Annotated in this window: 222 protein-coding genes, 4 tRNA genes and 2 pseudogenes (2 of these 228 only partly in view); 145 read left to right on the forward strand and 83 right to left on the reverse strand. The window is 73.9% G+C overall.

Annotated features, from left to right (window positions below):
• Window positions 1-2,488, forward strand: partial view of an FxSxx-COOH system tetratricopeptide repeat protein gene (fxsT, locus tag ACWIX7_RS15105; protein WP_448617265.1) — the 3' portion only. It extends 191 nt beyond the left edge of the window; only the last 2,488 of its 2,679 coding nucleotides appear in the window; its start codon lies off the left edge, out of view; its stop codon occupies window positions 2,486-2,488.
• A gap of 210 nt (window positions 2,489-2,698) precedes the next feature.
• On the opposite strand, the gene ACWIX7_RS15110 is transcribed toward fxsT, so the two are convergent.
• The 12 genes from ACWIX7_RS15110 to ACWIX7_RS15165 all read right to left on the reverse strand — a co-directional run bounded on the left by ACWIX7_RS15110 (window position 2,699) and on the right by ACWIX7_RS15165 (window position 13,703).
• Window positions 2,699-5,662, reverse strand: coding sequence for an NAD(P)-binding protein (locus ACWIX7_RS15110; RefSeq protein ID WP_448617266.1), 2,964 nt, complete (start codon window positions 5,660-5,662; stop codon window positions 2,699-2,701).
• On the reverse strand, window positions 5,659-6,069 hold the full coding sequence (locus ACWIX7_RS15115) for a hypothetical protein (protein ID WP_448617267.1): 411 nt from the start codon (window positions 6,067-6,069) through the stop codon (window positions 5,659-5,661). Before ACWIX7_RS15115 ends, ACWIX7_RS15110 begins: the two co-directional genes overlap by 4 nt.
• Complete coding sequence (locus ACWIX7_RS15120) at window positions 6,062-7,090, reverse strand: hypothetical protein (protein WP_448617268.1); 1,029 nt, start codon at window positions 7,088-7,090, stop codon at window positions 6,062-6,064. The genes ACWIX7_RS15115 and ACWIX7_RS15120 overlap by 8 nt, the downstream gene beginning before the upstream one ends.
• Window positions 7,087-7,368 (reverse strand): hypothetical protein, encoded by a 282-nt coding sequence (locus tag ACWIX7_RS15125; protein WP_448617269.1) that lies wholly within the window; start codon window positions 7,366-7,368, stop codon window positions 7,087-7,089. The genes ACWIX7_RS15120 and ACWIX7_RS15125 overlap by 4 nt, the downstream gene beginning before the upstream one ends.
• Window positions 7,368-7,835, reverse strand: coding sequence for a hypothetical protein (locus tag ACWIX7_RS15130; RefSeq protein WP_448617270.1), 468 nt, complete (start codon window positions 7,833-7,835; stop codon window positions 7,368-7,370). Before ACWIX7_RS15130 ends, ACWIX7_RS15125 begins: the two co-directional genes overlap by 1 nt.
• Window positions 7,832-8,980 carry a polyprenyl synthetase family protein gene (locus tag ACWIX7_RS15135; protein ID WP_448617271.1) on the reverse strand — a complete coding sequence of 383 codons (1,149 nt, stop codon included), beginning with the start codon at window positions 8,978-8,980 and terminating at the stop codon, window positions 7,832-7,834. The genes ACWIX7_RS15130 and ACWIX7_RS15135 overlap by 4 nt, the downstream gene beginning before the upstream one ends.
• Before the next feature lie 13 nt (window positions 8,981-8,993).
• Window positions 8,994-9,950: a hypothetical protein gene (locus ACWIX7_RS15140; protein ID WP_448617272.1), complete on the reverse strand. Its 957-nt coding sequence runs from the start codon at window positions 9,948-9,950 to the stop codon at window positions 8,994-8,996.
• A gap of 376 nt (window positions 9,951-10,326) precedes the next feature.
• On the reverse strand, window positions 10,327-10,614 hold the full coding sequence (locus tag ACWIX7_RS15145) for a transposase (protein WP_448617273.1): 288 nt from the start codon (window positions 10,612-10,614) through the stop codon (window positions 10,327-10,329).
• Window positions 10,615-10,629: 15 nt separating this feature from the next.
• Entirely contained in the window at window positions 10,630-10,755 is a 126-nt protein-coding gene (locus tag ACWIX7_RS15150) for a transposase (protein WP_448617274.1), read from the reverse strand.
• Window positions 10,756-10,980: 225 nt separating this feature from the next.
• Entirely contained in the window at window positions 10,981-12,612 is a 1,632-nt protein-coding gene (locus ACWIX7_RS15155) for a S8 family peptidase (protein ID WP_448617275.1), read from the reverse strand.
• A gap of 139 nt (window positions 12,613-12,751) precedes the next feature.
• Window positions 12,752-13,138: a hypothetical protein gene (locus tag ACWIX7_RS15160; protein ID WP_448617276.1), complete on the reverse strand. Its 387-nt coding sequence runs from the start codon at window positions 13,136-13,138 to the stop codon at window positions 12,752-12,754.
• 178 nt (window positions 13,139-13,316) lie between these two features.
• Window positions 13,317-13,703: an ArsR/SmtB family transcription factor gene (locus ACWIX7_RS15165; protein WP_448617277.1), complete on the reverse strand. Its 387-nt coding sequence runs from the start codon at window positions 13,701-13,703 to the stop codon at window positions 13,317-13,319.
• A gap of 133 nt (window positions 13,704-13,836) precedes the next feature.
• Between ACWIX7_RS15165 and ACWIX7_RS15170 the strand changes: the two genes are divergently transcribed.
• Complete coding sequence (locus ACWIX7_RS15170) at window positions 13,837-13,974, forward strand: hypothetical protein (protein ID WP_448617278.1); 138 nt, start codon at window positions 13,837-13,839, stop codon at window positions 13,972-13,974.
• On the forward strand, window positions 13,967-14,380 hold the full coding sequence (locus ACWIX7_RS15175) for an arsenate reductase ArsC (protein WP_448617279.1): 414 nt from the start codon (window positions 13,967-13,969) through the stop codon (window positions 14,378-14,380). Before ACWIX7_RS15170 ends, ACWIX7_RS15175 begins: the two co-directional genes overlap by 8 nt.
• A gap of 2 nt (window positions 14,381-14,382) precedes the next feature.
• Here the strand turns inward: ACWIX7_RS15175 and ACWIX7_RS15180 are convergent, their stop codons facing one another.
• Both ACWIX7_RS15180 and ACWIX7_RS15185 read right to left on the reverse strand, forming a co-directional pair.
• A complete protein-coding gene (locus tag ACWIX7_RS15180) occupies window positions 14,383-15,612 on the reverse strand; it encodes an MFS transporter (protein ID WP_448617280.1) in 1,230 nt (409 codons plus the stop codon).
• Between the two features lie 10 nt (window positions 15,613-15,622).
• The gene (locus tag ACWIX7_RS15185) at window positions 15,623-17,068 is read right to left on the reverse strand and encodes an FAD-dependent oxidoreductase (protein ID WP_448617281.1); all 1,446 of its coding nucleotides are present in this window, start codon (window positions 17,066-17,068) and stop codon (window positions 15,623-15,625) included.
• Between the two features lie 224 nt (window positions 17,069-17,292).
• Between ACWIX7_RS15185 and ACWIX7_RS15190 the strand changes: the two genes are divergently transcribed.
• The 5 genes from ACWIX7_RS15190 (at window position 17,293) to ACWIX7_RS15210 (ending at window position 21,649) form a co-directional block, all read left to right on the forward strand.
• The gene (locus ACWIX7_RS15190; RefSeq protein WP_448617282.1) at window positions 17,293-17,733 is read left to right on the forward strand and encodes a heavy metal-responsive transcriptional regulator; all 441 of its coding nucleotides are present in this window, start codon (window positions 17,293-17,295) and stop codon (window positions 17,731-17,733) included.
• Between the two features lie 448 nt (window positions 17,734-18,181).
• Entirely contained in the window at window positions 18,182-18,412 is a 231-nt protein-coding gene (locus ACWIX7_RS15195) for a hypothetical protein (RefSeq protein ID WP_448617283.1), read from the forward strand.
• Window positions 18,413-18,496: 84 nt separating this feature from the next.
• Window positions 18,497-19,279 carry a hypothetical protein gene (locus tag ACWIX7_RS15200; protein WP_448617284.1) on the forward strand — a complete coding sequence of 261 codons (783 nt, stop codon included), beginning with the start codon at window positions 18,497-18,499 and terminating at the stop codon, window positions 19,277-19,279.
• 354 nt (window positions 19,280-19,633) lie between these two features.
• Window positions 19,634-21,178, forward strand: coding sequence for a multicopper oxidase family protein (locus tag ACWIX7_RS15205; protein ID WP_448617285.1), 1,545 nt, complete (start codon window positions 19,634-19,636; stop codon window positions 21,176-21,178).
• Window positions 21,179-21,487: 309 nt separating this feature from the next.
• Entirely contained in the window at window positions 21,488-21,649 is a 162-nt protein-coding gene (locus ACWIX7_RS15210; RefSeq protein WP_448617286.1) for a hypothetical protein, read from the forward strand.
• A 193-nt stretch (window positions 21,650-21,842) separates the two neighbouring features.
• Here the strand turns inward: ACWIX7_RS15210 and ACWIX7_RS15215 are convergent, their stop codons facing one another.
• Window positions 21,843-22,364, reverse strand: a complete 522-nt coding sequence (locus ACWIX7_RS15215; protein WP_448617287.1) for a hypothetical protein — start codon at window positions 22,362-22,364, stop codon at window positions 21,843-21,845.
• Between the two features lie 278 nt (window positions 22,365-22,642).
• Here ACWIX7_RS15215 and ACWIX7_RS15220 point away from each other — a divergent pair, with 278 nt between their 5' ends.
• Window positions 22,643-23,998 carry an MFS transporter gene (locus tag ACWIX7_RS15220; protein WP_448617288.1) on the forward strand — a complete coding sequence of 452 codons (1,356 nt, stop codon included), beginning with the start codon at window positions 22,643-22,645 and terminating at the stop codon, window positions 23,996-23,998.
• Window positions 23,999-24,034: 36 nt separating this feature from the next.
• Here the strand turns inward: ACWIX7_RS15220 and ACWIX7_RS15225 are convergent, their stop codons facing one another.
• Window positions 24,035-25,627, reverse strand: a complete 1,593-nt coding sequence (locus tag ACWIX7_RS15225; RefSeq protein WP_448617289.1) for a putative bifunctional diguanylate cyclase/phosphodiesterase — start codon at window positions 25,625-25,627, stop codon at window positions 24,035-24,037.
• A gap of 243 nt (window positions 25,628-25,870) precedes the next feature.
• Here ACWIX7_RS15225 and ACWIX7_RS15230 point away from each other — a divergent pair, with 243 nt between their 5' ends.
• From ACWIX7_RS15230 to ACWIX7_RS15270, 9 genes are all read left to right on the forward strand, one after another.
• A complete protein-coding gene (locus ACWIX7_RS15230) occupies window positions 25,871-27,301 on the forward strand; it encodes a glycosyltransferase (RefSeq protein ID WP_448617290.1) in 1,431 nt (476 codons plus the stop codon).
• Entirely contained in the window at window positions 27,298-28,656 is a 1,359-nt protein-coding gene (locus tag ACWIX7_RS15235) for an exosortase/archaeosortase family protein (RefSeq protein ID WP_448617291.1), read from the forward strand. Before ACWIX7_RS15230 ends, ACWIX7_RS15235 begins: the two co-directional genes overlap by 4 nt.
• Complete coding sequence (locus ACWIX7_RS15240; protein ID WP_448617292.1) at window positions 28,653-29,693, forward strand: ATP-grasp domain-containing protein; 1,041 nt, start codon at window positions 28,653-28,655, stop codon at window positions 29,691-29,693. The genes ACWIX7_RS15235 and ACWIX7_RS15240 overlap by 4 nt, the downstream gene beginning before the upstream one ends.
• Window positions 29,690-30,838 (forward strand): non-hydrolyzing UDP-N-acetylglucosamine 2-epimerase, encoded by a 1,149-nt coding sequence (wecB, locus tag ACWIX7_RS15245; RefSeq protein WP_448617293.1) that lies wholly within the window; start codon window positions 29,690-29,692, stop codon window positions 30,836-30,838. Before ACWIX7_RS15240 ends, wecB begins: the two co-directional genes overlap by 4 nt.
• Window positions 30,835-31,572, forward strand: a complete 738-nt coding sequence (locus tag ACWIX7_RS15250; RefSeq protein WP_448617294.1) for an HAD family hydrolase — start codon at window positions 30,835-30,837, stop codon at window positions 31,570-31,572. Before wecB ends, ACWIX7_RS15250 begins: the two co-directional genes overlap by 4 nt.
• A 110-nt stretch (window positions 31,573-31,682) precedes the next feature.
• Entirely contained in the window at window positions 31,683-32,213 is a 531-nt protein-coding gene (locus tag ACWIX7_RS15255) for a hypothetical protein (RefSeq protein ID WP_448617295.1), read from the forward strand.
• A 115-nt stretch (window positions 32,214-32,328) separates the two neighbouring features.
• Window positions 32,329-32,898, forward strand: coding sequence for a hypothetical protein (locus ACWIX7_RS15260; protein WP_448617296.1), 570 nt, complete (start codon window positions 32,329-32,331; stop codon window positions 32,896-32,898).
• On the forward strand, window positions 32,891-33,592 hold the full coding sequence (locus tag ACWIX7_RS15265) for a PIG-L deacetylase family protein (protein WP_448617297.1): 702 nt from the start codon (window positions 32,891-32,893) through the stop codon (window positions 33,590-33,592). The genes ACWIX7_RS15260 and ACWIX7_RS15265 overlap by 8 nt, the downstream gene beginning before the upstream one ends.
• A gap of 326 nt (window positions 33,593-33,918) precedes the next feature.
• Window positions 33,919-34,194, forward strand: a complete 276-nt coding sequence (locus ACWIX7_RS15270) for a hypothetical protein (protein WP_448617298.1) — start codon at window positions 33,919-33,921, stop codon at window positions 34,192-34,194.
• Window positions 34,195-34,263: 69 nt separating this feature from the next.
• Here ACWIX7_RS15270 and ACWIX7_RS15275 read toward each other — a convergent pair whose 3' ends face one another.
• Window positions 34,264-35,262, reverse strand: coding sequence for a DUF2382 domain-containing protein (locus tag ACWIX7_RS15275; RefSeq protein WP_448617299.1), 999 nt, complete (start codon window positions 35,260-35,262; stop codon window positions 34,264-34,266).
• Between the two features lie 314 nt (window positions 35,263-35,576).
• Here ACWIX7_RS15275 and ACWIX7_RS15280 point away from each other — a divergent pair, with 314 nt between their 5' ends.
• Window positions 35,577-36,242, forward strand: a complete 666-nt coding sequence (locus ACWIX7_RS15280; RefSeq protein WP_448617300.1) for a TetR/AcrR family transcriptional regulator C-terminal domain-containing protein — start codon at window positions 35,577-35,579, stop codon at window positions 36,240-36,242.
• 9 nt (window positions 36,243-36,251) lie between these two features.
• Here the strand turns inward: ACWIX7_RS15280 and ACWIX7_RS15285 are convergent, their stop codons facing one another.
• The 8 genes from ACWIX7_RS15285 to ACWIX7_RS15320 all read right to left on the reverse strand — a co-directional run bounded on the left by ACWIX7_RS15285 (window position 36,252) and on the right by ACWIX7_RS15320 (window position 39,530).
• Window positions 36,252-36,605 carry an STAS domain-containing protein gene (locus ACWIX7_RS15285; protein WP_448617301.1) on the reverse strand — a complete coding sequence of 118 codons (354 nt, stop codon included), beginning with the start codon at window positions 36,603-36,605 and terminating at the stop codon, window positions 36,252-36,254.
• A 115-nt stretch (window positions 36,606-36,720) separates the two neighbouring features.
• Complete coding sequence (gene amaP, locus ACWIX7_RS15290; RefSeq protein ID WP_448617302.1) at window positions 36,721-37,287, reverse strand: alkaline shock response membrane anchor protein AmaP; 567 nt, start codon at window positions 37,285-37,287, stop codon at window positions 36,721-36,723.
• The gene (locus ACWIX7_RS15295; protein ID WP_448617303.1) at window positions 37,284-37,814 is read right to left on the reverse strand and encodes a DUF6286 domain-containing protein; all 531 of its coding nucleotides are present in this window, start codon (window positions 37,812-37,814) and stop codon (window positions 37,284-37,286) included. The genes amaP and ACWIX7_RS15295 overlap by 4 nt, the downstream gene beginning before the upstream one ends.
• Before the next feature lie 13 nt (window positions 37,815-37,827).
• Window positions 37,828-38,241: an Asp23/Gls24 family envelope stress response protein gene (locus tag ACWIX7_RS15300; protein WP_448617304.1), complete on the reverse strand. Its 414-nt coding sequence runs from the start codon at window positions 38,239-38,241 to the stop codon at window positions 37,828-37,830.
• On the reverse strand, window positions 38,238-38,420 hold the full coding sequence (locus ACWIX7_RS15305) for a hypothetical protein (protein WP_448617305.1): 183 nt from the start codon (window positions 38,418-38,420) through the stop codon (window positions 38,238-38,240). Before ACWIX7_RS15305 ends, ACWIX7_RS15300 begins: the two co-directional genes overlap by 4 nt.
• Before the next feature lie 29 nt (window positions 38,421-38,449).
• Window positions 38,450-38,704, reverse strand: coding sequence for a hypothetical protein (locus ACWIX7_RS15310; RefSeq protein WP_448617306.1), 255 nt, complete (start codon window positions 38,702-38,704; stop codon window positions 38,450-38,452).
• A gap of 23 nt (window positions 38,705-38,727) precedes the next feature.
• Entirely contained in the window at window positions 38,728-39,063 is a 336-nt protein-coding gene (locus ACWIX7_RS15315; protein WP_448617307.1) for a hypothetical protein, read from the reverse strand.
• Window positions 39,060-39,530 (reverse strand): Asp23/Gls24 family envelope stress response protein, encoded by a 471-nt coding sequence (locus ACWIX7_RS15320; protein ID WP_448617308.1) that lies wholly within the window; start codon window positions 39,528-39,530, stop codon window positions 39,060-39,062. The genes ACWIX7_RS15315 and ACWIX7_RS15320 overlap by 4 nt, the downstream gene beginning before the upstream one ends.
• A gap of 278 nt (window positions 39,531-39,808) precedes the next feature.
• On the opposite strand from ACWIX7_RS15320, the gene ACWIX7_RS15325 reads away from it, so the two are divergent.
• On the forward strand, window positions 39,809-40,516 hold the full coding sequence (locus ACWIX7_RS15325) for a hemerythrin domain-containing protein (RefSeq protein ID WP_448617309.1): 708 nt from the start codon (window positions 39,809-39,811) through the stop codon (window positions 40,514-40,516).
• Window positions 40,517-40,628: 112 nt separating this feature from the next.
• On the opposite strand, the gene ACWIX7_RS15330 is transcribed toward ACWIX7_RS15325, so the two are convergent.
• Window positions 40,629-41,672 (reverse strand): YihY/virulence factor BrkB family protein, encoded by a 1,044-nt coding sequence (locus ACWIX7_RS15330; RefSeq protein ID WP_448617310.1) that lies wholly within the window; start codon window positions 41,670-41,672, stop codon window positions 40,629-40,631.
• A 94-nt stretch (window positions 41,673-41,766) separates the two neighbouring features.
• Window positions 41,767-43,215, reverse strand: coding sequence for an MFS transporter (locus ACWIX7_RS15335; RefSeq protein WP_448617311.1), 1,449 nt, complete (start codon window positions 43,213-43,215; stop codon window positions 41,767-41,769).
• A 189-nt stretch (window positions 43,216-43,404) separates the two neighbouring features.
• Between ACWIX7_RS15335 and ACWIX7_RS15340 the strand changes: the two genes are divergently transcribed.
• Complete coding sequence (locus tag ACWIX7_RS15340; RefSeq protein WP_448617312.1) at window positions 43,405-43,587, forward strand: hypothetical protein; 183 nt, start codon at window positions 43,405-43,407, stop codon at window positions 43,585-43,587.
• 263 nt (window positions 43,588-43,850) lie between these two features.
• On the opposite strand, the gene ACWIX7_RS15345 is transcribed toward ACWIX7_RS15340, so the two are convergent.
• Complete coding sequence (locus tag ACWIX7_RS15345; protein ID WP_448617313.1) at window positions 43,851-45,644, reverse strand: acyl-CoA dehydrogenase; 1,794 nt, start codon at window positions 45,642-45,644, stop codon at window positions 43,851-43,853.
• A gap of 249 nt (window positions 45,645-45,893) precedes the next feature.
• Here ACWIX7_RS15345 and ACWIX7_RS15350 point away from each other — a divergent pair, with 249 nt between their 5' ends.
• Together ACWIX7_RS15350 and ACWIX7_RS15355 are read left to right on the forward strand one after the other, a co-directional pair.
• The gene (locus ACWIX7_RS15350; RefSeq protein WP_448617314.1) at window positions 45,894-46,370 is read left to right on the forward strand and encodes a hypothetical protein; all 477 of its coding nucleotides are present in this window, start codon (window positions 45,894-45,896) and stop codon (window positions 46,368-46,370) included.
• A 58-nt stretch (window positions 46,371-46,428) separates the two neighbouring features.
• Window positions 46,429-47,589 (forward strand): zinc-dependent alcohol dehydrogenase, encoded by a 1,161-nt coding sequence (locus tag ACWIX7_RS15355; protein WP_448617315.1) that lies wholly within the window; start codon window positions 46,429-46,431, stop codon window positions 47,587-47,589.
• Window positions 47,590-47,754: 165 nt separating this feature from the next.
• Here ACWIX7_RS15355 and ACWIX7_RS15360 read toward each other — a convergent pair whose 3' ends face one another.
• On the reverse strand, window positions 47,755-50,403 hold the full coding sequence (locus ACWIX7_RS15360; protein ID WP_448617316.1) for a DHA2 family efflux MFS transporter permease subunit: 2,649 nt from the start codon (window positions 50,401-50,403) through the stop codon (window positions 47,755-47,757).
• A 23-nt stretch (window positions 50,404-50,426) separates the two neighbouring features.
• Complete coding sequence (locus ACWIX7_RS15365; protein ID WP_448617317.1) at window positions 50,427-50,945, reverse strand: MarR family winged helix-turn-helix transcriptional regulator; 519 nt, start codon at window positions 50,943-50,945, stop codon at window positions 50,427-50,429.
• Window positions 50,946-51,145: 200 nt separating this feature from the next.
• On the opposite strand from ACWIX7_RS15365, the gene hrpA reads away from it, so the two are divergent.
• Window positions 51,146-55,120 (forward strand): ATP-dependent RNA helicase HrpA, encoded by a 3,975-nt coding sequence (gene hrpA, locus ACWIX7_RS15370; protein ID WP_448617318.1) that lies wholly within the window; start codon window positions 51,146-51,148, stop codon window positions 55,118-55,120.
• 179 nt (window positions 55,121-55,299) lie between these two features.
• On the opposite strand, the gene ACWIX7_RS15375 is transcribed toward hrpA, so the two are convergent.
• Window positions 55,300-55,665: a hypothetical protein gene (locus ACWIX7_RS15375; RefSeq protein WP_448617319.1), complete on the reverse strand. Its 366-nt coding sequence runs from the start codon at window positions 55,663-55,665 to the stop codon at window positions 55,300-55,302.
• A gap of 225 nt (window positions 55,666-55,890) precedes the next feature.
• Between ACWIX7_RS15375 and ACWIX7_RS15380 the strand changes: the two genes are divergently transcribed.
• From ACWIX7_RS15380 to ACWIX7_RS15400, 5 genes are all read left to right on the forward strand, one after another.
• On the forward strand, window positions 55,891-56,370 hold the full coding sequence (locus ACWIX7_RS15380; protein ID WP_448617320.1) for an ATP-binding protein: 480 nt from the start codon (window positions 55,891-55,893) through the stop codon (window positions 56,368-56,370).
• Window positions 56,367-56,543 (forward strand): hypothetical protein, encoded by a 177-nt coding sequence (locus ACWIX7_RS15385; protein WP_448617321.1) that lies wholly within the window; start codon window positions 56,367-56,369, stop codon window positions 56,541-56,543. The genes ACWIX7_RS15380 and ACWIX7_RS15385 overlap by 4 nt, the downstream gene beginning before the upstream one ends.
• A gap of 405 nt (window positions 56,544-56,948) precedes the next feature.
• Entirely contained in the window at window positions 56,949-59,225 is a 2,277-nt protein-coding gene (locus ACWIX7_RS15390) for a xanthine dehydrogenase family protein molybdopterin-binding subunit (RefSeq protein ID WP_448617322.1), read from the forward strand.
• Window positions 59,225-59,728, forward strand: a complete 504-nt coding sequence (locus ACWIX7_RS15395) for a (2Fe-2S)-binding protein (protein WP_448617323.1) — start codon at window positions 59,225-59,227, stop codon at window positions 59,726-59,728. Before ACWIX7_RS15390 ends, ACWIX7_RS15395 begins: the two co-directional genes overlap by 1 nt.
• Before the next feature lie 73 nt (window positions 59,729-59,801).
• Window positions 59,802-60,659: an FAD binding domain-containing protein gene (locus ACWIX7_RS15400; RefSeq protein WP_448617324.1), complete on the forward strand. Its 858-nt coding sequence runs from the start codon at window positions 59,802-59,804 to the stop codon at window positions 60,657-60,659.
• 117 nt (window positions 60,660-60,776) lie between these two features.
• On the opposite strand, the gene ACWIX7_RS15405 is transcribed toward ACWIX7_RS15400, so the two are convergent.
• The 7 genes from ACWIX7_RS15405 to ACWIX7_RS15435 all read right to left on the reverse strand — a co-directional run bounded on the left by ACWIX7_RS15405 (window position 60,777) and on the right by ACWIX7_RS15435 (window position 67,948).
• Entirely contained in the window at window positions 60,777-62,126 is a 1,350-nt protein-coding gene (locus ACWIX7_RS15405) for a sulfate adenylyltransferase subunit 1 (RefSeq protein ID WP_448617325.1), read from the reverse strand.
• On the reverse strand, window positions 62,126-63,034 hold the full coding sequence (gene cysD / locus ACWIX7_RS15410; RefSeq protein ID WP_448617326.1) for a sulfate adenylyltransferase subunit CysD: 909 nt from the start codon (window positions 63,032-63,034) through the stop codon (window positions 62,126-62,128). The genes ACWIX7_RS15405 and cysD overlap by 1 nt, the downstream gene beginning before the upstream one ends.
• A 96-nt stretch (window positions 63,035-63,130) precedes the next feature.
• Window positions 63,131-63,898, reverse strand: a complete 768-nt coding sequence (locus ACWIX7_RS15415) for an inositol monophosphatase family protein (RefSeq protein ID WP_448617327.1) — start codon at window positions 63,896-63,898, stop codon at window positions 63,131-63,133.
• Complete coding sequence (locus ACWIX7_RS15420; protein WP_448617328.1) at window positions 63,895-64,608, reverse strand: PaaI family thioesterase; 714 nt, start codon at window positions 64,606-64,608, stop codon at window positions 63,895-63,897. The genes ACWIX7_RS15415 and ACWIX7_RS15420 overlap by 4 nt, the downstream gene beginning before the upstream one ends.
• Before the next feature lie 30 nt (window positions 64,609-64,638).
• The gene (locus ACWIX7_RS15425; RefSeq protein ID WP_448617329.1) at window positions 64,639-66,282 is read right to left on the reverse strand and encodes a sensor histidine kinase; all 1,644 of its coding nucleotides are present in this window, start codon (window positions 66,280-66,282) and stop codon (window positions 64,639-64,641) included.
• Window positions 66,283-66,355: 73 nt separating this feature from the next.
• Window positions 66,356-67,078, reverse strand: a complete 723-nt coding sequence (locus tag ACWIX7_RS15430) for a response regulator transcription factor (protein WP_448617330.1) — start codon at window positions 67,076-67,078, stop codon at window positions 66,356-66,358.
• Window positions 67,079-67,177: 99 nt separating this feature from the next.
• Complete coding sequence (locus tag ACWIX7_RS15435; protein ID WP_448617331.1) at window positions 67,178-67,948, reverse strand: siderophore-interacting protein; 771 nt, start codon at window positions 67,946-67,948, stop codon at window positions 67,178-67,180.
• 279 nt (window positions 67,949-68,227) lie between these two features.
• Here ACWIX7_RS15435 and ACWIX7_RS15440 point away from each other — a divergent pair, with 279 nt between their 5' ends.
• Together ACWIX7_RS15440 and ACWIX7_RS15445 are read left to right on the forward strand one after the other, a co-directional pair.
• Window positions 68,228-68,437: a DUF2945 domain-containing protein gene (locus ACWIX7_RS15440; RefSeq protein ID WP_448617332.1), complete on the forward strand. Its 210-nt coding sequence runs from the start codon at window positions 68,228-68,230 to the stop codon at window positions 68,435-68,437.
• A gap of 40 nt (window positions 68,438-68,477) precedes the next feature.
• Window positions 68,478-68,909, forward strand: a complete 432-nt coding sequence (locus ACWIX7_RS15445; protein ID WP_448617333.1) for a DUF2795 domain-containing protein — start codon at window positions 68,478-68,480, stop codon at window positions 68,907-68,909.
• A gap of 40 nt (window positions 68,910-68,949) precedes the next feature.
• On the opposite strand, the gene ACWIX7_RS15450 is transcribed toward ACWIX7_RS15445, so the two are convergent.
• Window positions 68,950-70,215: a hypothetical protein gene (locus tag ACWIX7_RS15450; RefSeq protein WP_448617334.1), complete on the reverse strand. Its 1,266-nt coding sequence runs from the start codon at window positions 70,213-70,215 to the stop codon at window positions 68,950-68,952.
• Window positions 70,216-70,397: 182 nt separating this feature from the next.
• Between ACWIX7_RS15450 and ACWIX7_RS15455 the strand changes: the two genes are divergently transcribed.
• Window positions 70,398-72,560, forward strand: a complete 2,163-nt coding sequence (locus ACWIX7_RS15455) for an LCP family glycopolymer transferase (protein ID WP_448617335.1) — start codon at window positions 70,398-70,400, stop codon at window positions 72,558-72,560.
• 157 nt (window positions 72,561-72,717) lie between these two features.
• Here the strand turns inward: ACWIX7_RS15455 and pstB are convergent, their stop codons facing one another.
• The 6 genes from pstB to ACWIX7_RS15485 all read right to left on the reverse strand — a co-directional run bounded on the left by pstB (window position 72,718) and on the right by ACWIX7_RS15485 (window position 78,760).
• Window positions 72,718-73,497: a phosphate ABC transporter ATP-binding protein PstB gene (gene pstB, locus ACWIX7_RS15460; RefSeq protein ID WP_448617336.1), complete on the reverse strand. Its 780-nt coding sequence runs from the start codon at window positions 73,495-73,497 to the stop codon at window positions 72,718-72,720.
• Window positions 73,498-73,520: 23 nt separating this feature from the next.
• The gene (gene pstA, locus ACWIX7_RS15465) at window positions 73,521-74,606 is read right to left on the reverse strand and encodes a phosphate ABC transporter permease PstA (RefSeq protein WP_448617337.1); all 1,086 of its coding nucleotides are present in this window, start codon (window positions 74,604-74,606) and stop codon (window positions 73,521-73,523) included.
• On the reverse strand, window positions 74,606-75,562 hold the full coding sequence (gene pstC / locus ACWIX7_RS15470) for a phosphate ABC transporter permease subunit PstC (RefSeq protein WP_448617338.1): 957 nt from the start codon (window positions 75,560-75,562) through the stop codon (window positions 74,606-74,608). The genes pstA and pstC overlap by 1 nt, the downstream gene beginning before the upstream one ends.
• Before the next feature lie 131 nt (window positions 75,563-75,693).
• A complete protein-coding gene (pstS, locus tag ACWIX7_RS15475) occupies window positions 75,694-76,812 on the reverse strand; it encodes a phosphate ABC transporter substrate-binding protein PstS (protein ID WP_448617339.1) in 1,119 nt (372 codons plus the stop codon).
• A 258-nt stretch (window positions 76,813-77,070) separates the two neighbouring features.
• Window positions 77,071-78,003 (reverse strand): mycothiol synthase, encoded by a 933-nt coding sequence (mshD, locus tag ACWIX7_RS15480; protein ID WP_448622158.1) that lies wholly within the window; start codon window positions 78,001-78,003, stop codon window positions 77,071-77,073.
• A gap of 7 nt (window positions 78,004-78,010) precedes the next feature.
• Window positions 78,011-78,760 carry a winged helix-turn-helix transcriptional regulator gene (locus ACWIX7_RS15485; RefSeq protein WP_448617340.1) on the reverse strand — a complete coding sequence of 250 codons (750 nt, stop codon included), beginning with the start codon at window positions 78,758-78,760 and terminating at the stop codon, window positions 78,011-78,013.
• 225 nt (window positions 78,761-78,985) lie between these two features.
• Here ACWIX7_RS15485 and ACWIX7_RS15490 point away from each other — a divergent pair, with 225 nt between their 5' ends.
• From ACWIX7_RS15490 to ACWIX7_RS15515, 6 genes are all read left to right on the forward strand, one after another.
• The gene (locus ACWIX7_RS15490; protein WP_448617341.1) at window positions 78,986-79,804 is read left to right on the forward strand and encodes a hypothetical protein; all 819 of its coding nucleotides are present in this window, start codon (window positions 78,986-78,988) and stop codon (window positions 79,802-79,804) included.
• 11 nt (window positions 79,805-79,815) lie between these two features.
• Window positions 79,816-80,502, forward strand: coding sequence for an LmeA family phospholipid-binding protein (locus ACWIX7_RS15495; RefSeq protein ID WP_448617342.1), 687 nt, complete (start codon window positions 79,816-79,818; stop codon window positions 80,500-80,502).
• 66 nt (window positions 80,503-80,568) lie between these two features.
• A complete protein-coding gene (locus ACWIX7_RS15500; RefSeq protein WP_448617343.1) occupies window positions 80,569-81,030 on the forward strand; it encodes a thioredoxin family protein in 462 nt (153 codons plus the stop codon).
• Between the two features lie 149 nt (window positions 81,031-81,179).
• Window positions 81,180-81,473, forward strand: coding sequence for a DUF4395 family protein (locus tag ACWIX7_RS15505; protein WP_448617344.1), 294 nt, complete (start codon window positions 81,180-81,182; stop codon window positions 81,471-81,473).
• A gap of 32 nt (window positions 81,474-81,505) precedes the next feature.
• Complete coding sequence (locus ACWIX7_RS15510; RefSeq protein ID WP_448617345.1) at window positions 81,506-82,339, forward strand: sulfurtransferase; 834 nt, start codon at window positions 81,506-81,508, stop codon at window positions 82,337-82,339.
• Between the two features lie 2 nt (window positions 82,340-82,341).
• A complete protein-coding gene (locus ACWIX7_RS15515; protein WP_448617346.1) occupies window positions 82,342-82,635 on the forward strand; it encodes a DUF1416 domain-containing protein in 294 nt (97 codons plus the stop codon).
• A 51-nt stretch (window positions 82,636-82,686) separates the two neighbouring features.
• On the opposite strand, the gene ACWIX7_RS15520 is transcribed toward ACWIX7_RS15515, so the two are convergent.
• Both ACWIX7_RS15520 and ACWIX7_RS15525 read right to left on the reverse strand, forming a co-directional pair.
• Window positions 82,687-83,970, reverse strand: coding sequence for a PP2C family protein-serine/threonine phosphatase (locus ACWIX7_RS15520; protein WP_448617347.1), 1,284 nt, complete (start codon window positions 83,968-83,970; stop codon window positions 82,687-82,689).
• A 192-nt stretch (window positions 83,971-84,162) separates the two neighbouring features.
• Complete coding sequence (locus ACWIX7_RS15525; RefSeq protein WP_448617348.1) at window positions 84,163-84,846, reverse strand: TetR/AcrR family transcriptional regulator; 684 nt, start codon at window positions 84,844-84,846, stop codon at window positions 84,163-84,165.
• 126 nt (window positions 84,847-84,972) lie between these two features.
• Between ACWIX7_RS15525 and ACWIX7_RS15530 the strand changes: the two genes are divergently transcribed.
• The 3 genes from ACWIX7_RS15530 to ACWIX7_RS15540 all read left to right on the forward strand — a co-directional run bounded on the left by ACWIX7_RS15530 (window position 84,973) and on the right by ACWIX7_RS15540 (window position 88,363).
• Entirely contained in the window at window positions 84,973-85,917 is a 945-nt protein-coding gene (locus ACWIX7_RS15530) for an NAD-dependent epimerase/dehydratase family protein (protein WP_448617349.1), read from the forward strand.
• A gap of 197 nt (window positions 85,918-86,114) precedes the next feature.
• Window positions 86,115-86,648, forward strand: coding sequence for an FABP family protein (locus ACWIX7_RS15535; protein ID WP_448617350.1), 534 nt, complete (start codon window positions 86,115-86,117; stop codon window positions 86,646-86,648).
• Entirely contained in the window at window positions 86,645-88,363 is a 1,719-nt protein-coding gene (locus tag ACWIX7_RS15540; RefSeq protein WP_448617351.1) for a DUF885 domain-containing protein, read from the forward strand. The genes ACWIX7_RS15535 and ACWIX7_RS15540 overlap by 4 nt, the downstream gene beginning before the upstream one ends.
• A gap of 107 nt (window positions 88,364-88,470) precedes the next feature.
• Here ACWIX7_RS15540 and ACWIX7_RS15545 read toward each other — a convergent pair whose 3' ends face one another.
• Window positions 88,471-89,082: a hypothetical protein gene (locus ACWIX7_RS15545; RefSeq protein WP_448617352.1), complete on the reverse strand. Its 612-nt coding sequence runs from the start codon at window positions 89,080-89,082 to the stop codon at window positions 88,471-88,473.
• Between the two features lie 409 nt (window positions 89,083-89,491).
• Window positions 89,492-90,805 (reverse strand): Na+/H+ antiporter NhaA, encoded by a 1,314-nt coding sequence (nhaA, locus tag ACWIX7_RS15550; protein ID WP_448617353.1) that lies wholly within the window; start codon window positions 90,803-90,805, stop codon window positions 89,492-89,494.
• Window positions 90,806-90,973: 168 nt separating this feature from the next.
• On the opposite strand from nhaA, the gene murD reads away from it, so the two are divergent.
• From murD to ACWIX7_RS15570, 4 genes and pseudogenes are all read left to right on the forward strand, one after another.
• Window positions 90,974-92,311 (forward strand): UDP-N-acetylmuramoyl-L-alanine--D-glutamate ligase, encoded by a 1,338-nt coding sequence (murD, locus tag ACWIX7_RS15555; RefSeq protein ID WP_448617354.1) that lies wholly within the window; start codon window positions 90,974-90,976, stop codon window positions 92,309-92,311.
• A 10-nt stretch (window positions 92,312-92,321) separates the two neighbouring features.
• On the forward strand, window positions 92,322-93,641 hold the full coding sequence (locus tag ACWIX7_RS15560) for a hypothetical protein (RefSeq protein WP_448617355.1): 1,320 nt from the start codon (window positions 92,322-92,324) through the stop codon (window positions 93,639-93,641).
• The gene (locus ACWIX7_RS15565; protein WP_448617356.1) at window positions 93,638-94,543 is read left to right on the forward strand and encodes a glutamate cyclase domain-containing protein; all 906 of its coding nucleotides are present in this window, start codon (window positions 93,638-93,640) and stop codon (window positions 94,541-94,543) included. Before ACWIX7_RS15560 ends, ACWIX7_RS15565 begins: the two co-directional genes overlap by 4 nt.
• A gap of 210 nt (window positions 94,544-94,753) precedes the next feature.
• Window positions 94,754-95,167 (forward strand): annotated as a pseudogene (locus ACWIX7_RS15570) (VOC family protein); the annotation flags it as partial.
• 294 nt (window positions 95,168-95,461) lie between these two features.
• Here ACWIX7_RS15570 and ACWIX7_RS15575 read toward each other — a convergent pair.
• Window positions 95,462-96,142: an alpha/beta hydrolase gene (locus tag ACWIX7_RS15575; RefSeq protein ID WP_448617357.1), complete on the reverse strand. Its 681-nt coding sequence runs from the start codon at window positions 96,140-96,142 to the stop codon at window positions 95,462-95,464.
• Between the two features lie 354 nt (window positions 96,143-96,496).
• Between ACWIX7_RS15575 and ACWIX7_RS15580 the strand changes: the two genes are divergently transcribed.
• On the forward strand, window positions 96,497-97,753 hold the full coding sequence (locus ACWIX7_RS15580; protein WP_448617358.1) for an IS110 family transposase: 1,257 nt from the start codon (window positions 96,497-96,499) through the stop codon (window positions 97,751-97,753).
• A gap of 164 nt (window positions 97,754-97,917) precedes the next feature.
• Window positions 97,918-98,499 (forward strand): putative glycolipid-binding domain-containing protein, encoded by a 582-nt coding sequence (locus tag ACWIX7_RS15585; protein ID WP_448617359.1) that lies wholly within the window; start codon window positions 97,918-97,920, stop codon window positions 98,497-98,499.
• Window positions 98,500-99,163: 664 nt separating this feature from the next.
• On the opposite strand, the gene ACWIX7_RS15590 is transcribed toward ACWIX7_RS15585, so the two are convergent.
• Window positions 99,164-99,286 (reverse strand): hypothetical protein, encoded by a 123-nt coding sequence (locus tag ACWIX7_RS15590; RefSeq protein WP_448617360.1) that lies wholly within the window; start codon window positions 99,284-99,286, stop codon window positions 99,164-99,166.
• 387 nt (window positions 99,287-99,673) lie between these two features.
• Between ACWIX7_RS15590 and ACWIX7_RS15595 the strand changes: the two genes are divergently transcribed.
• The 7 genes from ACWIX7_RS15595 to ACWIX7_RS15625 all read left to right on the forward strand — a co-directional run bounded on the left by ACWIX7_RS15595 (window position 99,674) and on the right by ACWIX7_RS15625 (window position 104,719).
• Entirely contained in the window at window positions 99,674-100,141 is a 468-nt protein-coding gene (locus ACWIX7_RS15595; RefSeq protein ID WP_448617361.1) for a Fur family transcriptional regulator, read from the forward strand.
• Window positions 100,141-101,247, forward strand: a complete 1,107-nt coding sequence (gene ygfZ / locus ACWIX7_RS15600; protein WP_448617362.1) for a CAF17-like 4Fe-4S cluster assembly/insertion protein YgfZ — start codon at window positions 100,141-100,143, stop codon at window positions 101,245-101,247. The genes ACWIX7_RS15595 and ygfZ overlap by 1 nt, the downstream gene beginning before the upstream one ends.
• A 29-nt stretch (window positions 101,248-101,276) precedes the next feature.
• Window positions 101,277-101,834, forward strand: a complete 558-nt coding sequence (locus ACWIX7_RS15605; RefSeq protein WP_448617363.1) for an RsiG family protein — start codon at window positions 101,277-101,279, stop codon at window positions 101,832-101,834.
• A 91-nt stretch (window positions 101,835-101,925) separates the two neighbouring features.
• Complete coding sequence (locus ACWIX7_RS15610) at window positions 101,926-102,870, forward strand: asparaginase (protein ID WP_448617364.1); 945 nt, start codon at window positions 101,926-101,928, stop codon at window positions 102,868-102,870.
• 86 nt (window positions 102,871-102,956) lie between these two features.
• Complete coding sequence (locus ACWIX7_RS15615; RefSeq protein WP_448617365.1) at window positions 102,957-103,469, forward strand: helix-turn-helix domain-containing protein; 513 nt, start codon at window positions 102,957-102,959, stop codon at window positions 103,467-103,469.
• A complete protein-coding gene (locus ACWIX7_RS15620; protein WP_448617366.1) occupies window positions 103,466-104,197 on the forward strand; it encodes a hypothetical protein in 732 nt (243 codons plus the stop codon). The genes ACWIX7_RS15615 and ACWIX7_RS15620 overlap by 4 nt, the downstream gene beginning before the upstream one ends.
• A 213-nt stretch (window positions 104,198-104,410) precedes the next feature.
• Window positions 104,411-104,719 carry a DUF2516 family protein gene (locus ACWIX7_RS15625; RefSeq protein WP_448617367.1) on the forward strand — a complete coding sequence of 103 codons (309 nt, stop codon included), beginning with the start codon at window positions 104,411-104,413 and terminating at the stop codon, window positions 104,717-104,719.
• Window positions 104,720-104,729: 10 nt separating this feature from the next.
• On the opposite strand, the gene ACWIX7_RS15630 is transcribed toward ACWIX7_RS15625, so the two are convergent.
• Complete coding sequence (locus ACWIX7_RS15630; RefSeq protein ID WP_448617368.1) at window positions 104,730-104,936, reverse strand: PspC domain-containing protein; 207 nt, start codon at window positions 104,934-104,936, stop codon at window positions 104,730-104,732.
• Between the two features lie 23 nt (window positions 104,937-104,959).
• On the opposite strand from ACWIX7_RS15630, the gene ACWIX7_RS15635 reads away from it, so the two are divergent.
• A complete protein-coding gene (locus ACWIX7_RS15635; protein ID WP_448617369.1) occupies window positions 104,960-105,472 on the forward strand; it encodes an O-acetyl-ADP-ribose deacetylase in 513 nt (170 codons plus the stop codon).
• On the opposite strand, the gene ACWIX7_RS15640 is transcribed toward ACWIX7_RS15635, so the two are convergent.
• The 5 genes from ACWIX7_RS15640 to ACWIX7_RS15660 form a co-directional block, all read right to left on the reverse strand.
• Complete coding sequence (locus tag ACWIX7_RS15640) at window positions 105,462-106,325, reverse strand: spermidine synthase (protein WP_448617370.1); 864 nt, start codon at window positions 106,323-106,325, stop codon at window positions 105,462-105,464. The two genes, ACWIX7_RS15635 and ACWIX7_RS15640, sit on opposite strands and share 11 nt — an antisense overlap.
• A gap of 46 nt (window positions 106,326-106,371) precedes the next feature.
• A complete protein-coding gene (locus ACWIX7_RS15645) occupies window positions 106,372-107,130 on the reverse strand; it encodes a maleylpyruvate isomerase N-terminal domain-containing protein (protein WP_448617371.1) in 759 nt (252 codons plus the stop codon).
• Window positions 107,131-107,163: 33 nt separating this feature from the next.
• Entirely contained in the window at window positions 107,164-107,340 is a 177-nt protein-coding gene (locus tag ACWIX7_RS15650; protein ID WP_448617372.1) for a DUF1059 domain-containing protein, read from the reverse strand.
• Between the two features lie 45 nt (window positions 107,341-107,385).
• Window positions 107,386-108,522, reverse strand: a complete 1,137-nt coding sequence (locus ACWIX7_RS15655; protein ID WP_448617373.1) for an EAL domain-containing protein — start codon at window positions 108,520-108,522, stop codon at window positions 107,386-107,388.
• Between the two features lie 243 nt (window positions 108,523-108,765).
• Entirely contained in the window at window positions 108,766-109,623 is an 858-nt protein-coding gene (locus ACWIX7_RS15660) for a class I SAM-dependent methyltransferase (protein WP_448617374.1), read from the reverse strand.
• 34 nt (window positions 109,624-109,657) lie between these two features.
• Here ACWIX7_RS15660 and ACWIX7_RS15665 point away from each other — a divergent pair, with 34 nt between their 5' ends.
• Entirely contained in the window at window positions 109,658-110,713 is a 1,056-nt protein-coding gene (locus tag ACWIX7_RS15665) for a UDP-N-acetylmuramate dehydrogenase (RefSeq protein ID WP_448617375.1), read from the forward strand.
• A gap of 215 nt (window positions 110,714-110,928) precedes the next feature.
• Here ACWIX7_RS15665 and ACWIX7_RS15670 read toward each other — a convergent pair whose 3' ends face one another.
• Together ACWIX7_RS15670 and ACWIX7_RS15675 are read right to left on the reverse strand one after the other, a co-directional pair.
• Complete coding sequence (locus tag ACWIX7_RS15670; protein ID WP_448617376.1) at window positions 110,929-111,417, reverse strand: N-acetyltransferase family protein; 489 nt, start codon at window positions 111,415-111,417, stop codon at window positions 110,929-110,931.
• A gap of 4 nt (window positions 111,418-111,421) precedes the next feature.
• Window positions 111,422-112,177, reverse strand: coding sequence for an SDR family oxidoreductase (locus ACWIX7_RS15675; RefSeq protein WP_448617377.1), 756 nt, complete (start codon window positions 112,175-112,177; stop codon window positions 111,422-111,424).
• Window positions 112,178-112,289: 112 nt separating this feature from the next.
• On the opposite strand from ACWIX7_RS15675, the gene mshA reads away from it, so the two are divergent.
• From mshA to ACWIX7_RS15700, 5 genes are all read left to right on the forward strand, one after another.
• On the forward strand, window positions 112,290-113,648 hold the full coding sequence (gene mshA / locus ACWIX7_RS15680) for a D-inositol-3-phosphate glycosyltransferase (RefSeq protein ID WP_448617378.1): 1,359 nt from the start codon (window positions 112,290-112,292) through the stop codon (window positions 113,646-113,648).
• Window positions 113,645-114,187 carry a YbjN domain-containing protein gene (locus ACWIX7_RS15685; RefSeq protein ID WP_448617379.1) on the forward strand — a complete coding sequence of 181 codons (543 nt, stop codon included), beginning with the start codon at window positions 113,645-113,647 and terminating at the stop codon, window positions 114,185-114,187. Before mshA ends, ACWIX7_RS15685 begins: the two co-directional genes overlap by 4 nt.
• The gene (locus ACWIX7_RS15690; protein WP_448617380.1) at window positions 114,184-115,773 is read left to right on the forward strand and encodes an MFS transporter; all 1,590 of its coding nucleotides are present in this window, start codon (window positions 114,184-114,186) and stop codon (window positions 115,771-115,773) included. Before ACWIX7_RS15685 ends, ACWIX7_RS15690 begins: the two co-directional genes overlap by 4 nt.
• Window positions 115,774-115,783: 10 nt before the next feature.
• Window positions 115,784-116,086: a hypothetical protein gene (locus ACWIX7_RS15695; protein ID WP_448617381.1), complete on the forward strand. Its 303-nt coding sequence runs from the start codon at window positions 115,784-115,786 to the stop codon at window positions 116,084-116,086.
• A gap of 73 nt (window positions 116,087-116,159) precedes the next feature.
• Window positions 116,160-116,927: a phosphoglyceromutase gene (locus ACWIX7_RS15700; protein ID WP_448622159.1), complete on the forward strand. Its 768-nt coding sequence runs from the start codon at window positions 116,160-116,162 to the stop codon at window positions 116,925-116,927.
• A gap of 62 nt (window positions 116,928-116,989) precedes the next feature.
• Here the strand turns inward: ACWIX7_RS15700 and phoU are convergent, their stop codons facing one another.
• Window positions 116,990-117,649, reverse strand: a complete 660-nt coding sequence (phoU, locus tag ACWIX7_RS15705) for a phosphate signaling complex protein PhoU (RefSeq protein WP_448617382.1) — start codon at window positions 117,647-117,649, stop codon at window positions 116,990-116,992.
• Window positions 117,650-117,874: 225 nt separating this feature from the next.
• Between phoU and ACWIX7_RS15710 the strand changes: the two genes are divergently transcribed.
• Both ACWIX7_RS15710 and ACWIX7_RS15715 read left to right on the forward strand, forming a co-directional pair.
• The gene (locus tag ACWIX7_RS15710) at window positions 117,875-119,104 is read left to right on the forward strand and encodes a sensor histidine kinase (protein ID WP_448617383.1); all 1,230 of its coding nucleotides are present in this window, start codon (window positions 117,875-117,877) and stop codon (window positions 119,102-119,104) included.
• Window positions 119,101-119,781: a winged helix-turn-helix domain-containing protein gene (locus ACWIX7_RS15715; RefSeq protein ID WP_448617384.1), complete on the forward strand. Its 681-nt coding sequence runs from the start codon at window positions 119,101-119,103 to the stop codon at window positions 119,779-119,781. Before ACWIX7_RS15710 ends, ACWIX7_RS15715 begins: the two co-directional genes overlap by 4 nt.
• 142 nt (window positions 119,782-119,923) lie before the next feature.
• Here the strand turns inward: ACWIX7_RS15715 and ACWIX7_RS15720 are convergent, their stop codons facing one another.
• Window positions 119,924-120,133 carry a DUF3072 domain-containing protein gene (locus ACWIX7_RS15720; RefSeq protein ID WP_448617385.1) on the reverse strand — a complete coding sequence of 70 codons (210 nt, stop codon included), beginning with the start codon at window positions 120,131-120,133 and terminating at the stop codon, window positions 119,924-119,926.
• A gap of 10 nt (window positions 120,134-120,143) precedes the next feature.
• On the reverse strand, window positions 120,144-120,329 hold the full coding sequence (locus ACWIX7_RS15725) for a hypothetical protein (protein WP_448617386.1): 186 nt from the start codon (window positions 120,327-120,329) through the stop codon (window positions 120,144-120,146).
• 102 nt (window positions 120,330-120,431) lie between these two features.
• On the opposite strand from ACWIX7_RS15725, the gene ACWIX7_RS15730 reads away from it, so the two are divergent.
• Together ACWIX7_RS15730 and ACWIX7_RS15735 are read left to right on the forward strand one after the other, a co-directional pair.
• Window positions 120,432-121,427, forward strand: a complete 996-nt coding sequence (locus tag ACWIX7_RS15730; RefSeq protein WP_448617387.1) for a helix-turn-helix domain-containing protein — start codon at window positions 120,432-120,434, stop codon at window positions 121,425-121,427.
• Between the two features lie 116 nt (window positions 121,428-121,543).
• Window positions 121,544-121,768, forward strand: a complete 225-nt coding sequence (locus ACWIX7_RS15735) for a hypothetical protein (RefSeq protein ID WP_448617388.1) — start codon at window positions 121,544-121,546, stop codon at window positions 121,766-121,768.
• 44 nt (window positions 121,769-121,812) lie between these two features.
• On the opposite strand, the gene ACWIX7_RS15740 is transcribed toward ACWIX7_RS15735, so the two are convergent.
• From ACWIX7_RS15740 to ACWIX7_RS15750, 3 genes are all read right to left on the reverse strand, one after another.
• Window positions 121,813-122,661: a class I SAM-dependent methyltransferase gene (locus ACWIX7_RS15740; RefSeq protein WP_448617389.1), complete on the reverse strand. Its 849-nt coding sequence runs from the start codon at window positions 122,659-122,661 to the stop codon at window positions 121,813-121,815.
• A gap of 4 nt (window positions 122,662-122,665) precedes the next feature.
• The gene (locus ACWIX7_RS15745) at window positions 122,666-124,813 is read right to left on the reverse strand and encodes a bifunctional MFS transporter/dTMP kinase (protein ID WP_448617390.1); all 2,148 of its coding nucleotides are present in this window, start codon (window positions 124,811-124,813) and stop codon (window positions 122,666-122,668) included.
• Between the two features lie 92 nt (window positions 124,814-124,905).
• The gene (locus ACWIX7_RS15750; protein WP_448617391.1) at window positions 124,906-125,706 is read right to left on the reverse strand and encodes a hypothetical protein; all 801 of its coding nucleotides are present in this window, start codon (window positions 125,704-125,706) and stop codon (window positions 124,906-124,908) included.
• 84 nt (window positions 125,707-125,790) lie between these two features.
• On the opposite strand from ACWIX7_RS15750, the gene ACWIX7_RS15755 reads away from it, so the two are divergent.
• Together ACWIX7_RS15755 and ACWIX7_RS15760 are read left to right on the forward strand one after the other, a co-directional pair.
• Window positions 125,791-126,738: a Ppx/GppA phosphatase family protein gene (locus ACWIX7_RS15755; RefSeq protein WP_448617392.1), complete on the forward strand. Its 948-nt coding sequence runs from the start codon at window positions 125,791-125,793 to the stop codon at window positions 126,736-126,738.
• Window positions 126,735-127,577 carry a hypothetical protein gene (locus ACWIX7_RS15760; RefSeq protein ID WP_448617393.1) on the forward strand — a complete coding sequence of 281 codons (843 nt, stop codon included), beginning with the start codon at window positions 126,735-126,737 and terminating at the stop codon, window positions 127,575-127,577. Before ACWIX7_RS15755 ends, ACWIX7_RS15760 begins: the two co-directional genes overlap by 4 nt.
• Window positions 127,578-127,660: 83 nt before the next feature.
• Here ACWIX7_RS15760 and ACWIX7_RS15765 read toward each other — a convergent pair whose 3' ends face one another.
• A complete protein-coding gene (locus ACWIX7_RS15765) occupies window positions 127,661-128,230 on the reverse strand; it encodes a type 1 glutamine amidotransferase domain-containing protein (protein ID WP_448617394.1) in 570 nt (189 codons plus the stop codon).
• Window positions 128,231-128,291: 61 nt separating this feature from the next.
• On the opposite strand from ACWIX7_RS15765, the gene ACWIX7_RS15770 reads away from it, so the two are divergent.
• The 6 genes from ACWIX7_RS15770 to ACWIX7_RS15795 all read left to right on the forward strand — a co-directional run bounded on the left by ACWIX7_RS15770 (window position 128,292) and on the right by ACWIX7_RS15795 (window position 132,878).
• Window positions 128,292-129,017, forward strand: coding sequence for a hypothetical protein (locus ACWIX7_RS15770; protein ID WP_448617395.1), 726 nt, complete (start codon window positions 128,292-128,294; stop codon window positions 129,015-129,017).
• Window positions 129,014-129,844 (forward strand): pyrroline-5-carboxylate reductase, encoded by an 831-nt coding sequence (gene proC, locus ACWIX7_RS15775; RefSeq protein ID WP_448617396.1) that lies wholly within the window; start codon window positions 129,014-129,016, stop codon window positions 129,842-129,844. The genes ACWIX7_RS15770 and proC overlap by 4 nt, the downstream gene beginning before the upstream one ends.
• Window positions 129,845-130,101: 257 nt before the next feature.
• Window positions 130,102-130,440, forward strand: coding sequence for an excisionase family DNA-binding protein (locus tag ACWIX7_RS15780; protein ID WP_448617397.1), 339 nt, complete (start codon window positions 130,102-130,104; stop codon window positions 130,438-130,440).
• 321 nt (window positions 130,441-130,761) lie between these two features.
• Complete coding sequence (locus ACWIX7_RS15785; RefSeq protein WP_012854759.1) at window positions 130,762-130,860, forward strand: 30S ribosomal protein bS22; 99 nt, start codon at window positions 130,762-130,764, stop codon at window positions 130,858-130,860.
• 10 nt (window positions 130,861-130,870) lie between these two features.
• On the forward strand, window positions 130,871-131,977 hold the full coding sequence (locus tag ACWIX7_RS15790) for an NAD-dependent epimerase/dehydratase family protein (RefSeq protein WP_448617398.1): 1,107 nt from the start codon (window positions 130,871-130,873) through the stop codon (window positions 131,975-131,977).
• The gene (locus ACWIX7_RS15795; RefSeq protein WP_448617399.1) at window positions 131,970-132,878 is read left to right on the forward strand and encodes a lysophospholipid acyltransferase family protein; all 909 of its coding nucleotides are present in this window, start codon (window positions 131,970-131,972) and stop codon (window positions 132,876-132,878) included. The genes ACWIX7_RS15790 and ACWIX7_RS15795 overlap by 8 nt, the downstream gene beginning before the upstream one ends.
• Window positions 132,879-133,094: 216 nt before the next feature.
• Here ACWIX7_RS15795 and ACWIX7_RS15800 read toward each other — a convergent pair whose 3' ends face one another.
• Window positions 133,095-134,012: an HAD family hydrolase gene (locus tag ACWIX7_RS15800; RefSeq protein ID WP_448617400.1), complete on the reverse strand. Its 918-nt coding sequence runs from the start codon at window positions 134,010-134,012 to the stop codon at window positions 133,095-133,097.
• Between the two features lie 105 nt (window positions 134,013-134,117).
• On the reverse strand, window positions 134,118-134,252 hold the full coding sequence (locus ACWIX7_RS15805) for a hypothetical protein (protein WP_448617401.1): 135 nt from the start codon (window positions 134,250-134,252) through the stop codon (window positions 134,118-134,120).
• A 500-nt stretch (window positions 134,253-134,752) separates the two neighbouring features.
• Here ACWIX7_RS15805 and ACWIX7_RS15810 point away from each other — a divergent pair, with 500 nt between their 5' ends.
• The 16 genes from ACWIX7_RS15810 (at window position 134,753) to ACWIX7_RS15885 (ending at window position 150,551) form a co-directional block, all read left to right on the forward strand.
• The gene (locus ACWIX7_RS15810) at window positions 134,753-136,327 is read left to right on the forward strand and encodes an AMP-binding protein (RefSeq protein ID WP_448617402.1); all 1,575 of its coding nucleotides are present in this window, start codon (window positions 134,753-134,755) and stop codon (window positions 136,325-136,327) included.
• Complete coding sequence (locus ACWIX7_RS15815) at window positions 136,317-136,565, forward strand: glutaredoxin family protein (RefSeq protein ID WP_448617403.1); 249 nt, start codon at window positions 136,317-136,319, stop codon at window positions 136,563-136,565. Before ACWIX7_RS15810 ends, ACWIX7_RS15815 begins: the two co-directional genes overlap by 11 nt.
• A gap of 472 nt (window positions 136,566-137,037) precedes the next feature.
• On the forward strand, window positions 137,038-137,703 hold the full coding sequence (locus tag ACWIX7_RS15820) for a redox-sensing transcriptional repressor Rex (protein WP_448617404.1): 666 nt from the start codon (window positions 137,038-137,040) through the stop codon (window positions 137,701-137,703).
• Entirely contained in the window at window positions 137,700-139,076 is a 1,377-nt protein-coding gene (locus tag ACWIX7_RS15825) for a glutamyl-tRNA reductase (protein WP_448617405.1), read from the forward strand. The genes ACWIX7_RS15820 and ACWIX7_RS15825 overlap by 4 nt, the downstream gene beginning before the upstream one ends.
• Complete coding sequence (gene hemC, locus ACWIX7_RS15830; RefSeq protein ID WP_448617406.1) at window positions 139,073-140,026, forward strand: hydroxymethylbilane synthase; 954 nt, start codon at window positions 139,073-139,075, stop codon at window positions 140,024-140,026. Before ACWIX7_RS15825 ends, hemC begins: the two co-directional genes overlap by 4 nt.
• 85 nt (window positions 140,027-140,111) lie before the next feature.
• Window positions 140,112-141,653, forward strand: a complete 1,542-nt coding sequence (locus ACWIX7_RS15835; protein WP_448617407.1) for a uroporphyrinogen-III synthase — start codon at window positions 140,112-140,114, stop codon at window positions 141,651-141,653.
• On the forward strand, window positions 141,650-142,651 hold the full coding sequence (gene hemB / locus ACWIX7_RS15840; RefSeq protein WP_448617408.1) for a porphobilinogen synthase: 1,002 nt from the start codon (window positions 141,650-141,652) through the stop codon (window positions 142,649-142,651). Before ACWIX7_RS15835 ends, hemB begins: the two co-directional genes overlap by 4 nt.
• A gap of 5 nt (window positions 142,652-142,656) precedes the next feature.
• Complete coding sequence (locus ACWIX7_RS15845; RefSeq protein WP_448617409.1) at window positions 142,657-143,157, forward strand: hypothetical protein; 501 nt, start codon at window positions 142,657-142,659, stop codon at window positions 143,155-143,157.
• On the forward strand, window positions 143,154-144,539 hold the full coding sequence (hemL, locus tag ACWIX7_RS15850) for a glutamate-1-semialdehyde 2,1-aminomutase (protein ID WP_448617410.1): 1,386 nt from the start codon (window positions 143,154-143,156) through the stop codon (window positions 144,537-144,539). Before ACWIX7_RS15845 ends, hemL begins: the two co-directional genes overlap by 4 nt.
• Entirely contained in the window at window positions 144,539-145,174 is a 636-nt protein-coding gene (locus tag ACWIX7_RS15855; protein WP_448617411.1) for a histidine phosphatase family protein, read from the forward strand. Before hemL ends, ACWIX7_RS15855 begins: the two co-directional genes overlap by 1 nt.
• Before the next feature lie 56 nt (window positions 145,175-145,230).
• Window positions 145,231-145,803, forward strand: coding sequence for a TlpA family protein disulfide reductase (locus tag ACWIX7_RS15860; protein WP_448617412.1), 573 nt, complete (start codon window positions 145,231-145,233; stop codon window positions 145,801-145,803).
• Complete coding sequence (locus tag ACWIX7_RS15865; RefSeq protein WP_448617413.1) at window positions 145,803-146,618, forward strand: cytochrome c biogenesis CcdA family protein; 816 nt, start codon at window positions 145,803-145,805, stop codon at window positions 146,616-146,618. The genes ACWIX7_RS15860 and ACWIX7_RS15865 overlap by 1 nt, the downstream gene beginning before the upstream one ends.
• Window positions 146,615-148,291: a cytochrome c biogenesis protein ResB gene (gene resB / locus ACWIX7_RS15870; protein WP_448617414.1), complete on the forward strand. Its 1,677-nt coding sequence runs from the start codon at window positions 146,615-146,617 to the stop codon at window positions 148,289-148,291. Before ACWIX7_RS15865 ends, resB begins: the two co-directional genes overlap by 4 nt.
• Window positions 148,281-149,216, forward strand: a complete 936-nt coding sequence (gene ccsB, locus ACWIX7_RS15875) for a c-type cytochrome biogenesis protein CcsB (RefSeq protein WP_448617415.1) — start codon at window positions 148,281-148,283, stop codon at window positions 149,214-149,216. The genes resB and ccsB overlap by 11 nt, the downstream gene beginning before the upstream one ends.
• Window positions 149,217-149,627: 411 nt before the next feature.
• Window positions 149,628-150,170, forward strand: coding sequence for a DUF6653 family protein (locus ACWIX7_RS15880; protein WP_448617416.1), 543 nt, complete (start codon window positions 149,628-149,630; stop codon window positions 150,168-150,170).
• A gap of 147 nt (window positions 150,171-150,317) precedes the next feature.
• Complete coding sequence (locus tag ACWIX7_RS15885; protein ID WP_448617417.1) at window positions 150,318-150,551, forward strand: hypothetical protein; 234 nt, start codon at window positions 150,318-150,320, stop codon at window positions 150,549-150,551.
• A gap of 95 nt (window positions 150,552-150,646) precedes the next feature.
• Here ACWIX7_RS15885 and ACWIX7_RS15890 read toward each other — a convergent pair whose 3' ends face one another.
• The gene (locus tag ACWIX7_RS15890; protein WP_091213534.1) at window positions 150,647-150,853 is read right to left on the reverse strand and encodes a hypothetical protein; all 207 of its coding nucleotides are present in this window, start codon (window positions 150,851-150,853) and stop codon (window positions 150,647-150,649) included.
• 78 nt (window positions 150,854-150,931) lie between these two features.
• Here ACWIX7_RS15890 and ACWIX7_RS15895 point away from each other — a divergent pair, with 78 nt between their 5' ends.
• Both ACWIX7_RS15895 and ACWIX7_RS15900 read left to right on the forward strand, forming a co-directional pair.
• Complete coding sequence (locus ACWIX7_RS15895) at window positions 150,932-151,405, forward strand: Lrp/AsnC family transcriptional regulator (protein ID WP_448617418.1); 474 nt, start codon at window positions 150,932-150,934, stop codon at window positions 151,403-151,405.
• Window positions 151,389-151,706: a DUF4229 domain-containing protein gene (locus tag ACWIX7_RS15900; protein WP_448617419.1), complete on the forward strand. Its 318-nt coding sequence runs from the start codon at window positions 151,389-151,391 to the stop codon at window positions 151,704-151,706. Before ACWIX7_RS15895 ends, ACWIX7_RS15900 begins: the two co-directional genes overlap by 17 nt.
• A 74-nt stretch (window positions 151,707-151,780) precedes the next feature.
• Here ACWIX7_RS15900 and ACWIX7_RS15905 read toward each other — a convergent pair whose 3' ends face one another.
• Entirely contained in the window at window positions 151,781-152,650 is an 870-nt protein-coding gene (locus ACWIX7_RS15905) for a 1,4-dihydroxy-2-naphthoate polyprenyltransferase (protein WP_448617420.1), read from the reverse strand.
• Between the two features lie 3 nt (window positions 152,651-152,653).
• The gene (gene menE, locus ACWIX7_RS15910) at window positions 152,654-153,829 is read right to left on the reverse strand and encodes an o-succinylbenzoate--CoA ligase (RefSeq protein ID WP_448617421.1); all 1,176 of its coding nucleotides are present in this window, start codon (window positions 153,827-153,829) and stop codon (window positions 152,654-152,656) included.
• Between the two features lie 112 nt (window positions 153,830-153,941).
• On the opposite strand from menE, the gene ACWIX7_RS15915 reads away from it, so the two are divergent.
• The 4 genes from ACWIX7_RS15915 (at window position 153,942) to ACWIX7_RS15930 (ending at window position 157,363) form a co-directional block, all read left to right on the forward strand.
• On the forward strand, window positions 153,942-154,877 hold the full coding sequence (locus ACWIX7_RS15915; protein ID WP_448617422.1) for an o-succinylbenzoate synthase: 936 nt from the start codon (window positions 153,942-153,944) through the stop codon (window positions 154,875-154,877).
• Window positions 154,874-156,562 carry a 2-succinyl-5-enolpyruvyl-6-hydroxy-3-cyclohexene-1-carboxylic-acid synthase gene (gene menD, locus ACWIX7_RS15920; protein WP_448617423.1) on the forward strand — a complete coding sequence of 563 codons (1,689 nt, stop codon included), beginning with the start codon at window positions 154,874-154,876 and terminating at the stop codon, window positions 156,560-156,562. The genes ACWIX7_RS15915 and menD overlap by 4 nt, the downstream gene beginning before the upstream one ends.
• A 289-nt stretch (window positions 156,563-156,851) precedes the next feature.
• The gene (locus tag ACWIX7_RS15925) at window positions 156,852-157,016 is read left to right on the forward strand and encodes a hypothetical protein (RefSeq protein ID WP_448617424.1); all 165 of its coding nucleotides are present in this window, start codon (window positions 156,852-156,854) and stop codon (window positions 157,014-157,016) included.
• Between the two features lie 5 nt (window positions 157,017-157,021).
• Window positions 157,022-157,363 carry an iron chaperone gene (locus ACWIX7_RS15930; RefSeq protein WP_448617425.1) on the forward strand — a complete coding sequence of 114 codons (342 nt, stop codon included), beginning with the start codon at window positions 157,022-157,024 and terminating at the stop codon, window positions 157,361-157,363.
• 6 nt (window positions 157,364-157,369) lie between these two features.
• On the opposite strand, the gene ACWIX7_RS15935 is transcribed toward ACWIX7_RS15930, so the two are convergent.
• The gene (locus tag ACWIX7_RS15935; RefSeq protein ID WP_448617426.1) at window positions 157,370-158,644 is read right to left on the reverse strand and encodes an isochorismate synthase; all 1,275 of its coding nucleotides are present in this window, start codon (window positions 158,642-158,644) and stop codon (window positions 157,370-157,372) included.
• A gap of 35 nt (window positions 158,645-158,679) precedes the next feature.
• Between ACWIX7_RS15935 and ACWIX7_RS15940 the strand changes: the two genes are divergently transcribed.
• The 19 genes from ACWIX7_RS15940 to ACWIX7_RS16030 all read left to right on the forward strand — a co-directional run bounded on the left by ACWIX7_RS15940 (window position 158,680) and on the right by ACWIX7_RS16030 (window position 181,076).
• Window positions 158,680-159,405, forward strand: a complete 726-nt coding sequence (locus tag ACWIX7_RS15940; RefSeq protein ID WP_448617427.1) for a demethylmenaquinone methyltransferase — start codon at window positions 158,680-158,682, stop codon at window positions 159,403-159,405.
• 247 nt (window positions 159,406-159,652) lie between these two features.
• Complete coding sequence (locus ACWIX7_RS15945) at window positions 159,653-160,912, forward strand: geranylgeranyl reductase family protein (protein ID WP_448617428.1); 1,260 nt, start codon at window positions 159,653-159,655, stop codon at window positions 160,910-160,912.
• A 46-nt stretch (window positions 160,913-160,958) separates the two neighbouring features.
• Entirely contained in the window at window positions 160,959-161,321 is a 363-nt protein-coding gene (locus ACWIX7_RS15950; RefSeq protein ID WP_448617429.1) for an NADH-quinone oxidoreductase subunit A, read from the forward strand.
• A gap of 10 nt (window positions 161,322-161,331) precedes the next feature.
• Window positions 161,332-162,096 carry a NuoB/complex I 20 kDa subunit family protein gene (locus tag ACWIX7_RS15955; protein ID WP_448617430.1) on the forward strand — a complete coding sequence of 255 codons (765 nt, stop codon included), beginning with the start codon at window positions 161,332-161,334 and terminating at the stop codon, window positions 162,094-162,096.
• On the forward strand, window positions 162,093-162,830 hold the full coding sequence (locus ACWIX7_RS15960) for an NADH-quinone oxidoreductase subunit C (protein ID WP_448617431.1): 738 nt from the start codon (window positions 162,093-162,095) through the stop codon (window positions 162,828-162,830). Before ACWIX7_RS15955 ends, ACWIX7_RS15960 begins: the two co-directional genes overlap by 4 nt.
• Window positions 162,831-162,840: 10 nt before the next feature.
• On the forward strand, window positions 162,841-164,172 hold the full coding sequence (locus ACWIX7_RS15965) for an NADH-quinone oxidoreductase subunit D (RefSeq protein WP_448617432.1): 1,332 nt from the start codon (window positions 162,841-162,843) through the stop codon (window positions 164,170-164,172).
• Window positions 164,169-165,221 carry an NADH-quinone oxidoreductase subunit NuoE gene (nuoE, locus tag ACWIX7_RS15970; protein WP_448617433.1) on the forward strand — a complete coding sequence of 351 codons (1,053 nt, stop codon included), beginning with the start codon at window positions 164,169-164,171 and terminating at the stop codon, window positions 165,219-165,221. Before ACWIX7_RS15965 ends, nuoE begins: the two co-directional genes overlap by 4 nt.
• A gap of 1 nt (window position 165,222) precedes the next feature.
• Window positions 165,223-166,551, forward strand: coding sequence for an NADH-quinone oxidoreductase subunit NuoF (gene nuoF / locus ACWIX7_RS15975; protein WP_448617434.1), 1,329 nt, complete (start codon window positions 165,223-165,225; stop codon window positions 166,549-166,551).
• 73 nt (window positions 166,552-166,624) lie between these two features.
• Window positions 166,625-169,087, forward strand: a complete 2,463-nt coding sequence (locus tag ACWIX7_RS15980; RefSeq protein ID WP_448617435.1) for an NADH-quinone oxidoreductase subunit G — start codon at window positions 166,625-166,627, stop codon at window positions 169,085-169,087.
• A complete protein-coding gene (nuoH, locus tag ACWIX7_RS15985) occupies window positions 169,084-170,559 on the forward strand; it encodes an NADH-quinone oxidoreductase subunit NuoH (protein WP_448617436.1) in 1,476 nt (491 codons plus the stop codon). The genes ACWIX7_RS15980 and nuoH overlap by 4 nt, the downstream gene beginning before the upstream one ends.
• Entirely contained in the window at window positions 170,552-171,271 is a 720-nt protein-coding gene (nuoI, locus tag ACWIX7_RS15990) for an NADH-quinone oxidoreductase subunit NuoI (RefSeq protein WP_448617437.1), read from the forward strand. The genes nuoH and nuoI overlap by 8 nt, the downstream gene beginning before the upstream one ends.
• Window positions 171,268-172,086 (forward strand): NADH-quinone oxidoreductase subunit J, encoded by an 819-nt coding sequence (locus tag ACWIX7_RS15995; RefSeq protein ID WP_448617438.1) that lies wholly within the window; start codon window positions 171,268-171,270, stop codon window positions 172,084-172,086. The genes nuoI and ACWIX7_RS15995 overlap by 4 nt, the downstream gene beginning before the upstream one ends.
• Window positions 172,083-172,382 (forward strand): NADH-quinone oxidoreductase subunit NuoK, encoded by a 300-nt coding sequence (gene nuoK / locus ACWIX7_RS16000; protein ID WP_448617439.1) that lies wholly within the window; start codon window positions 172,083-172,085, stop codon window positions 172,380-172,382. The genes ACWIX7_RS15995 and nuoK overlap by 4 nt, the downstream gene beginning before the upstream one ends.
• A 16-nt stretch (window positions 172,383-172,398) precedes the next feature.
• The gene (gene nuoL / locus ACWIX7_RS16005) at window positions 172,399-174,294 is read left to right on the forward strand and encodes an NADH-quinone oxidoreductase subunit L (RefSeq protein ID WP_448617440.1); all 1,896 of its coding nucleotides are present in this window, start codon (window positions 172,399-172,401) and stop codon (window positions 174,292-174,294) included.
• A 34-nt stretch (window positions 174,295-174,328) separates the two neighbouring features.
• Complete coding sequence (locus ACWIX7_RS16010; RefSeq protein ID WP_448617441.1) at window positions 174,329-175,960, forward strand: NADH-quinone oxidoreductase subunit M; 1,632 nt, start codon at window positions 174,329-174,331, stop codon at window positions 175,958-175,960.
• Window positions 175,960-177,507 carry an NADH-quinone oxidoreductase subunit NuoN gene (gene nuoN, locus ACWIX7_RS16015; RefSeq protein WP_448617442.1) on the forward strand — a complete coding sequence of 516 codons (1,548 nt, stop codon included), beginning with the start codon at window positions 175,960-175,962 and terminating at the stop codon, window positions 177,505-177,507. Before ACWIX7_RS16010 ends, nuoN begins: the two co-directional genes overlap by 1 nt.
• On the forward strand, window positions 177,507-178,565 hold the full coding sequence (locus tag ACWIX7_RS16020; protein WP_448617443.1) for a polyprenyl synthetase family protein: 1,059 nt from the start codon (window positions 177,507-177,509) through the stop codon (window positions 178,563-178,565). The genes nuoN and ACWIX7_RS16020 overlap by 1 nt, the downstream gene beginning before the upstream one ends.
• A gap of 31 nt (window positions 178,566-178,596) precedes the next feature.
• Window positions 178,597-179,766 (forward strand): PQQ-dependent sugar dehydrogenase, encoded by a 1,170-nt coding sequence (locus tag ACWIX7_RS16025; RefSeq protein WP_448617444.1) that lies wholly within the window; start codon window positions 178,597-178,599, stop codon window positions 179,764-179,766.
• Window positions 179,767-179,858: 92 nt separating this feature from the next.
• Window positions 179,859-181,076 carry a PQQ-dependent sugar dehydrogenase gene (locus ACWIX7_RS16030; protein WP_448617445.1) on the forward strand — a complete coding sequence of 406 codons (1,218 nt, stop codon included), beginning with the start codon at window positions 179,859-179,861 and terminating at the stop codon, window positions 181,074-181,076.
• Here the strand turns inward: ACWIX7_RS16030 and ACWIX7_RS16035 are convergent.
• Window positions 181,063-181,740: a pyridoxamine 5'-phosphate oxidase family protein gene (locus ACWIX7_RS16035; RefSeq protein WP_448617446.1), complete on the reverse strand. Its 678-nt coding sequence runs from the start codon at window positions 181,738-181,740 to the stop codon at window positions 181,063-181,065. The two genes, ACWIX7_RS16030 and ACWIX7_RS16035, sit on opposite strands and share 14 nt — an antisense overlap.
• 86 nt (window positions 181,741-181,826) lie before the next feature.
• Here ACWIX7_RS16035 and pdxR point away from each other — a divergent pair, with 86 nt between their 5' ends.
• Window positions 181,827-183,200, forward strand: a complete 1,374-nt coding sequence (pdxR, locus tag ACWIX7_RS16040) for a MocR-like pyridoxine biosynthesis transcription factor PdxR (RefSeq protein ID WP_448617447.1) — start codon at window positions 181,827-181,829, stop codon at window positions 183,198-183,200.
• 188 nt (window positions 183,201-183,388) lie between these two features.
• Here pdxR and ACWIX7_RS16045 read toward each other — a convergent pair whose 3' ends face one another.
• Entirely contained in the window at window positions 183,389-184,477 is a 1,089-nt protein-coding gene (locus ACWIX7_RS16045) for a 2-oxoacid:ferredoxin oxidoreductase subunit beta (protein ID WP_448617448.1), read from the reverse strand.
• Entirely contained in the window at window positions 184,474-186,417 is a 1,944-nt protein-coding gene (locus ACWIX7_RS16050) for a 2-oxoacid:acceptor oxidoreductase subunit alpha (protein ID WP_448617449.1), read from the reverse strand. The genes ACWIX7_RS16045 and ACWIX7_RS16050 overlap by 4 nt, the downstream gene beginning before the upstream one ends.
• Window positions 186,418-186,622: 205 nt before the next feature.
• Here ACWIX7_RS16050 and htpX point away from each other — a divergent pair, with 205 nt between their 5' ends.
• On the forward strand, window positions 186,623-187,501 hold the full coding sequence (htpX, locus tag ACWIX7_RS16055) for a zinc metalloprotease HtpX (RefSeq protein ID WP_448617450.1): 879 nt from the start codon (window positions 186,623-186,625) through the stop codon (window positions 187,499-187,501).
• Between the two features lie 101 nt (window positions 187,502-187,602).
• Here the strand turns inward: htpX and ACWIX7_RS16060 are convergent, their stop codons facing one another.
• The 3 genes and pseudogenes from ACWIX7_RS16060 to ACWIX7_RS16070 form a co-directional block, all read right to left on the reverse strand.
• Window positions 187,603-187,905: a WD40 repeat domain-containing protein gene (locus ACWIX7_RS16060; RefSeq protein WP_448622160.1), complete on the reverse strand. Its 303-nt coding sequence runs from the start codon at window positions 187,903-187,905 to the stop codon at window positions 187,603-187,605.
• Between the two features lie 402 nt (window positions 187,906-188,307).
• Window positions 188,308-189,933 (reverse strand): annotated as a pseudogene (locus tag ACWIX7_RS16065) (nSTAND1 domain-containing NTPase); the annotation flags it as partial.
• 296 nt (window positions 189,934-190,229) lie between these two features.
• Entirely contained in the window at window positions 190,230-190,721 is a 492-nt protein-coding gene (locus ACWIX7_RS16070) for a YajQ family cyclic di-GMP-binding protein (protein ID WP_448617451.1), read from the reverse strand.
• Window positions 190,722-190,825: 104 nt separating this feature from the next.
• On the opposite strand from ACWIX7_RS16070, the gene ACWIX7_RS16075 reads away from it, so the two are divergent.
• Window positions 190,826-190,907 (forward strand) — tRNA-Tyr (locus ACWIX7_RS16075).
• Window positions 190,908-190,959: 52 nt separating this feature from the next.
• On the opposite strand, the gene ACWIX7_RS16080 is transcribed toward ACWIX7_RS16075, so the two are convergent.
• Window positions 190,960-191,391, reverse strand: coding sequence for a pilus assembly protein TadG-related protein (locus ACWIX7_RS16080; RefSeq protein WP_448617452.1), 432 nt, complete (start codon window positions 191,389-191,391; stop codon window positions 190,960-190,962).
• Between the two features lie 616 nt (window positions 191,392-192,007).
• Between ACWIX7_RS16080 and ACWIX7_RS16085 the strand changes: the two genes are divergently transcribed.
• The 7 genes from ACWIX7_RS16085 (at window position 192,008) to ACWIX7_RS16115 (ending at window position 197,559) form a co-directional block, all read left to right on the forward strand.
• Window positions 192,008-194,551: a putative bifunctional diguanylate cyclase/phosphodiesterase gene (locus ACWIX7_RS16085; RefSeq protein ID WP_448617453.1), complete on the forward strand. Its 2,544-nt coding sequence runs from the start codon at window positions 192,008-192,010 to the stop codon at window positions 194,549-194,551.
• A gap of 68 nt (window positions 194,552-194,619) precedes the next feature.
• Window positions 194,620-194,692: transfer RNA gene (locus ACWIX7_RS16090), tRNA-Thr, on the forward strand.
• 60 nt (window positions 194,693-194,752) lie between these two features.
• Window positions 194,753-194,826 (forward strand) — tRNA-Met (locus ACWIX7_RS16095).
• Window positions 194,827-194,938: 112 nt separating this feature from the next.
• Entirely contained in the window at window positions 194,939-195,103 is a 165-nt protein-coding gene (gene rpmG, locus ACWIX7_RS16100; RefSeq protein ID WP_091156778.1) for a 50S ribosomal protein L33, read from the forward strand.
• A gap of 95 nt (window positions 195,104-195,198) precedes the next feature.
• Window positions 195,199-195,645 (forward strand): FAS1-like dehydratase domain-containing protein, encoded by a 447-nt coding sequence (locus tag ACWIX7_RS16105; RefSeq protein ID WP_448617454.1) that lies wholly within the window; start codon window positions 195,199-195,201, stop codon window positions 195,643-195,645.
• 73 nt (window positions 195,646-195,718) lie between these two features.
• Entirely contained in the window at window positions 195,719-196,147 is a 429-nt protein-coding gene (locus tag ACWIX7_RS16110; RefSeq protein WP_448617455.1) for a MaoC family dehydratase, read from the forward strand.
• Entirely contained in the window at window positions 196,144-197,559 is a 1,416-nt protein-coding gene (locus ACWIX7_RS16115) for a peptidase M1 (protein ID WP_448617456.1), read from the forward strand. The genes ACWIX7_RS16110 and ACWIX7_RS16115 overlap by 4 nt, the downstream gene beginning before the upstream one ends.
• 16 nt (window positions 197,560-197,575) lie before the next feature.
• On the opposite strand, the gene ACWIX7_RS16120 is transcribed toward ACWIX7_RS16115, so the two are convergent.
• Window positions 197,576-198,823 carry a pyridoxal phosphate-dependent aminotransferase gene (locus ACWIX7_RS16120; RefSeq protein WP_448617457.1) on the reverse strand — a complete coding sequence of 416 codons (1,248 nt, stop codon included), beginning with the start codon at window positions 198,821-198,823 and terminating at the stop codon, window positions 197,576-197,578.
• 265 nt (window positions 198,824-199,088) lie between these two features.
• Here ACWIX7_RS16120 and ACWIX7_RS16125 point away from each other — a divergent pair.
• The 9 genes from ACWIX7_RS16125 to ACWIX7_RS16165 all read left to right on the forward strand — a co-directional run bounded on the left by ACWIX7_RS16125 (window position 199,089) and on the right by ACWIX7_RS16165 (window position 211,755).
• Window positions 199,089-199,161: transfer RNA gene (locus ACWIX7_RS16125), tRNA-Trp, on the forward strand.
• A 109-nt stretch (window positions 199,162-199,270) separates the two neighbouring features.
• Entirely contained in the window at window positions 199,271-199,816 is a 546-nt protein-coding gene (secE, locus tag ACWIX7_RS16130; protein WP_448617458.1) for a preprotein translocase subunit SecE, read from the forward strand.
• 39 nt (window positions 199,817-199,855) lie between these two features.
• The gene (gene nusG / locus ACWIX7_RS16135; protein WP_448617459.1) at window positions 199,856-200,758 is read left to right on the forward strand and encodes a transcription termination/antitermination protein NusG; all 903 of its coding nucleotides are present in this window, start codon (window positions 199,856-199,858) and stop codon (window positions 200,756-200,758) included.
• 95 nt (window positions 200,759-200,853) lie between these two features.
• Complete coding sequence (gene rplK, locus ACWIX7_RS16140) at window positions 200,854-201,285, forward strand: 50S ribosomal protein L11 (RefSeq protein WP_091213447.1); 432 nt, start codon at window positions 200,854-200,856, stop codon at window positions 201,283-201,285.
• Window positions 201,286-201,460: 175 nt separating this feature from the next.
• Window positions 201,461-202,180: a 50S ribosomal protein L1 gene (gene rplA / locus ACWIX7_RS16145; RefSeq protein WP_448617460.1), complete on the forward strand. Its 720-nt coding sequence runs from the start codon at window positions 201,461-201,463 to the stop codon at window positions 202,178-202,180.
• Between the two features lie 413 nt (window positions 202,181-202,593).
• The gene (gene rplJ / locus ACWIX7_RS16150) at window positions 202,594-203,211 is read left to right on the forward strand and encodes a 50S ribosomal protein L10 (RefSeq protein ID WP_448617461.1); all 618 of its coding nucleotides are present in this window, start codon (window positions 202,594-202,596) and stop codon (window positions 203,209-203,211) included.
• 17 nt (window positions 203,212-203,228) lie between these two features.
• Window positions 203,229-203,624: a 50S ribosomal protein L7/L12 gene (rplL, locus tag ACWIX7_RS16155; RefSeq protein ID WP_448617462.1), complete on the forward strand. Its 396-nt coding sequence runs from the start codon at window positions 203,229-203,231 to the stop codon at window positions 203,622-203,624.
• 618 nt (window positions 203,625-204,242) lie between these two features.
• Window positions 204,243-207,752, forward strand: coding sequence for a DNA-directed RNA polymerase subunit beta (gene rpoB / locus ACWIX7_RS16160; protein ID WP_448617463.1), 3,510 nt, complete (start codon window positions 204,243-204,245; stop codon window positions 207,750-207,752).
• A 97-nt stretch (window positions 207,753-207,849) separates the two neighbouring features.
• Window positions 207,850-211,755 (forward strand): DNA-directed RNA polymerase subunit beta', encoded by a 3,906-nt coding sequence (locus ACWIX7_RS16165; protein ID WP_448617464.1) that lies wholly within the window; start codon window positions 207,850-207,852, stop codon window positions 211,753-211,755.
• A 210-nt stretch (window positions 211,756-211,965) separates the two neighbouring features.
• On the opposite strand, the gene ACWIX7_RS16170 is transcribed toward ACWIX7_RS16165, so the two are convergent.
• From ACWIX7_RS16170 to ACWIX7_RS16180, 3 genes are all read right to left on the reverse strand, one after another.
• The gene (locus ACWIX7_RS16170; RefSeq protein ID WP_448617465.1) at window positions 211,966-213,009 is read right to left on the reverse strand and encodes an LLM class F420-dependent oxidoreductase; all 1,044 of its coding nucleotides are present in this window, start codon (window positions 213,007-213,009) and stop codon (window positions 211,966-211,968) included.
• Between the two features lie 169 nt (window positions 213,010-213,178).
• Entirely contained in the window at window positions 213,179-213,394 is a 216-nt protein-coding gene (locus tag ACWIX7_RS16175) for a hypothetical protein (protein ID WP_072919054.1), read from the reverse strand.
• Window positions 213,395-213,544: 150 nt separating this feature from the next.
• The gene (locus ACWIX7_RS16180; protein WP_448617466.1) at window positions 213,545-214,516 is read right to left on the reverse strand and encodes a hypothetical protein; all 972 of its coding nucleotides are present in this window, start codon (window positions 214,514-214,516) and stop codon (window positions 213,545-213,547) included.
• A 542-nt stretch (window positions 214,517-215,058) separates the two neighbouring features.
• Here ACWIX7_RS16180 and rpsL point away from each other — a divergent pair.
• From rpsL to rpsC, 12 genes are all read left to right on the forward strand, one after another.
• Window positions 215,059-215,433: a 30S ribosomal protein S12 gene (gene rpsL / locus ACWIX7_RS16185; RefSeq protein WP_012950487.1), complete on the forward strand. Its 375-nt coding sequence runs from the start codon at window positions 215,059-215,061 to the stop codon at window positions 215,431-215,433.
• Window position 215,434: 1 nt separating this feature from the next.
• Window positions 215,435-215,905 (forward strand): 30S ribosomal protein S7, encoded by a 471-nt coding sequence (gene rpsG / locus ACWIX7_RS16190; RefSeq protein WP_091213426.1) that lies wholly within the window; start codon window positions 215,435-215,437, stop codon window positions 215,903-215,905.
• A gap of 99 nt (window positions 215,906-216,004) precedes the next feature.
• Window positions 216,005-218,104: an elongation factor G gene (fusA, locus tag ACWIX7_RS16195; RefSeq protein WP_448617467.1), complete on the forward strand. Its 2,100-nt coding sequence runs from the start codon at window positions 216,005-216,007 to the stop codon at window positions 218,102-218,104.
• A gap of 173 nt (window positions 218,105-218,277) precedes the next feature.
• Window positions 218,278-219,471 carry an elongation factor Tu gene (tuf, locus tag ACWIX7_RS16200; RefSeq protein WP_448617468.1) on the forward strand — a complete coding sequence of 398 codons (1,194 nt, stop codon included), beginning with the start codon at window positions 218,278-218,280 and terminating at the stop codon, window positions 219,469-219,471.
• A 168-nt stretch (window positions 219,472-219,639) separates the two neighbouring features.
• Complete coding sequence (gene rpsJ / locus ACWIX7_RS16205) at window positions 219,640-219,945, forward strand: 30S ribosomal protein S10 (protein ID WP_014742859.1); 306 nt, start codon at window positions 219,640-219,642, stop codon at window positions 219,943-219,945.
• A gap of 15 nt (window positions 219,946-219,960) precedes the next feature.
• Window positions 219,961-220,626, forward strand: coding sequence for a 50S ribosomal protein L3 (gene rplC / locus ACWIX7_RS16210; protein ID WP_448617469.1), 666 nt, complete (start codon window positions 219,961-219,963; stop codon window positions 220,624-220,626).
• Complete coding sequence (rplD, locus tag ACWIX7_RS16215; RefSeq protein ID WP_448617470.1) at window positions 220,623-221,597, forward strand: 50S ribosomal protein L4; 975 nt, start codon at window positions 220,623-220,625, stop codon at window positions 221,595-221,597. Before rplC ends, rplD begins: the two co-directional genes overlap by 4 nt.
• Window positions 221,594-221,896, forward strand: coding sequence for a 50S ribosomal protein L23 (gene rplW / locus ACWIX7_RS16220; RefSeq protein WP_100497379.1), 303 nt, complete (start codon window positions 221,594-221,596; stop codon window positions 221,894-221,896). The genes rplD and rplW overlap by 4 nt, the downstream gene beginning before the upstream one ends.
• 44 nt (window positions 221,897-221,940) lie before the next feature.
• On the forward strand, window positions 221,941-222,774 hold the full coding sequence (gene rplB, locus ACWIX7_RS16225; RefSeq protein WP_091213410.1) for a 50S ribosomal protein L2: 834 nt from the start codon (window positions 221,941-221,943) through the stop codon (window positions 222,772-222,774).
• 23 nt (window positions 222,775-222,797) lie between these two features.
• A complete protein-coding gene (rpsS, locus tag ACWIX7_RS16230; RefSeq protein WP_012950478.1) occupies window positions 222,798-223,079 on the forward strand; it encodes a 30S ribosomal protein S19 in 282 nt (93 codons plus the stop codon).
• Between the two features lie 20 nt (window positions 223,080-223,099).
• Entirely contained in the window at window positions 223,100-223,564 is a 465-nt protein-coding gene (gene rplV / locus ACWIX7_RS16235) for a 50S ribosomal protein L22 (protein WP_091213408.1), read from the forward strand.
• Window positions 223,564-223,865, forward strand: partial view of a 30S ribosomal protein S3 gene (gene rpsC / locus ACWIX7_RS16240; RefSeq protein ID WP_448617471.1) — the 5' end (the start) only. It continues 628 nt past the right edge of the window; 302 of the gene's 930 nt are visible here — the first part of the coding sequence; its start codon is at window positions 223,564-223,566; its stop codon lies off the right edge, out of view. Before rplV ends, rpsC begins: the two co-directional genes overlap by 1 nt.

Below are 223,865 nucleotides of genomic sequence, written 5' to 3' on the forward strand. Positions count from 1 at the left end.
GTGCAGCGAGGCCTACTTCGCCTCTACGTTCGGCGGCGCCGAGCTGCGCGCCGCGTTCGCCGCACAAGCCACCGCGGAACGGCGCATCGTGCCGGTCCTGGTGGAGCCAGTTACTCTCCCCCCGCTGTACGCCACACTGATCCACCTGGACCTGACCGGCCTGGACGAGGAGGCGGCGGCTGCCCGGCTGCGGACGCGGCTGGCCGGAGGTCGACCGATCGGCCCACCCCCGTTTCCCCTTGGAGAACCAGCGCGAAGGGACAGGGCAGGCGACCGGCCGGGGTTCGCCGGCGCCCTACCACCGGTGTGGAAGGTGCCACCCCGCAATCCGCGGTTCACCGGCCGGGACGGCATGCTCACCGAGCTGCGGCGGCGGCTGCGCGCCGGCGAGGGAACGCTGGTGGTGCAGGCGCTGTACGGGCTAGGTGGAGTGGGCAAAACCCAGCTGGCGATCGAGTACGCCCACCGATTCGCCACCGACTACGAACTGGTGTGGTGGATCGACGCCGAGCAGCCGGTGCTCGTCCCCGGGCAGCTTGCCTCCCTCGCTGTCCGGCTTGGCCTTCCACCCGGGCCGACAGTGGACGCCACGGTGGAGCGGCTGCTCGACCAGTTACGTGGCCGGGATCGGTGGCTGCTGATCTTCGACAACGCAGAGCGGCCGGGCGACATCGCTGACTACCAACCGGGCGGGGCTGGGCACGTGCTGATTACCTCCCGCTCCCCCGGCTGGGGAGCGCTAGGTGGCCGGCTGGAGGTCGACGTGTTGGCCCGGACGGAGACGATTGCGCTGTTGTGCGCCTGGGTCCCGGCGCTGAGCGAGGAGCTGGCCGACAAGCTCGCCGCCGAACTCGGGGACCTGCCGCTGGCCGCTGCCCAGGCCGCCGGCTATCTGGAGCAGACCGACCTGCCGCCCGCCGACTATCTGCGCCGCTTCCGCGAGCGCCGAGCGACCCTATTCTCCCGCGGGGAGGTGCTGGGCTACCAGGGGCGGATCGACACCGCCTGGGCGTTGTCGCTGGAGCGGCTGCGCGGCGAGGATCCGGCCGCGGTGCAGCTGCTGGAGCTGGCCGCCTTCCTCGCTCCCGAGCCGATTCCGCTGGCCCTGTTTACCGGCCACCCCGGTCTGCTCGGCCAGCCGCTGCGCGACACCGCCGTCGACCCCGACGCGCTGGCCGACACCGTCGGCGCGCTGATCGGCTACTCGCTGGCTCGCCGCCATCCTGACGGCTTCCAGGTGCACCGGCTTCTGCAGGCAGTGATCCGCCAACGGCTACCCGTCGACCGGCAACAAGCCACCGCCGAGGCGGTGGTGGCGCTGCTGGCCGCCGCTTCTCCCGGCGATCCGGAGGATCCGGTCAGCTGGGCCGGCTACGTCGCGCTGGCTCCGCACGTGCTCGCGACCGCCCCGCTGGGCGACCATTCTCCCGCCGGCCGGCGACTGGTCCTGGACACTGCCCACTACCTGCAAACCAAAGGCGACGGTTCCAGCAGCCGGGCCGTCTCCGAAGGGCTGCTCGACCGCTGGCGGTCCATCCTCGGCCCCGACCATCCCGACACTCTGACCGCCGCAAGCACTCTTACCTTCGCCCTGACCTCGCTGGGGGAGGAGGCGTCGGCCCGCAGGCTGGGCCAGGACACGCTGCAGCGCTGCCGCCGGATGCTCGGTCCGGACCACGCCGCCACCCTGTTCGCGGCGGCCGCCTTAGCCGTCGCCCAGCTTTCGCTGGGTGAGGTGGAGCCGGCCCGGGCCTTGGGCGAGGACACTCTGCAGCGCTGCCGCCGGGTGCTCGGCCCGGACCACGCCACCACCCTGCTGGTGGCGGCCGTCCTGGCCCACGCTTTGGTCCAGTCGGGTGAGGCGGCCCGGGCCCGGGCCTTGGGCGAGGACACCCTGCAGCGCTGCCGCCGCATACTTAGCCCGGACCAAGCCATCACCTTATTGGCAGCGACTGCCCTGACCGTCGCCCAGCTTTCGCTGGGTGAGGTGGAGCCGGCCCGGGCCTTGGGCGAGGACACTCTGCAGCGCTGCCGCCGGGTGCTCTGCCCGGACCACACCACCACCCTGCTGGCGGCGGCCACCCTGACCGTCGCCCTGGTTCAGTCGGGTGAAACAGAGCGGGCCCGGGCCCTGGGCGAGGACACTCTGCAGCGCTGCCGCCGGGTGCTCGGCCCGGACTACACCATCACCCTGTGGGCGGCGACCACCCTGACCGTCGCCCTGGTTCAGTCGGGTGAAACAGAGCGGGCCCGGGCCCTGGGCGAGGACACTCTGCAGCGCTGCCGCCGGGTGCTCGGCCCGGACTACACCATCACCCTGTGGGCGGCGACCACCCTCACCCACGCCCTGGTTCAGCTGGGTGAAACAGAGCGGGCCCGGGCCCTAGGCGAGGACACTCTGCAGCGCTCCCGCCGGGTGCTCGGCCCGGACAATCCAATCACGCAGTCTTTGACGCAGGTCGCCAGCGGCCACCTGCCGGGTCGGTGACGGTGTGCCGCCGACCCGCCGGAATCGGCCGCTGTAAACGTCACTCCTTCCGTGAGGTGACCAGATCGTCATCCGGCGGATGGAGCGGGTGCTGGCAGTGAGCCGGCGCTGGCCCGTGACGGTCTACGAGGTGTACGACAGGGATGGGATTGCGCCAGTTGAGTTGACTCCTTCCTGTGAGGCTTCGGCCTCTGCTCCTTCAGAAGTAGCTCAGACCGGCGGGTCAGCACCGATGATCTCCATGCGCGCGGGGTCCTGGTGCCGTCCACGGGGGGAGGACTGCGGCGTTCGACGGGGTGCCGACGACGGTGGCGGGGAGCCAGTGTTATCGGTGGAAAGTGTAAAGAGCGACTGAGTTGCCGTAGACGCGGACGTGCCGGACTTAGTCCTGTTTCCGGTCCAGGAGTACGCGGACGCGGCCAGCGGGTCGGTGACCGGTTCTGACGGGGGCGTCGACAGCCCAGGGGCGAAGAGCGAGATCCGGTCGACCCGATGCCCCTGCCGCTCGCCGGGGCATCGGGTCCCGGCCTCCTGGGACTGCCCGCCCGACTTCGGTTCGGCTGGCGCCTGTCCCCCGGGAGGTGGCGACGCTGCCGCGGCCGGAGCGGGTTCGGGACGACGGGGGAGGGATGGGGCAGCGACCGGTGGTAATGGCGGTCCAGGCGGGGCCGGCGGCGCCAGCCAGGGGGCGGTGGGCCAGGACTGTGCCGGTTCGGCGACGGCTGCGGAGGCCGACGGTCCCGGGGACGTCGGAGCCGCTGGGGACGGTGGTGCCGGTGGAGGTGTCGGCCACGGTGGTGTGGAGAGCGGTCCTGGGGCCGTGTCATGCATCGTCTGCTCCAGGTACTGCCGCCAGGCCTGCAGGTAGGCGAGCAGTTGCCCGGTGTAGTCGTCAGGTGTGATTGTCACGTGCTGGCCTCCTGGGAGAGCTGGGACGGGTGGCCCGACGGCCCCTGAGGTGCCCAGGGGGTGGGGGAGTGACGCTCGGGCGTACTGCGAGTCGAGGTTGCGCAGTCTGCGAGCGTCGAGAGGTTCACGGTTCTCGAGGTCGAACACGAAGCAATAGTCGCCCGCTGGGGACGGCAGCCGTACCGGGGTCGAGATCCCCTGGTACAGGAACCCCAGCGGCGTCCGCCAGTCGAGCGCCCGCCTGCCGTCCCGGCGGTCAGTGCCGCACGTCTCGACCCAGACGTAATGGTCGAGGATCGCGTTTACGGCGTGACGTGCGGACTCGCAGGCAGCCTCCATCGTGGTCATCCGGGTGAAAGTCCTGGTCCAGGTGCCAGCGAACACCAGTGAGTTGTGGTGCACCTGGTAACCACCGTGGCGGGCTTGCCAAACGTCGCGCCAATTCAGGTCCTCCGTCCACAGGTCGTCTGTCGGCCGAGTGGTCCAGGAGGTGCCGCTGGGGTCCCAGGGGTCGCTGCCCGGCCGATTCGGCCAGTCCCCCTTGATGGGGATGAGGTAGGGTGCCTCATTTCGCTCCGCGGGGCCGTCGCCCTGGCCGGGACCGGATCCCGCGACCAGATTGCGGTCGACCGCGTACCACACGGGCCAGGGCAGGAGAGCCTCGGGGACGTCGTCGACCTCGCTGATGATGGCGTTCACGATCTGCCGCCACACCTCCGTGGCTAACTCGTCGAAGGTGCAGTTGCGGGCGGCCTTGCCGCGCCCCTGCTCGTCGACCAGGTAATGGGATGGGGCGTTGAAGTCGCCGATGTCGACCGAGAGCACCGTGGCGTAGCCGTCCCGGGGCAGAACCGGTTCTTTTTCCCACAGGCCATGTTGGTTGATTGACGAGAGAGCCCACTCGGTGCCGGAGTAGTACACATGCCCTTGGACGAACCGGAGTTCCGTGTCGAAGTAGTATTGGATGCCCGCCAGCGTCTGGAACCGATCCCATGGCTCCAGTCCCATCTGAGCCATGGCGAAAGGGTCCCTTCGTTCCCGAGGCCGTGTCTCATGGGGCTCCAGCGGCCCCGCCGTGGGCGGCGCCGAGGTGGTGAACCCGTCGAGGCCAGCCACGGTGCCTCCGGTGCCCGCCTCGCGGAGCGACTTGGTGATGCGCTCGGCCGTCGGGGCGTCGACGGCGACCACGATGTAGTCCGGGGTCAGCCTCGTGCCATCCGTCAGGACCACCACCACCCGCGGCCGCAGGTGTGGCGGATGGAGCCGGTCGACGGTCGGGGGCTCAAGGTGGTCCACTCCGGAGCGGATGAAGCGCACGCCGAGCTGGACGAGGTGCCGGTACCAGTGATCGAACCACGCCTCGGTGGTGGGTCCGTTAAGCACGCCGTCGGTCTTGCTGTCGCGGGGGTCCATCTGCAGGAACAGCTGGAGGTAGCTCGTGATGCTGGTGCGGGCGTCCCCCCAGGGCAGGCTGAAGGCGGCGAGGATCTTGGGCATCTCCAGCAGAAGCGCCTGGAAAGAGGGTGTGTACGTGTATTGCTGCGGCGCGGTGGTGTCGACTCCGAGTAGGAAGTCCAGGGCCGACAGGTTCTGCAGCTCCGAGGCCCGGCGCAGGGGACTAGTGACCAGGTAGTGCAGGAGCCTTTGTACGAAGGTCTGGGCGTCGGTCGGAGTGATGCCGAAGTTGATGAGTTGGCTGAAGAGGGCGGGCACCTCGGTCAGGGTCTGGGGTGCCTGACGGGAGACGACGAGGGTCGGCTTTCCCCGGACGGTGATGGCCCCCGTGACCACACGGCGAATGTTGTCCATCACGGTGAGAGATGTAGGGTGCCAGATCACCTCGCCGTCGGGACCGTGTTGGTGCTGGTAGAGCGGAATGCGCTGGAGCAGGTCCCAAATGTGCAGGTAGTACGCCGGGAAAAAGCGGAAGCCGTGCTCACCGGGTATTGCTCCCTCGGGCGTCCGAGGTCGGCCTCGTCGCCCCGGGAACGGCCGCAGCCGCGCCCGGCTTCCATCCGCGCCCGGAGTACAGGTCGAGTACTGGGAGGCCGCGAGGCCGCCGAGCTTGACAGTGGGGTAGGTGGCCGCTGGCGCACTGCCCAACTCGCCCCGCTCGTCGGCCTGCGGTTCATAGACGATGACGTCGAAGCCGCGCTCCACCAGTTCGTGTGCGGCGGTGAGGCCGGCGATGCCGGCACCCAGAACGGCGGCCGTCGGGCGCGGGTCACGTGAGGCCGGGGTCGGGATCACGTACGGAGAGCTCATCCAGCGTCCATCCCCTCTCGCAGCGCCGCCAGGAGCCCGGGTGCCGAGGGGGCCCGCACGGCGGCGTGGGCGTAAGCGATCAGGGCGTCGTGGGCACGGACGACGTCGTCGAGCGAGCCGCGCACGGCCACCCGGTCCGTCTCCACTGCCTCGCTCAGCGACATCTCCGCGTCCAACACGCCGATGATGGCTCTGCGGGAAGTGGCGACCCAGGCGCCGGCCGCACTTTCGGCGCCGTCCGTGACGTCAAGCCGTGTCCCGCCCCGTACGGAGAAAATTTCGCCATCGACGTCCATTGCGACGGCGAGCGGCCCGAGCTCCTCAAGGAGGGCGTGGTAGCTCTCCGGGACCTCGGACGCCAGGTGGTCGAGCGACCGGCGGAGCAGTGAGGCCACCGACTCAGCCATGGAGCAGCTCGAACACGCCGACTCCGCTGAAGTCGATCTTCTCCCCGCCAACCGACCCGCTGACCCGGGCGGTGCCGCTCGTCTCGCACAACATGACTGACCGGTTGAGGTGGAGTTCGCTTGGCTGGGCCAAGCGGGCGTAGGACTGGGGGTGGAACTTGGCGCGTACCACGTCGGCCGGGTTCCTTGCCAAGATGTCGATGGACGCTGGTACATCAGACGCACCGCCGCCCAGCACCAGCCGCATCGGAGGAGGCAGCGTGCAATCGGGCAGGCGGCCGAGTAGGCCCGAGGAGGTTGCCTGCACGGCCGCATCCCGGAACTTCACTGCCGGCTCGTCGTGGTGCCACACATAGAGGGCCTGGGACAGGCTGCGGAGGCGTCGCCGGTCGGTCATACGCATAAACACGAACGACCACGGGTCCTCGGGCCTCAGGGGGAGGACCGAACCCCACTCCCAGCCAAAGTCGTCTCCCCAGTGGAACCGGCCCCAGTTGTGATCGTGGTAAGCCACGTCCCCGTTTAGGCGGTACTCCCGGTTACCAACGCAGAACCAACCGTCGGCACGGAGCCTCGGGACGAACAACCAGTTGACCCGCCCGGCCCCGACGGGTTGGTTGTTAACGACAAAGGGCCGGCTGACGGGCGTGAGGTGGAGCTGTCCCCTCGCTGCATGGCCGGGCAGGTCGATCAGAATTTGGTAGCCGCCGGGGCCCACGGTCATCCTGTTGCCTCCGACGGTCAGGTCCCCGAGGTCCGCAGACACATCCGGCACGGCGTCGAACCGCGCTACGACGCCCGTCCAGCGCTGGTCGTGGGCGAGCACGATCACGCGGGGCACGAGCCGGGGTGAACGGCCGCGGAGCACCTCGTTCGTCAGGTTGAAGTTGACGAGCAATCGCCAGCCCGGGCGGTGGACCACGAAGTGGTGCCACTCCTTGAAGCCTTCGGGTCGGGCGCTGGCAAACACCGGGGCCCGGAGGAAGTCGCTGCGGGCGAGAGTCGCCGCCGGGCCGGTCATCGCAGCCACTCAATTGGCCTCGGCGACGAGGGCGGCGAACTAGCCGACTGTGCGTGCGGCGCGTCGGCTACGCCGACTTGGGGGAGGCACTCGACCGCGTCACCAAGGCGCGCCAGCGCCAGGAGCAAGTAAATGAAGTCGTCCGCTTCACCGATGGTGTCCCGACGGCAGTCATCCGCAGCCAGCGCGCGAACCAGCCGGGCCAGGCCGACCAGCCCCAACAGGCAGTGGACAAGACTGTTCTGCTCAGTGAGTGCCTCGCGGGGGTCGGTGAGCATCAAGCGAATCCCTCCGGTCGGAGGTGGGCCAGAACGGTGTCGTCGAGCGCTCGTCCGGTGAGGGCGTCGGCAAGCAATTCCGCCCATGCGTCCGGGATGGCGCTGGGTGGCGCCGGGCCGTCGAGTACGTTGAGGCTCACCGTGTCCCAGATGAGTCGGAGGTGGTCGACCGCCTGCGACGCGACTAGCGCGTCGCGCAACTCTGCTCCGGCAGGGGTCCCCGCGTAGCGGCGCCCCTCGGCGACGAGCAGGTCGTACACGGCGCGGGCGGCTGCCGGGTTACCGAGTACCGCTCGACGCACGCCGACTAGCAGCTCGTACATCCCCCGCTCCCCTTTGGAGACATCCTCCGGGGGAGCGGGCAGGAGCCCGGGGACGTTCCGTTCGAGGAGCTCGACGGTGAGTGCCCGGATTCGGTCGAGCTCGGCCAGCATGGTGAGGAGCGCCTCGGGGGTGAGGGTGCTCATCGGGTGCGCTCGTGGACGTAGTCGACGAGTCCGCGGAGCACGTCGCGGTGGTGGCTGGCGGGGAACCAGTCGAGCGCGGCCAGCACGGCCGCGGCCTCATCCGCCTGCCGGGCGGCCACCGCTCGGGCGTGGTCCAGCGAGCCGGCCCGATGCAGCAGGTCGTAAAGCCAACGGATGTCATCGAGAGTCTTTCCCTCCCGGGTGCCGAGGCCTTCCAGGTGGGCCAGGACCTCGGCTCGCTCGGCCGACGACAGGTCGCCACGCGTGGTCAGGCGGTCGAGCAGTGCACCGAGTCGCAGCTCCGGGTCGGTGGTCGGCTGGCGTCTTGCCAAGATCTGCACGGCCCGACCCCGTTCTGCCGGGGCCGCATGGCGCAGCGCGTGGAGGAGCATCAGCGTCCGCTTGCCCTCCCAAAGGTCGCCTCCGATCTCCTTGCCGTACTCCTCGGGGTCGGCGCGGAGGTTCAGCAGGTCGTCGGTGATCTGGAATGCCGCACCGAGGTGGCGGCCGAGGGGCTCGAGCGGCGTGAGCTGTTCAGGCGGCGAACCGGCGGCGATGGCGCCGACCTGCATGGGTGTGATGAACGAGTACCAGCTGGTCTTCAGCTCCACCATGTGGAGATAGTCGGCGTCGTCGAGCTGGCAGGTGTTGGACCGGACCCACTCCAGCTCGATGGCCTGCCCTTCGACGGTCAAGCGGGTCATGCGGGCGACGGCCCTCAGGATGCGCAGGGCCGGTCCGAGCCCGATGCGCTCGACGTTGTCGAGGAGGGGTTGCAGCGAGAGGGACATCATGGCGTCGCCCACGTTGACGGCGATGGGGACGCCGTGGTCGACGTGCAGCGTAGGCCGACCCCGACGCAGGACCGACTCGTCCTCGATGTCGTCGTGAACGAGAAAGGCGTTGTGGTACAGCTCAAGCGTCGCCGCGGTCGGGAGCACGGCTTCGAGCCGCCCTCCCAGGCCGAGGCACGTCGCGATGCTCAGCGTGGGCCGGAGTGCCTTACCGCCACGCAGTGGGTAGTCGAGGATCAGGTCGAAGAGGGTGCTCGACGTCCCGGCACGATACGTGAAGAGCCGTCGGATTTCGCCCGCGCAGAGCTCATGGCATGACTCCAGGTAGTGGTCGAGTTCCGGTGGGGTCATCGCGGGCTCGGTCTCAGGTATGGAAGACGACGACGCCGCGCTCGTCCTTGACACGTGTCGCGAAGCGGATCCGAACCGCGAGTTTGATATTGCCCCCCGCGTTCTCACCGATGACCTCGAGGCTCGGCGGGACGCTGATGGCGAGGTCGACCGGCTCTTCCCCGGGGGATGCCTCCGCGGCTCTCCCGTGCGCGATCTCCTGCCTCCGCCCGATCATCAGCGTCAGGTTCGTTCCGGTACCCCCATCGTCTAGTTGCGAGGTCCGGTGTAGGGAGTTGGCGTTCGCCCCCGCCAGCAACTTCTCCCTGACGAGTTCGCCATCCACCAGCCGGTTGAACTCCCTGAAGTGCGCCGAGCTGGCTATGAGGCAGGACGGCGCACGGTAGCCGCTGTCCTCGAGGACCTCTCGGCCATCAAGGAGTGCCCCGAGGATCGCTTGGGCAGGATCTTGTGGCGGGGTCGTTGCTGGCGGGGTCGTTGCTGGCGGGGTCTTTGCTGGCGGGGTCTTTGCTGGCGGCGGCAGGCTGGGAATGTTCAACGGTCGGTACCAGCCAAACGCTGTGGTGCTCGCCGCCCTTCCTTTCGCGGGCTGAGCCGTGCCCAACGCTGGTGCTCTGAGGACATCGAAGACCGCCTTGTCAACGTTCTGGGCGAGAGTCACGGTCCTGGGAATCACGCTGGCGAGGAGGGCATCAGGGGTGAGTGCGGTTACCTGGGCCAACGTCACCTCGAATTTTACGCACTCGGTCCCCAGATCGAGGCTGCCGAGATCGAGGGGGGTCTCGGGGGGGTGTTTGGACGACGTTGTTGCAACGTCCGCCAACCTGAAGATGACCTCGTTGCGTATGCAGACTTGTCCCGGGTCGTGTGTGTCCCAGTGCGGTATCGCCTGCCAGGCGACACTGGCCCGCTCAAAGGTCTGCAGGACTGCGTGATCGGCGATCGCCTTCCGCTCAGCGCTCAAGGACATGCCGGCGCGATCCCTTCTGGTGTCACCGCACGGTTACAACTGACGCCAGGCCTGAACGGGTCGACGACGTAGGACGGAGACCGCTGCGACGCGCCGTCTCCCGTCGATCCACCGGGCAACTCGTCCATCTGGGGTGAACTAGGCTCAGTGCACGAAGAGGCGGACAGTGCCTTGAGAGCCCTTCCAAGGTTGGCGCGTGGTACTCGCTGACCGGCAAGAGGCCGACGTCCCACCGCGGCGGGACACCGTCGGCACGGACGAGCGGCGTGTACCGGCTTGCCGTCGCCCGTTCGGGAGGCGGCATCCGGAGAGGCATGACAACAGAAGAACATCCAATGCGTCACGGGAACGTCACCAGGTGCGCCTCGTCGTCAGGTCACCGCGGGAGCGGCCCAGCGCGTGAGCGGCCGGCTCGCCGTACCGGCGGGTCCACCTGAGCCTCGGGATGCCGGCGGGCGCCGGTGGCGTGCTGATGAGCCCGGTTGATTGTCCAGTCCACCGACACGGACCAGTCAATCAACTCTGCATCGGCGCTGAGAGCCTGCAGCGTGGACAAGATCGCCGCCCACACTCCGGCAAGTTGCCAGGCGCGGAACAGGCCGTACACGTTTTGCCAGCTGCCGTACCGCTCCGGCTTGTCCCGCCACGGGCCGCCGGTGCGCACCCGGGTGCCCGTCGATCAACTGTCGTCGCCTCCATCGCCGACGCCGGCCCGGCTTCCTCCGACCGACAGCAGCGGCGCCAGGATCGCCCACTGCTCGTCGGTCAGGTCATGGCGGGCACCGGCGGGTAGGGTGCCGTCCACGGGGTCACCGTGGTGAGGGTCTTCCTGGTCGTTGATCCCCCTACCGGAGACCTCGCCTATTTCCTCACACCAACACGCCGGCCCCGCCCAGCGGGCGACTTCTCAAACAAGGCCTAGACGGAAAGCTCCCGTTGAGCAGAACTGCGCGCTGCGAACGGCACGGCGGGATGCTCGCTCTGTCGGATAGCCCGGAGCCATCGGTAGAAACGCTTCCGATCTATACGCCTAGGCCTTACATGGCAACGACAGGGAACTGACGGAGCGGGCGAGTTGCACGGCTTTGTGCGCGTCCAGGCGGCCGTAGCCATACAGCGGGCTGTGTCCTCGGTCGTCGTACTGACCGCCTTCCGGGTCGATGGGCACACAGGCGTGGCGGAGGATGTCCTTGACCTGGGTGGCACGCAGCGCGGGGTTGCATGCGACGACCAGTGCTGCGACGCCGGCAGCGCCCGGGCAGGCACTCGATGTGCCGCCGAAGTCATTCGTGTAATGACCCGCGGCGTCGCCCTTGGAGAGCAGCCCCGGGTTGTAGCCCGCCTGGCCGCGGCGATCGGTAGTCCAGATTCCCGTAGTCAGCGGATCGGGATGAGCCATTTCGGGCCACGGTAGGTCGTTGCTTGGAAAGGAGCAGAACACGGCCTCACCGTAATCGCTATAGACGCTTCGCTTGCCGCGATCGTTGCAGGCAGCGACGGCGAGTACGTGTGAGTAGCTGGCGTAGCCGTCGAGATCGACGCTCTCATTGCCGTTGCCGGCGGCGAAGAGGATCAAGCAACCCTTGCCGCCACGCCCTCGTGTGGTGGCGTAGTCGATGGCCAGCCGGGTGTGGTCGGGAATGGGGCTGGACTGGCTTGAATCGTTGGGTTTCCACCAGGGCTTGTCCAAGGGGCCCCAGCTGCACGAGATGACATCGGCGCCGTGGTCAGCCGCCCATCGAAATGCAGCCGCCTCTCGTACGGAGCCGAGCCCGCCGGGCATGCGGATGGGCAGGAGCCTCGCCTTGGGCGCCACGCCGGATGCGCCATCGCCACCGTCCGCGCAGGCGACGCCCGCGCATGCGGTGCCATGGTTGTCGTTGTTTCCCGGAGACGGATCGTCGTCGATCATGCTCGGTGAAAAGTCGCGCGGTGCCACAATTTTGCCGGCTGCCGCGAACTCCGGATGTCTCAGGTCGAAGCCGTCGTCGAGCACCGCGATCGTCGCCCCCTCCCCGAGCGAGAAGGCATGTGCGGCCTTGACGTTCGCGCTGGCGTCGATGTCGACTCCGGCGATACTGGTCCGCATGAGGTGCCACTGCTGCGGGAAGATGGCGCGCCCCCGCGAGCGCTGGATTAGTTCGGGATGGCACAGCTCCACCTGGGGGAGCGTCAGGAGCTGATCGGCGATCTCAAAGACCTTTTGGCCGCTTCCCTCCGGTGTCGCAACGAAATATGCATTGGTCGCATACGTCTCGGTCTCTTTGACGACGAGCCCGGCCTCGTTCAAGATGCGCTCGCATTCGGCGGAATCGACATCGTCCCGGAACTTTACAAACAAGTTTTCCGTGTAGATGATCGGCTCGCCCGAGGTCTCGCTCACCAAAACGCGTCCGGCGAAGCGCACATCATCGAACGTCTCAAGAGCCGTGCGAACATCTGCGGTGTTGCGCGCAGCTCCCTCGGGTCGGCGATACAACTCGACTCCCGCCTCTGGGAAGGCCGCGACCAGATCCAGACCCTCGACCGCCTCGGCCTCTGGCCTCGGAACCGGCCCCTCGCGCAAGGAGCGTCGGGAATGCGTCCGGACAACGAGCAGGTCCGGGTCTTCTTTCAGTCGAAAACGGGTTCCGTTCCTGCCGCCGAAGCTCACCTCGGGCATGACATTTTCTATCCTCTCAATCAACAGATTCCCGGTGTGTCCGGACGCCTTGAGTCATCTCCGATACGACGTCACCATCACCGGTGTCCGTCCATGCACGCCGCTGCCCGCAGCATGAACGAGGCTTTCACCTCCCCCGTCACCAAAGCGTCACCGCAGTGGTGTGCCCCGTCTTTCGTGGAGTCGTGTCGTTGGAATCCTGACCGCGCAACTCGACGGAGGGTTCGTGGGCAGGCGTGGATGTCCGCCGGAGTTCCCCCGCAAGGTGCTCGACCTGGTCGCGGCCGGTCGCCCGATGATCAACGTAGCGCGGGATCCGGGGATCAGCGCGCAGGCGATCTACACCGTTGCGCCAGGTCGTCGACGAGCCGCCCGATGAAGCCGGCTTCGGTCGTGGCGTCATCTGCACCGGTCGGTAGGACATCCCTCGGTGTGGTCGCCGTGTGGTCGCGTACTGCATGCCAGTGAGGGTGCGGCGGCGGTAGTCACCGACATCCGACTCGGGATTGACCAGCGCGGACGTCACCGGACATCACCGTCTGGCACGCCCGGGCTGGGACTTTTAATCCGCGGGTTGTGGGTTCGATCCCCACGGGGCCCACAGGACGTGGCTTCGGCCAGCGGTCTCCCGGGCCGGTCAGTCGTCGGTGAGGAGCGGAACGACGGCGAGGTCGGCGGAGACGTGCGGCTCGGTGCTGCCGTCCTCAGCAGGAGGACGGCAGGCCACCAGCAGCGTCGGCCGGCGTGGTGGTGCTGAGCACGCCGGCCAGCGCATCCAGGGCGCCGGGCACGAGCGCGTAGTAGGCCCACACCCCGCGCTTCTCGCGGACCAGCAGCCCTGCGTCCACGAGCACCTTCAGGTGGTGCGACACCGTCGGCTGGGACAGTCCGAGGGGCTCGGTCAGGTCGCAGACGCAGGCCTCGCCGCCCTCGTGCGCGGCGACCATGGACAGGAGCCGCAGGCGTGCGGGGTCGGCGATCGCCTTGAGGACCCGTGAGAGGTCGGCAGCTTCGTCGGCGGTCAGTGCCCGGCGCACCAGCGGAGCGCAGCAGACGAGGGCCGTCGAGGGGATGGCCACGTCGACGTTCACACGACCAGTATGCGGACGAGATTGATATCCGTCGATGTGTCCGGCAGGGTGGCATCGACGTGTCGCCCCCTGGGCCGCCCGGCGCTGCTTCCCCCGGCGACCGCACCGTCCCCGACGCAGTGAGGAGGGCTCGATGACCGGCAACCACGAGGCACTGCTCGCGCTGCTGGTGCCCGAGGCCATGCTGCACCGCCTCGTCGACCGGCTGCCGCTGGCGCCTCGCGTCGACCGCGCCGGCTCATCGACCCCGAGGAGGTGCTCCCGTGGCTGACAAGCCCAGCGTCCTGTTCGTCTGCGTGCACAACGCCGGCCGGTCCCAGATGGCTGCCGGCTGGCTGCGCCACCTCGCCGGCGACGCTGTCGAGGTCCGCTCAGCGGGTTCCGTGCCGGGCGACCGGATCAATCCCTCCGCGGTCGAGGCCATGGCCGAGGTCGGCATCGACATCACCGATCAGCGGCCCAAGGTGCTCACCACCGAGGCCGTCGAGGCCTCCGACGTCGTCATCACCATGGGCTGCGGCGACGCCTGCCCGGTCTTCCCGGGCAAGCGCTACCTGGACTGGGCCCTCGAGGACCCCGCCGGCAAGGGGGTTGAGGCCGTGCGTCCCATCCGGGATGAGATCGAGTCCCGCACCCGCGGCCTGCTGGCCGAGATGGACCTCCCCGTCCGCGGCTGAGATCAGCGGGCCCGGCCGCCGGCCGCCGCCAGCGCCACGGCCACCACGACGAGCGCGGCGAGCATCCAGAACATCGCCGGGTAACTGCCGGTCAGCTCGGCCAGGGCGGTGCCGCCCCACGGCGCCAGCGCGGACGCCGCCGTGATCGGTGCCGAGAACAGTCCCGAGAGCGTGCCGTAGCGGGCGACGCCCCACCGATCCGCGACCACGGTCGCCTGCAGCAGCGTGCCGGCACCCCGGATCGCACCCGCGGCGATGGCCGCGGCGACGAGCAGGACCGGCGGCCCGGGCAGCGCCGCGAGCAGGGCGATCGCGGCTGCCGAGGTCGCCACGATCGCCACGGTCCGCCCCGTCGGGCTGGTGCGTGCCGTCAACGGGGCGTAGCCGAGCCGGCCCAGGAGCTGCCCTGCGCCCAGCAGACCCAGGGTGGTGGCGGCCAGCCCTGCGGACAGGCCGCGATCGGTGAGCAGCGGGATCAGGGTCAGGCTGGCGGCGTAGAGGCCGAAGGCCGTCAGGGTGAGGGACGCCGAGAGCAGCACGAAGCTCGACGTCCGCGCCTCCGCCGGCAGCCGTCGCCGTCGCGGTGGGTGGTCGGCGGGTCTCGAGGAGCCGTGATCCGGGGGCGGCGTCCACGGCGGGGTGAGGGCCAGGGCGTGCAGCGGCACCGTCACGACGGCCAGCACGGCGGCGAGGACCAGGTAGGTCGTCCGCCAGCCGAGGTCCTCGAGCAGGGCGTGGGTGAGCGGCGCGAAGATCGTGCTGGACAGGCCTGCGACCAGGGTGACCGCGGTGATGGCCTGGACTCTGCGGTCGCCGTACCAGCGGGTGAGTGCGGCGAAGGCGGCCTGGTAGAACACCGCGGCCATGGCCACGCCGGCGACCAGCCAGGCGGCGAGGAACCAGCCGTAGGTCGGGGCCAGCCCGATGCCGACCGTCACCGGCACTGCGAGCAGTGAGCCCGCGGTCATCACCGGGCGCGGTCCGTACCGGTCCAGCCAGCGGCCGATCGGGATGCCCGCGAGCGCGGAGACGATCAGCCCGGCGGAGAAGGCCGCGGTGGCCGCGGTCGCCGACCAGCCGGTGTCGGCGGTGATGTCGGCGAGGGCGACGGGGAAGGCGTAGTAGAGGACGCCCCAGCTGGTGATCTGGGTGATGCACAGCGCCACCAGGGCCCGCCGCGGCGAGCGTCGAGGGGGCCCGACGCCCGCCGCCGCGGTGCCTGCCTGCTCCATGCGGCGGAGGTCAGCCGCAGGACCGGCTGCTGGTCGGCACCGTCTGCGGGGCACTGCCGCAGCAGCTCGCGACCGGCTCCTCGCCCGAGCGGCCGTGGGCCGAGCCGGTGGCGAAGCCGACGCCGCCGGTGCCGCAGCCGGAGGCATCCGCGGACTCGTCGGTCTCCCGGTCGCCGAGGTCGGTGGAGCAGACCCCGGTGGAGGGCAGGTCCAGCTCGACGCGCTCGGCCGCCTCGGTGTCACCGGCCAGCTCCGCGGCGATGGAGCGGACCTGCTCGTGGCCGGTGGCCAGCAGGAACGTCGGCGCCCGGCCGTAGGACTTCATCCCGACGACGTAGAACCCCTCGTCCGGATGCGCCAGCAGAGCCTCGCCGTGCGGCGGGACGGTCCCGCAGGAGTGGTAGTTCGGGTCGATCAGCGGCGCGAGGCGGGCCGGGGCCTCCAGGGCCGGATCGAGCTCGAGGCGGACCTCGCGCAGCATGTCCAGGTCGGGGCGAGAGCCGGTGGCCGCGGCGACGGCGTCGACCTGCAGGACGAGCGCCTCGCCGTCCCGGCCCGAGCCGGTGACGGTGATCGGCCCGGTGCCGTCGGCCGGAGGCGTGAGCGTGCTGACGGTGAAGTCGCGGATCAGGCGGACCGCCCCACCGGCCACGGCGGCCCTCAGCGTCGAGCCGAGCAGGCCGCGCGCGGGCAGGCCGTCGGCGTCGCCGCCGCCGTAGAGGCGGGCGGGGGAGCGGCCGCGGATCGCCCAGGTGATCTCGGTGCCCGGCTCCTCTGCGCGCAGCTGCACCAGTGCCAGCAGGGTGGTGGCCGCCGAGTGGCCCATGCCGACCACGAGGGTGTGCCTGCCGGCGAAGCGCTTGCGGTCGGCGCCGAGGACGTCCGGCAGCGGCCCGGTCAGCCATGGGCCGGCCCGGTCCTCGCCGATCGCCGGCAGCCCGGCCACGCCCAGCGGGTTGGCCCGGCCCCAGGTGCCGGAGGCGTCGATCACCGCGCGGGCCCGCAGGTCGACGACCCGCCCGTCGCGGACGGTGCGGACCAGGTAGGGGCGCCCCGCCCGGCCGATGGTGCGTGTCTTGTCCACGCCGTCGCGGCTCACCGCCAGGACCCGGGTGCCGGTCCGGACCCGGGGCGCCAGCTGCGGGGTGGCCGCCAGGGGAGCGAGGTAGGAGTCGACCAGCTCGGCGCCGGTCGGCAGCTGGTCCCGGTCCGGCGACTCCCAGCCGCCCTGCTCCAGCAGCCGGGCCGCGGCGGGGTCGACGTCGTACCGCCACGGGGAGAACAGCCGGACGTGGCCCCACTCCCGGATCGCGGCGCCGACCTGGTCGCCGGCTTCGAGCACGAGGGGCTCCAGACCCCGCTCCAGCAGGTGGGCGGCGGCAGCCAGCCCCACCGGCCCCGCTCCGATCACCACGACCGGCAGCTGGGACGCCACGTCGGCGCGTCCTGCACTCATCCTGACCGACTCCCCATGGACATAGACCGTGGTCGATGGACGCAACGTAACAGTCCGAGGGGCGCAGCAACGTCTGCTCGTCGTGCTGCGAGGCTCTCGCCGGCCCCGTCCGGCTGTTCGCCACTCTCGCCGCCCGCACGCCCGAGGGCGCGGAGGCCTGCTGCGCCGGCTGACCACTCCCGGGGTTGACCTTGGACCGTGGTCCAAGGTCTAGCGTCCACCGCATGGACACCAGGGCCGTCCGGGGACTCCGAGTCGCGGAACTGGCCGCTGCCGTCGGGGTGTCGCCGGACACGGTCCGCTACTACGAGCGCGCCGGGCTGCTGCCGCCACCCGACCGCACCGCGGCCGGGTATCGGAGCTACGACGCCGGCGCGGTGGACCGGCTCAGGTTCATCCAGGGAGCGCAGCGGCTCGGCCTGCACCTGGCGGACATCCGCGACCTCCTGACCGTCCGGGACACCGGTACGTGCCCGTGCGAGCCCGCCGAGGACCTGCTCCGCCGTCGCCTGGCGGAGGTCGATGCCCAGATCGCCCGGCTCGTCACGCTCCGCGCCGAGATGGCCGCCATGGTCGATGCCCTGCCGGCTGCTGACTGTCCACCGCCGACCCCCGGCACGTGGTGCCCGCCCACGGAGGGAGGTGACTCCCCGTGCTCGAGCTGACCTGCACCTGCGACCCGGACTGCTGCGACGAGACGTGCGACTGCGACTGCTGATCGCATGAACAGGGTGGGCGGACGCCGGGCACCCGGGACCGGCGGACGCTCATGGCGTCGAGCTGTCCCGTGCCCCCACAGCTCGACGGCGGACTCGGCGGCCCCCGCGGAAGGCTCCACGGGCCCGACCGGAGCGACACGCGGGTGCCGCACCGGCGCGCAGGCGTGACCGAGCGCCGTGGGGAGCCGTGCCACGCTCGGGAGCAGGGCGTTTGTCGACAAGACGGCGCCCGCAGGGACGGGTCGCCGGCCCCTCGACGAGGCCTCCACAACGATGCGGTGACGGCGCCGTCGGCGGGGTGTCCGAGGAGGCGGTCGGCGGTTCGGTGGGCCCTAGTTTTCCGGCTGCGCGCGGCCCTTCCCCGGCCGCGGCGGGACCGCCCGAGGAGCCCTGCGTGAGCACGCCGAGCACGACCCTTCCCCGCACGTCGACCCAGGCCGCGGACACCCCGGCCGACGACGGGCTGGCCCTGTTGCTGGACCTCTTCGCGCTCGAGCCCGCCGAGGAGCCGGCGCGCCGTCCCGTCAGCCGGCACCGGGCCACGCCCCGCGCACGGCTGCGGGACTGGACCCGGCGGGCGGCCCTCTGGGGCGCCGGTCCACAGGGGGCCTGGCGTGCCTGGTGAGCGCACCCCCCGATCGACGTCGATGACCACCCGGTCCACCGCCTGCGAGGCGGCCGGACCGCACTGCGGAGGTGTGGAGCGGTGATGCTGGAGCTGGGTGAGGCCCTGGTGGCCCTCGTCGCGCTGCTGGCCCTCGTCGTCGCGCTGGGCCGCAGCTCGACGTCGCGCTACGAGGCCGAGCGCGCGCGCCGGGCCCGGCAGCAGGCGGACGCCGCTCCCGCGGACCCGCGGACCCGTCCCGACGTCGACACGACGGCGCACCCGGCCGGCCGCGGGACGTCGGCGTGGTGGCTGGTCGACGAGTCCGGCGACCAGCCGGGCGGGGTGGTCGTGGCCGGACCGTTCGCCGACCGGGTGGAGGCGGACTGGGCCGCGGTCTCCGGCGGGTTCCCGGCCTGGACGCAGGTGGTCCACGGCGCGCGCCGGGCCGACGGGGCGCTGGTCCGGCGCCAGTCGCCGCAGGAGCGGGCGTGGCTGGCCGAGCTCGGCAGCCAGCTGGACCGGCTGGCCGACGACTGGGACGAGCTGCTGTCGGACGCCGACGCGCTGACCACCCTCCTGGTCGAGGTGAGCGCGGCGCTGGTCGAGGCCGGGCTCACCCTGCACGACGCCGCCGGCGAGGGCCCGGCCGGTGGCGTGTGCCTGACCCCGGACCCGGCCCGCCGCGGCATCCTCGTCACCTGGCGCCAGCACGACCGGATGAGCCTGGAGCGCGTCCGGGGCGAGGCGGTGGAGGCGGCCGTGGAGCGCACCATGAACGCCGCGATCGCCGACGTCCTGACCTCGATGGGCTTCCCCGTCACGCCCGTCGGGACGACGGGGTGCCACCTGGTCGCCGCCGACCAGCAGTCGGCGTCGGCGGCCTGACGCCGCAGCGACCGGACCGGACCTGCCGGAGGCGGACGCTCGGCGAACGTGCAGCTCGGACGCCCGGGGCGGGCCACGTGCGGGGACCCCGCAGCGTGCTCGCAAGTGGACGTTGCGTGGTGGCCGTGCACGCACCGTGGTTGGGTTGCTGCCGCACGTCACGCGGATGGCGCCCGACCCAGCCCTGCGAGCCCGGACGCCGACCCCCCGCTGAGCACACAGCGGGCCGTTCGCCCCACCCGATGGGCGATGACCTCCCGCGCCGCTCCGCGTTCCCCTCCCGCGCCACGGGCGCATCGACGCCGGTCCCGTACCGGTGCGGCTCTCTGCAGGAGAGCAGGAAAGGACGCGGTCATGACAGGTCCCGACTCGCCCCGAACCGATCCGGATCGGACCCCGGACCCGGTCCCGTGCCCGGACGTCGCCGGCAGGCGCCTCGTCCCCGGGCTCAGCCGCCGCCGGGCACTGCAGCTGGGTGGGCTGGGCCTGTTCGGGATCGCTATCGGCGCTCCGGGCTGGGGGCCCTCCGCCGGGCTGGCCCTCGCCGCCGAGTCGCTCTCCGAGCCCGAGACGCTGCGCAGCGCGAACGGCCTGCTGCGGGTCCGCCTCGAGGTCGCCGAGACCTCCGTGACCCTCGGTGGCCGGCCGGCGCACATGCTGACCTACAACCGCACCGTGCCCGGCCCCACGCTGCGGCTGCGTCCCGGGGACCGGCTGCAGGTCGAGCTGGTCAACCGGCTCTCCGAGCCGACCAACCTGCACACGCACGGGCTGCACGTCTCCCCGAAGGGCAACGCGGACAACACCCTCGACGTCCACGTGCACCCGGGGGAGTCCTTCCAGTACGACATCCAGCTGGCCGACGACCACCCGCCCGGCCCGTTCTGGTACCACCCGCACGAGCACCACCTAACGGCCGACCAGATCTGGAGCGGTCTCTACGGCGGCATCGTGGTGGAGGACGCCGGCCCGGAGGTCCCCGTCACCCGGGACCGCGTCCTGGTGGTCTCGGACACCACCCTGGACGACGCCGGCCACCCGGTGCACGTCTCCGAGTGGGAGCGGATGAAGGGCCGCGAGGGTCGGCTGGTCCTGGTGAACGGGCAGCTGACGCCCACGCTCGAGGCCCGCCCGGGGGAGCGGGAGCGGTGGCGGATCATCAACACCTGCACGTCCCGGTTCCTCAAACTGCGGCTCGACGGGCACCAGGTGGACCTGCTGGCCACCGACATCGGCCGGCTCGCCGAGCCCCGCCGGGTGGACGAGGTCGAGGTCCTCAACAGCGGCCGGGTCGACGTCCTGGTGACCGTGGGCGAGCGGACCGGCGAGCTGCAGGGGCTGGCGAACCCGCGCACGCGGGGCGGTGACGGCCCCTCCGGGGCCCCGGGGGCGCTGGCGACGCTGCAGGTGAGCGGCAGCCCCGTGCCCGCCCTGCCGCCGGTGCCGGCGTACCCGCAGCTGCCGGACCTGCGCGGGGTCGAGCCAGCCGCCCGCCGCACCATGGTCCTCGGCCTCGACCGGTCCGGCGGAGGTCACGGGGACCACGGCGACGGGCACGGCACGGACGGGATGGTCATGACCATCGACGGCCGGCCCTTCGACCACGCCCGCACCGACCACGTCACCCGGCTGGGGACGGTCGAGGAGTGGACCTACGTCAACCACACCGGGATGGACCACCCGATGCACCTGCACGTGTGGCCGATGCAGGTCGTCGCCGTCGACGGCCGGCCGGTCGAGGACGTCGTCTACCAGGACGTCGTCCGGGTGTCGGCGGGCGGTGAGACGACGGTGCGCATCCCCTTCGAGGACTTCGACGGCCGCACCGTCTTCCACTGCCACGTCAACGACCACGAGGACGCCGGGATGATGGCCGTGGTCGAGGCCCGGACCGGCTGACCTCCGCGGCCTCGCCGCACGAAGGGTGTGCGGGGAGCGTCGGGGCCACGGGTCACCTGTCGACGGCGCCGGACATCCGGCCCGACGGCTGAGGTCGGACGAGCAGGGCCGGGACGAGCAGGTGGGCCGCCGGGCGGGCCCGGGGCGTCAGCGGGCGGACGGCGGTCAGAGCACCGCGGTCGAGGGCGTCGAGGGGTGCCGACCCAGCGGCCCCAGACCGGCGCGACGGTGTACCGCACGCTGCCCAGGTTCAGCGTCGTGCTGTCGGTGCAGGTCTGGGTGGCCGCGCCGGGGTCGGCCGGGACGTAGATGCCGGAGACGCCGTCGGACACCGCGCCCGTGCAGCTGCCGGTGTCCATGGGCGCGTTGCTGAGGGTGGCGGTGCGCTCCAGCACGTACCCGGTCGCCGGCCGGCCGCCGTACGGCCGTGCCGTGGGCCAGGTGACCGTGAAGGTGCGCACCGCCGGGTAGATGCCCGCGGCGGTCACCGACGGCGCCGTGGTGCTCCCGGCCGGCATGCTCGCGGCCTGGCCGGAGAGCACCGCCTCGCCGGCGACGGCCCAGGCCGCGGACGCCTCCGGGGGCGGACCGAGCGGGCCGACCGCGAGCGCGAGCAGCACGGGGAGGGCGAGCAGGCGGTCGCGCACGACGGGCAGGGCGGAGGTCAGGCGGAGGCGCCGGTGACCGTGACGGGCACGCTGAAGCCAGCGCCCTGACAGCCGTCCTCGGCCGTCGCGATCATGTAGAGGGCGCCCGGGACGGTCAGCGGGGTGGGCGCGGAGTCCGCCGCCAGGGTCACGGGTGGGGTGAGCGGGATCGGCGCGGTCGTGGTGGGCAGCACGTTGCCGGCGGCGCAGGTGCGGCCGGTCAGCGGGTTCGTCGTCACCGAGCCGAGGGTGGCCGAGGTGATCGTCACCGGGAACGGGTTGGGGTTGGTCACCGTGGTGGCGACCGACCCGACGGTGCCCGAGCCGTAGCCCGTCGCCGGCGCCGTGCCTGCGGGCAGCGGGTACAGCGCACCGACGGGGCTGCCGGCGCCCACGACGAGGCCCGTGACGCTCGCGGCCCGCGCGGAGCCCTGGCCGGTCCCGGTGGCGGTCCAGGACGCGACGGCGACACCGCCGCCGGTCAGCAGCAGGGTGACGCCGAGGACGACCCCCGCCCGCCGGCGCAGCCTGGTCCACATCGTGGTCTCCGTCCCCCGCCGTCCGATCCGTCGTGCACGACCATCGGCCGCGCCACCGGCTTTGTTGAGACGAACGTGTCGCGGGCCTCACCCGGGAGGGGCGGGACGTGACCACCGTGACGTTTGAGCCGGTGCTGTGGCGACCTGCACAGACGTGGGGACGGCGAGACGCGGCGCGAGCTGCAACCGTGGATGTGGGTGCCCGAGGTCGTGTGCTCTCCCCGCCCCTCGAGCGGCCACCCCGGTGGTGGCCCGCGTCTCCCTCCTGCGAGGTCCCCGTGCCCATCTCCCCGCTGCTCTCCCGTGCCCGCACCCCGGTGCCGGCACCGGTCGCTCTCCCGCCGTCCCGGCTGCAGGCCGCGGTCGCCGCCGTCTTCGCACTGGACGGCGCCGTCTTCGGCAGCTGGGCCGCCCGGGTGCCCGACGTCGCCGCCACCGTGGGCGTCGGCCACAGCGCCCTCGGCGTCGCGCTGCTCTGCCTGTCCATCGGCGCACTGGCGGCGATGCAGGTCACCGGCGCGCTCTGCGCCCGGCTCGGCGCCGGCGTCGTGGCCACCGCCGGGGCGCTGCTGCTCTGCGTGTCCGTGGTGCTGCCCGGTCTGGCGACGTCGATGCCCGGGCTGTGTGCCGCCCTGCTCGTCTTCGGCGCCGCCACCGGCATGGTGAACGTGGCGGCCAACGCCGTCGGTGTCAGCGTCGAGCGTCGGCTCGGCCGGCCGCTGCTCTCCGGCCTGCACGCCGGCTTCAGCTTCGGCGGTCTGGCCGGCGCGCTGCTCGGCGGACTGCTGGCGACGGTCGCCGGCGTCGCCGCCCACCTGGTGCTCGTCGGCGCCCTCGGCCTGCTGGTGACCGCCTGGGCCGGGCGGGCGCTCGTCGGTGCGGACGGTCCGCGGTCCGCGGTACCCGGACCCGCCGCGGAGGAGGGCCGGTCGCGGCCCACCGCGGTGCTCGTCGTCCTCGGGGCCGTGGCCGGCTGCACCGCCTTCGGCGAGGGCGCGCTCTCCGACTGGGGCGCGCTGCACCTGCGCGAGGAGCTCGGCGCGACGACGGCGCTGGCCGCCGCCGGGTACGCCGGGTTCTCCCTCGCCATGGCCTGCGGCCGCCTCGCCGGGGGCCGGCTGGTGGCGGCGATGGGGGAGCGGCGGCTGCTGGCCGGCGGTGCCGTGCTGGCCGCCGCCGGGGGGACGGCCGCGATGACGGCGACCTCGCTGCCGACCGCCCTGGCCGGGTTCCTGGTGGTCGGGCTCGGACTGGCCAACGTCTTCCCGCTGGCGATCTCGCGGGCCGGCGTCCTCGGCGGTGCGCGCGGCATCGCCCTGGCCACCACCGTCGGCTACACCGGGCTGCTCGGCGGGCCGCCGCTGATCGGCCTGCTGGCCGAGCACGCCGGGCTGCCCGCGGCGCTGGCCACGGTGCCGCTGCTCGCGCTGGTCGCCGCGGTGCTGTCGCTGTCGGTCGCCGGGGACGTGCTGCGGGTCCCGGTGACGCGGCGGGCCCTGGTCACCGCCGTCCGCGGGGGCACCGACGGGCTGCGCGAGGCCGTCGTCCCCCGGCTGCAGCCCCTGGTGTCGGGCTTCGGCCACGGCACCGCCGTCTACGTCCGCGAGCTGCGGACCCTGGACCCGTCGGCCTGACGGTCCCCCGTCCGGCCGCCGGCCGGACGGCGGCGGTCAGGTCCCGGCGGACAGGACGACGCCGCCGGCGGTGGAGGACTCGATCGCAGCCATCCGTGCGAGCACGCCCTCGGCCGGTCCCGGTCGGCCCAGCCAGAAGCCCTGCGCCTCGTCGCAGCCGAGCGCGACCAGCCGCTCCCACGTGCCCCGGGTCTCGACGCCCTCCGCGACCACCCGCAGCCCCAGTGCGTGGGCCAGCTCGATGGTGCTGCGCACGATGACCTGGTCGGTGCCGTCGACCTCCATGGTGGACACGAACGAGCGGTCGATCTTCAGCGTGCTCACGGGCAGGCGGCTGAGGTAGGACAGCGAGGCGTGCCCGGTGCCGTAGTCGTCCACCGACAGGGTGATGCCGAGCGCGCGCAGCCGCTGCAGGACGTCGAGGGCCTGGCTGGGGTCCTGCATCGCCGCGCTCTCGGTGACCTCGAGTTCCAGGCAGTCCGCCGGCAGGCCGTGCTCGGCGAGCAGAGCCGCGATCCGGTCGGGCAGGGCCGTGTCGAGCAGGACCCGGGCGGAGAGGTTCACCGCGACGCTGAGCGCCACGCCCTCCGCCCGCCAGCGGCGGCAGTCCTCGAGCGCCTGGCCGAGGACCACGTCGGTGAGCGTGCGGATGAGCCCGGTGGTCTCGGCCAGGTCGATGAACTCCGACGGGGGGAGCAGGCCCCGCTGCGGGTGCTCCCAGCGGACCAGGGCCTCCACCCCGATCACCCGCCCGTCGGTCAGCGCGGCCTTGGGTTGGTAGTGGACGCGGAGCTCGCCGTCGCGGATGCCGCGGCGCAGGTCACCGAAGAGGCCCAGCTGCGCGGGGTCGTGCCGGTCCAGGTCGGGGGAGTGGACGACGACCCCGCTGCGGTCGGCCTTGGCCGCGTACATGGCCACGTCCGCGGCACGGAGCAGCTCGGTCGGCTCGGTACCGGAGGTGGCCACGCCGAGGCTGCCGTCGACCTCGAGCACGAGGCCGTCCACCTCGAAGGGCAGCCGCAGCGCGCCCAGGATCCTGCGGGTGGTGTGCTCGACGGCGTCCGGGTCGGCGTCGCGCAGCAGCACGACGAACTCGTCCCCGCCCAGCCGCGCGAGGACGTCGTCCCGGCGCAGTTCGCCGGTCAGCCGCTCGGCGACGGCGCACAGCAGGGCGTCCCCGACGGCGTGCCCGAGGGTGTCGTTGACCTCCTTGAACCGGTCGAGGTCGAGCATGACCACGGCGAGCGGCGAGCCGCCGGCGGCCGCGTCGTCGACCGCCGCGCGCAGCTCCTCGGCCAGCCCGGCCCGGTTGAGCAGTCCGGTCAGCGGATCGGTGCGGGCGCGCTCGCGCAGCTCCTGCTCCGCATGCACGCGCCGGGCGTACTGGGACTTGAGGTCCCGGGCGCGGCGCGACCCGAAGACGCCCATGAACAGGTGCGAGGCGGCCAGCAGCAGGACGACGTCGTCGAGGGGGCCGACGGCCGACCGGGACCAGCCCGTGATCCGTCCGGGCAGGTCCCACACCCCGCTGGCCACCGCGACGAGGACCGTCAGCAGCGCCACCACGGTCCCCTCGCGGGCCACGGTGGACCGCAGCGGGGCGAGTGCCTCCGACCGGTTCCCCGCCATCCGTTCCTCCACGACTCGCTCCCGGTGGTCGCCGCCCGCCCCCGCTGAGGTCCCCGTCCCAACGACACCGACGCCGGCGACCTTGAGCCGCCCGGAGGGTCCTCACCCCGGCGGGGGAGCCGCGGGCCGGCTCCTCGAGGAGGGGCGGGTCGCTTCGGCTCAAGGCCGACTCCCCCGTGCCGATGAACTGAACGGTGGGGTCCGCGCTCCGCCGCAGGTCGCACGGGCGGGGAGGTGAGGGCGGTGGTCCGCGGTACGACCACGCGCGGCACCGCGGCCCCGTCGGACGCCGCCGTCCCCGTAGCGGACCCGCACGCCGGCCGGCCCGAGGGCCGGCCGCTGGTCCTGCTCTCCTACGTCTGCGGCTTCACCCTGGCCGCCCTCTTCCACGGCCTCGACGAGACCCTCGGCGTCGTCGGCGGCGTGCTCAACGTCGTCTTCGGCGTCTACTTCTGCCGGCACCTCGCTTTCGCCGTCGCCGCCGCCCGCTGGGCCGAGCAGGACATGCTCGCCGCCGACGTCGGGCTGTCGAGCTGGACGCCGTCGGTCGCGGTGTTCGTCGGCTGCAAGAACGAGGAGCTCGTCGTCGACGGGATGGTCACCGCGCTGCTCGCGCTGGACTACCCGGCCGACCGGCTCACCCTCGTCGTGGTCGACGACGGCTCCGACGACACCACCGGCGCCCGGCTCGACGCCTGGGCCGACCGGGAGCCGCGGTTGCGCGTGCTGCACCGCCCGCCGGGCTCCGGCGGCGGCAAGTCCGGCGCGCTCAACGACGCACTGCACCTGGTCGACGCCGAGATCGCCGTCGTCTTCGACGCCGACCACGAGCCGGACCCGACGGCGCTGCGGCGGCTGGTCCGGCACTTCCGCGACCCGGTCGTCGGCGCGGTGATGGGGCGGTGCGTCATCCGCAACGGCCGCGACTCGCAGATGGCCTCGACCGTCTTCGTCGACTTCCTCTCCGGCTACCTGGTCAACGAGTACGGCCGGCAGGCGCTGTTCGAGCTGCCGGCGTACGGCGGCGCGAACTGCGCGGTCCGCATGTCCACGCTGCGCGGCCTCGGCGGGTGGAACCCGCACACCGTCACCGAGGACACCGACCTCACGCTGCGCGTGCTCATGGCCGGCCAGCGCGTCCGCTACGACCTCTCCGCCGTCGACTTCGAGGAGGCGGTGGTCAGCGCGCAGCGCTTCTGGAAGCAGCGGTACCGGTGGGCCCGCGGCCACCAGAAGTGCTTCCGCGACTACTGGCGCCCGCTCATGCGCTCGCCGCACCTGAGCCTGGTCGAGAAGGTCGAGACGACGCTCTTCCTGCTCGTCTACCACGTGCCCCTGCTCAGCGGGCTCGGCTTGGTGCTCACCGTGCTGCGCGCCTTCGGCATCGGCGACCTGCCGGTCGTGGCGCTGCTGCCGCTGTCGATGCTGCTGTTCGTCGGCCCGCTGGCCGAGCTCTCCGTCGGCCTGCTGATCGGTCGGGTGGAACGGCGCTCCGCGTGGCGGCTGCTGGGCTTCCTGCCCGCCTTCGCGCTGTCCATCTGGATCACCACGCGCGCCTACGTCGACGGCATGCTCGGCCGCCCCTACACCTGGGTGAAGACCTCGCGCTCGGGTGCGACCTCGACGGTGCGGGTGGACCCGCCCGTGGTGGCGCCGGCCGGGGCCGGGTCGTGACCGCGGCCGCGGCCGTGCCGGCCGACGCACGGGGCCGGCACCGGCAGGGACGCCGTCCCCAGCGCAGCGGCCGGCGACTGGTCCCGGTGCTGTTCGACCTGGCGCTGGCGGTGGTCATCTGCGCCCTCGGCTTCCGCTACGGCGCGGGCTTCCTGCAGGTGCACGAGGCCCGCTGGGCCGCCGACGTGCTGGACCTGGTCGGCGTCGACTCGGTGTCGTCGTCCCTGGAGCGGCACGTCCTGGTGTTCCGCCCCGACGGCGAGATCATCCTGGCCGAGGTCACCGAGTCCTGCTCCTCGATCCTGTCGGTGCTCGGCCTGACCGCGCTGACCGCCGTCGTCCTGCGCGGCCGACGCCAGCACGCCGTCGCCGGGCTCGTCGTCGCCGTCGCCGCGCTGCTGGCGCTCAACCACCTGCGGCTGGTCGGCTCGACCGTCGCCGGCCTGGTGTGGGGGACGCCGGCGCTGGTGCTCTTCCACGACTGGGTGGGCACCGTGTGGAACCTGGCCGCGACGCTCGGCGGCTTCCTGCTCATGGTCTGCATCACGCTGCCGACCGCCGAGCGCGCCGAGCAGGACGTCGCGGGGCGGCACACCGCCCGCCGTCCCGACAGCTGGGCGCGCCCGGGCCTGGGCTACCGGCTCGACGACGACGACGTGCGCGCCGCCGCCCGGCGGTTCAACCTGACCGGCCTCATGTACCGGTACGTGCTGCCGACGCGGGTCGCCCGGGGGATGGGCGCGCGCCGGGAGGCCGGGCGCATCGACTACCGGATCGGCCACCTGCCCTCCGCCGAGCGGGCCGCGCGGGTCCGCGCGCTGGTCGCGGACGGGCTGGGCGCGCACGCCGCCTCCCTCGTCGCGGTGGCGACCTACGACGACGACCCGACCGTCCTCGACGCGCTCGCCACCTCGATCGCCGCGCGCCAGTGGGAGCCGGTGACCAACCAGCGGGTCGCCGCGCTGCGGCTCTGGGCGCGCGGCTGGCTGCTCCAGCACCCGGAGCGGGACGCCGTCCCGGAGTCCGCGCGGGAGCACGCGGCGGCGCCGGAGAGGCAGACCGTGCCCGTGCCGCCCGTGCCCGTGGCCGTGCCGCTGTCGCCGCTACCCCCGCCCGCGCCGGTGCGGCTGCCCCCGCCGCCCATGCCCGCGCCTCCACCACCCGTGCCCGTGCCCGAGCCCCTGCCGCCCCTGCCGCCGCTCGTCCGGGTGCCCGAGCCCGCAGTCGGGCCGGACGACGAGGAGCCGCCGACCGAGCGGCTGCCACGGCTGCCCGTCCGCACCGGCTCGCGTCCGCCCGTGCCGACGCAGCGGCGCCCTCACACCCCCGCCCCGACGACCCAGGACGACCGATGAGCCCCTCGCTGCCCCAGCCCCGCCCGCCCGCGGTCCCGTCGCCGTCCGCCGGCGCCGCCGTGCTCGTCACCGGCGCCGGCGGCCCCGCCGGCGTGGCCGTCGTCCGCCGGCTGGTCGCCCTCGGCCACCGGGTCGTCGCCGGCGACGCCGACAGCGCCGCGGCCGGCGGTGCGCTCGCCGACGTGGCCGTCACGCTCCCGCGCGGCGACCACCCGCGCTTCGTCGAGGCGCTGGTCGGCGTCTGCACCACCCACGGCGTCGACGCGCTGGTCAGCACGGTCGCCGAGGAGCTGCCGCTCCTGGCCGCCGGCGCCGACCGGCTGGCCGCGGCCGGCGTGGCCACCTGGCTGCCGGACGCCGTCGCCGTCGACGTGTGCTGCGACAAGGCGGCGTTCGCGCGGGCCATGGCCGCCGCGGGCGTGCCGCACCCGGCGACCGCGGCGGCCGCCGACGAGGTCGCCGGCGTCCCGGGTCCGTGGGTGGTCAAGCCGCTGGCCGGCCGCGGCAGCCGCGACGTCCGGCTGCTCGACGACCGCGCGCTCGTGGTCGGGGCGCTCCGCGAGGACGCGGGCCTGATCGCCCAGACCCGGCTCACCGGCCGCGAGTTCACCGCCGACGCCCTGGTCGACCGCGACGGCACCGTCCGCGTGGTGGTGCCGCGCTGGCGCGAGGAGACCAAGGCCGGCATCTCGGTCAAGGGCCGCACCTTCGCCTCCGACGCGGTCGCCCGGGTCGTCGTCGCCGCGCTGGCCGTGGTGGAGCTGACCGGGCCGGCCAACGTGCAGGGCTTCGTCGCCGACGACGGCACCGCGACCGTCGTGGAGATCAACCCGCGCTTCTCCGGCGGGCTGCCCCTCACCCTCGCCGCCGGGGCGGACCTGGTCAGCGCGTACCTGGCCGGCGTCCGCGGTGAGCCGCTGCCGGAGCTGTCGTTCCGGGCGGGCGTCGCGATGAGCCGCTACTTCGCCGAGACCTACAGCAGCGAGGACGGCAGCCCCGTCGTCGACCCCTGCGCCCCGGTGGCGGTGACGGCATGAGCCGCACCCGGCACGTGCTGGTGCCGTTCGGCACCCGGCCCGAGGTGGTCAAGCTGGCGCCGGTCGTCCGGGCGCTGACCGACGCCGGGCACCGGGTCAGCGTGGTCGACACCGGCCAGCACACCGACCCGAGGATGGGTGCCCAGCTGCAGGCGGCGCTCGGGCTGACCCCGGGGCACCGCTTCGCGCTGCCGGCCGATCCGGCCGAGCGGGCCGGCGCGCTGCACGCCGACGCGTTCCGGGCGCTGCGCCTCTCCGAGCCCGACCTGGTGCTCGCGCTCGGCGACACCAACACCGTGCCGGCCTACGCGCTGGCCGCCCGCGCCGCCGGGGTGCCGTTCGCGCACCTGGAGGCCGGGTTGCGCAGCCTCAACCCGCGCAGCGTCGAGGAGGTCAACCGGCGGGTCGCCGCGGCCACCGCCCAGCTGCACTTCGCGCCGACCAAGCGGGCGGCGGCCTTCCTCGCCGACGAGGGGGTCCCCGCCGAGCGGGTGTTCGTCGTCGGCAACCCCGTCATCGACACCCTCGTCGCCCGCGGCGTGCCGCGGGTGCCGGTGGCCGAGCGCGCCGGCGTGCTGGTGACCGCGCACCGCCCGACCAACGTCGACGACCCGGTCCGCCTCGCCCGCCTCGTCGGCGTGGTGCGGGCGCTGGCCGAGCAGCTCGGCCCGGTCACCTTCCCGGTGCACCCCCGCACGGCCGCCCGCCTGGAGGCCAGCGGGCTCGGCGCGCAGCTGGAGCACCCGGGCGTCACGCTGACCGGTCCGGTCGGATACGACGTCCTGCTGGGCGCGCTGGCCTCGGCACGGCTGGCGGTGACCGACTCCGGCGGCATCCAGGAGGAGGCCGCCCACCTCGGTGTGCCGGTGGTGGTGCTGCGCGGCTCGACGCCGCGCTGGGAGGGCGTGGAGGCCGGGACGACGACGCTCGCCGGCCTGGCCGACGACCGCGCGGCCGCCGCCGTGCTGTCCGCCGCGGCCGGGCACACCAGCCCCGAGGGCCAGGAGCGGGCCGCGACGGTGCCGTGCCCGTACGGCGACGGGACGACCGGGCCACAGGTGGCGGCCGTCCTCGCCGACGAGCGCACCGACGCCCTGCTGGCCCTCGACGAGCCCGACTTCACCGACGGCCGGCTGCCGTGGTGACCGGCTGGGCGGGGGCGGGTTGGGACGGGCCGTCGCCGCTGGGCGTCGTCGTCGACCTCGACGACACGCTCTACCCGCAGGCCGACTACCTGGCCTCGGCCGCGGCGGCGGTCGGGGTGGCGGCCGGGCGCGCCGGGCTGGACGGCGCCGCGGTGCACGCCGCGCTCCGGCGGGAGCTGGCCGCCGGCTCCGACACCGGCGGGACGATCGACCGGGCGCTGCTCGCCGTCGGCGTCCCGGCGTCGTCGCTGGCCGGGCTCGTGCCGCCGCTGGTGGCGGCGTTCACGCAGCACACGCCGCCTCGGCTGTCGCCCTACCCGGGCGCCGAGGACGCGTTGCGCGCGCTGGCCGCGGCCGCACCGCTGGCCTGCCTGACCGACGGCAACCCGGCGATCCAGGCGGCGAAGGTGGCCGCGACCGGGCTCGGTCCGCTGCTGCCGGTCGTCGTCGTCACCGACGCCCTCGGCGGTCGCGCCGTCCGCAAGCCGCACCCGGCCGGCCTGGTCGCCGTCGCCGCACGGCTCGGCCTGCCGCCGGAACGGCTGCTCGTCATCGGCGACCGGCCCGGCAAGGACGTCGCCGTGGCGGCGGCCGTGGGTGCGCGGGCGATCCGGGTCCGGCAGGGGGAGTACGCCACCGCGCCCGACGAGCCGCGCGCCTGGGCCGTCGTCGACACGTTCCCGGCAGCCGCCGAGCTGGCGCTGTCCGTGCTGGGGGCGCTGGCCCGGGGCTGACGCCACCCGTCCGGGTGGATGTGACCCGCTGGTGCTCCGGGAACGGCCCGGACCTGCCGATGCGTCCCCGACGGGCGGGCCGGCCGCCCCGGACGCGAGGACCCCGAGACATGGACCGCAGGTCATCGACGGTGCGGCAGCTCCGCTCCCGTGCGACCCGTGCCGCCCTGGTGGCGCTCATCGTGCTGGCGGGGCTGCTCGCCCTGCCCGGCACCGCGTCCGCGAAGGGGACCGTGGTGCCGCTGCTGGACTGCGTCGTGGCCAACCGCGACGGCTCCTGGACCGCCGTGTTCGGGTACGAGAACACGTCGGGCTCCCCGGTGCGCATCCCGACGGGCGCACGGAACAAGGTCACCCCGGTTCCCTACGGCAGCCCGCAACCCACCACCTTCGAGCCCGGGACGCACCACGGCGCGTTCACGGTCACCGTCCCCCGTGGTGCCGGCCCGATGTGGCACCTGGACGGCACCAACCTCGCCGCGCGCCTCGGCCCGGCGACGGCCTGCCCGCCGTCGACGGAGCTGCCGGAGGAGGGCAACGGGACCGGGCCGGCGATCGCCCTGGTGGTGGCCGGGCTGGTCGGCGCCGTGGTGGTGCAGCGGGCACGGCGCCGGGCGCCGGCCGGGCGCGGCGATGCGTAGCCGTCGTCCCACCCCTCGGGGTGAGGTGTGGCTGCCCGGTCTCCGGAGACGGCCGGGACCTGCCGATGGGACGACGTCGGGCGGGTCGGCCGCCCCGAGCTCGAGGACTCAAGTCATGGACGGCCCTCCGAGGTCTTCGACGGCACGCCGCCTGCGCGCGCGTGCCTCCCGCGGCGCCCTGGTCGCGGTCATCGCCCTGATCGGGCTCGTCGCGGCGCCGGGCACGGCCTCGGCTGCCGCCACGTACACGGTCAAGCCGGTCCTGAACTGCTACGAGGAGAACGCCGACGACAGCTGGACCGTCGTGGTCGGCTACGTCAACAGCTCGCGCAAGACGGTCGACATCCCGCGCGGCGCCCACAACCAGGCCTACCCGTCGAAGTTCGCGTCGCTGCCGCCGACCTCGTTCAAGCCGGGCACGGTCAACGGTGTGTTCACCGCGGTGGTGAGCCTGTCGGACCTGTACTCCGGCGCGCGCTGGGTGCTCGACGGCTACACGCTGGACTACCGCGCCGCCGCCTCCTCCTCGCAGGTCTGCCCGTCGTCGACGGAGCTGCCGGCGCAGGGGAACGGCCTCGGCCCGACCATCGGGCTGGCGGTCGCCGGCGTCGTGGGCGCGGTCCTGGTGCACCGCGCCACCCGGCGCGCCCGCGCCCTCGGAGGCGGGGGTCGGGACGATGCGTAGGGTCCTCGCGGTCGGGGCGCACCCCGACGACATCGAGCTCGGCTGCGGCGCCACGCTGCTGGCGCACTCGGCGGCCGGCGACGCCGTCACCATGCTGGTCATGACCGGCGGCGAGAACGGCCCCGGGGACGACGAGGTGGTCGTCGGCCGGCGTCGCGAGCAGGAGGCGGCGGCCCGCATCCTGGGCGCCCGGCTGCTGTGGGGCGGTCAGGTCGACTGCACCGTCATGCCGGACGCCGCCACCGTCGCGGTCGTCGAGCGGGCGATCAAGGAGACCGAGGCCGACGTCGTCTACGTGCACGCGCCCGACGACAGCCACCAGGACCACCGCGCCGTCGCCGCCGCGACCCTCTCGGCGGCCCGCCGGCTCTCGAGGGTCATGCACTACCAGAGCCCGTCCACGCTGACGTTCTCCCCGACGACGTTCGTCGACGTGACCGCCTACCTCTCCGGCAAGCTCGCCGCCCTGGGCGCGCACGTCTCGCAGGTGGAGATGTCGGCGATGGTGGAGCCCGACGCGGTCGTGGCCTCGGCCCGGCACTGGGGCGCCCAGGCCCGGATCGGCTACGCGGAGGCCTTCGCGCCGACCCGCCTCGTCATCGACCTGACGCCCACGCCGCGGCGCGCCGCGGAGGAGGTCCCGGACACCCTCCGGCTGACCCTGCCGGCCTCCCTGGGGGCCAACGCGCGCTGACGCTGAGCACCTCGCACGAGCCCGGTGGTCCGGGCCGGTACCCCCGGCCCCGACCACCGGGCTCGTCGCGTTGCGCATCCCGCTCGTGTCGGCTGCCGCGCTCCCCGTCGGGCGGTCAGTCGCGCGGTAGCGCCGGGGCCGGGAAGGACGGTAGGGGGACGGTCACCCGCCGACGCCGGCCGCGGCCGGTGACGACCGGGTGCGACGCCGATGAGGGCGTTCCCATGTCGGCGGGACACGCCGGGCGACGCGGGTGCCGGCTGCCCGTGGCGGGTAGCTGCGCCCCGCAGTGGCCGCGCAGCACCGTGCGGCCCCGACGGAGGGAGATGCCCGTGCCCGAGGTACCGCAGCCGGTCACCGACAACAGCGTCAAGGTCCGCCAGCTCACCCACTACCAGTTCAGCTGGGTCGCCGGGGAGCCCGGGAAGCCGGGCACCTACACGCTGCAGCTGGTCCTGGACCAGGGCGCGTGGGAGGAGGTCCTGACCCTGGACCCGGACGACGCGGACAACCTGCAGGACCTGCTGACCAACACCGGCACGGTGCACTACGACATCGAGCGCCGGGTGCTGATGTTCGGCGTCACCCCGACCGGGAGCTGACCCTCCCGGGACACGACGAGGCCCCGCCGGCGCATCGCGCCGACGGGGCCTCGTCGTGTGTTGCTGCGGTCAGCGGCCGATCCGGCCGTCGTCGTCGCGGTCGAGGGTGTCCTTGGCCTTCTGGGTGAAGCTGCGGTCGTCCCCACCGGTCACGCCGGTGCCCTGGGCGCCGTCGACCTCGATCTCCTCCTTGCGGACGTCGGCGGCCACCCGCTCCTGGTCGGTGACGGTCTCCTTGTCCAGCCGCACCCGCTCGACCGGCACGGCCTCCTTCTCCACCACCGGACGCTCGGCGTGCAGGGTGACCTCGTGCTCCTCCTCGGAGATCGCCGGGCCGTCCAGGGCGTTGCCGACGTTGGCGTCGGTGATCGGCTCGCGCTCGACCCGCACCTCCTCGCGGGAGACCGGCACGGTCTCGGTGACGTTCTCGGTGACCACGTACTTGCGCAGCCGGGCCCGGCCGACCTCCTCGGAGCGGGTGCCCACGTTCAGGCGCTCCTCCGAGCGGGTCATCGCGTTGTCCGTGGTGGGACCGGAGACGTCCCGGCCGACGACGCCGGCCTCGCCGGTGTGGTCGGGGCGCCCGTCGCGGTCGCGGTCGCGGTCGGTCCCGGCCAGACCCGCGGTGCCGGCGGTGCCCGCCATGCCGGCGGTCCCAGCCGTGCCCGTCGTCTCGTCCCGGTCGGTGTGCCCGGTGCCGGCCATGCCCGCGGTGCCGATGTTCCCGGCCGTCGTGGTGTCGGTCGTCCCCTGGCCGGAGCCGAGCCCGTAGTAGCGGTAGAGCTCCTGCTCCTCCTGCGGCGACAGGTGCCCGTCGGTGTCGATCTTCGGCGCGTCCTTGACCTTGGCCTTGTCATAGGGGAAGCGCAGCGTGTCACCGGAGAGGTCGGCCTGGGCCAGCGGCACGAAGGTCTCCTTGGTGCCGAACAGACCGGTGTTCACGGTGGCCCACTCGGGGCGGCCGGTCTCGTCGTCGAGGTAGACCTCGCTGACCTTGCCGATCTTGTCGCCGTCGGCGTCAACCGCGGTGGTGCCGATGACCTGCTGGATCTGCGTCTCGGTGATCATGCTGCTCCTGTCCAGTGTCGAGGGAGGGCTGCGGGTCCGCAGCGCCGTCCGTTGGCGCACCGTCGTGCAGGCGCTGGGAACTCGGTGCCCACCGTGCTTACGACGTAAACACAGGTCCGCTGCGGGAGGGCGGGACGGTGGCCCCCCGGACCGACCCGAGCGGCGTACAACGGGAGGACGGACGGCGACGGGAGGCGGGCGTGGCGGACGACGCTGCTCCTCCTGGTGCTGTGCCCACGGACGGGCAGCCGCACACGCGCGCGCTCCGTGCATCCCCGCCGGGGACGGCCCGGACGCCGCTCGACCGTCGCCGGGTGCTCGCCGCGGCCATCGAGTTCATCGACGAGCACGGGCTCGAGGCGCTCACCATGCGCCGGATGGGTGCCCACCTGGGCGTCGAGGGGATGGCGCTGTACCGGCACGTCACCGGCCGGGAGGACCTGCTCGACGGCGTGGTGGAGCTGGTCGTCGACGAGCTCTACGGCGACCCGGAGGTCTACCTGGCGCCGCAGCACGGCTGGCAGGACTACCTGCAGCGGCTGGCGCACGGGGTCCGGCGGATCGCGCTCGCCCACCCGGCCCTCTTCCCGCTGATCGCGACCCGGCCGCCGGCCGCGCCGTGGGTGCGGCCGCCGCTGCGCAGCCTGCGCTGGCTGGAGTCCTTCCTCGACGCGCTGACCGGTCACGGCTTCAGCGACGAGGCCGCGGTCGCCGCCTACCGGGCCTACACCGGCTTCCTGCTCGGGCACCTGCTGCTCGAGGTCGCGCAGCAGGGGGTGCCGATCACCGCGCTGGACGACCCGGAGGGTGCGCCGGACGCCGGGGAGCAGTCGTTGGCCGACTTCCCGCTGGTGCGCCGGCTCGCGCCGCTGCTGTCCGAGGACGAGTCCGCCGCGGAGTTCGAGGAGTCGTTGGAGAACCTGCTCGAGCGCCTCCAGCGGGTGCTCCGCGAGTCGCGGCGTCCCGGCTCGACCACCTGAGCCGCGCGGTCAGCCCGCCACGACGTCGAACAGGCCGGCCACCCCGATCAGGCGCAGCACCCGCAGGACCGCCCGCGAGGGGTTGCGCAGCTCGGGTCGCCCGCCGGCCCGGCGGTGCGCGTCGGTCTCCCGGACCAGCAGCACCACCCCGGTGGAGTTGAGGAAGGCGGCGGCGGAGGCGTCCACCGCCACCACCGGGCCCAGCGGCGCACCGTCCTGGCCGGGTGCCGGCCGGTCGGCGTCCCAGCGGGCCACGGTGGCGGTGTCGACCTCGCCCCGCAGGTGCAGGACGACGCCGTCGGCTCCGCGTTCCAGCCAGACGGCGCCCGGCGGGTGGGGTGGCGGCGCGGCGCTGGGGTCCACGGGTCCTCCGGGTCAGGACGTGCTGCTCGGCGCGTGCGGTCCACAGGGTGGACGGCGCTCGCGCGGAGCGGGAGGGGTTCCCGGGCTCCCGGTTCCCTCCCGGTGTGCCCCGGGCTCAGCGCAGGCCGCGGCTGCCCGAGCGGCGGCCGGGCCGCAGCTCGATGTCGACCGGCAGGTCCGGGTCGTCGACGGCCTGGCGGGCGTGGGCGACCACCCGGTCCTCCAGCGTCCGGCGGACCTCGGCGACGTCGGCGTGGTCGGCCAGCTCGACGGCGACGGTGAGCGTGCGGTCGCGGGCCTCGACCAGGCGGGCGGAGGCGCCGACGACCCCGCGCAGCGACTGCGCCTCCTCCTCGACGGCCGCGGTGAGGGCACCGGCGTGGACGACGGTGCGCCCCTCGCGGTCGTCGCGGGTCAGGTCCAGGCGGGTGACCCGGTCGGTGTGCAGCTGGGCGAGCAACCAGCGCAGCGCCAGCAGCGCGACCAGCAGGCAGACGCCGGCGACGGCCCACCAGAACCAGGGCTGCTCGTCCTCGAAGCGGCGGGCCGACCCGGGCAGCACCGGCGGCGGGTCGCCGAAGGCGCCGAAGCTCGCGGCCAGCCCGACGGCACCGCCGCCGAGCGACAGCAGCCCGAGCAGGGCCAGGACGGTGCGGTTGGCGGTGTCGACGCGGCGGCTCATCGGCCGGCCCCCTTCGAGACGGTGACGCGGGGCCGCAGCGTGCCGGCGAGACCGAGCTCCTCCAGCCGTTCGGTGACGGCCTGGGTCACCCGGGACTGCAGGTCCGCGGGGTCGCGCAGCGCCGTGGCCGCCCGCACCCGCACGGTGCGGCGGCGCGCCTTGACCTGCGCGTCCCGGACGCCGTCCGGCCGGGACGCGGCGGCGCGCAGCGTGCGCTCCAGGCCGCGCCGCGAGGCCGTCGTCCGCACCGCCTCGACCCGTGCGGGCAGCGGCAGCGCGCCCGGGCGGCCGCGGCGCAGCGCGAGGACCAGCAGCACCAGCCCGAGCACGACCGCGCCGATCAGCGCGGCACGGACGACGCCCGAGGCGAGCGTCTGGTTGCTCAGCCAGGCCGTCCAGTCGGGGTGCGGCACCAGCCACGGCTGTCGGTCGAGCGCCGCTAGGACGATCTCGACGACGGCCAGCAGGCCGCCGAGCAGGAGGGCCAGGGCCAGGAGGGTGGCCAGGACCCGGTTCACCACGGTCATCGCCGTCCTCCCCTCACTGCACGCGCCGCGCGGGCGCGGTGGCGGTCGCGAAGTCCACGACGTCCACGTCGACGTGGGCGACCTCGACGTCGGTGATCCGGCGGACGTCCTCACGGACCCGGGCGCGCAGCGCCTCGGTCACCCGGCGCACCGACTGCGGCCAGGCGACGGCGATGGTCGCCGTCACGGTGGCGACGTGCCCGTCGACGGTGGCGCGGACGGCGGCCTCGGCGTCCGCACGGGCTCCGCCGACGGAGATGCCGAGCAGCCGGCGCGGCGCGGCGGCGGCGCCGTCGACCTGGGTGGCGGCGTAGCCCGCGACCCGCTCGACGACGCGCTCGGCGACGGTCAGCCGGCCGCGCTCCTCGGGCGGGGTCGCGTCGGGGGCGCTGTCGGTGGTCCCGGCGCCGGCAGCCAGCGCCGTCACCGGCCCTGCCCCCGGCCGCCCAGGTAGGGCGTCAGGTCGAGCTGGCCGGAGACGACCTTGCCGACGAGGGAGCCGATCACGCCGAGGACGGCCGTGCCGACGAAGGCGTCGAACCCGCCGATCACCCAGGCGAGGCCGAGCAGCAGACCGGTGAGCAGACCCACCACGGTGGGGGGCATGGCGGTACCTCCAGGGAGAGCGGAGCGGCTCACACGACGCGGCGTGGAGCGGTGGAGCGGCGCGACCAGCGCTGCCACCAGGCGAGCAGCCGGCGCGGGCCGCGGGGACGGCGTACGAAGCGGACCTCGGGGCCGGCCGGACCGGGGGTCCCTGCCGACGAGGGGGACTCCCAGGCCCGCAGCGTGCGCGTGAACTCCTCGGCGTCGCCGCCGAGGTCGGGGTGGTGCCGGCGGAGGGCCGCGCGCCGCCGGCGTCGTTGCTCTGGGGACAGGGGCGACGGCACGGCGCGGGCTCCTCCCGGGTCGGTCAGGCGGAGGGGCCCGGCGGCAGGGCCGGCTGTTCCTCGTCGGCCAGTTGCAGGTCGGCGACGAGCACGTCGACCGGCCGGCCGCCGGCCAGGGGCGCGACCCGGGTGCGGACCTGGTCGGTCAGGACCGCGATCGGGACGCCCCGGGCGACGACGACGCTGACCGTCACCCGGTCGTCGGTCACCTGGTCGCCCTCGACCCGGCGGCCGGGCAGCAGCGTGACGACCAGGCGCAGGCCCCCGGCGTGCAGGGCGGCCACTGCCGGCGCGGCGCGCACCGCGGCGGCGATGGCCTCCGCGTCCGGGGTGGCCGCGGTGCTGGCGCCGGAGGTCACTGGACCCGCGCAGGCTCCTGCGGACCCTGGTCGTCGGTCGGTAGGTGGATGTCGTTGACGGCGATGTTCACCTCGGTGACCTGCAGTCCGGTCATCCCCTCGACCGCGTTGATCACGTTGCGGCGCACGGAGCGGGCGATCTCGGCGATCGGTGCGCCGTACTCGGTGACGACGTCGAGGTCGACGGCCGCCTGCTTCTCGCCGACCTCCACCGCCACGCCCTGGCCGGCGGTCTGCGTGGCGCCCGGGATGCGCTCGCGGAGGGCGCCGAAGGCGCGCGCCGCGCCGCCGCCGAGGGCGTGCACGCCGGAGACCTCGCGGGCGGCGAGCCCGGCGATCTTCTGGACGACGCCGTCGGCGATGGTGGTGTTGCCCTGGCTGGTCTGCAGCGCCGAGGGGGAGGCCTGGCTGAGAGCGGTCGAGGTGGTGGTGCTGCTGCCGGTGGTGGTGCTCGTCGACTGGGTCATCGATCAGGGCCTTCCTCGTCTGCGTTGCGGGTGACCTCCGACCAGTCCCCACGGCTTTTCTCATGCGAACAACAAGATCGGGCACAACCGTGTCGCGGGGCTCCGACCCCGCCCCACCAGGCGGCCGTGCGGTCGGTCCGGACGATGAGGTGTCGTCGAGGTCCTGCCGCAGCTCCGTCGCCCGAGCCGGGCGCCTCGACGGAGAACGGCCGCGCGCATGCCGGTGACCTCCAGCGGGCAGGAGAGCGACCCGCAGTCGCCACCGGGAGGTACCTACCGTGAGCCGTTCCATAGCCGACCAGTCGGTCGAGGAGCTCGGGGGGGCGGGCAGCGTCCTGGTCCGCCAGCGTCGTGACCACATCCAGCTGGACCGGCTCCTGCGCGAGCTGGACGGCACCACCGGCCGTGAGCAGGAGGAGGTGCTGACCCGCATCGACCGCCTGGTGTTCAGCCACGCATTCGCCGAGGAGAGCGTGCTCTGGCCGGTGATCCGCCGGGTCCTACCCGACGGCGAGGAGCTGACCCTGCGCATCGAGGAGGAGCACCAGGAGGTCAACGAGCTGGTCAGCGAGCTCGAGACGCTCGGGCACGACGACCCGCGGCGCGCGCAGCGGCTGTCCCGGCTCGTGGAGGTGCTGAACGAGGACGTCCGCGACGAGGAGGACGTGCTCTTCCCCCGGCTGCAGGAGTGCCTCGACCCGGAGGAGCTGCAGGCGCTGGGCCGCCGCTGGGACCTGGTCCGCCGCATCTCGCCGACCCGGCCGCACCCGACGGTGTCCCGCCGTCCGCCGGGCAACGCCCTCTCGGCGCTGCCCCTGTCGGTGCTCGACCGCAGCCGCGACGTCGTCGACGCGGTCGTCCGCCGCGCCCCCGCGAGGCTGGCCCCGGTCGGCCAGGCGGTCAGCTGGGGGCTGGCCGGGCTCGCCGGCCTGGTCGAGCGGACCCCGCCGGCCCGCCGCGGCGAGCGTCCGCCGACCTCGCGCTAGACCGACACGACGACGGTCCCCTCCCGATCGGGAGGGGGCCGTCGTCGTCGTGGAACGGCCACCCCTCAGGGTCCCGCGCCGAGCTCGCGAGGCGTGGGGGGAAGGGCGGTCCTCAATGCGTGTGCCGGTCCTTCGGCTCGGCGCGGGCGTCCAGCTGGATCTCCTTCTCCGCCAGCGGCACGCCGTCCTTGAGCTCCTTGGTGCGCTCGATCTCGGCGTCGAGCTCGATGCCGAACAGCAGCGCCAGGTTGGTCAGCCAGAACCAGACCAGGAAGACGATCACGCCGGCCAGGGCGCCGTAGGTCTTGTTGTAGCTGCCGAAGTTGGCCACGTAGAAGGCGAACAGCGCCGAGGCGGCCGCCCAGACCAGCAGTGCCACGGCGGCGCCCGGGCTGGTGAAGCGGAAGCCGCGCAGCTTCACGTTGGGGGTCGAGTAGTAGAGGACGGCGATCATCAGCGCGACGATCACGACGACGACCGGCCACTTCGCCCAGCTCCACACGGTCACCACCGCGGGAGGCAGACCGATGGCCCCGGCGACGGCGTCGACCACCGGGCCGCTGAGCACCAGCATGGCCACGACCAGCGCAGCGAACAGCACGCCGATGAGCGTGACCAGCAGCTGCAGCGGCTTGAGCTTCCAGACCTTGCGGCCCTCGGGGGTCTCGTAGACCACGTTGGCCGCGCGCGTGAAGGCCCCGACGTAGCCCGACGCCGACCAGATGGCGGCGGCGAGGCCGAGGACCAGACCGAAGCCGACCGGCGCAGTGTTGCCGGCGAGCTGCTCGACCACCGGGGTCAGGGTGCTGGCCGCCTGCTGGGGCACGACCGCGGTCAGCGCCTCGGTGAGCCGCTGCGGGTCGGTCAGCAGGCCGACGATGGACAGCATCGCGATCAGCGCGGGGAACAGTGCCAGGGTGCCGTAGTAGGTGAGCGCGGCCGCCCAGTCGGTGAGGTTGTCCTCGCTGAACTCCTTCAGCGTCCGCTTCAGCGTGCCGCCGGTCGTCGGCTGCTTGTCCGCGCCCTGCGGGGCGTTGTCGAGCCGGGTCTCGTTGACCTTGGGGTCGTCCGGAGCGGGGTCACCGGTGGTGTTGCCGGTGAAGCGGGTCTCGTTCGCGGCGGTGCCGCTGCCGCGCGGGCCGGTGGAGCGGGCCATCGTCAGTCCTCCGGGGTAGGGGCGTCCCGCTGTTGGTGCCCACGGTGATCGTGGTCCATGCCCGCCGCCGGTGTGTCGCGACCGCTCCGTGACCTCAGCGGCCGCCGGGCACCGCGACCGTCCCGGTCTGCTCGGCCGCACCCCGACGTCCCCGGCCGGCCAGGGTCACGGCGACGACGGCGGCCGCGCTGCCCGCGCCGACGAGGGCGACCGCGGTGAACGACCCCGCCGTGGGGAACCCGGTCGCGGCTCCCGTGCCTGCGGCGAGGACCGCGACGGTCACCGTGCTGCCCACCGCCTGCCCGACCGACCGCGCGATGGAGTTCACCGCGTTGGCGACACCGGTCTCCTCGGGGCGGACGGCGGCCACCACGAGCGCGGGCAGCGCCGCGTAGGCCACGGTCACCCACAGCTGGGTGAGCAGCCCGGCGGCGACCACCTGCGCCGGGGTGTCGCGCAGCACCGCGAACAGCAGGAAGCCCGCCAGCCCGCACACCGCGCCCACGCCCAGCGTGGTCAGCGCGCCGACCCGGGCCACGATGCGCCCGGCGACCGGCCCCAGCAGGACGCCGGCCACCCCGCCGGGCAGGAGGTAGACGACCGCGGCCTCGAGCACCGAGGCGCCGAAGCCGTACCCGGCGGCCCCGGGCGGCGTCTGCACGTACTGCAGGACGACGAGGAAGGAGGCGAACAGGCCCACCCCGGTCAGCAGCCCGGCGAGGTTCGGGACGACGATCCGCGGGTCGGCCAGCAGGCCCGGGCGGACCAGCGGCTGGGTCCGCCGCCGCTGCAGCAGCACCCAGCCGGGCAGGACGACCGCCGCCCCGGCCAGGCAGCCCAGCGTCCCCGGCGACGTCCACCCCCACGCATTGCCCTGCGACACCGGCAGCAGCAGGAGCACCAGCCCCGCGGCCAGCACGGCGGCGCCGGCCCAGTCGACCCGGCCGGACCCGGTGGCCGGGCGGCGGGGGAGGACGACCGCCGTGAGCACCAGGGTGACCAGGCAGACGACCAGCCCGATCCAGAAGGGACGGTGGTAGTCGCCGCCGTCCCGGGTCAGCACCCCGGCCGCCACCAGGCCCACCACACCGCCCACCGCGAGCGTGCTGCTCACCACCGACATGGCGACGTCCAGCCGGGCGGCGGGCAGCTCGCGGCGCAGCACGCTGATGGCCAGCGGGAACAGGCCGTAGGAGGCGCCCTGCAGCACCCGGGCCACGAGCAGCAGCGGCAGCGAGGAGGTGACCAGCGCCAGCAGCGTGCCGACCGACATGGCCGCGAGGACGCCGAGCGCCACCGGGCGCTCGCCCCAGGTGTCCCCGAGGCGGCCCAGCACCGGCGTGGCGACGGCGGCGGCGAGCAGGTTGGCCGTCAGCACCCAGCCGGCGGCGTTGGCCGAGACCCCGAGCTGCGTGCCGATCGCCGGCAGCAGCGGGACGACGAGGCTCTGCATGAGCGACAGCGCGGTCGTCCCCAGCGCCAGGACGGCGACCAGCACCACCGGCCGCGGCCCGCGTCGCTCGTCGACGGCGGGGCGGGACACCCGGGGATCAGACCACGCCCGGTGCCACCCGGCGCGCCTGCCCGGCTGCGTGGGGTCGGTCACACCCCATCACCACCGCCCCACTCGACGATTGAGACGGCGGTCGGGTGGGGTATTCCCGCTGCAACGACGTGCCACGGGGGGCCTTCGACCCTCTGCGGCGACCTGCTGCACAAAGGGGTTTGACTGATGGTGCTGTGGCCGGCCGTGACCCTCCTCGGGTTCCTGGTCCTGACCGCACTGGTGATCGGCTTGGGCACGTCCTCGACGGCGCGCTACGAGCAGGAGCAGCGTGCCGCGAAGGCCGTCCCGGCCCGCCCGGCCACCACCCGGACCGCGACCGGCGAACCGGTGGGTGTCCGCGCCGCCTAGTAGCGGGACCCCCCCGCCCTTCGTAGGACAGGACCCCCCCACCCTTCGTAGGAGGACCCCGTCCTGCCCACCCTTCGCAGGCTCAGGGCGGGGCCCGGGACGGGGCCAGCGGGCCCCTGAACGGTGGCTGTTCCAGCACCTCACCAGCGCGCCCCGCGCCTCCTCGGAGTCGCGGGGCGCAGCCGTGTCCGTGCCCCGCCGTGGCACCCACCGGCTCTGTCCAGGGCCCGCTCCGAACCTGCGAGGGCCGGGGGGTCCTCCGCCTAGAGCCAGGCCCCGTCGGTGCCGAGGACGGTGCGGTCCAGCGACTCGAGCAGGTCGAACTGGGCGCGGGTGCGCGGCAGCTCCCAGCGCCAGAAGTAGCGGGCCGCCGCGCGCTTGCCCTCGTGGAAGGCGTCGGAGGAGCCCTCGCAGGCCAGTGCCTGCTCCAGCCACAGCCAGCCGACCACCAGGTGGCCGGCGGCCTCCAGGTAGACGCTGGCGTTGGCCAGCGCCAGGTCCGGGTCGCCGGTGCCCCACAGCGTGGCGGTCACCGCGCCCATCCGGGCGACGGCGGCGTCGAGGTCGGCGGCGAAGCCGGCCCACTGCGTCCCCGCGGCGCGGGCGGTCGTCGCGGTGATCGTCTCCCCGAGCAGCCGCAGCCCGGCGCCGCCCTGGGCGACCACCTTGCGACCGAGCAGGTCCAGCGCCTGGATGCCGTTGGTGCCCTCGTGGATCGGGTTGAGCCGGTTGTCCCGGTAGAACTGCTCGACGGGGTAGTCGCGGGTGTAGCCGTAGCCGCCGTGCACCTGGATCGCCAGGTCGTCGGCGACCGGGCCCCACTGCGAGGGCCAGGCCTTGGCGATCGGCGTCAGGGTGTCGAGCAGCAGGTGGGCGCGGGCGCGCTCCTCCTCGGTCTCGGCGGTCTGCTCCTCGTCGACGAGGCGGGCGCAGTACAGCCCCAGGGCCAGGCCGCCCTCGGCGTAGGACTTGGCGGCCAGCAGCATCCGGCGCACGTCGGGGTGCTCGATGATCGGCACCGCCGGCGAGGACGGGTCCTTGGCCGCCGCAGGGCGGCCCTGGGTGCGGGTGCGGGCGTACTCGAGGGCGTGCAGGTAGCCGGTGTAGCCGAGCACGGTCGCGCCCATCCCGACGCCGATCCGGGCCTCGTTCATCATGTGGAACATGTAGGTGAGGCCGCGGTGCGGCTCGCCCACGAGGTAGCCGACGGCCCCGGGCCGGCCGCCCGGGGTGTGCACGCCCTCGCCGAAGTTCAGCAGCGTGTTCGTCGTCCCCCGGTAGCCCATCTTGTGGTTCAGGCCGGCCAGGACGACGTCGTTGCGCTCTCCGAGGGTCCCGTCCTCGTTGACGAGGAACTTCGGGACGATGAACAGCGAGATGCCCTTCACCCCGGGCGGGCCGCCGGGGATCTTGGCCAGGACCAGGTGGACGATGTTCTCGGTCAGCTCGTGGTCGCCGCCGGAGATCCACATCTTGTTGCCGGTCAGCCGGTACGTGCCGTCGTCCTGCGGCACCGCCCGGGTGGTGATGTCGGCGAGCGAGGAGCCGGCCTGCGGCTCCGACAGCGCCATCGTGCCGAACCAGCGGCCCTCGATCTCCGGGCGCACGTAGGTGTCGATCTGCTCCCGGCTGCCGTGCGCGAGCAGCAGCCGGGCGTTGCCCATGGTGAGGAACGGGTAGGCCGACGTCCCGACGTTGGCCGCCTTGAACCAGGCGAAGACCGCCTGGCCGACGACGTGCGGCAGCTGCATGCCGCCGTACTCCTCGTCGAACTCCCCGGCCATCAGCCCCGCCTCGACGAAGACGTCGAGGGCCTGCTTCACCTCGGGGACGAGCACGGCCTTGCCGTCGACCATGTGCGGCTCGTTCTCGTCGGCCTTGCGGTTGTGCGGCGCGAAGTGCTCGGTGGCGATCTGCTCGGCCAGGTCGAGAACCGCGTCGAAGGTCTCCCGGGAGTGCTCGGCGTAGCGCGGGCGCTTCAGCAGGCCCTCGACGTCCAGCCACTCGTGGAGCAGGAAGTCCAGGTCGCGGCGGGACAGGATCAACGACGAGCGCACGACGCCTCCGCAGCGGTTCGGCAGGGACCCGGGTTCCGTCCGCCCGGTGTCGCCACAGTAGGACGTCATGGGGACGGCGGGCCGCGGGCCCGCGGTGGCCGGCCTCGGCCCCGCGCCGTCCCCCGGGTCGACCCCGTGCTCGACAGCGGGGGGGCGGGACGGACGGACGGTTCCGGTCCGGACGATTGGCCCCGTCGGGGTCCTGGGTAGCCCGCGGCCTCCAGACGTCGATGCCCAGGAGGACGCGTCATGGCCGTGCCCAGGTTGCTCGACTCCCTGCGGGGAGCCGCCACGGGAGCAGGAGGAGCGTTGCTCGGCCGCCTCCAGCACGTGCGGCTGCCCGGCCTGGGGCAGTCGTCGGTTCCCGAGGACCCCGAGACCGCCGCCCGCCGCTGGCGCGCGGTCACCGTGCTGTGCTCGCCGGAGCAGGTGGGCACCGGTGCGGACCTCCCCGCGCCGCTGGCCGCGCTCGGCGACCGCGTCGAGCTGCGCATCACGCCGGCGCCCGGCGACCGCGGAACCGAGCTCGCCGCGCGCTACCGCGACCGGCCGTCGGACGACGACCTGCGTGCGCTGCGCGCCGCGCTCCGGGAGACCAAGCAGCTGATCGAGGTGGGCGAGGTGCTGCGGGTGGACCCCGCGCCGCACGGCGTCCGCAAGCCGACGCCGCAGGGCGCGGCGCTGGAGGGCGCGACGGCTCGCGCCGGGGGAGAGGGTGTGCTGTGAGCGGCTGTGGGATCGTGCCGGCTTCGCCGGCCGGGAGCGAGGGGGCATCGTGAGGGCCGTGACCTGGACCGGGGTCAACGAGGTCTCGGTGGAGACCGTCCCGGACCCGCAGATCCTCAACGACCACGACGTCATCCTGCAGGTGCGCCGGACCACCACCTGCGGCTCGGACCTGCACCTGCTCGGCGGCTACATCCCGTTCATGCGGGCCGGCGACGTCCTCGGTCACGAGTTCATGGGCGAGGTCGTCGAGGTCGGCAGGGGGGTGCGGGACCGGAAGGTGGGCGACCGCGTCGTCGTCAACTCCTTCATCGCCTGCGGCACCTGCTGGTACTGCAAGCAGGAGCTCTACAGCCTCTGCGACAACGGCAACCCGAACCCGGGGATCACCGAGTCGCTGTGGGGCCAGAGCCCGGGCGGCTGCTTCGGCTACTCGCACGCGATGGGCGGCTGGGCCGGCAGCCACGCGGAGTACGTCCGGGTCCCCTACGCCGACGTCGGCGCGTTCGTCGTCCCCGAGGGGGTGAGCGACGAGCGGGCGCTGTTCGCCTCCGACGCCGTCTCCACCGGCTGGATGGGCGCCGACCTGGCCGGCACGAAGCCGGGGGACGTCGTCGCCGTCTGGGGCGCCGGCGGGGTCGGCCAGATGGCGGCCCGGGCCGCCATGCTGCTGGGCGCGGAGCGGGTGTACGTCATCGACCGCCTGCCCGAGCGGCTGGCCCAGGTCCGCGAGCACGTCGGCGCCGAGACGATCGACTACTCGCGCACCGACGTCCTGGCCGAGCTGCGCGAGGTCACCGGCGGCCGTGGCCCCGACGTCTGCATCGAGGCGGTCGGCATGGAGGCGCACAGCTCCGGCATCCAGGGCGCCTACGACCAGGTCAAACAGCAGCTGCGGCTGCAGACCGACCGGCCCTCCGCCGTCCGGGAGGCGATCCTGGCCTGCCGCAAGGGCGGCAGCGTCTTCGTGCTCGGCGTCTTCGCGCTGATGGTGGACAAGTTCCCGCTCGGCGCGATGATGAACAAGGGCCTGACCGTGCGCGGCGCCCAGGTGCACGGGCAGCGCTACATGCCGCGGATCCTCGAGCACATGGCCCGCGGCGAGCTGACCACCGAGCACCTGGCCACCCACGTCCTGCCGCTCGAGGAGGCGCCGCGGGGCTACCAGATGTTCAAGGACAAGAGCGACGGCTGCGTGCGGGCGGTCTTCACGCCCTGACCCTCCGGGGCCCGCTCGTCGGGCGACGCGCGGGCCAGGCGCGGTCGACACCGGGCCGCTGCCGTGTCGCGGTGGGCTCCCTCCCGCCGCCCGTGGACCGGACCGGCGGCAGGGGATGGCGGTGTCCCGCGGTGTCCGACCACCGAGCAGGACGAGTCCCGGGGGTCAGCGCCGGCCAGGGGTGACCGGCTGGCTGCCGGTGTCGGTGTCGTCGGCGGCGTCGGGCCGGACCGCGGGCTGCGCGACCGTCGCCGGGTCGACCCGGGACGCCGTGTCACCTGCGGGGTCCTCGGGCAGCCGCTCGAGCGGCCGGCGGGTCTCCACCAGCCGGCCGGTGAGCTCGTCGCGCATCGCACGGACGGCCGCCGCGGAGGCCTCGGCCTCGCTGATCAGCCGGGCGGCGTGCTCCTCGGCCGCGGCGACCCGCTGGCGGGCGGCCTCGGTCGCGGAGCGCTCCCGCTCCTCCTCCAGGCGGGCGGCCTCCTGGCGGCGCGCCCGCCGGGCGACCTCGAAGTCCTGCTCGACCTTGGCCCGCCGGGCCTGCGACTCGGCGTCGAGCCGGGCGACCTTCTCCTGGGCCTCGGCGACCAGCTCGTCGGCGCGGATCTGCGCCGCGCTGGCGATCTGCTCGGCGTTCTGCCGGGCCTCGGCGATCATCCGGTCGACCTCGGCCTGACCGGCGGCGTGCCGCTCGTGCATCGCCCGCTCCTCGGCGGCGGTGTGCTCCCGCAGCGCCTGGGCCTCCTGCTCGGCGGCCCGACGGATCTCCGCGGCCTCCTCCTCGGCCAGCCGCAGCAGGTGCTGGATGCGCTCGCTGATGTTCTCGAGGGTCGGCGGCCCGGACGATGCCACCTGGGGGCGCAGCTGGTCGATCTCCGCGTGCAGCGCCGAGATCTGGTCGGCGAGGTCGGACCAGCGGCTCATCGCCGCGTCGCGGTCGGCCATCGCCACCTGGATGTCGGCCTCGAGGCGCTCGATCGTCTCGGCCACCTGGTGCCGGTCGGAGCCCCGGAGCACCACGTCGAACGAGTGCTGGGCCCCGTGCTTCGGCTGCCCGTCGCGGTGGGGATCGGCCGTCTCGGCGTCGCCAGGGCGACCCACCGGCGGGGCGGTGGACGTCGGGGCCGCGGCGCCGACCGCCTGCGTGGGCTGACCGGCCGGCTCGTCGGCGGACGGCTCACCCGCGGTCTGCCGCGCCGCCTCGCGGGCGGCCTGGATGCCGGACTTGTTCGACAACGCCAGCTGCGGCAGGAACAGGAACACGAAGAACCCGATCGCCGCCACGACCGCGGCGATGAGGAACACCAGGTCGATCGAGGTGGAGAACCCGGTCTTGAACGGCAGCGCCAGGAACGACGGCAGCCCCTGGATGAACGAGGTGTCCGAGAGGTCGCCGCCGGCCTGCAGCTGACCGCTCTGCAGCGCCTGCGCGACCCGCGGGTCCGTGGCCGCCGCCGACGTCACCGACTCCTCGATCTCCACCGGGAGGCGGCTGAACAGCACGGAGAGGAACGCGGCGGTGCCGATCGTGGCGCCCATCTGACGGAAGAACGTGACCGAGGAGGTGGCCACGCCCATCTGGCTCGGTGGCACGGCGTTCTGCACCGCGAGCACCGCGGGCTGGAAGTTGAAGCCCAGCCCCACGCCAAGCAGGACCATGAACGGCACCAGCACCCAGATCGACGTCTCGGCGCCGACGACGAAGGACAGCGACAGCAGGGCGGCGGCCATCAGGCTGGTGCCGGCCAGGGGGAAGACCTTGTACTTCCCGGTCTTGGAGATCGTGATGCCCGAGCTCATCGCGCCGATCATGATCCCGGCGACCAGGGGGATCATCTGCAGCCCGGCGACGGTGGCGCTGGAGCCGTGCACGATCTGCAGGTACTGGGGGAGCAGCAGCAGACCGCCGAACATGGCGGCGCCCACCACCACGCTGCCGCTGCTGGCGACGGCGAAGCTGCGGTTGCCGAACAGCCGCAGCGGCAGCAGCGCCTCGTCGCCGAAGGCCCGCTCGGCCACCAGGAAGAGGGCGAGGCCGACGGCACCGACGACGTAGCAGAGCAGGGCCCGGCCCGACGTCCAGCCCCAGACACGGCCCTGCTCGGCGACGACGAGCAGCGGCACGACGAAGGTGATCAGCGCCAGCGCCCCGGGCCAGTCGATCCGGTGGTCCCGGCGCACGTGCGGCAGGTGCAGCACCCGGTACACGGCGGCGAAGGCCAGCATCCCGAGGGGCACGTTGATCATGAAGATCCAGCGCCAGCCGGTCAGCCCCAGCAGCGAGGACTGGCCGGCGAGGAAGCCGCCGATGACCGGGCCGAGCACGCTGGAGGTGCCGAAGACGGCCATGAAGTAGCCCTGGTACCGCGAGCGCTCCCGCGGCGGCACGATGTCGCCGATGATCGCCAGGGCCAGCGACATCAGGCCACCGGCGCCGACGCCCTGGAGCGCCCGGTAGGCGGCCAGCTGGTACATCGTGTCGGCGATGCCGCAGAGCACCGAGCCGACGACGAAGACCCCGATCGCGAACAGGTAGAACGGCCGTCGTCCGTAGATGTCGGAGAGCTTCCCGTACAGCGGGGTCGAGATCGTCGACGTGATGAGGAAGGCCGTCGTCGCCCACGCCTGCAGGTCGTAGCCGTCCAGGTCGTCGGCGATCGTGCGGATCGCGGTCGCGACGACGGTCTGGTCGAGCGCCGCCAGGAACATCGCGACCATCAGCCCGGCGATGATCGTGAGGATCTGCCGGTGGGTGAAGGCGCCGTCCGCGCCCGGTGCGGAGGCCGCCGCTCGGGCGCCGCTCCGCTCTGCCACGCGGGCGCGGGTGCTGTGCGTCATCACTTCTCTCTCGGTCGGGCGGCGCCTGGCACGGCGGCGGGTTCGGTGGGCAGTGACGCGGTGAGGTCGTCGAGGAGGCGGCCGAACAGCCGGGTGAGGGCGGTCAGCTCCGCGGTCGGCCAGTCGGCGGTGGCCGCGGCGAGGTGGGCCTCCCGCTCGGCCCGGACCTGCTGCAGTGCGGCGGAGCCGGCGTCGGTGACGACGAGACGGCTGGCCCGCCCGTCGGTCTCGTCGGCGACCCGCTGGACCAGCCCCTGCTCGATCAGCGAGGACACGTGCCGGCTGACCGTCGACGGGTCGGCGTGCACGAGCTCGGCCAGCGTGCTCTGCCGCAGCGGGCCGAGCCGCTCGAGCGGGAACAGCAGGACCAGCGCGGCGCGGCCCTCGGTGGCCTGGTGCGCCTTGAGGGCGTGCACCAACCGCATGAAGCGCGGCAGCTGCTCGCCGAGCGTGCGCAGGTCGGCGAGCCGGTCGTCGCCGGGCGTGGCGGGGTCGGGCACCCGAGCGCGTGACGGCACGGCGGTCTCCAGCGGACAGGGGACGGAACGCATGCACCGTACAAGCTGTTGTACGGATCAAGCAAACAGTTGTACGGCCCATGCAAGTGAGGCGGGCCACGACCGCCACACGGCGTCCGGTGCGATCCTGGAGACCGCGCCGGTCGCCGTCCACCCGCCGCCGCGCGCCCCATGCCTTGCCCCCAGACGAGGAGACCGTCGTGACCACCCCGCCCGACGACCTGCGTGCGCGGCTGGCCGGCCTGACCCTCGAGGACGAGCACCGGCTGCGCCGCCGGCTCGACGGCACCCGCAGGACCAGGGACGCCGAGGCCCGGGCCCGGCAGCGTTCGCGGATCGCCGCCGACGTCGCGGCCGCCGAGGAGCGGATCGCCCGTCGTCGCGCCGCCGTCCCGACCGTGCGCTACCCCGCGGAGCTGCCGGTCAGTGCCCGCCGCGAGGACATCGCCGCGGCGCTGCGCGAGCACCAGGTGGTCGTGGTGGCGGGGGAGACCGGCTCGGGCAAGACCACCCAGCTGCCCAAGATCGCCCTCGAGCTCGGCCGCGGCGTGCGGGGCCGGATCGGGCACACCCAGCCGCGGCGGATCGCCGCGCGCACCGTGGCCGAGCGGATCGCCGAGGAGCTGGAGACCCCGCTGGGCGAGGTCGTCGGCTGGAAGGTGCGCTTCACCGACCAGGTCGGCGACACGACGCTGGTCAAGGTCATGACCGACGGCGTCCTGCTGGCCGAGATCGGCCGCGACCGGCTGCTGCGCCAGTACGACACGCTCATCCTCGACGAGGCGCACGAGCGCAGCCTCAACATCGACTTCCTGCTCGGCTACCTGGCGCAGATCCTGCCCCGGCGTCCCGACCTCAAGCTGGTCATCACCTCGGCGACGATCGACGTCGAGCGGGTGGCCAAGCACTTCGCAGGACTCGGCGACGACGGGCATGGCTCGGTCGACGGGGCCGAGGTCCCGGTCGTCGAGGTCAGCGGGCGCACCTACCCGGTCGGGGTCCGCTACCGGCCGGTGGTCGACCCCGACGACCCGACATCCGACCCGGACCGGGACCAGGTCACCGCCATCGCCGACGCCGTCGCCGAGCTGACCGCCGAGGGCCCGGGCGACGTCCTGGTCTTCCTCGCCGGTGAGCGGGAGATCCGCGACACCGCTGACGTCCTCACCGAGCGCTTCCCCTCCGCCGAGGTGCTGCCGCTCTACTCGCGGCTCTCAGCGGCCGACCAGCACCGCGTCTTCGCCCCGCACACCGGGCGGCGGATCGTGCTGGCCACCAACGTCGCCGAGACCTCGCTGACGGTGCCCGGGATCCGCTACGTCGTCGACCCGGGTACCGCGCGCATCTCCCGGTACAGCTCCCGGCTGAAGGTGCAGCGGCTGCCGATCGAGCCGATCAGCCAGGCCTCGGCGCGGCAGCGCTCCGGTCGCTGCGGGCGCACCTCCGAGGGCATCGCCATCCGGCTCTACACCGAGGAGGACTTCGAGAGCCGGCCGGAGTACACCGACCCGGAGATCCTGCGCACCAGCCTGGCCTCGGTGCTGCTGCAGATGGCCGCCCTCGAGCTGGGGGACGTCGCCGACTTCCCGTTCATCGACCCGCCGGACCGGCGCGCGGTCGCCGACGGCGTGGCGCTGCTCGAGGAGCTCGGCGCCCTCGCCGGGGACGGCGCGCTGACCCCCACCGGCCGGGCGCTGGCCGCCCTGCCGCTGGACCCGCGGATGGCGCGGATGGTCGTCGAGGCCGACCGGCGGGGCGTGCTGGAGGAGGTCCTGGTCATCGCCGCGGGGCTGACCATCCAGGACCCCCGCGAGCGGCCCACCGAGCACCAGCAGGCCGCCGACCAGGCGCACGCCCGGTTCGCCGACGAGAACTCCGACTTCCTCGCGCTGCTCAACCTGTGGCGGTACCTCGGCGAGCAGCAGGAGGCGCTGTCGGGCAGCCAGTTCCGGCGCACGATCAAGCGCGAGTTCCTGCACTACCTGCGCATCCGCGAGTGGCAGGACCTCTACGGCCAGCTGCGCAGCACCGCGCGCCGGCTGGGCATGTCCGTCGGTGAGCTCGCGGCCGAGCCCGACGAGCGCGGCATCCACACCGCGCTGCTGGCCGGCCTGCTCTCCCACGTCGGTCTCCAGGTGGAGGACACCAAGGGGAGGGACGGCGACCGGCGGCGCGGGGGCCGCGAGTACCTGGGCGCCCGCAACGCCCGCTTCGTCCTCGCCCCCGGTACCCCGCTGGCGAAGAAGCCGCCGCGCTGGGTGGTCGCCGCCGAGCTGGTGGAGACCAGCCGGCTGTTCGCCCGCACCGTCGCCCGGATCGACCCCGAGGTCGTCGAGCGGCTGGCCGAGCACCTGGTCAAGCGGCAGTACTCCGAGCCGCGCTGGGACGCCAAACGCGGCTCGGTCGTCGCCACCGAGCGGGTCACCCTCTACGGCATCCCGCTGGTCGTCGGCCGCCGCGTGCAGTACGGCTCGATCGACCCGGTCGTCTCCCGCGAGCTGTTCATCCGGCACGCCCTCGTCCAGGGCGAGTGGACGACGCACCACCGCTTCTGGCACGACAACCAGAAGGCGATGCAGCGGGTCGCCGAGCTGGAGGAGCGGGCCCGGCGTCGTGACATCCGGGTGGACGACGAGACGCTGTTCGAGCTCTACGACGCCCGCATCCCGGCGGACGTCGTCTCCACCCGGCACTTCGACAGGTGGTGGAAGGGCGCGCGGCGCGAGCAGCCGGACCTGCTCACCTTTCCCCCGGAGATGCTCACCAACGCCGCCGCGGCCGGCCAGGTGCGGGTCGAGGACTTCCCGGACGAGGTGCCGCTGACGCAGGGGCTGACCCTGCCGCTGTCCTACGCGTTCGCGCCGGGCACCCCGACCGACGGCGTCACCGTCGACGTCCCGCTGGCCGTGCTGGACACCGTCGCCGAGCGGACGTCCGGCGAGTCGCTGGCCTTCACCGTCCCGGGGCTGCGCGAGGAGCTGGTGACCGCGCTGCTGCGCACCCTGCCCAAGCAGTTGCGCCGCGCGCTGGTGCCGATCCCCGACCGGGTGCGCGAGGTGCTGCCGCGCATCACGCCGACCGAGCCGCTGCTGCCGGCGCTGGAGCGCGAGCTACGGCGGGTCGCGGGGGTCGTCGTCCCGCCGGACGCGTGGGCGCCGGACCAGGTGCCCGACCACCTGCGGGCCACGTTCCGCGTCGTCGACGACCGGCACCGTCCCCTGGCCACCGGCAAGGACCTGCAGGCGCTGCGCCGCGAGGTCGCGCCGCAGAGCCGGGCCAGCCTGGCCGCGGCCGCCTCGGACGTCGAGCGCACCGGCCAGACCGCCTGGACGTTCGGCACGCTGCCGCGCACCGTCGAGGTCCGCCGCGGCGGGCACGTGGTCACCGCTCACCCGGCGCTGGTCGACGAGGGGACGACGGTCGGCGTCCGCGTGGTCGCCACCGAGGTCGAGGCCACCCGGCTGACCTGGCGCGGGGCCCGGCGGCTGCTGGTGCTGGTCGCCGGCTCACCCACCCGGCAGGTGGTGAAGGGGCTGTCCCCGGCCACCCGGCTGGCGCTGCAGTTCAACCCCGACGGTGAGATCCCCGCGCTGGTCGACGACTGCGTGGACGCGGTCGCCGACGAGCTGCTCGCCGCTGCCGGCGGGCCACCGCGGGACGAGGTCGGCTTCGCCGCGCTGGTGCAGACCGCCCGCGCGCAGCTGCTGCCGCTGACCACCGACACCGTGCGGCGGGTCGAGGCGGTGCTGGTCCAGGCCCGCGAGGTCGCCGTCGCGATCGGTGCGGCGCCGGGACGGCGGGTGCCCCAGGCGGCGGTCGCGGACCTGCGCCGGCAGATGGGCGGCCTGCTGCACCGCGGCTTCGTCACCGCGGCCGGGCGGCGCCGGCTGCCGGACCTGGTGCGCTACCTCAGGGGGATGGCGCACCGGCTGGAGAAGCTGCCCGCCAACGCCGTGCGCGACGAGCTGTGGATGCAGCAGGTCGCCGCGGTCACCGCCGAGTACGAGCAGCTGCGCGCCCAGGTGCCGTCGACGGGGGCGCCCGACGACCCGGTGGCCCGGGTGCGCTGGATGCTCGAGGAGCTGCGGGTCAGCCTGTTCGCGCAGAGCGTCGGCACCCCGCGGCCGGTGTCGGAGCAGCGGGTCCACAAGGCCATCGACGCGCTCATCGCCTAGCAGGAGGCCGCGCCGTCCCGAGGCCCCCTGCAGGCAGGAGGACTCCGTCCTCCTCACCGTGGAAGGACCCCGTCCTCCCCACCCCTCGCACGCTCGGGGCGGGACCCGGGACGGGGCCAGCGGCGAGCCTCTGGACGGGGCCTGGCGCGAGCCTGCGAGTGGCGGGGGCAGGTCCTCTCTCAGCTGTGGGCGCCGCGGGCCCGCTCGCGGAGCAGGGCGGAGATGCGCTGACGGGTGACGCCGAACATCGCGGCGATCCGGTTGATGCTGACCTGCTCGGAGGCCAGGGCGTACGCCTGCTCGCGCCGCCAGGCGCCCCCGGCGCCGGCCAGGGCGGCCATCACCGAGCTGAGCTGCTCGACGACCAGCGGGCGGGACTCGGCGGTGACGAGGTCCAGCCAGGCGCGGCCGCTCTGCCGCTCCTCGAGCAGCTTCTCGGCCCGCGTGCGGGCGCCACCCAGTTCGATCATGCAGGTGTCCAGCACGGTCAGGAGCTCGGTGAGCGCACGGACGGCCGGGTCCTGCTCGGTGCGGTCGGTCGACACGGGCCCTCCGACTCTCGTGGTGGATGGATGCGAGCAATCCGGTTGCCCACTATCCGTCGTCCCGGGGCCGAGTGCAAGACCCGTGACACGCCACAGCCCTCGCTGGGCAATGGTCGTTGCGTGCGACCCTCGCGACGCTTACGTTGCGTACAACGGGGTGGCGCGGCATCGAGTCCGCGCCCATGGGTTCGCCTGCGTTCGGGACCCCGTCGAGGGGGAGTCCGGATGTCCACGCTCACCGCCACGGTCGACCTGAGACCGGTGCCCGCCAGCGTCCCGGTCGCCCGGCACCTCGTGCTGGACCTGCTGGGCGCCTGGAAGGCTCCGCACGACGCCGGAGACGCCGCCCTCCTCGTCACCGAGCTCGTCACCAACGTGGTCGACCACGTCGCCGGCGGTGCCTCCTTCACCCTCGAGGTCGCGTTGTCCGAGGACTGGCTGCGCATCTCGGTCGCTGACGGCTCCGCGCTCCGGCCGGTCGTGCGGGAGTTCGAGGTCGCCGCCCGGCGGGGACGGGGGATGCAGCTGGTGGAGGGCATCGCCGACCGCTGGGGGGTCGAGGACCACACCGACGGCAAGCGGGTCTGGTTCGAGCTCGCGGCTGCGGGGCCGGGGGACGGCCGCCGTGGCTCCGGCCCGGGTTTGCCGACGACGGCTCCCGGGGAGGGGCGGGGGGACCGATCCAGCGAGGAGGAGACGGCATGAGCGAGCCGGACGGCAAGACCTACAGCGCGGGCGAGGGGCTCTCCGACGAGGAGATGGTGCAGACCGTCGCCGAGCAGACCGACAGCATCTCCGAGCACGCTGACGTGGCGGGCAAGGACTGGGACGGCGACGCCAGCAAGGCGCCCGACCCCAACGCCGACCCCGCGGGCTGACCCTCGACCGACCGACGCCGGGCGTGACCGACAGGACCCGCCCGGCGTCGTGCGGCGCCACGCTGGAGGCGCGGCCCGCCAGCAGGCTGCCGGCGCAGCGCAGGGCCACGGGCGCGAACAGCCGCAGCGCGATCCCTGCGGCCAGCACGAGCAGCGACGCCGTGACGCCGCGACGGCGAGCTCGAGGCCCACCCGCCGGGCGATGCCCGGCGCCAGCCTGGCGAAGGCGCCGAAGCAGAGCACCGGCAGCGTGGTGAGCAGCCCGGCCGTCCATCCCGGTCAGCTCGGCACATCCGGCGCGACCGCCGGCCCCGGCACCGGCGGGTCCGCAGGAGGATGGGGTGGCGGAGGGGCGCTCGATCGTCGATAGTGACCGCGGTCACCCACCGCACGGAAGGTGAGCACATGAGCATCCTCGGTACGCGGGTGGTCCGCACCGAAGACCCGCTGTTCCTGACACGCGGAGCGACCTACACCGACGACCTGGCCGACGACCGGCTCACCGGGGCGCTGCACGCGACCTTCGTGCGGTCCACCGTCGCCCACGGCCGGCTGCTGTCGGTCGACACCTCCGCCGCCCTGGAGGCGCCGGGCGTGGTCGCCGTGGTCACGGCCGAGGACGTCGCCGACCTCGTCCCGATCCCACCGCCCTTCCCGTTCGTCAACTCCGCGATGACCCGACCGTGGCTGGCGTCGGACCGCGTCCGGTTCGTCGGCGACCCGATCGCCGTCGTCCTCACCGAGGAGCGCTACCAGGGCGAGGACGCCGCCGAGATGGTCGCCGTCGACATCGACCCGCTGCCCGCGGTGGTCGGCACCGCCGCGGCGGCCTCCGACGAGGTGCTGCTGTTCCCCGAGGCGGGCACCAACGTCATGGCCTCGTTCGGCGAACCCGCGCCGGCGGACTTCTTCGACGGCTGCGAGGTCGTCGTGACCCAGTCGATGGTCAACCAGCGGGTGGCGCCGGTGCCGCTGGAGAGCCGGGCCGCGGCCGCCGTCTGGGGCGAGGACGGCCGGGCCACCGTCTGGTGCACCAACCAGGGCGCCCAGCAGGCCAGGGGGCAGTTCGGGGACTGGCTCAAGATGGACCCCGACCTGATCCACCTGATCACCCCCGACGTCGGCGGTGGCTTCGGCGCCAAGATCGGCGCCGATCCCGAGTACGCCCTGATCGCCTGGCTGGCCCGGCACGTCGGCCGGCCGGTGCGCTGGGCGGAGAACCGGTCGGAGAACCTGATCGGCATGCTGCACGGCCGGGCGCAGGACCAGGTGGTCACCATCGGAGGCCGCCGGGACGGGACGATCGAGGCGTACAGCCTCGTGGTGGACCAGGACTGCGGGTCCTACCCCCGGATCGGCACGGTGCTGCCCACCCTGACCATGTTGATGGCCCCCGGGGTCTACGGCTTCCCGCGGGTGCACGCCCAGGCCCGCGCGCTGGCCACCACGACGACGTCCATCGGCGCCTACCGGGGCGCGGGCCGGCCGGAGGCCACCGCGGCGCTGGAGCGGGCGATCGACCTGTTCGCCGCCGAGATCGGCATGGACCCGGCCGAGGTGCGCCGGAAGAACCTGCTGCCGGCGTTCAGCGAGCCGCACAAGACACCGATGGGCGCCACCTACGACAACGGCGACTACACCGCGGCCCTGGACAAGGCGCTCGAGGCCGCGGGCTATCCCGAGCTGCGGGCCGAGCAGGCCCGGCGCCGGGAGCGGGGGGACGCGCGGCAGCTCGGCATCGGGATGTCCGTGTACGTCGAGATCACCGGGGCCGACAACGGCGCCGGCACCGGGGAGGCCGCCTCGCTCGAGGTCCACCCGGACGGCACGGCGACGGTGCTCACCGGCACCTCCCCGCACGGCCAGGGGCACGCCACCGCGTGGGCGATGATCGCCAGCGACCAGCTCGGCATCCCGGTGGAGAAGATCACCGTGGTGCACGGCGACACCGACCGGGTGCCGGAGGGCGGCGGGACGATGGGGTCGCGCAGCCTGCAGCAGGGCGGCGCGGCGGTGCACCAGGCGGCCGGCGAGCTGGTCGAGCTGGCCAGGCAGCGGGCCGCGGAGAAGCTGGAGGTCGACCCCGAGGACCTGATCGTCGACCTGGGTCTCGCCGGGCTCGCCGTGCGCGGGACGCCGGGGACGGGGATCACGTTCGCCGAGCTGGCCGAGGACGAGCAGCTGCTGGTGCAGACCAGGTTCACCGCCGCGGCGCCGACGTTCCCCTTCGGCGCCCACGTGGTGGTCGTGGAGGTGGACGTCGAGTCCGGCAAGGCCGAGGTGTCCCGGCTGATCGCGGTCGACGACGCCGGCACGATCCTCAACCCGCTGCTGGCCGAGGGGCAGCGGCACGGCGGCTACGCCCAGGGGGTGGCGCAGGCGCTGCTGGAGGAGGTGCTCTACGACGAGGACGGCAACCCGACCACCTCGACGCTGGCCGACTACCCGTTCATCTCCGCCACCGAGCTGCCCAGCTTCGAACTCGTCGAGATGGCCACGCCGACCCCGATGAACGCGCTCGGCGCGAAGGGCATCGGCGAGGCCGGGACGATCGGCGCCACCCCGGCCGTGCAGAACGCGGTCATCGACGCCGTGGCCCACCTCGGCGTCCGGCACATCGACATGCCCACCACCCCGATGCGGGTGTTCCGGGCCATCCAGCAGGCCCAGGGAGCCAACTGATGCAGGTCTCGATCACCGTCAACGGACAGCAGCGCACCGACGACGTGGAACCCCGGCTGCTGCTGGCGCACTACCTGCGTGAGGTCTGCGGGCTGAAGGCGACCAACCTCGGATGCGACACCACCTCGTGCGGCGCGTGCACCGTCATCGTGGACGGGCTGTCGGTGAAGTCGTGCACGGTCCTGGCGGCCCAGACCGACGGCGCGCAGGTGACCACGATCGAGGGGCTGGCCGGTCCGGACGGCGAGATGCACCCGATGCAGCAGGCGTTCCGCGAGGAGCACGGTCTGCAGTGCGGGTTCTGCACCCCGGGCATGGTGATGGCCGCCATCGGCGTCCTGGCCGACAACCCCGACCCCACCGACCGCGAGATCCGGGAGGGGCTGGAGGGCAACCTCTGCCGCTGCACCGGCTACCACAACATCGTCCGGGCGGTCCGGAGCGCGGCCGGGGCCGGCCCCGCCGCCGGTCAGGTCCCGCAGGCGCAGGAGGTGTCCCGATGACCGAGCTCGCGAGGGCATCCGAGGGCGCAGCATCCCGGGTCATGCGCCCGACGAGCGCCAGCGAGGAGTGGGCATGATCCCCGGGTCGTTCGAGTACGTGCGGCCGACCTCGGTCGAGGAGGCGGTGGCCGCGCTCGTCGAGCACGGGGACGACGCGAAGGTCCTCGCCGGCGGGCACTCGCTGCTGCCGCTGATGAAGCTGCGCCTGGCCATGCCGGCGGTGCTCATCGACATCAGCCGCATCCCGGGGCTGTCCTACGTCCGCGTGGACGGCGACGAGGTCGCCATCGGCGCGGGCACCCGGCACCACGAGCTGGAGAAGGACGAGGTCGCCCAGGCGGAGGCGCCGCTCCTGCCCTACGTCGCCAGCCAGGTGGGCGACCCGCAGGTGCGCCACCGCGGCACCATCGGCGGCACGGTCGCGCACAGCGACCCGGCGTCGGACCTGCCCACCGCGCTGCTGGCGCTGGGCGGCACGGTCGTCGTCCAGGGCCCGAGCGGGCGCCGGGACATCCCGATCACCGAGTTCTGGCTCGGGTTCTTCGAGACGGCGCTGGCCGAGGACGAGCTGATCGTCGAGATCCGGGTGCCGCGCACCGGCTCGGCCGGCTGGGCCTACGAGAAGTTCACCCGCCGGGCCAACGACTGGCCGATCGTCGCGGCCGCCGCGGTCGGCAGTCGGGGTGGTGGGGCGGGCGGACAGCTCCGCGTCGCGCTGGCCAACATGGCGGGGTCGGTCGTGCGCGCCACCGCCACCGAGGAGGCCCTGGCCCGTGGCGCCTCCATCGAGGAGGCCGCGGCGTTGGCCGACCAGGGCACCAGCCCGGGCGCGGACATGCACGCCGACCAGGAGTACCGCCGCCACCTCGCCCGGCTGCTCACCCGCCGGGCGCTGGAGAAGGCAGCAGGGGCTCCCGCAGCCGCAGCCTGACAGAGGACCCCCCTGCAGGGACCCACCGCTCGCAGGCTCGCGGCGGGCCCCTGCAGGAGGGCCACCCCTCTCTCGTCACCCCTCGCAGGCTCGGGGCGGTGCCCGGAGGGGCCTCGTTCAGCCGGCGGGGGTGAGCATCCCGGCGCCGACGGTGGCGTTGGTGGCCTCGTCGACCAGGATGAAGCGGCCGGTCACCCGGTTGCGGGTGTAGTCGTCGACGAACAGCGGCTGGGTGACGCGCAGGCGCACCCGGCCGATGTCGTTGAGGCCGAGCTCGGTGGCCTCCCGGTCCCGGTGCAGCGTGTTCACGTCGAGCCGGTAGGCCAGCTCCTTGACCATCGCGCGCGCCGTGCGGGTGGTGTGCTTGACCGCGATCCGCTGGCGCGGCCGCAGCGGCTCGTCGGTCATCCAGCAGACCAGCGCGTCGAGGTCCTGCGTCGCCGTCGGGGCGTTCTCCGGCTTGCTGATGAGGTCGCCGCGGGAGATGTCGAGGTCGTCGGCGAGTCGCAGCGTCACCGCCATCGGCGGGAAGGCCTCGTCCACCGGGCCGCGCGGGCCGTCGATGCCGGCGATCGTCGTCGGCAGGCCGCTGGGCAGCACCGTGACGTCGTCACCGACGCGGAAGACCCCGCTGGCGACGGTACCGGCGTAGCCGCGGTAGTCGTGGTGCTCCTCGGTCTGCGGCCGGATGACGTACTGCACCGGGAACCGCGCGTCGGTGAGGTTGCGGTCGCTGGCCACGTGCACGTGCTCGAGGTGGTGGAGCAGCGTCGGGCCCTCGTACCAGGGCGTGTTCGCCGAGTGTGTGACGACGTTGTCGCCGTGCAGCGCCGAGATGGGGACGACGGTCAGGTCCGGCACGCTGAGCTTGGCCGCGAACGCGCTGAACTCGTCGGCGATCGACTCGAAGACCTCCTCCGACCAGTCGACGAGGTCCATCTTGTTGACGGCGACCACCAGGTGCGGCACCCGCAGCAGCGAGGCGAGGAAGGCGTGCCGGCGGCTCTGCTCCACCATGCCCTTGCGGGCGTCGACCAGCACGATCGCCAGGTCGGCGGTCGAGGCGCCGGTGACCATGTTGCGCGTGTACTGCACGTGGCCGGGGGTGTCGGCCAGGATGAACGTGCGCCGTGGGGTGGCGAAGTAGCGGTAGGCGACGTCGATGGTGATGCCCTGCTCGCGCTCGGCCCGCAGGCCGTCGGTGAGCAGCGCGAGGTCGACGTGGTCGCCCTTGCTGGCGCGGGCCACGGCCTCGTACTGGTCCTCGAAGATCGCCTTGCTGTCGTAGAGCAGCCGGCCGATCAGCGTGCTCTTGCCGTCGTCCACCGAGCCGGCGGTCGCGATGCGCAGGATGTCCTTGCGCGCCGTGGCCAGTTCCACGGCGTGCTCGGCGACGGGGGAGTGCACGTCGACCGGCTCGTCGGCGTCGGTCACGGTGGGGTACGTGGTGTCGGTGTTCGAGGCCATCAGAAGTAGCCCTCCTTCTTCCGGTCCTCCATGGCGGCGTCGCTGACCTTGTCGTCGCCCCGGGTGGCGCCCCGCTCGGTCATCCGGGTCACCGCGATCTCGGCGATGACCTCCTCGACGGTGGTGGCCTCCGAGCGGACGGCAGCGGTGAGGTTCGCGTCGCCGACGGTGCGGTAGCGGACCGTCGCGCGGAACGGCTGTTCGCCGTCCCTGGGCCGGATGAACTCGTTGACCGCGTAGAGCATCCCCTGCCGCTCCACGACCTCCCGCTCCTGGGCGAGGTACAGCGGCGGGATGGCGATCTGCTCGCGGGAGATGTACTGCCAGATGTCGAGCTCGGTCCAGTTCGACAGGGGGAAGACCCGGATCGACTCGCCGAGGTGGATCCGGCCGTTGTAGATGTCCCACAGCTCGGGGCGCTGGTTCTTCGGGTCCCACTGGCCGAACTCGTCGCGGAAGGAGAACACCCGCTCCTTCGCCCGCGCCTTGTCCTCGTCGCGGCGGGCGCCGCCGAACAGCGCGGTGAAGCCGTGCTCCTCGACCGCGTCGAGCAACACCGGCGTCTGGATGCGGTTGCGGGAGCCGTTGGGCTCCTGCTTGACCGTGCCGGCGGCGATCGCGTCGGGCACCGAGGCGACGATCAGCTGGACGCCGAGCTCGGCGACCCGCTTGTCGCGGAACTCCAGGACGTCGGGGAAGTTCAGCCCGGTGTCCACGTGCATGACCGGGAACGGGATGCGGGCCGGCGCGAACGCCTTGCGGGCCAGCTCCAGCATCACGATGGAGTCCTTGCCGCCGGAGAACAGCAGCACCGGCCGCTCGAGCTCGGCGGCCACCTCACGGATCACGTGGATGGACTCGGCCTCCAGCGTCTCGAGCTGGGAGAGCCGGTAGTCGGGTGTCGTCACGCGGCAGGTCTCCGGAGCGTCGGGGGCATGGGCTCGAACCAGCTCCAACCGCACCGGTCCGGGGGGAATTCCCGGGGACCAGTGTCCGGCATGCGCTCAACGCGGCGGCTGTGACCCCCCTCCCACCGCCGCGAGCAGCCGGTCGGTGAGCTCCGGGCGGCACACCAGCAGGTCCGGCAGCCACGCGTCCGGGCCGTTGTAGACCAGGGCCGAACCGTCGAGCCGGACGGCGGTGAGCCCCGCGGCCCGCGCGACGGCGACCGGCGCGGCCGAGTCCCACTGGTACATGCCACCGGCGTGCACGTAGGCGTCGGCCTCGCCGCGGATGACGGCGGTCACCTTCCACCCGGCCGAGCCCATCGGCACCAGCTCGGCGTCGAGGGCCGCCGCCGCGGTGGCGGCCACCGCGGGCGGGCGGCTGCGGCTGACCGCGATCCGCGGCCGGCCGCCCCTCGGCGGGGGCACCACGGGCGCGGGGTCGGTCACCAGCACCTCGCCCAGCGCCGGCAGCGCCACGGCCCCTGCGACGAGATCCCCACCCACCCCACGCTCGCCGGCCGACCACAACGCCACGTGCACCGCCCAGTCCGGCCGCGGCGCCTCGCCGTACTCGCGGGTGCCGTCGAGCGGGTCGACGATCCACACCCGGTCGGCGATCAGCCGGCGGCGGTCGTCGACCGCCTCCTCGCTGAACACCGCGTCGCCCGGTCGCTGCTCGGCCAGCACGCCGGCGATCGCGGCCTGCGCGGCGGCGTCGCCGGCGTCCCCGAGCGCCCGGCCGGTGAGCCGGCCCTCGTCGCGCAGCCCGGTGAGGACGGCGGCGGCCGCCCGGGCCGCGGCGGCGGCGACCTCGACGTCCGTCACGGACGGTCGGACAGGGCCGTGGCGTCGGTGGGGCGCCCCGGTGGCCGGTGCTGACCGGAGGCATCGGTGATCGCGCCGAAGTAGTCGGCGCGCAGTTCCTCGCGCGGCATGACGAACACACCGCGGGCCTCGACCAGCGTCCGGTCGGGCGCTGCCGCGGTCGCGATCGTGCCGGTGACGACGCACTTGCGGCCGGCGGCCTCGGTGACCTGCGCCCGCATCGTGAGGGGCGTCGACAGCGGCACCGGCCGCCGGTAGTCCGCCTCCAGGCGGACGGTCATGCCCCACAGCCCCGCGGCGATCGCGGCCGAGCCGAGCAGCTGGTCCATGAGCAGGCTGCTCATGCCGCCGTGCACGTAGCCGGGCGGGCCCTCGTAGGCCGGGCCGAGCAGGGCCTCGCCGACGACGCCGCCCTCGACCCGGCGGATCCGCACCGGCGGGGCGAGAGCGCTGCCCACTCCGCTCACCGGGTTGTAGACGCGGCGGAAGACCAGCGGGTCGTCCAGCGCGGGCAACTGCGTCACCGGCCGCTGCGCGGCGACCAGGCGGGCGGTGACGGCCCGCGCGTCGGCGGCCGCGGCCCGCAGCTGGCCGGCCGGGAGGGTGGTGAGCACGGAGGCGTCCACCAGCTCCCGCAGAGCTGTGCCGAGCTCGGTCACCGCGGCCATCAGGTCGGCGTCGTAGGGCTGCCCGCCCGCGTCGGAGGTCACCCGCGGACGGTAACCGGACCACCCGGTGGCTCAGGTCGCCGGGCCGTCCGGCACCGGCGGGGCCGCTGGGCCCGGGCCGGACCGGGGCAGCCGGACGGTGAACGTCGCGCCCCGGCCGGGGGCGGTGTCCAGGTACACCGTGCCGCCGTGGGCGTGCACCAGGGCGCTGACGATGGCCAGCCCCAGTCCGGTGCCGCCCGCCGTCCGGGCCCGGGACGGGTCGGCGCGGTAGAAGCGCTCGAACACCCGCGCGGCGTCCTCGGGCGCCATGCCCGGGCCCTGGTCGGCCACCCGCAGCACGACCACGCCGCCGTCGTCGCCGTCCGCCGTCCCGTCGCTCGGCGCCGGCTCGTCGGAGATGCTGACCGTGACCGGCGCGGTCGGTGGCGTGTGCACCAGGGCGTTGGTCACCAGGTTGCCGACGACCTGCCGCAGCCGGGCCTCGTCGCCGAGGACCACGGGGACCTCGCTGAGCGCCTGGTCCAGGTGCAGGGTGATCGGCCGGTCGGGCTGGACGGCGTGGGCGTCGTGGACGGCGTCCCCGGCGACCTCGGCCAGGTCGACCGGCGTGATGGTCAGCGGGCGCTGCTGGTCCAGGCGGGCCAGCTGCAGCAGGTCCTCGACCAGCACGCCCATCCGGGCGCCCTCGGACTCGATGCGCTGCATCAGCCGGGCGGTCTCCTCCGGACTGCCGACCGCGCCCTGCCGGTAGAGCTCGGCGAAGCCGCGGATGGAGGTCAGCGGGGTGCGCAGCTCGTGGCTGGCGTCGGCGACGAACCGGCGCATCCGGGTCTCCGAGGCGCGCGCCTGCTCCTCGGAGGCCTGCTGGGCCCGGAAGGACCGTTCGATGCGGGCGAGCATCCCGTTGAGGGCGGTGGCGAGCCGGCCCACCTCGGTGCGGTCGTCCCCGGCCGGCACGCGCTGGGAGAGGTCGCCGGCGGCGATCGCGGCGGCCGTGCGCTCCACCTCGGTGAGCGGGCGCAGGCTGTTGCGGACCAACCCGTACGCGGCGTAGCCGAGCAGGACCAGGATGACGAGGCCGACCACCACCTGCAGGGCGACCAGCCGGTGGATCAGGCGGTCGTCGCGGTCGAGGTCGACCCCCGCGATCGCGGTCACGCCGTCGCCCACGTCCAGGCTCATGAGCAGCCAGTTCGTGCCGTCCGCCGCTTCTGCGAAGACGGGTCGGCCGGTGTCGTCGAGCAGCCGGTCGACGGCCTCGCCCCTGATCACCGGCAGACTCCGCTGGGGCCGTGGCGGCCCGGAGATCAGGATGGCCTCGTCGTCCCCGGGGGGCAGGCAGGCCACGTAGATCGTCCCGATCGTGGGCTCATCCGGCCCTCCCCATCGTCCCGCGCACCCGTTGCGGAACCACGGCTTGTCCTCGTAGCTGACCAGGGTGTCGCGGAGCTGCTGGTTCTGCTGTCCCCGCGCGTAGTCCTGGAGCAGCGCGCTGGTGATGAACCCCGTCAGGGTCAGTGCGAGGGCGACCAGGCCCAGGAGCATCGCCACGAGGGTGATCCGTAGTGGCAGTCGGGGCGCCGACCAGGAACGGGCGGGCGCCACGGCGGTCTGCCGGGACGCGCCGGCGCCGGCATGGCTGATCTCGCCGGTGCTGGTCGAGCTCGTGCCCGGCGGTGCCACCTCGTGGCGTGACCCCGCGACCTCGGTCACGTGCCCTCCTCGCCGGTGCTGGTCGAGCTCCTGCCCGACGGTGCCACCTCGCGGCGTGCCCCCGCGACCTCGGTCACGTGCCGCGTGGCAGCCGCAGCGTGTAGCCCACGCCGCGGATGGTGTGCAGCAGCCGCGGCTCGGTCGTGTCCACCTTGCGGCGCAGGTACGAGATGTAGGACTCCACCACGTTCGCGTCGCCGTTGAAGTCGTAGTTCCACACGTGGTCCAGGATCTGCGCCTTGGACAGCACCCGCCCGGCGTTGGCCATCAGGTAGCGCAGGAGCTTGAACTCCGTCGGCGACAGGCTGACCACCTGGCCGGCCTTGATCACCTCGTGCGACTCCTCGTCGAGCTCGATGTCGGCGAAGGTGAGGCGCGGGGAGTCGGCGGGGCGCTGCGGTCCGGTGCTGCGGCGCAGCACGGCGCGGATGCGGGCGAGCACCTCGTCGAGGCTGAACGGCTTGGTGACGTAGTCGTCGCCGCCCAGGGTCAGCCCGGACACCTTGTCCTCCGCCGCGTCGCGGGCGGTGAGGAACAACACGGGGGTGTGCCGACCGCTCTCCCGCAGCCGGCGGACGACGCCGAAGCCGTCCAGCCCGGGCATCATCACGTCGAGCACCAGCAGGTCCGGGCGGAAGGACGTCGCCATCGCCAGCGCCTGCTGCCCGTCCGCGGCCGTGGCCACCTCGAAGCCGGCGTAGCGGAGGCTGGCCGACAGCAGTTCGCGGATGTTGGGCTCGTCGTCCACCACCAGGAGGCGGGCCTCCGGTGCCGAGCCCCTGTCGGTGCTGCTCACAGCACCTCCCGTCGAACGCGTAGCGGTGGGCATGTCACGAGAGTGCGGCCCGCGGCTGGAGCAGCCCTGGGCGTTCCCTGTGAGGAGCCTGGACGGGGCTCACCCGCCCATCGCCCGACCGCGCCGCCAGTAGCCGATCGCGTGGTGCTGCGCCCGGCTCAGCCCCCACCGGCCGCGGAGGTCGGCGCGCACCGCCCGGACCGTCGCGGACTCCGCGGCCACCCAGGCGAAGAGGTCCTCGCCCTCGGGCCGATCCAGTGCCGAGACGGCGTCGACCAGCAGCCTCCCCTCGCCGGGCGGGGTGCCCTCGCGGTGCAGCCAGCGGACCTCCAGCCCCTCCGGTGCCGGTAGCGGCTGCTCCTCGGCGGCGTCGGCGACCTCGACCAGCGCGATGCCGCGGGTCGAGGGCGGCGCCGACGCCAGGATCCGGGTGATCGCCGGCAGCGCCGTCTCGTCGCCGGCCAGCAGCAGCCACCCGGCCGGGCGGTCGCCCAGCGGGCCGCCGCCCGCGACGGCCACCGTCGTCCCGGGGACGGCGGCCCCGGCCCACGCCGCCGCCGGGCCGTCGCCGTGCAGCACGAAGTCGATCTCCACCTCACCGCGCTCGGGGTCCTGCCGTCGGGCGGTGTAGCTGCGCAGGCTCACCCCGTGCGCGCCCTCGGGCCAGACGATCCGCCCGTCGCGCTGCACCGACGGCCAGCGCGGCGCCGGGTCGCCGACCCGGGGGACCAGCAGCGAGATCGTGGGGCCAGCGGCCGCGGCCGCTGCGGGCGTGCCCGAGAGCAGGACGCGGCGCACCGAGGGGGTGACGTCGTGGACCGAGGTCACGGTGAGGACGTCGACCGGCCGGGTGGGGTCTGGGACGGTCACGGGGCCCGAGCCTAGATGCGGGCCGACCCGGCCGACCCCGGGGGAATGGGGTCGACCGGGCCGGCGATCGAGGACGGAGTCGTCACGCTGAGTGTTCGTTCACCCTGCTTTGAGCAGCGAAAACGACGTGGCGCTCTCCGTCGGGCGAAACGCTACGTGACGATCGCCCGTGCGTCAGTGCCCGCACGGGTGATTGGCACTCCCGGACGGGTGATGTGTGTCCCGGGCCTGCGCCGGGCAGAGGCGGGGGAACCACGCCGAGCACCCGGGGAGGGCCACGTGTCGGACGACGTGAAGAAGGGTGACCACGTCACCTGGAAGAGCCACGGCCAGGAGGTCGAGGGGACCGTCAAGCGCGAGATCACCTCCGAGACGGAGGCGGGCGGCCGGAAGGTCAAGGCCAGCAAGGACGAGCCGCAGTACGAGGTCGAGAGCGACAAGACCGGCAAGACCGCGGTGCACAAGCCCGGCGCCCTCCACGAGAAGTGACCGGCGCGGCACAGATGACGGCACCAGGAGGAGGACGATCGTGAGCGAGACCGGAGATCAGTTCGCCGGGACGTCGGCCCGCAGCACCAAGCACAGCCCACGGGTTGACGAGGAGCTCGAGCACGAGATCCAGGGCATGCTCAAGGCCGAGCGGTCCACCCGCGCCGAGGAGTGGCGCGAGGTGGAGCCCCAGGCGGAGGGCGACCCCGACATCGACAGCAGCCCAGCGGGCACGCTGGTCGGCGGCGTCCCGAAGGGCATGACCGAGGACGCGGTCGTCGCCCGCGCCGAGCTGGCCCGCTGGCTCGACCGGGCCGACTTCCCGAGCGACGGACCGACGCTCGTCGAGGCGGCCCTGGACCACCGGGCCCCGGACGCGGTCGTCGACGAGCTGCGACGGCTGCCCGAGGGGGAGACCTACGAGCGGATCGGGGACGTCGTCCGCGCGCTGGGCTACCCGACCGAGACCTGACGTGTGGCGGCCGGGAGCCGGGTGCACCGGTTCCCGGCCGTCACCCTCCCTCGGCGGCCTCCCGCTCCTCGTCCCCCGCGATCTCCTCGGCGCCCCGCCGACGGAACAGCCGGGAGCCGGGGAAGCCCTTCACCACGTGTCGCAGGTCCTGCATGGTGTCGAGCAGGTCGTGCACGTCCTCGCCGACCGACCCCATGGACCCGATCACCGGCAGGATGTCCTCGTCGAGGTGCGTCATCAGCTGGGGCAGCCGGTCGATGAAGGCGACCACCGCCTCCACCTCGTCCGGGTCGATGCTCGCCGCCAGGCGGCGCACTGCCGGCGCTAGGGCGACCAGCGGCTCCTCGAAGACGTCGACCATCGGGTCGACCCGGCCCAGCAGCCCGTCGGCCCGGGTCACCGCGCCGTCCGCGGCGGAGATCGTGCTACCGACGGCGGTGATGGCCTCGTCGGAGCGGGCGATGGTGCTGCCGACGGCGGTGATGGCTTCGTCGGAGCGGGCGATGGTGTTGCCCACGGCGGTGATGGCTTCGTCGGAGCGGGCGATGGTGTTGCCGACGGCGGTGATGGCTTCGTCGGAGCGGGCGATGGTGTTGCCCACGGCGGTGATGGCTTCGTCGGAGCGGGCGATGGTGTTGCCGACGGCGGTGATGGCTTCGTCGGAGCGGGCGATGGTGTTGCCCACGGCGGTGATGGCTTCGTCGGAGCGGGCGATGGTGTTGCCCACGGCGGTGATGGCTTCGTCGGAGCGGGCGATGGTGTTGCCCACGGCGGTGATGGCTTCGTCGGAGCGGGCGATGGTGTTGCCGACGGCGGTGATGGCTTCGTCGGAGCGGGCGATGGTGTTGCCCACGGCGGTGATGGCTTCGTCGGAGCGGGCGATGGTGTTGCCCACGGCGGTGATGGCTTCGTCGGAGCGGGCGATGGTGTTGCCCACGGCGGTGATGGCTTCGTCGGCCTTGCTGTTCGTCCTCCCGACGGCGGTGATGGCCTCGTCCGCCTTCTCCCGCGTCGCTCCGACGCCCGCGATGGCCTCGTCGGCCCTGATCCGCGTCCTCTCGACGGCGGCGATCGCGTCGTCCGCCCCGCGGCGCGTGCCCTCCACCGCGGTGATCGCCGCATCGGCCCGGTCCACGACACCCTCGATCCGATCGACGACGGTGGTGGCCCGGTCGAGCAGCGACTCCACGCGCCCGACGACCGTCACCAGCCGCGGGACCAGCGCCAGCGCCTCGGTAACGCCCTCGCGGAGTCCCTCCACAGCGGAGATCACGTCGGACGGGCCCGGCACGAACGGCAGCTTCACCTCGGGGACGCTACGACGGCGCGCAGGGTCCTGCCCGCCGATCCCCGCGCGTCCGACCCGGGAGGAGACCTCTGCGCCCGTATCGTGGGTGACCGTCCGACTGCGCAGCGGTACCTCCGCGCGTAGGCGGGGGACGACGGTGCCCGTCAGGGCGGTGGTTCGACGATGGGGTGTCGGTACGGGTGGGGAACGAGCGCACGCGCGACGACGCGGGGGAGGTCCGGTCGTCCGGGCGTCTCCGTGGCCCGCGTCGCCCGGCCGCGCCGTCCCCGGCCCCGGGCGGCGGGACGCCGGGCCGTGAGCCGATCACCGTCGAGCAGCTGATCGCCCGCCAGGGCGGCGAGGTCGGCCGCCGCCGGGCCGCCCGCACCGGCGAGATCCCGCTGCCCCTGGCCACCGGCGAGCAGACCCCGGAGCGCCGTCGCGGCCAGCCCCCGGTGCCCGCGGACCCATCGGCCCCCACCGCGCCACCGGCCCCCGCCGCCCCGCCGGCGGCCCGGTTGCCCTCCGGACGGCGTTCCGGCGACGTCCCCCGGGCGGCCGACGACACCCCGGCCCCGCAGCGCGGCCTACCCCCGGTCCCGGGCGGGCCGGCCGGGCGCGCGCCCGCGGTCGCCGGCACGCCGGCCGCCGTCCCCCCGCCGCCGGCACCGACCGCGCAGCCGCAGACCCCGGCCGAACCGTCGCGCGGCGGGCTGCCGCCGGTGCCGCCGTCGGCCCGCCCGTCAGTGCCGCTCTTCCCGCCGCTCGACGAGGGGACGGGCCACCGCCCGTCCCGGCCGATCGCGCCGCTGCCGCCGATCCCGGGCCGGGACGCCGCACTGTCCGGCGCCACCCGGCTCGCGCCCCCCTCACCGCGCGAGCGCCGGGCCGCCCGCAGGGCCGCCCGCAGCCCCGGCCGCCGCCGGCTCGTCCGCGCCGCCGTCGGCCTGGCGGCACTCCTGGGCGTCGTCCTCGCCTACCACCTGGGGCTGTACTTCTACGTCGACCAGAGCATCGAGCGCGTCGACGCGCTGACCCCCGACGGCGCCGAGGTGCTCGCCCCCCGGCTGCAGGAGGGCGCGGCCACCTACCTGGTCGTCGGCACGGGCCTGCCCGGCGCGGAGGGGCCGGCTTCGGTCGCCACCCTGCTGGCGCACGTCACCGCGGACGAGGAGCGGGCCGTCCTGGTCAGCATCCCGCCGACCGCGCTGGTCGACACCCCCGCCTGCGTCCGCGCCGACGGCCAGGTGCGCGAGGCGGTCACCGAGTCCTTCGCCGACTCGCTGCTGCAGGGCGGCCCGTCGTGCACGGTCCGCGTGGTGCAGCAGCTCTCCGGGCTGCGCGTCGACCACTACCTCGGCGTGGACCTGGCCCGGCTCCCCGGCATGGTCGACGCCCTCGGCGGCGTGGCCGTCTGCCTGCCCGCGGCGACGTCGGCGGTCACCGCCTCGGCCGAGCCGCTCCCGCCCGGCGCCAGCACCATGTCCGGGGACCGCGCCACCGGCTACCTCGCCCCGGGGGACGCCGGTGCCGACGTCACCGGCGAGGCGGTGGCCGAGCGCGCGCAGCTGGTGCTCACCTCCACCCTGCGGACGGCGATGTCGGCGGGGACCCTCGGCAACCCGGCCACCCTCACCCGGTTCCTGACCCGTGCCTCCGACGCCCTCACCGTCGACGGGACGACCACCCTCGGCGACCTGCGCACCCTCGCCGGCACGCTCGGCGACCTCTCCGGCGATGCGGTGCAGCGGATCGGCCTGCCGGTGGCCCAGGTGGGGCACGTGCCGGCCAGCAGCGAGCAGGCCCACGTCGTGCTCGACGCCACCGCCACCCGCTCCCTGTTCGACCAGGTCATCGAGGAGGGCCGGCTCCCGGCGGAGCTGGTCGCCCCCGAGCCCGCCGACCCGGCCGCCGTGGCCGCTGCGCCCGCCCCCGCGGCGGCCGAGCAGCCCGTCACCACACCCGCCGAGCAGCCGCTGACCGCCGCGCCCGCGGGGATCACCCTCGACGTCCTCAACGGCACCGCCACCAGCGGGCTGGCCGCCACCGTGGCCGACCAGCTGCGGGCCCAGGGCTTCGGCGTCGGCCAGGTCGGCAACGAGCTCGGCGTGGTCAACGAGACCGTCGTCCGCTTCGGTGCCGGCGCCGAGGACCAGGCCCGCACCGTCGCCGCCGCCGTCCCCGGTGCGGTGCTGCAGCCCAGCGACGCGACCGGGGGGGCCGTGCAGCTGGTCATCGGCCCGGGCTACTCCAGCGTCGTGCCGGTCGTGATCCCCCCGGCGCCGGTGGCGGCCCCGGAGACGCCGGCCCCCGCGGCTCCTGCCACGCCGTCCGCCGAGCCGGTCGCCGCCACCAGCTGCTGAGCGGACGAGTCGGGGACGGCACGTGGCCGCGGTGTCGTGAGGAGCGGGGGCCCGGAGGGTCTCCCGAGGAACGACGGGTGAAGCTCAGCCGGCCCGTGGCCCGCTCGCAGGGTCCCGTCGCGAGCTCGCGAGCGGCGGGGGGCGAGGGGGTCCTTTCTCAGCCGAAGCGGCCGGAGATGTAGTCCTCGGTCGCCTTCTGATCCGGGTTGCTGAAGATCTTCTCGGTCGGGTTGAACTCGATCAGCCGGCCCGGCTGGCCGACCCCGTTGAGGTTGAAGAAGCCGGTCTGCTCGCTCACCCGCGCCGCCTGCTGCATGTTGTGGGTGACGATGACGATGGTGAAGCGCTCCTTGAGGTCGGCCATCAGGTCCTCGATCGCCAGCGTGGAGATCGGGTCCAGCGCGGAGGCCGGCTCGTCCATGAGCAGGACGTCGGGCTCGACGGCGATCGCACGGGCGATGCACAGCCGCTGCTGCTGACCACCGGAGAGCCCGGCGCCCGGGCGGTTGAGGCGGTCCTTCACCTCGTTCCACAGGTTGGCCCCGCGGAGCGAGCGCTCCACCAGGTCGTCGAGGTCGGACTTCTTCATCCTCTTGTTGTTCAGTCGGATGCCCGCGGCGACGTTCTCGTAGATCGACATGGTCGGGAACGGGTTGGGCCGCTGGAAGACCATGCCGATCTGCCGCCGGACGTCCACCGGGTCGACGTCCGCGCCGTAGAGGTCCTGCCCGTCCATGACGACCTTGCCCTCGACGCGCCCGCCCGGGATGACTTCGTGCATCCGGTTGATCGAGCGCAGGAACGTCGACTTCCCGCAGCCCGACGGCCCGATGAGCGCGGTGATGCTGCGCGGCTCGATGGAGACGTTGACGTTCTCGACCGCCAGGAAGTTGCCGTAGTAGATGTTGAGGTCGGAGACGTCGATGCGCTTGGCCACAGGAGGTCCTCCAGGGTTTCCGGTCAGCGACCGGTCTTGGGAGCGAAGAAGCGACTGATGAGCCGGGCGACGACGTTGAGACCCATCACCAGGATGATCAGGACGAGGGCCGCCGTCCAGGCCCGATCGGTGGCGAACTGCGGCGGGACGCCCGGCTGGGTGAGCTGGTAGTAGGCGTAGACCGGCAGGGTCGCCATGCGGCCGTCGAACGCGTTGAGGTTCGTGGCGTTGGTGATGCCCAGGGTGATCAGCAGCGGAGCGGTCTCGCCGACGACGCGGGCGATCGCCAGGGTGACGCCGGTGCCCAGGCCCGCGATCGACGTCGGGATGACCACCTTGACGATGGTGCGCCACTTCGGCACACCCAGCGCGTAGGAGGCCTCACGCAGCTCGTTGGGCACCAGCTTGAGCACCTCCTCCGCCGAGCGGACGACGACCGGGATCATCAGCACCGACAGCGCGATCGCGCCCATGACGCCGAGCCGGATGCCCGGGCCGAGGAAGATCGCGAACAGCGCGTAGGCGAACAGGCCGGCCACGATCGACGGGATGCCGGTCATGACGTCGACCAGGAAGGTGATCGCCCGCTTCAGCCGCCCGCGGGCGTACTCGACGAGGAAGATCGCCGTCATCAGGCCGATCGGCACGGAGATCAGCGTGGTCAGCGCCGTGATGATCAGCGTGCCCATGATCGCGTGGTAGGCGCCGCCGCCCTCGCCGACGATGCCGACGAGCGAGGAGTTGAAGAACTCGCCGTCCAGCCGTGCGGCGCCGCGGCTGACGACCTCCCAGACCAGGGAGACCAGGGGCACCATCGCCAGCCCGAAGGCGCTGACCACCAGGCAGGTCACCAGCCGGTCGGTGGCCCGCCGGGGGCCCTCCACGGTCCGGGTCAGCAGGTACACCGCCAGGGTCCCGAGGACGACGGTGTAGAGCACGAACAGCGCGATGTTGAGGTCGAACACCGGCCAGAGCGCGCCCACGACCGCGGCGGCCCCCAGGAAGGCCGCCCAGGGCGCCCAGGTCGGCAGCCGCCGGGCGCGCTCGCCGCGGCGTGACCCGGAGGCGCTGCTCCCCGTGGGCGCCGGCGCGGTCGAGGTCTGGCTCATCAGTTCGCTCCGGAGAAGTCGGCGCGCCGGTTGACGATCGCGCGGGCCAGCATGTTGACCGCGAGGGTGATGACGAACAGCGCCAGGCCGCTGGCGATGAGCGTGTTGATGTCGATGCCCGAGGACTCGGGGAACTCCAGCGCGATGTTCGCCGCGATGGTCGACGGGTTGCCGCTGCTGATCAGGTTGAAGGTGATGCCGCCGGAGACCGACAGCACGATCGCCACGGCCATCGTCTCGCCGAGTGCCCGGCCCAGGCCCAGCATGGCGCCGCCGATGACGCCGGAGCGGCCGTAGGGGAGGACCGCCATCCGGATCATCTCCCAGCGGGTGGCGCCCAGGGCCAGCGCCGCCTCGCGGTGCAGGCTCGGGACCTGCAGGAACACCTCGCGGGAGATCGCGCTGACGATCGGCAGGATCATCACGGCGAGGACCAGGCCGGCGGTCAGCATGGTGCGCCCGGTGGTCGAGGCGGGACCGGCGAACAGCGGGATGAAGCCGAGGCGACGTTCGAGCCACTCGTAGAGGGGCACCAGCTTCGGCGCGAGCCAGAAGATGCCCCAGAAGCCGTAGACGATGCTCGGGATCGCGGCGAGCAGGTCGACCAGGTAGCCCAGGCCCTGGGCCATCCGCCGCGGGGCGTAGTAGCCGATGAACAACGCGATGGCCACCGCCAGCGGCGCCGCCACGAGCAGTGCGATGACCGCCGCGAGCAGGGTGCCGAAGACCAGAGGGGCGACGTAGGAGGCCAGGCCGCCGTCACCGGGGATGTCCTCGGCCGGGGCGGTCAGCGCGGGCACCGCCTCGACGACGAGGAACGCGGCGACCCCCGCGAGGATGACGAGGATCAGGATGCCGGCGCCCTTGGCGGTACCGGCGAAGACCCGATCACCGGGACGGCGGACCGACCGTCCGGTCCCGGCGGGGGACGGGGGTGTGGTCCTGGTGCTGCTCACCGCTGCTCCGTGGTGTGTGGGCCGGTGCCTGGAGACCCGGCGGAGGGTGGTGCGGGCACCCGGCCGGGGCCGGGCCTGCCAACGGCCCGGGGCGCCGTCGGGCGCCCCGGGCCGTTGCCGGACATCGTCGCTCAGCCGGCCGTGATGGCGTCCACGGCCGTCTGGGCCTGCTGGCGCAGCGCGTCGGAGATCGGCGCGGAACCCGCGGCCTCGGCCGCGGACTGCTGGCCCTCCTCGCTGATCACATACCCCATGAAGTCGGCCACCAGTCCGGCGGTCTCCGGGTCGTCGTACTGGACACAGCCGATGTGGTAGCTGACCAGCACGATCGGGTAGCTGCCCGACTCGGTGGTGTCGCGGGCCAGCTCGATGGCGAAGTCGTACTGACCCCGGCCCTGGACCTGCTCGGAGTTCTCGACGACCGCCGCGGCCGCCTCCGGGGTGGGGGCGACGAACTCCTCGCCGACCCCGATGTTGGCCACGCCGAGGTCGCCGGCCTGGCTCTCGTCGGCGTAGCCGATGGTGCCGTTGCCGCCGCTGACGGCGCTGATGACGCCGGAGGTGCCCTGGGCGGCCTCGCCGCCGGCGACCGGCCAGTTGCCGTCCGGCTCGTGCGGCCACGCCTCACCGGCAGCAGCGGCCAGGTACTCGGTGAAGTTCTCGGTGGTGCCCGACTCGTCGGACCGGTTCACCGGGGTGATCGGCAGGTCGGGCAGCGTCACACCCGGGTTGTCGGCGGCGATCGCCGGGTCGTTCCAGGTGGTGATCTGCTGGTTGAAGATGCCGGCGATCACCTCGGGGGAGAGGTTGAGCTCGTCGACGCCCTCGAGGTTGTAGACGACGGCGATCGGCGAGATGTAGTTCGGCAGCTCGAAGACCTCGCCGCCACCGCAGCGCTCGGCCGCAGCGGTCAGCTCCTCCTCGTCGAGCGCGGCGTCGGAGCCGGCGAAGTCCACGCCACCGGAGACGAACTGCTCGCGACCACCGCCGGAGCCCACCGGGTCGTAGTTCACGGTCACGCCCGGCTGCACGCCGGAGTAGCCGGCGGTCCACCCCTGCATGGCGGCCTGCTGGCTGCTGGCGCCGGCGCCGTCGAGCGCGCCGCTCAGCTCCGTGGCGCCGCCCGGGCTGCTGGTGCTGCCGCCGCCACCTGCGCTCTCCTCGTTCGCCGCGCCGCAGGCGGTGAGCGCGAGGGTGCCGGCGAGCGCGGTCGAGAGGACGACGGCGCGCGACGTGGTGCTGAGCTTCAAGGAAGGGGCCCTTCGACGTGTGCCCGGGCCTTCTGCCGGGCAGCGCGGAACCAACGAGGACCGACGCTAGGGAGCCGAGGTGGACGCCTTCCCGTGCGCCGATGAACGACAGGTGAACGGTCGCCGAGCCCTGCGTCACGGGGTGTGGACCAGCTCACGTCCATCGGGTGAACGCGGGCGCGCCGACTGGAGAAGGACCCTCTTGCCCCCCACCGCTCGCAAGCTCGCGGCGGGCCCCTGCAGGAGGGCCGGGATCCCCTACCTCAGCGGGCGCCGGCGCCAGGAGACGTCGACCGCGTGCCGGGTGAACCCGCTGTGCTCGTACAGCGTCACCGCCGCGGTGTTGTCCTCCTCGACGTAGAGCAGCACCTGGCGCAGCCCGAGTCCCCGCAGGTGGGCCAGTCCCACGTCGGTGAGCGCACGCCCCAGGCCCAGGCCCTGCGCGTCGGGGTCGATGCCGAGCACGTAGACCTCGCCGACCGCCTCCGGCCCCTCGTCGCCCGGCGGGTGCACCTTCGTCCAGTGCGACCCGAGCAGCCGGTCGCCGTCCCAGGCGAGGAAGAAGCCGGCCGGGTCGAACCACGGCTCGGCCTCGCGCAGCCGCAGGTCCTCGGCCGTCCAGTTGCCCTGCTCGGGGTGGGAGGCGAAGGCGCGGGCGTTGGTGCGCAGCCAGGCCTGCTCGTCGCGGCCGGGCCGGAAGGTGCGCACCTGGACGCCCTCGGGCAGGCGCAGCCGGGGCTCGGGGTCGACGCCGGCCAGGTCGCGGCGCATCTGCAGCAGCACCCGGGCCCGCTCGTACCCGCGAGGCTGCGCCAGCTCGGCCGACCCGGGCAGGTCGCCGTGGGCCCAGACCCGCAGCGGGCGGTCACCGGCCAGCTCCTCGAGGCGGGTCAGGAGCGTGCGGCCGACCCCCTGCCGGCGGGCGCCGGGGGCGACGACCAGCTCGGCCTCGGCGTCCCCGGTGCCGTCCCCGCCCTCGAACCGCGCGTAGCCGGTCAGCGTGCCGTCGGCGGCGCAGGCGAGCACGTCCCGACCGCCGGCCGGGCCGCCGTGCTGCAGCCGGAGCTCGGCCTCCTCCGACAGCGGGCGGACGCCGTCGGCCACGGTCGCCGCGCGCACCAGCGCGAGGACCGCGTCGACGTCGGCCGGGTCGAGCCGGTCGACGTCCCGGACGAGGGGAGCAGTGGACAGGGGGGCCTCAGACCAGCTCGGTGTCGTTCTGCGCCCGGGCCTCGGCCTGGGCGCGCGCGGCGGCCGCGGTGGCGTCGGCGACGTGCTGGTCGAGCTTGTAGCCGACGTTGCGCACGGTGCCGATCAGCGCCTCGTGCTCGGTGCCGAGCTTGGCCCGCAGCCGGCGCACGTGGACGTCGACGGTGCGGGTGCCGCCGAAGTAGTCGTAGCCCCAGATCTCCTGGAGCAGCTGCGCGCGGGAGAAGACCCGTCCCGGGTGCTGGGCCAGGTACTTCAACAGCTCGAACTCCTTGTAGGTGAGGTCGAGCGGGCGGCCGCGCAGCTTGGCCGAGTAGCTGTGCTCGTCGATCACCAGCTCGCCGGCCTGGGTCACGCCGCCGTCCGGCCCGTCGGCGGGGGAGGCGGCGGCCAGCCGGCGGGCGGTGGCCCACTTGAGGCGGGCGTCGACCTCGGCCGGGCCGGCGGTGTCGAGCAGCACGTCGTCGATGCCCCAGTCGGCCGACAGCGCGACCAGGCCGCCCTCGGAGAGCACGGCGACCAGCGCGGACGCGACGCCGGTGGAGGACAGCAGGCTGCAGAGCGTGCGTGCCTGGATGAGGTCGTGCCGGGCGTCGACGAGGACGACGTCGCCGGAGTCGCCGTCGAGCAGGCTGGACAGCTCCGGCGCCACCACGCGGACGTGGTGTCCCAGGAGGCCGAGGGCGGGCAGCACCTCGGTCGTGGCCTGACGTGCGGCGGTCATGAGCACGAGTCGCATGACGTCTCCTCAGGGGAGCCGGGGACGACGGTCGTCGTCCGGGGGCCCACGACGGCGCTGTCGAAGAGACAGCAGGATAACCGACGTGATCCCCCGTCCCCGTCCGGAACCGGATCGCGACACGTGACCGTCCACACGGACGACGGCGTGCGACCGGGCGGCCGCACCGCTTCCATCCCCGCTCGTCGAGCGGATCGGACGCGGGGTGTCTGCGACGATCGGACCGTGACGGCGACCGAGGCGGGACGCGGGCTCCCTGCCCGCGCGTGGCACCTGCCCACCGCCGTCGTCGTCGCCGTCGCGACGGCCCTGCTGGTCGGGCTGCCCGCGGTCGCGGGGGAGCCGGGCCGGCTGGTGGCGGTCGCCGTCCTGCAGGTGGCGCTGGTCGCGGCGTGGGTGCCGGCGACCGGGATCCCCGGGCGGGCCGGCGCGCCGGCCCTCGGGCTCGCCGCTGCGGCCGGCGCGGACCTGCTGGTCGTGGTGCCCGACCGGCCGGAGATCGGCGCACTGCTCGCCGTCCCGGGCCTGGGCCTGCTCGCCGCGGTGCTGCACCAGATGCTGCGCCGGGCGCCGAGGTCCGACGTCGTCGGCTCGCTGGCCGGCGTCCTCCTGCTGATCACCACGGTCACCGCACTGGCCGTCCTGCTGCTCCTGCCCGTCGCCGGAGACGGGACGACCGCGATCACCCCGCTGCTCGTCGTCGGGACGACGCTCCTGGTGGGCTCCCTGGTCGACCTCCTGCTGCCCCGCCCGGCGATCACGGCCGGCGTGCCGCGGGGGGTGCCCGCGCTGGTGCTCGGTGTGCTGGCCGGTGTGGTCGTGGCGGTGGTCGGCTCCGGCGCCGACGACGTGGCCACGGTCCTCGGGGCGCTCGTCGCCGGCCTGGCGCTGGGTGCGGTCGCCGCGCTCATCGGGCTGGCCGCGGGCTACGTCGTCGCGGCGGGCCCGCGCCGGGCGTGGGCGGCGGCCCTGCTGCAGGCGGTGCTGCCCCTCGCCGCGGCCGCTCCCGTGGCGTTCTCCGTCCTGCTGCAGAAGGTCCTCTGAGGAGCCGGTCCGTGCGTGCGCTCGTGGTGTTGCTGGTCCTGGCCGGCCTGGTCGTCGGCGCCGACCGGGTCGGCGAGGAGATCGCCGAGGACCAGGTGGCGCGGGTCGTCGCCGAGCGGGCCGGGCTCGCCGGCGCACCCGACCTGGAGTTCCAGGGCTTCCCGTTCCTCACCCAGGCGGTCAGCGGGCGGTACGAGGACGTGCGGGTCTCCCTGACCGGTGCCGACCTGGGCCAGCCCGAGGGCGCCCGCGCCGACGTCTCGCTGAAGGGCGTGCAGGTGGCGCTGTCCGACGTCCTGTCCGGATCGGTGCGGGAGGTGCCGGTGGAGCGGGTCGACGGCACGGCGACGCTGTCCTACGACCTGCTCGCCGACCAGCTCGACCCGGGCACGACCGTGACGCGGGACGGCGACGGCCTGCGGGTGCAGCGCACCGTGGAGGTCGCCGGGGTGAGCGTGCCCCTGGCCGCCACGGGCACGGTCTCGCTCGACGGCGACACCGTGGTGGTCGACGTCGACCAGGCCTCCAGCGCCGGCGTCGCCGTCCCGGGCTACCTCCTCGACCAGGTCAGCGACGCCCTGGACCTGCGCTACCGCATACCGCCGCTGCCCTTCGGCGTGCAGGTCACCGGCGTCGCACCGGCCGACGACGGCGTGCGGGTGCGGGTCGAGGCGACCGACACGGTCCTGCGGGGCTGACCACCCGCGCGGTCCCCCGATCGGGGGGACCGGAACAGCCGGTGCGCCGGGCGGGTTGCTGCCGACGTGGACCCGGTCGGAGCCAGCGTGCTGGCCGTCGCCCTCGCGGTGACGGCGGTCGGGGCCCGGTGGCTGCGGAGGAGGGGCGGCGCGGTGCGCGGAGCGGACGGCGGGCGGGAGCGGACGGCGACCGCCGTGCTCGAGGGCCTGGGCGTGCGCCCGGGCGACGCCGAGCTGACCGTGGTCCAGTTCTCGACGGCGTTCTGCGGGCCGTGCCGGGCGACCCGGGCCCGGCTGCAGCAGCTGCAGGCCACCCGGCCGGGGCTGGCGCACGTGGACGTCGACGCCGAGAGCCACCTCGACGCCGTCCGCGAGCTGGGCGTCCGGCGCACGCCGACGCTGTTCTACCTCGACCGCGCGGGCCGGCTCCTCGGCCGCAGCAGCGGTGCTCCGCGGCCCGACGACCTCACCGCGCTGGTCGAGGCGCACGTGACCCGCGCCGGTGCCCGGGACGGGCGGGAGCTGTGATCCGTTACCCTCGCGCCGTGGGCATCCTGCTGACCAGCCGCCGCACAGTGGACCTGTGCCGCGTCGGCAGCTGCCTGTGTCCGGCCTCCTAGGGCGAGCCCAGCCTCGTCCCGACGTGCCCTGACCGCCGTCCGGAAGCCCCCGCCCCCATGCCCCCAGCACAGCCGCCGACCGGCCGCGAGGTCGACGTCCGGGGTCCGCGCGCCGCCGCGTGGGTCACCAGCGCCGTCCTCGCCGTCGCCCTGCTGACCGGCAGCGGCGCCCTGGTCGCCCTGCAGGCCGTCGTCGGCGCCGCCGGGTACCTCTCCGGTGCGCCGCTGGTCGGCGCCGTCGCGACCGGCCTCGCGCTGGTGGCGGCCCTGCTCAACGCGGCCACGGGCTCCGGCCTGGGCTGCGAGCTGTACCTGACCGTCCGCCGGGCCCGTCCCGCGCGCACCACCTGACCGCACACCCACCACAGGAGGGAACACCCCCCATGAGCCGCAACGACGTGCTCGTCTCCGCCGACTGGGCCCAGGAGCACATCGGCGCCCCCGGCATCGTCTTCGTCGAGGTCGACGAGGACACCAGCGCCTACGACAAGGGCCACATCGAGGGCGCGGTCAAGCTGGACTGGAAGACCGACCTCCAGGACCCGCTGCGCCGCGACTTCGTGAGCAAGGAGCAGTTCGAGCAGCTGCTCTCGGAGCGGGGCATCAGCAACGACGACACCGTCGTGCTCTACGGCGGCAACAACAACTGGTTCGCCGCCTACGCCTACTGGTACTTCAAGCTCTACGGCCACTCCGACGTCAAGCTGATCGACGGCGGCCGCAAGAAGTGGGAGCTCGACAGCCGCCCGCTGTCCTCCGAGCCCGTCTCCCGCCCGGCCACCCAGTACCAGGCCAAGGACCAGGACAAGGACATCCGCGCCTTCCGCGACGAGGTCGTCGACGCGATCGGCCAGAAGAACCTGGTCGACGTCCGCTCGCCCGACGAGTTCAGCGGCAAGCTGGTCGCCCCGGCGCACCTGCCGCAGGAGGGCGCGCAGCGCCCGGGCCACATCCCGACCGCGGTCAACGTGCCGTGGAGCAAGGCGGCCAACGAGGACGGCACCTTCAAGAGCGACGAGGAGCTGGCCAAGCTCTACGCCGAGGCCGGCCTCGACACCGGCAAGGACACCATCGCCTACTGCCGGATCGGCGAGCGCTCGAGCCACACCTGGTTCGTGCTGCGCGAGCTGCTCGGTCACCAGAACGTCAAGAACTACGACGGCTCGTGGACCGAGTACGGCTCCCTCGTCGGCGTCCCGATCGAGAAGGGGGCCTGAGCATGTGCGGCGCCCCGAAGCAGGGCGGTGCCCTGGCCGGTATCGACCTGAGCACCCAGACGGTCATCCAGGGCCAGGTCTGGCACGACGGCGCACCCGTCGCCGGGGCCTACGTCCGGCTGCTGGACTCGACCGACGAGTTCACCGCCGAGGTGGTCACCAGCCCGGAGGGCGAGTTCCGCTTCTTCGCCGCCCCTGGTGAGTGGAAGCTGCGCTCCCTGGCCCCGGTCGGCAGGGGCGAGCGCGTCCTCACCGCCGACATCGGCCTCAACGAGACCACCGTCGCGATCGCCTGAGGACCCGACGACAGCGCCCCTCCCGCACTCGTGGGAGGGGCGCTGTCGCGTTCAGTCCACGCCGGGCGGGAGGCGGTTGGGGCCGGCCTCGGGTGGCCGCGGACGGTCCTCCGGATGGGCCCGGACGGCGACGATCGCGACGTCGTCGGCCCCGTCCACCGGCAGCATCCGGTCGAGCAGCGTGTCGCACAGCTCCTCCAGCGACGTCTCGCCGAGGTCGCGCAACACCTCCCGCATCGTCGCCAGCCCCTTGTCGAGGTCGGCGTCCCGGCGCTCGACCAGGCCGTCGGTGACGAGCAGCAGGGTGTGCCCGTCGCCCACCTCGGCGGTGTGGTCGGTGCGCGGGGCGTCGGGGTCGATGCCGAGCATCAGCTCGGGGCGGGTCTCGAGCAGCGTCGTCGAACCGTCGGGGGCGAGCAGCACCGGCGGGAGGTGGCCGGCGTTGCTCCAGCGCAGCACGCGGGTGCTCGCGACGGGCACGTCCGGGTGCCGCTCGACGCGGGCGAGGACGACGGTCGCCATCGTGCTCACCGCGAGCCCGCGCGCCGCGTGCTCGGTGCGGGACAGCGTCGCCGACAGCGGCTCGTCGTTGTCGTAGGCCAGCGCCCGCAGCAGGCCCCGCAGCTGGCCCATCGCCGCGGCGGCGTCGCTGTCGTGGCCGACGACGTCCCCGATCACCAGCATCGTCGCGCCGTCGGGCTGCAGGAACGCGTCGTACCAGTCCCCGCCGACCTGCGCTCCGTGCGCGGCCGGGCGGTACCGCACGGCGACCTGCAGGTGGTCGGGTTCCGGCGGCGGGGTCAGCAGCGCCTGCTGCAGCCGGTCGGACAGCGCGCGCTGCTCGGCGGCCCGCTCGGTCACCCGCCGCAGCTCCGCCGCCTGGCGCCGGGCGGCCAGCCGGTCGGTCAGGTCGCGGAAGGAGACCACCACGCCGGTCACCGCGCCGTCCTCCACCGTCGGGACGGCGATCAGCTCGACCGGCACGGGGGTGCCGTCGCGGTGCCAGAAGACCTCGTCCTCGGCGGTGACCGTCCGGCCGCTCCGCAGCGCGTTCCAGACCGGGCACTCGTGCTTCGGGTACGGCGAGCCGTCGGGCCGGCGCCCGTGGATCACCGCGTGCTGGTCACGCCCGAGCTGCTCCTCGGCGGCGAGCCCGGTCATCCGCACCGCCGCCGGGTTGACGAACTCGACGCGCCCGTCGGCGTCCAGGCCGTAGATGCCGTCGGCGACGTTGGCCAGCACGCGCTCGTACCGGGCGAGGGTCCGGGAGAGCAGGGCCTCCACGTCGGAGCGGAGCGTGCCGCCCCCACCGTTGCCGAGCACCCCCACGACCACGGCACCTCCCCTCGCGTCCCGACCGCTCCGGTCCACCAGCCTGCCGTACCAGGATCGGCTCTCCACCGTGAGGTCGCCGACCGGCGTCTCGTCCGCGCGCACGTGCCGACGGACGGCGACGGGAGCCGAGGCGGGCAGCGGCGTCCGTGGGAACGGCGGCACCGAGGCCGGGTGGCTCCGGTGGAGGGCAGGTCAGAGCCCCAGGAGCCCGGTGAGCTCACCCATCGCGACGTCGAAGTACCGGTCGGTGTCCGCTACCGAGCCGGCGAGGTGCCCGAAGAGCTCGAAGCTGACGGTTCCGTAGAGCGAGCTCCAGGCGAGCAGCGCGCGCACCCGGACGGCGTCGTCGATCGCGGGGTGTTCCCCCCCAAGGACGGCCGCTGTCTCGACGCTCACCAGCTCCGGGTCCCGGTCACCCCCGGCGGCCTCCGGCAGAGTGCCGCTGCGGGCCGCGTCACCGAGGATCCGGCCCAGGACCACGCCCACCCGCGCGGCTGCCGGGACGGTGTCCCGCGGAGCCGCGTAGCCGGGCACGGGCGAGCCGTAGAGCAGCGCGTACTCGTGCGGGTGTGCCCGAGCCCACGACCGGACGGCGCGGCACACCGCCAACCAGCGCTCGCGCGGTGCCGCGCTCGGGTCGTCGGCAGCCTCCGCGGCGGCCCCCAGGGCGTCGTAGCCGTCGGTGATCAGGCGGGTCAGCAGCTCGTCGCGGCTGGCGAAGTAGCGGTAGACGGCCGACGAGGCCATACCCACCTCGCGCGCGACCGCCCGCAGCGAGAGCCCGGCCGCCCCCACCTCGGCCAACTGCCGCCGGGCGACGGCGGTGATCTCGGCGGTCACCTCGGCGCGGACGCGGTCACGGACGGTGGACGGCACGCGGTCGATCCTGCCTGTTGCGATCAGTGCACGCAACTGAGAGCGCTGCTCTTGACTCACCTGCAACCTCATGCGAGCGTCGTCCTCATCCGAGAGCAGTGCTCTCGCCAGTTCCGAGGAGGAGTCATGGCACTGCACGTGATCGTCGGCAAGGGCCCGGTCGGGACGACGACCGCCGACCTGCTGGTCGCCCGAGGGCACCGGGTCCGGGTCCTGTCACGCAGCGGGGGGACGTCGACCGAGACCGTCGAGCACCGTCGGGTGGACGCGACCGACGCGGACGCGCTCGCCGTGGCCGCAGACGGCGCGGCGGCGCTCTACAACGCGGTGAACCCGGCCTACCACCGCTGGGCGACCGACTGGCCGCCGGTCGCCACGGCGCTGCTCACCGCGGCCGAGCGGACGGGCGCGGTGCTCGTCACGATGTCCAACCTGTACGTCTACGGCGCCCCGACCGGCCCGATGAGTCCCCGGAGTCCGCTGGCCGCCACCGACCGCAAGGGGCGGGTGCGCATCGCGATGTGGCGGGAGGCGCTGGCCGCGCACGAGGCCGGCCGGGTGCGGATGACCGAGGCCCGTGCCGCGGACTTCGTGGGCCCGCAGGTGCCGGCCGAGCACTCCCACCTCGTCCGGCAGCTGCCCGCGCTGCGCCGCGGTCGCCGCGCCTGGGTGGTCGGCGACCCCGACGTCCTCCGCAGCTGGGCGTACCTGCCCGACGTCGCGGCGACGCTGGCGACGCTGGGGACCGACGAGCGCGCGCTCGGCCGGGCCTGGCACGTGCCGAGCGCACCCCCGCGTTCGCAGCGGCAGGCGCTGGCCGACCTGGCGGCGGCCCTGTCCTCCCCGGCCCACCCGACGCGGCCGGTCCGGGTGAGCCGGATCCCGTGGTCGGTCCTGCGCGGGATCGGGCTGGTGTCGCCGATGATGCGCGAGATCGTCGACGTCCGGCACCAGTTCGACCGGGAGTACGTGATCGACGCGTCGGCGACGACCGCCACCTTCGGGCTGGCACCCACGCCGTGGGACGAGGTGGTGGCCGCGACGGCGACAGCGGTGCCGGCGACCGCCTGAAGAAGGACCCCGTCCTCCCGGTCCTCCGCACGCTCAGGACGGTGCCCTGGACGGGGCCGTTCCAGCACGTCCTCGAGCAGCCCTACGGTGGAGCGCATGGTCTCTGCCTGGGTCCTAGTCGCCCTGACGTCGGTCGCGGCGCTCGGCTGCGGGTACGGCGCCGCCCGGCTCGCCCGCCGTCCGCGGGAGGCGCGTCGATGACCGACGACACCGAGCTGCCCGTCGCCGACACCGTCGACGTCCGCTCGGGGCCGGAGGTGTCCGAGGAGCTGCTCGCCGTCCTGCCGCTGCTCGGCGAGTGGCACGGCGAGGGGCAGGCGGCGGGAGCCGAGGGCGACCACCGCTTCGGCCAGTGGATCCGGTTCAGCCACGACGGCCGCGGCTTCCTCGCCTACGACTCCCGCACCTGGCGGCTCACCGACGACGGCCAGGTCGTCGGGCCGGCGGTCCGGGAGGCCGGCTTCTGGCGGCCCCGCGGCGGGGACGACGTCGAGCTGCTGGTCACCAGCCCCGACGGGCTGGTCGAGCTCTACGTCGGCCGGGCCCGGACGACGACCAGCTGGGAGCTGAGCACCGACGTCCTCGCCCGCACGCCCGACGCCCCGGAGGTGTCCCGCGCCGTGCGGCTCTACGGCATCGTCGAGGGGGCGCTGATGTACGCGATCGACCGCGCCGCCGGCGACGAGCCGCTGCGGCCCACCATGTCGGCCCGGCTGGAGCGACTCCGGTGAGCAGCACGCCCGATTCGTCCGCCCACCCCGTCACCCCCCGACAGGTCGCCGACCGGTACGTCGACGCGGTCTGCGACCTCGACCCGATCGTCGCGACCTCGCTGGGCACCCGCCCGGGCGACGACCGGCTGCCCGACCCCAGCCCCGCCGGGCTGGAGGCCGAGGCGCAGCTGGCCCGCGACACCCTCGCCGAGCTGGACCGCGTGCTGGCAGCCGACCCGTCCCTGGACGACGACCCGGTCGAGCGGCGCTGCGCCCGACTGCTGCGCGAGCGGCTGGGCGCGGAGCTGGACGGGCACGAGGCCGGCGAGGGGCTGCGCGCGCTGTCCAACCTGTTCAGCCCGGTGCACTCGATCCGGCAGGTCTTCCTGCTCATGCCGACGTCCTCGACCGACGACTGGGCGGTCATCGCCCGCCGGATGGCGCGGGTGCCCGAGGCGTACCGCGGCTTCCGCGCGTCGCTCGAGGAGGGTGCCCGGCGCGGCCTGCTGGTGGCCCCGCGCCAGGTCTCGACCGTCGTGGGGCAGCTCGGCGAGTGGCTGGCCGGGCCGTTCTTCGGCGGGTTCGCCGCGAGCGGCCCGGACGCGCTCCGCGGTGAGCTGGCCTCCGCCGCGCAGGCCGCCGACGGCGCGGTCGCCGAGGTGCGCGACTTCCTCCGCGACGTCTACCTGCCGCAGGTGGACGGGACGCCGGACGCCGTCGGCCGTGACCGCTACGCCCTGGCCGCCCGCCGCTGGACCGGCTCGGACCTGGGCGCCGGTGCCGGGCTGGAGGAGGCCTACACCTGGGGCTGGGCCGAGCACCGGCGGATCCTCGCCGAGCAGCGGGCCGAGGCCGAGCGGGTCGTGCCCGGCGGGACGCCGATGGAGGCCATGCGCTGGCTGGACGTGCACGGTCCCGCCGTCGACGGCGTCGAGGCGATCCGCGAGCGGCTGCAGGCGATGATGGACGACGCGATCACGGCCCTCGACGGCGTCCACTTCGACCTCGCCGAGCCGGTCCGCCGGGTCGAGGCGATGATCGCGCCCCCGGGCAGCGCCGCCGCGCCGTACTACTCGCGGCCGGCGCACGACTTCTCCCGCCCCGGCCGCACCTGGCTGCCGACCCTGGGGCGGGAGCGCTTCCCGCTCTGGGACCTGACCTCGATCTGGTACCACGAGGGCGTCCCGGGACACCACCTGCAGCTGGCTCAGTGGGCCTACGTGTCCGGGCAGCTGTCGACGTACCAGACGTCGCTGGGCTCGGTCGGCGCGAACGTCGAGGGCTGGGCGCTCTACGCCGAGCGGCTCATGGACGAGCTCGGGTACTTCACCGACCCGGGTACGCGGCTGGGCTTCCTCGACGCCCAGCAGCTGCGGGCGGTGCGGGTCGTCATCGACATCGGCATGCACCTCGGCCTGCCGGTGCCGGACGACGCCGCCGGGACCCTCGCCGACTCCCGCGGCCGGCCCTGGACGCCGGAGCTCGCCCGGGCCTTCCTCGGCGAGCACAGCGGCGCCGCCCCGGCCTTCCTCGACAGCGAGCTGGTCCGCTACCTCGGTCTGCCCGGGCAGGCGATCAGCTACAAGCTCGGCGAGCGCGCCTGGCTGGACGGCCGCGCGGCGGCGGAGCGGGCGCGGGGTGCGGCCTTCGACCGCAAGGCGTGGCACATGGCCGCGCTGTCGCAGGGCTCGCTGGGGCTCGACGACCTGGCCGCGGAGCTCGCCGTCCTCTGAACGAGGACCACCCTTCCCCCACGCCTCGCAGGCTCGGCGCGGGCCCCTGGAGGGAGGCCGTTCCAGTACGTCACCCTGCGAGGCGTGGGGGGCAGAGGGGTCCTCTTTCAGTCCCGCGGCGGGATGGGGTTGACCGGGTCGGTCCCGTGGCCCACGGGGTCGTCCGGGGTGGCCGGGTGCGCCTCCAGCAGGGAGCCCAGGAGGGCGTCGACCGCGCCGGCCGGCCCGCCGACGTAGGTGCTCATCAGGGTGGGAGCGGTGGCGACGAACCAGGCGCGGTCGGCCGGCCACCACACGGCCGCGCTCTGCTCCTGTGGCTCGGGGGCGAAGTTGGCCGCGGCCAGCGTGACCGGCCCGCGACGCAGCAGCAGGTCGCAGATGGGCAGGCGCAGGTGCGGGCGGCCGTCGTACGCGTCGTCGCACCAGCCGAACCAGCACTCCTGCGGCGTGGTCGTCCACGAGGCGAGCAGGCCGGCCAGCGCGGCCGCCACGGAGGCGGGCAGGTGGCCCTCGGCGGGGCTGTCGTTCCAGAGGTCGGGCTGGTCGTCCTCGCCGACGTACTCCCACGAACCGGTGATCGCCGGCCACTGCATCAGCCGGTGCGCCGTGGTGCCGTTGCAGGCCGCGACCTCGTCCCAGCGGACGTCGACGTCGTCGTCCCCGGCGTAGCGCACGGCCGGGTGCAGGACCCGGGCGTAGGCCTGGAACACCGGTGGCACCAGGGAGGCGACGGTGCGGTCGCGCCGGAGGCCGGCGGCGACCCAGGCGCCGGGGGAGTCGTCGGTCCCGACGGAGCGGCTGGACGACAGCGGGGACCTCCCCGGAGGACGGACAACCCCCGGGCTGCTCCGCGGCGCCCAGCCCTCCGAGGAGGGGAGCAGCACGCGGGCCGGCTGGACAAATGCCGGCGGCCCGGGGGTCGGGTGACTGTCCGGTTCTCGCTCGCCGCCGTACGACGGACGGGCGATCATGCCGTCGTTCAGACTGTCGTCTGAACGGGCGGCCCATCTGGACGGCGGCTAGCGGACAGCCACCTCACGAGTCCGATAAGCATGCAAGTTACGGACCACCTCCTCTCTCGTGTACCTCGACGGTACGTCGCTCCCCGGAGGTCGGCAACGCGCTTTTTCAGCCCTGGGCGGAACCCCGCTGGTACACGTCCGGCACGCCGTCGGCGTCGGTGTCGACGCGCTCCTCCTCGGCGATCCGGCGATAGCGGCGGTTGCGCAGCCGGAGCACGACCGTGGCCAGCAGCGCGGCCAGCAGGGTGCCGGTCAGGATGCCGACCTTCGCGTGGTCGTAGGTCGCCGTCCCCAGGCCGAAGGCCAGCTCCGTGATGAGCAGGGACACGGTGAACCCGATCCCGCCGAGCAGTGACAGGCCGAGCACGTCGGGCCAGCCGAGCGCCTCGTCGAGCTGGGCGCGGGTGAACCGTGAGACCAACCAGGTGGCGCCGGTGATGCCGATCGCCTTGCCCAGCACCAGCCCGACCGCGATGCCGACCGCGACGCTGTCGGTGACCGACGCGGTCAGCCCCGAGAGCCCGCCCACCGCGACGCCTGCGGAGAAGAAGGCGAACACCGGGACGGCGACGCCGGCCGAGATCGGCCGGAACCGGTGCTCGAAGTGCTCGGCGAGACCTGGCCCGGCCTCCGGCCCCCCGGCGGCCTGGCTGCGCACCACCGGGACGGTGAAGGCGAGCAGCACCCCGGCGACGGTGGCGTGCACCCCCGACTCGTGCACCAGCACCCACGTCGCGGCGGCCAGCGGCAGCAGCAGCCACCAGGAGCGGATCCGCTTCTGCACGAGGAGGCCGAAGACCGCCAGCGGGACCAGCGCCAGCAGGAGCGGGGCCACCGCCAGGTCACTGGTGTAGAAGACCGCGATCACCATGATGGCGAGCAGGTCGTCGACGACCGCGAGGGTCAGCAGGAAGGTGCGCAACGCCGCGGGCAGGTGCGTGCTGATCACGGCCAGGACGGCGAGCGCGAAGGCGATGTCGGTCGCGGACGGGATGGCCCAGCCGCGCAGCGCGTCGTCGTCCCGCCCCAGGTTGAGCAGCACGAAGATCAGGGCCGGCACGGCCATGCCGCCGACGGCGGCGGCGATCGGCAGCGCGGCGCGGCGCGCCTCGCGCAGGTCGCCGGCGACGAACTCGCGCTTGAGCTCCAGGCCGGCGACGAAGAAGAAGATCGCCAGGAGCCCGTCGGCCGCCCACGTGCCGAGCGACAGGTCGAGGTGCACGGACGCCGGTCCGACCCGGGTGTCGCGCAGGGTCTCGTAGGCCGCGCCCCACGGGGAGTTGGCCCAGACCAGTGCGATGGCCGCAGCGGCCAGCAGCAGGGCCCCGCCGACGGTCTCCTTGCGCAGGATGTCGGCGATCCGGCGGGTCTCGGCCCAGGACCCGCGGCCGAGGAGGGGTGCGCGGGTGGAGGGGCTCATGGGGCGGCTCCAGAGGGGTCGTCGACTCAGGACCTGCCGACCAGACTTCCCGGCGCACCTGTCCGACGACCTTACCGGCGACCCGCCGCGGGCGCCGTCCCGCGGACCCCCGCTCCGTACAGTGGGCGCCGTGACCCACCGCGCTGCACGACCGTCCGGGAGCGGCCGGTGAGGCTCACCGAGCTGGCCGGGCGCCGGGTCGGCGTCTGGGGTCACGGACGCGAGGGCCGCGCCGCGGTGCGCGCCGCGCTGACCGCCGGTGCGGCGGGGGTCGTGGTCGTCGACGCCGTCCCGCCGGTGGACCTGCCGCCGGGCGTGCAGGCCGGCAGCGACGTCGCCGAGCTCGCCCGCTGCGACGTGGTGTTCCGCTCGCCGGGCATCAGCCCCTACCGCGAGGACGCCCGCGCGCTGGCCGCCCGGACCACCCTCACCTCCGGCACCGGCGTGGCCCTGGCCGAGTTCGCCGCCCGCGACGTGCCGACGCTCTGCGTCACCGGCACCAAGGGCAAGAGCACGACCAGCGCGCTGGCCGCCGTCGTGCTGACCGCGGCCGGCCGGCCGGCGGTGCACGCCGGCAACATCGGCACCCCGCTGCTCGACGTCCTCCTGGACGGGGTCGTGACCGGTTCTCCGCCTGCCCCCCCGCTGGTCGTCGAGGTCTCCAGCTACCAGGCGGCCGCGGTCGAGGGCTGGTCCGGCTGGGGCGCGGTCACCTCGCTGGCCCCCGAGCACCTGGACTGGCACGGCGACGTCGAGACGTACTACCGCGACAAGCTGCACGTCTTCGCCGCCTGCGGGTCGGGCTCGGTGGTCGTCAGCCCCCAGGCCCGGCCGGTCGCCGAGCAGCACCTCGACCCGGCGGTGCTGGTCGACCCGGCCGACGTCGTGCCCCAGGCGCGGCTGGCCGGCTTCCCGCTCGAGCGCCTCTCGGGCGTGCACAACGTCGCCAACCTGCACGTCGCGCTGGCCGCCTGCGTGCGGATGGGCGTGGACCTCGACCGGTCCGCCGAGGCCGTCCGCGCCGCCGTCGCCGACTTCCGGGCGCTGCCGCACCGGCTCTCGCCGGTGGCCACGCGGAACGGCGTCACGTTCGTCGACGACGCGCTGAGCACCACCCCGGTGTCGGTGCGTGCCGCGATCGACGCCTTCGCCGGGCAGCAGGTCACGCTCATCGCCGGCGGGCAGGACCGCGGGCTGGACTACACCGACCTGGCCGCCGCGGTCGTCGCCCGCGCCGGCACGGTGCAGGTGCTGACGATCCCGGACACCGGCGCCCGCTTCGCCGCCGACATCCGCGCCGCCGCGGCCGCCGCGGGCGTCGACGCGCCGGTCACCGAGACCGGCTCCCTGGCCGACGCCGTCGCCGAGGCGCTCCGCACCGCCCGACCCGGCGGGCTGGTGCTGCTCTCGCCGGGCGCGCCCAGCTACAACCGCTTCCGCAACTACGAGGAGTTGGCACGCACCTATGAGCAGATCCTCCTCGACGCCGGCGCGTCGCGTGTCTGAGGGGCAGGCCGTGGCTGACGCCTTCGTCGTCGCCGGCCGCTCCCTCGACCCCGCCACGGGCGAGGCCGCCTTCACCTACCGGCTGGCCGGTGACGAGTTCACCGAGCGGCTCGCGCTGGACACGGACCTGCTGGGCGGTGCCGACCCGGCGCGGGTGGACGCCGCGCTGGACCTGGTCCACCTGGTCATGGGCACCAGCTACTACAAGCTGCGGGCGCCGGGTCGGGTCGTCGTCGAGCGGCCGGTGACCAAGGCCCAGGCCGCCGTCGCCGAGGCCGCGTACACGCACGGGCTGGGCGAGTTCGCCGCGGTCAACCGGCTGCCGGTGCCGCACGAGGTCGCCTTCGACCTGGAGACGACCGACGACCTCCCCGCGCCGGTGGAGGGCGGCGGACGCCAGGCGCTGCTGCCGGTCGGGGGCGGCAAGGACTCCGCCCTGGCGCTGGTCGTGGTCACCCCGGCCACCGCACTCGCGGTCAACCCGACCGACGCCCAGCGCGACGTGGCCCGGGCCGCGGGGGTGCCGCTCATCGGCGTCCGCCGCCGGCTGGACCCGCTGCTGGGTGAGCGCACGCGGGCCGGGGGCCTCAACGGGCACGTGCCGGTCACCGCGATCAACTCGGCGATCTCCACGCTGGTCGCCGTCCTCGGCGGGTGCGACCCGGTCGTCTTCGCCAACGAGCGGTCGGCCGACGAGGAGACCCTGACGGTCAACGGCGCGCGGGTGAACCACCAGTACTCGAAGTCCTACGAGTTCGAGCGGCTCTTCGCCGCGGCGGCGGCCGAGGTGGGCGTGGGCTACTTCAGCCTGACCCGGCAGCTCTCGGAGCTGGCCACGGTCGCCGCGGTGGCGAACCTGCCGGACCTGCGCGGCGAGATCCTCAGCTGCAACCGCAGCTACACGCAGGCGCACATGGGCGGGGAGGCCACGCAGCGCTGGTGCCTGCACTGCGACAAGTGCCTGTTCACCTTCCTCTGCTTCGCGGTCTTCCTGACCCCGGAGGAGGCGCAGGCGATGTTCGGCGGCGACCCGCTGGCCGACCTCTCCCTCGTCGGCGGCTTCCGGAGACTGTGGGCGACCGAGAAGCCGTTCGACTGCGTGGGAGAGCGGGCCGAGAGCGCCGCCGCGATGGCGCACCTGGCGCAGAGCACGGCCTGGGGCGGGCACGCCGTCGTCCGTGCGCTGGGCGAGGAGGCGGCTTCGTTCGCCGCGGTCACCGGCGCCACCGTCGAGGGCTTCCTGCCGCCGCGCGGCGAGCACTCGGTGCCCGACCGGTACCTCGCCTCGCTGCAGCGGGTGCTCGCGGAGGCCCGCCCGCCGGTGCGGTGAGCCGCGCGCTCGCGGACGTCGAGCGCGCGCTGCTGCGCCCCGGCGCCCGCGACGTCACCGGGCTGGCCGCCGCCGTCCCCGGGCAGCTCGCCCGGCTGGCCGCGGAGCTCGCCGCCGCGGGGCGCGCCGGCAGCCGGGTCGGCCTGGTCACCGGGGTGCACATCGCCTGGGCGCCCAGGCCGGCGGCCGAGACCGACGGGCCGGTGGGCACTGCCATCCTGGCCGCCGCGCTGGCCACGCTCGGCGCCGGACCGGTGGTGCTCACCGACGAGCCGTGCGCGCAGGTGACCGCCGCCTGCCTGGACGTGCTCGGGGCCGGGCACCCGGAGGTGCTGCCGGCGTCCGCGGACGAGGCACAGGTGCGGGCCCGGGTGGCCGCGCTCGGCCTCTCCCACCTGGTCGCGGTGGAGCGGCTGGGGCCGAACGTCGACGGGCGGGTGCTGACCATGCGCGGCTTCGACGTCACGGAGTCGACCGCGCCGCTGCACGCGGCCTTCGACCTGCCGGGCCTGGTCACCGGGGCGGTCGGCGACGGCGGCAACGAGATCGGCATGGGCAACGTCCCGGCCGATGTCGTCGCCGCCTGCATCGCGCACGGCGACCGGATCGCCTGCCGGGTGCCCGTGGACGCGCTCGTCGTCGCCGGCACCTCCAACTGGGGCTGCTCCGGGCTGGTCGCCGCGCTGGCGCGGCTGGTCCCCGGGCACCGCGACGCCCTGGTCGCGCTGCTGGACCCGCAGGTCGACGCGCGCGTGCTCGGGGCCGCCACCGCGGCGGGCGCGATCGACGGCGTCACCGGGCGGCCCGACGCCACGGTGGACGGCATCCCGGTGGCCGGCTACGCCGACCTGCTCGCCGGTCTCGGCGCCCTCGCCCGGACCACCGAGAACGGACAACAGTGACCCCCGCGAGCCCCTCTGGTGATGAGTCGGTCAGCCACGAGCCGGTCACTGTCCCGGACCGGCTCGGCGCCGAGCCGCTCACGGGCGATCGCGCCCGTCCACGTGACGCTCCTCCACCGGGCAGGGGACCGGACGGGTCCACCCCTGGGTCGGACCGGGAGACGCGCACCGGATGATCCACTCATGTCACACATCTGACGCTTCGACCACGTCGGCATCACGGTCGCGGATCTCGACACGGTGACGGCGTTCTTCGTCGGGCTGGGTCTCGAGGTCGAAGGGCGGACGATCGTCGAGGGCGAGTTCCTGGACACCGTCTGCGGCATCCCCGACTCCCGCACCGAGATCGTCATGCTGCGGCCGCCGGATAGAGGTACCCGGCTGGAGCTGTCGAGCTTCGTCCGGCCCGACCACGAGCCGGGATCGCCCGCCGCGATGGCGAACGAACTGGGGCTGCGCAACGTGACCTTCGAGGTCGACGACCTCCAGGCGGCCTTCGACCGACTGGCCGGCGAGGGCTACGGCCTGGTCGGCGGCATCGGAGAGTACGAGCACGCCTGGCGCATGGCCTACGTGCGCGGACCGGAGGGGATCGTCGTGTCCCTGGCCGAGCGGATCGGCTGACGCAGCCGTCGTCGAGGCCGGCCCGTGCGCGCTGGTACAGCTCGGCGGCCCCGAAGGCCGTGGCCAGTCCCGTGTACGGCTCCTGCGTCATCGGAGCACCTCCGCAGCACGTATCCGCTCCCGCTGCGACGTACTCCACCGTCCCGCTCACCGTCGCCTTGCGGGGCAGGGCTGCGTGTCATCGGCGAAAGCCGTGAAGCAAGTGGCCCATAGCGGCCCACTCTGGGACATGCTGCGGTCGCGCCTGCCGTGCAGGCGGTGCGGGCGCTCACTGAGTGCCCGGCTAGCCGGCGGTCACCCCGCCCGGTCGAGGATCGGCCGCAGCAGCCCGGCGAGCGCCTCGGGCTGCGACAGGAACGGCGAGTGCCCGGTGTCCATCCGAAGCACCTCGCCGGCCCGCTGGGCCATCGCTTCCTGCGCGAACGGGGGAATCGCCTGGTCCTGCTCGCAGATCACGTACGTGCTGGGCACCGCCTTCCACCCGGCGTTCGTCAGCGGCTGCTGGAAGGCGGCCAGCGAGTGCGCCGAGACGCGGACCACCGACCGCGCGGTCAGCTCAGGGGAGACGCCGTTGTAGAAGATTTCCGCCGGCGTCTTCACCAGTACGTGGTCGCCACGCACGTCCTGCCACGGAGGTACGGTGCCGCCGACCGCGCCCGCCAGCGACTCGCCCTCGTCCAGGAGGAAGGCGCAGAGATAAATCAGGTGCGCGACGCCGCTGTCGGCGGTGACTGCCTCGGTGATCACCACTCCGCCATAGGAGTGGCCCAGGACGACGGTCGGCCCGCCGATGCTGGACAGCACCGACCGGACCGCCGCCGCGTCGGCGTACAGGTCGCCCAGTGCGGCCGGGTTGTTCCCCGCACTGGGCAGGTCGATGGTCTGAACCGGCACGTCGCCGAGCGCGTCAGCGAGCGGCTCCCAGCACCAGGAGCCGTGCCAGGCGCCGTGGACGAGGACCAGTGTGGGGGTCATCAAATCCCCTCCGTCGGTCAGGGCCGGCAGGCATCTCGTCCGGCCTCCGGCCGTCGGTCGTCGCGGAGTGTGACAGGGGACGCCCCTTCCCCCAAGCCACACCTGGCTGGCGAACTCAGACGTCCCTGAAGTCCTGGGTGTCCCCTGTCGGGGAGTGCCGTTCCGGGCTGAAAATGGTGCGCGGCCGCCCGTCGACGTCGTGGTGGCTTGGTCGTTCGAGGCCGGTCTGAAGTCGGGCGCCGGGAGCTGCGCTGTGGGCCGTTGCGTGTGCTTCGAGCACGAGGATCAGATTCGCCCTTCCCTGCAGCTCCCACGGGTGGCCGCCTCCGGATCAGGGTCAAGGGGGCGAGGGCGATGCGGGTCGACACCGACGAGCCCGAGATCATCGAGCGGGTCGCCGCTCTCGACGTGGCCAAGGCCGAGGTGGTGTGCTGCGCCCGGGTGCCCGGCCCGGGCCGGCAGCGGATGCAGGAGGTCCGCACCGTCTCCACGATGACCGCCGCACTGCTGGGGCTGGGCGACTGGCTGGCCGAGCTCGGGGTGAGCCGAGTGGTGATGGAGGCGACCAGCGACTACTGGCGGGCGCCGTTCTACCTGCTGGAGGACCGCTTCGAGACCTGGCTGGTCAACGCGCACGACGTCAAGCACCTGCCGGGCCGGCCGAAGACCGACCGGCTGGATGCGGTCTGGCTGTGCAAGGTCGCCGAGCGGCAGATGCTGCGGCCGAGCTTCGTGCCGCCGCCGCAGATCCGGGCCCTGCGCGATCTGACCCGCTACCGGGTCGATCTGCTGGCCGTGCGCACCGCGGAGAAGCAGCGGGTGGACAAGCTGCTCGAGGACGCGCTGATCAAGCTGACGGCCGTGGTGAGCGATCCGTTCGGGGCCTCCGGGCGGGCGATCATGGCCGCGCTCATCGCCGGCGAGCGGGATCCGGTGGTGCTGGCGAACCTGGCCCGCGGCAGCCTGCGGTCCAAGACCGCTCGCCTGACCGAGGCGCTGACCGGGCGGTTCACCGACCACCACGCCTTCCTGCTGGCCCAGATGCTGCACCGGGTCGATGCGGTCACCGCCGACATCGCCACGGTGCAGGCCCGCATCGAGGCCCAGGTCGGCGAGTTGGCATCCGCGGTCGCCAAGCTGGATGCGATTCCCGGCGTGGGGCCGGTCGCCGCGCAGATGATCCTGGCCGAGATCGGTACGGACATGACCCGCTTCCCGACCCCGGCGCACCTGGCCTCGTGGGCTCGATTCGCGCCAGGAGTCAACGAATCCGCCGGCCGCCCCACGGGCAAAGCAGGCAGCGGCAAGGGCAACCGCTACCTGGCCCGGGTGCTCGGCGAGGCCGCCGTCAGCGCCGCCCGCACCGACACCTTCCTCGGCGAGCGCTATCGGCGGATCGCCCGACGTCGCGGCAAGAAGCGGGCCATCGTCGCGATCGGCCGCTCGATCCTGGTCATCATCTGGGCGCTGCTCTCCGACGAGCAGGCCCAGTTCACCGACCTTGGTCCGGACTACTACGCCGCGCGCAACAACCCCGAGCGCAAGGCCCGTCATCACATCCGCGAACTGCAGGCCCTCGGCTACTCGGTCACCCTCAACCCCGCAGCCTGATCCACATCCCGGGAGATTTTCGGATCAGCCACCTTCAGGGACAGGTCGAAGTCCTGAAGGCGCCGCCACTGAACGGAGATCCATGTGCGACACAGGCGGGGATGACTCGGTCAAGGTCCGGTTGTTGCTTGAGCTATTGCGGCTCCCGAGGTCAGGGTGACGGCATGCCGTTCCTCCCGCCGCCGCGGAGCGCGGCGTGGGCTCACCAGGACGCCCGCTCCGGCTTCGAGGTCGCCTACTTCCAGCCCCACGACGATGGTCATCTGCTCACCGGCGCCACGACCGCGGTCGAGGACGGGCAGTCCTGGATCGTCAACTACGAGATCCGGGTCGACGTCGGCTGGCGCACCCGCAGTGCTCGTGTGACCGGACGCTCCACCACCGGGGTGCGCACGGGACTGCTCGAGAGTGACGGGGAAGGTCGCTGGTGGATTGACGAGGAGCCGGCTCTGTACCTGGACGGCTGCTTGGATGTGGACCTGGAGTCCTCGGCGATGACCAACGCCCTGCCGGTGCACCGCCTCGCCCTTCACACCGGTGCGACGGCGCAGGCGCCGGCCGCCTACGTACGAGCTCCGGACCTGAGCGTGGAACGTCTCGAGCAGCAGTACACACGGATCACTGACCAGCACGGGCACCAGCGCTACGACTACACCGCGCCAGCCTTCGACTTCTCCTGTCAGCTGGTCTACGACGAGGCCGGCCTGGTCCTGGCGTATCCCGGCATCGCCGTACGCGCCTTCTGACCGCGCGCCCGACCAGATCGATCCACGCGTCCGGCAGACGACTTCACAGGAGGACGGTCACTGAGGCAGCCGGGCGATGTTCCTGAACACTTCGGTCGTCGAGTCTCCGATCGCCCGAACAGATCCGAGCCGGCAACGGAGGACCTCATGACGGCGCTGGACCTGAGTACGGAGGCCACCCAGGACCTGACATTCATGCAGCGCGTCATGGTCCAGCACGCGCATCCACTCAAACTGTGCTGCGACAGCACTGGTGTCGTCGTGGGGCTCCACCTGATCTGGCGCCACCGATTGCCAGCTGCTGTGACTGCCTTGCTGGGGTCGTCGATCCTCGGCAGCTTGCTCGTCCAGCGCGCAGAGACGCGCCAGCTCGCCGCGACCCGGCTCGGTCGCTGGATGCTCGGGCAGGCGAGGCCTGTGAACCTCGTCGTGCGAACCGCCGGCTTCGTCGTCCTGCTCGCCGGGGTGTGGCGGCACTCCACCGGCGTCATCGTCAGTGGTGCTGGGGCGATCGTGGCCGCCCGCCCACTGTCGAGTCGGAGCCTTCGCCCTCGTGCACAGCGTCCCCTGCGCAGCTCCGGTCCTGCGGTTCCGCGGACCGCGTCCGCACGGGATCCGCTTGCGGCACACGCCGGCGGATCGGGTGAGCGCGCCGTTGGAGGTGTCAGTCCGAGTCATCGCGGACGCGCCGGTAGTGCTCGTAGATCACGCGCGACCCGAACATCCTGGTCTCGATCAGGTCGAGCGCGACGTCTTCGGTGACCGGGCAGGAACGGCGTGCCGCCACCGATGACGACCGGATCGCGGAACATGCGCAACTCGTCGACGAGGCCGATAGATCAGCATGACGTCAGACCGTCGCCGCGGCTGGGTCTGACCGAACCTGCCGATCCGGGTGAGCTGCTCAGCCCGCCGCACAGGGACCGCCTGCGCTGCGTCACTGGGGCGGGTTGCAGACGGCGCGGACGTCGTCGAGCCGTGCCGGGCCCGGTGCGGGATCCCCTCACGAGACACCGCAGCACTGCTCGTCGGCCGCGCGATGCCGTTGATGTGCGCTCCGGGGGCACGGCACGAGGCGCCCGCATCCTGACGGAGTCCCCGCCTCGCCGAGCACCCCCTCGTCCGGCGCTCCCGCTGCCACGGGTCCGTTCGACACGGACCTAGGCTGGACGCCGTGCCCGCCCCGCACCCGCACCCCGGCGACGTGGCCCCGCTGGCCGAGCGCCTGCGCGCCCGTGGGCTGCGGCTGACCACCCAGCGCCAGCGGGTGCTTGCCGCGGTCGCCGCGCTCGAGCACGCCACCCCCGAGGAGATCGCCACCCGGTTGCGCGAGGAGGCCGGCCCGGACGGCGCGGCGCCGGACACCTCGACGGTCTACCGCAACCTCGAGCTGCTGGAGCGGCTCGGGCTGGTGTGGCACACCCACCTCGGCAAGGGCGCGCCGGTGTACCACGCCGCCGAGCACCCGCACCTGCACGTCGTGTGCGCCAGCTGCGGGGACGTCTCCTCGGTCGACCCGGCCCTGCTCGACGGCGCCGCGGAACGTCTGGCCGCCGACCTGGGTTTCCAGCTGGACGTAGGGCACGTCGCGCTGTCGGGCACGTGCCGCGCGTGCCGCGACCGAGCCGGATCGGAGTCCTGATGTCCACCCCCAGCCCCCTCCTCTCGCGCCCCGGCGCCGTCCCGGTGGAGGACGGGTCCGTCCCGGCGCACTACGGCAGCCCCCTGCGCGAGCAGCGTGAGCTCGCCGAGGGCGCCGGCCTGGTCGACCGCAGCGACCGCGACGTGCTCGTCGTCCCCGGCCCTGACCGGCTGACCTGGCTGCACAGCCTGCTCACCCAGCACCTCGAGCAGCTCGGCGACGGCGCCGGCGCGGAGGCCCTCGAGCTCTCCCCGAACGGGCACGTCGAGCACCACCTCGTCCTCGCCGAGCTCGCCGGCACCACCTGGGTGGACGTCGAGCCGGGCACCGGCGCGGCACTGCAGACGTACCTGGAGCGGATGCGGTTCATGCTCCGCGTCGAGCCGGCGCTCGTGACCGACGCGTGGGCGCTGCTGTCCCTGGTCGGCCCGCGCGGCGACGCGGTGCTCGCCGCCGCCGGGCTCCCCGTCCCCGCCGCGCCGTACGCGGTGCTCGCCCTGGACGGCGGCGGGTGGGTGCGGCGGATGCCGCAGACCGGGGACGGCGCGCCCGTCGTCGACCTGCTGGTGCCGCGCGCCGAGCTGGCCGACCGCGCCGACGCCCTGCTCACCGCCGGGGCCGCGCCTGTCGGGGTGGACGCGTACGAGGCGCTGCGGGTCGAGGCCCGCCGGCCGCGCCTGGGCGTCGACACCGACCACCGCACCATCCCCAACGAGACCGGCTGGCTGACCAGCGCCGTCCACCTGGACAAGGGCTGCTACCGCGGGCAGGAGACCGTCGCCCGGGTGCACAACCTCGGCCGCCCGCCGCGGCGGCTGGTGCTGCTGCACCTGGACGGGCTGGCCGAGCAGCTGCCCGAGGCCGGGACGCCGGTGCAGCTCGGGCCCCGCGACGTCGGCCGGGTCGGCTCCGTCGTCCGCCACCACGAGCTCGGTGTCGTGGCGCTGGCACTGGTCAAGCAGTCGGTGGCGATGGACGCCGAGCTGACCGTGGCCGGCGCCCGGGCCGCGATCGACCCCGACGACGCCCCGGCCGCGCTCGACGACACGGTCGCTGCGGCGCGTGAACGGGTCCAGGCCGTGCGATCTGGGACCATCCCCCGGTGACCGCTCGCCCCTCCGGAGAGGCCCGCCCCGTGACCCCCGAACCGACCCGCGCCGGCGGCGCCGCCGTCGACGCACTGCTCGACCCCGGCTTCCTCGAGGCCGCCGTGCAGCGGCCGATGGCCGACGTGCGCCGGCTGCGCCGCCAGGCCGAGCAGGAGGAGGTCAACCTCTCCTACACCCGGCGGCTGCTGCAGGGCCGGCTGGACATCGTGCGCCGCGAGCTGCAGCGCCGCGCCGAGCACGACGGCCGCTCGCTGGTCGACCTGCTCCCGGAGATCCTCGCCGAGAAGGGCCGCGGCCCGGCCCACGGCCTCGGCCGGCACCAGACCGTGCAGCCGGCCGCGCCGGAGGCGTACGAGAGCTGGGTCAACTCGCTGACCCCCGGCGTCGACCTGTCGGCGGTCCCCGAGCTGTCGGACGCCGAACTGGAGCAGGCCGCCCGCGCGCTGGCCGTGGCCGAGGGGTCGTTGTCCGAGCGTCGCCGCGGCGTGCAGCAGGTCATGGACGGGCTGGCCGCGGAGCTGGGCCGCCGGTACCGCAACGGCGAGGCCGACGTCGCCGCCCTGCTCGCCGACGAAGGCCGGTGAAGTCGAAGGACCCCGTTCTCCCCACCCCTCGCGAGCTCGGGGCGGTGCCCTGAACGGGGCCGCCCGGTCGGGCTCCTGGCCGGAGAACCCGGTGCTGGTGGAGGTGTGGCGCTCGGGCTTCCTGGAGTCGGTCCACCGCGGCTCGCTGGCCGTCGTCGGTCCCGACGGCGCGGTGCTGTCCGCCGTCGGCGACGTCGAGCGCCCGGTGCTGCCGCGCTCGGCCAACAAGCCGGTGCAGGCCACTGCGCTGCTGGCCGCCGGCTGGACGCCGCGCTCGGCGGAGGAGCTGGCCATCGGCGCCGGCTCGCACTCCGGCGAGGACGACCACCGCGAGCTGGTCGCCGGCATGCTCGCCGCCGTCGGCCTCTCGCCCGACGACCTCGGCTGCCCGCCGGCGCTGCCCGCGCACGAGGCCACCCGCGCCGCCTGGCTGGCCGCGGGCCGGGCGCCGGAGCGGCTGGCGATGAACTGCTCGGGCAAGCACGCGGCGATGCTCTCGGCCTGCGTCGCCGCCGGCTGGCCCACCGAGGGCTACCTCGAGCGCGAGCACCCGGTGCAGCAGGCGGTCGAGGCCCGGCTCGGAGAGGCCGCGGGCACGCCGGTGGCGGCGGTCGTCGTCGACGGCTGCGGCGCCCCGCAGCACGGGCTGCCGCTGACCGGCCTGGCGCGGGGCGTGGCCTCGCTGGTCGAGGCCGCGGCCGGCACGTCCGACCGGGCGGTCGCCGACGCGATGCGGGCGCACCCCTGGTACGTGGCGGGCACCGGCCGCGAGGACACCGACCTCATGCGCGCCGTCGACGGCCTGCTGGTCAAGGGCGGTGCCGACGGCGTGCACGTCGCCGCGCTGCCCGGCCGTGGCGCGGTCGCCCTCAAGCTGGACGACGGCGGCGAGCGCGGCCGCACGCCCGCCCTGTGCGCCGGTCTGCGGTACCTCGGCGTCCCGGCCGAGCAGCTGGCCCCCTGGTCGCTGACGCCGGTCCCCGGCGGGGAGGGCGTGGTCGGAGAGGTGCGAGCAGGCGCAGCGCTGCCGGGGTGAGCCGACACGCCGGGTGTGAGGAGCTTCACGGCCGGGTGCTAGCTCCTCCGCTTGCAAGAGCTAGCACCCCGGCCTAGCGTCAGGGTGTGCAGAACCCGAGCGACTTCGTCCGCGGGCAGGTGACCACCGTCCGTGGCGTGGTCGACCAGGTCGCGAGCAGCGTCGCGGAGACGGTGGCCGCCGAGCGCTCCAAGGTCTCGGCGACCGGCTCCCAGGTCGGGGAGTTCATCCGCGAGCAGCGCAACGCCGCCCGGGTGTCCCTCCGCGAGCTCGCCCGTACGGCCGGGGTGAGCAACCCGTACCTCTCGCAGGTGGAGCGGGGGCTGCGCAAGCCGTCGGCCGAGATCCTCGCCGCGATCGCCAAGGGCCTGAAGATCTCGGCGGAGACGCTCTACGAGCAGGCCGGGATCCTCGACCGCCGCGACGGCAACCCGGACACCGTGGCGGCGATCCGCGCCGACCCGTCGCTCTCCGAGCGGCACAAGGCCGTGCTGCTCGAGCTCTACGAGACCTACGTCCGGGAGCACGCCACGAGCGCGTCCGCCCCGGCAGACCCCCTTGACCCCACCCCCAGACGTTCCGCGAAGGAGTCGGCATGAAGCACACGCTCAAGGAGTACGGCGAGACCGTCGCCGTCCAGAACAAGCAGGTCCTGCTGGCCGCCGTCGGCGCCGGCGACCTGGCCGTCGAGCGCACCCGCGCCGTCGTCGGCACCCTGCGCTCGCGCGTCGAGGCCCTGCCCGGCGAGGCCCAGGTGCAGGTCGACCTGGCCGCCAAGGAGGCCCGCACCCGCGCCGAGGAGGCCGTCCGGACCGCGCGCACGTCGGCTCAGCACGTCGCCTCCGCCGTCCGCCCCGACGCCGTCGCCAGCACGGTGGCCGAGCTGGTGAGCACCGCCCGCACCCAGACGGTCGCCACCATCGAGACCCTCGCCGTCCGCGGTGCCGAGGTCGTCGAGGAGCTGCGTCGCCAGCCCGTCGTCCGCAAGGTCGTCGGCCGCGCCGAGCGCGCGGTGGACGCCGTCGAGGACACCCTCGAGGAGGTGCTCGAGGAGACCGCCGAGACGGTCGCCGAGGCCTCCAACGAGGTGACCTCGATCGCGCAGAAGACGGCGGCGAAGGCGGAGAAGGCCATCGGCTCCGCCGAGGAGGCCACGCACGAGGCCGCCGAGTCGGCCAAGGCGACCCTGGAGTCGGTCGAGGAGCCCGAGGCCCCCAAGCCGGCTCGCAAGCGTGCCGCGGCGAAGACGACCTCCGCGGCGAAGAAGTCCACCCCGGCCCGCACCTCCACCCGGGTGACCCGCGCCCGCACCACCAAGCGCGACTGAGAGAGGACCACTCTTCCCCCCACGCCTCGCACGCTCGGCGCGGGACCACTGGAGAGTGGCCGTCCAGCACCCCACGGGGTCGCGACCGACCGTCGCCCGCGACCCAGGGCCCCGGAGCTGCGCACAGCGCTCCGGGGCCCTGTCGTGTCCGGACCTCGCTCGCAGGGTCACTGCGCCGCGGCCGGGCGCCGCTGCACGGGTACCCTCCCGGGCATGCTGAGCTTCGACGGGCTCCTGGGCGGCTTCAACGGGCTCCTGATCACCGTGCTGAGCCTGGGGACCCTGGCGCTGACCGTGTGGGCCCTGGCTGACGCCCTCATCCGCCCCGCCGCCGGCTACGTCGCGGCGGGCAAGCTCACCAAGCCGGCGTGGGGGGCCATCCTGGCCCTGTCCCTGGTGGTCCTCCTGCTCATGGGCCCGATGAGCTTCCTCGGTCTGCCGGCGGTGATCGCCGCGATCGTCTACCTGGTCGACGTGCGGCCGGCCGTCCGCGGCCTGAGCCGGGGCGGCAGCGGCTGGTGAGCCGCCGGGGTCAGTAGCCCCGGGTGTCCTTCGGGATCACGATCCACAGCAGCAGGTAGGCGATGAACTGCGGGCCGGGCAGCACGCAGGAGAGCACGAACGCCAGGCGCAGACCGGTCCGTGAGATGCCGTAGCGCCGGGCGATCCCCGCGCAGACACCAGCGATGACCTTGTTGTGGGTGTCGCGACGGAGGGGGAGGCGGGCAGGCGGGGTCATGTCCCCGACCCTACGGTCGGCACGTGCTCCTGCGCGCGGTCCGCGGCGACATCACCCAGGCCGACGTCGACGTCATCGTGAACGCGGCCAACCCCGGGCTGCTCGGTGGCGGCGGGGTCGACGGCGCGATCCACGCGGCCGGCGGGCCGGAGGTCCTGGCGGAGTGCCGGGCGCTGAAGGCCCGGCTGCCCGGCGGGCGGCTGCCGCGCGGCCAGGCGGTGGCGACGACGGCCGGCCGGCTCCCCGCCCGCTGGGTGGTGCACACCGCCGGCCCGATCTGGTCGCCCGACGAGGACCGTTCCGCCGTCCTGCGGTCCTGCCACACCGAGAGCCTGCGCGTGGCCGACGGCCTGGGCGCGCGGTCGGTGGCCTTCCCGGCGATCTCGGCCGGCGTCTACGGCTGGCCGCTGGAGGACGCCGCGGTCCAGGCGGTCGCCGGGGTCCGCGCGGCCGCGGTCCAGCACGTGCAGGAGATGCGGTTCGTGCTGTTCGACGACCGCGCGCTGCCGGCCTTCGAGGCCGCGCTCAGCGGCTGAAGACGCCCTCCGGGGGCTCGGGGGAGGCGACCGCGTCGGCGTCGTGCACCGGCCCGGCCCGGCCGGCGAAGCGGTCCAGGTCGGTGCCCTCGACCACGCGGCTGGGCATCGGGTCGGCGGCGCAGCGGCGGACCAGCGCGGGGATCGGCAGCTCGGCGTCCGAGGCGACCGCCACCAGGTTGCCGAAGCGGCGGCCGCGCAGCGTGCCCGGCTCGGCCAGCAGGCAGACGTGCGCGAAGACCGCGCGCAGCGTGGCCACCTGGGGGCGGGCGAAGCGCAGCGGCGGGCCGTCGGCGACGTTCACGACGAACGAGCCGCCCGGCCGCAGCACGCGGTGCGCCTCCTGCGCGTACTCGACGCTGGTCAGGTGCGCCGGCGTGCGGGCCCCGGCGAAGACGTCGCTGACGACGACGTCCGCGCTGGCGCCCGGCAGGGCGGCCAGCCCCTCGCGGGCGTCGGCGGCGCGCACCCGGACGCGGGCGTCCCGCGGCAGCGGCAGGTGCGCACGGACCAGGTCGGTGAGCGGCTGGTCGAGCTCGACGACGCGCTGCCGCGAGCCGGGGCGGGTCGCCGCGACGTAGCGGGGCAGGGTCAGCGCGCCGCCGCCGAGGTGGACGACGTCGATGGGCCGGCCCTCCTCGGCGGCGAGGTCGAGCACGTGGCCCATCCGGCGCACGTACTCGAACTCCAGGTGCGTCGGGTCCTCGAGGTCGACGTGCGACTGCGGCGTCCCGTCCACCATCAGGACCCAGGAGCCGTCGCGGTCGGCGTCCCCGAGCAGCTCGGCGGTGCCGCCGGCGACGGGCGTGGGACCGGGCGGGACGACGGGCTCGGCCTGCTTGCGACGGCTCATCGGGTCACGGGGACGGGACGCACGCCGGCCATCGTGCCCGGCACCCTCAGCGGCCGCGCAGCAGCGCCTCGGCGGCCGGGTCGCCGGTCACCGTGACCTCGGCCGGGCGGCCCCACAGCCGGCGCAGCAGCTGACCGGCCGGTGCCTCGAGCCGGGCGTCGGCGGTGTCGGCGTCGGCGTCGTGCACCTCGACGTCCCCGCGGCTGACCCGGACCGTCCAGATCCGGTCGGTGTCCGTGCTGCGCACGACGACCGCCGCCGTGGCCGAGGCCAGCGGCTCGACGTGCGCCCACCGGGGGACGACGACGCGCAGCACCTCGTCCGCGCCGTCCTCGGCCAGCTCCGGGTCCACCGCGGTGACCGGCAGGCCCGCGGCGACCTCGAGGTCCATGCGGTGGACGGCGAGCTCGTGCGCCTGCCGGCGGATCCACGAGCCGACGGTCTTCTCGGCCGCCGGGCTCATGTGCCAGGCCGGGGCGTCCGGGGGCGTGTCGCGCAGGGCGTGCACCAGGTCGGTCAGGCCCGCGGCGTACCAGTCGAGCAGGCCACCGTCCGGCGGCTGCGGTGGTGCGGCGGGCCGGTCGGTGGTGCCGGCCCGCACGATCGCGGTCGCCCAGCGGTGGACGGCGCCCAGGTGTCCGACCAGGTCGCGGATCGTCCAGGCCGGCACCCAGGGGACCGGCGCCTGCAGGTCCGGCGCGGCCGTCAGCCCGGCCTCGACCTCCTGCACCAGGAGGCCGAAGCGCTCACCCTCTCGGGCGACGGCCTCGGTGCACCGTCGCCGCAGGCGCTCGTCGAGCGTCATGGCGCCCATGGTGCCGGAGGGTCCCCGGCGAGGTCACGAGTCGCTGCGGATGTGCTCCCGGACCTGGTCGATGAGGTGCTGCGGGATCTCGGTGAGGCCGTGGTCGGTGCGGGCGTGCTCGGCGACGGCGGCCAGGATCTCCTCGTCCGTGGGGGCGAGGAACTGCCGGGTGCAGGTGGGGACGACGTCGCCACAGGAGAACTGCTTCACGATTCCCTCGAGGTGAGTTGTGCGGGTGGGTGGTACGGCCGTCTCCTACCCATCGGCGGCGAGCCGTAGCAGGAGACGTTCGACGCGGACGACGCCGACCGCGACGCCGACGTCGTCGACGCAGACGATCGGGTCGAAACGCGAGTGCTCAGGGCGTGCCGCGGCACGCCGGGCCACCTCGCGGACCCCCGCGAGCGCGGGGACGCGCAAGCTCACCGGGGCGATCCGGTGCCCCGGCTCGTCGGCGCCCCGACGGCGCGGCAGCAGCAGCGCCACGGGTCGGCCGGCGGAGTCGACGCGCAGCCCCGCCTGGTCCTCGGGCACCATCCCTCCCGACGGCCCGCCCTCGACGGGCACCTCCTCGACCAGGCTGGCCACGTGCTCGACCAGGCGGGCCTTCGCCGACCGGAAGCGCAGCGGCGCGGCCGTCCCCGGGTCGAGTCGGGGCCAGGCGGGACCGGGGTGGCCGAGGAGCCAGCCCTGACCGAGTGGGACACCCAGGCGGAGGAGCGCCTCCACCTCCCCCCAGGCCTCGATGCCCTCGGCCAGCAGCCAGGCGTCGATCCGCCCGGCGAACTCGCCGAGCAGCTCGGTGAGCGCCAGCTTCACCTCGTCGCCGTCCACCCCGGACACGATCGCCCGGTCCAGCTTGACCATCTGCGGCTTGATGGCGGCGATCTGCTGGAGGCCGGAGTAGCCCGACCCGGCGTCGTCCACCGCCAGGAGGGCGCCACGGCTGCGGAGCCGGTCGCGGAGGTCGATGAGGGGCTCCAGCTCGGTCACGTCCTGGTGCTCGGTCAGCTCGAGGACCAGCGGAGCCAGGTCCGGGACGGCCAGGAGGGTGTCGGCCAGCTCGGGGTCCGTGAGCAGGTGCGGGCTGACGTTGACGGTGAGGAAGCAGTTGGGCGGCACCGTGCGCAACAGCTCCAGGCAGCGCCGGACGACGATGCTCTCCAGGCGTGCCCCGCTGCCCTGGGCGCCCGCAGCGGCGAACCAGCGGTCGGGGCCCACCCGGCTCGGCTGCCCGTCGGGCTCGCAGAAGCGGGCCAGGGTCTCGTAGCCGGCGACGACGCCGCGTCGCAGGTCGACGATCGGTTGGAAGAGCAGTCGCAGCAGCGACGGGTCGGCGAGGACCGACTCCAGCCGCCGGGGCCACTCGGCCGACGCCCCCGCGGGCGTCATGGCCCGACATCGGGGGTCAGCAGGTCCATGGTGGTGCCCGCAGTCCTATCTCCGCAGTCCGACTCCGTTGCCCCGCATGTACGGACCGTAGCGGATCGGAACCCCACCCGCCGCCGCTCCTGGAGGTCACCCCGGCCGGCGAGGAGGGTCCGGCGAGGACGAGCAGGTCAGGAGTGCTGTGTTGTGCGTCACACCGGATCCGTCGGGCGGTCCGGCCGGTGGTCCCGCAGGACGCGGCCGCACTCAGACCGGGGCGACGGCGGACCAGCGCACGGTGACCTCGCCGTGCCGCCAACGACGGCTGGAGCCGACGAACGGCCAGCCCTGCTCGGCGAGGGACTCCACCGCCGCGGTCCAGCGCTGGCGCGGGCCGAAGGTCGAGAGCCCGGCCGCGGTGGCCCACGCGGTGTCGAGTGCCCGGAGGAACTCGTGCACCGGCTGGCCCGGGACGTTGTGGTGGATCAGCGCCTTGGGCAGCCGTTCGGCGAGGTCGGAGGGCCGGTCGAGGTCCGAGACCCGGGCCGACAGCGTCAGGGTCAGCGGCCCGTCGGCGTCGAGCGCCACCCACGCCGAGCGGCGTCCCCACTCGTCGCAGGTGCCCTCCACGAGCAGGCCCCCGGGACCGAGCGCGGCGCACATCGCCTGCCAGGCCTGGGCGGCGGACTCCTCGTCGTACTGGCGCAGCACGTTGAACGCCCGCACCAGCACCGGCCGCAGCCCGGCCAGCTCGAAGCCGCCCACCCGGAAGTCGACCCGCGGCGGGTCGCGCTCGGCGGCGACGGCGGCCACCCGCTCGGGGTCGATCTCCAGGCCGACCACCTCGAGGCCGTGCACCTCCGGACCCAGCCGGTCGGCCAGCTCGAGCGTGGTCACCGCCGACGAGCCGTAGCCCAGGTCGACCACGAGCGGCCGGGCGGCGTCGCGCAGCCGCGGCACCTGGGTGGCCAGCAGCCAGCGGTCCACCCGGCGCAGGCGGTTGGCGTTGGTGGTGCCGCGCGTCGGGAGGCCCAGGGCGCGGGCCCGGCCCGCGGCCAGGCGCGGATTGGCCTTCCTCGGGAGGCTGGCGCGACGCTTGTGGTCCCCGCCTCCTGCCTCGCTCATCCGTCCAGAGCGTAGTCGCGGCTAGCGTGGTGGCGTGCAGGTCCGACGGAACGCCCGCTTCGCGGAGCTGACGACCCTCGGCGTGGGGGGGCCCATCGACCGGCTGGTCGAGGTCTCCGACCCCGACGAGCTGATCGCCGCCGTCGGCGAGGCCGATGCGGCCGGGCGGCCGCTGCTGGTCCTCGGTGGTGGTTCCAACCTGATCGGCCCGGACGCCGGGTGGCCCGGTGACGTGGTCGTGGTGCGCAGCCGGGGTGTCGAGCGGGACGGGAACCGGTTGGTCGTGCAGGCCGGCGAGCCCTGGGACGACCTGGTCGCGTACACCGTCGAGCAGCGGCTGGCCGGCATGGAGGCGCTGTCCGGCATCCCGGGCTCGACCGGGGCGACGCCGGTGCAGAACGTCGGCGCCTACGGCCAGGAGGTCGGCCAGGTCATCACTGCCGTCCGCGTCTGGGACCGCGCGCGGTCGGCCGAGCAGGTGCTCACCCCCGAGGAGTGCGGGTTCGCCTACCGGGACAGCCGGCTCAAGCGCGAGCCCGGCCGGTTCGTCGTCCTGACCGTCTCGTTCGGGCTGGAGCCGGGGGAGCTGTCCCGGCCGGTGGGGTACGCCGAGCTGGCGCGCAGCCTCGGCGTCGAGCTGGGGGAGCGGGCCCCGCTGGCCGACGTGCGCGCCGCCGTGCTGGAGCTGCGCCGCGGCAAGGGCATGGTCTGGGACCTCGCCGACCCCACCAGCCGCAGCGCGGGCTCGTTCTTCACCAACCCCGTCGTCCCGATGCAGCGGGCGGTCGAGGGCTGCCCGAGCTGGCCCGCCGGCGACGGCATGGTGAAGCTCAGCGCCGCCTGGCTGGTGCAGCACGCCGGCTTCGGTCGCGGCACCCGCCACGGGCGCGTGGGCACCTCGCCCCGCCACAGCCTCGCGCTGACCACCGAGCCCGGGGCGACCGCCGAGGAGCTGCTCGGCTTCTCCGAGAAGATCATCGCTGCGGTGCAGGAGCGGTTCGGCGTGACCCTGGAGCGCGAGCCCACCGCGATCACACCGTCGGCCTACCGGCCGACACCGCGGCCAGGTGCCGTCCCCGACGTGTGCTGAGCCCACCCGTCGTGCGTCGGGGGACCCTCCGGGCCCCCGCTCCGCACGACACCGCGGCCAGGTGCCGTCCCCGACGTGTGCTGAGCCCACCCGTCGTGCGTCGGGGGACCCTCCGGGCCCCCGCTCCGCACGACACCGCGGCCAGGTGCCGTCCCCGACGTGCGCTGCCGGCGCTACAGCACCGGCAATCCGCGAGAAGCGCCGGCCATGGGTGCTCAGGTCAGGTCGAGGAACATCACGTGCAGGCCGACGTAGCCGTGCTCGGGGTGGCGGAACGCGCCGGGCACCGTGCCGACGACGACGAAGCCGAGGGACCGCCACAGCGTGACGGCGGGGGTGTTGGTCTCGACGACGGCGTTGAACTGGATGCCGCGGTAGCCGGCGTCGCGGGCCCAGCCGACCACGTGCTCGCCGAGCGCCCGGCCCACACCGCGGCCCTGCGCGGCCGGGTCGACCAGGAAGCTCGCCGTCGCGACGTGGGAGCCGCGGCCGGGCCGGTTCGGACCCATCTTGGCGCTGCCGAGCACCGTGTCGCCGTCGACCGCGACCACGGTCCGCCCCGGCGGCTGCTCCATCCAGAGCGGCCGGGCCTCGTCCAGGGAGAGCCCCTCGGGGTAGGCGTAGGTGTGCCCGGCGTCCACGACGGCCCGGAAGAACGGGTGGATCGCCGGCCAGTCCTCGTCGGTCGCCTCGCGGATCAGCACCGGCTCAGCCCTCGCGGTGCACCTTGTGCTGGGCGGCCTGCGCCCGCGGGCGGACGACGAGCAGGTCGACGTTGACGTGGTGGGGGCGGGTCAGCGCCCAGGCGATGCAGTCGGCGACGTCCTCGGCCACCAGCGGCTCGCGCACGCCGCGGTAGACCGCCTCCGCCCGCTCCCGGTCCTGGACCCGGTTGAGGGTGAACTCCTCGGTCCGCACCATCCCGGGCGCGATCTCCACCACCCGCACCGGCTGGTCGAACAGCTCCAGCCGCAGCGTCTCGGCCAGCGTGTGCACCGCGTGCTTCGCCGCCGTGTAGGACGCGCCGCCCTCGTAGCTGACCAGCCCGGCGGTCGAGCCCACGAACAGCAGGTCGCCGGCGCCCGACTCGATCAACCTCGGCAGCAGCGCCTTGGTCACGCGGACGGTGCCCAGCACGTTGACCTCGTAGGTGCGCGCCCAGGAGTCCAGGTCGGCCTCGGCCACGGGGCTGGCGTCGAACGCGCCGCCGGCGTTGTTGACCAGCACGTCGACCGGGCCGAGGGCGCCGACGAACTCCGCCACCGAGGCGGGATCGGTGAGGTCGAGCGGCAGCGCCCGGGCACCGATCTCCGCGGCCAGCGCCGTCAGCCGGTCCATGCGCCGCGCCCCGAGGACGACGTCGAAGCCCTCCGCCGCCAGCCTCCGGGCCGTGGCCGCGCCGATGCCGCTGGAGGCGCCGGTGACGACGGCGGTCCGGCCCGCACCGGGCGCACCCGCGGGCACGGAGGGAGACTGGGCAGAGGGGCCGGGCATGCGACCCATCCTGGCGCTGTTGCAGACTGCGATGTCGAGCGGGTGCCTCCCGGCGCCCTGGGAGCGAGGCGGGAGGTCGCACGTGGCCGCTCGCCGCCGTCCCCGCTCGGCCGTGCCCCGGCGGGTGGCCACCCTCTCGGTGCACACCAGCCCCCTCGACCAGCCCGGTGCCGGCGACGCCGGCGGCATGAACGTCTACGTCGTCGAGGTCTCCCGGCGGCTGGCCGAGCGTGGCATCGCCGTCGACGTCTTCACCCGAGCCACCTCCAGCGACCTGCCGCCGGTGGTCGAGATGAGCCCCGGGGTCACCGTGCGGCACGTCAGCGCCGGCCCGTTCGAGGGCCTGGGCAAGGAGGAGCTGCCCGCGCAGCTGTGCGCCTTCACCGCCGCCGTCCTGCGCGAGGAGGCCCAGCACGAGCCGGGCCACTACGACGTCGTCCACTCGCACTACTGGCTGTCGGGCCAGGTCGGCTGGCTGGCCCGCGACCGGTGGAGCGTGCCGCTCATCCACACCGCGCACACCCTGGCCAAGGTCAAGAACGCCGCGCTGGCCGCCGGCGACCGGCCCGAGCCGCGGGCGCGCGTCATCGGTGAGGAGCAGGTCGTCGCCGAGGCCGACCGGCTGGTCGCCAACACCGACGACGAGGCCCGCCAGCTGGTCGAGCACTACGGCGCCGACCCGCGACGCACCCTCGTCGTCCCGCCCGGGGTGGACCTCGACCGCTTCACCCCCGGCGACCGGACGGCGGCCCGCCGCCGCCTCGGCATCGCCGACGACGCCGTCGTCCTGCTGTTCGTCGGCCGCATCCAGCCGCTCAAGGCCCCCGACCTGCTGCTCGAGGCGGCCGCGCGGATGCTCGCCGACGACCCCGCGCTGCGCGACCGGCTGCAGGTGCACGTCGTCGGCGCGCCCAGCGGCACCGGGCTGGAGGCCCCGCGCCAGCTGGAGCAGCTGGCCGCCGAGCTCGGGATCGCCGACCTTCTCCGTTTCCTGCCGCCGGTGCACGCCGAGCGGCTCGCCGAGCACTACCGCGCCGCGGATGTGGCCGTCGTCCCCAGCCACAACGAGTCCTTCGGCCTGGTGGCCCTGGAGGCGCAGGCCTGCGGGACGCCGGTCGTCGCGGCCGCCGTGGGCGGGCTGCGCACGGCCGTCCGCGACGGCGTCTCCGGGGTGCTGGTCGAGGGCCGGGACCCGGCCGACTACGCCGCCGCCATCCGCGCGGTGCTCGCCCGCCGGGAGCTGCTCTCGGCCGGCGCGCGCCGGCACGCGGCCTCCTTCTCCTGGGAGCGCACCGTCGACAGCCTGGTCGCCGCGTACACGGCCGCCGCGGAGGAGATGGCCATGGCGATGGCGTCCCGGAGACCGGCCTCCGGCACGCTGCTGCGCCCGGCCTGGGCGCTGGGCGGGGTGCGGGCGCTCGGCGCACAGGTGGCGCAGTGAGCCGCGAGCGGACCGTCGCCGGGCTCGACGCGGTCATCGAGCAGACCCTGCGCGACAGCGAGCTGGTGCACGAGCACCCCGCGCCCGGCCGCTGGCTGGTCGACCTGCCCGGCACCAAGAAGCTCAAGACCGTCTGCGGGCTGATCGTCGGCGAGCACGCGCTGCGGGTGGAGGCCTTCGTCTGCCGCCAGCCGGACGAGAACCGCGAGCAGCTGTGGACCTACCTGCTGCAGCACAACGCCCGCATGTACGGCGTCGCGTACTCGATCGACAGCGTGGGCGACGTCTACCTGACCGGCCGGCTGCCGCACGCGGCGGTCACGCCCGACGAGCTCGACCGGGTGCTCGGCGCGGTGCTCAGCTACGCCGACGACCACTTCAACACCATGCTCGAGATCGGCTTCGGCACGTCGATCCGGCGGGAGTGGGAGTGGCGGGTCAAACGGGGTGAGTCCCTGCGCAACCTGGAGGCCTTCGCCGACTTCGTCGACCCGGGGCGGAGGTCCCGCGCCTCCGGGACCCCGGACGGCGGGGCGTGACGGCGACCGAACGGTCGCTCCCCGAGGCCGCCGAGGAGCGGCCCGGCCACGCCCGCCGGTGGTGGGTGCTGGCCACCATGACGGTCTGCCTGCTCGTGGTGATCATGGGCAACACGACCCTCAACGTCGCGATCCCCACGCTGCAGCGCGAGCTGGGTGCCAGCCAGGGTGAGCTGCAGTGGGCGATCGACGCCTACATCCTCGTCTTCGCCGGCCTGCTCTTCTCCTGGGGCGTCATCGGCGACCGGATCGGTCGGCGCCGGGTGCTGCTCATCGGCCTGTCGGTCTACACGGCCGGCTCGCTGCTGGGCGCTTTCAGCAGCAGCCCCGGCGAGCTGATCGCCTGGCGGGCGGTCATGGGCATCGGCGGCGCGGCGGTGCAGCCGACCACCCTGGCGGTCATCACCAACGTCTTCCCGCCGGCCGAGCGCGGCCGCGCGATCGGCGTCTGGGCGGGTGCCGGAGGGATCGCCGTGGCCGCCGGCCCGCTGGCCAGCGGTGCGGTCCTCGAGAACTCCTGGTGGGGCGGGATCTTCCTCATCGCGGTGCCGGTCGCGCTCCTGGGCATCGTCGCGACGCTGCTCGTCGTCCCCGAGTCCCGCGACCCGTCGCCGGGCCGGCTCGACGTCCCCGGCGTGCTGCTGTCGGTGCTGGCGCTGGTCGGACTGGTCTACGGGATCATCCACGGCGGCTCGGGGGCCGGCTGGGGCTCGCCCGGCGTCCTCGTGCCGCTGCTCGGCGGGCTGGCCCTGATGGCGCTGTTCGTCTGGTTGCAGCGCCGCTCGGCCCACCCGGCGCTGGACGTCACGCTCTTCCGCAACCCGGCCTTCTCCGCCGCCGCGGCCGCCCTGGGACTGAACTTCTTCGCGCTCATGGGCGCGACCTTCTACCTCGTCTACTACCTGCAGGGCGTGCTCGCCTACGGCCCGCTGGTCAGCGGCGCGGCGCTGATCCCGATGGCGCTCGGCATGGCGGTCATGGCGCCGGGCAGCTCTCGGCTCGCCGAGCGGTTCGGCGCCAAGGCCGTCGTCGGCACCGGGTTCGGCCTGCTGACGGCGGCCGTCTGCGGCTTCCAGCTGCTGGACGAGACCTCGCCTCTGGCGCTGCTGCTGGTGGTCCTGTCGGTGCAGGGCCTGGGGATGGGCACGGTCATGGCGCCGACGACCGAGTCGATCATGTCTGTCGTCCCCCGGCACAAGGCCGGCGCCGGTGCGGCGGTGAACAACTCCGTGCGCCAGGTCGGCGGCGCGCTGGGCGTGGCCATCCTCGGGTCGCTGCTGGCCAACGCCTACGCGGCCCGCCTCGGCGACGCCGTCGACGCGTTGCCGGCCGACCTCCGCGAGGAGGCCAGCACCTCGCTCGTGGCCACCCTCGGCGCGGTGCAGCAGACGCTGGCCGGCGGCGACCCCGAGGCCGCCGGCGCGGCCGGCCGGCTGGTCGGCCCGGCCCGGGAGGCGTTCGTCGCGGCGATGCACCTCACCGCACTGGGGACGGCGCTGGCCACCGCGCTGGCCGCCGTCGTCGTCCTGGTCTGGCTGCCGGGCCGCCGCGCCCGGTCCGGGGCCGAGGCTCCCGCCAGGGGTTAGCGTGACGGCGGTGCAGGAGGGTCCCGGTCAGCAGCAGCGGCAGGTCCGGGCACTCGTGGGCCTGCTCGCCGCCACCGCGCTGGTGTACCCGCTGCTGCTGTGCGCGGTGCGACTGACCTTCGCCCAGCTGCTCGTCGTCGACCTGGGCGGCAGCCTGTTCTGGCTGAGCGCCGGCGCGGGGTGCAGCGTGGCCGCCGTCGCGGCGCTGCGCTGGGGTGTCGACCGCCCCGTCCGCAGCCCGTGGCTGCTGACCGGCCTGCTGCCGCCGGTGGCGTTCGAGGCCTGGCTGCTGTGGCCGCTGCTCGTCGGATGAGAGGGACGGGTCCTTCTTCCTGCAGGGAGGCCGTTCCCTCACCTCACCGGTCGGGCAGGATGGCCGCGTGACGATGTCCTCACCCCAGACCCGCCCTGGCACGCTCGTGCTGCTCCGCCACGGCGAGAGCGAGTGGAACAAGGCCAACCTGTTCACCGGCTGGGTGGACGTGCCGCTGTCGGAGAAGGGCCGCGGCGAGGCCGCCCGGGGTGGTGAGCTCCTCGCCGAGCACGGCCTGCTCCCGGACGTGGCGCACACCTCGGTGCTCAAGCGCGCGATCAGCACCGCCGAGCTGGCGCTGGCCACCGCGGACCGGCAGTGGATCCCGGTGAAGCGGTCCTGGCGGCTCAACGAGCGGCACTACGGAGCGCTGCAGGGCAAGGACAAGGCCGCGACGCTCGCCGAGTACGGCGAGGAGCAGTTCACGGTCTGGCGCCGCTCCTACAGCACCCCGCCGCCGCCCATCGAGCCCGGCAGCGAGTACTCCCAGGACGGCGACGCGCGCTACGCGGTGCTGCCTCCGGAGGTGCGCCCGCAGACCGAGTGCCTGGCCGACGTCGTCGTCCGGATGCTGCCGTACTGGTACGACGCGATCGTGCCGGACCTGCGGGCGGGCCTGACCGTGCTCGTCGCCGCGCACGGCAACAGCCTGCGGGCGCTGGTGAAGCACCTGGACGGCATGGGCGAGGACGAGGTCGTGGGGCTCAACATCCCCACCGGCGTCCCACTGCGTTACGACTTGGACGACGACCTGCGCCCGACCAAGCCCGGCGGCGAGTACCTCGACCCCGAGGCCGCAGCCGCCGCCATCGAGGCCGTCAAGAACCAGGGCAAGACGTAGGCCCGGAACGTGACAGCGGCTCCGCTCCCGATCAGGAGTGGAGCCGCTGTCACGTTCCGGGCCTACTCGGCGGAGGCGTGCATCTCCCGCTCGCCGGTGACCAGGTAGACCACCCGGCGGGCGACGCTGACCGCGTGGTCGGCGAAGCGCTCGTAGTAGCGGCCCAGCAGGGTGATGTCGATGGCCGCCTCCATGCCATGCGGCCAGTCCTTGCTGAGCAGCTCGTTGAACAGCTGCCGGTGCAGCTGATCCATCAGGTCGTCCTCGGCCTCGAGCGCGACGGCCGCCTCGACGTCGAGCTTGGCGATGACCGTCGCGGTCTGGCTCACCAGGCTCTCGGCGACGTGCCCGGCCTCGAGGAAGATCGGCCGCAGCTCCTGGGGGACGGCGTGCTCGGGGAACCGCATCCGCGCCAGCTTCGCGACGTGGACAGCGAGGTCGCCCATGCGCTCGAGGTCGCTGATGATCCGCATCCCCGCGGTGATGGTGCGCAGGTCCGTGGCGACCGGTGCCTGCCGGGCCAGCAGGGTGAAGCACCGCTGCTCGATGCTCTCCCGGGTCGCGTCGATGTGCTCGTCGCCCTCGATCACCAGGTTCGCCAACTCGATGTCGGCGTCCAGCAGTGCGGTGGTGGCCTTGCGCATGGCCGACCCGACCGAGTTCGCCATCTCGACCAGGCAGTTGTTGATGTCGTCGAGTTCCTCGTGGTAATGCTGCCGCACCGTCGTCCTCCTCGTCGGCCGCGCTGGCCGTGGCCCGAACACTCGGGGGTACCCGCTGTTCGAGGCCCCGACGATCTCTGGACCCCGAGGGTAGGACGGTCCGTCCACCTCGACCGGCCCCAGCGGTGAACGGGTGGACACCGGGACGTGAACAGTCACGGTCCGGCGTGTCGTGATCACCCGCACGGAGGATGTCCTGCGATCCGTGCGGCCTAACATCGGCCCGTGAGCTCGTCGGTCGCCCTGCTGGTCGGCGTCGTCGTCGGCCTGGTGGTCGGCGTCCTGGTCGCCACGCTGCTGGTGCGTCCGCGCCGTCCCGACCTCGAGCGGGTCACCCCGTCCGACGGCCCCGCCCCCGAGGCGGTCCTGTCCCGGCGGCTGCTCGACCTGATCGACCCCGCCATCGTCCTGCTCGACGCCGACGACGTGGTCCTGCTGGCGAACCCGGCGGCCCGATCCCTCGGCATCGTCCGCCAGACCCGGCTGCTGGTCCCCGAGCTGTCGGAGCTGGCCCGCGCGGTGCGCGAGGACGGCCGGCGTCGCGCCGAGGTGACGCTGCCCGGCTCGGTGGTCGGCGGGGGGCCGCGGCAGGTGGGGGTGCTCGGCGTCCGGCTCGAGCGTGGCTCCGGCCCGGCGCCTGGGCCGGTGGCGCTCGTGCTGCAGGACGTGACCGAGGCGCGCCGGGTCGAGGCGGTCCGCCGGGACTTCGTCGCCAACGTCGGCCACGAGCTGAAGACCCCGGTCGGGGCGCTGTCACTGCTCGCCGAGGCGGTCGAGGACGCCGCCGACGACCCGGAGACGGTGCGTCGCTTCGCCAGCCGCATGACGCACGAGGCCGACCGGCTGGCCCGCCTGGTCCGCGAGCTCATCGACCTGTCCCGGCTGCAGGGCGGCGAGCCGCTGCCCGAACTCGTGCCGGTCGACGTCGACACGGTCATCGCCGAGGCGGTCGACCGCACCAAGCTGGCGGCCACCGCGAAGCAGATCACCATCGTCTCCGGCGGCGAGGGCGGGCTGGTGGTGCGCGGCGTGGAGTCGCAGCTGGCCACGGCGGTCACCAACCTGCTGGCCAACGCCGTCAGCTACAGCCCCGAGAACACCCGGATCGCCGTCGGCGCCCGCACCCGCGCCGGCTTCGCGGAGATCACCGTGACCGACAGCGGCATCGGCATCCCGCGCGAGGACCGCTCGCGGGTGTTCGAGCGCTTCTACCGGGTCGACCAGTCCCGGGCCAGCCGCACCGGAGGCACCGGCCTCGGGCTGGCGATCGTCAAGCACGTGGCCACCAACCACGGCGGCTCGGTGAGCGTGTGGAGCGAAGAGGGCCTCGGCTCCACCTTCACCCTGCGGATCCCGCTGCCCGAGGCCGCACCCGAACCCGCCGGCGACGCGCCGGCCGAGCACGACCTGGCCGGCGGCCCGTCCGCCGCTGACACCCCGGAGGGACGGTCATGACCCGAGTGCTGGTCGTGGAGGACGAGGAGTCCTTCTCCGACGCACTGTCCTACATGCTCCGGAAGGAGGGGTTCGACCCGGTCGTGGCCACCACCGGGCCGGAGGCGCTCGCCGAGTTCGACCGCGGCGGTGCCGACATCGTGCTCCTCGACCTCATGCTGCCGGGGCTGCCCGGCACCGAGGTCTGCCGCCAGCTGCGCTCCCGCAGCGGCGTGCCGATCATCATGCTGACCGCGAAGGACTCCGAGGTCGACAAGGTGGTCGGCCTGGAGCTCGGCGCCGACGACTACGTCACCAAGCCGTACTCGGCCCGCGAGCTGGTGGCCCGCATCCGCGCAGTGCTGCGCCGCCGCGGCGACGTCGAGGCACCAGCCGACTCGGCCCTGGAGGCCGGCCCGGTGCGCATGGACGTCGAACGGCACGTCGTCTCGGTGGACGGCGAGCCGGTCGCCCTGCCGCTCAAGGAGTTCGACCTGCTCGAGCTGCTCATGCGCAACGCCGGGCGGGTGCTCACCCGGGTCCAGCTCATCGACCGGGTGTGGGGCTCGGACTACGTGGGCGACACCAAGACCCTCGACGTCCACGTCAAGCGGCTGCGCGCCAAGATCGAGCCCGACCCGGCCAACCCCAAGTACCTCGTGACCGTCCGCGGTCTGGGCTACAAGCTCGAGGGGTAGTACTCGGTCGGCCTACCCGCCTCCACCGCGGCCAGGTGCCGTCCCCGGCCGGTGTTGAGCCCAGCTCGCCGCCTCGTCGCGGACCCCTGCGGGGCCCGCTCCTCGACGGCACCGCGGCCAGGTGCCGGACGGGCCGGCGGGGTCAGTTGCCCCGGCCGGTCTCGTCCTGCAGCTCGTCGATCTTGCGCGACGCGTCGGCCTTGGTGATGTCGTCCGGCACGTCCTCGCCGGCCTCGCGGGCCAGCGTGTGCAGGTAGCTCTTCTGCGCGCCGGTGGCCGGCTCGTCGCCGGTCACCCAGTCCGACGGGTCCTTCTGGGCGCTGCGGTCGTCGTTCGCAGTGGGTTCGCTCATGTGTTCGAGTCTAGGCCGGGATGAGCTGCGGCGCAGGTCGAGCCGCGGCCGCACGGCGGGCGGCCTCCCACCGGCGGCCGGTGCGGTACACGTGCACGCCGCCGCAGGGGCACTCGACGTGCAGTGCGATGTGGGTCGGGTGGTTGACCACCGAGCGGATGCGCCGGTCGGCGACCAGCTCGTCGGTCCTCGTCACGGGGCAGGTGATCAGCAACACACGAGCAGCGTGCTCCCGGGTCGCCGCCGGCACGAGTGGCAGAAGTGACCGCTGTCGCAGCATTCCTGCCATGCTGTGTGCATGAGCACCGACCGTCCCCTCGTCGTGAGCGTGATCGTCGCCGACGGGCTCATCGGCAGCTTCGGCCTCGGCGTCTGTGCCGAGGTCTTCGGCTACGACCGTCGGCACATGGGGCTGCCGCGCTTCGACTTCGCGCTGGTCAGCGAGGCGCCCGGCGTCCTGCGCACCGACACCGGCATCCCCATCACGGTGGAGCACGGCCTCGAGCGACTGGCCCACTCCGACATCGTCTCGATCACGGCGTGGGAGCTGTTCGACCGCGTGCCCTCGCCGGTGCTGCTCGACGCCGTACGGGAGGCGTACGCCCGGGGCGCAACGCTGATCAGCCACTGCACGGGCGCGTTCGTGCTCGCCGAGGCGGGGCTGCTCGACGGCAAGCGGGTCACCACCCACTGGAAGTGGGCCGGCGAGCTGGCCGCCCGCTACCCCGCAGTGCAGGTGGACCCCTCGGTGCTCTACGTCGACAACGGCCGGATCCTCACCGGCGCCGGGACGGCGGCCGGTGTGGACACGCTGCTGCACCTCGTGCGCCGGGAGTGGGGCGCCGCGGCCGCCAACGCGCTGGCCCGCGAGATGGTGGTGCCGCCCCACCGGGACGGCGGGCAGGCGCAGTTCATCGACGCACCCGTCGCCGAGTGCGAGGACGACCTGCTCGGCGCCGTCCTGGAGTGGGCGCAGAACCACCTCGCCGACGACCTCAGCGTCGAGCTGCTCGCCCGCCGCGCGCTGATGAGCCCGCGCAGCTTCGCCCGCCGGTTCAAGGCGACGACCGGGACGACCCCGCACGCCTGGCTGCTCGGCCGCCGCCTCGCGGCCGCGGAGGCGCTGCTCGAGGAGAGCGACGCGCCGGTCGAGGAGGTCGCCCGGCTCGTGGGCTTCGGCACCACCGCCGGGTTCCGGGAGCAGTTCACCCGCCGGCGCGGGGTGTCGCCACGGGCCTACCGGCAGACCTTCCGGGCTGCGCTCGCCGCAGCGGACGACGACCGCGCCGCGTAGCCCCTGCAGGCGGGCGCAAGGCCGAGTACCTGTCCGCGGTCGCGGACGCGGCGCTCGACGGTCGGCTGGACGGCCCTGCGCTGCGCGCCCTGGACCCCGACCAGAGGGTCCTCCGCGTGCAGGAGGTGCACGGCCTCGGGCCGGTCGCCGCCGAGTTGGTCGTGCTCCGCGGCGCCAACGCCCCCGATGCGCTACCGCGGCACGAGCGACGCCTCGATGCGGAGGTGGCCCACCGCTACGGCGCAGGCCGGTCGCTCGAAGAGGTGGCGCGGGCCTGGCGGCCGTACCGCACGTGGGCCGCCGTGCACCTGCGAGCCCTGCACGAGCGCCGCACCGGCTGACCGGCACCCTCCGCCACGTCCCCGAGCGTTCGAGGGATCGTCCCTCAGGCGCCGGGGATCGGCCGGGCCACGCCGACCAGGGAGTCCAGCCGGCCGGCGTTCGCCGGGGCCAGCGGGCTGCGGATCACCCGGGTGAGCGCGAGCCCGGCCCGCGCCAGCACCAGCGCGTGGGTGCGCGGCGTGAAGTGCCAGATGTGCTCGGTCGGCTTGAGCGTCCACCAGCGGGTGCCCAGCAGCCGCGCCGGCAGCGAGGAGACGTAGGGCGTCGAGAACAGGACGACGCCGTCGTCGGCGACCAGCGAGCGCACCGTCCGCCAGAAGGACAGCGGGTCGGGCACGTGCTCGGCGGTGTCCCAGGCGCACACGACGTCGAAGCCCGGGGTCAGCGGCGCGTCCTCGAGCTGGCCGCAGAACACGTCGAGCCCGAGGGTGTCCTGGGCGTGCTTCGCACCGGTGCGGGAGAGCTCGACGCCGGACGTCGTCCAGCCGGCCTCCCGCGCCGCGGCGAGGAACAGCCCGTAGCCGGCGCCGACCTCGAGCAGCCGCCCGCCCGCCGCCGCGCCGCCGCGCTCGCGGTCGACCAGCGCGAGCCGGCCCGCCGTCCAGGCGCGCTGCAGCAGCATCGCCGGCGACCAGTGGCCCTCGGCCGAGGGGGCGCCGTCGTCCGAGGAGACCCTCGACCCGTAGACGCCGCCCTCGAAGTAGCCCACGTCGTCGTAGAGCCGCTGCAGCGCCTCGGGGCGCAGCCGCGGGCTGATGAACACCAGCTCGCACTGCGGGCAGCGGACCACCCCGAACGGGGCGACGTCGTGCACCAGCGTGCCGGGCAGCCGGCACAGGCAGCAGACGACGTCCTCGGTGTCCTCGGCCGTCCAGTGTGCGGGCTCTGTCACCGGGTCAGCCTACGGAGCGACCGGCCCGTTCCACGGCAGCGGAAGCGGTCGCGTCGGGCGTCGCCGACCCGTTCCCAGCGGCGGCCGGGTAGCGGGTGGCCACCAGGGTCGCCAGCCGCCGGCGGACGACGGGGGAGACCAGGCCCTCGCCGGCTCCGGTGCCGAGCAGCTCCCCGGGGACGACGACGTAGCGGTCCGGTGCCGCCTCGGCCAGCGCGAGGAAGGCGCCGCGCACCGCCTCGGCGTCCGCACCCGCGGGCGCCGAGGTCACCGGGGAGTCGACGACGACGGTCAGGTCGGGCAGCAGCCCGTGGGTGCCCCACAGCGACGTCCGGAGGATGCGGTCGCCGTCGAGCCCCTGGCCGGCGCCGTGGAAGGCGATCGAGGTGTCCACGTAGTGGGTGTTGACCACCACCCGGTTGGCCTCGAGGGCGGGGCGGATCACCGTCGCGACGTGCTGGGCGCGGTCGGCGGCGGCCAGCAGCGCGGCGGTGTGCGCCGTGACCGGGCGGCCGGTGTCGTCGACGGCCGGCCTCGGCTGCGGGACGCCGCTGCCCGAGCCGGGTGCGGTCGGGAAGAGCAGACCGCGCACCTGCCGGCCCAGCCGCGTGTCACTGGGCTCGGCGGTGACCTCGACCGGGCAGCCACGGTCGCGCAGCACCTGGGCCAGGTCCGCGGCGTAGCGGCGGGTCAGCTCGCGGTCGCCCCCCTCGACGACGACGAACAGCCCGACGCCGCTCGGGGAGGCCGAGAACAGGTCCGAGCGGCCCCACAGCAGCCGCAGCACGTCGCGGACGCGGGTGCGCGAGCGGGCGGGTACTACTTGGCGGGTGGCGTAGGCGCTGACGACCAGGGCGATGACGCCGCCGACCAGCAGCGTCAGGCCGGGGCCGGTGAGGGTGAGCACCAGGTCGCCGAGGCGGACGTCGTGGGTGCCCAGCAGCCCGGCCAGCCCGGGACCGACCGCCACCGCGAGCAGCAGGACGATGCGCACCGAGGAGATGACGAAGGCGAAGACCCGGCCGCGCAGCCGGTCCTCGACCTCGAACCCGATGAGCGTGTAGCCGATGATCCAGCTGACGCCGGCGAACAGGCCCACGCAGAACGCCGCGGCGGTGGCCAGCACGAAGTCCCGCAGCAGCGACATCCCCAGCAGCGCGACGCCGGCCAGCCCGATGGCGTGCGTGAAGACGCTGCGCCGCGGCACCGTGGGCAGGACGCGCGGCCCGGCCAGCATGCCGATGGCCAGGCCGGTGAAGACCACGCCGAAGACCACCGAGTAGCCGGCGGTCCCGGCGCGAAGCGTGGCCACGTAGAGCTGCGCGACGCCGACGGTGAGCCCCCCGGCGCCGAACGCGCCGATCACGCCGACGTAGAGGGCACGCATGAACGGCTGCCCGCGCAGGAAGGCCACGCCCTCCACGACCAACGAGAGGACGTTGCGCTGCGCACCGTCCCGGTCGACCGGCGTGCCCGGGATGAGCCGGCGGGAGGACAGCACGGTGGCGGCACTCAGGCCGAAGCTGGCGGCGTTGACGACGAGGGCGACGACGATCGCCGTCCGTGCCTCGCTGCCGTCTCCCTCGCCGAGGAGTCGGCTGACCGTGGACAGCAGCGCGAACAGCAGGGCGGCGACGGGGACCGCGCCGTACACGGAGAACAACGACACCTGATTGGCGACGGCGAGCCGCTCGCGGGGCACGACCGACACCCACATCGCCTGCTTGGCCGGGTTGGTGAACAGCCCGACGGCCTCGACGAGGAACTGGGCGACGTAGAGCCAGGTCAGCTCGTAGGTGACCGCGATCGACAGGTAGAGCGTCAGCGCCAGCAGCTCCCCGACGACCACCGTCGTCCGCCGGTCAAGCCGGTCGGCGAGCGCCCCGGCCAGCGGACCCAGCACCAGGTCGGGCAGCAGCCGGGTGAGGATGACGCCGGAGATCGCCGCGCCCTGCACCGCCAGGGACTCACCGCGGGTCAGCTGCTGGGCCATCGCCGTCGTGGCCAGCAGCCCCAGCCAGTCGCCGAGACTGGAGACGGCGATCGCGGCCCACAGCCGCCGGAACACCGGGATGCGGACGAGCGCGAGGAAGGCGTTGTCGGAGCGCCCCCCGGCCGGGGGAGGGCCCGCCGTCGCGCGCTCCTCGGTCACTGTCCCGCCGTCCGGTCGTCGGTCGCGTCGCGGGAAGGGTAGTGGCGCGACGTGACCGGTCGGTGTCGTCCGACCCTCGGTCGGGGGAGTTGTCAGGGACGGCGGCGGTGCAGCGTCACCGGAACGGGCGACGGGCTCGCCGGGTGGGGGGCGACCAGGCCGCGGTCCAGCCGCTCCTCGGTCAGCCGGCGCAGCTCCGCGTAGGCCGCCGGCCCCAGGAGGGCGGTGAGCTCGCCCTCGTAGGTGACCACGAGCGGCTCGGCGGAGACGTGCGCCGCCGGTGAGCCGGTGCACCACCAGTGCAGGTCGTGCCCGCCGGGGCCCCAGCCGCGGCGGTCGAACTCGCCGATGCTCGACACCAGCACCGTCGTGCCGTCGGGGCGCTCGACCTCCTCCTGCTCGCGGCGCACCGGCAGCTGCCAGCACACGTCGGGCTTGGTGAGCAGCGGGTGCAGCCCCTCGCGCAGCGCCATCCGGTGCAGCGCGCAGCCGGTGCCACCCGGGAAGCCGGGCCGGTTCAGGAAGACGCAGGCGCCGTCGACCAGCCGGGTGCGCAACGAGCGCACGCCGCCGTCGTCATCGGTCTGGTCCTCCTCGGTCCAGGCGCCGCGTCCCACCGGGGCGAGCTGCCAGTCCTCGTCGGGGAGGTCGGCGACGGCGGCGGTCACCCGGGCCAGGTCGTCCTCGTCGGTGAAGAAGGCGCCGTGGCTGCAGCAGCCATCGTCCGGGCGGCCCTCGACGACACCGGCGCAGCCGCGGCCGAAGACGCACGTCCAGGCCGACGACAGCCAGGTCAGGTCGGCGCGGACGACGTGGTGCGGATCGGTCGGGTCGGGGAACTCGATCCACTCCCGGGCGAAGTCCAGCGGCACCTCGGGCGGGACGTCGTGCACCCGGCCAGCCTAGAGAGACCCCCTCCCCCTCGCGCCTCGCCCGCTCGCCGCGAGCCTCCGGAGGGGGCCATGCAGACTGACCGCATGAGGCTCGGGGTGCTGGACGTCGGCTCGAACACCGTGCACCTGCTCGTGGTCGACGCCCATCGCGGCGGCCACCCGACCCCGCAGCACGACGACCGCTGGCTGCTGCGCCTCGCCGAGCACGTCGGCGACGACGACCTGCTGTCCAAGGACGGCGAGAAGGCGCTGCTCAGGGCGGTGCGCAAAGCGTGCGAGCAGGCCGAGAGGCAGGGCTGCGACGAGGTGCTGGCGCTGGTCACCTCCGCCATCCGCGAGGCCCGCAACGGCATGGAGGTGCTGGAGCGGGTCCGGCGCAGGACCGGCGTGCAGCTGCAGGTGACCAGCGGCGAGGACGAGGCGCGGCTGACCTTCCTCGCCGTTCGCCGGTGGTTCGGGTGGAGCGCGGGGCGGCTGCTCGTGCTCGACATCGGCGGCGGGTCGCTGGAGCTGGCCAGCGGCCTGGACGAGGACCCCGACGTGGCGCTGTCGCTCCCCCTGGGTGCCGGCCGGGTGACCCGGCGCTTCCTGCCCGAGGCGCGCACCGGCGGACGTCCGGACCTGCGTGCCCTCGCCGAGCTCGACGAGTACGCCGCGGACCTGCTCGAGCCGGCGGCGAAGAAGCTGCTGGCCGGTGGTCCACCGGACCTGGTGGCGGCGACCTCCAAGACGTTCCGGACGATGGCCCGGCTGACCGGCGCGGCGCCCTACTCCGCGGGGCTGCGCGCTCCGCGCCAGCTGACCCTCGAGGGGCTGGCGCAGCTGCTCGGGTTCGTCGCGCGCATCGAGTCCTCGGCGCTGGCCGAGCTGCAGGGCGTCTCGCCCGACCGCGCCCACCAGATCCCCGGCGGCGCCGTCGTGGCGCGGGCCACGATGCGGGCGCTGGACGTACCGTCCGTGCGGATCTGCCCGTGGGCGCTGCGGGAGGGCGTCATCCTCCGGCGACTGGACTCGTTGGAGGACGAGAGATGAGCACTCCTCCCGGCAGCCGCGGCGAGGGGCGCCGCGACCCGGAGACCGGCGGCCGGCCGCTGGCCGACATCCTGCGCGAGGCAGGCGTCGAGTCGCCGACCCGCGGGCGGCGCCGCCGCGGGGACGAGCTCGAGGACACCGGCGTCCGCCAGCGCGGCTCCGGGGACACCGGGCGGGTCGCCGACCGGCCGGAGTTCGGCCGGCGCGCGAGCGACCGTGCCGGGGAGCGGACCGGCAGCCGGCCCGGGGACCGGGTCAGGGAGAAGATCGAGGGCGCCGACGCGCCGGCGCCGGAGCGGCGGGTCGGACGCCGGCAGCCCGAGCCCTCGACCGCCGCCATCCCGGGCCTGCGGCCCTCCCGCAAGCCGGGCGTCCCGGCGGCCGCCGGGGCCACGCGTGAGGGCGCGGCGCGCGAGGGGGCCGGGCGGGAGGGGACGGTCCGCGAGCGGGCGCCCCGCGCGCGGACGGCCGGTGCCGACCCCGGGCCGCGGACCGGCCCGATCCCCGTCGTCCGCACCGACGACCCGCCGATGCTCGAGGACGAGGACGCCGGGCCCCGCGAGGGCGCGGTGGCCTGGCTGCGCTTCATCGGCGAGCTGGTGCTCGCGCTGGCAGCCGGGGTCGGCATCTACTTCCTGTTCACCGTGCTGTGGCAGCAGCTGCCCTACGTGGCCGTGCTGCTGGCCCCGGTCGCCGTGGCCGGGCTGGTCGGCGGTGTCAGCGCGTGGCGGCAGCGCCAGGACCGGGAGCCGGCCGGCGCGCGGCTGGTGGCGGTGCTGGTCTTCGCCGGGACCCTGCTCACCATCGCGCCCGCCGCCGGCCTGCTCGCCACCGCCTGAGGACCACCCTTCTCCCCACGCCTCGCAGGCCCGGCGCGGGCCCCTGAAGGGTGGCCGTTCCAGTACGTCACCAGGCCGCCGTCCTAACTGTCGTCGGCGACCTCGTCCTGGTCCGCGGCGGCGAAGTGCTCGACGATCGCGGCGTCGAACGCGTCGAGGTCGTCGGGCTTGCGGCTGGTGACGAGGTTGCCGTCGACGACGACCTCCTCGTCGACCCAGTCGGCGCCCGCGTTGCGCAGGTCGGTCTGCAGAGAGGGCCAGGAGGTCATCCGCCGTCCGCGGACGACGTCGGCCTCGGCCAGCACCCACGGCGCGTGGCAGATCGCCGCCACCGGCTTGCCTGCCTCGAAGAAGGCCTTCACGAAGGCCACCGCGTCGGCGTCGGCGCGGATGAAGTCGCCGTTGATGACCCCGCCGGGCAGCACCAGCGCGCCGTACTCGTCGGGGTCGGCCGAGCTGACCACCGCGTCCACCTTCTTGGTGTCGCCCTTGTCGATGTGCTGGTAGGCGGTGATCTCCCCGGCCTCGAGGGACACCAGCTCCGGCTGGGCGCCGGCCTCCTCGAGCGCCTGCCACGGCCGGTCGAGCTCGACCTGCTCCACGCCGTCGGTCGCGAGGACGGCCACCTTCAACCCGTTGAGTTCGTCAGCCATGCGGCGGCGGCTACCCCGCCCACCGAGGAGCACACACGCCGCGAGCACTAGGTTCGGCCCCGTGCGTGCGCAGATCACACCCCCGGTGCGCCGCCTGCTCGACGCGCTCCCCCGGACCGGCCGGCGGGTCGCCGACCCGGTCCGCGCCGCCGCCGACGCCACCGCGGCGGGGTGCGCGGTGGCGCTCGAGCACACGCCGGCCGCGGACCCCGCCGCCGAGCTGCGCGACCTCGTCGCCCGGGTGGCCGGCGCCGGGCTGGCGGGCGCCTGCGAGCTCACCGTCCCCGTCGACCGGCTGGGCGCCACGGCCGCCGGGGTGGTGGGGGCCGCGGCCGACGCCGGGCTGGACGTCGCGCTGGACGGCGCCCCGGCCGCGGTGGACGCCCTCGTGTCGTCGGTCGGGCCGGTCACCGTGGTGGTCCGTGCGGCCGACGCCGGCGCCGAGGAGCGCTGCCGTGCCCTGGCGGGCGGCCGGGTGCGGCTGACGGGCGCGCACCTGCCCGGCCGGCGTGGCGCGGCCGCCGACCTGGCCTTCGTGCGCTGCCTCGACGTGCTGATGAGCGGGGCCGGGCGCCCCGGCGTCGGCACGACCGACCCGCGGCTGGTCGCCATCGCCGGCGAGCGCGCCGCCTGGAACGAACGAGCCCCCGACAGCTGGGAGTACGTCATGCCGTGGCAGGTCCGCAGCGAGCAGCAGCGCCGGCTGGTCGCCGGCGGGTACCGGGTGCGGGTGGTCCTGCGCTCGGGTCCGGCGACCCCCGCCCTCCGTCCGGCGGGCCGGTCGTGAGCGCGGGGGAGGCCCGCCGCGCCGGCCTGGCGATCATCGGCGGCGGGAAGATCGGGGAGGCGCTGCTCTCGGGCCTGGTCCGCCGCAGCGGGCCCGAGGGGATCGTGGTCTGCGAGCGCAGTCCCGAGCGCGCCGCGCAGCTGGCGGAGCGGTACGGCGTCCCGGTGCTGGGGCTGGCCGAGGCCGCCGCCCGCGCCCGGGTGCTGCTGCTGGCCGTCAAGCCCCAGGACATCGGCACGCTGCTCGGGCTGCTGGCGGATCAGGTGGACGCCGGCCACCTCGTGGTGTCGGTGGCCGCCGGCGTCCCGACGTCGACGATCGAGGCGGCGCTGCCCGAGGGCGTCCCCGTCGTCCGGGTCATGCCCAACACCCCGGCGCTGGTCGACGAGGGGATGAGCGTCCTGTCGGCCGGGGCCCACGCCGACGAGGGGCACCTGGACGAGGCCGAGGCGCTGCTGGCCGCCGTCGGTCGGGTGCGGCGGGTGCCGGAGGCCCAGCAGGACGCCGTGACGGCCCTGTCGGGCAGCGGGCCGGCCTACTTCTTCTACCTGGTCGAGGCGATGGTCGACGCCGGCATCCTGCTCGGCCTGCCGCGCGACCTGGCCGTGGACCTCATCGTGCAGACCGCACTGGGCTCGGCGGTGATGCTGCGCGACTCCGGCGAGCACCCGGTGCAGCTGCGGGAAGCGGTCACCAGCCCGGGCGGGACGACGATCGCCGCCATCCGGGAACTGGAGCGGCACAGCGTGCGCGCGGCGCTGATCGCGGCCATCGAGGCGGCGCACGCGCGCTCGGTGGAACTCGGACGGGCCGCGCGCGACCGGTGACCGTATCCCGGCGGGGCGTCGATGTGTCGACACAGCGTGACTGCGTCGCCACGGGTCGCCCACGACGCGCCCGGGCACATGTCGACGTAGCTACATAGGTGTAGTTCTGCCCAGGACGGACCGTTCCCCCTGTTCGTTTCTTCCATCGCTTCTGTCACGCACGTCCCCCTACTCTCTGTGTCAGCACATGCGGGCTCCGTAGTCGGTGGGGAAGCCGACGCCCAGCGCGTGCTAGGTCCGGAGATGAAGAGATGACCATGCCCCAGCGCACCGTTCCCGCCGCCTACGCCCGTCCCGGCGTCCCCGGCCCGCGCCCCGTCGGCCGGCCGATCCAGGCCGCCACCATGGCCCGCCCCGTCCCGCCGCAGCACCCGGCCGCCATGCCCGTCGGCCGCCCGCCGGTCCCGGCTCCCCGCGCCGCCGTCACCTTCCTGACGGTCGCCGAGGTCGCCAGCATGATGCGCGTCTCCAAGATGACCGTGTACCGCCTCGTGCACGCCGGTGAGCTCGCCGCCGTCCGCGTCGGCCGCTCGTTCCGCGTCCCGGAGCGCGCCGTCCAGGACTACCTGCGCGACGCCTACACCGACATCGCCTGACGAAGGCCCCTTTCTCCCCGCGCCTCGCACGCTCGGCGCGGGTCCCTGGAGGGCGGCCGTTCTAGTGCCTCACCGGCTCGCGGCGGGACCCTGCAGGAGGGCCGCCACTGCACCACCCCACCCCCTGCGGGTGGGTCCGGACGCCGGCAGCCCCACGCGGCAGCGTCGCCGCGGGGCCGCCGGGTACGCTCGGACGCCGAGCGACACCGGGGCCAGTGCGGTCCGGGTCGTCGCACACGAGCTGATCACCTCGCGCGGCGCCCGGTGCGACCTCCCGGTCGACGGTGGCCGCCGCGCCGCAACGACGTCGGGAGCACGCACATGGGTTCGGTCATCAAGAAGCGCCGCAAGCGGATGGCGAAGAAGAAGCACCGCAAGCTGCTGAAGAAGACCCGCGTCCAGCGCCGCAACAAGAAGTGAGCTGACGCTCGTGCCGCCCGCCGTCGTCCTGGTCACCGGTGTGAGCCGGTGGCTCGGGGGTGCGCTGGCGGCCGAGCTCGCTCGCGACCGCGCCATCGAGCGCGTCATCGGGGTGGACACCGTCCCCCCGTCGCCGGAGGTGCTCCGCCGGTTGGGCCGCACCGAGTTCGTGCGGGCCGACATCCGCAACCCGATGATCGGCAAGGTCATCGCGACGGCCTCGGTCGACACGGTCGTGCACATGAACATCAGCTCCACGCCCGCCGGCTCCGGTGGGCGGGGGCCGATGAAGGAGCTCAACGTCATCGGCACGATGCAGCTGCTGGCGGCCTGTCAGCGGGCTGAGTCGGTCCGCCGGTTCGTGCTGAAGTCCAGCAGCGCCGTCTACGGTGCCTCCTCCCGTGACCCCGCGGTCTTCACCGAGAAGATGCAGGCCCGCCGGGTGCCCTCCGGCGGCTTCGCCCGGGACAGCGTCGACATCGAGGGCTACGTGCGGTCCTTCGCGCGCCGCCGTCCCGACGTCGGGGTGGCCGCACTGCGCTTCACCAACTTCATCGGTCCGCGCATCGACTCGGTGCTCACCTCGTTCCTGCGCATGCCGCTGGTCCCCACGGCGCTGGGGTACGACGCCCGCGTCCAGCTGCTCCACGAGGACGACGCCCTGGCCGTGCTGACCCGGGCCACCACCGGTGACTTCGCCGGCACCGTGAACGTCGGCGGTGAGGGCACCTTGCTGCTGTCGCAGGTGATCCGCCGGCTCGGCCGGCTGCAGGTCCCCCTGCCCTCGCCCGCACTCGGTTCGCTGGGCCGGTTCACCCGCCGGTTCGGGTTCGTCGACTACTCCCCGGAACAGATGCGCTTCCTCAACTTCGGCCGGGTCGTGGACACCACCGTGCTGCGCGACGAGTTCGGCTACACCCCCCGGTACACCACCGAGCAGGCGCTGGCCGACTACGCGACCACCGTGGTGCCGGTCATCCCGCCCGGGGTGGTCGCCGGTGTCACCGGGCGGGCGCAGGACCTCGTGGCCCGCATCGGCGCGACGGCCGGCACGGTGGGGGAGCGGCTGCGGCCGGCGCCGCCGTCCCCGGGACTGCGGGCGGTGCGCGATGCCTGAGGCGCGGGTCATCCCGCTGCGGCCCGACGACGAGGAGCCGCGGGTCCCACCGCCGTCGTCCGCCTCGTGGGAGGAGCAGGTCGCCGGCGGCCTGGAGTTCCTCCGCCGCCGGGTGACCGGCGACTACGACACCGACGAGTTCGGCTTCGACCCCGACCTCACCGACCACGTCCTGCTCCCGCTGCTGCGGCCGTTGTTCGAGCGCTGGTTCCGGGTGGAGACCCACGGCGTGGAAAACGTGCCCACCACCGGCGGTGGGCTGGTCGTGGCCAACCACTCGGGCACCCTGCCGCTCGACGCGATGATGACCACGGTGGCACTGCACGACGACCACCCCGCCCGCCGGCGCCTGCGGCTGCTCGGCGCCGACCTGGTCTTCGACCTGCCGTTCATCGGCTCGCTGTCGCGCAAGCTCGGCTCCACGCTGGCCTGCAACGAGGACGCCGAGCGGCTGCTGACCGGTGGCGAGCTGGTCGGGGTCTTCCCCGAGGGGTTCAAGGGGATCGGCAAGCCGTTCCGCGAGCGGTACACGCTGCAGCGCTTCGGTCGCGGGGGTTTCGTCACGGCCGCGCTGCGGACCGGGGCGCCGATCATCCCGTGCGCGATCGTCGGGGCCGAGGAGACGTACCCGATGATCGGCAACGTCAAGACCGTCGCCCGGTTGTTCGGCCTGCCCTACTTCCCGGTGACGCCGACCTTCCCGGCGCTCGGCCCGCTGGGGCTGGTGCCGCTGCCGTCGAAGTGGCTGATCGCCTTCGGTGAGCCGATCGAGACGGCGTCCTACGGTCCGGCCGCCGCCGAGGACCCGATGCTGGTCTTCAACCTCACCGATCAGGTGCGCGAGACCATCCAGCAGTCGCTCTACCAGCTGCTCCTGCAGCGCAAGTCCGTCTGGACCTGAGCCCCGACGAGTGGGGGCCGGAGGCCTCCTCGAGGAGGGGCAGGTGGGCTCCGCGCAGCCGGGGGACGGCACCTGGCCGCGGATGCCACGAGAGCCGCCCTGCGTGGTGTCGCGAGGAGCGGGGGGCCGGAGGCTCCCGCGATCGAGCGTCGGGCAGGGCTCAGCGCAACCGGGGGACGGCACCTGGCCGCGGTCCGAGGCCGGTAGGCCGACAGATCAACTCAGCTTGCGGCGGCGGAGGGCGAGCGCGCCGCCGACCAGCCCACCGGAGAGGGCGGCGGCCGCCACGGTCGGGACGACGGTCTTCGCGGCCTTGCGGCCGGTGCGGAAGTCCCTGATCTCCCAGCCGCGGGACCGGGCGACCGCGCGCAGCTCGGTGTCGGGGTTCACCGCGATCGCGCGGCCGGTGAGCGTGAGCATCGGGAGGTCGTTGGAGCTGTCGCTGTAGGCCGTGCAGCGCGACAGGTCCAGGCCCTCTCTCCCGGCCAGCGCCCGGACCGCCTCGGCCTTGGCCTCGCCGTGCATGAGCTCGCCGACCAGCCGGCCGGTGTAGTGCCCGTCCACCACCTCCGCGACGGTGCCCAGCGCGCCGGTGAGCCCCAGCCGGTGGGCGATGATGCTGGCCAGCTCCACCGGCGTCGCCGTCACCAGCCAGACCCGCTGCCCGGCGTCGAGGTGCTGCTGGGCGAGCACCCGCGTACCGGCCCAGATCCGGTCGGCCATGAGCTCGTCGTAGATCTCCTCGCCGGCCTGCACGATCTCGGTGACCGGTCGCCCGGCCACGAAGGCCAGCGCGCTCTCGCGGATGGTGTGCATGTCGTCGGCGCTCTCGTTGCCGGCGATCCGGAACTTCGCCTGCTGCCACACGAAGCGCGTCATGTCGCGGGCGGTCAGGTACTTGCGGGCGGCCAGGCCGCGGGCGAACCAGAAGATCGACGCGCCGACCATCATCGTGTTGTCGACGTCGAAGAACGCCGCCGCGGTCAGGTCCGGGACGGCGGCCGGCGCCGGCTCCACCTCGGCGGCCGCGGCCGAGGCGGCACCGGCGACGTGCGCCCGCGTCTCCTCGTCCGGCACGTCCGCCGAGCGCGCGCGGCGGCCGCGGAAGGGCAATCCCGGCACGACGACCTCCACTGTCGCTCCTCCACCGCCCTCGCGGGCGGCCGGTGGACACCCGACCCTAGTGGCGTCCCACGGGGGATCGGCCGGGGGCCTCGGCACCGCTCGGCCCCTCGGGAGTCAGCAGACCAGCGGCCGGATGCAGATCGGCAGCGGGGTGTCCAGCAGTGGGGCGTCGGGCTCCGCGGGCGTCGGCTGCGGCACCGGGAGGTCGGGCACCGGCAGCAGCGACTCGACCGCCGGGGCGTCGGGCACCACCGGCGCCGGGCCGCGAGCTCCTCGGCGACCTCCTGCGCGTGGGCCTCGTCGGGCTCGGCGGCGACGTCGTCGGGCGGTGCCGTGGCCTCCCCGGGCGGGACCCCGCGTTCCGCCTCGGGCATGGGGCGGAGCGCGGCAGGGGCTCCGGTGCGGGCAGTGTGTCGCCGGCGGCGGGTGGGTAGCCGGCGACGCGTGGGTGGGGGTGGGTCGCGGACGGGAGGTGGGGCGCGGACGGCGGTCGGTGGGCGCCACGGGCGGGACTGCCGGCATGCGACCGTCCGCAGGGCGCGACCCTGGCATGCGTCCGTCCTCCTCGTCCACCCGCGGGGGACCGGCGTCGTCCCCGGCCCGAGAGGCCCGGGCCCGGCGTACGGGCCGCGGCACTGCGGGTCGGAACGCGTGGTGACAACATCACTGCAGTCCGTCCACGCCGCCCGGTCAGACGCCGGTGCGAGGCGCCCCGGGGGGACCATGGCGCTCCACCCGAGGAGGTGTCGATGACCGACGTCGGTAGCTCGCTGTCCGTGCTGGTGCGCGCGGCGGCGCAGGACCGCGCGGACGCGCCGGCCGTCGTGGCCGGCGAGGAGCGGCTGAGCTGGGGAGAGCTGGATGCGCAGGTCGACCGCGCGGCCGCCGGCTACGCCGCCCGGGGGCTGACCCCGGGCGAGCGGGTGGCGGTGCAGCTGCCCAACGGCGTCGACTGGCTGCTGGCGACGCTGGGCGCCCTGCGCGCCGGCCTGGTCGTCGTCCCGGTCAACACCGCCTACACCGACCCGGAACTGGAGTACCTGCTCACCGACTCCGGGGCGTCGATGCTCGTCGCGACCGACGACCGGTCCCCGGTGGCCGGCGTGCCGGTGGTCGCCGGCCCGCCGGCGGACGACGCCCCGCCGCCGGCCGTCCCCGAGGAGGTCGGGCGGGATCCGGGCACCGCGCCGGCCTTCCTCTCCTACACCAGCGGGACCACCGGCCGGCCGCGCGGCGCGATGCTGTCGGCGGCCGCGCTGCGGGCCAACCAGGAGCAGTGCCTGCGGATGGACCCGCCGCCGGTCCGGCCCGACGACCGCGTCCTGCTCGTGCTGCCGCTGTTCCACGTCTACGGGCTCAACGCCGGTTTCGGCCTGGTCGCCGCCACCGGCGCCTGCGCGGTGCTCGTGGAGTCCTTCGACCCGGCCGGTTCCCTCGAGGTGATGGCGCGCGAGGAGGTCACCGCGGTCCTGGGCGCCCCGCCGGTGTTCCAGGCCTGGCTGGCCGTCGCCGACGCCGCCGGGTCCGACGCCCTCCTCCGCCGCGCCTTCGCCGCCGTCCGCATCGCCACCTCGGGTGCCGCGCCGCTGCCCGAGGAGGTCTGGACGGCGATGCGCGAGCGCGCCGCGGTGACCGTGTGGGAGGGCTACGGGCTCACCGAGGCCAGCCCCGTGGTGGCCAGCACCCTGGCGACCGGGCGGGCCAAGCCCCACTGCATCGGCGGCCCGATCCCCGGGGTGGAGCTGCAGCTGCGCGACACCGCGCTGCACGAGCCGGTGGAGGGGGACGAGGTCTCGACGTCCGGCGACCTCGCCGAGGACGGCCCGGGCGAGATCTGGGTGCGCGGTGCCAACCTCTTCTCCGGCTACTGGCCCGGCGGGGTCGACGGTCCCGACGCCGAGGGCTGGCTGGCCACCGGCGACCTCGCCTACGCCGACGAGGACGGCGACCTGCACCTGGTCGACCGGCGCAGCGACCTCATCCTGGTCAGCGGCTTCAACGTCTACCCCGCCGAGGTGGAGCGGGTGCTCGACGCGCACCCGGTCGTCGCGGAGAGCGCGGTCATCGGCGTGCCCGACCCGCACACCGGCGCCGCCGTCCGGGCCGTGGTCGCGCTGCGGCCGGGCCGGCAGCTCGGCTTCGAGGAGCTGCGCGAGCACGCCGCGGCGTCCCTCGCCCGGTACAAGGTGCCGACGTCGGTGCACGTGCTGGGCGCCCTGCCGCACTCGCTGACCGGCAAGGTCAGCCGGGCCCGGCTGCGCGAGCTCGGCCTGGCCCGCGCCGACGAGGAGCCGACGGCGTCCGGGGGCGACGGTGACCGCTGACGCGCCCCGGCTGCAGCTGCTGACCCGGGCCGACTGCCACCTGTGCGCGGTGGCCGCGGAGACCGTCCACCGGCTCGCGGCCGAGGCCGGGCTGGCGGTCGCGGAGGTCGACGTGGACGCCGACCCGGAGCTGCAGGCCGAGTACGGCGACCGGGTGCCGGTCGTGCTGCTCGACGGGCGCGAGCACTCCTACTTCACCGTCGACGTCCCCCGGCTGCGTCGGGACCTCGGCCTGTAGCAGGGCTCCTCCGCGCGGCGCTGACGTCGCCGATGTGCCGAGCCGCGCGCTCTCGCGCCGTTCCTGACACTCCCGCGCTGCTGCAACGGCGCGGGAGCGGGTGGAACAGCGCGGGAGTGCGTCCGTCGACGGGGGCGGTCGGACGGGGCCGGCCTGCAGGAGCTCCCGGCTCACCCGCGCAGGTCGATCAGGGGGACGCGGGGTATGGTCTCCACCACAGCACGGCGCGTCTGCGCTGCGGAGTGGCCTCCTGGCCCCCCAGCGACTTTGTTCCTGCGTTCACAAGCGGTTACCGTGGCGGTCGCCGGGCGGCGGACCGCCCGGGTCCCCGATGTCGTTCGACCGCATCCGGCACCCGCCGGAACTCCGGGCGTGACCGTTTGTGGAGTGCCACATGACCGAGCCTGCGAGGTCGTGCGGCGGCGCAGCCCCCCAGGGCACGGGGTCGACGAGCGCCAACGAGGAGTGGCCCGTGTCCTCACCCCGGCCCCGGATCCCGGAGGCCACCGTCGCCCGGCTGGCCGTGTACCTGCGCGTGCTGACCGGGCTGGCCGACGGCGGGCGCAGCAACGTCTCCTCGGGTGAGCTCGCCTCGGCGGCGGGCGTGAACCCGGCCGGGCTGCGCAAGGACCTCTCGCACCTGGGCCCCTGCGGGGTCCGCGGGGTGGGCTACGAGGTGGCCACCCTGCGCGACCGCATCGCCCGGGTCCTCGGCGTCGAGCGGTCCCGCCCCTGCGTGCTGGTGGGGATCGGCAACCTGGGCACCGCCCTGGCCGACTACGCCGGCTTCGGCAGCCGCGGGTTCCGCTTCGTCGGGCTCTTCGACGCCGCCCCGGACCGCGTCGGCCGGCGGATCGGCGGCCAGCCGGTGCGCCCGATGGACGAGCTGGACGAGGTGGTGGCCGCCACGGCGGCCACGATCGGGGTCATCGCGACACCGGCCGACGTCGCCCAGTCGGTCTGCGACCGGCTGACCGCGGCCGGGGTGAGGAGCATCTTGAACTTCGCGCCGCTGGCGCTGAACGCGCCCGCGGGGGTCGACGTCCGCCAGGTCGACCTCTCCGTCGAACTGCAGGTGCTCGCGTTCCTCGGTCAGCAGCGCAGCGCCGCCGCACCGACCGTGGAGGTGACCGCGTGAGTCTGCTCGCGGTGGGTGTGAGCCACCAGACCGCCCCCGTCGCACTTCTCGAGCAGTTCGCGATGGGCGCCGACGACACCGTCAAGGCGCTGCACGAGCTGATCGGCAGCGACCACGTCAGCGAGGCGATCGTGCTGGCGACCTGCAACCGGGTCGAGGTCTTCGCCGAGGTGGACCGGTTCCACGGCGGCGTCACCGACGTCAGCCGGGTGCTGGCCCGCCAGGCCGGCGCCACGGTGGAGGAGCTCTCCCCGTACGTCACCGTGCACTACGAGGACCAGGCCGTCGCGCACCTGTTCACCGTCGCCGCCGGCCTGGACTCCATGGTCGTGGGGGAGACGCAGGTCCTCGGCCAGCTGCGCAACGCCTACGCCCTCGCCCGCGAGCAGGGCACCGTCGGCCGGGCGATGCACCCGGTGGCGCAGCGGGCGCTGCGGGTCGGCAAGCGGGTCCACTCCGAGACCGGGATCGACAAGGCGGGCGCCTCGCTGGTGTCGGTCTCCCTCGACCGGGCCGAGGAGCGCATCGGCTCGCTCGTCGGCCGGCCGGTGCTCGTCGTCGGCGCTGGCTCCATGGGCGCCCTGGCCGCCACCACGCTGGCCCGCCGCGGCGCCGCCGTGACGGTGAGCAGCCGCACGTCCGCGCACGCCCAGCGCCTGGCGACCGCCGTCGAGGGCCGGGCCGCCCACCTCGCCGACCTGCCCGCCGAGATCTCCGCCGCTGACGTGCTGGTCACCTGCACCGGCGCGCGCGGCACCGTCATCGGCACCGAGGTGGTGGCCGGGGCGATGCGGTCCAGGGTCGGGTCCGCCGGGCCCGACCGGCCGCTGGTCGTCATCGACCTGGCGCTGCCGCGGGACGTCGACCCCGGCGTGGCCGCGCTGCCCGGCGTGCACGTGGTCGATCTCGCCTTGCTGCAGGGGGAGCGGGGTGCCGACGGGCGCGCCTCCGCGAGCCCGGTCGCGGCGGACGACGTCGCCGCGGCGCACGCGCTCATCGAGGCCGAGACCGCGCTGCTGCGGGCCGAGCGGCAGGCCGCCGCGGTCGCGCCGACGGTCTCCGCGCTGCGCAGCCAGGCCGCCGAGGTGGTCGACGCCGAACTGCTCCGGCTCTCGGCCCGGCTGCCCGACCTGGACGCCCGCGCGCGCGCCGAGGTCACCCGCACCGTCCGACGCGTCGTCGACAAGCTGCTGCACGAGCCCACCGTGCGGGTCAAGGAGCTGGCCAGTGCCCCCGGGGGCGTCGACTACGCCGACGCGCTGCGGGCGCTGTTCGGCCTGGGCATCGACGCCGAGGTCATCCCGGCGCGGACGAACCTGGCCGAGGCGGTCACCGTCGACCCCGACGAGCTGCGGCCCGGGGGGACGGCGTGACGGCCGTGTCCTCCACCACGACGACCACGGGCACCCTCCGGCTGGGCACCCGCGCCAGCCAGCTGGCCACCACCCAGTCGCAGGCGGTCGCCGACGCGATCACCGCGGCCAGCGGCGTCCCGGTCCAGCTGGTGCCCATCAGCACCGAGGGCGACCGTTCCTCGGCCGCGATCGCCCAGCTCGGCGGCACCGGGGTCTTCGTGACGGCGATCCGGCAGGCGCTGCTCGAGGGCACCGTCGACGTCGCCGTCCACAGCTACAAGGACCTGCCCACGCTGCCCGAACCGGGGCTCACCATCGCCGCCGTCCCGCCCCGGGAGGACCCGCGTGACGCGCTGGTCGCCCGCGACGGCCTGACCCTCGGCGAGCTGCCGGCGGGCGCGAAGGTGGGCACCGGCGCCCCGCGGCGGGTCGCCCAGCTGCGCGCCCTGGGCCTCGGCCTCGAGGTGGTGCCGATCCGGGGCAACGTCGACACCCGCCTGGCGCGGGTCGTGCCGGGCGATCTGGACGCCGTCGTGCTGGCCCGCGCCGGGCTGGCCCGGCTGGGGCGGCTGTCGGCGGTCACCGAGACCCTCGACCCGCTGCAGGTCCTCCCCGCGCCGGCGCAGGGCGCGCTGGCCGTGGAGTGCCGCGGCGACGACGAGCGCACCCGGCAGCTGCTCGCCACCCTCGACGACGCCGGCACCCGCGCCTGCGTCGTCGCCGAGCGGACCACGCTCGCGGCGCTGGAGGCCGGGTGCAGCGCGCCGGTCGCCGCGTACGCCGAGCTGGCCGAGGGGGAGGACGGCCCCGAGCTGTTCCTCCGCGCCTCGGTCACCGCACTCGACGGCAGCGACGGCGTCCGCGGCTCGACCACCGGGCCGCCCACCGCGGCCGAGCGGCTCGGCCGTGAGCTGGCCGCGGAGCTCCTCGACCGGGGCGCCGCCGAGCTGATGGCGGCCTCCCGATGAGCCACACCTCCCCGGCCGGGCAGCAGGCCCCGGCCTCCCGTACCCCCGCACACGAGCCCTCCGGGGCCAGAACCAGGAGCAGGACATGACGCGCAAGAACGGCGCGGCGGCCGCCAGGGTCGTCTTCGTCGGCGCCGGCCCGGGTGACCCCGGGATGCTGACCGCCCGGGCCACCGCGGCACTCGCCGAGGCGCACACCGTCCTCGTCGACCCCGACGTCGCGCCGGCGGTCACCGAGGCCGTGCGCGCCGACCGGCCCGAGCTCGAGCTGACCCCCGCCAGCGGGGAGCCGGCCGAGGTCGCCAAGGCAGCCGTGGCCGCCGCCAAGTCCGGCGGCACCGTCGTCCGGCTGGTCGCCGGCGACCCGTTCACCTCCGACGACGTGGTCAAGGAGGTGCTGGCCGTGGGTCGCACCTCGGTCGGCTTCGACGTCGTCCCCGGGGTCGCCTCCGCCACCGCAGTGCCGGCCTTCGCCGGTGTCGCGCTCGGCGGCACCTCGCTGTCGGCCGACCTGCGCGGCGGCGAGGCCGACCTGGCGGCGCTCGCCGCCGCGGCGAAGAGCCTGGACGCGCCGCTGGTGCTGCAGGGCAACGCCGAGGACCTCCCCGACGCCGCCGCGCGGCTGGTCGAGGGCGGCCTGTCCGGCTCCACCCCGCTGGTGGTCACCACCGGCGGCTCGGGCACCGGGCAGCGGAGCGTCGTCGCCAAGCTCGCCGCGGTCGCCGAGAAGACCGCCGGGCTGGACGCCGTCAGCGGCCCGGTCGTGGCCACCGTCGGGTCGGCCGTCGACAAGCGCGCCCGGCTGTCCTGGTGGGAGAGCCGGCCGCTGTTCGGCTGGCGGGTGCTGGTGCCGCGCACCAAGGACCAGGCCGGCGAGATGAGCGACCGGCTGCGGGCCTACGGCGCCGTCCCGGTCGAGGTGCCGACCATCGCCGTCGAGCCGCCGCGCAGCCCCGCGCAGATGGACCGGGCCGTCAAGGGCCTGGTCACCGGCCGCTACGGCTGGATCGTCTTCACCTCGGTCAACGCGGTGAAGGCCGTCCGGGAGAAGTTCACGGAGCTGGGCCTCGACGCCCGCGCGTTCGCCGGCGTCAAGGTCGCCTGCGTCGGCGAGTCCACCGCCGCCGCGGTGCGCGCCTTCGGGATCGTGCCGGAGCTGCTCCCCACCGGACAGCAGTCCAGCGAGGGCCTGCTGGCCGACTTCCCCGAGTACGACGACGTGCTCGACCCGATCAACCGGGTGCTGCTGCCGCGCGCCGACATCGCCACCGAGACCCTCGCCGCGGGCCTGCAGGAGCGCGGCTGGGAGATCGATGACGTGACCGCCTACCGCACCGTCCGGGCCGCCCCGCCGCCCGCCCCGGTGCGCGAGGCGATCAAGGGCGGCGGCTTCGACGCGGTGTGCTTCACCTCGTCGAGCACCGTGCGCAACCTGGTCGGCATCGCCGGCAAGCCGCACGCCAGGACCGTCGTCGCGGTGATCGGCCCGCAGACCGCGGCCACGGCGCAGGAGTTCGGCCTGCGGGTCGACGTCCAGCCCGAGACCGCCGCCGTCGGCCCGCTGGTCGACGCCCTGGCCGAGCACGCCCTGTCCCTCCGCGAGGCGGAGGGCGGCGAGGACAGGTGAGCGGGGGGGCGATTCCCGGGTTCGCGCGCGGGCGTCGGTTGCGGTCGACGCCCGCGCTGCGGCGGCTCACCGCGCAGACCCGGCTGGCCCCGGCCGACCTGGTGCTGCCGGTCTTCGTCAAGGAGGGCATCGCCGAGCCGCAGCCGATCAGCTCGATGCCCGGCGTCGTCCAGCACACGACCGACTCGCTGCGCAAGGCCGCGCACGAGGCGGCCGAGGCCGGCATCGGCGGGCTGATCCTCTTCGGCATCCCGTCGGAGAAGGACGCCGTCGGCTCGCAGGCCGACGCCGCCGACGGCGTCGTCAACGTCGCCCTGGAGCAGCTGCGCGCCGACCTCGGCGACGAGCTGGTGCTCATGGCCGACCTGTGCTTGTGCGAGTACACCGACCACGGGCACTGCGGGCTGGTCACCCCGACCGGCGTCGTCGACAACGACCCGACGCTGGACCGCTACGCCTCGGTGGCGATCGCGCAGGCCCAGGCCGGGGCGCACGTGATCGCCCCCAGCGGGATGATGGACGGCCAGGTCGCGGCGATCCGCCGGGCGCTGGACGGCGCGGCGTTCCAGGAGACGCCGATCCTCGCCTACGCCGCCAAGTACGCCTCGGGCTTCTACGGCCCGTTCCGCGAGGCCGCCGAGGGCGCGCCGCAGTTCGGCGACCGCTCGACCTACCAGATGGACCCGCCCAACGCCGACGAGGCGCTGCGCGAGGTGGCGCAGGACCTCGCCGAGGGCGCCGACGCGGTCATGGTCAAGCCCGCGCTGCCCTACCTGGACATCGTGGCCCGGGTGGCCGACGCCGTCGACGTCCCGGTCAGCGCGTACCAGGTCAGCGGCGAGTACGCGATGCTCGAGGCGGCCGCCGCCAACGGCTGGGTGGACCGGCAGCGGGCCGTCCTGGAGACGCTCACCGCGATCCGCCGCGCCGGGGCCGGCACCGTGCTGACCTACTGGGCGGTGGAGGCCGCGCAGTGGTTGTCCCCCACCCGCCCCTAGCGCTGATGTCCTACGACGAGCCCGGGGGCTCCTGGCGGCCGTTCTGGCTGGTCGCCGGGGTCCTCGGGCTCGTCGTCGTCCTGGACCTGGTGCTGCCCGGCCCCGGCCTGTCGCCGCTCGTGTGGGTCCTGGCGGTGGTCGCCGTCCCGGGCGTGGCGGCCGCGGGCGTGGTCTCCGCCCGCCGCGCCTGGACGGTCCGGGTCGACGCCACCGGCGAGGACCCGGCGCTGTCGGTCGGCCCGGAACGGGTGCCGCTGGCCGACGTCGACGCCGCGCACCTGCGCGCGGTCGGCGCCGGGACGGCGGGGGTGGACGCCGGCGCCCCGGTGCTCGGCGGCGGCTGGTCGCTGCCCCGCGGCCGGTCGGGCCTGCCGCTGCGGACGACGGACGGGCGCACCGTGCTGGTGCCCACCCGCGACCCGGCTGCGCTGTCACGCGTCCTGCTCGCGGCTGTGTCGGACGTCCCCGGCGGCCGGTCCGAGAGGGAGGGGACACTGGGGTCGTGACCTCGCTGGACAGCCCCCCGTACGCCTACGAGGCCCCCGCGTCGGCCGACCTGTTCGCCCGCGCGCAGCGGGTCACCCCCGGCGGGGTCAACTCGCCCGTGCGCGCGTTCGGCGCCGTCGGTGGCACGCCGCGCTTCATGGCGCAGGGCCAGGGCGCGTACCTCACCGACGCCGACGGCCGCCGCTACGTCGACCTCGTCGCCTCGTGGGGTCCGCTGATCCTCGGCCACGCCCACCCCGCGGTCGTGGAGGCGGTCACCGCCGCCGCCCGCCGCGGCCTGACCTTCGGCACCCCGACCGAGGGCGAGGTGGAGCTGGCCGAGGAGATCGTCCGCCGGATGCCGCCGGTGGAGGAGGTGCGGCTGGTCAACTCCGGCACCGAGGCGGTGCTCTCGGCGGTGCGCCTGGCCCGCGGCGTCACGGGCCGCCAGGTCGTCGTGAAGTTCGCCGGCTGCTACCACGGCCACGTCGACGCGCTGCTGGCCTCGGCCGGCTCCGGCGTGGCCACCCTCGGCCTGCCCGACACCCCCGGCGTCACCACCGGCGCCGCCGCCGACACCGTCGTCCTGCCCTACAACGACGCGGCCGCGGTCGAGGCCGTCTTCGCCGAGCGGGGCAGCGAGATCGCCGCGGTCATCACCGAGGCCGCGGTCGGCAACATGGGCGTCGTCCCGCCGCTGGACGGCTTCAACCAGGCGCTGCGCCGCATCACCGCCGCGCACGGCGCGCTGCTGATCGTCGACGAGGTCATGACCGGGTTCCGGGTGTCCCGCTCCGGCTGGTACGGCCTGGACCCGGTGGACGCCGACCTGATGACCTTCGGCAAGGTCATGGGCGGCGGGCTGCCGGCCGCGGCCTTCGGCGGCCGCGCCGACCTCATGCAGCACCTGGCGCCGGCCGGGCCGGTCTACCAGGCGGGAACGCTGTCGGGGAACCCGGTCGCGGTCGCCGCGGGCCTCACCACGCTGCGGCACTGCACCCACGAGGTCTACGCCCGCTGCGACGAGGTCGCCGTCACCCTCCGCGGGGCGGCCAGCGCCGCGCTGTTCGCCGCGGGCGTCCCGCACCGCGTGCAGCAGGCCGGCTCCATGTTCTCGGTGTTCTTCGTCCCCGACGAGCGCACCGTGCGCAACTACGACGACGCCCGCTCGCAGGACGCCGCCCGCTACACCGCCTTCTTCCACGCGATGCTCGCCCGCGGCGTCTACCTGCCGCCCTCGGCGTTCGAGTCGTGGTTCGTCAGCGCCGCGCTCGACGACGAGGCCGTCGAGCGGGTCCTCGACGCCCTCCCGGCCGCCGCCCGCGCCGCGGCGGCCTTCGACCCGTCGTCCGCCCCGCCGGCCGAGGAGCCGGCCGACGCCTCCTCCGGGATGAGCACCTGATGGCCGAGCAGACCGTCGTCCACCTGCTGCGCCACGGCGAGGTCCACAACCCGGAGAAGGTGCTCTACGGCCGGCTGCCGGGCTACCGGCTCTCCGAGACCGGCGAGGCGATGGCCCTGGCCGCCGCCGAGTGGCTGACCGACAAGGGCCTCACCCACGTCCTGTCCAGCCCGCTGGAACGGGCGCAGCAGACCGCCGCGCCGATCGCCGGCAAGCTCGACCTGCCCGTGGAGATCGACGACCGGCTGATCGAGGCGGGCAACGCCTTCGAGGGCCTGCGGGTCGGCGTGGGGGACGGCGCGCTGCGCTCGCCCCAGCACTGGTGGAAGCTGCGCAACCCGTTGCGCCCGTCGTGGGGCGAGCCCTACGTGGAGATCGCCGCGCGGATGCTGGCCGCCGTCGAGGCCGCGCGGGACGCCGCCCGCGGCGCCGCGGCGGTGTGCGTCAGCCACCAGCTGCCGATCTGGACGCTGCGGCTGCACCTGGAGGGACGCCGCTACGCGCACGACCCGCGTCGTCGGCAGTGCGGTCTGGCCAGCGTGACCTCGCTGACCTACGACGGCGACCGCTTCGTGCGGCTGTCCTACGCCGAGCCCGCCGGTGCGACCCCCTCCGACGCGGTCCCCGGCGCATGAGGTGCTCCCCACGAGGACGGTCCGCCGGCGTTCCACGTCCGCGCGGGGGCCCCGGTGTGCCCGGGCTGCTCGGCGCCCTGGTCGGGGCGCTGGTCCTGACCGGCTGCGCCACCGGCACCGACGCCGTCGACGTCAACAACGGCGGGGAGTTCCGCTTCGTCCAGGGCACCCCCGCCGGCGAGGTCATCCCGCCCGACGGGCGCGCCTCCGCCCCGGACTTCTCCGGCACCCTGCTCGACGGCCGGGAGTTCGACTCCGGTGAGCTCGACGGCGGGGTCGCGGTGCTCAACTTCTGGGGTTCCTGGTGCGCGCCCTGCCGCGTGGAGTCGCCGCAGTTCCAGGAGGTCTACGCGGAGGTGCGCGACCAGGGGGTGCGGTTCCTCGGCGTCAACGTCAAGGACACCGACCAGCTGGCCCGCGCCTTCGAGGACAGCTTCGGCATCGAGTTCCCCTCGCTGGACGACCCGCGCGGCGAGGTGGCGCTGGCGTTCCGCGACTACCCGGCCAACGCCATCCCGTCCACCATCGTGCTCGACGCGCAGGGCCGGGTGGCCGCGGTCTACACCGGCGCGGTCGAGCAGGACGACCTGCGCGCGGTGCTCGACCTGCTGATGGCCGAGGAGGGCTGATGGGGGAGACCTTCAGCGGCCTGGTGACCGACGGCCCGCTGCTCGTGGCCGCCGCGGTCGCCGCACTGGTCGGGCTGGTCAGCTTCGCCTCGCCCTGCGTGCTGCCGCTCGTGCCGGGCTACCTCTCCTACGTCACCGGCCTGGTCGGCTCCGGTACCCGTCCCGCACCGGCTCGGGTGTCGGGCTCCGGCGGCACGGCGGTGGCGGTCCGGACCGACGAGCGCTCGCCTCGCGGCCGGATGGTGCTCGGCGCGGCGCTGTTCGTGCTCGGCTTCACCGCCGTCTTCGTCACCATCAGCACCGCGTTCGGCGGCCTGGGCCGGCTGCTGCTGCAGTACAACGACGAGATCACCCGCGTGCTCGGCGTCGTCACCGTCCTGGTCGGGCTGGGTTTCCTCGGGTGGCTGCCGCTGCTGCAGCGCACCAGGCGGGTGGCCTTCCGGCCCGCGACCGGCCTGGCCGGCGCCCCGCTGCTGGGCGTCGTCTTCGGACTGGGCTGGACGCCGTGCCTGGGCCCGACGCTCGCCGCGGTGCAGAACCTCGCGTTCCAGCAGGCCACCGCCGGCCGCGGTGCGCTCCTCGGGCTGGCCTACTGCCTGGGCCTGGGCGTGCCCTTCGTGCTGGTCGCGCTCGGCGCCCGCTGGGCGATGGGCGCCACGTCGTTCCTGCGCCGGCACGCGCGGGCGGTCACCCGGTTCGGCGGCGTCGTCCTCGTGCTCGTCGGCCTGCTGCTGGTGACCGGCGCCTGGACCGAGATGATGCGCTGGCTGCAGGGCTGGCTGGCCGCGAACGGCTTCGCGGAGAGCGTCCTGTGAGCACCGTCGCCCCGCCGCGGCCGGCCGCGGTGCCGCCGCCCCCTGCCCGCCCCTCCCTCGGCGCCCGCGCCCGGGGCCTGTGGCTGCGCTGGTGGCGCCGGCTCACTGCCATGCGGACGGCGATCATCCTGCTGTTCCTGCTGGCGCTGGCGGCGATCCCCGGGTCACTGCTGCCGCAGCGCTCGCTGAACCAGAACGCCGTCCGCCAGTACTCCGCCGACCACCCGACGCTGGCGCCGGTGCTCGACCGGCTCTACGCCTTCGACGTCTTCAGCTCGCCGTGGTTCGCCGCGGTGTACCTGCTGCTGTTCGTCTCGCTCATCGGCTGCGTCGTCCCCCGGCTGGTCGAGCACGTCCGCGCGCTGCGCGCCGCTCCGCCGCCTGCGCCGCGCCGGTTGCTGCGGCTGCCCGACTCCGCGGAGCTGGCCACCCCGCTGCCCGGCCCGGCCGCCCTCGACGTGGTCGAGGAGGAGCTGCGGGTCCGTCGCTTCCGCGTGGTCCGCCGCCCCGGGGCCGAGTCGGCTCCGCCGGGTCCCGCGGCATCCGGCGACGAACTGTCGGCCGAGAAGGGCTTCTGGAAGGAGACCGGCAACCTGCTGTTCCACCTGTCCCTGGTGGCGCTGCTGCTCGGCCTGGCAGGCGGCAAGCTGTGGGGCTACGAGGGCAGCATCCTGGTCACCGAGGGCCAGGGCTTCTGCAACTCCTTTCAGCAGTACGACACCTACTCCTCCGGCGCGCTGGTCGACGGCGCGGACCTCACCCCGCTGTGCGTCGACCTCGAGGACTTCCGCGCGGAGTACGAGGAGAACCTGACCGCGGCCTCCTACACCGCCGACATCCGCTACGGCGGGCCCGGCGAGGAGGGCCGGCCGACGACGATCGGCGTCAACGACCCCCTGCGGGTCGACGGCGACCGGGTGTACGTGACCGGGCACGGGTACGCGCCGCGGTTCACCGTCACCCTCCCCGACGGGACGGCGTTCACCGACGTCTCCGCGCCGTTCCTGCCCTCGGACCAGACGACGATGTCCAGCGAGGGCGCGCTCAAGCTCCCCGACCTCGGCGCCGGTGCCGAGGACCAGCTGGCGCTCGAGGGCTTCTTCGCACCCACCGGGCTGATGCAGGGCGGCGTCCTGACCTCGATCGACCCGAGGCCGCTCAACCCGGAGGTCGCGGTCCTGGCCTACCAGGGCTACCTCGGCCTGGACTCCGGCCTGCCGCAGTCGGTCTACTCCCTCGACCGCAGCCAGATCGAGCGCGGCCGGCTGACCGAGGTCGGCCGGGCCAACCTGGCGGTCGGCGAGACGCTGACCCTGCCCGACGGGACGGCGGTCACCTTCACCGGCGTCGACCAGTTCGCCGCGCTGCAGTTCTCGCACGACCCCGGGCAGGTCTGGGTGCTCGGCGCGGCGATCGCCCTGCTGGTCGGCCTGCTGGCGCTGCTCCTGCTGCGCCGGGAGCGCTTCTTCGCCCGCGTCGGCCCCGCCCCCGGCGGCGGCGGTACCGTGCTCTCCGTCGCTTCGCTGACGCGCGGCGGCGGCGAGAGCGCGACGTCCTTCGCCGAGCTGACCGGGCGGCTGCAGGCCGCGCTCGACGAGCGCGCCGCGACCCCCTCCGCCCCGCCGTCCGGCGGGGCCGCACCGGAACCGGAGGTCCCCCCGCGTGACCGTTGACCAGTCGCTGGCCGACCTGTCGGACACCCTGTTCTCGATCGCCGTCGCGCTCTACTCGGTCGCCGTCGTGGCGTTCTCGGCGCAGCTGGCGTTCGGCCGCCGCCCGGCACGCGAGCTGGTCCCCGCCGGGGCCGGGGCCGGGGCACTGAGCGAGGTGCCCGCCCCGCCGGCGCGCACCGACCGCTGGGGCCTGGCCGGGCTCGCGGTCACCGGCGTCGGCGCGGTCGTGCACGCCGGCGTGCTGGTCACCCGCGGGATGGCCGCCGACCGGCTGCCCTGGGGCAACATGTACGAGTTCGCCACCGCCGTCGTCCTCGTCGGCGTGGTGGTCTACCTGCTTCTGGCCGTCCGCGTGCCGGCCGTCCGCGACATCGGCGCCTTCGTCCTCGCACCGGTCGTCCTGGCGCTGGTGGCCACCGGGCTGTTCCTCTACACCGAGACCGGGCCGCTGGTCGCCGCGCTGCGCTCGAGCTGGCTGGCGGTGCACGTCTCCACGGCGATCCTCGGCTTCGGCATCTTCTTCGTCAGCGGGATCGCCAGCGTGCTGTACCTGCTGCGGCTGCGGTCCGACGCCCGCGGCGCCGAGGGCTCGTTCCTCTCCCGGCTGCCGAACGCGGTCACGCTGGACCGCGTCGCCCACCGCACCGCCGTCTTCGGCTTCCCGATCTGGACCTTCGCCGTCATCGCCGGCGCCATCTGGGCCGAGAGCGCCTGGGGCCGGTACTGGGGCTGGGACCCCAAGGAGACCTGGGCGTTCATCGCCTGGGTGGTCTACGCCGGCTACCTGCACGCGCGGACGACGGCCGGCTGGCGGGGGCGCCCCGCGGCGTGGGTCAACGTCGTCGGCCTGGTCGTGATGGTCTTCAACCTGCTGTACGTGAACATGGTGTCGACCGGCCTGCACAGCTACGGCGGGCTGGACTGAGGGAGGACACCGTCCTCCCCACCCCTCGCGAGCTCGGGCCGGGACGGGGCCGGACGGCGGGCCTGCCGCACGGGATCGTCACCCCCCGCTGAGCACCCGCACGGGGTGGATCGCCCTCCGAGCGGAGTGTCACGGGCGCCCGTCCCGAAGCCCGGACACAGCGTCGGGGGTTCTCCGCCCGGCCGTGCCGGCGGATCATCGTCCACGCCCGACACACCACCGGCGTGCGCGCGCGAGTCCTCCGACGAGGCGCTGAGCGGGAGGCCGGATCCTCGAGCGGGGAAGGCGGGCGCCATGGCCGGGACCGTCAGGCGGGGTGGGACGACGACGTCGAGCAGTGCCGCCGCGCCCGCGCCGTCCGGTGGCCGACCGGCGGAGGAGCGTGTCCCGCCGAGAGGGGACGGACCTGCCGTGACAGCCGATCCGCCCTCGCCCGGCGCCGTCACCACCGACGCCCGGCTGGCGCGGCTGTTCGGTTTGCGGGACGGCACCTGGCTGCGGCACGCCAACCCGGCGAGCGTCTGGGTCCGGTTCGCCGTCCTGCCGCTGATCGCCCTGTCGGTCTGGAGCCGGCGGTGGATCGGCCGGCGGGCGCTGCTGCCCCTCGGCGCGTCGCTGGTCTTCACGGTGGTCGAGCCGCTGCTGTTCCCCCCGCCGCGGTCGACCCGGAACTGGGCGTCGAGAGGGGTGCTGGGTGAGCGCATCTGGGCCGACCGGAACGCGGTCGACCTGCCGGAGGAGTTCCGGTCGACGGCCGTCCCGAACACCACCTACGCGTTCCAGTTCGCCGGGCTCGCCGCCCTGGTCCGCGGCCTGGTCGTGTTCGACCTGAGGTCCGTCGTCGGGGGGCTCCCGCTCGTGCAGTGCGCCAAGGTCTGGTTCATCGACCGGATGGTGCTGCTGTTCAGGACGATGGCCGACCGGGACCCGCGGTACGCCTCCTGGGAGTACTGACCGGCTCCCGCCCGGGAGGCGAACGAGCTCCACGTGCCGCGCCCGGCGTGTCGGCGACACGCCGAGGGTGGCCGTGCTTCCATGCCCCCATGTCGCGCCGGAGGGGGACGCCCCGTGGGTAGGCACTCGGCTTCGGAGGGGGCGGCGGTGCACCCCGTGGTCGCCGCCGCGCTCGCGCAGCGGACCGCGGACGTACCGGCCGGCCGGCACGGCGACCTGCGCGCCGAGAGCACCGAGAGCGGCCTCGGCTGGCCGGGCGACCCGACGACGCACGAGGGCCTGGGCTGGCCCGGCGGCACGACCCAGCAGGTCGCGGTCGCCACGCCTCCCGTCGAGCCGCAGCGGCGCCGCGGGTGGCGGCGCCTCTTCCGCGCCGCCTGAAAGAGGACCCTTCTACCCCCCACCGCTCACGAGCTCGTGGCAGGACCCTGCAGAGGGGCCGGCTGACTCGCTGGAGGTGCCTGACGAGTCGGCTGTTATGCCGGGGAGCCGTCGTCGCGCCGGGTGCGGCGCTCCAGCTCGCGCAGGAACTCGGGGTCGTCGTCCGGCGCGATCGGGCGGACGGCGCGCTGCGGGCGCGGCGGCCGAGGCGCGCGCACCCGGCCGGGACCACCCTTCTCCGCCGCCCGCAGCACCAGCACCACCACGGCGACCGCCACCACGAGCACCACCACGAAGGCCATGGCGGCCCACCCCCCTCGCCGATCGAGCCCGACTCCCCTCCACAGTACGTGCGCGGGCGATACTCGAACGCACACCCCGTGCGGTCCCGGCAGGAGGACAACGCCATCGACGCCGTCGACCAGAAGTTGATCGACCTGCTGCGCGCCAACGGGCGGGCGAGCTACGCCGAGCTGGCCCGGCGGGTCGGCCTCTCCTCGCCGGCGGTGCACGAGCGGGTGGGCAAGCTGGAGGCCGCCGGCGTCATCACCGGCTACCGGGCGGTGGTCGACCCGGCGGCGGTGGGGTTGGGCGTCACCGCGCTGGTGAGCGTGATCGAGAGCGACTCGGTCGACGACACCGGTGTCGAGGCGGGACTGGCCGCGCTGCCCGAGGTGGAGGACTGCTGGCGGGTGGCCGGCAGCGAGGGCTACGTGCTGAAGGTCCGCGTGACCGACATCCCGGCACTGGAGGCCACCATCGACGCGTTGAACCGGATCAGAGGCGTCGCCCGCACGCGGACGACGGTCGTGTTGAGCACCAAGTGGGAGGGCCGCCATGGCGGAGAGGGCTGAGCCGGCGGTGCCGGGCGCGCCGACCGGGGGGCCGGCGGCGCCGCCGAGGATCGCGCCCTGGCTGGTCATCTACACGGTGGGCCGGCTGGCCATCGCCGCCGCGCTCGTGCTGCTGCTGTGGGTGCTGGGCCTGGACTTCTGGTCCGGCGCGCTGTTCGGGCTGCTGCTGTCGATGCCGGTCTCGTACCTGCTGCTGCGGCCGTCGCGCGAGCGGCTCACCGAGGGCCTGGCCGCCCGCAGCGTCGCCCGCCGGCAGGCCAAGGCCGCGCGGGAGGCCCGCCTCACCGGCGACGGCCTCTGACGGCCCCTCCCGGGCTGGCCCCGTCCAGAGGCTCGCCGCGAGCTTGCGAGCGGTGAGGAGGACGGGGTCCTTCTTCAGCTGAGAGCCAGGCCGGCGCCGAGCAGCACGCCGGTGGCCAGCGTGAGCAGGCCGGTGCCCTGCAGCGCGGCGATCAGCGCCGGGCCGCGCCCACCGGAGAGCACGGTGCGCACCGGCGGCACCGCCAGCGGGACGGCGAGCAGCGCGAGCAGCGCCCAGGGCCGGGTTCCCCCGATCGCGACGACGACGGCGAATGCCACCGCGGGCAGCAGCGCGAACGCGACCCGGGTGCCGCGGTCGCCGAGCAGCACGGCCAGCGTGCGCTTGCCGACCGCGGCGTCGCCCTCGATGTCGCGCAGGTTGTTCACGACCAGCAGCGCCACCGACAGCAGGCCGATGGGCACCGCGGCGGCCACGGCCAGCCCGTCGACCGAGCCGGTCTGGGCGAACGTCGTCCCCACGACGGCCACCAGACCGAAGAAGACGAAGACGAAGACCTCGCCCAGCGCCCGGTAGCCGTAGGGGAGCGGGCCGCCGGTGTAGGTCCAGGCCGCCGCGATGCAGACCGCGCCGACCGCGACCAGCCACCAGCTCGACAGCGCCGCCAGCGCCAGCCCGGCGAGGCCGGCGACGGCGAAGGAGGCCAGCGCGGCGACCAGCACCTGCCGCGGGGTCGCCGCGCCCGAGCCGACCAGCCGCATCGGTCCGACCCGGACGGCGTCGGTGCCGCGGGTGCCGTCGGAGTAGTCGTTGGCGTAGTTGACCGCCACCTGCAGCGCGAGGGCGACCAGCAGGGCCAGCAGCGCCGGCACGAGCCGGAAGCCGTCGAGCGCCGCGGCGGCCCCGGTGCCCACGAGCACCGGGGCGAGGGCTGCGGGCAGCGTGCGGGGGCGGGCGCCGGCCAGCCACTGCGCGGGGGTGGCCACGGCCTAGCGCCTCCCGTCGAGGACCGCTGCGCCGGGAAGACGGGCAGCGAGGCCGCGGCGGTCGGGCTTGCCGGTGTGCAGGGTCGGGACGGCGTCGATGCGGTGCACCTCGCGCGGCGCGGCGGGCCCGCCCAGCCGCTCGGCCACCCACGGGCGCAGCGCCGCGAGGTCCGGCGTCGCGCCGGGCGCAGGGACGACTGCGGCGACCACCCGCTGACCCCACTCGTCGTCCGGCCGGCCGAAGACGACGGCGTCGAGGACGTCCGGGTGCTGGCGCAGCACGCCCTCCACCGCCTGCGGGGCGACGTTGACCCCTCCCGTGACGACGACGTCGTCCAGCCGGCCGTGCACGGTCAGCCGGCCAGCGTCGTCGAGCGTCCCGGCGTCGCGGGTGCGGAACCAGCCGCCGGCGAAGGCGGCGGCGGTGCCCTCCGGGTCGAACCGGTAGCCGAGCGCGAGGGTCGGCCCGGCGAGCTCGATGCCCGTACCGCCGGGCCCTGCGGCGTCCCCGCCGTCGGTCACCCGCACCCGCACCCCGTCCAGCGGCTCGCCGTCGTACACGCAGCCGCCGGCGGTCTCGGTCATCCCGTAGGTGGTCACCACGGCGACGCCCTCGTCGTGGGCGCGGGCCAGCAGGCCCGGGTCGGTGGCCGCGCCGCCGACCAGCACCGCGTGGAAGGCGCGCAGCGCGGCGGGCTCGGCGTCGAGGTACCGGCGCAGCTGGGTGGGCACCAGCGCGGTGCAGCGCCGTCCGGCCGGCATGCGCGCGACGGCGGCGGCCAGCGGCTCCCCGGGGCCGAGCACGGTCGGTGCGGTGCCGCCGAGGATCGACCGGCAGAGCACCTGGAGGCCGGCGATCGCCGAGACGGGCAGCGCGAGCAGCCAGGCGCCGGGACCGCCGAGCCGGCGCAGCGTGGCCTCGGCGGAGGCGCGCACCGCACCGGCCGACAGCAGCACGCCACGGCCGCCGCCGGTCGAGCCGGAGGTGACGACGACGAGGTCGGCGCCGTCCTCCAGCGGCTGCTCGGGCCGCAGCACCGCCCGGGCCGCCTCGACGGTGGCCGGCGGACCCGCGGGCAGCACCGCGAGCGGCGCCGTGCCGTCCAGGGCGGCGCGCAGCTGCGGCAGGAGCGCGAGGGGATCGGCCGGCGCGGGCACGGGGGTCAGGTGCCGGGGCACGAGGCCACACGGTACTTCGGTCCCCTGCAGGGTCCCGCCGCGAGCCCGCGAGTGGCGGGGGCAAGGGGGTCCTTCAAGTGGGGCAGGGGGCCCTTCTCCTACGCTGGCTGGTGTGATCGACACCGACGGGGCGCGGGTCTGGTCGGTGCCGATGCGGACCCGCTTCCGCGGCATCGACGTCCGCGACGGCGTGCTGGTGCAGGGCCCCGCCGGCTGGGGCGAGTTCTCCCCGTTCTGGGACTACGACGTCCCCGAGAGCCGCCGCTGGTGGGCCGCGGCGGTCGAGGCGGCCTGCGACGGCTGGCCGGCACCGGTGCGCGACGCGGTGCCGGTGAACGTGACCGTGCCGGCCGTGGGCCCCGAGCGGGCGCACGCGATCGTGACCGCCTCGGGCTGCCGGACGGCGAAGGTGAAGGTCGCCGAGCCGGGTCAGACGCCCGCTGACGACGTCGCCCGTGTCGAGGCGGTGGGCGACGCCCTCGGCCCGGGCGGCGCGATCCGGGTCGACGCGAACGCCGCCTGGGACGTCGACACCGCCGCCGCGCGCATCCGCGAGCTGGACCGGGTGGGCCTGGAGTACGTCGAGCAGCCGTGCGCGTCGCTCGAGGAGCTGGCCGCGCTGCGCCGGCGGGTCGACGTGCGGATCGCCGCCGACGAGGTCGTCCGCCGCTCGGCCGACCCGCTGCGCGTGGACCTGCGCGGGGTGTGCGACGTCGTCGTCCTCAAGGTGCAGCCGCTCGGCGGGGTGCGGGCGGCGCTCGAGGTGGCCGGGGCGCACGGCCTGCCGTGCGTGGTCTCCTCGGCGCTCGAGTCCTCGGTCGGCATCGCCGCCGGGGTGGCGCTGGCCGCCGCGCTGCCCGAGCTGCCGTTCGCCTGCGGGCTGGCCACCGTGGCACTCCTCGACGGCGACGTCACCAGCGACCCGCTGCTGCCGGTGGACGGCGCGCTCCCGGTGCGGCCGGTGACGCCCGACCGGCTGGCCGAGGTCGCCGCGGATCCTGAGGTGGAGGCGCGCTGGCGGGCCCGGCTGGACGCGGTGCGCGGGTGAACCCCTCGACCGCCCTCGCCCGGGTGCTCGTCGACGAGCTGGTCCGCGGCGGGGTCACCGACGCCGTGGTGGCGCCCGGTTCCCGCTCGGCGCCGGTCGCGCTGGCCCTCGCCGACGCCGAGCGCGCCGGCCGGCTGACCCTGCACGTGCGCATCGACGAGCGGACGGCGGCCTTCCTCGCCCTCGGCCTGGCCAAGGCGTCCGGGCGGCCGGTGCCGGTGCTGACCACCTCCGGGACGGCGACCGCCCACCTGCACGCCGCCGTGCTGGAGGCCGACGCCGCCGGGGTGCCGCTGCTCGCGCTGACCGCGGACCGGCCGCCGGAGCTGCGCGACACCGGTGCCAACCAGACCATCGCCCAGCCCGGCCTCTACGGCGGCGCGGTGCGCGCGGCGGTCGACGTCGGCGTGCCCGAGGCCGGCCGCGAGCAGGCGCAGAACCGCTACTGGCGCTCGCTGGTGGCCAAGGCGCTGCTGACCGCGCGCGGCGCGCTCTCCGGCGACCCGGGGCCGGTGCACCTCAACCTGCCGTTCCGCGAGCCGCTGCTGCCCGAGGACGCCGACGTGCGGACCGCCGGCCCGTGGTCCGGCCGGCCGGACGGTGCGCCCTGGACCGGCGGCCCGGTCGCGGCCGTCGTGCCGCCCGCCGACGCCGGGCCCGCCCGCACGCTCGTCGTCGTCGGGGACACGTCGCCCGCGCTCGGCCGGGCCGCCGCGGAGCTGGCCGCGGCGCGGGGATGGCCCGTGGTCGCCGAGCCGTCCAGCGGCGCCTGGTCGGCGTCCGTGCGCGGCGGTGCGCTGCTGCTCGGGGTGCCCGGCTGGCTGGCCGAGCAGCGGCCCGAGCGGGTGCTGGTCGTGGGGCGGCCGACGCTGTCCCGGCCGGTGTCGGCGCTGCTGGCCGACCCCGCCGTCCGGGTGGAGACGGTGGGGACGTCCCCGCGCTGGGCGGACGCGGGTCGCTCGACGACGTGGGTGGGCGGCCTGCCGGCACCCGGCGGGACCCCGGCGACCGCTGACCCGGCGTGGCGCGCGGCGTGGTGCGCCGCGGCCGACCGGGTCGGGACGGCGGTCGACGGCGTGCTCGACGCGCTGCCCGCGCTGACCGCCGGGCTGCTCGCCCGCGACCTGGTCGCCGCCCTGCCCGACGGCGCGCTGCTGGTGCTCGGCTCGTCGACGCCGGTGCGCGACGTCGACCGGCTGGCCGTCCCGCGGGCGGGGCTCACCGTGCTGGCCAACCGCGGGGTCGCCGGCATCGACGGGACGGTCTCCACGGCGGTGGGCGCGGCCCGCGTGCACGGCGGCCGGGCGTTCGCGCTGCTCGGCGACCTCACCCTGCTGCACGACCTCCAGGGGCTGCTGGTCGGCGAGGGGGAGCCGCGGCCGGACCTCACCCTCGTCGTCCCGGACAACGACGGCGGCGGGATCTTCGCCCAGCTCGAGCCCGGGCAGGCGCGGTACGAGGCCGGCTACCGGCGGGTGTTCGGCACGCCGCACGGCCGCGACCTGGTCGCGGTGGCCGAGGCGCTGGGCTGGCCGGCCGTGCGGGTGTCGACGTCGGCGGAGCTGGCCGACGCCGTCGCGGCGGGTGGACCGCGGGTGGTCGTCGTCCGCACCGACCAGCGCACCGAGGCGGAGCTGGCGGCGGCGCTGCGGGCGGCCGCAGGGGAGGCGCTCGACCACGGATGACCGGGGAGCGGCACCAGCTCACCGCCGACCAGGCCCTCCAGGTGCGAGCCCGGGCCCGGCGGCCGGGACCACCGGCTGCAGGGGCGGCCGGCGGCTCCACGAGGGAACGGGCCGCGGGGTCGGTCGGACGTGTCGGTGCTTACGCTTCCCGCCCTCCACTCGTCGGTGACCCTGCGGACGGTCTGTGGGCTGACCTGTGGGTTCGTCAGAGCAGCCGCACCTCGGGCGGGACCGCGACCTTGTTGCAACTCGTTCGCGATCCCTCGGGGAGGCGGCTAGCGTCGGCCCCATGACGTCGCTGCAGCAGGCTCCTGCCGGGCTCCCGGAGACCGGCGGGAGCCTGCTGCGGCCCGCGACGCCCGAGGAGCTGGTCGCCGTCCGCGCCCTCGTCCTCGACGTCCCCGCCCGGGACGGGACCGGGCCGGCCACGGTGTCGCGCGCGGCGGCCGACTGATGGCGGTGCAGGCACCGGTCGACCAGTACCTGGCCGGCCTGCCCGGCGACGTCCGCGAGCGGGTCGAGCAGGTCCGTCAGGCGGTGGCGGCGGCCGTGCCGGGCGTCGACCAGACCGTCCGGCACGGGTTGCCGACGTTCACCGTCGACGGCCGGTCGCTGGTCCAGGTCGCGGTCTGGACACGGCACGTGGCGCTCCACCCGCTGCCGCAGCAGCTGGCCGACCCGGAGCTGGAGGCGGCCGTGGCCCCGTACCGCGGCGCCGAGGACGCGATGCGCCTGCCGCACCGCGACCCGTTGCCGCACGAGCTGGTCCGTCGCGTGGTCGAGGAGCTCGCCCGACGCTGACCCGCGTCAGCTCTCCAGCGCGGCCTGGAAGGCGGCGAACTTGGCCTGGGTCTCGGCCAGCTCCGCGGCCGGGTCGGAGCCGGCGACGATGCCGCAGCCGGCGAACAGCCGCGCCGTGGCCGGGTCGTCGTCGGCCAGCTGGGCGCAGCGCAGCGCCAGGCCGAACTCGCCGTCCCCGCGGGCGTCGACCCAGCCGACGGGGCCGGCGTAGCGGCCGCGGTCCATGCCCTCCAGCTCGCCGATCAACGCGGCGGCGTCGTCGGTCGGGGTGCCGCAGACGGCGGCCGTCGGGTGCACCGCGCCGACCAGCTCCAGCAGCCCGGCCCGGCCGCGGGCGCCGCCGCGGTGCTGGACCCCGGCGACGTCGGTGGCCAGGTGGCGCACGTTGGCCAGCGTCAGCAGCTCCGGCTCCTCCGGCGCGGTCAGCGTCGTGCAGTACGGCTCCAGCGCCCGGACCAGCGAGTCGACGGCGAGGGCGTGCTCGGCGCGGTCCTTGGCCGAGGCCAGCAGGCCCTCGGCCAGCCGCTGGTCTTCGGCGCCGGCGCCGCGGGGCGCGGTCCCGGCCAGGACGCGGGAGGACAGCCGGCGCCCGGTCCGGCGCAGCAGCAGCTCCGGCGTGGCGCCGAGCAGGCCGTCGACGGCGAAGGTCCAGCAGTCCGGGAAGCGGGCGGCCAGCCGGGCGAGCAGTGCGCGCGGGTCCAGCGGCGCGTCAGCGGTGACCAGCAGGTCGCGCGCCAGCACCACCTTGGCGAGCTCCCCGGCGCCGATGCGCGCCACGGCCGCGGCCACGGTCGCGCACCACGAGGCCGGGTCGAGCGCGCCGTCGGCGTAGCGCAGCCGGCCGAGCGGCGCCGGGGCGGTGGCGGGCGCGGTGGCCAGCACGTCGGCGGGGTCGGAATCCCCGGTCGTGGTGAGCCAGGCGGCGCCGTCCCGCCGGCCGACGACGACCTCGGGGACGACGAACACCGACGTCCCGGCAGCCGGGTCGAAGGCGATGCTGGCGAACACGACCGGCCCGGAGCCGGGCACCTCCGCCCGGTCGTCGACGTCGAGGCCGGCGCTGAGGGTCTCCCACCACTCGGCCGCCTCGGCCAGGGCACGGGGGCCGGTGACCTCCAGCCGGGCCGCCTCGCCCCAGCCGACCAGGCCCTCCCCGCGGCGCACCCAGGACAGCGCGCCGGCGGCCGGCAGCAGCCCGAGCAGGGCGGGGGGCTCGAGCAGCGGCGTCGTGGTGACGACGGGCGTGACCGCACCCGGTGTGGTCACGGCTGCCGCTGTCACGGTCCCAGCGTAGGCAGCCGGTAGCGTCGCCCGTCGTGGCAGAACGGCGAGACAGCGCACACACCGCGGGGCTGAGGGCCGGTCTGGACAAGCAGCCGGCCGACGTCGCGGCCATGTTCGACCGGGTCGCCGCGCGCTACGACCTCACCAACACGGTGCTCTCCGGCGGTCTCGACACCTCCTGGCGGCGGGCCACCCGCGAGGCGCTCGGCGCCCGTCCGGGGCAGACCGTGCTCGACGTCGCCGCCGGGACGGCGGTGTCGACGGTCGAGCTGGCGGCCGGCGGCGTGCGCGCCATTGCCTGCGACTTCTCCCAGGGCATGCTGCGGGCGGGCGCGGCGCGGCCGGTGCCCAAGGTGGCCGGTGACGCCATGGCGCTGCCGCTGGCCGACGGGAGCGTCGACGGCGTGGTCATCTCCTTCGGCCTGCGCAACGTCGCCGACCCCGACGCCGCGCTGCGCGAGTTCGCCCGGGTCACCCGCCCCGGCGGGACGCTGGTGGTCTGCGAGTTCTCCAGCCCCACCTGGGCGCCGTTCCGCACCGTCTACACCGAGTACCTGATGCGCGCGCTGCCGCGGATCGCTCGCGCGGTGAGCAGCAACCCCGAGGCCTACGTCTACCTGGCCGAGTCGATCCGGGCCTGGCCCGACCAGCCGGCGCTCGCCACCCGGCTGCAGGCCGCCGGCTGGTCCGACGTCGCCTGGCGCGACCTCACCGGCGGCATCGTGGCGCTGCACCGCGGCCGCAAGCCGCTCGCCTGAGGGAGGACCCCTCCTCGCCACCCTCGTGGAGCACCCCTCGCCCCACCGCTCGTGAGTTCGCGCCGGGACCCTGCAGGGGGCCGGTGCCCCGGAGGGGTCGGTCCGTCCGGGTCGAGACACAAACGTGACGCAGTCGTTCTGGACGGCCACTTGTCACCAAGGTCACACCGCGGCCTAGAGTAGGGACCGGACGACTTTGTGAAGCAATTCACAAAGTCGCCGGGGAACTCGAACGGAGGGGGTCGAGGTGGACGACGGCGACCGGCGGGCCGACGTGGTCGTCGTGGGCGCCGGTCCGGCGGGCTCCTCGGCCGCGTGGCACCTCGCCCGCGGCGGTCTCGACGTCGTCGTCCTGGAGAAGGCCCGGCTGCCCCGCGAGAAGGTCTGCGGCGACGGGCTGACCCCGCGCGCCGTCAAGGCGCTCGACGGCATGGGCGTCGACACCACCGGCTGGGTCCGCCACAAGGGGCTGCGGGTCACCGGCGGCGGCCAGGTGGTCGAGGTCGACTGGCCGACCCTCGAGCGCTGGCCGGGCCACAGCCTGGTCCGCAGCCGCCGCGACCTCGACGCCGGGCTCGCCGCGCACGCGGTCGCGGCCGGCGCCCGGGTGGTGCAGGAGGTCACGGTCACCGGCCCGCTGCTCGACGACGCCGGCCGGGTCGCCGGGGTGCACGCCGAGGAGGGCCCGGACCGGGCGCCGACCACCTGGCGCGCGCCGCTGGTGGTCTCCGCCGAGGGCCTCTCCGGCCGGCTGGCCAAGGCGCTGGGCCTGCTCCGGCGGGAGGACCGACCACTCGGCGTTGCCGTCCGCCGGTACGTGGCCTCCCCGCGCACGCACGACGACTACCTGGACGTCTCCTTCGACCTCTCGCCCGCCGGCCCGAGCGCGGACTCGATGCCCGGGTACGGGTGGGCCTTCGGCATGGGCGACGGCACCAGCAACACCGGCTTCGGCCTGCTCGACGCCCGCCGCGGCACCGGCGCGGAGCCGCGGGCGGTGCTGCGCGAGTGGCTGGCCACCCTCCCGCCGGAGTGGCAACTCGGCGAGGAGCACGCGGTGACCCCGCTGCGGGGCGCCGGCCTGCCGATGGCCCTGCACCGCGGGCCGGCCTACACCCGGGGGCTGCTCCTGGCCGGCGACGCCGCCGGCACGGTCAACCCGTTCAACGGCGAGGGCATCAGCTACGCGCTGGAGACCGGGCGGATGGCCGCGGAGGCCGCCGTCGAGGGTCTGGCCGCGCCGGGGGGCCCGGCCCGCGAGGCCGTGCTGCGCCGGTACCCCGACCGGCTGCGCGAGGAGTACGGGCGGCACCACCGGCTGGGCACCGGCTTCCTCGCACTGCTGGCCCGCCCGGACCTGGTCCGCTTCGCGACCGCGCACGGGCTCAAGCGGCCAGCGCTGGCGGCCCGGGCGCTGCGGCTGACCAGCAACCTCTCCGACGGCCGGGACGGCGACCGGTTCGACCGCGCCGTCGCCGTCCTGACCCGACTGGCCCCGGCGGTCTGACGTGGCCGCCCCCGACCCGACCCGCGACGACGAGAGGTAGGCGCTGGTGCTCTCGCAGTACGTCCCGATCGTCGGCCTGTTCGCCCTGGCCGCGGCCTTCGCGCTGTTCTCCGTGACGGTCGCCCCGTTCGTGGGCCCCCGCCGGTACAACCGGGCCAAGCTGGCCGCCTACGAGTGCGGCATCGAACCGGTGGACCAGCCGCTGACCGGCGGCCGTTTCCCGATCAAGTACTACCTGACGGCGATGATCTTCATCGTCTTCGACATCGAGATCGTCTTCCTCTACCCGTGGGCCGTCGCCAACGACGCGCTGGGCGTCTTCGGGCTGGTCGAGATGGTCGTCTTCATCGGCACCGTGTTCATCGCCTACGTCTACGTGTGGCGGCGCGGCGGCCTGGACTGGGACTGAGAGGCCTTCCATGGGACTCGAGGAGAAGCTGCCGAGCGGCGTCCTGCTGACCACGGTGGAGAAGCTGGTCAACTGGACCCGCAAGTCCTCGCTGTGGCCGGCCACCTTCGGGCTGGCCTGCTGCGCGATCGAGATGATGGCCACCGGGGCCGGCCGCTACGACCTGGCGCGCTTCGGCATGGAGGTCTTCCGGGCTTCGCCGCGGCAGGCCGACCTGATGATCGTGGCCGGTCGGGTCAGCCAGAAGATGGCCCCGGTCCTGCGTCAGATCTACGACCAGATGCCCGAGCCGCGCTGGGTGCTGGCGATGGGCGTGTGCGCCAGTTCCGGCGGGATGTTCAACAACTACGCGATCGTGCAGGGCGTCGACCACGTCGTCCCGGTGGACATGTACCTGCCCGGCTGCCCGCCGCGGCCGGAGATGCTCACCGACGCGATCCTCAAGCTGCACCACAAGATCATGAACGAGCCGCTGGGGCCGCGGCGGGCGCGCGAGCTCGAGCGGGCGCGGGCCGAGGGCCGGGCGCCGGAGCTCTACGTCGAGATGCCGTCGTCGGTGCGCGTGGACCGGGAGAAGCGCGCGGCCTACGAGCGGGCCGCCGCGGAGCGGCGCACCGGCCAGTTCGCCATCGAGCAGCGTGGGGGCAACGCGGTGCTGCTGCCGGAGCCGTACGTGCGGAGCGGGGGCGCGACGACGACGGCCGAGCGAGCATCGCAGGGAGCGCCAGCGACCGAGGAGCGGAACGAGGCCGGGGTCGAGCAGGTGACACGGTGACCGGCCCGGGTGACCGCAGCGGCACGGACGCCGGCCAGGGGGCGGCCGCGCCCTCGGGCGGGTTCCGCAAGGGCGCGTTCGGGGTCAGCGGCAGCGGCGACACCTCCGGCTTCGGCGGCCTGGTCCGCGTCGAGCCCGGCGGCGCGGTCGCGTTGCACTCCACCGACCGGCCCTACGGCGGGTACTTCGACGAGGTCACCGACGCGCTGATCGAGGCGGTCGGGCAGGCGACGTACGACGCCGCGGTGCAGCGGGTGCTGGTCGACCGCGGCGAGATCACCTACTTCGTCGCCCGCGAGCACCTGCTGACCCTCGTGCGGGCCCTGCGGGACGACGAGGCGCTGCGCTTCGAGCTGTGCAGCAGCGTCTCCGGCGTCGACTACCTCGACAGCGGCGGTCCCGCGGCCGAACCCGGCCGGCCGCGGTTGCACGTCGTCCACCACCTGACCTCGATGACCTACCGGCGGCGGATCCGGCTGGAGGTCGCGGTCACCGCCGAGGACCCGCACGTCCCGTCGGTCACGTCGGTCTACCCGACGGCGGACTGGCACGAGCGGGAGACCTGGGACATGTTCGGCATCGTCTTCGACGGCCACCCGGCGCTGACCCGGATCCTCATGCCCGACGACTGGGACGGCCACCCCCAGCGCAAGGACTACCCGCTCGGCGGCGTGCCGGTCGAGTACCACGACGCCACGATCCCGCCGCCCGACACGCGGCGGACCTACCGGTGAGGCGCACACGATGAGCACCACGTACAACCCGGCCGACCCCTACGCCGGCTCCCGCGAGACGACCGAGGGTCGCGTCTACACCGTCACCGGTGGCGACTGGGACCAGACGCTGGGCACCGAGGCCTACGGCGAGGAACGCCTCGTCGTGAACATGGGCCCGCAGCACCCCTCCACCCACGGCGTCCTGCGGCTGGTGCTCGACCTCGAGGGCGAGACGGTCACCAAGGCGCGGGTGGTCATCGGCTACCTGCACACCGGGATCGAGAAGAACACCGAGTACCGCAACTGGGTCCAGGGCACGACCTTCGTGACGCGGATGGACTACCTGTCCCCGCTCTACAACGAGGCCGGCTACTCCATGGCGGTCGAGAAGCTGCTCGGCGTCGAGGTGCCGCAGCGGGCGCGGACCATCCGCGTCCTGGTCATGGAGCTCAACCGGATCGCCTCGCACCTGGTCGCGCTGGCCACCTTCGGCATGGAGATGGGCGCGCTCACCGGGATGACCAACGGCTTCCGCGAGCGCGAGCTGGTGCTCGACCTGCTCGAGGAGATCACCGGCCTGCGGATGAACCACGCCTACATCCGCCCCGGCGGACTGGCGCAGGACCTCCCGCCCGGCGCGGTCGAGCACATCCGGGAGTTCCTCGAGGTCATGCCCGCCCGGGTGGCCGACTTCCACAAGCTGCTCACCGGTCAGCCGATCTGGCAGGCCCGGCTCGAGGACGCCGGCTACCTCGACGTGACCGGCTGCGTGGCGCTCGGCGTCACCGGGCCGGTGCTGCGCGCCGCCGGGCTGCCGTGGGACCTGCGCAAGGTCGAGCCCTACCTGGGCTACGAGACCTACGACTTCGAGGTGCCGACCGCCGACACCTGCGACGCATGGGGCCGCTACCTGGTCCGCATGGCCGAGATCAACGAGTCGCTGAAGATCGTCGAGCAGGCGCTGGACCGGCTGGAGCCCGGGCCGGTCATGGTCGAGGACAAGAAGATCGCCTGGCCCGCGCAGCTCTCCCTGGGGCCCGACGGCATGGGCAACTCCCTGGCGCACGTCGAGCACATCATGGGGCAGTCCATGGAGGCTCTGATCCACCACTTCAAGCTGGTCACCGAGGGCTTCCGGGTGCCGGCCGGTCAGGTCTACGTGCCCATCGAGTCCCCGCGCGGCGAGCTCGGCTACCACGTGGTCAGCGACGGCGGCACCAGACCGTGGCGGGTGCACGTGCGCGACCCCAGCTTCGTCAACCTGCAGGCCACGGCGGCGATGAGCGAGGGCGGCATGATCGCCGACGTCATCGCCGCGATCGCCTCCCTGGACCCGGTCATGGGAGGGGTGGACCGATGAGCGCGCTCCCCGGCAGTGCCGAGGGGACGGCGGTCACCGGGCTGGACTCCAGCCCGGTCGAGCCGGCCGCCGCGGACCTGCCGCCGCTGACCGAGCAGGTCCGGCTCGAGGCGCGGGAGATCATCGCCCGCTACCCGCAGCCGCGCTCGGCGCTGCTGCCGATGCTGCACCTGGTCCAGAGCCACCAGGGCTACGTCTCACCCGAGGGCGTGGCGCTGTGCGCCGAGGAGCTGGGCCTGACCAAGGCCGAGGTGGGTGCGGTCGCGACCTTCTACACGATGTACAAGCGCCGCCCCACCGGCCGGCACCTGGTCAGCGTCTGCACCAACACGCTGTGCAGCGTGCTGGGCGGTCAGCGGATCTTCGACGCCCTCAGCGCCGACCTCGGCGTCCACCACGACGAGACCGCCGCCGACGGCTCGGTCACCCTCGAGCACGCCGAGTGCCTGGCCGCCTGCGACTACGCGCCGGTGGTCACCGTCGACTACGAGTTCTACGACCAGCAGGACGTCGAGAGCGCCCGCGCGCTGGTCGCCGCGCTGCGCCGCGGGGAGAAGCCGCACCCCACCCGCGGCGCCCCGCTGACCGACTTCCGCGGGATCTCCCGCCAGCTGGCCGGTTTCGACCAGTACGGCGGCGCGGACGCCCGCGCGGCGGCGATCGACGCCGAGGGCTCCATCGGCCCGACGCTGGCCGGGCTGCGGCTGGCCGCCGAGCGGGGCGAGTCCGCTCCGCCGCTGCCCGGGCGCTCGCCGGCCGAGGACGCCGAGCCGGCCGGGACCGAGCCGCGCGAGACGACACGGCCCTCCGGCCGCACCGGCGAGACCCCGGAGGAGGAGGCCGCCGACGCCCGCGTCGCCGCGGCCGACACCCCCGCCGAGCGGGCCGGTGCCGCGCAGACCCACCCCGACAAGGGGGCCGAGTACGGACAGCCGCGCGGGCGGCAACGGGCCGGCACGGAGAACCCGCCCGCCGCCGAACCGGCCACCGGCACCAGTCCTCCTGTCTCGCCCAGCCCGAATCCACCCCGAGCCGACGGGAAGGCGTGACATGCCCCTCGCACCCGTGCTGACCTCCCGCTGGGCCGAGCCGCAGTCCTGGCGGCTGGCCACCTACGAGCGGCTCGACGGCTACACCGCGCTGCGCACCGCGCTGTCCATGACCCCCGAGGAGCTGGTCGGCCTGGTCAAGGACTCCGGGCTGCGCGGCCGCGGCGGCGCCGGCTTCCCGACCGGCATGAAGTGGAGCTTCATCCCCCAGCCCAAGCCGGGGGAGACGCCCACCGGGCCGGCCGCGCTGCCCAAGTACCTCGTGGTCAACGCCGACGAGGGGGAGCCGGGCACCTGCAAGGACCTGCCGCTGATGATGGCCGACCCGCACTCCCTGGTAGAGGGCGTGGTCATCGCCGCCTACGCGATCCGCTCGCACCTGGCGGTCATCTACGTCCGCGGCGAGGCGGTGCACGCCCACCGGCGGCTGGTCAACGCCGTCCGCGAGGCCTACGAGGCCGGCTACCTGGGCCGCGACATCCTGGGCTCGGGCTACGACCTGGAGCTGATCGTGCACGCGGGCGCCGGCGCCTACATCTGCGGCGAGGAGACCGCGCTGCTCGACTCGCTCGAGGGCTACCGCGGGCAGCCGCGCCTCAAGCCGCCGTTCCCCGCCGTCGCCGGCCTCTACGGCGCCCCGACGGTGATCAACAACGTCGAGACGCTGGCCAGCGTGCCGTTCGTCGTCCGCGGCGGCTCGGACTGGTTCAAGGAGTTCGGCCCGGAGAGGTCGCCCGGGCCGAAGATCTACTCGCTGTCGGGCCGCGTCGTCCGCCCCGGCCAGTACGAGGCCCCCATGGGGACGACGATGCGCGAGCTGCTGGAGATGGCCGGCGGCGTCCGCCCCGGGCACGAGCTGAAGTTCTGGACGCCGGGGGGTTCCTCGACGCCGTACTTCACCCCCGAGCACCTCGACGTCCCGCTGGACTTCGACTCGGTGGCCGCCGCGGGCTCGATGCTCGGCACCACCGCGCTCATGGTCTTCGACGAGACCGACTCGATCGTCGAGGCGACCCTGCGGTTCACCGAGTTCTACGCGCACGAGAGCTGCGGCAAGTGCACCCCGTGCCGCGAGGGGACCTTCTGGCTGGTCCAGGTCCTGCAGCGGCTGGTCGACGGCCGGGGGACGGCGGCCGACCTGGACCTGCTCACCGACACCTGCGACAACATCCTGGGCCGCTCGTTCTGCGCCCTGGGTGACGGCGCGACCAGCTGCATCAGCAGCTCGCTGAAGTACTTCCGCGACGACTACGTCGCGCTGCTGCCCCCGGAGGAACAGGCGCGCCTGGGCCGCAGCCTCCGGCTCGAGCCCGTCGGAGTGGCCTCGTGACCGAGCTCGCAAGGTCGCGCAGAGGCACAGCACCCCGGGGCACTGGCGCGACGAGCGCCGACGAGGAGGACCAGTGACGCTCACCAACCCGACCCCTGCGCCCGCGGTCCCGCCCGGTGCGCCCGGCCCGCACACCCCGCCGGACGCGGTCCACTGCACCATCGACGGCTTCGACGTCGCCGTGCCCAAGGGGACGCTGATCATCCGGGCCGCCGAGATGATCGGCGTGCAGATCCCGCGGTTCTGCGACCACCCGCTGCTCGAGCCGGTCGGCGCCTGCCGCCAGTGCCTGGTCGAGGTGGAGGGACAGCGCAAGCCCGTGGCCTCCTGCACCATGCCGGTCACCGACGGGATGGTGGTGAAGACCCAGCTCACCAGCCCGGTCGCGGACAAGGCGCAGCAGGGCACGATGGAGCTGCTGCTGATCAACCACCCGCTGGACTGCCCGGTCTGCGACAAGGGCGGCGAGTGCCCGCTGCAGAACCAGGCGCTGAGCAACGGCCGCGCCGAGAGCCGGTTCGTCGACGTCAAGCGCACCTACCCCAAGCCGCTGCCCATCAGCAGCGAGGTGCTGCTCGACCGCGAGCGCTGCGTGCTCTGCGCGCGGTGCACCCGGTTCTCCCAGCAGGTCGCCGGCGACCCGTTCATCGAGCTGTTCGAGCGGGGCGCCCTCGAGCAGGTCGCCATCTACGAGGACGAGCCGTTCTCCTCCTACTTCTCGGGCAACACCACGCAGATCTGCCCGGTCGGGGCGCTGACCAGCGCGCAGTACCGCTTCCGCGCCCGCCCGTTCGACCTGCGCAGCGAGCCCAGCGTCTGCGAGCACTGCGCCTCCGGCTGCGCGCAGCGCACCGACTACCGCCGCGGCAAGGTCGTGCGGCGGCTGGCGGGGGAGGACCCCGCGGTCAACGAGGAGTGGAACTGCGACAAGGGCCGCTGGGCCTTCCGCTACGCCACCGCCAACGACCGGTTCACCACGCCACTGGTCCGGCGGGACGGCGTGCTGCAGCCGGCGTCCTGGCCGGAGGCGTGGGCGGCGGCGGCCGAGGGGCTGCGCGCCGCGCGCGACTCCGGTGGGGTCGGGGTGCTGCCTGGCGGCCGGCTGACCGTCGAGGACGCCTACGCCTACGCGAAGTTCGCCCGGGTGGCGCTGGGCACCAACGACGTCGACGCGCGCGCCCGCGCCCACTCCGCCGAGGAGCTGGCGTTCCTCATGGCGCACGTCGCGGGCACCGGCCCGGCCAACGGTGCGGTCACCTACGCCGACCTGACCGGTGCGCCCGCGGTGCTGCTCGCCGGCCTCGAGCCGGAGGAGGAGTCGCCGATCGTCTTCCTGCGGCTGCGCCGGGCGGTGCGCAAGAACCGGCTGGCCGTCTACGACCTCGCCCCGTTCGCGACCACCGCCGCGGAGAAGCTGCAGGCCACCGTGCTGGCCACCCGCCCCGGCGCGGAGGCCCGTTCGCTGGCCGCCCTCGCCGAGGGCACCTGGGGCGGCCCGGCGGTCGACGCGCTGCGGCAGCCCGGCGCGGTCGTGCTCGCCGGCGAGCGCCTGGCCGAGTCCCCGGGCGCGTTCTCCGCCCTGGTCGCGCTGGCCCGCGCCACCGGCGCCCGGGTGGCCTGGGTGCCGCGGCGGGCCGGGGAGCGGAGTGCGGTCGAGGCCGGGGCGCTGCCGGCGCTGCTGCCCGGCGGCCGCCCGGTCACCGACGCCGGCGCCCGCGCGCAGGTCGCCGCCGCCTGGGGCGTCACCGAGCTGCCGGCCGCCCCCGGCCGCGACACGACCGGCATCCTCACCGCCGTCACGCACGGACAGCTCAAGGGTCTGCTGGTCGGCGGCGTGGACCCCGCCGACCTGCCCGACCCGCGCCTGGCCGAGGCCGCGCTGGCCGACGCCGACTTCGTGGTCAGCCTGGAAATGCTGCCCAGCGCGGTCACCGAGCACGCCGACGTCGTCCTGCCGGTGGCCGCCGCCTCGGAGAAGGCCGGTGCCTACCTGGACTGGGAGGGCCGGCTGCGCCCGTTCGACACCACGCTGCACGGCACCGGCCGGCTGCCCGACGGCCGCGTGCTGCAGGGCCTGGCCGACGAGCTGGACGTCGACCTGCGGCTGCCCGCACCCGAGGTCGCCCGCGCGGAGCTCGCCGCTCTCGGGGTCGTCGCGGAGCGCCCGCACGTCACCGGCCTGGACGTCGTCCCGCCCGGTGACCCGGAGCTCGCCGAGGACCAGGCGGTGCTCGCCTCGTGGCGGCAGCTGCTGGACGTCGGGACGCTGCAGCGCGACGAGCCCGAGCTCGCCGGCACCGCGCGCCCGCCGGTCGCCCGCCTCGGCAAGGACGCCGCCCGCCGGCTGGGCCTGGCCGACGGCGACCGGGTCACCGTGTGCGGCGCGATGGGGGAGGTCAGCCTGCCGGTGCTGGTCACCGAGATGCCCGACCAGGTGGTCTGGCTGCCGATGCGCTCACCGGGCAGCGAGCTGCGCACCCGGCTGGGCACCCCGCCCGGCGGTGTCGTCCGCCTCATCGCCGGAGGTGCCGAGTGATCGTCGCAGTCGCCGCTGACCAGCCGACCCTCGCGGACTTCGGCACCGACGTCTGGTGGATCGTCCTCATCAAGATCGTCGGCGTCTTCGTCGTCCTGGTGCTGCTGACGCTGTTCGCCATCGTCTTCGAGCGCAAGGTCGTCGCGCGGATGCAGCAGCGGATCGGCCCCAACCGGGTCGGCCCCCGCGGCTACCTGCAGAGCCTCGCCGACGGGCTGAAGCTGGCGTTCAAGGAAGACATCATGCCGGTGATGGCGGACAAGCCGGTCTACTTCCTGGCCCCGGTGCTCGCCACCGTCCCGGCGTTCCTGGCGTTCTCGGTCATCCCGCTGGGCCCGGTGGTCAGCATCTTCGGCCAGCAGACCCCGCTGCAGCTCACCGACGCCCCCATCGGCGTCCTCGTCGTGCTGGCCTGCTCGGCGATGGGCATCTACGGCATCGTGCTCGCCGGCTGGGCGTCGGGCTCGACCTACCCGCTGCTGGGCGGCCTGCGCAGCGCCGCGCAGATGGTCAGCTACGAGATCGCGATGGGGCTGTCGATCGTCGCGGTGTTCCTCTACGCCGGCTCGATGTCGACCTCGGAGATCGTCGCCGCGCAGGCCGACGGCAACCAGGTCTCCTTCTTCGGCCTGACGTTCACCGGCCCGGGCTGGTTCGCCGTCCTGCTGCCGATCTCCTTCGTCATCTACGTCATCGCCGTGGTCGGCGAGACCAACCGGGCGCCGTTCGACCTGCCCGAGGCCGAGAGCGAGCTGGTCGGCGGCTTCCACACCGAGTACTCGTCGCTGAAGTTCGCGCTGTTCTTCCTCGCCGAGTACATCAACATGGTCACCGTCTCGGCGCTGGCCGCGACGCTGTTCCTCGGCGGCTGGCGGGCGCCGTGGCCGATCTCGATCTGGGACGGCGCCAACTCCGGCTGGTGGCCGCTGCTGTGGTTCTTCCTCAAGGTCGTCGCCGCGCTGTTCGTCTTCATCTGGCTGCGCGGCACGCTGCCGCGGCTGCGCTACGACCAGTTCATGCGCTTCGGCTGGAAGGTGCTGGTCCCGACCGCGCTGGTCTGGATCCTCGCCGTGGCCACCATGCGCACCGTCGCCCGCGAGGCCGACCTCTCCACCGGCCAGGTGGCGCTGTTCGTCGGCGTCCCGATCGCGCTGCTGGTGATCGCCGTGCTGCTCGTCGCCAGCCGGGCCAGCAACCGGGCCACCCGCATCGCGGCGACCAAGGCCGCGGCCGGCTCCATCCACCCGACCGAGGCCGAGCCGGAGGTGCTGCCCCCGGCGGGGCCGCGCCGCCGGCCGGCCGACCGCACCGCTCCCAGCCGCGCCGAGGGCGGCTTCCCGATCCCGCCGATGGACCTCGCCGTCCCGCCGTCGCCGCGGCTGCGCAGCCGCGAGACGGTCGCGCCCGACGGCGCCGTGGTGGGCACCGGACGGCGCAGCGGCACCGGCACCCAGGAGGACGTCGATGACTGAGCACAGCGACCTGGACCGTCGCTCGCCGGACCCCCACGAGCCCGGCCACGACATGGTGGCGCAGACCAAGCGCGAGCTGGCCCACCGCGGCCGCGACGCCGGACCGGTCAAGCGGGCCAGCTGGCTGCCCGGCCCGGGGCAGGGCTTCGGGGTCACCTTCGCGCAGATCTTCCGCAAGGTGACCACCGAGGAGTACCCCGAGGTGCCCAAGGTGACCAAGCCGCGCTACCACGGGCGGCACGTGCTCAACCGGCACCCCGACGGGCTGGAGAAGTGCGTCGGCTGCGAGCTGTGCGCCTGGGCCTGCCCCGCCGACGCCATCTACGTCGAGGGCGGCGACAACACCGAGGACGAGCGCTACTCGCCAGGTGAGCGGTACGGCCGCATCTACCAGATCAACTACCTGCGCTGCATCTTCTGCGGCCTGTGCATCGAGGCCTGTCCGACCCGGTCGCTGACGATGAGCAACGACTTCGAGCTGGCCGACGACAACCGGGCCGACCTGATCTACACCAAGGAACAGCTCATGGCCCCGCTGCTGCCCGGCATGGAGGCCCCGCCGCACGCCATGCGACTGGGGGACGACGAGAAGGACTACTACGTGCGCGACCCGCACAGGGTCCCGCCGGCCGAGCCCGCCGCCGGGGCGCGGGTCGATCAGCCCGTCCCCGGCGGGGCGGCGGGGCGGGTGGAAGGCGCAGTGCGGCCGTGAACGTCGTCATCGGCACCGGCGAGGCCGTCGTCTTCTGGGTGCTCGGCCCCATCGCGCTGGCCGGCGCGCTGGGCATGGTGCTCTCGCGCAACGCCGTCCACTCGGCGCTGTGGCTGGTCAACACGATGCTGGCGCTGGGCGTCTTCTACGTCGTCCAGGAGGCGCCGTTCCTCGGGGCGGTGCAGATCATCGTCTACACCGGCGCGATCATGATCCTGTTCCTGTTCGTGCTCATGCTGGTCGGCCGCGACTCCTCGGACTCGGTCGTGGAGACGCTCCGCGGGCAGCGGGTGGCCGCGATCGTGCTCGGCCTCGGCTTCGCCGGGCTGGTCGGCGCCGGCGTCGCGCGGGCCACCCAGGGCCTCCCGGTCACCGGCCTGGCGGGCGTGCAGGGCGGGGAGACCAGCAACATCGAGGCGATCGCCCAACTGCTCTTCACCCGCTACCTGCTGGCGTTCGAGGTGACCAGCGCGCTGCTGATCACCGCCGCCGTCGGTGCGATGGTGCTGGCCCACATCGAGCGCGACGCCGGCACCCGGCCCACCCAGAAGGAGCTGTCGCGGGCCCGGTTCCTCACCGACCGGCCCCAGACGCTGCCCGGGCCCGGTGTCTATGCCCGCGGCAACTCCGTCGCCGCACCCGCGCTGCTGCCCGACGGCCGGCTGGCCGAGGACAGCTTCGCCACCGGGATCGAGCCCCAGGAGGCCGAGCAGATGCCGCGTCCCACCGGCCGGGCCGAGCTGGGCACGCCCGACGCGGCCCTGGGCACCCTCGACCCGGCGCCCAGCGACATCCCCGGGGGGCGCGACCGATGAGTCTCACGCACTACCTGGTGCTCGCCGCGATCCTGTTCACCATCGGCGCGGTCGGCGTCCTCGTGCGGCGCAACGCGATCGTCGTCTTCATGTGCGTCGAGCTGATGCTCAACTCGGTGAACCTGACGCTGGCCACCTTTGCCCGCGCCACCGGCACCGTCGACGGCCAGGTCATGGCGTTCTTCGTCATGGTCGTCGCCGCCGCCGAGGTCGTCGTCGGCCTGGCGATCATCATGTCGCTCTTCCGGACCCGCCGGTCGGCGTCGGTCGACGACGCCAACCTGCTCAAGTACTGAGGAACGGGGACCGGGGATGGACACCGCACCGGCCGACGGGCTGATCGCCGCGTCCTGGCTGCTCATCGCGCTGCCGCTGGCGGGCGCCGCCGTCCTGCTGCTCGGGGGACGGCGCACCGACCGGTGGGGGCACCTGCTGGGCGCCGGCACCGTGGTCGTGGCCTTCGTGATCGGTCTGCTGTGCACGCTGCAGCTGGACGGCCGGCGGCTCGACGTCGACCTGTTCACCTTCGTGTCGACCGGGTCGCTGGACGTGCAGGCCGGTCTGCTGTTCGACCCGCTGTCGGCGGTGTTCGTGCTGCTGATCACCGGCGTGGGCGCGCTCATCCACGTCTACTCGATCGGCTACATGGCGCACGACCCGCGCCGCCGGCTGTTCTTCGCCTACCTCAACCTGTTCGTCGCGGCGATGCTGCTGCTGGTCCTCGGCGACAACTTCGTGGCCCTCTACGTCGGCTGGGAGGGCGTCGGCCTGGCGTCCTACCTGCTCATCGCCTTCTGGTACGAGCGCCCGTCGGCGGCGACCGCCGCGAAGAAGGCGTTCATCATGAACCGGGTCGGTGACGTCGGGCTGGCGCTGGCGATCTTCCTCATGTTCGCCCAGCTGGGCACCGTCACGTACGACGGCGTCTTCGGTGCGGTCGGCACCCTCGCCGGCGGCACGGTGACCGCCATCGGGCTGCTGCTCCTGCTCGGCGCGTGCGGCAAGTCCGGCCAGTTCCCGCTGCAGGCCTGGCTGCCCGACGCCATGGAGGGCCCGACCCCGGTGTCGGCCCTGATCCACGCGGCCACCATGGTCACCGCCGGCGTCTACCTGATCGCCCGCAGTGCGCCGATCTACGACCAGACGCCCACCGCGCGCGCCGTCGTCCTCGCCGTCGGGGCGATCACGCTGGTGATCGGGGCGATCGCCGGCTGCGCCCAGGACGACATCAAGAAGGTGCTGGCCTACTCCACGGTCAGCCAGATCGGCTACATGTTCCTGGCCGTCGGCCTCGGCCCGGTCGGCTACGTCGCCGGCCTGGCGCACCTGCTCACCCACGGCTTCTTCAAGGCCGGCCTGTTCCTCGGCGCCGGCTCGGTGATGCACGCGATGGACGACGACGTCGACATGCGCCGCTTCGGCGGTCTCGCGTCGCGGATGAAGGTCACCTTCGTGACCTTCGGGCTGGGCTACCTGGCGCTGATCGGCTTCCCGTTCCTGTCCGGCTTCTACACCAAGGACGCGATCATCGAGGCCGCGTTCGACCGCGGCGACGGCTGGGGCTACCTCCTCGGCGGGGTCGCCATCCTCGCCGCCGGGCTGACCGCCTTCTACATGACCCGGCTGATGCTCATGACCTTCTTCGGCCGCCCCCGGTGGGAGCCCGGCGTCCACCCCCACGAGTCGCCGACGGTGATGACCGCACCGATGGTCCTGCTCGCGGTCGGGTCCGTGCTCGCCGGCTTCCTGCTGGTCGTCGCCTTCCCGCTGGAGTCGTGGCTGACCCCGGTGTTCGGCGAGCCCGAGGAGGCCGAGCACGTCGTCGCGCCGCTGGTGGTCAGCGTCCTGGTCACCGTCGTCATGGCGCTCGGCGTGCTCACCGCCTGGCTGTTCGTCGGCCGCCGGGAGGTGCCGGTGACCGCGCCGGTCCGGGTGTCGCCGGTGACCCGCGCCGCCCGTCGCGCGCTCTACGCCGACGCGGTGAACGAGTCGCTGTTCATGCGGCCCGGGCAGTGGCTGACCCGCGCGCTGGTGTTCTTCGACAACCGCGGCGTGGACGGCGCGGTGAACGGCCTGGCCGCGACGCTGGGCGGCTCGTCGTCCCGGCTGGGCCGCACGCAGACCGGCTTCGTCCGCTCCTACGCGCTGTCGATGCTGGGCGGCGCGGTCGTCGTGGCGGGCGCGCTGCTGGCGGTGACGGCGGGATGAGCAGCAGGTACCGGACCTTCGGAGGGCCCACACCGTGAGTGACTTCCCGTTCCTGCTCGCGATGATCGCCGTCCCGGCGGTCGGGGCGGCCGCCGTCGCCGCCCTGCCGAAGGGGCGCGACGGGACCGCCCGGCAGCTCAGCCTCGGCGTCAGCCTGGTCGTGCTGCTGCTCGCCGTGCTGGCGACGATCGCGTTCGACGCCGGCGGTGCGCGGTTCCAGCTGACGATGTCGGTCTCCTGGATCCCCGACTTCGGCGTCGACTTCGCCCTCGGCGTCGACGGCATCGCCCTGGTGATGCTGCTGCTCATCGGCGTGCTCGTGCCGGTGGTCGTGGTCGCCTCGTGGCGGGACGAGCCGACCGGACGGCGCTCGATGCGGGCCTTCTGGGCCTGGCTGCTGCTGCTCGAGTCGTTGATGGTCGGCGTCTTCGCCGCCACCGACGTCTTCCTCTTCTACGTCTTCTTCGAGGCGATGCTCGTCCCGATGTACTTCCTGATCGGCAGCTTCGGCGGGCCGCGACGGCAGTACGCGGCGGTCAAGTTCTTCCTCTACAGCCTGGTCGGCGGGCTGATCATGCTGGCCGCCGTCATCGGGCTGTACGTGGTCAGCGCCAACGAGCTGGGCGAGGGGACGTTCGCCTTCGACGCGCTGCGGCAGATCGAGATCGACCCGGGCGTGCAGAAGCTGCTGTTCCTCGGCTTCTTCGTGGCCTTCGCGATCAAGGCGCCGCTGGTGCCGTTCCACACCTGGCTGCCCGACTCCGGTGCCGAGGCGCCGATCGGCGGGGCGGTGCTGCTGGTCGGCGTCCTGGACAAGGTCGGCACCTTCGGGTTCATCCGCTACTGCCTGCCGCTGTTCCCCGACGCCTCGCGCGACCTCGCGCCGTACGTCCTGGTGCTGGCCGTGGCGGGCATCCTCTACGCCGCGCTGCTGGCGATGGGGCAGTCGGACCTCAAGCGGTGGGTGTCCTACACCTCGATCGCGCACTTCGGCTTCATCGCGCTGGGCATCTTCGCCTTCACCACCGAGGCCGGCACCGGCGCGGTCCTCTACATGGTCAACCACGGCATCGCGACCGGGCTGCTGTTCCTCGTGGTGGGCATGCTCATCGCCCGCGGCGGCTCCCGGCTGATCGGCGACTACGGGGGTGTCGCCAGGCAGGCACCGCTCCTGGCCGGGACGTTCCTCGTCGCCTGTCTGGCCGCTCTCGCGCTGCCGGGCACCAACAGCTTCGTCAGCGAGTTCCTCGTGCTGATCGGCTCGTTCCCGACCCGGCCGGTGTTCACGATCCTGGCGACGGTCGGCATCATCCTGGCCGCGCTCTACGCGCTGCTGGTCTACCAGCGCACCATGCACGGCCCGCCGCGCGGCGTGCTCCTCGAGCCGGCGGCGGGGACCCCGGCGCCCTCCACCGGGACAGGTGGTGGGGCGACCACCGCCACCCTCGAGGCCCCGGCGGCCGCGGCGGCCCGGCTGCGGGTGCGTGACCTCTCCCGGCGCGAGCTGGCCGTCGCCGCGTCGATGGTCGCGATCATCATCGCGCTGGGGTTCTACCCGCAGCCGCTGATCGACCTGATCGAGCCGGCGGTCGCCGCCACGATGAGCGACGTCGGGGCCGACCCGGCCGGCGTCTCGCCGCAGGCTCCCGCCGAGGGGACGGACTGATGATCGAGGCCCCGGCCATCTCCCTGGCCGCGCTGGCACCCCTGCTGTTCGTCTTCGGCGCCGCGTGCGTCGGCGTCCTCGTCGAGGCCTTCGCGCCGCGGGACGTGCGCCACCCGGTGCAGGTCGCCGTCGCCCTGGTCGGCACCCTGGGCGGGCTGGTCACCAGCCTGCTGCTGGCGGGGGAGCGGCAGGTCACCGCGGGTGGCGCGCTCGCCGTCGACGGCCCGGCGGTCTTCCTGCAGGCCACCATCGCCGGGCTCGGCGCGCTGTCGCTGCTGCTGTTCGCCGAGCGCTCGCTGGACCCGGCCCGTTCGGCGTTCGTCGCCGCCGCCGCGGTGCCGGCGGGCAGCCCGCGCGACCGCGAGCTGATGACCGCCACGCGGGTGCAGACCGAGGTCTACCCGCTGACCACGTTCGCCATCGGCGGCATGATGCTGTTCGTCGCGGCCAACGACCTGCTGGTCATGTTCGTCGCGCTCGAGGTGCTCAGCCTGCCGCTGTACCTCATCAGCGGGCTGGCCCGTCGCCGGCGGCTGCTGTCGCAGGAGGCGGCGGTCAAGTACTTCCTGCTGGGCTCCTTCGCCTCCGCGTTCTTCCTCTACGGCCTGGCGCTGGTCTACGGCGCCACGGGCAGCATCCGCCTGTCGGCCATCCGCGAGGCGTCCGCCTCCGAGGCCGGGGGCGGCGTCCTGCTGGTGCTCGGCCTGGCCCTGCTGGTGGTCGGGCTGATGTTCAAGGCCAGCGTGGCGCCCTTCCACGCCTGGACGCCGGACGTCTACCAGGGCGCCCCCACGCCGGTCACGGCCTTCATGGCCGCCTGCACCAAGGTCGCGGCCTTCGGGGCGATCCTGCGCCTGCTCTACGTCGCCTTCGGCACCAACGAGTGGACGTGGCGGCCGCTGGTCTACGGCATCGCGATCGTCTCGATGGTGGTCGGCGCCGTCCTGGGCCTCACCCAGACCGACCTGAAGCGGATGCTGGCCTACTCCTCCATCGCGCACGCCGGGTTCCTGCTCACCGGCGTCATCGGGTACGGGAGCGGCGCCGACGGCACCGGCTCCGGGCTGGGCGCGACGATGTTCTACCTGCTGGCCTACGGGCTCACCACGATCGGCGCCTTCGCGGTGCTGACCCTGGTGCGCGACGGCGACGGCGAGGCCACGCACCTGTCCCAGTGGGCGGGTCTGGCCCGCCGCTCACCGCTCACCGCGGCGGTCATGGCGCTGTTCCTGCTGGCGCTGGCGGGCATCCCGCTCACCAGCGGCTTCACCGGCAAGTTCGCCGTCTTCCGGGCCGCGATCGACGACGGCGCGTGGCCGCTGGTGGTCGTGGCCCTGCTGGCCAGCGCCGTGGCGGCCTTCTTCTACGTGCGGGTCATCGTGCTCATGTACTTCTCCGAGCCGGCCGTCGACGGCCCGACGGTCGGCGTCCCCGGCCTGCCGACGACGGTGGTGGTCGCCGTGACGGTCACTGCGACGGTGGTGCTCGGCGTCGTCCCCGGGGCGGTGCTCGATCTCGCCGAGGGGGCGGCTAGATTCGTCGGTTGATGACCGGAGCCAGCGCCGCCGTCGGCGGGGAGACCTCGACCGACTCCTGGCAGCGGATCTCGACCCCTGCCTCGACGATCGGCCCGTGGCTGCCCGAGGGCGACCTCGGCGCCCGGCTCGCCGAGGGTCTGGGCCGGGTGGAGGAGGCGCTGCTCACCGCCGTCGGCAGCGAGCACGCGTTCGTGCGGGAGGCGGCCGGGCACCTCGTCGCCGCCGGCGGCAAGCGGTTCCGCCCGCTGCTGGCGCTGCTCGCCGCCGAGCTCGGGGACCCGCGCGCCACGGGCGTCACCGAGTCCGCGGTGGTCTGCGAGCTCACCCACCTGGCCACGCTGTACCACGACGACGTCATGGACGAGGCCGCCGTGCGGCGCGGGGCGCCCAGCGCCAACAGCCGGTGGTCCAACAGCATCGCGATCCTGACCGGCGACTTCCTCTTCGCCCGCGCCTCCGACCTGCTCGCCGACCTCGGCCCGGAGGCGGTGCGCATCCAGGCGCGGACCTTCGAGCGGCTGGTCACCGGGCAGATCCGGGAGACCGTCGGCGCCCAGCCCGGCGACGACCCCGTCGCCCACTACCTCGAGGTGCTGGCCGACAAGACCGGCTCCCTGGTGGCCACTGCGGCCCGCTTCGGCGCCTCCTTCGCGGGGGTGGACGCCGAGCTGGTCGCCGCGCTGACCGCCTTCGGCGAGGAGGTCGGCGTCGCCTTCCAGCTCTCCGACGACCTGCTCGACATCGTCAGCCAGGACGGCGCGTCCGGGAAGTCACCCGGCACGGACCTGCGGGAGGGCATCGCCACGCTGCCCGCCCTCTTCGCGCTCGCCGGCGACGACCCGGCCGAGCAGCGGTTGCGCGAGCTGGTCTCCGGGCCGATCACCGACGACGCAGAGCACGCCGAGGCGCTGGAGCTGCTGCGCTCATCGGCGGCCCTGCAGCGGGCCACCGAGGTGCTGCGCGAGTACGCCGACCGGGCGCAGGCGCGGCTGTCCAGGGTCCCCGAGGGGCCGGTCCGCGGGGCCCTCTCGGCGCTGTGCGACTACGTGGTCACGCGCACCAGCTGACTCAGCCGCCGGCGAGGTGCATGCTGGCGGGGTGCGCTGGCGCTGGCTGATCGGTCTGCTGGCCGTACCGCCCCTGGCCGCAGGCGCAGTGGTACCGGCGCAAGCCGCGGTGGCCCCGGTGCCGATCGCCGCCGCGGCGCCGGTGCTGGAGGTCGCGGTGGTCGTCGACGGCCTGGACCACCCGTGGGACGTCGCCCAGGCCCCCGACGGCACCCTGCTGCTCGACGAGCGGGCCGGTGGCCTGACCGCGGTGCTGCCCGACGGCGCCGTCCGCAGGCTCGACGCCGACTTGGCCGACCTGTTCGTCCTCCGCGAGACCGGCCTCATGGGCCTGGTCCTCGACCCGGCGTTCCAGACCAACCGCCGCTTCTACACCTGCCAGGGTGCACGCGACGGCGACTCGGTCGACGTCGAGGTGATCGCCTGGACCGTGGATGCCGAGTGGCGCACGGCCATCCGGGTCGCCGATCCCCTGCTCGACGGCATCCCCGTCAACGAGAGCGTCGGCCGGCACAGCGGCTGCCGGCTGCGCTTCGACCCGACCGGCGCCCTGCTCGTCGGTACCGGGGACACCACGGTGGGGACCACTCCGCAGGACCTGGGCACCCTCGCCGGCAAGGTGCTGCGGATCGACCCGGCCACCGGTGCGGCGGCTCCCGGCAACCCCTTCGCCGGACAGCCGGGCGCCGAGGCCCGCGTGTGGACCTACGGCCACCGCAACGTGCAGGGCCTGGCCGTGCGGCCCGGCTCCGGGCAGGTCTACGCCGCCGAGCACGGCCCCCGCCGGGATGACGAGGTCACGCTGCTGCGACCCGGGGGCAACGGTGGCTGGAACCCCGTCGGCAGCGGCGGCTACGACGAGAGCGTGCCGATGACCGACCCGGCGCTGCCCCACGTGATGCTGCCCAGCTGGGCCTCGGGCGATCCGACGATCGCCCCCAGCGGGTCGACCTTCCTCACGGGGCAGCGGTGGGGCGATCACGAGGGGCTGCTGCTGCTCGGCGTCCTCAGGGGACAGGGCGTGCTGGCCCTGCGGCTGGCCGACGACGGGACGCTGCTCGAGCAGTTCCGGCTGCCCGAGCTGGAGGGGGTCTTCGGCCGCATCCGCACCGTCCAGCAGGGTGGGGACGGTGCCCTGTACGTCACCACCGACAACGGCGCGGACGCCGACCGGCTCCTGCGCGTCATGCCGCGGGCCTGAGGCGGCACCGGGTCACCTGACCCGGTCCCGGACGCGGCCTGGTCCAGGCGGTCCGTGCGCCCCTGGTTGACCCGCGGGCGGAGAGTAGGGAGGTGCGCCCTTCCCTGACCGGGCTGATCACCGGGGTCCTGCTGCTGTCCGCGTGCTCCGCGACGGCCGGCGAGGGGCCCGACGTCGCCGCGCCGACCACTCCTGCGCCGACCACCGTCACGCCGACGACGTCCCCACCGGCGCCCGCGACGCCCGAGCCGGCCCCCGCCCTCGACATGGCGGTCGTCGCCGAGGGGCTGGACCACCCGTGGGACGTCGCCCAGGCCCCCGACGGCACCCTGCTGCTCGACGAGCGCTCCGGTGGCCTGACCGCGGTGCTGCCCGACGGGACGGTGCGCGAGCTGGCGGCCGATTTCGGCGACCTGTTCGCCACCGGGGAGACCGGGCTGATGGGCCTGGTGCTCGACCCGGGCTTCGCGCGGGACCGCCGCTTCTACACCTGCCAGGGCGTCGAGGAGGACGGCGGCGCGGAGATCCAGGTGACCGCCTGGACGGTCGACCCGGGCTGGACGACGGCGACCCGCGTCGACGACCCGCTCATCGACGACATCCCCGTCAACGAGCGCATCGGCCGCCACGGTGGCTGCCAGCTGCGGTTCGACCCCACCGGGGCCCTGCTGGTGAGCACCGGCGACATCGCGGACCCCGATACCGCACAGGACCTGGGGAGCCTGGCCGGCAAGGTGCTGCGGGTCGATCCGGCCACCGGTGAACCGGCCGCGGACAACCCGTTCGCCGGGCAGCCGGGGGCCGAACCCCGGGTGTGGACGTACGGGCACCGGAACGTGCAGGGGCTGGCGGTGCGCCCCGGCTCCGGTCAGCTCTACGCCGCCGAGCACGGCCCCGATCGGGACGACGAGGTGACCCTGCTGCAGCCGGGCGGAAACGGCGGCTTCGCCCCGGTCGGCCCCGGCTACGGCGAGTACGTGCCGATGACCGACCTGGCGCTGCCCGACGTCCTGCCGCCCAGCTGGGCCTCGGGGGACGCCCGACTCGCCCCCTCCGGCGCGACGTTCGTCGAGGGCGCGCAGTGGCAGGCGTACGAGGGGCTGCTGCTGTCCGGCCTCCTCAGGGGACAGGGGGTGCTGGCCCTCCGGCTGGCCGACGACGGCACCCTGCTCGAGCAGTTCCGGCTGCCGGAGCTGGAGGGCACGTACGGCCGCATCCGGACCGTGCAGCAGGGCGGGGACGGTGCCCTGTACGTCACCACCGACAACGGCGACGGCGAGGACCAGTTGCTGCGGGTCACCCCGCGCTAGCCGGCCCCGACATCCGCTGCCGGATCCGCTCGGGGACGGGCGTGTCCGCCGGCAGGAGCGGGCAGGGCTCGGGCTCGCCGACCACGGTGCGCAGCGGGAGGACACCCGCCCACACCGGTGCGGACAGGTCCCGCTCGTCGTCCCCCGGTGGGCCGGTGCGCACCTTGACGCTGGCCTCGGTCAGGTCCAGGGCGAGCAGCGCGGTGGCGGCGAGCTCCTTGCGGTCGGGCCGACGGGTGGCGGCCCAGGAGCCCGGGGCCAGGTGCTCGGTGAGCGCCTCCAGGCCGAGCAGGTGCTCCTCCGGGTCGGTCACCGGCCGGGCCACCCCGTGCACGACGGCGCAGCGGTAGTTCATGGAGTGGTGGAAGGCCGAGCGGGCGTAGACGACGCCGTCCACGTGGGTGACCGTGAGGCAGACCGGCGCCCCCGCGGCCGCCGCCCGCAGCGTCGCTGCGCCGGTGGAACCGTGCAGGTACAGGGTGTCGCCCCGCCGTCCGTAGCCGGTCGGCAGCACCACCGGCGAGCCGTCCAGCACGACGCCCAGGTGCCCCACCAGGTCGGCGTCCAGCACCGCGTACAGCTCCGTGCGGTCGGTCCGGGCGCGCGTCGCTCCTCGGCGGATGGTGCTGCGGGGCGTGGGGGAGAGCGGCGGTGCGGTGTCCATGGGACCACCGTGCCCGCGCGCGTGGCCTTCTCCCAGGGCCAATACGCTGCCATTCCGGGAGGCCACCGCGAGGGAGGAGGTGCGGCGTGGTCGACGTGCCACCGCTGGTCCTCGACCGGGCGTCCGGGACGCCGCTGTCGGTCCAGCTGGCCGACGCGCTGCGGACGGCGACGGTGGACGGCATCCTCCGCCCGGGCGACCGGCTGCCCTCCACGCGCGAGCTCGCAGTCGCCCTCCGGGTCAGCCGCACCGTCACCGCCGCCGCCTACGACCAGCTGCTGGCCGAGGGGTGGGCGGACGGGCGCCGCGGTGTCGGCACCTTCGTCGTCGGTACGGCGACCGGGATCCCGGCACGAGCCTCCGCGCCACGGCCGGCTCCCCGGAGCACGCCGCCGCCGATCGACCTGCGGGCCGGCGCGCCCTGCCTGGAGGTCCTGGAACGCGCCGCCTGGCGGCGTGCGTGGCGTGCGGCCGGGGACCCCGCCCCCGACGTCGGCCCCGAGCCGGCCGCGGACCCGGCCTTCCAGCGGGCTGTGACCGAGCACCTGCTCCGGCACCGCGGTCTCGCCGCTGCGCCCGGCGACGTGCTCGCCACGGCGGGGACCTCGGCCGCGGTCGCGGAGCTGGCCCGGCTGCTGCCGGCCGGTAGCCGGGTGGGCGTCGAGGACCCCGGCTACCAGCGCGTGGTCGGCGCGCTCCGGGACGCCGGCGCGACGGTGGTGCCCCTGCCGGTGGACCGCGACGGCCTGGTGGTCGAGGCGGTGCCCCCCGGCCTCGCGGCGGTGTACTGCACGCCCGCGCACCAGTACCCGCTCGGGCGCCGGCTGTCCGCGGCCCGCAGGCTCGCCCTCGTCGCCCGTGCCCGCGCGGAGGGCTGGTGGGTGCTGGAGGACGACTACGACGGCGAGCTGCGCTACGACGTCGCGCCGCTGCCGCTGCTGGGCGCGCTCGGGCCGGACGTCACGGTGCACCTCGGCACGAGCAGCAAGATCGTCAGCCCGACGCTGGGGGTGGGCTGGCTGGTCGCCCCGCCGGAGCTGCGCGCCGCGCTGGTCACGCGGCGGACGGCGACCGGCACCCGGCCCGCGCGGGCGGGGCAGCGGGTGTTCGCCGCCCTGGCCGCGAACGGGGACCTCGCCCGGCACCTGCGCCGGCTCCGACGCGAGCTCGCGGCCCGCCGCGAGCAGGTGCTGGCGGCGGTGGCCGCCGGTGGGGTGGAGGCCGAGGGTGACCCGGCCGGCGCGCACGTGCTCGTGCCGCTGCCCGACCTGCGGGTCGAGGAGGCGGTCGTCGCCGCGGCGGCCGAGCAGGGCGTCGCGTTGGACGGACTCGGACGGCACTGGACGAGGCCCGGTCCGCACGCGGCCGGACTGGTCGTGGGCTTCGCCGCGCCGACCCGCGCCGACCTCGGCCGCGCCCTGCCGGTGCTCACCGGGGCGCTCCGGGACGTGTTGGGCTGAGACGACGACCGGCCCGCCTCCCGGGAGGGAGACGGGCCGGTCGTGACTCTGCACGGGCTACGGAACGGGGGCCGCCCTGCGAGGCGCTTCGACGAGGAGGCCCGGAGGGTCCCCGAGGAGGAGCGGCAGCGGCTCAGCGCACGCCGGGACGGCACGTGGCCGCGGTGTCGTCCGGTAGGACGACAGTGCTATTGCACGGTCCAGGTGTCGTTGCCGCTCAGCAGCACGCCCAGGTCCGCCGGCGAGGAGGTGCGGGCCTCCTCGACCTGGTCGGCCATCATCCGGTCGTAGGTCGGCTTCTCGACCGACCGGAAGACGCCCATCGGGGTGTAGCGGAGGTCCTGGCTGGACAGCCGCGACAGCGCGAAGGCGTACGACGGGTCCTGACGGGTGGCGTCGTGCACCACGATGTCGTCGGCGCCCACCTGGGCGGTCTCGGCGATCCGCAGGCCGCCGAACTCGTCGCGGACCACGCACGAGGCGCCGTCCGGACCGAACACCAGCGGCTTGCCGTGCTCGAGCGGGATCGACCACTGCACGCCGGTGGTGGGGTCCTTGAGCAGGTCGAACGCGCCGTCGTTGAAGATGTTGCAGTTCTGGTAGATCTCGACGAGCGCGGTGCCCTTGTGCTCGGCGGCCTGCCGCAGCACCTCGGTGAGGCCCTTGCGGTCGGAGTCCATGGCCCGTCCGACGAAGGTGGCGTCGGCGCCCAGCGCCAGCGACACCGGGTTGAACGGGTGGTCCAGCGAGCCCATCGGGGTGGACTTGGTGACCTTGCCGACCTCGCTGGTGGGCGAGTACTGGCCCTTGGTGAGCCCGTAGATCCGGTTGTTGAACAGCAGGATCTTCAGGTTCACGTTGCGGCGCAGCGTGTGGATCAGGTGGTTGCCGCCGATGGACAGCGCGTCGCCGTCCCCGGTCACGACCCACACCGACAGGTCCGGGCGGGACGCCGCCAGGCCGGTCGCGATCGCCGGCGCGCGGCCGTGGATCGAGTGCATCCCGTAGGTGTTCATGTAGTACGGGAAGCGCGAGGAGCAGCCGATGCCCGAGACGATGACCATGTCCTCGCGGGCGATGCCGAGGCTGGGCAGGAAGCTCTGGACCGCGTTGAGGATGACGTAGTCACCGCACCCCGGGCACCAGCGCACCTCCTGGTCGGTCTTGAGGTCCTTGGCCTTGAGCTGGGTCTGCTTCTCGCCCTGGGTGTCCAGGGACCGCGCGATGGCGTCGGCGATCGGGCCCTCGGCGGGCATGCCGAGGTCGATGGTGGTCACGGGGTGCCTCCGGTGGTGGAGTCGATGACGTCCTGCACGACCGCGGCGAGCTCGGCGGCCCGGAAGGGCAGCCCGCGCACCTGGGTGTGGCTCTCGACGTCGACGAGGTACTTGGCGCGCAGCAGCATCGACAGCTGCCCGAGGTTCATCTCCGGGCAGATCACCCGGTCGTAGCGGCGCAGGACCTCGCCGAGGTCGGCCGGGAACGGGTTGAGGTGGCGCAGGTGGATCTGCGCGACCGACCGCCCCGAGTGCCGGATGCGCCGGCACGCGGCGCCGATGGGCCCGTAGGTCGAGCCCCAGCCGATGACGGCGACGCGGGCCTTCTCCCCGTCGGGGCCGTCCGGGTCGTCGACGTCGGTGGGCGGGATGCTGGCCGCGATGCCGTCGACCTTGGCCTGGCGCAGCCGGGTCATCAGGTCGTGATTGGCCGGGTCGTAGGAGATGTTGCCGGTCTTGTCGGCCTTCTCCAGCCCGCCGATGCGGTGCTGCATCCCCGACGTCCCCGGGATGGCCCACGGGCGGGCCAGGGTCTCCGGGTCGCGCAGGTAGGGCAGGAACTCCGGCGTCCCGTCGGCGGTGGTGCCGTTGGGCTCGGTGGCGAACTCCACCGATAGGTCCGGCAGCTCCTCGACGTCCGGGATCTGCCAGGGCTCGGCGCCGTTGGCCAGGTAGCCGTCGGAGAGCAGCATGACCGGGGTGCGGTAGGTCAGCGCGATCCGTGCGGCCTCGAGCGCGGCGTCGAAGCAGTCGGCGGGCGAGCGCGGCGCGATGACCGGCACGGGCGCCTCGCCGTTGCGGCCGAACATCGCCTGCAGCAGGTCCGACTGCTCGGTCTTGGTGGGCAGCCCCGTGGAGGGGCCACCGCGCTGCACGTCGACGACGACCAGCGGCAGCTCGGTCATCACCGCCAGGCCCAGCGCCTCGGACTTCAGCGAGATCCCCGGCCCGGACGTCGTCGTGACGCCGAGGGCACCGCCGAAGGACGCACCGATCGCCGAGGCGATGCCGGCGATCTCGTCCTCGGCCTGGAAGGTGCGGACGCCGAAGGACTTGTGCCGGGACAGCTCGTGCAGGATGTCCGACGCCGGGGTGATCGGGTAGGCGCCGAGGAACACCGGCAGGCCGGAGCGCTGCCCGGCCGCGACGATGCCCAGGGCCAGCGCCTGGTTGCCGGAGATGTTGCGGTAGCGGCCCGGCGCCATCGGGGCGGGCTTGATCTCGTAGGAGACCGCGAAGGCCTCCGTCGTGTCGCCGTAGTTGTAGCCGGCCCGGAAGGCGGCGATGTTGGCCGCGGCGATCTGGGGCTTCCGGCGGAACTGGCGCTCGAGGAAGCGGACGGTGCCCTCGGTGGGCCGGTGGTACATCCAGCTCAGCAGGCCGAGGGTGAACATGTTCTTCGAGCGCTCGGCCTCCTTCTTGCCGAGGCCGGAGTCGGCGAGCGCCTCGAGGGTGAGGCTGGTCAGCGGCACGCTGACCAGCTGCCAGCCGTCGAGGGAACCGTCCTCGAGCGGGTTGGTGGCGTAGCCGACCTTGGCCAGGTTGCGCGGGGTGAACTCGTCGGCGTCGACGATGAGCAGCCCGCCGCCGGGCAGGTCGGAGAGGTTGGCCTTGAGCGCGGCCGGGTTCATGGCGACCAGCACGTCCGGGGCGTCGCCCGGGGTCATGATGTCGTGGTCGGCGAAGTGCAGCTGGAAGGAGCTGACACCCGGCAGGGTCCCCGTGGGAGCGCGGATCTCGGCGGGGAAGTTCGGCAGCGTCGACAGGTCGTTGCCGAAGGACGCCGTCTCGCTGGTGAAGCGGTTGCCGGTGAGCTGCATGCCGTCGCCGGAGTCACCGGCGAGCCGGATGACGACGCGGTCGAGCTCGACGACGCTCTTGACGAAGGGCGTCGAGCTCCCCGCCGTGCTGGCGACGACGGACGGGTCTGTCGTGGTCATCAGTGGTGCACCTCCACCGACCGAGGTTACGTGTACGTCACACCACGCGGATCTGTGATGCGAGCGACACCCGGAACGGCCGGGGACCCCCCGGCACCTGACAGCCCCAACCCACGTCGGAGCGGCCCCATTCCGTGACCGCGGTCGCACCCCGAGGGGGGAGCAGGCGGGGAACGGCCTCCCGGGGCACCGCGTTGGTCGGGACGTGCAGCGCTGGAGCAACGGACTCAAGACCGCGGTGCTCCTCGGTCTGATGGGCGGGCTCATCCTCGCCGCCGGTGCCCTGGTCGGCGGCCGGGGCGGACTGCTCGTCGCCCTGGTCGTCGCCCTCGCGATCAACGGCTACGCCTACTTCAACTCCGACAAGCTCGCCCTGCGGGCCATGCGGGCGTTCCCGGTGACCGAGACCCAGGCGCCGCAGCTCTACGCGATGGTGCGCGATCTGGCCACCGCGGCCCGGCAGCCGATGCCGCGGCTCTACGTCAGCCCCACCGACCAGCCCAACGCCTTCGCGACCGGCCGCAACCCGCGCAACGCGGCCGTCTGCGTCACCCAGGGGATCCTCGAGCTGCTCGATCGCCGGGAGCTGCGCGGCGTGCTCGCCCACGAGCTCTCGCACGTCTACAACCGCGACATCCTGATCAGCTCGGTGGCCGGCGCCATGGCCACGGTGATCACCTACCTGGCGCACATGGCGATGTTCGCCTCGCTGTTCGGCGGGCGGTCGGAGGACGACCGCGGGGGCGGCAACGCCCTCGGCAGCCTGCTGCTGGTGTTCCTCGGCCCGCTGGCCGCGGGCCTGGTGCAGATGGCGGTCAGCCGCAGCCGCGAGTACCAGGCCGACACCTCCGGTGCGCTGCTGGCGCAGGACCCGCTGGCGCTGGCCTCCGCGCTGCGCAAGATCGCCTCCGGCGCGGCCGCCCGGCCGCTGCCCCAGGAGGACCGGCTGGTGACCCAGAGCCACCTCATGATCGCCAACCCGTTCCGCGGCCAGGGTCTGGCGTCGATGTTCGCCACCCACCCGCCGATGCCCGAGCGCATCGCCCGCCTGGAGCAGATGGCCCGGGAGCTCGGCCAGCGCTGAAGAAGGCCCTGCTCCCTCCCCGCGCAGGTAGATCGATCCGCCGGGCCGGCCCGCTACGTCGGGCAGCGGCGGACCACCGTGTGCCAGATCGTCGACAGGCCTCAGTATTGGGCTCCTGGAGCATCGGCTGGTGCGCCTTGGCCGGCGGGCAGGTCGGGACAGGTGCGCTCATATGGGATGTCCGGCAGCAGCTGATCCCATTCGGCGATGGACGGATTGCGGTTGACCAGTCCACAACCGACCGTCACCCAGTCGTCGAAGAACGGCTTCCACAGCCGCGCCGTTGAGTCTGCGCCGGCGGTCGCCAGCAGGGCCCCGTCCGGGCTGAACGCCACCCCCCGCACCGCGTCGGTGTGCCCGGCGAGCTGTCTCGAAGGATGGGTGACCGCGCCCATCGCGGTCATGAGTCCCGCCGACGGTTGCGGTTGGTGATCGCGGGCCAGGCTGAGGCTCTGCAGGCCGACCAGGATCGCCACGTCCGGCCGGCCTTGGTCGACCAGCCGCTGCGCCTCGGTGGCGAGCTGTCGGGACAGCGCCAGCCGGGTCTGCGCCTGAGCCTCCTGTTTTGCGCTCACGGCCAGCACCCCAGCCACCAGCGCAGCGACCAGGAGCAGCGCCAGGCCGCCGGCCAGCGCGCGTAGCCGTTGGTTGGAGCGGCGGGTGGCTTCCAGCTCGCGGGTCGCCAGTCCGCGGCTGGCCTCCAGGAACTCGTGCTCGAGCGGGCCGAGCTCTCGGGGATGCTGGCTGGCCCAGTGATCGATCGCGGCGAGCCGTCCGCCGCGGAGCAGGTAGGCGTCGTCGCGCTGGCCGTGTTGCCAGTCGGCGGCGAGCCGTTCCAGCTCCGAGCGCAGCCGCAGCAGGCCCCGGTCGGCTTCGATAGCGTCGCGCAGCGGTGGCCATTGGCGCAGCAGCGCCTCGTGGGCGACCTCCACCACCGCCTCTCCGGCGGGATCGGCGGGATCCTGATCGCTGATGAGCAGGGAGGCGTCGACGAAGGCGTCGATCACCGCCTGCTCGTCGGCGCTGAACATGTCGCAGCGCACCCGGCGGCGGGTCGGCGGCTCGTCGCCGGTGACCGTGGCCAGCCGGGTCAGCGCGGGCAGCACCAGCGGACTCTGGCCGCGCCGCTCCAGCTCGTCGGCCAGCCGGTCGGCACGGTGCTGCAAGGCACCGATGACCCCGCCCACGGCCTCGTAGTCGTCCGCGGTGATGTGCCCGTCGGGTCCGGCGCGCTGTTAGAGCTCGTGCAGGGTGTAGCCCAGCAGCGGCAGCGCATCCCCGCCGGCGGTGTCCTCCACCATCCGCTCCACCAGCCCGGGGGCGAACTCCAGGCCGGCCCGCTGCGCCGGCCGGGCGATCACCTCGGCCAGCCGGTTCCGGCTCAGCGGCTCGATGACGAGGGGGTCGTCGACCGCCTCGGCCAGCCCGGCCCGGTCGGGGGCGGTGCTGAGGAACTCCGAGCGCAGGGTGGCCACCGCCCAGATCGGGCTGTCCTCGTGCAGCGCGCCGGCCAGCAGCTGCAGGAAGGTCTGCTGCTCGTGGGCGCCGGTGCGGGTCAGCAGCTCTTCGGCCTGGTCGACGACGACCAGTACGCCTGGCCGGCCGGCGCCGTTGCCGGCCAGGTCGGCCAGCTCGCCGGCCAGCTCCACCAGCCCGGCCGAGCCACGCTCCAGCGCCGCGGCCACCTCCTCGGCCGGACGACGGTGGCCGCGGGCGGCGAAGGCCCGGACCAGGGTGCCGGCGAGGGCGGCGGTTGGCTGCCGGCCGGGCCGCAGCGAGGGCACGACCAGCCACTGCTCGGGCATGCGGGCCAGCCTGGGCAGCAGCCCCGCGTGCAGCAGGGAGGACTTGCCGCTGCCCGACGGGCCGATCACCGCCACGAATCGGCCCGGGCCGCGCTGCAGGGTCGGGGTCAGCAGCTCCACCAGCCGACCGGTCTCCGGTTGGCGGCCGAAGAACACCGCGGCGTCCTCCGGAGCGAACGGGACCAGGCCCGGATACGGCGAGCGGACAGGGTCCCAGGGGAAGGAGTCGGCTGGATCCAGGCCGGCCGAGTTCAGCCCGGCGAGCAGTCGAGCCAGCCCCGGCTCCGGGTCGGTCAGGTCGGTCCACTGCAGGTGGGCCAGCAGCGGCAGGTCCACCTGCGGCTGCAGCCGGACCGGGAAGACAGGCCGCCCCAGGGCCCGGGCCAGGCTGAGCTCGGCGAAGCACCACTGCGAGGCCACCGAGGCCGCGCTGGCCAGGAACACCACCGCATCGGTCTTCCGCAGCTGGGCGTAGAGGTCCCGCTCCCAGTTGCGCCCGGCGGGGATGCCCTGCTCGGGGTCGAAGTCGACGAACAGTGCGGCGAACCCGGCGGCCCGTAGCCGCGCCACCATCCACTCGGTGGCCGCCCGATCCTGGCTGCTGTGGCTGACGAACACCGAGGCCATCGACCTCGCCCCTTTGCCGGCGCATCATCGCGGTCACCTCGACAGGTCAACGGCGAGGCAGCCCCCGAAGCAGCGAACAGCTGACTCCCACAGGAGACACCCAGCACGGCCGTAGATGCATGCGGTCAGTGCCTTGCGAGGCTCGTGCGTGGAGAGGCGACGAGAGTGCGACCGACCATCGGGGACTGCACCGGGGCAGCGGCCGGTGACCTCATGGCCGCCGCCCCGGGTGTCACTGCGGACTCTCAGCGGACCGGGGCGTTGTGACCCCGTGCTGACCTGGGAACCACCGCTGATCAGCGGTAGTTGTCGAACTGCAGCGCGACGTCGAGGTCCTTGCTGCGCAGCAGCTGCTGGACCGCTTGCAGGTCGTCGCGCTTCTTGCCGCTGACCCGCAGCTGGTCGCCCTGGATCTGGGCCTGGACGCCCTTGGGCCCCTCGTCCCGGATGATCTTGGCGATCTTCTTGGCCGTGTCGGACTCGATGCCCTGCTTGATGCGGGCCCCGATCTTGTAGGACTTCCCGGAGGACTGCGGCTCGCCGGCGTCGAGCGACTTCAGCGAGATGTTCCGCTTGATGAGCTTCTCCTTGAACACCTCGAGCGCGGCCGAGACCCGCTCCTCGGTGTCGGCCTGCAGCGTGACGCCCTCCTCGCCGGCCCAGGCGATGGTCGCGTTGGTACCGCGGAAGTCGAAGCGCTGCGAGAGCTCCTTGGCGGCCTGGTTGAGGGCGTTGTCGACCTCCTGGCGGTCGACCTTGCTCACCACGTCGAACGACGAGTCGGCCATGTCTCGGTTGCTCCTTCCTCTGTCGTCCACCGGTCGCGGCGCGTCCCTGGGGCCACCACGGAGGCCGGTCTCCGCTGTCTTGTACGCTTTCCCGGTACCACCACGGCGGGTTGCCCGAGTGGCCAATGGGAGCGGACTGTAAATCCGTCGGCTTAGCCTACGAAGGTTCGAATCCTTCACCCGCCACCCGGTGCACGCGGCCCCCGACCTCGGCAGAGGTCGGGGGCCGCGGCGCGTCTCAGGGGGTGGTCGGGGCGCGCGCCCCGGCGACGGCGGTGCGCTCCAGTGGCTGCCCGCCGAGGAAGAGCCAGCCGAACGCGATCCCCACGTAGCGCGTGCACCGCACCGTGACCTCGACGCCGTCGGTCTCGGTGGACCAGGAGTGCAGCGCCGTCCCGCCGTCGGCCAGCTGGTCGGCCACCGCCGCCTGCGTGCTGGCCCGGGTCAGCGGCAGCGTCGTCCCGACGCCGGTGGCGTAGAGGGCCGCCTCGTCGGTGGCGTTGGCCGCTGCCAGTGCGGCACCGTCGCAGACCGACTGCACCTGCTGCTGCTCGAGGAACGCGTCGGACGCGGCGATCGCGCCGAATGCCATGAGCGCGGCCACCAGCCAGCACACCAGGACCAGCGGCAGCGTCGAGCCGCGCTCGGCGTCGTCCCCGTCCCGTCGCACGCGGTGCAGAGTAGGTGGCCGCCCGTCTGTCCACGAGCTGTGGACGGCGCTGTGGAGAGCTGTGGACCCGATCGGGGGAATGCCGGTCAGCCGCGCCCGGGGCTGTGGACCCAGCCCGACACGCCGACGGAGCCGGGTCCCAGTCGACCCCAGCCGACTCTCAGCCCTCCGCTGGCGCAGGCTGCGCACGTGTACCCCGACCGGGGTACACAGGGTCACATGTAATCACACTCCGTTATGGCATGGCGCCGATTCGTGTCGGTTGGATCAACGGTGCTTGCCTCGAACGGGTGACGGGCAGCAATCTCTCCGGCGCGGTCCGTACCCAACGCTCTGCCCCCGCGCCTGGACGACTGCCTTGTTTCTCGACACAGCAGTCCTACATGCCTGAGGAGGCGTCATGAGCAACAACGTGCAGCGCGGTGGCCGGTGGAACCGGGGTGGCCGGTGGAACCGGGGCGGTCGCTGGAACCGCGACGCGCAGAGCTGACCTGTGCGACCCGGAGGGGGTGGCCGCCGGGGCCACCCCCCTCGTCCGGGTGAGGAGAGCTGGATCCCGGCTCTGCCGCTGCTAGCCTCGGCCTGTTTGTCCAGCCCCTACGAACGCAGGTCATCAGTGGCGAATGCTGAGGTCCGCAAGGCGATCCGGGTGTCGGCGTTGCGGAACCCCTGGTTCGCCGCCGTCACCGTGGTCGCTGTTGCGTTCGTCGCCGTGGCGACGATCCTGCCGCAACACACCGAGGCCTTCGATCTCCGCCTCTTCGTCGTGGTCTTCGCCGGCATGGTGGCCGCCGAGGTCTTCAGCGTCCAGTTCGAGTTCCGCGGGCAGGGCGTCGCCTGGTCGGCGAGCGAGCTCGCGCTCGTGGTGGCGTTGGTCGAGATCGGCGGGACGTGGGCGGCTCTGGCGCGAGGGGCCGCTGTGGGCGCTGTCCTGGTCGCGCAGCGCTACCCGGCTGCCAAGGGCGCGTTCAACGTCGGCATGTCCGTCCTCGAGGCCTGTGTGGCCGTCGTGGTCCTCGACCTCGTGCCCGTGGGCCCGATCTCCTCGCCTGCGACCTGGCTCACCTACCTGGTGGCCATCTTCGCGGCGAACGCGGTCGGGGCGCTGTGCCTCGCGGCCGCCATCACGCTCACGCAGGGCTATCCCGGGCGGGCCCTCTGGGCCAGCCTCCTCATCCCCGTCGTCCTGGTCAGTCCCATGGCCGTCGTCGTCGGCCTCGCCCTCCTGCTCCTGATCCACGTCACCCTGTGGTCGTGGCTGCTCGTCCTGCCCCTCGTGCTCACCCTGGCGCTCCTGTACCGCCGGTTCGGAGCGGTCACGCGGGAGAGCCAGATCCTCGAGCGCGTCTACGAGTTCGCCCGCCGCGTGGAGCAGGTCGGCTCCCACCCGGACGGGACCCGGCAGATCGTCGAAGCCGTCAAGGAGTTGCTCAACGCCGACCGCGTGGCCCTGTGGCTGCCGCCGTACCTGGACGAGGAGCCGCGGCTGCTCGTCGCGGCGGAGGACGGCCGTGCCTGGTACGACGGCCCGGGTGACCCCGACGACCTCTTCCGCCGGCGGGCCACCGAGGGCGCCCACGGCGGTGGCCCGGTCCTGGTCTCGCTCGCCCGGGCCACGGAGGCCGAGGCGGCCGCCCTGTCGAGGCGGGGTGCCGAGGAAGTCCTCGCGGCGCCGGTGACCACCGCGGCAGGAGAACCGGGCTATCTCGAGGTCTGTGACCGGCGGAATGACGTCGTCACGTTCGGCGACGGGGACCGGGCGGCCCTGGAGTCGATGCTCACGCACATCAACGCCGCGATCCGGCAGCAGCAGCTGCTGACCCAGATCCGCTACGACGCCGACCACGACCGGCTCACCGGCCTGCCCAACCGGCAGCGGCTCGCGGCCGAGATCGACCAGCTGCTCGCCGCGGACCCGGTCGCCGGGCGGGCGGGCCTCATCCTCGCCTCGCTGGACAACTACGCCGAGGTCACCGACACGCTCGGCCACGCGGCCAGCGACGAGCTGCTCCTGGTCACCGCCGGCCTGCTGCGCGAGCACGCGCCGCCGCAGGCGCTCCTGGCCCGCATGGAGGGCGAGCAGTTCGCCGTCCTGCTACCAGGGCTGTCGCTGCCCGCGACCGAGCGGGCCGCGCGCCGGCTGCGTGAGGCGACCTCGACGCGCGCCCGGGTCGCCGGTCTGGACCTCGAGGTGACGCTGACCATCGGCGTCGCCGCCGCGCCGGTGCACGGCACGGACGCCGGCACGCTCATGCAACGGGCCGACGTCGCCCTGCTGGCCGGCGCCGGCAAGACCGGCGTGGCCAGCTACCACCCGGTGCTCGACCAGCAGAGCCTGCGCCGCCTGCAGCTGGGCACCGAGCTCGAGCAGGCCATGGCCGACGGCGAGATCAGCGTCGTCTTCCAGCCGATCATCGACGCCCGCACCTCGGACATCGTCTCGGTCGAGACCCTGGTGCGCTGGGCGCACCCGCGTTACGGGTCGATCGCGCCGGACGAGTTCATCCACCTGGCCGAGCAGATCGGCCGGATCGGCCCGCTGACCGACTACGTGCTGGACCTGGCGCTGGCCCGCTGCCGGAGGTGGCTGGACCAGGACATCGCGCTGTCGGTGGCGGTCAACCTCTCGGCCCGCTGCCTCACCGAGCCGGACCTGGTCGACCGGGTGCGGCGCGCACTGCGCCGCCACGCCGTCCCCGGCGAGCTGCTGATCCTGGAGCTCACCGAGGGCAGCGTCGTCGACGACTCGGTGCGCAGCGGCACCGTCCTGGCCGACCTGCACGCCCTGGGTCTGCGGCTGTCCATGGACGACTTCGGCACCGGCTACTCCTCGCTGTCCCAGCTGCGCCAGCTGCCCATCGACGAGGTGAAGATCGACAAGTCCTTCGTGCTGGGGATGGCCACCAGCCAGGGGGAGTCGTTCATCGCCCGCTCGATCATCGAGCTGGCGCACAACCTGGGCCTGCGGGTCGTCGCCGAGGGCGTCGAGGACGAGCTGACGCGCAACCTGCTGGCCGAGATGGGCTGCGACAAGCTGCAGGGCTTCCTGGTCAGCCGGCCGCTGCCCGATGAGCGGCTGGAGAGCTGGATCCTGGCCCGCACCGGCGTGCGCTCCGCCGTCCCCGGCAAGCCGCACCGGCGCCTGTTCGTGCGCTCCTGAGCGCGCCGGGACCCCCCTGCGACGGACCGCCGGAGCCGTCAGGTACAGTTCTCGGCGGCTCGAAGCCCGCCCCTTTAGCTCAGTCGGCAGAGCGTCTCCATGGTAAGGAGAAGGTCTACGGTTCGATTCCGTAAAGGGGCTCTGGAACAACACAGTGGCCGCTCGGCCCGGTCGCCGAGACCGGGTCGCACGGCCACGTCCGGCGGTGTAGCTCAGCCAGGCAGAGCAAGCGGCTCATAATCGCTGTGTCACCGGTTCAAATCCGGTCACCGCTACTCTCGACGGACCCCGCTCACCCGGGGTCCGTCGGCGTGTTGCAGCACCGTGCGGGCACCCGCCCGCACGTCCCCGGGCCCGGCCCGGTCCCGACAAGGCGAGGAGCGCCCCGTGGCAGCCACCGACATCCGTCCGAAGATCACCCTGGCCTGCCAGGAGTGCAAGAGCCGGAACTACATCACGCGCAAGAACCGGCGGAACGACCCCGACCGGCTGGAGCTGAAGAAGTTCTGCCCCAAGGACCGCAAGCACACCGTGCACCGCGAGACGCGCTGACACGGTCTCGGCCACCGACGAGACCCCGCTGACGCGGCCTCGAGCCACCGCAGGGACTCGCTGACCAGCGCGTCGTCGAGAGGGAGGGCGGGAGCATGGCGCTCGATCCGGCACTGGTCGGGCGCAGCTACCCGCCCTCCGCCGTCTACGAGGTCGGCCGGCAGAAGATCGCCGAGTTCGCCGACGCCATCGGTGCGGCCGACCCGGTGCACCGGGACGCCGAGGCCGCCCGCGCGGCCGGGTACCCCGACGTGATCGCCCCGCCCACCTTCGCCATCGCCCTGACGCTCTCGGCGGCCGGCGTCGTCGTCGAGGACCCCGACGTCGCACTCGACTACAGCCGGGTCGTCCACGGCGAGCAGCGTTTCACCCACCACCGGCCCATCCGCGCCGGTGACCGTCTCGTCGCCACGCCCGTCATCGAGGCCGTGCGCAGCGTCGGCGGCAACGACCTGCTCACCACCCGCGTGGACGTCGCCACGGAGGACGGCGAACCGGTCTGCGCGGCCACCTCGATGCTCGTCGCCCGGGGGGCCTCGTGACCGAGCTCGCGAGGTCACGCATGGGCAGGGCACCATCGGGCACGTGGACGACGAGCGCCGGCGAGGAGATCGCGTGACCGCCACGGTGCGGGCCGCCGACGTCGCCGTCGGCACCGAGCTGCCCGAGCAGACCTACCCCGTCACGCGAGCGGACCTCGTCCGCTACGCCGGCGCCTCCGGCGACTTCAACCCCATCCACTGGAACGAGCGGGTGGCCACCGAGGTCGGCCTCCCCGGCGTGATCGCGCACGGGATGCTCACCATGGCGCTGGCCGCGCGAGCGGTCACCGCCTGGGCCGGCGACCCGGGCTCCCTGGTCGAGTACCACGTGCGGTTCGGTCGGCCGGTCGTCGTCCCCGACGACGGCACCGGTGCCCGGGTGACCGTCCGCGGCAAGGTCGGCGCCCTGGGCGAGGACGGCCGCGCCCGCGTCGACCTGACCGTCACCAGCGGCGGCGAGAAGGTGCTCTCGCTGGCCCGCGCCACCGTCCAGCTGGCGTGACCGCGCGGCGGCCCCTGCTCGCGCTCGGTGCCGTCCTGCTGCTCCCCGGCTGCGGAGCCTCCTTCGTCGACACCCTCGCCACCGAACGGTCGGCCGCGGCCCCGCCGCCCGCCGCGACGCCGGCCGAGGGGGACTGCGCGCAGCGCGCCGAGCCCGACCCCGACCGGCCGGTCATCGTGCTGGACCTCCGGCTGGACGACGACCTGCGCACGGTCACCGGCACCGAGACCGTCGTCTTCACCCCCGACCTGCCCACCGACGAGCTGGTCTTCCGGCTGGTCCCCAACGGGCCCGGACCGGCCGCGGCCGGCAACCGCCTGGTCGTCGACGCCGCGCGCGGGGACGACGTCGCCGGGAGCGGCTACGAGGACGCCGGTGCCGACGGCCCGGGTGGCCTGTTCGTCGTCCGGCTGGACGAGGAGCTCCCTGCCGCGGAGGCGACCGAGGTGGCCCTGGACTTCACGCTCACCCTCGGCGAGGGCGACTTCGAGCGGGTGGGCGCGGCCGACGGCGTCTCCTGGTGGGCCAGCGGCGCGCCGCTGCTGGCCTGGCAGCCCGGTGTCGGCTGGGCCCGCGACCCGTTCGTCGACCTCCCGGGCGAGACCGCGACGAGCCCCGTCGCCGACACGACCGTCCGGGTCTCGGCCCCCGAGGGGCTCACCGTGCTCATGACCGGCGACCAGGCCGCACCCTCCGCGCCGCAGGACGGCCGGCGCACCTGGACGTCGGTCGAGCCGGTCGCCCGGGACGTCAGCGTCGCCGTGGGGGAGTTCGACACCGCGAGCGCCACCGGCGGGAGCGGGGTCGAGGTGACGACCGGCGTGCTCCCGGGCGCGGACGTCCCGGCCCGGGAGCTCACCACGTGGACCCTGGCCGCGATCGACCAGCTCGAGGCCCGCTTCGGCCCCTTCCCGTACGCCACGCTCACCGTGCCGCTGCTGCCCATCCGGGGCGGCGGCATCGAGTACCCCAGCTCGATCCTGCTCGCCGGCGCCGACCGGCTCGTGCTGCTGCACGAGGTCGCGCACATGTGGTTCTACGGGATGGTCGGAGACTCCCAGTTCCGCGATCCGTGGCTGGACGAGGCGTTCGCCACCTACGCCGAGTCCGTCGCCTTCCCGGTGTCCGAGGACGCCGCCGCGCGGGCGCTGGGCACGCCCGGTGAGGTCGGCGCCGCCATGGACCAGTTCGGCACCGCCGCGGGCTACGTCCGCCGGGTGTACGGCAAGGGTGGCGCCGCGCTGGTGATCGCCCGCGAGGCCGCGGGCGCGGAGGCGTTCGACGCCGCCCTGCGCTGCTACGTCGACGCCAATGCCTGGACGATCGCCACCCCGGACGACGTCGCCCGGGCGCTGCAGGACCTGCCCGCGGCGCTCGACGTCCTCACCGAGGCGGGCGCCCTCGACGAGTAGGAGGACCCCGTCCTCCTCACCCGAGCAGCCGCTGCAGCCGGGTCACGCCCTCGACCAGGTCGTCGTCGCCCAGGGCGTAGGACATCCGCAGGTAGCCCGGTGTGCCGAAGGCCTCCCCGGGGACGACGGCGACCTCGGCCTCCTCGAGGACGATCTCGGCCAGCTGCACGCTGTCCCCCGCCGTCCGGCCGGCGATCGGCCGGCCCAGCAGGGCCTTGACCGACGGATAGACGTAGAACGCGCCCTGCGGCTCCGGACACGCCACGCCGGGGATCTCGCGCAGCATCGACACGATCGTGCGCCGCCGCCGGTCGAAGGCCTCCCGCATCGCGGCCGCAGCCGACAGGTCCCCGGTCAGTGCGGCGACCGCCGCCGCCTGCGACACGTTGGCCACGTTCGAGGTGGCGTGCGACTGCAGGTTCGTGGCGGCCTTGACGACGTCGGCGGGTCCGACGACCCAGCCCACCCGCCAGCCGGTCATCGCGTAGGTCTTGGCGACCCCGTTGACGACGACGCAGCGGTCGGCGAGCTCCGGGACGACGACCGGCATCGACGGTGCCGTCGCCCCGTCGTAGGTGAGGTGCTCGTAGATCTCGTCGGTGAGCACCCACAGCCCGTTCTCGTACGCCCAGCGGCCGATCTCCTCGACCAGCTCCGGCGGGTACACCGCACCGGTCGGGTTGGACGGCGAGCAGAACAGCAGCACCTTGGTGCGCGGCGTCCGGGCGGCCTCGAGCTGGGCCACCGACACCAGGTAGCCGCTCTCCTCGTCGGCCACGACCGGGACCGGCACGCCGCCGGCCAGCGCGATCGCCTCGGGGTAGGTGGTCCAGTACGGGGCGGGCAGGAGCACCTCGTCGCCCGGGTCGAGCATCGTGGCGAAGGCCTCGTACACGGCCTGCTTGCCGCCGTTGGTCACCAGCACGTTCGCCGGGGTCACCTGCAGTCCCGAGTCGCGGGCGGTCTTGGCGACGATCGCCTCCTTGAGCGCCGGCAGCCCGCCCGCGGGGGTGTAGCGGTGCATCGCCGGCTGGCGGCAGGCGGTGGCGGCGGCCTCGACGATGTAGTCCGGCGTCGGGAAGTCCGGCTCACCGGCGCCGAAGCCGATCACCGGCTTGCCCGCGGCCTTGAGCGCCTTGGCCTTGGCGTCCACCGCCAGCGTCGCCGACTCGGCGATCGCGGCGATGCGGCGGGAGATGCGCCGGTCGGCGGGCGACGGCCCGGGGGACGGGGCAGCGGACTCCGAGCGGGAGACGGCGGTCATGGCCCCATCATGTCGGAGGGCGGTGTGCGCGGTCGCCTCCGATCCCGGCCGCGACCCCGCCCGCGGCCCTCCCGCCCGACGCGTCGGTGGTCCCCGCCCGGCACGTCGGTGGCCCTGGCCCGGCGGGTTGGTGAAGCGTCCTCCGCGGTCCCGTACACTGGCTGTCCTGGGGCCACTGACCCCGCCACCGGCGTGCCCCGGAACCCCTCGCGGGGACGGTGCCGAGCGGAGCGGGCCACGCGGTCCCGGGCCCGGCCCAGGGCACAGGGGTGTAGCTCAATTGGCAGAGCAGCGGTCTCCAAAACCGCAGGCTGCAGGTTCAAGTCCTGTCACCCCTGCCCGTGCCGCCGGCTCCCTGCCGGCGACGTGCACGACCCGTACGACAGCACGACCACCGACCGTCGGCCCGAGGACAACGGCCACCACCAGCGAGGCGAGCGAGGCGCAGTGAGCGACGAGAAGCCGGCACGCGAGGGCGACCCCCGCGCCGCCTCCGACGCCGAGCCGACCGACGAGCAGCTCGACCGGGAGGCGCCGGGCGTGGCCGACGCCGCCGAGCTGGAGGCTGCCGAGGCCGAGATCGCCGCCGAGGCCCAGAGCGACGAGGACAAGGTCGTGGCCGCTCGGCAGACCGGTGCCCGCCGCGGCGGCCGGATCACCGCCGGGGACGACGAGGACGACGAGCCGGCCCCCCGCTCCCGCCGGGCCGCCCGCGAGCGCACGCCGTCGCGTCCCGCCGGCCGGCCCGCCGAGGGCGGTGCGACCCGGTCGCGGGCCGCCGAGCGCGACCGCGCCGCCGAGGCGCGGCAGCGGCGCAGCATCCGCCGGTTCCTCCGCGAGGTCGTCGCCGAGCTGCGCAAGGTCATCTGGCCGGGGCGCCGCGAGCTGATCACCTACACGACCGTCGTCATCGTCTTCGTGGCCTTCATCGTCGCGCTGGTGGCCGGCCTGGACCTCCTCTTCGCCCAGGGCGTGCTCGCCGTCTTCGGCTGAGCCCATCCGCGCCTGCACCACCGACAAGGAAGAGACACCGTGACCGACCCCCGCGAGCCCTTCGAGACCGACAGCGCCGTTCCGGCCACCGACCTCGACGACGCCCGCTTCGACGTGCGCGGAACCGTGGACGTCGAGACCGGCGCCGGCGAGACCGGTGCTGCCGAGGGCTCCGTCGACACCGCCGACCAGGACGCCCTCACCGGCGTGGCCGACGTGGCGCCCGACGTCGAGAGCGGTGACCCCGACAGCCTGACCACCGACCCGCTGGCCGCTCCGGCGGAGTCCTCCGACCTCGACGGGCTGGGGAACCAGACCGAGGACGACGAGGAGGCCGACCCGGCCGAGGCGATGCGCAAGGTGCTGCGCGGCCAGTTCGGCGACTGGTACGTCATCCACTCGTACGCCGGCTACGAGAACAAGGTGAAGACCAACCTGGAGTCGCGCATCCAGTCGCTGGACATGGAGGACTACATCTTCCAGATCGAGGTGCCCACCGAGGAGGTCACCGAGATCAAGAACGGCAAGCGCACCCAGGTCAACCGGAAGAAGCTGCCCGGTTACCTGCTCGTCCGCATGGACCTCAACGACGAGTCCTGGGGCGCGGTGCGCAACACCCCCGGGGTCACCGGCTTCGTCGGGGCGACGTCGCGCCCCTCGCCGCTGAGCATCGACGAGGTCGTCAGCCTGCTCGCTCCCGCGGCCGGCCCCCAGACGACCAAGGCGGCGGAGACGACGAGCACCGCCACCACGGCCGCCCCGACCGCCGTCGTGGACTTCGAGGTCGGCGAGTCCGTCACCGTCATGGACGGCCCGTTCGCCACCCTCCCGGCCACGATCAACGAGATCAACGCCGAGCAGCAGAAGCTGCAGGTGCTGGTCTCCATCTTCGGCCGCGAGACGCCGGTCGAGCTGTCGTTCAACCAGGTCCAGAAGCTGTAGGACCTCGCTGCCCCCCACCGCTCGCACGCTCGCGGCGGGCCCCTGCAGCGAGGCCGAACCGCACCGACTCGTCCACGAGGAAACAGAAGGAAGTCATGCCCCCCAGGAAGCGGTTGACCGCGGTCATCAAGCTCCAGATCAACGCCGGTGCGGCCACCCCCGCGCCGCCCGTCGGTCCGGCGCTGGGCCAGCACGGCGTCAACATCATGGAGTTCTGCAAGGCGTACAACGCCGCCACGGAGTCGCAGCGCGGCAACGTGATCCCGGTCGAGATCTCGGTCTACGAGGACCGCTCGTTCACCTTCGTCACCAAGACCCCGCCCGCGGCCCGCATGCTGCTCAAGGCGGCCGGCGTGGAGAAGGGTTCCGGCGAGCCGCACAAGACCAAGGTCGCCACCGTCACGCGTGACCAGGTCCGCGAGATCGCGCAGACCAAGATGCAGGACCTGAACGCCAACTCCCTCGACGAGGCGGAGAAGATCATCGCCGGTACCGCCCGGTCGATGGGCATCACCGTCCAGGGCTGAGGGAAGCCGCCGGGCTCCGGCGGCGTTGCAAGAAGGACTCTGCTGCCCCCGTGCCTCGCAGGCTCGGCTCGGGACCCTGCAGCGGGGTCGTTCGTACAGGGCATCCGTGGGAGGGCCACGCCAGGCCCGCGCACCACACGACTCCCGGCCGAGGTGCCGGGGGAGAGGAACCACCATGGCGAAGCACGGCAAGAAGTACCGCGAGGTCGCGGCGAAGGTCGACCGCGAGAATCTCTACACCCCGCTGCAGGCGGCCTCGCTGGCCAAGGAGACGTCGCCGACGGCCTACGACGCCACCGTCGAGGTGGCCATGCGGCTGGGCGTCGACCCGCGCAAGGCCGACCAGATGGTCCGCGGCACGGTGAACCTGCCGCACGGCACCGGCAAGACCGCCCGCGTCATCGTCTTCGCGACCGGCGACAAGGCCGCCGAGGCCGAGGCCACCGGCGCCGACGTCGTCGGCTCGGACGACCTGATCGAACGCATCCAGGGCGGCTTCCTGGACTTCGACGCCGCGATCGCCACCCCGGACCAGATGGCCAAGGTCGGCCGGATCGCGCGCATCCTCGGCCCCCGCGGCCTGATGCCGAACCCGAAGACCGGCACGGTGACCCCCGACGTCACCAAGGCGGTCAACGACATCAAGGGCGGGAAGATCAACTTCCGCGTCGACAAGCAGGCCAACCTGCACCTGGTGATCGGCAAGGCCTCGTTCGACGAGACCAAGCTGGTGGAGAACTACGCCGCGGCCCTCGACGAGGTGCTGCGCGCGAAGCCGGCCGCCGCCAAGGGCCGGTACGTCAAGAAGGTCACCATCTCCACCACCATGGGTCCGGGCATCCCGGTCGACCCGAACCGCACCCGCAACCTGACGGTGGACGAGCCCACCGCCTGAAACAGGATCCCGTCCTCCTGACCGCTCGCGAGCTCGCGGCGAGCCTCTGGACGGGGCCGGCCACACCCGCACGTCACCAGGGGCCCCGTCGCGCATCGCGCGGCGGGGCCTCCGTCGTCTCCGTGTCGACACCGGTGATCACCGGGTGAGGACGGCGACAGCGGCGTCGACCGGACCGGATGTATGCTGGGCCCGTTCCCCCAACGACCGCTGGTCGTCGCACGTCCTCGTGCGATCGAAGGTCCCGGACTCCGGGCGGCCCGCGCAGGAGGACGGTTCGATCGGCGCGGCGCCATGTGCCCGTGTTCTTCGCCCCGTGCGCCTGCGCCGGGGCGTTCCTCGTCTCCGGGCTCGGTTGATCGCCCGCCGTCGTGCACCGGCCGGTGGTCCGCCCGACAGACGAGAGGAGGCCCATGCCCACGCAGGCGAAGGCCGCGGTGATCGACGAGATCACCGAGCGGTTCCAGGCGTCCAGCGCGGCGGTGCTCACCGAGTACCGCGGGCTGACCGTGGCCCAGCTGACCCAGCTGCGCCGTTCCCTCGGTGAGGGCAGCAGCTACGCCGTCGTCAAGAACACCCTGACGAAGCGGGCCGCGGAGCAGGTCGGCCATGCCGACCTGGCGCCGCTGCTCAACGGCCCGACCGCGATCGCCTTCATCGAGGGCGACCCGGTCACCGCGGCCAAGGCCATCCGTGACTTCGCGCGCACCAACCCGCTGCTCGTCGTCAAGGGCGGCGTGGTCGAGGGCCGCACCGTCGGCCCGGCCGAGGTCACCGCCCTCGCCGACGTCGAGCCGCGCGAGGTCCTGCTGGCCAAGCTGGCCGGCGCGATGCTGGGCAACCTCAGCAAGGCCGCGGGCCTGTTCCAGGCCCCGCTGTCCCAGGTCGCCCGGCTGGCCGCCGCGCTGCAGGAGAAGAAGCCCGCCGAGGGCGAGGACTCCACCGCGGCCGCCCAGGCCTCGGATGACGTAGCTGCTGACACCACCACCGACACCGCTGACGCCGCGGACGCTGCGGCCAGCACCGACTGACCCCAGAAGGAGAGATCATGGCCAAGCTGTCCACCACGGAGCTGCTCGACGCGTTCAAGGAGATGACGCTGCTCGAGCTGTCCGACTTCGTGAAGCAGTTCGAGGAGACCTTCGAGGTCACCGCCGCTGCTCCGGTCGCCGTCGCGGCCGCCCCGGCCGCCGGTGGTGCCGGCGACGGTGGTGCCCCCGCCGCTGAGGAGCAGGACGAGTTCGACGTCATCCTCGAGAGCGCCGGCGACAAGAAGATCCAGGTCATCAAGGAGGTGCGCGGCCTGACGTCGCTCGGCCTCAAGGAGGCCAAGGACCTGGTCGACGGCGCGCCGAAGCCGATCCTGGAGAAGGTCGACAAGGACGCCGCCGAGAAGGCCCGGGCCGCCCTCGAGGGCGCCGGCGCCACCGTCACCGTCAAGTGACCCGGCACCCGGCGCTCGCCGGGTGATGCACCACCTCGCACGACCCCCAGGGGCCGTCCTCCACCCGGAGGGCGGCCCCTGCGTCGTCCCGGTGTCACACCAGCAGCCCGGCGCTGGACACCGACGCGGTCGGCTCGGACGTGGTGGCCGGCGTGGACCCGGGCCCGGGGGACGACGTCGACGAGTCCGGCTCGGCCGGCCGCGGCGCGCAGGACACCGGACCCCGGCCCGTCCGGAGGGCCGGGGTCTTTCCCTGGATCTCCCGGGCGTGGCGGCCCCACGACCGCCCCGGGACTGGCATCATGGGCGAGCCGTCGACGACGGCCCGACCCGGCCCCGCTGGCCGGCTGCCCCTCCCGGGTGTGTGGTCCCCCTCGCGTGCGGACCCCCGACGTGGACAGCCCGCTCCAGCAGGGGTAGGATTCTCTGTTGCGCTGCCCCCTGACTGCTTGCCCGCCGAGACGGGTCGCCTGGGGTGCCCGGGGGAACCCGTCCCTCCGGACGCCCATCGACCCTCCGGGCAGGACGAACGCGGACAGCCCCGCCATTACCGACGACGACCCAGGACGAACCAGCACCCACCGCCCGCACGTCGTGAGGTCCTTGGAAGGACGCATCTTGGCAGGCTCTCGCCCCACCAGCATCAACCCCCGCACGACCGACTCCGGGCCCTACGGCCAGCAGTCGCAGGCTCCCCAGACCGGCCCCCGCACCGGTGAGGCCGACCAGCAGAAGATCCCGGGCGCGCCGCTGCGCGTCTCGTTCGCCAAGATCTCCGAGCCGCTCGAGGTGCCGGACCTCCTGGCCCTGCAGACCGCCTCGTTCGACTGGCTGATCGGCAGCCCCGAGTGGCGGGCCACCCTCGCCCCGGAGGAGCAGGCCGACGCCGTCGGCGGCCTGGCCGAGATCCTCGAGGAGATCTCCCCGATCGAGGACTTCAGCGGCTCGATGTCGTTGTCCTTCTCCAACCCGCGCTTCGAGGACGTCAAGGCGTCCCTCGAGGAGTGCAAGGACAAGGACATGACCTACGCGGCGCCGCTGTTCGTCACCGCCGAGTTCATGAACAACACCACCGGCGAGATCAAGAGCCAGACGGTGTTCATGGGCGACTTCCCGATCATGACGAACAAGGGCACGTTCGTCATCAACGGGACCGAGCGCGTCGTCGTCTCCCAGCTCGTCCGCAGCCCGGGCGTCTACTTCGACAAGACCCTGGACAAGACCTCGGACAAGGACGTCTTCAGCGCCAAGGTCATCCCCAGCCGCGGTGCGTGGCTGGAGTTCGACGTCGACAAGCGCGACACCGTCGGCGTCCGCATCGACCGCAAGCGCCGCCAGCCGGTCACCGTGCTGCTCAAGGCGCTGGGCTGGACCGAGGACCGCATCCGCGAGCACTTCCAGTGGTCGCCCACGGTGCTGGCCACCCTCGAGAAGGACCACATCGCCGGGCAGGACGAGGCGCTGCTGGACATCTACCGCAAGCTGCGGCCGGGCGAGCCGCCGACGCGGGAGAGCGCCCAGGCGCTGCTGGAGAACCTCTTCTTCAACTCCAAGCGCTACGACCTGGCCAAGGTCGGCCGCTACAAGGTGAACAAGAAGCTCGGCGTCGACGTCCCGCAGGGCACGCTGACGCTGACCGAGGACGACATCGTCGCCACCATCGAGTACGTGGTGCGCCTGCACGCGGGCGAGCCCGACCACGGCGTCGACGACATCGACCACTTCGGCAACCGGCGGCTGCGCACCGTCGGCGAGCTCATCCAGAACCAGGTCCGGGTCGGCCTCTCCCGCATGGAGCGCGTCGTCCGCGAGCGGATGACGACCCAGGACGTCGAGGCGATCACGCCGCAGACCCTGATCAACATCCGGCCGGTCGTCGCCTCCATCAAGGAGTTCTTCGGCACCAGCCAGCTGTCGCAGTTCATGGACCAGACCAACCCGCTCGCGGGCCTGACCCACAAGCGCCGCCTGTCGGCGCTGGGCCCGGGTGGTCTGTCCCGTGAGCGGGCCGGCATGGAGGTCCGCGACGTGCACCCCAGCCACTACGGCCGGATGTGCCCGATCGAGACGCCGGAAGGCCCGAACATCGGTCTGATCGGCTCGCTGTCGGCCTACGGGCGGGTCAACCCCTTCGGCTTCATCGAGACCCCGTACCGCCGGGTCGAGAACGGTGTGGTCACCGACCAGATCGACTACCTGACCGCCGACGAGGAGGACCGCTTCGTCGTCGCCCAGGCCAACTCGCCGCTGGACGCCCAGGGCCGGTTCGCCGAGGAGCGCGTCCTGGTCCGCACCCGGGGCAGCGAGGTCGACTACCTGTCGCCCGAGCAGGTCGACTACATGGACGTCTCGCCGCGGCAGATGACCTCGGTCGCGACGGCGATGATCCCGTTCCTCGAGCACGACGACGCCAACCGCGCGCTCATGGGCGCCAACATGCAGCGCCAGGCCGTCCCGCTGCTGCGCAGCGAGGCGCCGCTGGTCGGCACTGGTATGGAGCTGCGTGCCGCCGTCGACGCCGGCGACGTCGTCGTGGCGGAGAAGGCCGGTGTGGTCGAGGACTCCACCGCCGACTACATCACCGTCATGGCCGACGACGGCACCCGGCAGACCTACCGGCTGCTGAAGTTCCGCCGCTCGAACCAGGGCACCTCGATCAACCAGACCCCCGTCGTCGACGAGGGCCAGCGGGTCGAGGTCGGCCAGGTCATCGCCGACGGGCCGTGCACCGACCAGGGCGAGATGGCGCTGGGCAAGAACCTGCTGGTCGCCTTCATGCCGTGGGAGGGCCACAACTACGAGGACGCGATCATCCTGTCGCAGCGCCTCGTGCAGGACGACGTCCTGTCCTCGATCCACATCGAGGAGTTCGAGGTCGACGCGCGGGACACCAAGCTCGGTGCCGAGGAGATCACCCGGGACATCCCGAACGTCTCCGAGGAGGTCCTCGCCGACCTCGACGAGCGCGGCATCATCCGCATCGGCGCCGAGGTCGTCCCCGGCGACATCCTCGTCGGCAAGGTCACGCCCAAGGGCGAGACCGAGCTGACCCCCGAGGAGCGGCTGCTGCGGGCGATCTTCGGTGAGAAGGCCCGCGAGGTCCGCGACACCAGCCTCAAGGTCAAGCACGGTGAGTCCGGCAAGGTCATCGGCGTCCGCGTGTTCTCGCGCGAGGACGGCGACGAGCTGCCCGCCGGCGTCAACGAGCTGATCCGGGTCTACGTCGCCCAGATGCGCAAGATCTCCGACGGTGACAAGCTCGCCGGCCGCCACGGCAACAAGGGCGTCATCGCGAAGATCCTGCCGCAGGAGGACATGCCGTTCCTCGAGGACGGCACCCCGGTGGACATCGTCCTGAACCCGCTCGGCGTGCCGGGCCGGATGAACGTCGGCCAGGTCCTGGAGACCCACCTCGGGTGGGTCGCCAAGTCCGGCTGGCAGGTCGAGGGCACCCCGGAGTGGGCGGCCAACCTGCCGGAGGCCGCGCGTGCCGCCGCGCCGGGCACCCGGACGGCGACCCCGGTGTTCGACGGCGCCCGCGAGGAGGAGATCGTCGGCCTGCTCGGCTCGACGATCCCGAACCGCGACGGCGACCGGATGGTGCAGCCCACCGGCAAGGCGCGGCTGTTCGACGGCCGCTCCGGGGAGCCCTTCCCCGAGGCGATCTCTGTCGGCTACGTCTACATCCTGAAGCTGCTGCACCTGGTCGACGACAAGATCCACGCCCGGTCGACCGGCCCCTACTCGATGATCACGCAGCAGCCGCTGGGTGGTAAGGCGCAGTTCGGTGGCCAGCGCTTCGGTGAGATGGAGTGCTGGGCGATGCAGGCCTACGGCGCGGCCTACGCGCTGCAGGAGCTGCTCACCATCAAGTCCGACGACATCCTCGGCCGCGTCAAGGTGTACGAGGCGATCGTCAAGGGCGAGAACATCCCCGAGCCGGGCATCCCGGAGTCGTTCAAGGTGTTGCTCAAGGAGCTGCAGTCGCTCTGCCTGAACGTGGAGGTCCTCTCCGGCGACGGCCAGGCGATCGAGCTGCGCGACACCGACGACGAGGTCTTCCGGGCCGCGGAGGAGCTGGGCATCGACCTGTCCCGCCGCGAGCCCTCCAGCGTCGAGGACGTGTGATCGGCTGCTGGCCGGCCCCGAGCACCGGGGCCGGCCGGCGACCCCGACGACCATTCGAGAAGTGCAGTAACCGAGCCCCGGGAAAGGGGTCCACTCAGTGCTCGACGTCAACTTCTTCGACGAGCTCCGCATCGGTCTGGCCAGTGGCGACGACATCCGTCAGTGGTCGCACGGTGAGGTGAAGAAGCCCGAGACCATCAACTACCGGACGCTGCGTCCGGAGAAGGACGGTCTCTTCTGCGAGAAGATCTTCGGTCCCACGCGGGACTGGGAGTGCTACTGCGGTAAGTACAAGCGAGTCCGGTTCAAGGGCATCATCTGCGAGCGCTGCGGCGTCGAGGTGACCCGTGCCAAGGTGCGCCGTGAGCGGATGGGCCACATCGAGCTGGCCGCGCCGGTCACCCACATCTGGTTCTTCAAGGGCGTCCCGTCGCGTCTGGGCTACCTGCTCGACCTGGCGCCCAAGGACCTCGAGAAGATCATCTACTTCGCCGCCTACCTGATCACCTCGGTCGACGACGAGGCCCGCCACCGCGACCTCCCGACCATCGAGGCCGAGATCAGCGCGGAGAAGCACAACCTCGAGAGCCGTCGCGACGCCGACGTGGAGGCCCGCCAGCAGAAGCTGGAGGCCGACCTCGCCGAGCTCGAGGCCGAGGGTGCCAAGTCCGACGTCCGCCGCAAGGTGCGCGAGGGCGGCGAGCGCGAGATGCGCCAGCTGCGCGACCGCGCCCAGCGGGAGATCGACCGCCTCGAGGAGGTGCTCGACACCTTCCGCAAGCTCGAGGTCAAGCAGCTCATCGCCGACGAGGGCCTCTACCGCGAGCTGCGCGACCGCTTCGGTGAGTACTTCGAGGGCGGCATGGGTGCCGCGGCGCTGCAGAAGCTGCTCGCCGACTTCGACCTCGACGCCGAGGCCGCCTCGCTGCGCGAGACCATCCGCAGCGGCAAGGGCCAGCGCAAGCTGCGGGCCCTCAAGCGGCTGAAGGTAGTCGCGGCGTTCCAGCAGACGCGCAACTCGCCCATGGGCATGGTGCTCGACTGCGTGCCGGTCATCCCGCCGGACCTGCGCCCGATGGTGCAGCTCGACGGTGGCCGCTTCGCCACCAGCGACATGAACGACCTGTACCGCCGGGTCATCAACCGGAACAACCGGCTCAAGCGGCTGCTCGACCTCGGCGCGCCCGAGATCATCGTGAACAACGAGAAGCGGATGCTGCAGGAGTCCGTGGACGCGCTGTTCGACAACGGCCGCCGCGGCCGGCCGGTCACCGGCCCGGGCAACCGCCCGCTCAAGTCGCTGTCCGACCTGCTCAAGGGCAAGCAGGGCCGGTTCCGCCAGAACCTGCTCGGCAAGCGCGTCGACTACTCCGGCCGTTCGGTCATCGTCGTCGGCCCGCAGCTGAAGCTGCACCAGTGCGGCCTGCCCAAGCAGATGGCGCTGGAGCTGTTCAAGCCCTTCGTCATGAAGCGGCTGGTCGACCTCAACCACGCGCAGAACATCAAGTCCGCCAAGCGGATGGTGGAGCGCGCCCGGCCGGTCGTGTGGGACGTGCTCGAGGAGGTCATCACCGAGCACCCGGTGCTGCTGAACCGGGCGCCGACGCTGCACCGCCTGGGCATCCAGGCCTTCGAGCCGCAGCTGGTCGAGGGCAAGGCCATCCAGATCCACCCGCTCGTCTGCACCGCGTTCAACGCGGACTTCGACGGTGACCAGATGGCGGTGCACCTGCCGCTGTCGGCCGAGGCGCAGGCCGAGGCCCGGATCCTGATGCTGTCCTCGAACAACATCCTGTCGCCGGCCGACGGTCGCCCGATCACCGCGCCGACCCAGGACATGGTGCTGGGCCTGTACCACCTGACCACCCTGGTGCCGAGCCGGCACCAGGCCGACGGCGGCAAGCCGGCCGCCTACGGCTCCACCGCCGAGGCGATCATGGCCTTCGACAAGGGTGCGCTGGGTCTGCAGGAGCGGGCGCTGATCCGCCTCGACGAGGTGTACGGCGTCGACAACGGCAAGGTCAACCCCGCGTGGGAGCAGCCCGGGGACTGGACCCCGGGTGTGCCGGCGCTGGTCGAGACCAGCCTGGGCCGGGTGCTGTTCAACGAGGCCCTGCCCGAGGACTACCGCTTCGTCAACTACCAGGTGCCGAAGAAGGAGCTCGGGGCGATCGTCAACGACCTCGCCGAGCGCTACCCCAAGGTGCAGGTCGCGGCGACGCTGGACGCCCTCAAGTCGGCCGGCTTCCGCTGGGCCACCCGCTCGGGCGTCACGATCGCCATCGACGACGTCGTGACCCCGCCGGCCAAGCAGGAGATCCTCGACCGGCACGAGGCCGAGGCTCGGCAGATCGAGCGCCAGTACGAGCGCGGTGTCATCACCGACGCCGAGCGTCGTGGCGAGCTGATCGAGATCTGGACCCGCGCGCGGGCCGAGGTCAGCCAGGCGATGGTGGACAACTTCCCCACCACCAACCCGGTCTGGGTCATGGTCAACTCGGGCGCCCGAGGCAACATGATGCAGATCAGCCAGATCGCCGGTATGCGTGGTCTGGTCGCCAACCCGAAGGGCGAGATCATCCCGCGGCCGATCAAGGCCAACTTCCGGGAGGGTCTGTCCGTGCTGGAGTACTTCATCTCCACGCACGGTGCCCGCAAGGGTCTGGCCGACACCGCGCTGCGGACCGCGGACTCCGGGTACCTCACCCGCCGGCTGGTCGACGTCTCGCAGGACGTCATCATCCGCGAGGAGGACTGCGGCACCGAACGCGGCGTGATCATGCCGATCGCCACCTCGGTGAACGGCGTGCTCACGCGTGACCCGCACGCGGAGACCAGCGTCTACGCCCGTGCCCTGGCCGCCGACGTGACCGCCGAGGACGGCACGCTGATCGCCCAGGCCGGCGCCGACCTCGGAGACGTCCTGATCCAGGCGCTGGTCGACGCCGGTGTCTCGGAGGTCAAGGTCCGCTGCGTCCTGACCTGCGAGTCGCTGCTCGGCACCTGCGCCACCTGCTACGGCCGCTCGCTGGCGACCGGCAAGCTGGTGGACGTCGGCGAGGCGGTCGGCATCATCGCCGCCCAGTCGATCGGTGAGCCCGGCACCCAGCTGACGATGCGCACCTTCCACACCGGTGGTGTCGCGGGTGAGGACATCACCCACGGTCTGCCGCGTGTGGTGGAGCTCTTCGAGGCCCGCGTCCCCAAGGGCAAGGCCCCGATCGCCGAGCTGGCCGGCACCGTCCGCATCGAGGACGGCGAGCAGTTCCGCAAGCTCACGATCACCCCGGACGACGGCTCCGACGAGGTCGTGTACGACAAGCTGTCGCGTCGCTCGCGGCTGCGGGTCGAGGACGGCGGCCACGTCGAGGTCGGCGAGCAGCTCACCGAGGGTGCGGTCGACCCGCACGAGGTGCTGCGGATCATGGGCCCGCGCGAGGTGCAGCTGCACCTGGTCCGCGAGGTCCAGGAGGTCTACCGCAGCCAGGGCGTGTCGATCCACGACAAGCACATCGAGGTGATCATCCGGCAGATGCTGAAGCGGGTGACCATCATCGACTCGGGCGCGACGGAGTTCCTGCCCGGTGCGCTGGTCGAGCGGACGCTGTTCGAGACCGAGAACCGTCGGGTCGTCGCCGAGGGCGGCGAGCCGGCCTCGGCCCGCCCGGTGCTCATGGGCATCACCAAGGCCTCGCTCGCGACCGAGTCCTGGCTGTCGGCCGCCTCCTTCCAGGAGACGACCAAGGTGCTCACCGACGCCGCGATCCAGGGCAAGAGCGACAGCCTGCTCGGCTTGAAGGAGAACGTGATCATCGGGAAGCTGATCCCGGCCGGTACCGGCATCAGCCGCTACCGGAACATCACGGTCGAGCCGACCGAGGAGGCCCGCGCCGCCGTCTACACGCTGGCCGGGTACGACGACGGGCAGTACTACAGCCCGGACGTCTTCGGTCAGGGCAGCGGCGAGGCCGTGCGCCTGGAGGAGTACGACTGGCGGGGCTGAGCTCCCGGTAGCCAGTGACGGAAGGGCCCCGCAGGTCGACTGACCTGCGGGGCCCTCTGCGCTGTCCGGTGCTCGGCGGTGATCGGCTCACCTGATCACCGCCGGTCCTGGCTCACCGTCAGTGCTGAGCCAGGGACCGGCAAGCATGAGCCAGGATGGCGGGAGCGCGCGCACGAGCCCAGTGGCGTCACGTGACGGAACCGGGTGCGCTCACCGGTCGGCGATCTTCCGCATCGTCTCGACGGTGCGGAGTCGGCCCTCGGGGCTGCCGTCGAGGGGCTGCAGCACGAGCGTCGTCACGCCCGCCTCGCGGAAGGCGGCCACCCGCTCGGCGACGTAGGACTCCGGGCCGACGAGGGAGACCGCCCGCACCAGCTCCTCGGGGACGACGGCGGCCGCCTCGTCCTTCCTGCCGTCGAGGTAGAGGTCCTGGATGGTGCGGGCCTCGTCCTCGTAGCCGTAGCGCCGGGCGAGGTCGTTGTAGAAGTTCTTGCCGCGGGCACCCATGCCGCCGATGTAGAGGGCCAGTTGGGGGCGCACCTGCTCCAGCATCGGGTCGACGTCGTCCCCGATGGCGACCGCGACGCCCACGACGATCTGCAGCTCGCCCAGGGCCGGGTCCCGCTTGGCCTTCCCGGCGGCCAGTGAGTTCCCCCAGACGGTGCCCGCCCTCTCCGGCATGAGGAAGATCGGCTCCCAGGCCTCGGCGATCTCGGCGGCCAGCTCGACGTTCTTGGGGCCGAGGGCGGCCAGCATGACCGGGATCCGGTCGCGCACCGGGGTGTTGATGAGCTTGAGCGGCTTGCCCAGGCCGGTGCCCTGCTCGGCCGGCAACGGGATCGCGTACTTGGGGCCCTCGTGGACCAGCCGCTCCCGGCGCCACACCTGCCGGCAGATCTCCACGACCTCCCGGGTGCGCTGCAGCGGGGCGTCGTAGGGGACGCCGTGCCAGCCTTCGATCACCTGGGGGCCGGAGGCGCCCAGCCCGAGGGTGAAGCGGCCGCCGGACACGAAGTCCAGACCCGCGGCCGTCATCGCGGTCAGGGCCGGGGTGCGACTGTAGATCGGGAAGATCCCGCTCATCAGCTCGACGCGCTCGGTCACCGCGGCCAGGTAGCCCAGCTGGCTGACGGCGTCGAAGGTGTAGACCTCCGCGACCGTCGCGAGGTCGAGTCCCGCCGACTCGAGCTCGCGGATCTCCGCGGCGGTCTCGCGGAACCCCCCGCTGTAGCTGGCCTGGATGCCGATGCGCACGTCCACTCCTCAGGTCGGCGACGCCACCGTTGGCGCCGCCGCCGACCGTATCGGGGGGCCGGGCGGGCGGCCCCGTCCAGGGCACCGCCCGAGCCTGGTGACGTGTTGGAGCGGCCACCCTCCAGGGCACCGCCCCGAGCGTGCGAGAGGTGGGGAACGGGGTCCTTCGTCAGAGCGGCCGGACGACCCCGACGACCTCGGTCACCACACGGACGCCGTCGACGTCCCCGGGCACCCGCTCGGCGGCGTGCGCGTCGGCCAGGTCCACCTTCACGACGTAGCCGCTGTCCCGCCGGGCCAGCCCGACACCGACGACGCCCGGGTCGGCCGCCAGGCGGTGGCTGAGGGCGCTCTTGGCGGCTCGGGCGGACGCGCGGTCGGTCATGCACCCATGGTGCCCTGTCGAGCCGCCGGATGGCAGTACAAGGACCCCCTGCCCCCCACCCCTCGCAGGCTCGGGCGGGACCCTGCAGGGGGCCTCCGTCCTCCTCACCCCTCGCCAGCTCGGGGCGGTGCCCTGGGCGGGCCGGCACGTCTAGGAGGGGACCCACTGGAGGTCCAGGACCGACAGCACGGTGGCCATGGGGTTGGCGAAGGTGACCCCGCCACCGGTGCGCCCACCCGTCTCGCTGCCCGCGAAGAGCAGGCCGAGGGGCGCGCGGTCGGCGCTCCGCCAGATCACCGAGCCGCTGTCGCCGCCGGCGCTGAAGGCACCCGCGACGCCGTCGATCTCGAGCTGGTCGTCGAAGGTGTAGAGACCCTGGTCGTACTGCACCGCCACGCCGTCGACCTCCACGGCGCTGACCCGCCCGAGCGTGTACCCGGTGGTGCGCCCGACCTTCTCCACCCGCTCGTCGGGCTCGACGTCATCCACCTCAGCGGGGTCGGCCCCCAGCGGCCCGCCGGGGAGCCGACCCGGCTCCAGCGGCACCTCGGCGTCGACGACGGCGACCGCGGCGTCCACCCGGTTGGGCCGGTCGGCGGTGAACCGCTCGAAGGCCGCCAGGGTGGCCACCCGGTCGGTCGTGGGGTCCCCGCCGTCGGCCGGGCCGGGCTGCAGCACCGGGTCGCCCACCGCGGCGGCGTCGGCGGCGGCGAGCACGTGGTTGTTGGACAGGATCGCCAGCCGCCCGCCGACCCGGACGAAGCCGCCGAGCGTCCCGGCGGAGACCGTCGGGTGGCCCACGGACAGGCCGGGGACGAGCGGCCGGGTGCGTCGCTGGAGCTCCTCCGGCGTCGGAGCGGTCAGTGCCCGGACGGCGCCGATGACGCGGACGTCGACCTCGTCGAGCACCGCGTCGTCCAGACCGGACAGGAGGACGTCGGCGTCCTCCTTCGCCGCCAGCCGGATGGCCAGGTGCGCCTGGTCCGGGCCGACGGGCGCCAGTCCCAGGGCCGGGCGCGCCCATGGCTGTCCCCCGGCGTCGCTGGCCGTCACCGTCCCGCCGGAACGGGCCAGCCGGGCCGACAGGTGGGCCTTCAGCTCGCGGGCGAGGTCGACGTGCACGGGATCCTCCGGTTGCGCTGGGTGGGCGTCCTGGCACCGACCGTAGGGCCGGGGTACGACAGTCCTGGGCGCCGGGGTGTCGGTCCGGCGACGCGACCCGGGAGCGGGCCGGAGCCGATACAGTCCCCCCACACCCGGCCCGCGCCGGCTCCGCCGACCCGGCCAGGGAACACCAGGCCATCGGACGGCGTTGACCCCTGCGTACCCCGGTGGAACAGGGCTCGACCCCGCCCGCCGAGCCGCGCAGGACCCGGCTTTGACCGGTCTCCGGCACGCGGGTATCGTGGTCAGCCGTGCCCAGGGTGCCCTGGGCCTGCTCCCGTTCGCGGTGCGCCTGCCGACAGGTGGTGGCGCCGAGTCGCGGGGGGCGACCGATCCGGTTCGAACCGCCGGCCGGTCCTGGGAAGGGCGACACGCCCGACCGCGGGGACCGGTGTTGGGTCACGGCCGGGGACGGGTAAGACCCCGGCAGGACCGACACCCGGCACAGCGAAGCACCGTCCACAGCACGACCCAGCGCAGGTAGGAGATCCAGGCCACCCATGCCCACGATCAACCAGCTGGTCCGCAAGGGCCGCGAGGACAAGGTCGAGAAGACCAAGACCCCGGCGCTGAAGGGCTCCCCTCAGCGTCGTGGGGTGTGCACCCGCGTGTACACGACGACGCCGAAGAAGCCGAACTCGGCGCTGCGCAAGGTCGCTCGCGTCCGCCTCACCAGTGGCATCGAGGTGACCGCCTACATCCCGGGCGTCGGCCACAACCTGCAGGAGCACTCGATGGTGCTCGTGCGCGGCGGTCGCGTGAAGGACCTCCCCGGCGTGCGCTACAAGATCATCCGCGGCTCGCTCGACACCCAGGGTGTCCGCAACCGCAAGCAGGCTCGCAGCCGGTACGGCGCGAAGAAGGAGAAGAGCTGACATGCCGCGCAAGGGCCCCGCACCGCGCCGCCCGCTGGTCGCCGACCCGGTGTACCAGTCGCCGTTGGTGACCCAGCTGGTCAACAAGGTGCTCGTCGACGGCAAGCGCTCGGTCGCCGAGGCGATCGTCTACGGCGCCCTCGAGGGTTGCCGCGCCAAGACCGACACCGACCCGGTGGTCACGCTCAAGCGCGCGCTGGACAACGTCAAGCCGGCCCTCGAGGTCCGCAGCCGCCGCGTCGGTGGTGCGACCTACCAGGTCCCGGTCGAGGTCCGTGCCTCGCGTAGCACCACCCTCGGCCTGCGCTGGCTGATCCAGTACAGCCGGGCCCGTCGCGAGAAGACCATGACCGAGCGTCTGATGAACGAGCTGCTCGACGCGAGCAACGGTCTGGGTGCTGCGGTGAAGCGTCGCGAGGACACCCACAAGATGGCCGAGTCCAACAAGGCCTTCGCGCACTACCGCTGGTAAGTGCGACCCCGGCTGGCTCTGCCAGCCCCCGCGGCCGGCGGGTGTCCCGGGCCACGACCCGGACACCGCACGCGGACCCGATCCAAAGAGGAGAGACACATGGCCGACACCCAGGCCACCCTCGCCAAGACCCGCAACATCGGGATCATGGCGCACATCGACGCCGGCAAGACCACGACGACCGAGCGCATCCTCTTCTACACCGGTATCAACTACAAGATCGGTGAGGTCCACGACGGCGCGGCCACGATGGACTGGATGGAGCAGGAGCAGGAGCGCGGCATCACCATCACGTCCGCCGCGACGAAGTGCTCCTGGAACGGCTACGACATCAACATCATCGACACCCCCGGGCACGTCGACTTCACCGTCGAGGTGGAGCGGTCGCTGCGGGTGCTCGACGGTGCCGTCGCGGTCTACGACGGTGTCGCCGGCGTGGAGCCGCAGACCGAGCAGGTCTGGCGGCAGGCCGAGAAGTACGGCGTCCCGCGCATGTGCTTCGTCAACAAGCTCGACCGCACGGGCGCGAACTTCTTCCGGTGCGTCGACATGATGGTCGAGCGGCTGGGCGCCAACCCCCTGGTGCTGCAGCTGCCGATCGGGGCCGAGGCCGACTTCATCGGCGTCGTCGACCTGGTGCAGATGCGTGCGCTGACCTGGCGCGGCGAGACCGCCATGGGTGAGGACTACTCGGTCGAGGAGATCCCCGCCGACCTCGCCGACCAGGCCGCCGAGTACCGCGAGAAGCTGCTCGAGGGCATCGCCGACTTCGACGACGAGCTCATGGAGGCCTACCTCGGTGGCGAGGACATCTCCGTCGACCGTCTGAAGGCCGCGATCCGCAAGGCGACCATCGCCGCGCAGGTCAACCCGGTCCTCACCGGGACGGCGTTCAAGAACAAGGGCATCCAGCCCCTGCTCGACGCCGTCACCGACTACCTGCCCAGCCCGCTGGACGTCGAGGCGATCGTCGGCACCGCGCTGGACGGCGAGACCGAGGTCCTCCGGCACGCTGACGAGAGCGAGCCGTTCTCGGCGCTGGCCTTCAAGATCCAGACCGACCAGCACCTCGGCAAGCTGACCTATGTCCGCGTGTACTCCGGCAAGCTCTCCTCCGGGTCCCCGGTGCTCAACAGCACCAAGGACCGCAAGGAGCGGATCGGCAAGATCTACCAGATGCACGCCAACAAGCGCGAGGAGCGCGAGGGCGTGGGCGCCGGCCAGATCGTGGCGGTCGTCGGCCTCAAGCAGACCACCACGGGTGACACGCTCTGCGACCCGCAGAACCCGGTCATCCTGGAGTCGATGACCTTCCCCGCGCCGGTCATCTCGGTCGCCATCGAGCCGAAGACCAAGAGCGACCAGGAGAAGCTCGGCACGGCCATCCAGAAGCTGGCCGAGGAGGACCCGACCTTCCAGGTCAAGCTCGACGAGGAGACCGGTCAGACGGTCATCTCCGGCATGGGCGAGCTGCACCTGGAGATCCTCGTCGACCGCATGCGGCGCGAGTTCAAGGTCGAGGCCAACGTCGGCAAGCCGCAGGTCGCGTACCGCGAGACGATCCGGAAGGCCGTCGAGAAGTACGACTACACCCACAAGAAGCAGACCGGTGGGTCGGGTCAGTTCGCGAAGGTCCAGGTCACCCTGGAGCCGCTCGAGATCAGTGGCGACTCGGCGACCTACGAGTTCGAGAACGCCGTCACCGGTGGTCGCGTCCCGAGGGAGTACATCCCCTCGGTCGACCAGGGCATCCAGGACGCCATGCAGTACGGCATCCTCGCCGGCTACCCGGTCGTGGGCGTCAAGGCCACCCTGGTGGACGGCCAGTACCACGAGGTCGACTCCTCGGAGATGGCCTTCAAGATCGCTGGCTCGATGGTCTTCAAGGAGGCTGCCCGCAAGGCCAGCCCGGCTCTGCTCGAGCCGATGATGGCCGTCGAGGTCGTCACGCCCGAGGACTACATGGGTGACGTCATCGGCGACCTGAACTCCCGGCGCGGGATGATCCAGGCGATGGAGGAGCGCTCCGGCGCCCGCGTCGTCCGGGCACTGGTCCCGCTCTCGGAGATGTTCGGCTACGTGGGCGACCTGCGCAGCCGCACCCAGGGGCGGGCGAGCTACACCATGGTGTTCGACTCGTACGCCGAGGTCCCGGCCAACGTCGCCAAGGAGATCATCGCGAAGGCGACGGGAGAGTGAGCATCGCAGGGCCGTCGACGGCCCGAGGCGCGAAGCGATCCCGGAGCCGAGCCATGGACATCGCCGAGGCGACCGGCGAGTGACCCGCCGGGCGGGGTACGCCCCCGCCCCGCCCCCAGCAAGCCCACCCCAGAGTTCGCGCACGACTGCGACACCACGAGGAGAGGAACCCAGTGGCCAAGGCCAAGTTCGAGCGGACCAAGCCGCACGTCAACATCGGCACCATCGGGCACATCGACCACGGTAAGACCACGCTGACCGCGGCGATCACCAAGGTGCTGCACGACAAGTACCCGGACCTCAACGAGGCGTCGGCCTTCGACCAGATCGACAAGGCGCCCGAGGAGAAGGCCCGCGGCATCACGATCTCGATCGCCCACGTCGAGTACCAGACGGAGAACCGTCACTACGCGCACGTCGACTGCCCCGGGCACGCCGACTACATCAAGAACATGATCACCGGTGCGGCGCAGATGGACGGCGCCATCCTGGTCGTGGCCGCCACCGACGGCCCGATGCCGCAGACCAAGGAGCACGTCCTCCTGGCCCGCCAGGTCGGCGTCCCCTACATCGTCGTGGCGCTCAACAAGGCCGACATGGTCGACGACGAGGAGATCCTCGAGCTCGTCGAGCTGGAGGTCCGTGAGCTGCTGTCCGAGTACGAGTTCCCGGGTGACGACGTCCCCGTGGTCCGCGTCTCGGCGCTCAAGGCCCTCGAGGGCGACGCCGAGTGGGGCGACAAGCTCATGGAGCTGATGAACGCCGTCGACACCGCCATCCCCGAGCCGCAGCGCGAGGTCGACAAGCCCTTCCTCATGCCGGTCGAGGACGTCTTCACCATCACCGGTCGCGGCACGGTCGTCACCGGTCGCGTGGAGCGCGGCATCGTCAAGGTGAACGAGGAGGTCGAGATCGTCGGCATCCGCCCCTCGTCGACCAAGACCACCGTCACCGGCGTCGAGATGTTCCGCAAGCTGCTCGACCAGGGCCAGGCCGGCGACAACGTGGGTCTGCTGCTCCGCGGCATCAAGCGCGAGGACGTCGAGCGCGGCCAGGTCGTCGTGAAGCCGGGTTCGATCACCCCGCACACCAACTTCGAGGGTTCGGTCTACATCCTCTCGAAGGACGAGGGTGGCCGTCACACGCCCTTCTTCAACAACTACCGTCCGCAGTTCTACTTCCGGACCACGGACGTCACGGGCGTCGTGACCCTGCCGGCCGGCACCGAGATGGTCATGCCGGGCGACAACACCGAGATGACGGTCGAGCTCATCCAGCCGATCGCCATGGAGGAGGGCCTGCGGTTCGCCATCCGTGAGGGTGGCCGTACCGTCGGCGCCGGTCGCGTCACCAAGATCATCAAGTAACACACCCCGACGGGCGGCGGCACACCCCTGTGCCGCCGCCCGTCCTCGGGTGACCGTGCCATGTGGGCACGGACACCCATCCCGCTGGGGCCAGACCGGATGAGGTCCGGACCACCCGGCGTTCCCCAGCTACGAACAGACACCGATCGGCAGGAGCAGAAGACAGCGATGGCGGGACAGAAGATCCGCATCCGGCTGAAGGCCTACGACCACGAGGCGATCGACGCCTCGGCGCGGCGCATCGTCGACACGGTGACCAAGACCGGTGCGCGCGTCGTCGGCCCGGTGCCGCTGCCGACGGAGAAGAACGTGTACTGCGTCATCCGCTCGCCGCACAAGTACAAGGACTCGCGCGAGCACTTCGAGATGCGCACGCACAAGCGCCTCATCGACATCCTCGACCCGACGCCGAAGACGGTGGACGCGCTCATGCGCATCGACCTGCCGGCCTCGGTCGACGTCAACATCCAGTAAGGGCAGTCAGCAGACATGGCGAGCACATTCCGTGGTCTTCTCGGCGAGAAGCTGGGCATGACCCAGGTCTTCGACGAGAACAACCGCATCGTGCCGGTGACCGTCGTCAAGGCGGGCCCGTGTGTGGTGACCCAGGTGCGCACCCCCGAGGTGGACGGCTACAGCGCCGTCCAGCTCGGGTTCGGTGAGATCGACCCGCGCAAGGTGAACAAGCCCGAGGGCGGGCACTTCGCCAAGGCGGGCGTGACGCCGCGCCGGCACCTGGTGGAACTGCGCACGAAGGACGCGTCGGACTACACGGTCGGCCAGGAGCTGACCGCCGAGGTCTTCGACGGCGTGGCCAAGGTCGACGTCATCGGCACCAGCAAGGGCAAGGGCACGGCCGGTGTCATGAAGCGGCACGGCTTCCACGGCCTGGGCGCCGCGCACGGCACCCAACGCAAGCACCGGTCGCCCGGCTCCATCGGCGGGGCCTCGACGCCCGGCCGCGTGTTCAAGGGCCTGCGCATGGCCGGTCGCATGGGCGCGGTCAAGACGACGACCCTGTCGCTGAACGTCCACAAGGTGGACGTCGAGCGCGGGCTGCTGCTGATCAAGGGCGCGATCCCCGGCCCGAAGGGCGGGCTCGTGCTCGTCCGCTCGGCCGTCAAGGGTGGCCCCGTGGGGAGTGAGAACCAGTGACCACGTCCATCGACGACGGGGCGACCGGTACCCGGACCGACCGTCAGGTCGACGTCCGGACCCCGGCGGGGGAGACCTCCGGCAGCGTGACGCTGCCCGGTGAGCTCTTCGACGCGTCGGCAAACGTCTCGCTGATGCACCAGGTCGTGGTGGCCCAGCTGGCCGCCGCGCGCCAGGGCACGCACGCGACGAAGACCCGCGGCCAGGTCAGCGGTGGTGGCGCCAAGCCGTACCGCCAGAAGGGCACCGGCCGGGCCCGTCAGGGCTCGACCCGCGCGCCGCAGTTCGCCGGCGGTGGCACCGTCCACGGCCCCCAGCCGCGGGACTACTCGCAGCGGACGCCGAAGAAGATGAAGGCCGCCGCGCTCCGCGGCGCGCTGTCCGACCGGGCCCGCGAGAACCGCGTGCACGTGGTCAGCACCTTCGTCGACGGCGACGCCCCGAAGACCAAGGCCGCGCTGGCGACCCTCCAGTCGGTGACCCAGGCCAAGCGGGTGCTCGTGGTCCTCGACCGCGAGGACGTCCTCAACTGGGTGAGCCTGCGCAACCTGCCGCAGGTGCACCTGCTCGAGGCCAGCCAGCTCAACACCTACGACGTGCTGGTCGCCGACGAGGTCGTGTTCACCGAGGCCGCGCTCGCCGAGTACGTCTCCGGGCCCGCCAAGGGCCGCGGCGTCGCCAAGCCCGACCTGACGACGCCGGACGTGCCGGGTGCCATCCCGTCGATCCAGCCGGCCGAGGGCACCACCGACCTCGACCTGGGCGAGACCCCGGCCGAGCCGGCTCCGGCGCAGACCGCTGCGAGGACGGCCGCGCCGACGGCCGCATCGCCCGAGGACGCCGCGCCGGCGACCGCAGCCGAGGCTGCTGCGGCCCCGGCCGAGCAGGCCGAGGCCGCCAACGCGGGGGTCGACGCCACTGCGCCCACCGAGGACGGCACCACCGACGCGACCCCCGAGGAGAAGGCATGAGCGTCCGCGACCCCCGGGACGTCTTGCTGTCCCCGGTCATCTCCGAGAAGAGCTACGGCCTGCTCGACGAGAACCAGTACACGTTCGTCGTCCTGCCCGAGGCCAACAAGACGCAGATCAAGATCGCGGTCGAGCAGGTCTTCAACGTGAAGGTCCTCGGCGTGAACACGATCAACCGCCAGGGCAAGCGCAAGCGCAGCCGGGGCAACAAGCTCGGCAAGCGCAAGGACACCAAGCGCGCCATCGTCTCGCTGGCGCCCGGCGACCGCATCGAGATCTTCGGCGGTCCCGGCGCCTGAGCGCCGCGACCGATCGGACCAGAGACAGAGGAACTGAGTCAGCAATGGCTATCCGCAAGTACAAGCCGACGACGCCGGGCCGCCGCGGCTCCAGCGTCGCCGACTTCGCCGAGGTCACCCGCGACCATCCCGAGAAGTCGCTGGTCCGGCCGCTGCACGGTCGCGGCGGGCGCAACGTCCACGGGAAGGTCACCGCGCGGCACCAGGGGGGCGGGCACAAGCGCGCCTACCGGGTGATCGACTTCCGCCGGGCCGACAAGGACGGCGTGCCGGCCAAGGTCGCGCACATCGAGTACGACCCGAACCGCACCTCGCGCATCGCGCTGCTGCACTTCGCCGACGGCGAGAAGCGCTACATCATCGCGCCGGCCCGGCTCAAGCAGGGCGACACGGTGGAGTGCGGCCCCTCGGCCGACATCAAGCCGGGCAACAACCTGCCGCTGCGCAACATCCCCGTCGGCACGGTGGTCCACGCCATCGAGCTGCGGCCCGGTGGCGGTGCCAAGATTGCCCGCTCGGCCGGCACCAGCGTCCAGCTGGTCGCCCGTGAGGGCCGCCTGGCGCAGCTGCGCATGCCGTCGGGCGAGATCCGCAACGTCGACGTCCGCTGCCGCGCGACCGTCGGTGAGGTGGGCAACGCCGAGCAGTCGAACATCAACTGGGGCAAGGCCGGCCGCATGCGGTGGAAGGGCAAGCGCCCGACCGTCCGCGGTGTCGCCATGAACCCGGTGGACCACCCGCACGGCGGTGGTGAGGGCAAGACCTCCGGTGGTCGCCACCCGGTGAACCCGAAGGGCAAGCCGGAGGGCCGCACGCGCAAGCGCAAGGCCAGTGACGCCCTGATCGTGCGCCGCCGGCGCACCAACAAGAAGCGCTGAGCGGGTAGAGGAGTCCGACAGACATGCCACGCAGCCTGAAGAAGGGCCCGTTCGTCGACGACCACCTGCTCAAGAAGGTGGACGCGCAGAACGACAAGGGCACCAAGAACGTCATCCGGACCTGGTCGCGCCGTTCGACGATCATCCCGGACATGCTCGGCCACACGATCGCCGTCCACGACGGCCGCAAGCACGTGCCGGTCTTCGTGACCGAGGCGATGGTCGGGCACAAGCTCGGCGAGTTCGCTCCCACCCGCACCTTCCGTGGGCACGTGAAGGACGACCGCCGGTCCCGGCGCGGCTGACCAGGTAGAGAGAGATCCCCATGACATCCCAGCTGGGACAGGAGACGCCGGTCGCCCGGGCCACCGCCCGGTTCGTCCGCGTCACCCCCATGAAGGCACGCCGGGTGGTGGACCTCATCCGCTACCTGCCGACCGACGAGGCCCTGGCACTGCTGCGCTACGCGCCGCAGGCCGCCAGCGAGCCGGTCCTCAAGGTGGTGGCCAGCGCGGTCGCCAACGCCGAGCACAACCTGCGGCTCGACCCCGCGGCGCTGGTCGTCAGCGCGGCGTACGTCGACGAGGGCCCGACGCTGAAGCGGATCCGTCCGCGCGCCCAGGGCCGCGCCTACCGCATCAACAAGCGGACCTGCCACATCACCGTCGAGGTCGCGGAGGTCTCCTCCAGCACCGAGCTCGCCGGGAAGTCGCGCACGGCCCGCCGCCGCACCGGGCAGTCCGGCCCGGCTGCGCAGCAGAAGAGCAACACGAGGGGAGGGACCCGCTAGTGGGTCAGAAGGTCAACCCGCACGGGTTCCGTCTGGGCATCACCACCGACTACAAGTCCCGGTGGTACGCCGACAAGCTGTACAAGGACTACGTCAAGGAAGACGTCGCGATCCGCAAGCTCATGTCCAAGGGCATGGAGCGGGCCGGCATCTCCAAGGTCGAGATCGAGCGCACCCGTGACCGGGTCCGCGTCGACATCCACACCGCCCGGCCGGGCATCGTCATCGGCCGCCGCGGCGCGGAGGCCGACCGGATCCGCGGCGAGCTGGAGAAGCTCACCGGCAAGCAGGTGCAGCTGAA

Source organism: Geodermatophilus sp. URMC 65 (assembly GCF_053502545.1).

What these genes read in the sequence shown, in the direction of transcription:
- ACWIX7_RS15110 (WP_448617266.1), bottom strand. Translation starts at nt 5,662, where the DNA reads ATGAGCTCTCCGTACGTGATCCCGACCCCGGCCTCACGTGACCCGCGC.
- ACWIX7_RS15115 (WP_448617267.1), bottom strand. Translation starts at nt 6,069, where the DNA reads ATGGCTGAGTCGGTGGCCTCACTGCTCCGCCGGTCGCTCGACCACCTG.
- ACWIX7_RS15120 (WP_448617268.1), bottom strand. Translation starts at nt 7,090, where the DNA reads ATGACCGGCCCGGCGGCGACTCTCGCCCGCAGCGACTTCCTCCGGGCC.
- ACWIX7_RS15125 (WP_448617269.1), bottom strand. Translation starts at nt 7,368, where the DNA reads ATGCTCACCGACCCCCGCGAGGCACTCACTGAGCAGAACAGTCTTGTC.
- ACWIX7_RS15130 (WP_448617270.1), bottom strand. Translation starts at nt 7,835, where the DNA reads ATGAGCACCCTCACCCCCGAGGCGCTCCTCACCATGCTGGCCGAGCTC.
- ACWIX7_RS15135 (WP_448617271.1), bottom strand. Translation starts at nt 8,980, where the DNA reads ATGACCCCACCGGAACTCGACCACTACCTGGAGTCATGCCATGAGCTC.
- ACWIX7_RS15140 (WP_448617272.1), bottom strand. Translation starts at nt 9,950, where the DNA reads ATGTCCTTGAGCGCTGAGCGGAAGGCGATCGCCGATCACGCAGTCCTG.
- ACWIX7_RS15155 (WP_448617275.1), bottom strand. Translation starts at nt 12,612, where the DNA reads ATGCCCGAGGTGAGCTTCGGCGGCAGGAACGGAACCCGTTTTCGACTG.
- ACWIX7_RS15170 (WP_448617278.1), top strand. Translation starts at nt 13,837, where the DNA reads ATGACCGGCAACCACGAGGCACTGCTCGCGCTGCTGGTGCCCGAGGCC.
- ACWIX7_RS15180 (WP_448617280.1), bottom strand. Translation starts at nt 15,612, where the DNA reads ATGGAGCAGGCAGGCACCGCGGCGGCGGGCGTCGGGCCCCCTCGACGC.
- ACWIX7_RS15185 (WP_448617281.1), bottom strand. Translation starts at nt 17,068, where the DNA reads ATGAGTGCAGGACGCGCCGACGTGGCGTCCCAGCTGCCGGTCGTGGTG.
- ACWIX7_RS15190 (WP_448617282.1), top strand. Translation starts at nt 17,293, where the DNA reads ATGGACACCAGGGCCGTCCGGGGACTCCGAGTCGCGGAACTGGCCGCT.
- ACWIX7_RS15200 (WP_448617284.1), top strand. Translation starts at nt 18,497, where the DNA reads ATGCTGGAGCTGGGTGAGGCCCTGGTGGCCCTCGTCGCGCTGCTGGCC.
- ACWIX7_RS15205 (WP_448617285.1), top strand. Translation starts at nt 19,634, where the DNA reads ATGACAGGTCCCGACTCGCCCCGAACCGATCCGGATCGGACCCCGGAC.
- ACWIX7_RS15210 (WP_448617286.1), top strand. Translation starts at nt 21,488, where the DNA reads ATGCCGGAGACGCCGTCGGACACCGCGCCCGTGCAGCTGCCGGTGTCC.
- ACWIX7_RS15215 (WP_448617287.1), bottom strand. Translation starts at nt 22,364, where the DNA reads ATGTGGACCAGGCTGCGCCGGCGGGCGGGGGTCGTCCTCGGCGTCACC.
- ACWIX7_RS15225 (WP_448617289.1), bottom strand. Translation starts at nt 25,627, where the DNA reads ATGGCGGGGAACCGGTCGGAGGCACTCGCCCCGCTGCGGTCCACCGTG.
- ACWIX7_RS15240 (WP_448617292.1), top strand. Translation starts at nt 28,653, where the DNA reads ATGAGCCCCTCGCTGCCCCAGCCCCGCCCGCCCGCGGTCCCGTCGCCG.
- wecB (WP_448617293.1), top strand. Translation starts at nt 29,690, where the DNA reads ATGAGCCGCACCCGGCACGTGCTGGTGCCGTTCGGCACCCGGCCCGAG.
- ACWIX7_RS15255 (WP_448617295.1), top strand. Translation starts at nt 31,683, where the DNA reads ATGGACCGCAGGTCATCGACGGTGCGGCAGCTCCGCTCCCGTGCGACC.
- ACWIX7_RS15260 (WP_448617296.1), top strand. Translation starts at nt 32,329, where the DNA reads ATGGACGGCCCTCCGAGGTCTTCGACGGCACGCCGCCTGCGCGCGCGT.
- ACWIX7_RS15265 (WP_448617297.1), top strand. Translation starts at nt 32,891, where the DNA reads ATGCGTAGGGTCCTCGCGGTCGGGGCGCACCCCGACGACATCGAGCTC.
- ACWIX7_RS15270 (WP_448617298.1), top strand. Translation starts at nt 33,919, where the DNA reads ATGCCCGTGCCCGAGGTACCGCAGCCGGTCACCGACAACAGCGTCAAG.
- ACWIX7_RS15275 (WP_448617299.1), bottom strand. Translation starts at nt 35,262, where the DNA reads ATGATCACCGAGACGCAGATCCAGCAGGTCATCGGCACCACCGCGGTT.
- amaP (WP_448617302.1), bottom strand. Translation starts at nt 37,287, where the DNA reads ATGAGCCGCCGCGTCGACACCGCCAACCGCACCGTCCTGGCCCTGCTC.
- ACWIX7_RS15295 (WP_448617303.1), bottom strand. Translation starts at nt 37,814, where the DNA reads ATGACCGTGGTGAACCGGGTCCTGGCCACCCTCCTGGCCCTGGCCCTC.
- ACWIX7_RS15305 (WP_448617305.1), bottom strand. Translation starts at nt 38,420, where the DNA reads ATGCCCCCCACCGTGGTGGGTCTGCTCACCGGTCTGCTGCTCGGCCTC.
- ACWIX7_RS15320 (WP_448617308.1), bottom strand. Translation starts at nt 39,530, where the DNA reads ATGACCCAGTCGACGAGCACCACCACCGGCAGCAGCACCACCACCTCG.
- ACWIX7_RS15330 (WP_448617310.1), bottom strand. Translation starts at nt 41,672, where the DNA reads ATGGCCCGCTCCACCGGCCCGCGCGGCAGCGGCACCGCCGCGAACGAG.
- ACWIX7_RS15340 (WP_448617312.1), top strand. Translation starts at nt 43,405, where the DNA reads ATGGTGCTGTGGCCGGCCGTGACCCTCCTCGGGTTCCTGGTCCTGACC.
- ACWIX7_RS15350 (WP_448617314.1), top strand. Translation starts at nt 45,894, where the DNA reads ATGGCCGTGCCCAGGTTGCTCGACTCCCTGCGGGGAGCCGCCACGGGA.
- ACWIX7_RS15380 (WP_448617320.1), top strand. Translation starts at nt 55,891, where the DNA reads ATGTCCACGCTCACCGCCACGGTCGACCTGAGACCGGTGCCCGCCAGC.
- ACWIX7_RS15385 (WP_448617321.1), top strand. Translation starts at nt 56,367, where the DNA reads ATGAGCGAGCCGGACGGCAAGACCTACAGCGCGGGCGAGGGGCTCTCC.
- ACWIX7_RS15390 (WP_448617322.1), top strand. Translation starts at nt 56,949, where the DNA reads ATGAGCATCCTCGGTACGCGGGTGGTCCGCACCGAAGACCCGCTGTTC.
- ACWIX7_RS15395 (WP_448617323.1), top strand. Translation starts at nt 59,225, where the DNA reads ATGCAGGTCTCGATCACCGTCAACGGACAGCAGCGCACCGACGACGTG.
- ACWIX7_RS15400 (WP_448617324.1), top strand. Translation starts at nt 59,802, where the DNA reads ATGATCCCCGGGTCGTTCGAGTACGTGCGGCCGACCTCGGTCGAGGAG.
- ACWIX7_RS15405 (WP_448617325.1), bottom strand. Translation starts at nt 62,126, where the DNA reads ATGGCCTCGAACACCGACACCACGTACCCCACCGTGACCGACGCCGAC.
- pstA (WP_448617337.1), bottom strand. Translation starts at nt 74,606, where the DNA reads ATGAGCCAGACCTCGACCGCGCCGGCGCCCACGGGGAGCAGCGCCTCC.
- ACWIX7_RS15485 (WP_448617340.1), bottom strand. Translation starts at nt 78,760, where the DNA reads ATGCGACTCGTGCTCATGACCGCCGCACGTCAGGCCACGACCGAGGTG.
- ACWIX7_RS15505 (WP_448617344.1), top strand. Translation starts at nt 81,180, where the DNA reads ATGCCCCCAGCACAGCCGCCGACCGGCCGCGAGGTCGACGTCCGGGGT.
- ACWIX7_RS15510 (WP_448617345.1), top strand. Translation starts at nt 81,506, where the DNA reads ATGAGCCGCAACGACGTGCTCGTCTCCGCCGACTGGGCCCAGGAGCAC.
- ACWIX7_RS15515 (WP_448617346.1), top strand. Translation starts at nt 82,342, where the DNA reads ATGTGCGGCGCCCCGAAGCAGGGCGGTGCCCTGGCCGGTATCGACCTG.
- ACWIX7_RS15530 (WP_448617349.1), top strand. Translation starts at nt 84,973, where the DNA reads ATGGCACTGCACGTGATCGTCGGCAAGGGCCCGGTCGGGACGACGACC.
- ACWIX7_RS15535 (WP_448617350.1), top strand. Translation starts at nt 86,115, where the DNA reads ATGACCGACGACACCGAGCTGCCCGTCGCCGACACCGTCGACGTCCGC.
- nhaA (WP_448617353.1), bottom strand. Translation starts at nt 90,805, where the DNA reads ATGAGCCCCTCCACCCGCGCACCCCTCCTCGGCCGCGGGTCCTGGGCC.
- ACWIX7_RS15575 (WP_448617357.1), bottom strand. Translation starts at nt 96,142, where the DNA reads ATGACCCCCACACTGGTCCTCGTCCACGGCGCCTGGCACGGCTCCTGG.
- ACWIX7_RS15580 (WP_448617358.1), top strand. Translation starts at nt 96,497, where the DNA reads ATGCGGGTCGACACCGACGAGCCCGAGATCATCGAGCGGGTCGCCGCT.
- ACWIX7_RS15585 (WP_448617359.1), top strand. Translation starts at nt 97,918, where the DNA reads ATGCCGTTCCTCCCGCCGCCGCGGAGCGCGGCGTGGGCTCACCAGGAC.
- ygfZ (WP_448617362.1), top strand. Translation starts at nt 100,141, where the DNA reads ATGTCCACCCCCAGCCCCCTCCTCTCGCGCCCCGGCGCCGTCCCGGTG.
- ACWIX7_RS15620 (WP_448617366.1), top strand. Translation starts at nt 103,466, where the DNA reads ATGAAGCACACGCTCAAGGAGTACGGCGAGACCGTCGCCGTCCAGAAC.
- ACWIX7_RS15625 (WP_448617367.1), top strand. Translation starts at nt 104,411, where the DNA reads ATGCTGAGCTTCGACGGGCTCCTGGGCGGCTTCAACGGGCTCCTGATC.
- ACWIX7_RS15630 (WP_448617368.1), bottom strand. Translation starts at nt 104,936, where the DNA reads ATGACCCCGCCTGCCCGCCTCCCCCTCCGTCGCGACACCCACAACAAG.
- ACWIX7_RS15640 (WP_448617370.1), bottom strand. Translation starts at nt 106,325, where the DNA reads ATGAGCCGTCGCAAGCAGGCCGAGCCCGTCGTCCCGCCCGGTCCCACG.
- ACWIX7_RS15645 (WP_448617371.1), bottom strand. Translation starts at nt 107,130, where the DNA reads ATGACGCTCGACGAGCGCCTGCGGCGACGGTGCACCGAGGCCGTCGCC.
- ACWIX7_RS15655 (WP_448617373.1), bottom strand. Translation starts at nt 108,522, where the DNA reads ATGACGCCCGCGGGGGCGTCGGCCGAGTGGCCCCGGCGGCTGGAGTCG.
- ACWIX7_RS15660 (WP_448617374.1), bottom strand. Translation starts at nt 109,623, where the DNA reads ATGAGCGAGGCAGGAGGCGGGGACCACAAGCGTCGCGCCAGCCTCCCG.
- ACWIX7_RS15700 (WP_448622159.1), top strand. Translation starts at nt 116,160, where the DNA reads ATGTCCTCACCCCAGACCCGCCCTGGCACGCTCGTGCTGCTCCGCCAC.
- ACWIX7_RS15715 (WP_448617384.1), top strand. Translation starts at nt 119,101, where the DNA reads ATGACCCGAGTGCTGGTCGTGGAGGACGAGGAGTCCTTCTCCGACGCA.
- ACWIX7_RS15720 (WP_448617385.1), bottom strand. Translation starts at nt 120,133, where the DNA reads ATGAGCGAACCCACTGCGAACGACGACCGCAGCGCCCAGAAGGACCCG.
- ACWIX7_RS15730 (WP_448617387.1), top strand. Translation starts at nt 120,432, where the DNA reads ATGAGCACCGACCGTCCCCTCGTCGTGAGCGTGATCGTCGCCGACGGG.
- ACWIX7_RS15755 (WP_448617392.1), top strand. Translation starts at nt 125,791, where the DNA reads ATGAGGCTCGGGGTGCTGGACGTCGGCTCGAACACCGTGCACCTGCTC.
- ACWIX7_RS15760 (WP_448617393.1), top strand. Translation starts at nt 126,735, where the DNA reads ATGAGCACTCCTCCCGGCAGCCGCGGCGAGGGGCGCCGCGACCCGGAG.
- ACWIX7_RS15765 (WP_448617394.1), bottom strand. Translation starts at nt 128,230, where the DNA reads ATGGCTGACGAACTCAACGGGTTGAAGGTGGCCGTCCTCGCGACCGAC.
- ACWIX7_RS15780 (WP_448617397.1), top strand. Translation starts at nt 130,102, where the DNA reads ATGCCCCAGCGCACCGTTCCCGCCGCCTACGCCCGTCCCGGCGTCCCC.
- ACWIX7_RS15785 (WP_012854759.1), top strand. Translation starts at nt 130,762, where the DNA reads ATGGGTTCGGTCATCAAGAAGCGCCGCAAGCGGATGGCGAAGAAGAAG.
- ACWIX7_RS15795 (WP_448617399.1), top strand. Translation starts at nt 131,970, where the DNA reads ATGCCTGAGGCGCGGGTCATCCCGCTGCGGCCCGACGACGAGGAGCCG.
- ACWIX7_RS15810 (WP_448617402.1), top strand. Translation starts at nt 134,753, where the DNA reads ATGACCGACGTCGGTAGCTCGCTGTCCGTGCTGGTGCGCGCGGCGGCG.
- ACWIX7_RS15835 (WP_448617407.1), top strand. Translation starts at nt 140,112, where the DNA reads ATGACGCGCAAGAACGGCGCGGCGGCCGCCAGGGTCGTCTTCGTCGGC.
- ACWIX7_RS15845 (WP_448617409.1), top strand. Translation starts at nt 142,657, where the DNA reads ATGTCCTACGACGAGCCCGGGGGCTCCTGGCGGCCGTTCTGGCTGGTC.
- ACWIX7_RS15855 (WP_448617411.1), top strand. Translation starts at nt 144,539, where the DNA reads ATGGCCGAGCAGACCGTCGTCCACCTGCTGCGCCACGGCGAGGTCCAC.
- ACWIX7_RS15865 (WP_448617413.1), top strand. Translation starts at nt 145,803, where the DNA reads ATGGGGGAGACCTTCAGCGGCCTGGTGACCGACGGCCCGCTGCTCGTG.
- ACWIX7_RS15890 (WP_091213534.1), bottom strand. Translation starts at nt 150,853, where the DNA reads ATGGCCTTCGTGGTGGTGCTCGTGGTGGCGGTCGCCGTGGTGGTGCTG.
- ACWIX7_RS15900 (WP_448617419.1), top strand. Translation starts at nt 151,389, where the DNA reads ATGGCGGAGAGGGCTGAGCCGGCGGTGCCGGGCGCGCCGACCGGGGGG.
- ACWIX7_RS15925 (WP_448617424.1), top strand. Translation starts at nt 156,852, where the DNA reads ATGACGTCGCTGCAGCAGGCTCCTGCCGGGCTCCCGGAGACCGGCGGG.
- ACWIX7_RS15955 (WP_448617430.1), top strand. Translation starts at nt 161,332, where the DNA reads ATGGGACTCGAGGAGAAGCTGCCGAGCGGCGTCCTGCTGACCACGGTG.
- ACWIX7_RS15965 (WP_448617432.1), top strand. Translation starts at nt 162,841, where the DNA reads ATGAGCACCACGTACAACCCGGCCGACCCCTACGCCGGCTCCCGCGAG.
- nuoE (WP_448617433.1), top strand. Translation starts at nt 164,169, where the DNA reads ATGAGCGCGCTCCCCGGCAGTGCCGAGGGGACGGCGGTCACCGGGCTG.
- nuoF (WP_448617434.1), top strand. Translation starts at nt 165,223, where the DNA reads ATGCCCCTCGCACCCGTGCTGACCTCCCGCTGGGCCGAGCCGCAGTCC.
- nuoI (WP_448617437.1), top strand. Translation starts at nt 170,552, where the DNA reads ATGACTGAGCACAGCGACCTGGACCGTCGCTCGCCGGACCCCCACGAG.
- nuoK (WP_448617439.1), top strand. Translation starts at nt 172,083, where the DNA reads ATGAGTCTCACGCACTACCTGGTGCTCGCCGCGATCCTGTTCACCATC.
- nuoL (WP_448617440.1), top strand. Translation starts at nt 172,399, where the DNA reads ATGGACACCGCACCGGCCGACGGGCTGATCGCCGCGTCCTGGCTGCTC.
- nuoN (WP_448617442.1), top strand. Translation starts at nt 175,960, where the DNA reads ATGATCGAGGCCCCGGCCATCTCCCTGGCCGCGCTGGCACCCCTGCTG.
- ACWIX7_RS16020 (WP_448617443.1), top strand. Translation starts at nt 177,507, where the DNA reads ATGACCGGAGCCAGCGCCGCCGTCGGCGGGGAGACCTCGACCGACTCC.
- ACWIX7_RS16035 (WP_448617446.1), bottom strand. Translation starts at nt 181,740, where the DNA reads ATGGACACCGCACCGCCGCTCTCCCCCACGCCCCGCAGCACCATCCGC.
- ACWIX7_RS16050 (WP_448617449.1), bottom strand. Translation starts at nt 186,417, where the DNA reads ATGACCACGACAGACCCGTCCGTCGTCGCCAGCACGGCGGGGAGCTCG.
- ACWIX7_RS16060 (WP_448622160.1), bottom strand. Translation starts at nt 187,905, where the DNA reads ATGACCGCGATGGGCGCGGTCACCCATCCTTCGAGACAGCTCGCCGGG.
- ACWIX7_RS16070 (WP_448617451.1), bottom strand. Translation starts at nt 190,721, where the DNA reads ATGGCCGACTCGTCGTTCGACGTGGTGAGCAAGGTCGACCGCCAGGAG.
- ACWIX7_RS16105 (WP_448617454.1), top strand. Translation starts at nt 195,199, where the DNA reads ATGGCGCTCGATCCGGCACTGGTCGGGCGCAGCTACCCGCCCTCCGCC.
- ACWIX7_RS16120 (WP_448617457.1), bottom strand. Translation starts at nt 198,823, where the DNA reads ATGACCGCCGTCTCCCGCTCGGAGTCCGCTGCCCCGTCCCCCGGGCCG.
- rplK (WP_091213447.1), top strand. Translation starts at nt 200,854, where the DNA reads ATGCCCCCCAGGAAGCGGTTGACCGCGGTCATCAAGCTCCAGATCAAC.
- rplA (WP_448617460.1), top strand. Translation starts at nt 201,461, where the DNA reads ATGGCGAAGCACGGCAAGAAGTACCGCGAGGTCGCGGCGAAGGTCGAC.
- rplJ (WP_448617461.1), top strand. Translation starts at nt 202,594, where the DNA reads ATGCCCACGCAGGCGAAGGCCGCGGTGATCGACGAGATCACCGAGCGG.
- rplL (WP_448617462.1), top strand. Translation starts at nt 203,229, where the DNA reads ATGGCCAAGCTGTCCACCACGGAGCTGCTCGACGCGTTCAAGGAGATG.
- ACWIX7_RS16175 (WP_072919054.1), bottom strand. Translation starts at nt 213,394, where the DNA reads ATGACCGACCGCGCGTCCGCCCGAGCCGCCAAGAGCGCCCTCAGCCAC.
- rpsL (WP_012950487.1), top strand. Translation starts at nt 215,059, where the DNA reads ATGCCCACGATCAACCAGCTGGTCCGCAAGGGCCGCGAGGACAAGGTC.
- rpsG (WP_091213426.1), top strand. Translation starts at nt 215,435, where the DNA reads ATGCCGCGCAAGGGCCCCGCACCGCGCCGCCCGCTGGTCGCCGACCCG.
- fusA (WP_448617467.1), top strand. Translation starts at nt 216,005, where the DNA reads ATGGCCGACACCCAGGCCACCCTCGCCAAGACCCGCAACATCGGGATC.
- rpsJ (WP_014742859.1), top strand. Translation starts at nt 219,640, where the DNA reads ATGGCGGGACAGAAGATCCGCATCCGGCTGAAGGCCTACGACCACGAG.
- rplC (WP_448617469.1), top strand. Translation starts at nt 219,961, where the DNA reads ATGGCGAGCACATTCCGTGGTCTTCTCGGCGAGAAGCTGGGCATGACC.
- rplW (WP_100497379.1), top strand. Translation starts at nt 221,594, where the DNA reads ATGAGCGTCCGCGACCCCCGGGACGTCTTGCTGTCCCCGGTCATCTCC.
- rplB (WP_091213410.1), top strand. Translation starts at nt 221,941, where the DNA reads ATGGCTATCCGCAAGTACAAGCCGACGACGCCGGGCCGCCGCGGCTCC.
- rpsS (WP_012950478.1), top strand. Translation starts at nt 222,798, where the DNA reads ATGCCACGCAGCCTGAAGAAGGGCCCGTTCGTCGACGACCACCTGCTC.
- rplV (WP_091213408.1), top strand. Translation starts at nt 223,100, where the DNA reads ATGACATCCCAGCTGGGACAGGAGACGCCGGTCGCCCGGGCCACCGCC.